The organism is Aquimarina sp. MMG015, assembly GCF_018100855.1.
Taxonomy (GTDB): Bacteria; Bacteroidota; Bacteroidia; order Flavobacteriales; family Flavobacteriaceae; genus Aquimarina; species Aquimarina latercula.
Genome location: NZ_JAGJEB010000002.1, coordinates 173015 through 403700, shown reverse-complemented (window position 1 = coordinate 403700; position 230686 = coordinate 173015). Strand labels below are relative to the sequence as shown.

208 protein-coding genes (2 of these 208 cut by a window edge) are annotated in these 230686 nt (G+C 30.8%); 108 read left to right on the top strand and 100 right to left on the bottom strand.

The genetic code is table 11. The features are described from left to right. The 16 genes from J8L88_RS05095 to J8L88_RS05020 all read left to right on the top strand — a co-directional run. On the top strand, nucleotides 1-403 hold the end of the coding sequence (locus J8L88_RS05095; protein WP_027391400.1) for a glycoside hydrolase family 31 protein. It extends 2003 nt beyond the left edge of the window; 403 of the gene's 2406 nt are visible here — the last part of the coding sequence; its start codon lies beyond the left edge, outside the window; it ends in the stop codon at nucleotides 401-403. 125 nt (nucleotides 404-528) lie between these two features. Beyond that, on the top strand, nucleotides 529-1350 hold the full coding sequence (locus tag J8L88_RS05090; RefSeq protein ID WP_027391401.1) for a M48 family metallopeptidase: 822 nt from the start codon (nucleotides 529-531) through the stop codon (nucleotides 1348-1350). Nucleotides 1351-1436: 86 nt separating this feature from the next. Continuing rightward, on the top strand, nucleotides 1437-2759 hold the full coding sequence (locus J8L88_RS05085) for an MFS transporter (RefSeq protein ID WP_027391402.1): 1323 nt from the start codon (nucleotides 1437-1439) through the stop codon (nucleotides 2757-2759). Nucleotides 2760-3061: 302 nt separating this feature from the next. Further along, on the top strand, nucleotides 3062-3541 hold the full coding sequence (locus J8L88_RS05080; protein ID WP_027391403.1) for a lipocalin family protein: 480 nt from the start codon (nucleotides 3062-3064) through the stop codon (nucleotides 3539-3541). A gap of 19 nt (nucleotides 3542-3560) precedes the next feature. Beyond that, nucleotides 3561-4250: an OmpA family protein gene (locus J8L88_RS05075; RefSeq protein ID WP_027391404.1), complete on the top strand. Its 690-nt coding sequence runs from the start codon at nucleotides 3561-3563 to the stop codon at nucleotides 4248-4250. Nucleotides 4251-4451: 201 nt separating this feature from the next. Then, complete coding sequence (locus tag J8L88_RS05070; RefSeq protein ID WP_211060146.1) at nucleotides 4452-4913, top strand: lipocalin; 462 nt, start codon at nucleotides 4452-4454, stop codon at nucleotides 4911-4913. 39 nt (nucleotides 4914-4952) lie between these two features. Then, entirely contained in the window at nucleotides 4953-5645 is a 693-nt protein-coding gene (locus tag J8L88_RS05065) for an OmpA family protein (RefSeq protein ID WP_211060145.1), read from the top strand. A gap of 79 nt (nucleotides 5646-5724) precedes the next feature. Further along, nucleotides 5725-6852 (top strand): NAD(P)/FAD-dependent oxidoreductase, encoded by a 1128-nt coding sequence (locus J8L88_RS05060; protein WP_211060144.1) that lies wholly within the window; start codon nucleotides 5725-5727, stop codon nucleotides 6850-6852. Beyond that, nucleotides 6846-7556 (top strand): methyltransferase domain-containing protein, encoded by a 711-nt coding sequence (locus J8L88_RS05055; protein ID WP_211060143.1) that lies wholly within the window; start codon nucleotides 6846-6848, stop codon nucleotides 7554-7556. Before J8L88_RS05060 ends, J8L88_RS05055 begins: the two co-directional genes overlap by 7 nt. 12 nt (nucleotides 7557-7568) lie before the next feature. Further along, nucleotides 7569-8621, top strand: a complete 1053-nt coding sequence (locus J8L88_RS05050) for a type III polyketide synthase (RefSeq protein ID WP_211060142.1) — start codon at nucleotides 7569-7571, stop codon at nucleotides 8619-8621. A gap of 41 nt (nucleotides 8622-8662) precedes the next feature. Further along, nucleotides 8663-9142 (top strand): hypothetical protein, encoded by a 480-nt coding sequence (locus tag J8L88_RS05045; RefSeq protein WP_118386262.1) that lies wholly within the window; start codon nucleotides 8663-8665, stop codon nucleotides 9140-9142. Between the two features lie 13 nt (nucleotides 9143-9155). Continuing rightward, entirely contained in the window at nucleotides 9156-9587 is a 432-nt protein-coding gene (locus J8L88_RS05040) for a 3-hydroxyacyl-ACP dehydratase FabZ family protein (RefSeq protein WP_211060141.1), read from the top strand. Nucleotides 9588-9617: 30 nt separating this feature from the next. Continuing rightward, nucleotides 9618-10895, top strand: a complete 1278-nt coding sequence (locus tag J8L88_RS05035; protein WP_211060140.1) for a beta-ketoacyl synthase — start codon at nucleotides 9618-9620, stop codon at nucleotides 10893-10895. 13 nt (nucleotides 10896-10908) lie between these two features. Continuing rightward, on the top strand, nucleotides 10909-11163 hold the full coding sequence (locus tag J8L88_RS05030) for an acyl carrier protein (RefSeq protein ID WP_027391413.1): 255 nt from the start codon (nucleotides 10909-10911) through the stop codon (nucleotides 11161-11163). After that, nucleotides 11160-11705, top strand: a complete 546-nt coding sequence (locus J8L88_RS05025; RefSeq protein ID WP_211060139.1) for a 4'-phosphopantetheinyl transferase superfamily protein — start codon at nucleotides 11160-11162, stop codon at nucleotides 11703-11705. The genes J8L88_RS05030 and J8L88_RS05025 overlap by 4 nt, the downstream gene beginning before the upstream one ends. Before the next feature lie 112 nt (nucleotides 11706-11817). After that, on the top strand, nucleotides 11818-11961 hold the full coding sequence (locus J8L88_RS05020) for a hypothetical protein (RefSeq protein ID WP_211060138.1): 144 nt from the start codon (nucleotides 11818-11820) through the stop codon (nucleotides 11959-11961). A gap of 16 nt (nucleotides 11962-11977) precedes the next feature. On the opposite strand, the gene J8L88_RS05015 is transcribed toward J8L88_RS05020, so the two are convergent. Then, nucleotides 11978-12583: a YceI family protein gene (locus J8L88_RS05015; protein WP_211060137.1), complete on the bottom strand. Its 606-nt coding sequence runs from the start codon at nucleotides 12581-12583 to the stop codon at nucleotides 11978-11980. A gap of 194 nt (nucleotides 12584-12777) precedes the next feature. On the opposite strand from J8L88_RS05015, the gene J8L88_RS05010 reads away from it, so the two are divergent. Further along, nucleotides 12778-12960, top strand: coding sequence for a hypothetical protein (locus J8L88_RS05010; RefSeq protein WP_027391415.1), 183 nt, complete (start codon nucleotides 12778-12780; stop codon nucleotides 12958-12960). 4 nt (nucleotides 12961-12964) lie between these two features. Here the strand turns inward: J8L88_RS05010 and J8L88_RS05005 are convergent, their stop codons facing one another. Beyond that, entirely contained in the window at nucleotides 12965-14167 is a 1203-nt protein-coding gene (locus J8L88_RS05005; protein ID WP_211060136.1) for a multidrug effflux MFS transporter, read from the bottom strand. Nucleotides 14168-14285: 118 nt separating this feature from the next. Between J8L88_RS05005 and J8L88_RS05000 the strand changes: the two genes are divergently transcribed. Both J8L88_RS05000 and J8L88_RS04995 read left to right on the top strand, forming a co-directional pair. Next, the gene (locus J8L88_RS05000) at nucleotides 14286-15002 is read left to right on the top strand and encodes a DUF6090 family protein (protein WP_211060332.1); all 717 of its coding nucleotides are present in this window, start codon (nucleotides 14286-14288) and stop codon (nucleotides 15000-15002) included. Nucleotides 15003-15092: 90 nt separating this feature from the next. Then, the gene (locus J8L88_RS04995; protein ID WP_211060135.1) at nucleotides 15093-15662 is read left to right on the top strand and encodes a DUF4251 domain-containing protein; all 570 of its coding nucleotides are present in this window, start codon (nucleotides 15093-15095) and stop codon (nucleotides 15660-15662) included. A gap of 69 nt (nucleotides 15663-15731) precedes the next feature. Here J8L88_RS04995 and J8L88_RS04990 read toward each other — a convergent pair whose 3' ends face one another. The 3 genes from J8L88_RS04990 to J8L88_RS04980 are packed head-to-tail and all read right to left on the bottom strand — an operon-like array spanning nucleotide 15732 to nucleotide 18615. Beyond that, nucleotides 15732-16577: a tetratricopeptide repeat protein gene (locus J8L88_RS04990; RefSeq protein WP_051335927.1), complete on the bottom strand. Its 846-nt coding sequence runs from the start codon at nucleotides 16575-16577 to the stop codon at nucleotides 15732-15734. Continuing rightward, nucleotides 16549-17676 (bottom strand): hypothetical protein, encoded by a 1128-nt coding sequence (locus tag J8L88_RS04985; protein WP_211060134.1) that lies wholly within the window; start codon nucleotides 17674-17676, stop codon nucleotides 16549-16551. The genes J8L88_RS04990 and J8L88_RS04985 overlap by 29 nt, the downstream gene beginning before the upstream one ends. A 39-nt stretch (nucleotides 17677-17715) precedes the next feature. Continuing rightward, the gene (locus J8L88_RS04980; protein WP_118386254.1) at nucleotides 17716-18615 is read right to left on the bottom strand and encodes an EamA family transporter; all 900 of its coding nucleotides are present in this window, start codon (nucleotides 18613-18615) and stop codon (nucleotides 17716-17718) included. A gap of 331 nt (nucleotides 18616-18946) precedes the next feature. Between J8L88_RS04980 and J8L88_RS04975 the strand changes: the two genes are divergently transcribed. From J8L88_RS04975 to J8L88_RS04955, 5 genes are all read left to right on the top strand, one after another. Next, nucleotides 18947-21148, top strand: coding sequence for a T9SS type A sorting domain-containing protein (locus J8L88_RS04975; protein ID WP_211060133.1), 2202 nt, complete (start codon nucleotides 18947-18949; stop codon nucleotides 21146-21148). Nucleotides 21149-21306: 158 nt separating this feature from the next. Continuing rightward, nucleotides 21307-22365 carry an AraC family transcriptional regulator gene (locus tag J8L88_RS04970; protein ID WP_120650570.1) on the top strand — a complete coding sequence of 353 codons (1059 nt, stop codon included), beginning with the start codon at nucleotides 21307-21309 and terminating at the stop codon, nucleotides 22363-22365. Nucleotides 22366-22481: 116 nt separating this feature from the next. Next, nucleotides 22482-22895, top strand: a complete 414-nt coding sequence (locus J8L88_RS04965; RefSeq protein WP_027391423.1) for a nuclear transport factor 2 family protein — start codon at nucleotides 22482-22484, stop codon at nucleotides 22893-22895. Nucleotides 22896-23054: 159 nt separating this feature from the next. Next, nucleotides 23055-23627: a TetR/AcrR family transcriptional regulator gene (locus J8L88_RS04960; protein ID WP_118386250.1), complete on the top strand. Its 573-nt coding sequence runs from the start codon at nucleotides 23055-23057 to the stop codon at nucleotides 23625-23627. A gap of 104 nt (nucleotides 23628-23731) precedes the next feature. Beyond that, nucleotides 23732-24874, top strand: coding sequence for an MBL fold metallo-hydrolase (locus J8L88_RS04955; protein WP_233557672.1), 1143 nt, complete (start codon nucleotides 23732-23734; stop codon nucleotides 24872-24874). 16 nt (nucleotides 24875-24890) lie between these two features. Here the strand turns inward: J8L88_RS04955 and J8L88_RS04950 are convergent, their stop codons facing one another. Continuing rightward, entirely contained in the window at nucleotides 24891-25502 is a 612-nt protein-coding gene (locus J8L88_RS04950) for a DEAD/DEAH box helicase (RefSeq protein ID WP_211060132.1), read from the bottom strand. Between the two features lie 298 nt (nucleotides 25503-25800). Here J8L88_RS04950 and J8L88_RS04945 point away from each other — a divergent pair, with 298 nt between their 5' ends. The 5 genes from J8L88_RS04945 (at nucleotide 25801) to J8L88_RS04925 (ending at nucleotide 31152) form a co-directional block, all read left to right on the top strand. Next, nucleotides 25801-26655, top strand: a complete 855-nt coding sequence (locus tag J8L88_RS04945; RefSeq protein ID WP_118386248.1) for an AraC family transcriptional regulator — start codon at nucleotides 25801-25803, stop codon at nucleotides 26653-26655. Between the two features lie 102 nt (nucleotides 26656-26757). Then, complete coding sequence (locus J8L88_RS04940) at nucleotides 26758-27093, top strand: nuclear transport factor 2 family protein (protein WP_027391428.1); 336 nt, start codon at nucleotides 26758-26760, stop codon at nucleotides 27091-27093. Nucleotides 27094-27113: 20 nt separating this feature from the next. Continuing rightward, nucleotides 27114-27965 carry an enoyl-CoA hydratase/isomerase family protein gene (locus tag J8L88_RS04935; protein ID WP_027391429.1) on the top strand — a complete coding sequence of 284 codons (852 nt, stop codon included), beginning with the start codon at nucleotides 27114-27116 and terminating at the stop codon, nucleotides 27963-27965. A gap of 185 nt (nucleotides 27966-28150) precedes the next feature. Next, the gene (locus J8L88_RS04930; protein ID WP_247666418.1) at nucleotides 28151-28993 is read left to right on the top strand and encodes a 2OG-Fe(II) oxygenase; all 843 of its coding nucleotides are present in this window, start codon (nucleotides 28151-28153) and stop codon (nucleotides 28991-28993) included. Nucleotides 28994-29226: 233 nt separating this feature from the next. Next, nucleotides 29227-31152, top strand: coding sequence for a hypothetical protein (locus tag J8L88_RS04925; protein ID WP_211060130.1), 1926 nt, complete (start codon nucleotides 29227-29229; stop codon nucleotides 31150-31152). 161 nt (nucleotides 31153-31313) lie between these two features. On the opposite strand, the gene J8L88_RS04920 is transcribed toward J8L88_RS04925, so the two are convergent. Beyond that, complete coding sequence (locus J8L88_RS04920; protein WP_211060129.1) at nucleotides 31314-32882, bottom strand: lytic polysaccharide monooxygenase; 1569 nt, start codon at nucleotides 32880-32882, stop codon at nucleotides 31314-31316. Between the two features lie 698 nt (nucleotides 32883-33580). Here J8L88_RS04920 and J8L88_RS04915 point away from each other — a divergent pair. From J8L88_RS04915 to J8L88_RS04905, 3 genes are all read left to right on the top strand, one after another. Then, nucleotides 33581-34606 (top strand): sensor histidine kinase, encoded by a 1026-nt coding sequence (locus J8L88_RS04915; RefSeq protein WP_118386245.1) that lies wholly within the window; start codon nucleotides 33581-33583, stop codon nucleotides 34604-34606. 14 nt (nucleotides 34607-34620) lie between these two features. Further along, on the top strand, nucleotides 34621-35379 hold the full coding sequence (locus J8L88_RS04910) for a LytTR family DNA-binding domain-containing protein (RefSeq protein WP_027391433.1): 759 nt from the start codon (nucleotides 34621-34623) through the stop codon (nucleotides 35377-35379). A 114-nt stretch (nucleotides 35380-35493) separates the two neighbouring features. Then, entirely contained in the window at nucleotides 35494-36660 is a 1167-nt protein-coding gene (locus tag J8L88_RS04905; protein ID WP_211060128.1) for an aspartyl protease family protein, read from the top strand. Between the two features lie 162 nt (nucleotides 36661-36822). On the opposite strand, the gene J8L88_RS04900 is transcribed toward J8L88_RS04905, so the two are convergent. Then, entirely contained in the window at nucleotides 36823-37518 is a 696-nt protein-coding gene (locus tag J8L88_RS04900) for a LytTR family DNA-binding domain-containing protein (protein ID WP_027391435.1), read from the bottom strand. A gap of 1 nt (nucleotide 37519) precedes the next feature. Further along, on the bottom strand, nucleotides 37520-38512 hold the full coding sequence (locus tag J8L88_RS04895) for a sensor histidine kinase (RefSeq protein WP_211060127.1): 993 nt from the start codon (nucleotides 38510-38512) through the stop codon (nucleotides 37520-37522). A 176-nt stretch (nucleotides 38513-38688) separates the two neighbouring features. Here J8L88_RS04895 and J8L88_RS04890 point away from each other — a divergent pair, with 176 nt between their 5' ends. From J8L88_RS04890 to J8L88_RS04875, 4 genes are all read left to right on the top strand, one after another. After that, nucleotides 38689-39930, top strand: a complete 1242-nt coding sequence (locus tag J8L88_RS04890; RefSeq protein ID WP_211060126.1) for a serine hydrolase — start codon at nucleotides 38689-38691, stop codon at nucleotides 39928-39930. Between the two features lie 63 nt (nucleotides 39931-39993). Further along, the gene (locus tag J8L88_RS04885; protein ID WP_211060125.1) at nucleotides 39994-41979 is read left to right on the top strand and encodes a serine hydrolase; all 1986 of its coding nucleotides are present in this window, start codon (nucleotides 39994-39996) and stop codon (nucleotides 41977-41979) included. 107 nt (nucleotides 41980-42086) lie between these two features. Further along, complete coding sequence (locus J8L88_RS04880) at nucleotides 42087-44390, top strand: S41 family peptidase (protein WP_211060124.1); 2304 nt, start codon at nucleotides 42087-42089, stop codon at nucleotides 44388-44390. 114 nt (nucleotides 44391-44504) lie between these two features. After that, on the top strand, nucleotides 44505-45104 hold the full coding sequence (locus tag J8L88_RS04875; protein ID WP_211060323.1) for a DUF6642 family protein: 600 nt from the start codon (nucleotides 44505-44507) through the stop codon (nucleotides 45102-45104). A 79-nt stretch (nucleotides 45105-45183) separates the two neighbouring features. Here J8L88_RS04875 and J8L88_RS04870 read toward each other — a convergent pair whose 3' ends face one another. Both J8L88_RS04870 and J8L88_RS04865 read right to left on the bottom strand, forming a co-directional pair. Further along, complete coding sequence (locus J8L88_RS04870) at nucleotides 45184-46095, bottom strand: NAD(P)/FAD-dependent oxidoreductase (RefSeq protein ID WP_118386238.1); 912 nt, start codon at nucleotides 46093-46095, stop codon at nucleotides 45184-45186. Between the two features lie 210 nt (nucleotides 46096-46305). Continuing rightward, the gene (locus tag J8L88_RS04865; protein WP_118386237.1) at nucleotides 46306-46863 is read right to left on the bottom strand and encodes a TetR/AcrR family transcriptional regulator; all 558 of its coding nucleotides are present in this window, start codon (nucleotides 46861-46863) and stop codon (nucleotides 46306-46308) included. A 326-nt stretch (nucleotides 46864-47189) separates the two neighbouring features. Between J8L88_RS04865 and J8L88_RS23505 the strand changes: the two genes are divergently transcribed. Next, on the top strand, nucleotides 47190-48122 hold the full coding sequence (locus J8L88_RS23505) for a nuclear transport factor 2 family protein (protein ID WP_247666417.1): 933 nt from the start codon (nucleotides 47190-47192) through the stop codon (nucleotides 48120-48122). A 276-nt stretch (nucleotides 48123-48398) separates the two neighbouring features. Here J8L88_RS23505 and J8L88_RS04855 read toward each other — a convergent pair whose 3' ends face one another. Further along, entirely contained in the window at nucleotides 48399-50480 is a 2082-nt protein-coding gene (locus J8L88_RS04855; RefSeq protein WP_211060123.1) for a helix-turn-helix domain-containing protein, read from the bottom strand. Nucleotides 50481-50706: 226 nt separating this feature from the next. Between J8L88_RS04855 and J8L88_RS04850 the strand changes: the two genes are divergently transcribed. The 11 genes from J8L88_RS04850 to J8L88_RS04800 all read left to right on the top strand — a co-directional run bounded on the left by J8L88_RS04850 (nucleotide 50707) and on the right by J8L88_RS04800 (nucleotide 59446). Continuing rightward, nucleotides 50707-51294 carry an ankyrin repeat domain-containing protein gene (locus J8L88_RS04850; RefSeq protein ID WP_211060122.1) on the top strand — a complete coding sequence of 196 codons (588 nt, stop codon included), beginning with the start codon at nucleotides 50707-50709 and terminating at the stop codon, nucleotides 51292-51294. 74 nt (nucleotides 51295-51368) lie between these two features. Then, nucleotides 51369-52466: an acyltransferase family protein gene (locus J8L88_RS04845; protein WP_211060121.1), complete on the top strand. Its 1098-nt coding sequence runs from the start codon at nucleotides 51369-51371 to the stop codon at nucleotides 52464-52466. A 69-nt stretch (nucleotides 52467-52535) separates the two neighbouring features. Further along, nucleotides 52536-53003, top strand: a complete 468-nt coding sequence (locus tag J8L88_RS04840; protein WP_118386233.1) for a thioredoxin family protein — start codon at nucleotides 52536-52538, stop codon at nucleotides 53001-53003. Nucleotides 53004-53041: 38 nt separating this feature from the next. Further along, complete coding sequence (locus J8L88_RS04835; RefSeq protein WP_118386232.1) at nucleotides 53042-53629, top strand: hypothetical protein; 588 nt, start codon at nucleotides 53042-53044, stop codon at nucleotides 53627-53629. Nucleotides 53630-53691: 62 nt separating this feature from the next. Then, nucleotides 53692-54309, top strand: a complete 618-nt coding sequence (locus J8L88_RS04830; RefSeq protein WP_247666416.1) for a hypothetical protein — start codon at nucleotides 53692-53694, stop codon at nucleotides 54307-54309. Nucleotides 54310-54489: 180 nt separating this feature from the next. Next, entirely contained in the window at nucleotides 54490-55053 is a 564-nt protein-coding gene (locus J8L88_RS04825; RefSeq protein WP_118386230.1) for a hypothetical protein, read from the top strand. A gap of 83 nt (nucleotides 55054-55136) precedes the next feature. Next, entirely contained in the window at nucleotides 55137-55817 is a 681-nt protein-coding gene (locus J8L88_RS04820; RefSeq protein ID WP_211060120.1) for a DUF4386 domain-containing protein, read from the top strand. A 155-nt stretch (nucleotides 55818-55972) separates the two neighbouring features. Continuing rightward, nucleotides 55973-56674 carry a DUF4386 domain-containing protein gene (locus J8L88_RS04815; RefSeq protein WP_211060119.1) on the top strand — a complete coding sequence of 234 codons (702 nt, stop codon included), beginning with the start codon at nucleotides 55973-55975 and terminating at the stop codon, nucleotides 56672-56674. Between the two features lie 239 nt (nucleotides 56675-56913). Then, nucleotides 56914-57585, top strand: coding sequence for a DUF6624 domain-containing protein (locus J8L88_RS04810; protein ID WP_211060118.1), 672 nt, complete (start codon nucleotides 56914-56916; stop codon nucleotides 57583-57585). Between the two features lie 8 nt (nucleotides 57586-57593). Next, on the top strand, nucleotides 57594-58556 hold the full coding sequence (locus J8L88_RS04805) for an NAD(P)-dependent alcohol dehydrogenase (protein ID WP_118386226.1): 963 nt from the start codon (nucleotides 57594-57596) through the stop codon (nucleotides 58554-58556). A gap of 32 nt (nucleotides 58557-58588) precedes the next feature. Continuing rightward, a complete protein-coding gene (locus J8L88_RS04800) occupies nucleotides 58589-59446 on the top strand; it encodes an alpha/beta fold hydrolase (RefSeq protein ID WP_211060117.1) in 858 nt (285 codons plus the stop codon). Nucleotides 59447-59629: 183 nt separating this feature from the next. On the opposite strand, the gene J8L88_RS04795 is transcribed toward J8L88_RS04800, so the two are convergent. Next, on the bottom strand, nucleotides 59630-60025 hold the full coding sequence (locus J8L88_RS04795) for a hypothetical protein (protein WP_211060116.1): 396 nt from the start codon (nucleotides 60023-60025) through the stop codon (nucleotides 59630-59632). A 1126-nt stretch (nucleotides 60026-61151) separates the two neighbouring features. Here J8L88_RS04795 and J8L88_RS04790 point away from each other — a divergent pair. After that, nucleotides 61152-63428: a lytic polysaccharide monooxygenase gene (locus tag J8L88_RS04790; protein ID WP_247666415.1), complete on the top strand. Its 2277-nt coding sequence runs from the start codon at nucleotides 61152-61154 to the stop codon at nucleotides 63426-63428. A gap of 144 nt (nucleotides 63429-63572) precedes the next feature. Here J8L88_RS04790 and J8L88_RS04785 read toward each other — a convergent pair whose 3' ends face one another. From J8L88_RS04785 to J8L88_RS04775, 3 genes are all read right to left on the bottom strand, one after another. After that, the gene (locus J8L88_RS04785) at nucleotides 63573-64142 is read right to left on the bottom strand and encodes a DUF427 domain-containing protein (RefSeq protein WP_211060115.1); all 570 of its coding nucleotides are present in this window, start codon (nucleotides 64140-64142) and stop codon (nucleotides 63573-63575) included. A 100-nt stretch (nucleotides 64143-64242) separates the two neighbouring features. Beyond that, nucleotides 64243-66735 (bottom strand): ABC transporter permease, encoded by a 2493-nt coding sequence (locus J8L88_RS04780; RefSeq protein WP_211060320.1) that lies wholly within the window; start codon nucleotides 66733-66735, stop codon nucleotides 64243-64245. A 47-nt stretch (nucleotides 66736-66782) separates the two neighbouring features. Beyond that, on the bottom strand, nucleotides 66783-67472 hold the full coding sequence (locus J8L88_RS04775; RefSeq protein ID WP_118386216.1) for an ABC transporter ATP-binding protein: 690 nt from the start codon (nucleotides 67470-67472) through the stop codon (nucleotides 66783-66785). A gap of 28 nt (nucleotides 67473-67500) precedes the next feature. Between J8L88_RS04775 and J8L88_RS04770 the strand changes: the two genes are divergently transcribed. After that, nucleotides 67501-68244, top strand: coding sequence for an arylesterase (locus tag J8L88_RS04770; RefSeq protein ID WP_211060114.1), 744 nt, complete (start codon nucleotides 67501-67503; stop codon nucleotides 68242-68244). Between the two features lie 107 nt (nucleotides 68245-68351). On the opposite strand, the gene J8L88_RS04765 is transcribed toward J8L88_RS04770, so the two are convergent. Next, nucleotides 68352-70217 carry a S41 family peptidase gene (locus J8L88_RS04765; protein ID WP_211060113.1) on the bottom strand — a complete coding sequence of 622 codons (1866 nt, stop codon included), beginning with the start codon at nucleotides 70215-70217 and terminating at the stop codon, nucleotides 68352-68354. A 164-nt stretch (nucleotides 70218-70381) separates the two neighbouring features. Here J8L88_RS04765 and J8L88_RS04760 point away from each other — a divergent pair, with 164 nt between their 5' ends. Both J8L88_RS04760 and J8L88_RS04755 read left to right on the top strand, forming a co-directional pair. After that, nucleotides 70382-71389, top strand: coding sequence for a sensor histidine kinase (locus J8L88_RS04760; RefSeq protein ID WP_211060112.1), 1008 nt, complete (start codon nucleotides 70382-70384; stop codon nucleotides 71387-71389). Next, nucleotides 71389-72096 (top strand): LytTR family DNA-binding domain-containing protein, encoded by a 708-nt coding sequence (locus J8L88_RS04755; protein ID WP_211060111.1) that lies wholly within the window; start codon nucleotides 71389-71391, stop codon nucleotides 72094-72096. Before J8L88_RS04760 ends, J8L88_RS04755 begins: the two co-directional genes overlap by 1 nt. Before the next feature lie 71 nt (nucleotides 72097-72167). Here the strand turns inward: J8L88_RS04755 and J8L88_RS04750 are convergent, their stop codons facing one another. Beyond that, nucleotides 72168-73022, bottom strand: a complete 855-nt coding sequence (locus tag J8L88_RS04750) for a LamG domain-containing protein (protein WP_211060110.1) — start codon at nucleotides 73020-73022, stop codon at nucleotides 72168-72170. Between the two features lie 79 nt (nucleotides 73023-73101). Continuing rightward, nucleotides 73102-73797 (bottom strand): aspartate/glutamate racemase family protein, encoded by a 696-nt coding sequence (locus J8L88_RS04745; RefSeq protein WP_211060109.1) that lies wholly within the window; start codon nucleotides 73795-73797, stop codon nucleotides 73102-73104. Nucleotides 73798-73942: 145 nt separating this feature from the next. Here J8L88_RS04745 and J8L88_RS04740 point away from each other — a divergent pair, with 145 nt between their 5' ends. Continuing rightward, nucleotides 73943-74833: a LysR family transcriptional regulator gene (locus J8L88_RS04740; protein WP_211060108.1), complete on the top strand. Its 891-nt coding sequence runs from the start codon at nucleotides 73943-73945 to the stop codon at nucleotides 74831-74833. A gap of 57 nt (nucleotides 74834-74890) precedes the next feature. Here J8L88_RS04740 and dsrP read toward each other — a convergent pair whose 3' ends face one another. The 9 genes from dsrP to J8L88_RS04695 form a co-directional block, all read right to left on the bottom strand. Then, on the bottom strand, nucleotides 74891-76108 hold the full coding sequence (gene dsrP / locus J8L88_RS04735; protein ID WP_211060107.1) for a sulfate reduction electron transfer complex DsrMKJOP subunit DsrP: 1218 nt from the start codon (nucleotides 76106-76108) through the stop codon (nucleotides 74891-74893). A 78-nt stretch (nucleotides 76109-76186) separates the two neighbouring features. Then, entirely contained in the window at nucleotides 76187-77305 is a 1119-nt protein-coding gene (locus tag J8L88_RS04730) for a 4Fe-4S dicluster domain-containing protein (protein ID WP_118386206.1), read from the bottom strand. Between the two features lie 43 nt (nucleotides 77306-77348). Next, nucleotides 77349-77969 (bottom strand): cytochrome c3 family protein, encoded by a 621-nt coding sequence (locus J8L88_RS04725; protein WP_118386205.1) that lies wholly within the window; start codon nucleotides 77967-77969, stop codon nucleotides 77349-77351. After that, a complete protein-coding gene (locus tag J8L88_RS04720; protein ID WP_211060106.1) occupies nucleotides 77962-78663 on the bottom strand; it encodes a multiheme c-type cytochrome in 702 nt (233 codons plus the stop codon). Before J8L88_RS04720 ends, J8L88_RS04725 begins: the two co-directional genes overlap by 8 nt. A gap of 3 nt (nucleotides 78664-78666) precedes the next feature. Then, the gene (locus tag J8L88_RS04715) at nucleotides 78667-80997 is read right to left on the bottom strand and encodes a molybdopterin-dependent oxidoreductase (RefSeq protein WP_211060105.1); all 2331 of its coding nucleotides are present in this window, start codon (nucleotides 80995-80997) and stop codon (nucleotides 78667-78669) included. Between the two features lie 5 nt (nucleotides 80998-81002). After that, complete coding sequence (locus J8L88_RS04710) at nucleotides 81003-81236, bottom strand: hypothetical protein (RefSeq protein WP_027391488.1); 234 nt, start codon at nucleotides 81234-81236, stop codon at nucleotides 81003-81005. Nucleotides 81237-81628: 392 nt separating this feature from the next. Then, nucleotides 81629-82390, bottom strand: a complete 762-nt coding sequence (locus tag J8L88_RS04705) for a LytTR family DNA-binding domain-containing protein (RefSeq protein WP_027391489.1) — start codon at nucleotides 82388-82390, stop codon at nucleotides 81629-81631. After that, nucleotides 82387-83502: a sensor histidine kinase gene (locus J8L88_RS04700; protein WP_211060104.1), complete on the bottom strand. Its 1116-nt coding sequence runs from the start codon at nucleotides 83500-83502 to the stop codon at nucleotides 82387-82389. The genes J8L88_RS04705 and J8L88_RS04700 overlap by 4 nt, the downstream gene beginning before the upstream one ends. Before the next feature lie 6 nt (nucleotides 83503-83508). Then, nucleotides 83509-83784 (bottom strand): hypothetical protein, encoded by a 276-nt coding sequence (locus tag J8L88_RS04695; RefSeq protein WP_211060103.1) that lies wholly within the window; start codon nucleotides 83782-83784, stop codon nucleotides 83509-83511. Between the two features lie 188 nt (nucleotides 83785-83972). Here J8L88_RS04695 and J8L88_RS04690 point away from each other — a divergent pair, with 188 nt between their 5' ends. After that, the gene (locus J8L88_RS04690; RefSeq protein WP_211060102.1) at nucleotides 83973-84968 is read left to right on the top strand and encodes a DUF6588 family protein; all 996 of its coding nucleotides are present in this window, start codon (nucleotides 83973-83975) and stop codon (nucleotides 84966-84968) included. 61 nt (nucleotides 84969-85029) lie between these two features. Here J8L88_RS04690 and J8L88_RS04685 read toward each other — a convergent pair whose 3' ends face one another. The 13 genes from J8L88_RS04685 to J8L88_RS04625 all read right to left on the bottom strand — a co-directional run bounded on the left by J8L88_RS04685 (nucleotide 85030) and on the right by J8L88_RS04625 (nucleotide 99032). Beyond that, nucleotides 85030-85683, bottom strand: a complete 654-nt coding sequence (locus J8L88_RS04685; RefSeq protein WP_211060101.1) for a hypothetical protein — start codon at nucleotides 85681-85683, stop codon at nucleotides 85030-85032. Nucleotides 85684-85842: 159 nt separating this feature from the next. Further along, nucleotides 85843-86031: a hypothetical protein gene (locus tag J8L88_RS04680; protein WP_118386196.1), complete on the bottom strand. Its 189-nt coding sequence runs from the start codon at nucleotides 86029-86031 to the stop codon at nucleotides 85843-85845. 270 nt (nucleotides 86032-86301) lie between these two features. Further along, a complete protein-coding gene (locus J8L88_RS04675) occupies nucleotides 86302-87042 on the bottom strand; it encodes a hypothetical protein (protein ID WP_211060100.1) in 741 nt (246 codons plus the stop codon). A 14-nt stretch (nucleotides 87043-87056) separates the two neighbouring features. After that, nucleotides 87057-87704 carry a DUF6515 family protein gene (locus J8L88_RS04670; RefSeq protein ID WP_211060099.1) on the bottom strand — a complete coding sequence of 216 codons (648 nt, stop codon included), beginning with the start codon at nucleotides 87702-87704 and terminating at the stop codon, nucleotides 87057-87059. 151 nt (nucleotides 87705-87855) lie between these two features. Next, nucleotides 87856-88917, bottom strand: a complete 1062-nt coding sequence (locus tag J8L88_RS04665; protein WP_118386193.1) for a S1C family serine protease — start codon at nucleotides 88915-88917, stop codon at nucleotides 87856-87858. Nucleotides 88918-89013: 96 nt separating this feature from the next. Continuing rightward, entirely contained in the window at nucleotides 89014-89691 is a 678-nt protein-coding gene (locus J8L88_RS04660) for an ion channel (RefSeq protein ID WP_118386192.1), read from the bottom strand. Nucleotides 89692-89693: 2 nt separating this feature from the next. Beyond that, a complete protein-coding gene (locus tag J8L88_RS04655; protein WP_211060098.1) occupies nucleotides 89694-90923 on the bottom strand; it encodes a DUF2235 domain-containing protein in 1230 nt (409 codons plus the stop codon). Next, nucleotides 90923-91570, bottom strand: a complete 648-nt coding sequence (locus tag J8L88_RS04650) for a hypothetical protein (RefSeq protein ID WP_211060097.1) — start codon at nucleotides 91568-91570, stop codon at nucleotides 90923-90925. The genes J8L88_RS04655 and J8L88_RS04650 overlap by 1 nt, the downstream gene beginning before the upstream one ends. Before the next feature lie 21 nt (nucleotides 91571-91591). Then, nucleotides 91592-94702 carry an efflux RND transporter permease subunit gene (locus J8L88_RS04645; protein WP_211060096.1) on the bottom strand — a complete coding sequence of 1037 codons (3111 nt, stop codon included), beginning with the start codon at nucleotides 94700-94702 and terminating at the stop codon, nucleotides 91592-91594. A 21-nt stretch (nucleotides 94703-94723) separates the two neighbouring features. Further along, nucleotides 94724-95815 (bottom strand): efflux RND transporter periplasmic adaptor subunit, encoded by a 1092-nt coding sequence (locus tag J8L88_RS04640; RefSeq protein WP_247666414.1) that lies wholly within the window; start codon nucleotides 95813-95815, stop codon nucleotides 94724-94726. A gap of 9 nt (nucleotides 95816-95824) precedes the next feature. Then, a complete protein-coding gene (locus tag J8L88_RS04635; protein WP_211060095.1) occupies nucleotides 95825-98167 on the bottom strand; it encodes a TolC family protein in 2343 nt (780 codons plus the stop codon). A 30-nt stretch (nucleotides 98168-98197) separates the two neighbouring features. Then, a complete protein-coding gene (locus tag J8L88_RS04630) occupies nucleotides 98198-98611 on the bottom strand; it encodes a hypothetical protein (protein WP_211060094.1) in 414 nt (137 codons plus the stop codon). 4 nt (nucleotides 98612-98615) lie between these two features. Further along, nucleotides 98616-99032 carry a hypothetical protein gene (locus J8L88_RS04625; protein WP_118386185.1) on the bottom strand — a complete coding sequence of 139 codons (417 nt, stop codon included), beginning with the start codon at nucleotides 99030-99032 and terminating at the stop codon, nucleotides 98616-98618. A gap of 166 nt (nucleotides 99033-99198) precedes the next feature. On the opposite strand from J8L88_RS04625, the gene J8L88_RS04620 reads away from it, so the two are divergent. The 3 genes from J8L88_RS04620 (at nucleotide 99199) to J8L88_RS04610 (ending at nucleotide 101476) form a co-directional block, all read left to right on the top strand. Next, nucleotides 99199-99852, top strand: coding sequence for a DUF4386 family protein (locus tag J8L88_RS04620; RefSeq protein ID WP_211060093.1), 654 nt, complete (start codon nucleotides 99199-99201; stop codon nucleotides 99850-99852). Nucleotides 99853-99978: 126 nt separating this feature from the next. Then, nucleotides 99979-100491 carry a hypothetical protein gene (locus tag J8L88_RS04615; RefSeq protein ID WP_211060092.1) on the top strand — a complete coding sequence of 171 codons (513 nt, stop codon included), beginning with the start codon at nucleotides 99979-99981 and terminating at the stop codon, nucleotides 100489-100491. 91 nt (nucleotides 100492-100582) lie between these two features. Further along, complete coding sequence (locus J8L88_RS04610; RefSeq protein ID WP_211060091.1) at nucleotides 100583-101476, top strand: alpha/beta hydrolase fold domain-containing protein; 894 nt, start codon at nucleotides 100583-100585, stop codon at nucleotides 101474-101476. A gap of 142 nt (nucleotides 101477-101618) precedes the next feature. On the opposite strand, the gene J8L88_RS04605 is transcribed toward J8L88_RS04610, so the two are convergent. The 3 genes from J8L88_RS04605 to J8L88_RS04595 are packed head-to-tail and all read right to left on the bottom strand — an operon-like array spanning nucleotide 101619 to nucleotide 109441. Then, a complete protein-coding gene (locus tag J8L88_RS04605) occupies nucleotides 101619-104360 on the bottom strand; it encodes a ThuA domain-containing protein (RefSeq protein ID WP_211060090.1) in 2742 nt (913 codons plus the stop codon). An 18-nt stretch (nucleotides 104361-104378) separates the two neighbouring features. Continuing rightward, nucleotides 104379-106904 (bottom strand): RICIN domain-containing protein, encoded by a 2526-nt coding sequence (locus tag J8L88_RS04600; RefSeq protein ID WP_211060089.1) that lies wholly within the window; start codon nucleotides 106902-106904, stop codon nucleotides 104379-104381. Nucleotides 106905-106933: 29 nt separating this feature from the next. Beyond that, nucleotides 106934-109441, bottom strand: a complete 2508-nt coding sequence (locus tag J8L88_RS04595) for an RICIN domain-containing protein (protein WP_211060088.1) — start codon at nucleotides 109439-109441, stop codon at nucleotides 106934-106936. A 796-nt stretch (nucleotides 109442-110237) separates the two neighbouring features. Here J8L88_RS04595 and J8L88_RS04590 point away from each other — a divergent pair. The 5 genes from J8L88_RS04590 (at nucleotide 110238) to J8L88_RS04570 (ending at nucleotide 117031) form a co-directional block, all read left to right on the top strand. Next, nucleotides 110238-111374 carry a cytochrome-c peroxidase gene (locus J8L88_RS04590; RefSeq protein WP_118386178.1) on the top strand — a complete coding sequence of 379 codons (1137 nt, stop codon included), beginning with the start codon at nucleotides 110238-110240 and terminating at the stop codon, nucleotides 111372-111374. A gap of 94 nt (nucleotides 111375-111468) precedes the next feature. After that, the gene (locus tag J8L88_RS04585) at nucleotides 111469-111990 is read left to right on the top strand and encodes an RNA polymerase sigma factor (protein ID WP_233557667.1); all 522 of its coding nucleotides are present in this window, start codon (nucleotides 111469-111471) and stop codon (nucleotides 111988-111990) included. A gap of 63 nt (nucleotides 111991-112053) precedes the next feature. Further along, nucleotides 112054-112977 carry a FecR family protein gene (locus tag J8L88_RS04580; protein ID WP_211060087.1) on the top strand — a complete coding sequence of 308 codons (924 nt, stop codon included), beginning with the start codon at nucleotides 112054-112056 and terminating at the stop codon, nucleotides 112975-112977. A 120-nt stretch (nucleotides 112978-113097) separates the two neighbouring features. After that, entirely contained in the window at nucleotides 113098-115443 is a 2346-nt protein-coding gene (locus J8L88_RS04575; protein ID WP_211060086.1) for a TonB-dependent siderophore receptor, read from the top strand. 190 nt (nucleotides 115444-115633) lie between these two features. Then, complete coding sequence (locus J8L88_RS04570; protein ID WP_118386174.1) at nucleotides 115634-117031, top strand: vanadium-dependent haloperoxidase; 1398 nt, start codon at nucleotides 115634-115636, stop codon at nucleotides 117029-117031. A 76-nt stretch (nucleotides 117032-117107) separates the two neighbouring features. Here J8L88_RS04570 and J8L88_RS04565 read toward each other — a convergent pair whose 3' ends face one another. Together J8L88_RS04565 and J8L88_RS23500 are read right to left on the bottom strand one after the other, a co-directional pair. Then, nucleotides 117108-117797, bottom strand: a complete 690-nt coding sequence (locus J8L88_RS04565; protein WP_211060085.1) for a LytTR family DNA-binding domain-containing protein — start codon at nucleotides 117795-117797, stop codon at nucleotides 117108-117110. Next, entirely contained in the window at nucleotides 117794-118810 is a 1017-nt protein-coding gene (locus J8L88_RS23500; RefSeq protein ID WP_245591175.1) for a sensor histidine kinase, read from the bottom strand. Before J8L88_RS23500 ends, J8L88_RS04565 begins: the two co-directional genes overlap by 4 nt. 217 nt (nucleotides 118811-119027) lie before the next feature. Between J8L88_RS23500 and J8L88_RS04555 the strand changes: the two genes are divergently transcribed. The 3 genes from J8L88_RS04555 (at nucleotide 119028) to J8L88_RS04545 (ending at nucleotide 123336) form a co-directional block, all read left to right on the top strand. Continuing rightward, entirely contained in the window at nucleotides 119028-121391 is a 2364-nt protein-coding gene (locus J8L88_RS04555; protein ID WP_211060084.1) for a TonB-dependent receptor domain-containing protein, read from the top strand. Nucleotides 121392-121574: 183 nt separating this feature from the next. Continuing rightward, a complete protein-coding gene (locus J8L88_RS04550; RefSeq protein WP_211060083.1) occupies nucleotides 121575-122078 on the top strand; it encodes a hypothetical protein in 504 nt (167 codons plus the stop codon). A 142-nt stretch (nucleotides 122079-122220) separates the two neighbouring features. After that, nucleotides 122221-123336: an acyltransferase gene (locus J8L88_RS04545; RefSeq protein ID WP_211060082.1), complete on the top strand. Its 1116-nt coding sequence runs from the start codon at nucleotides 122221-122223 to the stop codon at nucleotides 123334-123336. A 109-nt stretch (nucleotides 123337-123445) separates the two neighbouring features. Here the strand turns inward: J8L88_RS04545 and J8L88_RS04540 are convergent, their stop codons facing one another. The 10 genes from J8L88_RS04540 to J8L88_RS04495 form a co-directional block, all read right to left on the bottom strand. Further along, on the bottom strand, nucleotides 123446-124789 hold the full coding sequence (locus J8L88_RS04540) for an amidohydrolase family protein (protein ID WP_211060081.1): 1344 nt from the start codon (nucleotides 124787-124789) through the stop codon (nucleotides 123446-123448). Further along, nucleotides 124789-125898 carry a serine hydrolase gene (locus J8L88_RS04535; RefSeq protein ID WP_211060080.1) on the bottom strand — a complete coding sequence of 370 codons (1110 nt, stop codon included), beginning with the start codon at nucleotides 125896-125898 and terminating at the stop codon, nucleotides 124789-124791. The genes J8L88_RS04540 and J8L88_RS04535 overlap by 1 nt, the downstream gene beginning before the upstream one ends. A gap of 14 nt (nucleotides 125899-125912) precedes the next feature. After that, complete coding sequence (locus J8L88_RS04530) at nucleotides 125913-127436, bottom strand: amidohydrolase family protein (protein WP_211060079.1); 1524 nt, start codon at nucleotides 127434-127436, stop codon at nucleotides 125913-125915. A 99-nt stretch (nucleotides 127437-127535) separates the two neighbouring features. Next, nucleotides 127536-128663, bottom strand: coding sequence for a helix-turn-helix domain-containing protein (locus J8L88_RS23730; protein WP_211060078.1), 1128 nt, complete (start codon nucleotides 128661-128663; stop codon nucleotides 127536-127538). Between the two features lie 89 nt (nucleotides 128664-128752). Continuing rightward, nucleotides 128753-129796 (bottom strand): helix-turn-helix domain-containing protein, encoded by a 1044-nt coding sequence (locus J8L88_RS04520; RefSeq protein ID WP_211060077.1) that lies wholly within the window; start codon nucleotides 129794-129796, stop codon nucleotides 128753-128755. Between the two features lie 88 nt (nucleotides 129797-129884). Continuing rightward, a complete protein-coding gene (locus tag J8L88_RS04515; RefSeq protein WP_211060076.1) occupies nucleotides 129885-130991 on the bottom strand; it encodes a type 1 glutamine amidotransferase domain-containing protein in 1107 nt (368 codons plus the stop codon). A 281-nt stretch (nucleotides 130992-131272) separates the two neighbouring features. Further along, nucleotides 131273-132199, bottom strand: a complete 927-nt coding sequence (locus J8L88_RS04510; protein WP_211060075.1) for a YHYH protein — start codon at nucleotides 132197-132199, stop codon at nucleotides 131273-131275. A gap of 45 nt (nucleotides 132200-132244) precedes the next feature. Further along, entirely contained in the window at nucleotides 132245-133036 is a 792-nt protein-coding gene (locus J8L88_RS04505; protein ID WP_211060074.1) for a hypothetical protein, read from the bottom strand. Between the two features lie 6 nt (nucleotides 133037-133042). After that, the gene (locus tag J8L88_RS04500; RefSeq protein ID WP_162897342.1) at nucleotides 133043-133369 is read right to left on the bottom strand and encodes a hypothetical protein; all 327 of its coding nucleotides are present in this window, start codon (nucleotides 133367-133369) and stop codon (nucleotides 133043-133045) included. 235 nt (nucleotides 133370-133604) lie between these two features. Next, nucleotides 133605-134807, bottom strand: a complete 1203-nt coding sequence (locus tag J8L88_RS04495) for an ATP-binding protein (protein ID WP_211060073.1) — start codon at nucleotides 134805-134807, stop codon at nucleotides 133605-133607. Between the two features lie 195 nt (nucleotides 134808-135002). On the opposite strand from J8L88_RS04495, the gene J8L88_RS04490 reads away from it, so the two are divergent. Then, entirely contained in the window at nucleotides 135003-136163 is a 1161-nt protein-coding gene (locus J8L88_RS04490) for an iron-containing alcohol dehydrogenase (protein WP_211060072.1), read from the top strand. 81 nt (nucleotides 136164-136244) lie between these two features. Here the strand turns inward: J8L88_RS04490 and J8L88_RS04485 are convergent, their stop codons facing one another. Genes J8L88_RS04485 through J8L88_RS04470 form a run of 4 tightly spaced genes read right to left on the bottom strand, consistent with a single transcriptional unit; the run spans nucleotide 136245 to nucleotide 138582 of the window. Beyond that, nucleotides 136245-136571 (bottom strand): hypothetical protein, encoded by a 327-nt coding sequence (locus J8L88_RS04485; RefSeq protein WP_211060071.1) that lies wholly within the window; start codon nucleotides 136569-136571, stop codon nucleotides 136245-136247. Further along, nucleotides 136568-137140 carry an RNA polymerase sigma factor gene (locus J8L88_RS04480; RefSeq protein WP_027391532.1) on the bottom strand — a complete coding sequence of 191 codons (573 nt, stop codon included), beginning with the start codon at nucleotides 137138-137140 and terminating at the stop codon, nucleotides 136568-136570. The genes J8L88_RS04485 and J8L88_RS04480 overlap by 4 nt, the downstream gene beginning before the upstream one ends. After that, nucleotides 137130-137459 carry a hypothetical protein gene (locus J8L88_RS04475; protein WP_027391533.1) on the bottom strand — a complete coding sequence of 110 codons (330 nt, stop codon included), beginning with the start codon at nucleotides 137457-137459 and terminating at the stop codon, nucleotides 137130-137132. Before J8L88_RS04475 ends, J8L88_RS04480 begins: the two co-directional genes overlap by 11 nt. Nucleotides 137460-137469: 10 nt before the next feature. Beyond that, on the bottom strand, nucleotides 137470-138582 hold the full coding sequence (locus J8L88_RS04470) for a serine hydrolase (RefSeq protein ID WP_247666413.1): 1113 nt from the start codon (nucleotides 138580-138582) through the stop codon (nucleotides 137470-137472). A gap of 314 nt (nucleotides 138583-138896) precedes the next feature. On the opposite strand from J8L88_RS04470, the gene J8L88_RS04465 reads away from it, so the two are divergent. Beyond that, the gene (locus tag J8L88_RS04465) at nucleotides 138897-141905 is read left to right on the top strand and encodes a GEVED domain-containing protein (RefSeq protein ID WP_211060070.1); all 3009 of its coding nucleotides are present in this window, start codon (nucleotides 138897-138899) and stop codon (nucleotides 141903-141905) included. Nucleotides 141906-141987: 82 nt separating this feature from the next. On the opposite strand, the gene J8L88_RS04460 is transcribed toward J8L88_RS04465, so the two are convergent. Further along, the gene (locus J8L88_RS04460) at nucleotides 141988-142896 is read right to left on the bottom strand and encodes a phospholipase A (RefSeq protein WP_211060069.1); all 909 of its coding nucleotides are present in this window, start codon (nucleotides 142894-142896) and stop codon (nucleotides 141988-141990) included. Between the two features lie 85 nt (nucleotides 142897-142981). Continuing rightward, nucleotides 142982-145168, bottom strand: coding sequence for a S9 family peptidase (locus tag J8L88_RS04455; RefSeq protein ID WP_211060068.1), 2187 nt, complete (start codon nucleotides 145166-145168; stop codon nucleotides 142982-142984). A 379-nt stretch (nucleotides 145169-145547) separates the two neighbouring features. Here J8L88_RS04455 and J8L88_RS04450 point away from each other — a divergent pair, with 379 nt between their 5' ends. After that, entirely contained in the window at nucleotides 145548-148547 is a 3000-nt protein-coding gene (locus tag J8L88_RS04450) for a carbohydrate-binding protein (RefSeq protein ID WP_211060067.1), read from the top strand. Nucleotides 148548-148674: 127 nt separating this feature from the next. Here J8L88_RS04450 and J8L88_RS04445 read toward each other — a convergent pair whose 3' ends face one another. Further along, nucleotides 148675-151947, bottom strand: coding sequence for a M1 family aminopeptidase (locus tag J8L88_RS04445; protein WP_211060066.1), 3273 nt, complete (start codon nucleotides 151945-151947; stop codon nucleotides 148675-148677). A gap of 10 nt (nucleotides 151948-151957) precedes the next feature. Continuing rightward, complete coding sequence (locus tag J8L88_RS04440; RefSeq protein WP_211060065.1) at nucleotides 151958-152824, bottom strand: ABC transporter ATP-binding protein; 867 nt, start codon at nucleotides 152822-152824, stop codon at nucleotides 151958-151960. A gap of 215 nt (nucleotides 152825-153039) precedes the next feature. Between J8L88_RS04440 and J8L88_RS04435 the strand changes: the two genes are divergently transcribed. Continuing rightward, on the top strand, nucleotides 153040-153810 hold the full coding sequence (locus tag J8L88_RS04435) for a sensor histidine kinase (protein ID WP_211060064.1): 771 nt from the start codon (nucleotides 153040-153042) through the stop codon (nucleotides 153808-153810). After that, entirely contained in the window at nucleotides 153807-154505 is a 699-nt protein-coding gene (locus J8L88_RS04430; protein WP_027391541.1) for a LytTR family DNA-binding domain-containing protein, read from the top strand. Before J8L88_RS04435 ends, J8L88_RS04430 begins: the two co-directional genes overlap by 4 nt. A 28-nt stretch (nucleotides 154506-154533) precedes the next feature. Here J8L88_RS04430 and J8L88_RS04425 read toward each other — a convergent pair whose 3' ends face one another. Then, entirely contained in the window at nucleotides 154534-155241 is a 708-nt protein-coding gene (locus J8L88_RS04425) for a LytTR family DNA-binding domain-containing protein (protein WP_211060063.1), read from the bottom strand. Next, complete coding sequence (locus J8L88_RS04420; protein WP_211060062.1) at nucleotides 155242-156216, bottom strand: sensor histidine kinase; 975 nt, start codon at nucleotides 156214-156216, stop codon at nucleotides 155242-155244. Nucleotides 156217-156536: 320 nt separating this feature from the next. Here J8L88_RS04420 and J8L88_RS04415 point away from each other — a divergent pair, with 320 nt between their 5' ends. From J8L88_RS04415 to J8L88_RS04400, 4 genes are all read left to right on the top strand, one after another. Beyond that, nucleotides 156537-157400: an ABC transporter ATP-binding protein gene (locus tag J8L88_RS04415; RefSeq protein WP_211060061.1), complete on the top strand. Its 864-nt coding sequence runs from the start codon at nucleotides 156537-156539 to the stop codon at nucleotides 157398-157400. 136 nt (nucleotides 157401-157536) lie between these two features. Then, the gene (locus tag J8L88_RS04410) at nucleotides 157537-159084 is read left to right on the top strand and encodes an ABC transporter permease (protein WP_211060060.1); all 1548 of its coding nucleotides are present in this window, start codon (nucleotides 157537-157539) and stop codon (nucleotides 159082-159084) included. 179 nt (nucleotides 159085-159263) lie between these two features. Continuing rightward, complete coding sequence (locus J8L88_RS04405) at nucleotides 159264-160130, top strand: LamG-like jellyroll fold domain-containing protein (protein ID WP_211060059.1); 867 nt, start codon at nucleotides 159264-159266, stop codon at nucleotides 160128-160130. Nucleotides 160131-160166: 36 nt separating this feature from the next. Continuing rightward, on the top strand, nucleotides 160167-162359 hold the full coding sequence (locus J8L88_RS04400; protein ID WP_211060058.1) for an acylase: 2193 nt from the start codon (nucleotides 160167-160169) through the stop codon (nucleotides 162357-162359). Between the two features lie 70 nt (nucleotides 162360-162429). Here J8L88_RS04400 and J8L88_RS04395 read toward each other — a convergent pair whose 3' ends face one another. Genes J8L88_RS04395 through J8L88_RS04385 form a run of 3 tightly spaced genes read right to left on the bottom strand, consistent with a single transcriptional unit; the run spans nucleotide 162430 to nucleotide 165358 of the window. Beyond that, entirely contained in the window at nucleotides 162430-162675 is a 246-nt protein-coding gene (locus tag J8L88_RS04395; RefSeq protein WP_027391547.1) for a hypothetical protein, read from the bottom strand. A 21-nt stretch (nucleotides 162676-162696) separates the two neighbouring features. Further along, nucleotides 162697-164259 carry a YdiU family protein gene (locus J8L88_RS04390; RefSeq protein WP_211060057.1) on the bottom strand — a complete coding sequence of 521 codons (1563 nt, stop codon included), beginning with the start codon at nucleotides 164257-164259 and terminating at the stop codon, nucleotides 162697-162699. 49 nt (nucleotides 164260-164308) lie between these two features. Beyond that, nucleotides 164309-165358, bottom strand: coding sequence for a DUF3667 domain-containing protein (locus J8L88_RS04385; protein ID WP_211060056.1), 1050 nt, complete (start codon nucleotides 165356-165358; stop codon nucleotides 164309-164311). 203 nt (nucleotides 165359-165561) lie between these two features. Here J8L88_RS04385 and J8L88_RS04380 point away from each other — a divergent pair, with 203 nt between their 5' ends. Further along, nucleotides 165562-167127 (top strand): M28 family metallopeptidase, encoded by a 1566-nt coding sequence (locus J8L88_RS04380; RefSeq protein WP_211060055.1) that lies wholly within the window; start codon nucleotides 165562-165564, stop codon nucleotides 167125-167127. Between the two features lie 75 nt (nucleotides 167128-167202). Here J8L88_RS04380 and J8L88_RS04375 read toward each other — a convergent pair whose 3' ends face one another. From J8L88_RS04375 to J8L88_RS04365, 3 genes are read right to left on the bottom strand one after another with little or no spacing between them, the layout of a single operon-like run. Continuing rightward, nucleotides 167203-168117 (bottom strand): DUF5777 family beta-barrel protein, encoded by a 915-nt coding sequence (locus tag J8L88_RS04375; RefSeq protein ID WP_211060054.1) that lies wholly within the window; start codon nucleotides 168115-168117, stop codon nucleotides 167203-167205. Continuing rightward, complete coding sequence (locus J8L88_RS04370; RefSeq protein WP_027391552.1) at nucleotides 168107-168655, bottom strand: YceI family protein; 549 nt, start codon at nucleotides 168653-168655, stop codon at nucleotides 168107-168109. The genes J8L88_RS04375 and J8L88_RS04370 overlap by 11 nt, the downstream gene beginning before the upstream one ends. Nucleotides 168656-168659: 4 nt before the next feature. Continuing rightward, complete coding sequence (locus J8L88_RS04365; protein ID WP_211060053.1) at nucleotides 168660-169085, bottom strand: hypothetical protein; 426 nt, start codon at nucleotides 169083-169085, stop codon at nucleotides 168660-168662. A 252-nt stretch (nucleotides 169086-169337) separates the two neighbouring features. Here J8L88_RS04365 and J8L88_RS04360 point away from each other — a divergent pair, with 252 nt between their 5' ends. The 7 genes from J8L88_RS04360 to J8L88_RS04330 all read left to right on the top strand — a co-directional run bounded on the left by J8L88_RS04360 (nucleotide 169338) and on the right by J8L88_RS04330 (nucleotide 174451). Further along, nucleotides 169338-170468, top strand: a complete 1131-nt coding sequence (locus J8L88_RS04360; RefSeq protein WP_211060052.1) for a LytTR family DNA-binding domain-containing protein — start codon at nucleotides 169338-169340, stop codon at nucleotides 170466-170468. 346 nt (nucleotides 170469-170814) lie between these two features. Continuing rightward, nucleotides 170815-171663 (top strand): hypothetical protein, encoded by an 849-nt coding sequence (locus J8L88_RS04355; RefSeq protein ID WP_211060051.1) that lies wholly within the window; start codon nucleotides 170815-170817, stop codon nucleotides 171661-171663. Between the two features lie 105 nt (nucleotides 171664-171768). Continuing rightward, on the top strand, nucleotides 171769-172116 hold the full coding sequence (locus tag J8L88_RS04350) for a cytochrome c (RefSeq protein ID WP_027391556.1): 348 nt from the start codon (nucleotides 171769-171771) through the stop codon (nucleotides 172114-172116). A 10-nt stretch (nucleotides 172117-172126) separates the two neighbouring features. Next, nucleotides 172127-172555: a hypothetical protein gene (locus J8L88_RS04345; RefSeq protein WP_027391557.1), complete on the top strand. Its 429-nt coding sequence runs from the start codon at nucleotides 172127-172129 to the stop codon at nucleotides 172553-172555. A 19-nt stretch (nucleotides 172556-172574) separates the two neighbouring features. Then, complete coding sequence (locus tag J8L88_RS04340) at nucleotides 172575-173120, top strand: YceI family protein (protein WP_211060050.1); 546 nt, start codon at nucleotides 172575-172577, stop codon at nucleotides 173118-173120. Between the two features lies 1 nt (nucleotide 173121). Next, entirely contained in the window at nucleotides 173122-174036 is a 915-nt protein-coding gene (locus J8L88_RS04335; RefSeq protein WP_211060049.1) for a DUF5777 family beta-barrel protein, read from the top strand. Between the two features lie 16 nt (nucleotides 174037-174052). Then, complete coding sequence (locus J8L88_RS04330; RefSeq protein WP_211060048.1) at nucleotides 174053-174451, top strand: hypothetical protein; 399 nt, start codon at nucleotides 174053-174055, stop codon at nucleotides 174449-174451. Between the two features lie 282 nt (nucleotides 174452-174733). On the opposite strand, the gene J8L88_RS04325 is transcribed toward J8L88_RS04330, so the two are convergent. From J8L88_RS04325 to J8L88_RS04310, 4 genes are read right to left on the bottom strand one after another with little or no spacing between them, the layout of a single operon-like run. Continuing rightward, nucleotides 174734-175399: an SCO family protein gene (locus J8L88_RS04325; protein ID WP_211060047.1), complete on the bottom strand. Its 666-nt coding sequence runs from the start codon at nucleotides 175397-175399 to the stop codon at nucleotides 174734-174736. Further along, a complete protein-coding gene (locus tag J8L88_RS04320) occupies nucleotides 175371-175934 on the bottom strand; it encodes a toxin-antitoxin system YwqK family antitoxin (RefSeq protein ID WP_051335938.1) in 564 nt (187 codons plus the stop codon). The genes J8L88_RS04325 and J8L88_RS04320 overlap by 29 nt, the downstream gene beginning before the upstream one ends. Before the next feature lie 37 nt (nucleotides 175935-175971). Beyond that, nucleotides 175972-176751, bottom strand: a complete 780-nt coding sequence (locus J8L88_RS04315) for a YHYH protein (protein ID WP_371813617.1) — start codon at nucleotides 176749-176751, stop codon at nucleotides 175972-175974. A 34-nt stretch (nucleotides 176752-176785) separates the two neighbouring features. Further along, nucleotides 176786-177088, bottom strand: coding sequence for an EF-hand domain-containing protein (locus J8L88_RS04310; protein ID WP_211060046.1), 303 nt, complete (start codon nucleotides 177086-177088; stop codon nucleotides 176786-176788). Nucleotides 177089-177278: 190 nt separating this feature from the next. Between J8L88_RS04310 and J8L88_RS04305 the strand changes: the two genes are divergently transcribed. The 4 genes from J8L88_RS04305 (at nucleotide 177279) to J8L88_RS04290 (ending at nucleotide 181315) form a co-directional block, all read left to right on the top strand. Continuing rightward, entirely contained in the window at nucleotides 177279-178331 is a 1053-nt protein-coding gene (locus J8L88_RS04305; RefSeq protein ID WP_027391564.1) for a sensor histidine kinase, read from the top strand. Beyond that, on the top strand, nucleotides 178324-178992 hold the full coding sequence (locus J8L88_RS04300) for a LytTR family DNA-binding domain-containing protein (RefSeq protein ID WP_051335939.1): 669 nt from the start codon (nucleotides 178324-178326) through the stop codon (nucleotides 178990-178992). Before J8L88_RS04305 ends, J8L88_RS04300 begins: the two co-directional genes overlap by 8 nt. 116 nt (nucleotides 178993-179108) lie before the next feature. Continuing rightward, entirely contained in the window at nucleotides 179109-180218 is a 1110-nt protein-coding gene (locus J8L88_RS04295) for a hypothetical protein (protein ID WP_118386133.1), read from the top strand. A gap of 38 nt (nucleotides 180219-180256) precedes the next feature. Continuing rightward, entirely contained in the window at nucleotides 180257-181315 is a 1059-nt protein-coding gene (locus J8L88_RS04290) for an Ig-like domain-containing protein (protein ID WP_211060045.1), read from the top strand. A gap of 83 nt (nucleotides 181316-181398) precedes the next feature. Here the strand turns inward: J8L88_RS04290 and J8L88_RS04285 are convergent, their stop codons facing one another. Then, a complete protein-coding gene (locus J8L88_RS04285; protein WP_147404323.1) occupies nucleotides 181399-181746 on the bottom strand; it encodes a hypothetical protein in 348 nt (115 codons plus the stop codon). 124 nt (nucleotides 181747-181870) lie between these two features. Here J8L88_RS04285 and J8L88_RS04280 point away from each other — a divergent pair, with 124 nt between their 5' ends. Both J8L88_RS04280 and J8L88_RS04275 read left to right on the top strand, forming a co-directional pair. Next, the gene (locus J8L88_RS04280; RefSeq protein ID WP_147404321.1) at nucleotides 181871-182062 is read left to right on the top strand and encodes a hypothetical protein; all 192 of its coding nucleotides are present in this window, start codon (nucleotides 181871-181873) and stop codon (nucleotides 182060-182062) included. Nucleotides 182063-182255: 193 nt separating this feature from the next. Further along, nucleotides 182256-182678, top strand: a complete 423-nt coding sequence (locus tag J8L88_RS04275) for a DUF2147 domain-containing protein (RefSeq protein WP_211060044.1) — start codon at nucleotides 182256-182258, stop codon at nucleotides 182676-182678. A 421-nt stretch (nucleotides 182679-183099) separates the two neighbouring features. Here J8L88_RS04275 and J8L88_RS04270 read toward each other — a convergent pair whose 3' ends face one another. Beyond that, the gene (locus J8L88_RS04270) at nucleotides 183100-183714 is read right to left on the bottom strand and encodes a matrixin family metalloprotease (RefSeq protein ID WP_211060043.1); all 615 of its coding nucleotides are present in this window, start codon (nucleotides 183712-183714) and stop codon (nucleotides 183100-183102) included. A gap of 697 nt (nucleotides 183715-184411) precedes the next feature. Here J8L88_RS04270 and rlmF point away from each other — a divergent pair. Next, nucleotides 184412-185290: a 23S rRNA (adenine(1618)-N(6))-methyltransferase RlmF gene (gene rlmF / locus J8L88_RS04265; protein ID WP_118389874.1), complete on the top strand. Its 879-nt coding sequence runs from the start codon at nucleotides 184412-184414 to the stop codon at nucleotides 185288-185290. Between the two features lie 10 nt (nucleotides 185291-185300). On the opposite strand, the gene J8L88_RS04260 is transcribed toward rlmF, so the two are convergent. Together J8L88_RS04260 and J8L88_RS04255 are read right to left on the bottom strand one after the other, a co-directional pair. Then, the gene (locus J8L88_RS04260) at nucleotides 185301-186851 is read right to left on the bottom strand and encodes a DEAD/DEAH box helicase (RefSeq protein ID WP_211060042.1); all 1551 of its coding nucleotides are present in this window, start codon (nucleotides 186849-186851) and stop codon (nucleotides 185301-185303) included. Between the two features lie 128 nt (nucleotides 186852-186979). Continuing rightward, nucleotides 186980-187972: a YceI family protein gene (locus J8L88_RS04255; protein WP_211060041.1), complete on the bottom strand. Its 993-nt coding sequence runs from the start codon at nucleotides 187970-187972 to the stop codon at nucleotides 186980-186982. A gap of 126 nt (nucleotides 187973-188098) precedes the next feature. On the opposite strand from J8L88_RS04255, the gene J8L88_RS04250 reads away from it, so the two are divergent. From J8L88_RS04250 to J8L88_RS04240, 3 genes are all read left to right on the top strand, one after another. Further along, nucleotides 188099-188983: a winged helix-turn-helix domain-containing protein gene (locus J8L88_RS04250; RefSeq protein WP_118386128.1), complete on the top strand. Its 885-nt coding sequence runs from the start codon at nucleotides 188099-188101 to the stop codon at nucleotides 188981-188983. A gap of 17 nt (nucleotides 188984-189000) precedes the next feature. Next, a complete protein-coding gene (locus J8L88_RS04245; RefSeq protein ID WP_211060040.1) occupies nucleotides 189001-190137 on the top strand; it encodes an AraC family transcriptional regulator in 1137 nt (378 codons plus the stop codon). 63 nt (nucleotides 190138-190200) lie between these two features. Then, nucleotides 190201-191046, top strand: a complete 846-nt coding sequence (locus J8L88_RS04240) for a CPBP family intramembrane glutamic endopeptidase (protein ID WP_211060039.1) — start codon at nucleotides 190201-190203, stop codon at nucleotides 191044-191046. 57 nt (nucleotides 191047-191103) lie between these two features. On the opposite strand, the gene J8L88_RS04235 is transcribed toward J8L88_RS04240, so the two are convergent. Together J8L88_RS04235 and J8L88_RS04230 are read right to left on the bottom strand one after the other, a co-directional pair. Beyond that, on the bottom strand, nucleotides 191104-193281 hold the full coding sequence (locus J8L88_RS04235) for a TonB-dependent receptor (protein WP_247666412.1): 2178 nt from the start codon (nucleotides 193279-193281) through the stop codon (nucleotides 191104-191106). Nucleotides 193282-193353: 72 nt separating this feature from the next. Continuing rightward, on the bottom strand, nucleotides 193354-193671 hold the full coding sequence (locus J8L88_RS04230) for a DUF6660 family protein (RefSeq protein ID WP_211060038.1): 318 nt from the start codon (nucleotides 193669-193671) through the stop codon (nucleotides 193354-193356). 191 nt (nucleotides 193672-193862) lie between these two features. On the opposite strand from J8L88_RS04230, the gene J8L88_RS04225 reads away from it, so the two are divergent. After that, nucleotides 193863-195236 carry a hypothetical protein gene (locus J8L88_RS04225; RefSeq protein WP_118386123.1) on the top strand — a complete coding sequence of 458 codons (1374 nt, stop codon included), beginning with the start codon at nucleotides 193863-193865 and terminating at the stop codon, nucleotides 195234-195236. On the opposite strand, the gene J8L88_RS04220 is transcribed toward J8L88_RS04225, so the two are convergent. The 4 genes from J8L88_RS04220 to J8L88_RS04205 are packed head-to-tail and all read right to left on the bottom strand — an operon-like array spanning nucleotide 195233 to nucleotide 200737. Next, nucleotides 195233-196978, bottom strand: a complete 1746-nt coding sequence (locus tag J8L88_RS04220) for an amidohydrolase family protein (protein ID WP_211060037.1) — start codon at nucleotides 196976-196978, stop codon at nucleotides 195233-195235. The two genes, J8L88_RS04225 and J8L88_RS04220, sit on opposite strands and share 4 nt — an antisense overlap. Nucleotides 196979-197018: 40 nt before the next feature. Further along, nucleotides 197019-198152 (bottom strand): ComEC/Rec2 family competence protein, encoded by a 1134-nt coding sequence (locus J8L88_RS04215; RefSeq protein ID WP_211060036.1) that lies wholly within the window; start codon nucleotides 198150-198152, stop codon nucleotides 197019-197021. Beyond that, nucleotides 198103-199593: a hypothetical protein gene (locus J8L88_RS04210; RefSeq protein ID WP_211060035.1), complete on the bottom strand. Its 1491-nt coding sequence runs from the start codon at nucleotides 199591-199593 to the stop codon at nucleotides 198103-198105. Before J8L88_RS04210 ends, J8L88_RS04215 begins: the two co-directional genes overlap by 50 nt. Continuing rightward, entirely contained in the window at nucleotides 199586-200737 is a 1152-nt protein-coding gene (locus J8L88_RS04205; RefSeq protein ID WP_027391582.1) for a caspase family protein, read from the bottom strand. The genes J8L88_RS04210 and J8L88_RS04205 overlap by 8 nt, the downstream gene beginning before the upstream one ends. 426 nt (nucleotides 200738-201163) lie before the next feature. Between J8L88_RS04205 and J8L88_RS04200 the strand changes: the two genes are divergently transcribed. Both J8L88_RS04200 and J8L88_RS04195 read left to right on the top strand, forming a co-directional pair. After that, on the top strand, nucleotides 201164-201592 hold the full coding sequence (locus tag J8L88_RS04200) for an SRPBCC domain-containing protein (protein WP_027391583.1): 429 nt from the start codon (nucleotides 201164-201166) through the stop codon (nucleotides 201590-201592). After that, the gene (locus J8L88_RS04195) at nucleotides 201582-201905 is read left to right on the top strand and encodes a helix-turn-helix transcriptional regulator (RefSeq protein WP_027391584.1); all 324 of its coding nucleotides are present in this window, start codon (nucleotides 201582-201584) and stop codon (nucleotides 201903-201905) included. The genes J8L88_RS04200 and J8L88_RS04195 overlap by 11 nt, the downstream gene beginning before the upstream one ends. Before the next feature lie 22 nt (nucleotides 201906-201927). Here J8L88_RS04195 and J8L88_RS04190 read toward each other — a convergent pair whose 3' ends face one another. After that, complete coding sequence (locus J8L88_RS04190) at nucleotides 201928-202350, bottom strand: Dabb family protein (protein WP_245591176.1); 423 nt, start codon at nucleotides 202348-202350, stop codon at nucleotides 201928-201930. Between the two features lie 165 nt (nucleotides 202351-202515). Between J8L88_RS04190 and J8L88_RS04185 the strand changes: the two genes are divergently transcribed. Continuing rightward, a complete protein-coding gene (locus tag J8L88_RS04185; protein WP_211060034.1) occupies nucleotides 202516-202944 on the top strand; it encodes a hypothetical protein in 429 nt (142 codons plus the stop codon). 79 nt (nucleotides 202945-203023) lie between these two features. Here J8L88_RS04185 and J8L88_RS04180 read toward each other — a convergent pair whose 3' ends face one another. The 3 genes from J8L88_RS04180 to J8L88_RS04170 all read right to left on the bottom strand — a co-directional run bounded on the left by J8L88_RS04180 (nucleotide 203024) and on the right by J8L88_RS04170 (nucleotide 204948). Further along, nucleotides 203024-203635: a hypothetical protein gene (locus tag J8L88_RS04180; RefSeq protein WP_027391587.1), complete on the bottom strand. Its 612-nt coding sequence runs from the start codon at nucleotides 203633-203635 to the stop codon at nucleotides 203024-203026. A 3-nt stretch (nucleotides 203636-203638) separates the two neighbouring features. After that, entirely contained in the window at nucleotides 203639-204130 is a 492-nt protein-coding gene (locus tag J8L88_RS04175) for an RNA polymerase sigma factor (protein ID WP_211060033.1), read from the bottom strand. Between the two features lie 218 nt (nucleotides 204131-204348). Further along, the gene (locus tag J8L88_RS04170) at nucleotides 204349-204948 is read right to left on the bottom strand and encodes a hypothetical protein (RefSeq protein ID WP_120650696.1); all 600 of its coding nucleotides are present in this window, start codon (nucleotides 204946-204948) and stop codon (nucleotides 204349-204351) included. 244 nt (nucleotides 204949-205192) lie between these two features. On the opposite strand from J8L88_RS04170, the gene J8L88_RS04165 reads away from it, so the two are divergent. After that, entirely contained in the window at nucleotides 205193-206422 is a 1230-nt protein-coding gene (locus J8L88_RS04165; RefSeq protein ID WP_118386118.1) for a response regulator, read from the top strand. Nucleotides 206423-206425: 3 nt separating this feature from the next. On the opposite strand, the gene J8L88_RS04160 is transcribed toward J8L88_RS04165, so the two are convergent. Continuing rightward, on the bottom strand, nucleotides 206426-207352 hold the full coding sequence (locus J8L88_RS04160; RefSeq protein WP_158594427.1) for a peptidoglycan DD-metalloendopeptidase family protein: 927 nt from the start codon (nucleotides 207350-207352) through the stop codon (nucleotides 206426-206428). A gap of 385 nt (nucleotides 207353-207737) precedes the next feature. On the opposite strand from J8L88_RS04160, the gene J8L88_RS04155 reads away from it, so the two are divergent. Beyond that, complete coding sequence (locus J8L88_RS04155) at nucleotides 207738-208571, top strand: OmpA family protein (RefSeq protein ID WP_027391590.1); 834 nt, start codon at nucleotides 207738-207740, stop codon at nucleotides 208569-208571. Nucleotides 208572-208714: 143 nt separating this feature from the next. On the opposite strand, the gene J8L88_RS04150 is transcribed toward J8L88_RS04155, so the two are convergent. Next, a complete protein-coding gene (locus J8L88_RS04150; RefSeq protein ID WP_027391591.1) occupies nucleotides 208715-208903 on the bottom strand; it encodes a hypothetical protein in 189 nt (62 codons plus the stop codon). Between the two features lie 239 nt (nucleotides 208904-209142). Between J8L88_RS04150 and J8L88_RS04145 the strand changes: the two genes are divergently transcribed. From J8L88_RS04145 to J8L88_RS04135, 3 genes are all read left to right on the top strand, one after another. Then, nucleotides 209143-209592, top strand: a complete 450-nt coding sequence (locus J8L88_RS04145; RefSeq protein ID WP_118386115.1) for a hypothetical protein — start codon at nucleotides 209143-209145, stop codon at nucleotides 209590-209592. A gap of 260 nt (nucleotides 209593-209852) precedes the next feature. Continuing rightward, on the top strand, nucleotides 209853-210689 hold the full coding sequence (locus tag J8L88_RS04140; RefSeq protein ID WP_027391593.1) for a M57 family metalloprotease: 837 nt from the start codon (nucleotides 209853-209855) through the stop codon (nucleotides 210687-210689). A 129-nt stretch (nucleotides 210690-210818) separates the two neighbouring features. Next, entirely contained in the window at nucleotides 210819-211226 is a 408-nt protein-coding gene (locus J8L88_RS04135) for a DUF2541 family protein (RefSeq protein ID WP_051335944.1), read from the top strand. A 92-nt stretch (nucleotides 211227-211318) separates the two neighbouring features. Here J8L88_RS04135 and J8L88_RS04130 read toward each other — a convergent pair whose 3' ends face one another. Further along, a complete protein-coding gene (locus tag J8L88_RS04130) occupies nucleotides 211319-212536 on the bottom strand; it encodes a class I SAM-dependent rRNA methyltransferase (RefSeq protein WP_369899381.1) in 1218 nt (405 codons plus the stop codon). Nucleotides 212537-213242: 706 nt separating this feature from the next. Beyond that, a complete protein-coding gene (gene lon / locus J8L88_RS04125) occupies nucleotides 213243-215693 on the bottom strand; it encodes an endopeptidase La (RefSeq protein WP_118386111.1) in 2451 nt (816 codons plus the stop codon). Between the two features lie 219 nt (nucleotides 215694-215912). Here lon and J8L88_RS04120 point away from each other — a divergent pair, with 219 nt between their 5' ends. The 5 genes from J8L88_RS04120 (at nucleotide 215913) to J8L88_RS04100 (ending at nucleotide 219769) form a co-directional block, all read left to right on the top strand. After that, complete coding sequence (locus tag J8L88_RS04120) at nucleotides 215913-216464, top strand: RNA polymerase sigma factor (RefSeq protein ID WP_211060032.1); 552 nt, start codon at nucleotides 215913-215915, stop codon at nucleotides 216462-216464. Beyond that, nucleotides 216461-217024 (top strand): hypothetical protein, encoded by a 564-nt coding sequence (locus tag J8L88_RS04115; RefSeq protein ID WP_211060031.1) that lies wholly within the window; start codon nucleotides 216461-216463, stop codon nucleotides 217022-217024. The genes J8L88_RS04120 and J8L88_RS04115 overlap by 4 nt, the downstream gene beginning before the upstream one ends. After that, nucleotides 217005-218105 (top strand): hypothetical protein, encoded by a 1101-nt coding sequence (locus J8L88_RS04110; protein WP_118389870.1) that lies wholly within the window; start codon nucleotides 217005-217007, stop codon nucleotides 218103-218105. Before J8L88_RS04115 ends, J8L88_RS04110 begins: the two co-directional genes overlap by 20 nt. Nucleotides 218106-218124: 19 nt before the next feature. Then, entirely contained in the window at nucleotides 218125-218859 is a 735-nt protein-coding gene (locus J8L88_RS04105) for a head GIN domain-containing protein (protein WP_118386105.1), read from the top strand. Between the two features lie 175 nt (nucleotides 218860-219034). Beyond that, entirely contained in the window at nucleotides 219035-219769 is a 735-nt protein-coding gene (locus J8L88_RS04100; RefSeq protein WP_035084180.1) for a tyrosine-protein phosphatase, read from the top strand. Here J8L88_RS04100 and J8L88_RS04095 read toward each other — a convergent pair. The 4 genes from J8L88_RS04095 to J8L88_RS04080 all read right to left on the bottom strand — a co-directional run bounded on the left by J8L88_RS04095 (nucleotide 219766) and on the right by J8L88_RS04080 (nucleotide 226073). Then, nucleotides 219766-222129: a tyrosine-protein kinase gene (locus J8L88_RS04095; RefSeq protein WP_081415533.1), complete on the bottom strand. Its 2364-nt coding sequence runs from the start codon at nucleotides 222127-222129 to the stop codon at nucleotides 219766-219768. The two genes, J8L88_RS04100 and J8L88_RS04095, sit on opposite strands and share 4 nt — an antisense overlap. A gap of 7 nt (nucleotides 222130-222136) precedes the next feature. Further along, the gene (locus tag J8L88_RS04090) at nucleotides 222137-222928 is read right to left on the bottom strand and encodes a polysaccharide biosynthesis/export family protein (protein ID WP_118386101.1); all 792 of its coding nucleotides are present in this window, start codon (nucleotides 222926-222928) and stop codon (nucleotides 222137-222139) included. Between the two features lie 83 nt (nucleotides 222929-223011). Next, on the bottom strand, nucleotides 223012-224940 hold the full coding sequence (locus J8L88_RS04085) for a nucleoside-diphosphate sugar epimerase/dehydratase (RefSeq protein ID WP_027391602.1): 1929 nt from the start codon (nucleotides 224938-224940) through the stop codon (nucleotides 223012-223014). Next, nucleotides 224937-226073, bottom strand: coding sequence for a DegT/DnrJ/EryC1/StrS aminotransferase family protein (locus J8L88_RS04080; protein WP_027391603.1), 1137 nt, complete (start codon nucleotides 226071-226073; stop codon nucleotides 224937-224939). The genes J8L88_RS04085 and J8L88_RS04080 overlap by 4 nt, the downstream gene beginning before the upstream one ends. A 788-nt stretch (nucleotides 226074-226861) precedes the next feature. Here J8L88_RS04080 and J8L88_RS04075 point away from each other — a divergent pair. Further along, nucleotides 226862-228208, top strand: coding sequence for an MBOAT family O-acyltransferase (locus J8L88_RS04075; protein WP_342667679.1), 1347 nt, complete (start codon nucleotides 226862-226864; stop codon nucleotides 228206-228208). 23 nt (nucleotides 228209-228231) lie between these two features. After that, nucleotides 228232-229194 carry a hypothetical protein gene (locus J8L88_RS04070; protein WP_211060030.1) on the top strand — a complete coding sequence of 321 codons (963 nt, stop codon included), beginning with the start codon at nucleotides 228232-228234 and terminating at the stop codon, nucleotides 229192-229194. A gap of 5 nt (nucleotides 229195-229199) precedes the next feature. Here J8L88_RS04070 and J8L88_RS04065 read toward each other — a convergent pair whose 3' ends face one another. Both J8L88_RS04065 and J8L88_RS04060 read right to left on the bottom strand, forming a co-directional pair. Then, entirely contained in the window at nucleotides 229200-230351 is a 1152-nt protein-coding gene (locus tag J8L88_RS04065; RefSeq protein ID WP_211060029.1) for a GNAT family N-acetyltransferase, read from the bottom strand. Beyond that, nucleotides 230348-230686 carry the 3' portion of a GNAT family N-acetyltransferase gene (locus tag J8L88_RS04060; RefSeq protein ID WP_211060028.1) on the bottom strand. Its footprint extends 753 nt past the window's final position, so the window shows 339 of its 1092 coding nt (coding positions 754-1092); the start codon falls outside the window, past its right edge — the gene reads right to left on this strand; it ends in the stop codon at nucleotides 230348-230350. Before J8L88_RS04060 ends, J8L88_RS04065 begins: the two co-directional genes overlap by 4 nt.

The window sequence follows — 230686 nt, the reverse complement described above, 5'->3', positions numbered from 1 at the left end:
AGAAGGAGCGGTTATTCCTAAATACCCTATTCAGCAATATGTAGGTGAGAAAAAAATTGAAGAATTAAAGCTAGAAGTTTATTATAAATTGGGTAATAAAGAAGTCTCTAAGGTATATGAGGACGCTCAAGATGGTTATGATTATGCTAAAGGGCGATTTAGTTTGCGGAGTTTTGCTTTTACTGGAAAGGAAAATGAAATTATTATACAGCAGCATAAAAATGGTACATTCATCACGGAGTATGAAGCAATGAAAATAGAATTTATAGGATTACCTTTTGTTATAGGAAAAATTGAAATTGATAATGTAGTGGTATCCTTAGGTGATCTTAACTATGATGCTAAAAATAATACCGTAGTTGTTCCAAAAAACTTTACAGAGCTTCATATTGTAGCTAAATAATGCAGTTTGTCGATTATAAAAGCTTTACATAGACTATAGTGAATAAATAGATCGTTTTTTATTAAAATGGATGTGTTGAATTTTGTAATTTTATATTACGTAAATTATATCTATCCGTAAATATTATGAAAAATAAAAAAATAGTAGTTGCATTAGGATCTGTGTTTCTTTTTCTATCGTGTGCTACCAACCCTTTTACTGGTAAGCAAACATTGGCTTTAGTGCCTAATTCTCAGATTTTACCAGCAGCTTTTGCCCAATATGATCAGGTATTGAAGGAAAGTAAAGTACTAAAGGGCACATCAGAAGCAGAAATGGTTAAACGTGTTGGTCAAAAGATAGCTACAGCGGCAGAAAGATGGCTTAATGCAAATGGTCATCAAGGTTATTTGAGTGATTATAAATGGGAATATAACCTAATAGATGATAAATCTGTTAACGCTTGGGCTATGCCTGGTGGAAAAATAGCATTTTACACGGGTATTTTACCGATTGCCAAAACTGAAACGGGAATAGCTGCTATTATGGGACACGAGGTAGTTCATGCAATTGCAAATCATGGACAACAGCGTATGAGTGCTGGACAATTACAACAAGTAGCAGGTGTAGCGACAGCAGTAGCTGTTAGTGGACAAAAGGAGCAAACACAACAGATAGTTGGAACAGCATTTGGTTTAGGTAGTCAATTCGGAGTTATGTTACCATTTAGTAGAAGTCATGAAACAGAAGCTGATAAAATTGGATTGACATTAATGGCGATTGCAGGATATGACCCTTCGGAAGCAGCCGAGTTATGGAAAAGAATGAAAGCCAATAGTGGAGGACAAGCACCACCAGAGTTTATGAGTACACATCCATCAAATGATACTCGTATAGCTAATCTCACAGCTTGGGCGCCAGCTGCAAAAGCTGAGGCAAGAAAATTTGGAGTTACTAGCTTTAAATAATTGTAAATTCTCAATTCTTAAAAAGATTATACTTATTTTAGAAGCTGTTCCGGAAAATTCCAGAACAGCTTTTTTAATATTGATACATGGGAAACACACTACCTAAAGGACATAAGAAATTATTAAATGCTTGGGCTTTTTATGATTGGGCAAATTCTGTATATAACTTAACTATTTCATCTGCTGTTTTCCCTATATTTTGGGGAGCACTAACTATTATTAGAAATGATCAAGGAGAAATAATTAGTGATACTGTTTCTTTTTTGGGATATGATTTTAATAATGATTCTTTGATAAGTTATGTAACCGCTTTAGCATTCCTTATTGTATCATTTATTAGCCCTTTCCTTTCAGGAATAGCTGATTATATAGGTAATAAGAAAAATTTTTTGAAGTTCTTTTGCTATTTAGGAGCATTATCCTGTATAGGTTTATATTGGTTTTCTTTAGATAATTTATTTTTCAGTTTGTTATGTTATTTATTAGCGTTGATCGGTTTTTGGGGGAGTATTGTATTTTATAATTCGTATTTACCAGATATCGCATTTCCGGAGCAACAAGATGCTATAAGTGCAAAAGGATATTCTTTAGGATATATAGGCAGTGTAATACTTTTAATAATAAACCTAGTAATGATATTAAAATATGATTGGTTTGGTTTTGAGAATGAAGGATTACCAACTAGATTATCATTTTTAATGGTAGGTGTATGGTGGATTGGTTTTAGTCAATATTCATATTATTATTTGCCAAAAGGAAATAAAAAGAAAACTTTATCTAAAGATGTTCTGTTTAATGGTTTTAAAGAATTGAAATTAATATGGAATGCTCTTAAACATAACATTAGGTTAAAAAGGTATTTAATTTCCTTTTTTGTTTATAGTATGGCGGTTCAAACCATTATGCTTATTGCTACTTATTTTGGTATTGAAGAGTTAGATTGGGGAGATCAAAATGCAACAACAGGACTTATTATTAGTATTCTTTTAATTCAATTAGTCGCTATTGCGGGTGCTTTTTTAACTTCAAGAGCTTCGGCTAAATATGGTAATATACAAACTCTTATAGTTATTAACTGTATTTGGATTGCGGTTTGTATTTATGCATATACTATTACAACACCAACTCAGTTTTATGTTGCAGCTGCTATCGTAGGTCTTATAATGGGAGGTATTCAAGCCTTGTCTAGGTCTACATATTCAAAGTTACTACCGGAAAATGCTGTGGATACTGCTTCTTACTTTAGTTTTTATGATGTAGCAGAAAAAATCGGCATAGTTATTGGAATGTTTTCTTATGGTATTGTAGCGCAACTAACGGGCAGTGTTAGGTTTTCAATATTGTTTTTTATAATATTTTTCATTGTTGGTGTTTTTCTACTATTTAGAGTTCCAAAGGAAGAAGAGTAAGTGTTTTTTATTTTATATTAATTGGCTTTTTATAGTGTTAAAATCTGTTAACAATGTATAGTTAATATATGATAATATTCTTTGTTTCGTTTTATCTCTTATGTAGATTAGATTTGAACTTTTAAAAACCAGAACCGTATGACTTCCCAAAGTAAACTTCATCACTTTTATCTAAAATCTGTGCATTTGATCTAAATTATTAAATGCTCCGATGATATTTTTAATTCAAAATAAGTTTATATGATGATATTTGAATATAAACTCATAGCTTAAATTTTACAGTTAAACATAAATTAATACTCATGAAAAAACTGATATTAGTACTTACAGTTATTTTGCTGGCATCTTGTTCTGCAAGCCAGAAAACGATTATAGCAGCAAAGAAAACCTTAAAAGGGGAATGGTCTTTAGATAAAATATCTTATGACCGTTCTGGTGTGTTTGAGGTTACGTTATATAATGATGCGTCGGCAGAATGTCTAACTGGTGGTATATGGAAATTTATTCCAAATAATAATACAGGTAAATATACCGTAAATGAAAATCAGTGTACTTCTACTGGTGCTCGTAACTTTAGATTTACTATTCCAGAACCATCAGAAAATGGAGATTATAGTTTTCTTTTTAAACCAATAGATGAGAAGAAGAAAAGTACGAATAATAATAAAGGGTATCGCATGACCCTTAAACATTTAGATGATACTACAATGACGTGGACTCAAACAGTTAGCCTAGAAGGAAAACCTTTTGTAATCACCATGAATTTTAATAAACTACAATAAATCAAATCTTAAGATAATGATACGATCAAATTTTAATAAAATAGCAATAGCATTAACTGCTTTAATTATTTTGAACAGTTGTGATGCGGTACAAAATGCAAATAATACGCAAAAAGGTGCTGTTATAGGTACGACTACTGGAGCAGTTCTAGGAGGGGTAATAGGTAATAATGTTGGAAATAAAGAAAATTCTGTATTAGGAGCTATTATTGGAGGTGTTGTTGGAGGTGTTGCCGGTGGAGTTATTGGTAAACAAATGGATAAACAAGCTCAAAAAATAGAAGAAGAAATTCCAGGAGCAGAAGTAACTAGAGTTGGAGAGGGAATTGATATCATATTTGATGAAAATAGTGGTGTGTATTTTGATACTAATAAGTATAATATTAATGCAAAATCCAAGGAGAACTTGAATAAGCTTATTAATATTTTTAAGGAATATCCTGACACTAATATTATTGTAGATGGTCATACAGATAGTTCTGGTGATGATGCTTATAATATGGAATTGTCAAAGAAACGGGCAAATGCAGTTACTAGTTATTTAGTATCTCAAGGTATTAGCACTACCAGGTTAACTACCTATTATCATGGGGAAACATTACCTAAGTATGATAATTCGACTGCAGAAGGAAGGGCGAAAAATAGAAGAGTAGAATTTGGTGTTTTAGCAAATGATAAAATGATAGAAGACGCTAAAAAAATAGATTAAAAAAAGTATAAAAATTTATTAAATCCCCAAAGGAATGTAGTTTTCTTTGGGGATTTTTTCATGCATTTTTTTTACCCTGAAAACAGTGATCTCTTTTTCACTATTTAGGATGTAGTATTAAGGTAATAAGAAGAGGATATTTGTTCTATAAAACATGATAACCTTTTTAAAACCTAAACCTTGAGAACAATTTTCCTTTTTTTGACATGTATACTTTTATATAGTTGTGGAGCTTCGGATGCTTTTACAAGGTCAGCTAAGATTTCAATACACGGAGTTTGGATATTAAAAGAAGCCAGTTTTGATACCAATAGTAGTGCTACATATAATGTTACTGTATTAAATGGTGTTCCTTTAAAATGTATTGAAGACACAAATTGGGAGTTCATATCCAATAATAATACCGGAAGCTACGCTCTATCAGGGACCTCTTGCCCAGAAATTGGTATTTATAATTTCATATGGTCCATTCCAAAAGAAATGAATGGATTAAAGCATAGCATCTTATTAAAACCGGTTAATAAGAAGATGAAAAGTGAAATAAATAATAAAGGGTATCGTATGCAATTCCATGAATTGAAGGATGATAGAATGACTTGGACTTATGATATGATCATAGATGGAGAAAAGTTTACAATTAAACTAAATTTTGAGAAACAATAAGTAAAAGAATTAATAACCAACAAACATAATTTACTACACATGAGATCACACAATATCAAAAACTCAAAAAAACTAGCATATTTAGGAATATTATTAATCACTATCATGAGTTGTAAATCTATGAAAAACGCCGAATTAGGTGGTTTTATAGGAGCAGCGGGTGGCGCCATTATTGGAGGAGTAATTGGAGAGAATATAGGAGAAGAAGGTGAAATTGGTGCCGTCATTGGTGGTATTGTTGGAGCAACGGTAGGGAGTATTATAGGAAATCGAATGGATCAACAAGCAAAAAAGATCGAAGAAGAAATGCCTGCAGTCGTTGTACAAAGAGTAGAAGAAGATATTAATATTGTTTTTGATGAAGAAAGCGGTGTCTATTTTAATACCAATAAGTATGATTTAAATGCAAGTTCTAAAGAAACCATCAATAAATTAGCAGAAATACTTAAACAATACCCTAATTCTAATATTCTAATCGAAGGTCATACCGATAATGTTGGTAAAGAAGAATCTAATTTTATTCTATCAAAATATAGAGCACAATCAGTTAGAGATTATCTTATAACACAAGGTGTTGATGAAGAGAGATTTACTGTCACTTATTATGGCGAATCACAACCTAAATATCCAAATGACACTTCTGAAGGGAAGTCCAAAAATAGAAGGGTAGAAGTTACTATATCACCAAATGAAGAATTAAGAAGACAAGCAGTTGCGCAAATAAAAGAGTAAGGTTTTGTAATTGAGAATGATAAATCTCGACTTAAAAGTTGGGATTTTTTTATGCACAAAATTTATGTATCTTCAATAAATGAATAGTCATAAGCACATAGTTATTATTGGTGGCGGTCTGGCTGGTTTGACTAGTGCAATACATTTGGCTAAGTATCAAATACCTGTGCTTATTATAGAAAAAGATCAGTATCCAAAACATAAAGTTTGTGGAGAATATATTTCTAACGAAATAATGCCATACTTTGATTTTTTGGGAATAAAATTAGATGATTTAGGTGTAGTAAAAATTTCAGAATTAAATATAAGCACAACAAAAGGTAAAATAATAAAAAGTAAACTTCCTTTAGGTGGTTTTGGTATTAGTCGATATACACTAGATAATTACTTATGGAATTTAGCAAAAAGTTTAGGTGTACAAACAATAAATGATCAAGTTTTAGATGTAGGCTACAAAAAAAACAGGTTTTCTGTAAAAACGGCTAATAATGCATTGATTACTAGTGATTATGTTATAGGAGCTTATGGGAAGCGATCCATATTAGATAAAAAGTTGGAACGTGATTTTAGTAAAAATAAATCTCCTTGGCTAGCAGTTAAAGCTCATTATAAGTCCAGTTTTAATCCTAATACGGTGGCGTTACATAGTTTTGATGGAGGTTACTGTGGATTATCTATGGTAGAGAATAATACTGTAAATGCATGTTATCTCGTAAACTATGATAGTTTTAAAAGATGTAAGGATATAGATCATTTTGAAGAGAATGTGCTTAAGAAAAACCCTTATTTAAAAGATTTCTTTGAAAACTCTCAACGAATATTCGAAAAACCGATTACTATAAGTCAAATTAATTTTGATAGAAAACAGCCCGTCGAAAATCATGTTTTTATGTTAGGTGATGCGGCAGGATTAATCCACCCTTTATGTGGCAATGGCATGGCAATGGCTATACAGAGTGCTAAAATCTTATGTGAACTGTTAATTAATAATTATGAATCTAATATATATACATTAGAAAAGATAGAAGAGCTTTATTCAAAAGAATGGAAAACAATGTTTTCTAAAAGATTATATGCTGGACGTATACTTCAAAAGATGCTGTTAAATGAAACTATACAACAAATAGGCCAGAAAGTGGCAACTTTAGTCCCGGTCATTGTTCCGAAAATTATAAAGCAAACACACGGAAAACCTTTAATATGTTAGAAAACTTTACTAATAGAAGTAATGAAGCAGAATTAATGGATGATCCCCAGGTTAATGAAAAAGATTTGGCAGTGGCTTTAAGGGATATATCTAGAGTAAATAAACTATTAGGAGGCAATAGTATCACTATCAACTCGGTATTAAATAAAATAAAAAGTAAGGATAATAAATCTGAATGGATTATTACAGATTTGGGATGTGGTGATGGTCAAATGCTGCGACAATTAGCAGATGTATTTAGGAAAAGAGGAATTAAAGCAAAATTAATCGGAATTGATAATAATGATAAATGTTTGTTACACGCAGAAAATTTAAGTAAACCATATACAGAGATTAGTTATAAGAATGCCGATATCCTAACACTGACAAAAGAAAATTTTTCTTGTGATATAATTATCTGCACATTGACATTGCATCACTTTACAGATGAAGAAATAAAGAAAGTACTTAAAAAAAGTTTAGAGTTAGTGTCAGAATCTTTGATTATTAATGATATCCATAGAAACACTTGGTCGTATTATTTATTTAAAATATTTAGTTATTTCTTTATCAAAGGATATATTGCTAAGAATGATGGACTCGTATCTATTAAAAGGGGGTTTAAAAGAAAAGAATTAGTAAGTTTTGCAAAAGATTTAGGACTTACAAAGTATCAATTAGATTGGAAATGGGCTTTTAGGTATCGCTGGATAATCAATAATTAAAAGGGAGTAAAATTGAGTGTAAAAATAACAACAGTTGCTAAACAGTTGCCAAAATATGTAAGGGATACAAAAGAAATACTTCCTTTTGTATCTCATTGGCTTACAGGACAAGAAGATCGTTTTAAACGAAAGGTTCTTAAGATTTTTGAGAATGCCGCCGTCGATAAGCGTTATGGGATTATGAGTATTGAGGAAGTTTTTACTGCAACTTCTTTCGAAGAAAAAAATGATATTTACATTAGAGAAGTAAAAAAACTTGGAGAATCTGCACTAAAAAAAGCATTAGATAAAGCTGGTTGGGATCCAAAATCACTAGACTATATAATTACAGTAAGTTGTACAGGAATAATGATTCCGTCGTTAGATGCTTATTTAATAAATTCATTAAATCTTAGGCAAGATATTGTAAGACTTCCTGTTACTGAAATGGGGTGTGCAGCAGGAGTTTCTGGAATTATATACGCTAGGAATTTCTTAGAAGCAAATCCAGAAAAAAGAGCTGCGGTAATCGCAGTAGAATCGCCAACAGCAACTTTTCAACATGATGATTATAGTATGGTGAATATTGTGAGTTCTGCTATTTTTGGTGATGGAGCAGCTTGTGCCTTACTTTCTTCAGAAAAACAATCTGAAGGACCAAATATTCTTGCTGATGAGATGTATCATTTTTATGATGCAACAACTATGATGGGTTTTAAATTGACTAATGGAGGTCTACAAATGGTGTTAGATAAAGAGGTGCCTGAAAAAATAGCTAAATATTTTCCTGATATAATACATCCTTTTCTTTCAAAAAATGGAAAATCTATAGAAGAAATAGATCATTTGATTTTTCATCCTGGAGGTAAGAAAATTGTGCAAACTGTAGAAAATCTTTTTGGTGATCTAGGAAAGAATATTGATGAGACTAAAACTGTTTTACGTGAGTATGGAAATATGAGTAGTGCTACGGTGTTATATGTTTTGCAACGTTTTATGGATAACAAACCCAAAAAAGGAGAAACCGGATTAATGTTAAGTTTTGGCCCAGGATTTTCTGCTCAAAGAATATTATTAGAATGGTGATCAAAATTAATTAGATATAATAATCTTACTATAAAAATATCATGAAAAACCTATTAACTTATATACTCTTTATTATGGTTACAGTATCTGCTTGTAAAGCCAATGATAATGGTGATAACTCCAATATTGACGTAGATATTACTAATGCAGAAGTTACTAATGTGTCTGTTACTGGTAATGAAAGTAACTATTCCTTTAACGTAGAGATAAAAAGCCCTGATTTAGGATGTAATCAATATGCGGATTGGTGGGAAATCATATCCGAAGATGGCACATTGCTATATAGAAGGATTTTAGCACATAGCCATGTAAATGAACAACCATTTACAAGATCTGGAGGCCCTGTAGCGATTAGTGATGATCAAGTAATCTATATCCGTGCGCATATGAATACTACTGGGTATGGGAAATTAGTGTATAAAGGAAGTGTTTCAGGTGGTTTTAGTCAACAAACATTGGAAACTACCTTTGCAAATCAAGTAGAAACAGAAGAACCACTGCCTAGCGGATGTGCTTTTTAAAAACAAAGTAATTTTGACAGGAGAACAGATTATTGAAAAGCTACCATATCAGGACCCTTTTTTATTTGTTGATGAAATTTTAGAGGTAGATGAGTATCAAATAGTAGGTAATTATACCTTAAAGCAAGATGAATATTTTTATAAAGGTCATTTTAAAGAAAATCCAATAACACCAGGAGTTATTCTTACAGAAATTATGGCTCAAATTGGTTTAGTATGTTTAGGAATGTTTATCCTTAGTGAACAAATAAATAACAATCCGGTTAAAGTAGCTATGAGTAGCACGAGTATTGATTTTTACAAATCTGTTCTACCAGGAGAGAGGGTAGTTGTTATTTCAAAAAAGGAATATTTTAGATTTAATAAATTAAAATGTCAAGTCGAAATGTATAATGAAGAAGAGAAGCTAGTTGCTAAAGGGCAAATTGCAGGTATGGTTATTTAGTGTTCGTTAGTATTAATTCTTTAGAATTTTATGAAAAACAGAAGGGTAGTAGTTACTGGTTTGGGTGTTGTCTCATCAAATGGAATTAACGTTTCAATATTTAATGAGTCAATTAAAAGCGGTATCTCAGGAATTAATTATATTGAAGAGTTGAAATCACTTAAATTTTCATGTCAAATAGCTGGAAAACCGAATTATAAAAAAGATTACTTAAACAAATACTTTAATAGTGTCCAACTAAAAGGATTAAATGCCTCAGGATTAGAATATGGTGTGATTTCGGGTTTAGATGCTTGGAAAAATGCAGGTTTAGAAATCACGGATAAAAAAGAAAAGCCCTTATGGAATTCTGGAGTAATTTTTGGAACAGGTATACTTGGAGTTGATAAATTTAGAGAAGCTATCTATAAAGTCGACGAAGGAAATGTAAGAAGATTAGGAAGTACTTCTGTTATACAAACAATGGCTAGTGGTATTAGTGCTTTTTTAGGAGGAATTATTGGTTGTGGTAATATTACAACAACGAATTCTTCAGCTTGTAGTACGGGAACAGAAGCTATTCTTATGGCTTATGATAGAATCACAGAGGGAAAAGCAGAGATTATTTTAGCAGGTAGTACCAGTGATAGTGGGCCTTATATTTGGGGCGGCTTTGATGCTATGAGAATTCTTCCTCATAAATTTAATGATAATCCTACAGAGGCTTCAAGACCGATGAGTGCTACGGCAAGTGGTTTTGTACCAGGAAGTGGAGCAGGAGCTATGGTGTTAGAAAGCTTAGAAAGTGCCAAAAAGAGAGGGGCAACAATTTATGCAGAAATATTAGGTGGACACGTTAATAGTGGTGGTCAAAGAAATGGCGGAAGTATGACTGCCCCTAATAGCATTGCAGTTAAACAATGTATTCGTCAAGCGGTTATAAACTCGGGGATTCAAAATAACGATATAGATGCTATTAATGGACATTTAACAGCAACCACAAAGGATGTTGCAGAAATTGAGAATTGGTGTGAAGCATTGGATAGAAAAGGAAAAGATTTTCCATATATAAACTCATTAAAAGGTTTGGTCGGTCATTGTCTAGCTGCATCCGGGAGTATAGAAAGTGTAGCTACAGTGCTGCAGTTAAAAGAAGGTTTTGTTTTTGGGAACAAAAACTGTGAAGATTTACATCCAGAAATCGAAGCTTTGATTGATAGAGAAAAAGTTCCTACTAAAACAGTATTAAAACCTATTAATATTGCGGTAAAAGCTAGTTTCGGATTTGGAGATGTAAATGCTTGTATTATCTTTAAAAAATATTCGTAATCAAAAAAAGTTCATGACAAAAGAAGAATTATTATCTAAACTAAAAACTATTATAAAACCATATGTTCAAAATCAGGAAGGATTACAACAACTTTCTGAAGCTACTAATTTTATTGATGATCTCGAGATTAATTCTGCAAATTTAGTAGATATAATACTTGATGTAGAAGATGAGTTTGGTATCGAAATAGATAATGACGGTATGGATAAAATGTTAACCGTAAAGGCATCTATAGAAGTAATTGAGGATAAATTAGCTGCAAAATGATAGGTGACGATATTGTAGATCTTAAACTTGCACGAATCCAAAGTAATTGGAGAAGAAAAGGGTGGCTGCAAAAGATTTTTACAGAATCAGAACAAGTCATGATTTGGGATTCTGAAGACCCTGATGGATTAGTCTGGAAATTATGGAGTATGAAGGAAGCTACTTATAAAGCTCATCAACGCCGTTTTTCTATACCTAGAAAATATAATCCTTGGGATTTTGTTTGTTCTGATGAGCAGGTTACAATCGATAATCATATTTACAAAACAGTTTCTAAACAGAATAACAAGTACGCTTATACTATTTCTTTCACAGATCATAGTAACTTTATTTCTAAAGTATTTAATGATAATACACTGTTTTATAAAAAAGTATTACAGAATTATGTAGCTGATATAATGGGAGTAAAAAAGTCTTCTATTTCTATTCTTAAGGATATTCATGGAATACCATGTATAAAAATAGATGATAGATCTACAGATATACCGCTTTCTTTCTCTAGTCACGGTTCTTTTTCTTCATTTACCATTGATTTACCTTAGAAGGTTAATAAGGGGCAAAATACCCTATTAAAAACAGTATTTATACCCTTATGTAGTAGTATTATCATTTGTATTTTCGCAACAGGGAAAACAAAAACTAAATCAGTCAAAAATGATAAATACGTTATTAAGTAAAAGGAACGCAAAAAAAGATGAGAAAATAAAAATCACTCGTCTAAAAGAAATGAATATTGTCAATAATGAATTCTTGAAATCTTCAGAAAAACTTGCTAAAGCTTATAATATTCACATATAAATAAATACCAAATAGTTTATTTCAAAATAGGGAAATCAAATACAACATCTAATTTGTTTTTTTCTCTTTCATCATGAATATTTACTCCATAATCACTGGTATAAATTGTAGTTTTACCAAGTAAATTTTTGGTAATATCTAAGGTGAAATTGATAATAACTTCTTTTGTGATACCTTTAATAGTAAGGTTTCCTATCACTTTATAGTTATTGTCACCAAAATGAACTACTTCAGAGCTTTCAAAGCTAATTTTAGGGTATTTCTTTTTGTAGAAGAATTTTTCCCACATTAAATGACCATCTCTTAGGAAGTTACCTGTTTCTAAGGTATTTACTAGAGCTGTTCCTTTAAAATAAGCATTCTCAGGGTCTTCGGGATTAAACGAAATTTTAAAATCTAAACCTCCAATAGTTCCATTGGTATCCTCAGAAATAAAATCAAAGGATATTTTAGCATTTTTTTTATCAAAATCAAGTTTAATAAAATCATTGATTAATGCTTCTTCATGACCAATATAGCCATTGGATCCACTAATCATCTTATCAGCTGGTGGTGTAAATTGACCATATCCAAAAGGAATTAAAAAAATCAAAAAAAGAATTGAGTTTAGGTAGGTTTTCATATCAGAAGTTAATTTTTAAATATATACATAATCAATAATCATTCCAATAGCTTTAACATATCAAACAATGTAAAGTATATGATAATCAGTAAAATAATTATAATTTGATGTTAACATTTCTGCTAAATTCTGAAAATTAATATAACTTAGAAAGGATTTAATTCATCAGGTTACAAATTATAAAAGTTTTGAATATGGAAAATCATAATAAAAAGAAATCCTGGTCAAAGAGAAAGTTTGCTGATTTTCAAAATAAGTATCGTCGATCTTCTAATTTTGGGTATGGATCCAAAAGAGATAAATTCGCTATCACTGGTGATGGAGAACTAGCTGTACCTAGAAAAAAGAATATGGATGATATGAACGCTATTGATTAAAAAATTATTTATTTTTTTTACTTGTAGTTTTCAGATATGTCAAAATCCCTATAGAAATCGCAGCGCAAACCGAAAAACCTAAGAAAAGAGGCAAAGCAGTGTCCTCTACAAATTTTCCTATATAAGTACTAATAGGAACCGCCATTATTGTGCTTAAAAAACCGGTAATAGCAGCGGCTATTCCTGCAATATGACCAACAGGTTCCATTGCTAATGCTCTTAAATTACCAAACAAAAATCCAATCGAGAAAAATTGCAAGCCAAAGAAAATTAATAGTACTAGTACGCTGGGATTAGAATTCCCATAAAACAAACTAAGATATAGTAAAGAAATACCAAAGAAGGAGTAGAGTGAAACAGTAACTAACTTTTCCATTCCATACTTTAGTACTAAAGTTCCGTTTAAAAAAGTGGCCGTACCAATTGAGATTGCTAGTAACGCAAATATATATGGAAATTCATCTTTGAGTCGATATTGTTGTTCGAAAATTTGTTGTGAGCTACTTAAATATACCAAAAAAGAACCGACAATAAATCCCGAAATTAAAGTGTATCCGATCGTAGTCTTGTATTTTATTAATTCTCTTAAACCATCTTTAAATATAGAAGGAGTAAATTTTATACGATTCGAAACTTCCAAAGTTTCTTTTTGTCTTTTCCAAAACCAGATAGATACAAAACCACTAAATATAAGTTGTATGTAAAAAATAGCTTGCCAATTATAATGATCTAGTACAAATTTGCCAAGTGCAGGTGCAATAATAGGTACTAAGAGAAAAACTACTGTTATAAAAGACATAATACGTGCCATATAATCTCCACTGTAAGTGTCTCTAATCATAGCAATAGCTATTGTTCTTGGTGCGGAGAGTCCTATACCTTGTAAAATCCTACCCGCTATCATAACAGCTAAATTAGTTGCGTTGATACACATAAAACTCGCTATTACAAATAGTAATAAGCCGATATAAACTATTGGTTTTCTTCCTAAGCTGTCTGATATTGGCCCAAAAATAAGAGGCCCTATACCGAGGCCTAAAAATATCATAGTAATTAATAGTTGATTGTCTGATAGTTCTGTAGTACCAATATTAATACCTATAATATCTAATGCTGGTAATAGCGCATCTATTGCTAAAGCAACAATAGACATGAGCGATGCCATTAAGACAATAAATTCTAATTGCGCATATTTTTTAAAAAGCATCCGGCAAAAGTAATTTATTTAGTGATGTAGTCTCACATTTAATACCGCTATTTAACCTTTATTTAGGAGCATTTTTTCTGTTTTCTAATAAGGTAGAATTTATTGTATATTGGTTTGTATGAAATTGTTTAACGCACAACGTAAAAATCTAAAGACAGGTAAAGGGATACGAAAATATTTAGTATACGCTGTAGGGGAGATTATTTTAGTAGTAATTGGTATACTAATCGCAGTGAGTATCAACAATGCTAATGAAATTAGAAAAACCAAAAACAATCTAAATAATATTTTAATAGCCTATCAAGAAGATTTAAAAATAGACACATTAACGGTAGGTCGTGTTCTGGATTTATTAGAAGCTAGGAAACAAACTTTTGATCAATTTCTAAGCGATACGGTAACTATCGAAATGTATAAAAAGAATCCGTCTGCTATGGGGTTAGTTTTGAATTACAGTCCATTCGAACTACAACAAAAAGGTATCAGATTACTTAAAAAGTTCGAAAGCACATCCGAAACTGATAGTCTCGTAACTATGATAGTTGCTAATCACAATGGTTTTGATACTTTATTAAGGGAAACACATATACGAATAGGTAGTGATGTAACTGACAATATGGATTTTTTAAAATATAATCACCCTTGGATTGGTGATCTGTTACAAGGTAAATTAGAAAATATCGAAATGTATAATTATTATATAAGTGATACTTACAAAGCCAGATTGGCTATTCATAATGTACTAGTGTATGGAAATTTAAAACCTATTCTAGATCAATACATGAAAAGTTCAAAAACAATTCTAAGTAAAATAGAAGAAAGGATAAAGGATTAGTGGATATTCTATTGTTGAATTGTAGTTTAAAATTCGTAAATTACGGTATAGATTTTGATGTTAATTTATTGTAAAACAAATAAGTATATTATGAGGGCTGTAGTTTTTTTGTTAATGTTAGGAGGTTTTTTGATAGGGTGTAGTAGTTCAAAAAAAACTGTAGAGTCGACTGCTCAGAGTAAAGTTTTAGAAGCACTGATTGCTAAAAAGTCATTTAATATTCAGTCGGACTGGATGTATCCTTTAGCTACATCTAGTATGAATGTTATAGCTAATAGTGGATTGTTACCTCCAGGAAGTACAGTTAATGGGATTAGTTTAATTGGCAACCCCAATCATATAAAATTTCATGGAGATAGTATTTCTATGGACTTACCATTTTATGGAGAGCGTCAATTACCTGGTCAGTATACACGTAATGAAGGTGGTATTGTGTTTAATGGAGTTCCTGATAGATATGAGGTTACAAAAGATGAAAAACGGCAAAGACATATAATTAAATTTACTGTTAAGAATAACAGGGAATCTTATAGAGTTATGGTAACATTATATCCAAACTGGACTTCCAATATAAATATTAATAGTAGCCACCGCACATCTATCCGGTACAGAGGAGATGTATCTACTTTGGAAAAAGATAATGGATTGGTTACCAATTAAATTATACAGTTTTTAGATAAGGGATTTGGTAATTATTCGAAAGTATTATCGTACTATTGTTTTTTTGGACTAGATATTAGTTAGTAGCTCCTCTATATCTTCTTTATATGTTTGATAAAACTCTTCTACATATGGCCTTCTGCTATTATAACCTTGAGCTAAAAGTTCCCTTGACTTATTCAGTGTTTTTTTTATTTCTAATGAGTTTTTTCCTAAAGCTTTAAGAGTCTTTGCTTTCCAATACATTAGATCTGCATTTTTATTATATTGGATACCTAGCTCAAATTTCTCTAAAGCTTTTTCTAGTTCTCCTGTTTCAAAATATGTAATTCCATAATACATAAATGCTCTGCTCTCTATATAATTTATATCTCCAGATTTTGATTCATGATCAAAGAATTTTTTAAAATACTCTTGAGCTTTAGGGTACTCCTTTTTCATCAAATAAGCGACACCTCTCATAAAATCAATATTTTCGGACTGCGGATAATCTACAAAGTTGGGAGTTAATGCGTCTAGTTCATCAAAGTCCTTAATTGCATTATCATAATCTCTATAAAAGTATAAGTATAAATATCCCCTATATCCTTGCCAAGATTCTGGATCCAGCTCTACGGCTTTTTTATACTTCTTCATAGTCTCAGTATTAATACCACGTTTTACTCTTGGAGCACCCATTTCTCTATGAGGATCAGAGAAGGTGGTGTCTAAAATAATAGCTTCTTGGATATGAAAATGTTCTTCTGGCGTGCCTTGATAATATCCTCCTTTTAAGCCTTCTATAAATTGTTTTGCGTATTTCTGAGAAACCGTCTCAGAAAACTCTTTTTTATATAATTTAGGTGGTTGACTACAAGAACTAATAAATAGTGCTAGACAAAATCCACTAAGGTAAAATATCTTGAATCTTTCCATTGTTTAAAATAAAGGTTATATAAAAGTAAGAATCTCTTTTTTTGTTTCTAATAATACATGGTTTCCATTCTTTTACTTCAGAAAGGATATTATATAGGTGCATACTAGTTTCTTCGGGAAACTGTTTTTTATTGTATTCGAAATCAGCAGATTGATCTGTAGTAAATTTACCAGCTTCTCCTTTACAATTAATAACAAACCTAAAAGTCAAGTAGCCAGATTGGTCCCTTAGCTTGTTAATATCTAGTTTACTAAAGATCAATCTTTTTAAACTTCCTTTTCCACCAATAAATCCAGCTCTATCATTTCCTCCATTATAATAATCTGCTATGAATTCTTGATCAGTACATAGTTCTAACTCTTTATCTTTATCTATGGTTTTATTAAAATCAATATAACCAACACGCTTTATGTTGTGTTTAGAAAGAACGTTAAATTCTGAAGGTAATAATTGCTCTACCAAAACTCTTTCCATCTTAAAAACATCCGTTGTTAATGTGGAGGAATACAGGCCTAAATCCTGAACGTAAATATTACGAGAGTGAAAATTTGTAACGCTTTTTTGGTTTTCTCCATATACGGTAGTATCTATAATATTCAATGCAATAATTTTAGCAGGTTTTGAAGCTATCATAGTATCTTTGACCATAGTGATGGTTTTGCTCATATCAACATATCGGGACTTTTCATTCACAAGTTTTGACCTATAGTGGACAGTGTCTTTATCAAAAGTGAGGTAGAAATTCTTGTTTTGTTCCGGATATACAGCTGTAAGTGTATCTTTACCATAAATACGTTCTGCACTAACTTCTATCATGTGATTTCCTTGAATATTAAATTGGTTAGAAGATTGCATTTTAAAAGAAGGACCGTATATTTCTCGGCTATAGGTACTATCGTTAATTTTTTTGGTTACAGAGTAGTCAATATATGTTCTTACGTTTTGTTGATCTTTTAAATATAAATTTCTATAATATTTATTTACGACACCCGTATTTTCAACTCCTTTCGGAATAAAAAAACGTTCATTAGTAAGTGAAGTTTTATTACAAGAATAACATATAACGCATAATAACAGCAATAAAAGCTTTTGGTACATTGAATTGGTATTGGTTGATGACTAAAGGTAGGTCTAATTTTATGAATACAAAATTAAAAATACACCAATCATAATACCGAATAAAGGGATTAGTTTTTTTCTCTTATTTTTTTCTTTAAAGACAATACCGCCAATAACAACAGCGATTAGTATTTGGCTTCTTTTTATAGCGGATAATAACATGATCAACGCCTCTGGATCTTGTAATGCTTTAAAATAAAAATAATCTGCTGCTTGTAGCAATATTCCAACAGCTACAATAGTCCATCGAAAAGTGAATTTCTTTCGTTTTTCTGAATTATTAAACCAAGTAAAGGATAAAATTACCAATAAAATTATAACAGTATAAAAACAAAACCAAAACTGTAAAGTTTGAGGTGTTAGTATTAAATCCTGAATTAAAAATTTATCATACAAACCACTAGAAGCTCCTAGAAATGTAGCACCGATAATGGCAAAAATCCATTTATTTCGTTTAAAATTAATCCCTTCCTTTTTACCTATTTTAGAATATAAGATTACTGAAAATATAATTAGAAAGAAACCAATCCATTGCAAGAAATTTGGGCGCTCTTGATAAATTAGAATGGCTCCTATGAAAGTAAAAAAAGGTCCAGCAGAACGTATTGGAGTAACGATGGTGATAGGTAGGTGTTTTAAAGCTTGATATGCCAGAATCCAGGAAGAAGCCATAATCATGGATTTTATAAAAATAAAACCATGGATTTGCCAAGGAATGCTATTAATATAAAAGCCTATCTGTTTCGTGAAATTTGGATAAAACTGTGAACCAATAAAAAAAGGTAATAACACTAAAAAACCAGATCCAATGGTACCAAGAAGCACAGGAAAAACCTCATTTCCTTGTACTGCGTGTTTTTTACATAAGTTGTGTAAACCTAAAAATAGTGCCGCTAATAAACCTAAATACATCCACATGCCGCGAATATAAGTTATTAGTAAATTTTATGAATAATTAGGTTTATATATTTCAAATTCCTTTGATTAATACTAAGAATTATTTCCTTTCATTTTTATTCTTTTTTCGATAAAATCGAAAAATACCATTAAACGACAATCGTTAAAATAACTGTAGGAATTATACTTCTGTTATTTTTTATATAACATAATTATGAATATTGTATTTTTTTAAGAATTATTTTGATATTTATTCAATTTAATGAATATATTTGCGGCATCAAACCAATTTATTATTCACGCATAATACTTTTTAACTATTTAACACAAATCAATTAATTAAAACCTTACAATGAAAACTCAACTAAGCTTTACAAAAAGAACGTTATGGCTATTAGTCATAACAATTATGACTACTATTGCACTACAAGCACAGCAAGTCATTAATGCTACATTACAAAATGACGGTAGAACCAGACAATATCGTTTGTATATTCCTGCGAGCTATGATGCCAATCAACCTGCTCCTTTAATTTTAAATTTCCATGGTTTTACTAATAACATTGATACTCAGTACAATCAAAGTGATTTTAGACAATTAGCCGAGGATAATCAATTCATTTTTGTCACTCCTCAAGGTTTAGGAGGCTTTTTCTCTGGATGGGCTATTAATAATAACTTTGGTGGTAATGAGGATGATTTAGGATTCTCAGATGCCTTGATTGATGTAATTCAGCAAGATTATAATATCAACGAAAAGCGAATTTATGCTACAGGATTCTCCAATGGAGGATTTTTTAGTTACAGACTTGCTTGCGAATTAAGTCCTAGGATCGCAGCTGTTGCTTCGGTTGCAGGAAGTATGACTAGAAGCTGGATTACCAATAATCAATGTCAACCACAACATCCAACTGCAGTATTACAAATTACGGGAACGAATGATAATGTAATTTCTATAAATGGTAACGGAACGAATGAACCAATACAGGATGTTATGGAATATTGGTCTGCAGTTAATAATGGAGATAGTACACCAGATGTGATTCAATTAGGAGGAGGATCTACTCGTTCTATCTGGGATAACGGTGATAATGGGGTAACGGCAGAATTTATTAGAGTCCAAGGAAAAGGACATAGCTGGAACGGTGGAAACGTAAATACATCTCAAGAAATTTGGGATTTCTTTTCTAGATTTGATATTGATGGAGCAATTGATGGTACGCCACCACCTCCGCCTAATGATACCTGTTCTGGTGATGTAACTTCTTTTCCGTTCAACGAAAGTTTTGAAAGTAATTTTGGCGAGTGGAGTAATGCTACTTCTGGAGATGATATCAACTTTACGAGAAATTCAGGAGGAACTCCTTCAAATCAAACGGGGCCAAGTAGTGCTACTGATGGAAGTACTTATATCTACGTAGAAGCCTCTGGTAATGGTACAGGTTTTCCTAATAAAAGAGCAATACTAAATTCACCTTGTTTGAACTTTACTAATGTAGATTCTCCAACCCTTAATTTTGAATATCATATGTTTGGTAGTCAAATTAATAGCTTAACAGTAGAAGCAAGAACAAACAATACTGGAAATTGGTTACCAATATTTAGTAGATCAGGAGATCAAGGTAATATATGGAACGAAACAAGTATAGATCTAACGAGTTATGCAGGTAATCCAAGTGTACAATTACGTTTTAATGTATTGACAGGAACTGGCGCTAGTGGATGGCAAAGTGATATTGCTATTGATGCTGTAAGTATCCAAAATGGTACAGGAAATCCAAATCCAACCTGTGATAGTATTGACTTTAATGACTTTGCAATCACCTCTTTTTCTAACCAAGATAGTGCAGGAAATTTCGCTATACAGAATGGAGGAGGAGCTTTATCATTAACTAACAATACTTGGAAATATATTGGTCTTAATTATACCGTTACTGCAAATACAGTAATCGAATTTGATTTTAGCAGCACATCGCAAGGAGAGATTCATGCAGTAGGTTTTGAAGATAATAATTCACTAACATCCTCACGTTATTTTAAGGTACACGGTACTCAAAACTATGGAGTAACGAATTTTGATAATTATTCTTCTGGTACAACTACTTATGTAATTCCTGTTGGGAATTTTTATACCGGAGCTATGGATAGATTGGTGTTTATCAATGATAATGATGCAGGATCAGGAAATAATTCTATCTTCTCTAACGTAAAAATATATGAAGGGTCTTGTAACGGTTTATCTGCAACAGAGGTAATTGCTAATTTAGATGATAAAAGACCAATTATGGGAACTGATAAAGAAGGTATCGAAGCAATAAAAATGTCTCCGAATCCAACATCTGATCAGTTCTCTCTTCAGTTAAGTTCTCAAAGTACCGAAGATGCTATTGTGCATATATATAATACATTGGGGCAGAAAAAGTATGAAGCTTTATTAACCCCAGGAATCAATAATTTCTCTGCGCGTAGTTTGTCGCTTAGTTCTGGAGTTTATATTGTAAAAATTAAATCAAAGGGTAGCGAAGAGATTACTCAAAAATTAATTGTTAGATAATTCATAACAAACTATCAAACTAATAATTTACAAAAGATGCTTCGGTAATTAATACTGAAGCATCTTTTCTTTTTATACTTTGTGAAATTTTTGAGTAAGTAAGATTGTTAATAATCTGAAATAACATTTCTTATATTTGTTATACTAACAGTCATCATTTGGAATTCAGTAAAAATTTATTGTTTTTTTTTAGTGCTTTAGGAGCCTTTAACGGACTCTTTCTTAGTCTTTATTTTGGGTTTCTAGTTAAGAATAGGAGCAGAGCCACTCTTTTTTTAGCAGCTCTTTTATTTGTAATAAGTGTTCGTGTTACTAAATCAGTTTTCTTAACGTTTTATCCAGGTACATCTTCTGTATTCGTTAGTATAGGTTTAACAGCCTGTTTTTTAATTGGCCCATTTTTATATCTATATACCAAAATTGCTATAAACCCTCACAAAGTTCATAAATGGAATTGGTTATTTCATATTGTTCCGATACTTATATTTATGATTATCATTAGTATTGAATATCCCTATAGAGAATACAAACACTTGTGGTGGCTTAGTCCACCAAGAATATTTGGTTCCCTTTTATTTATCCAATGGACAACCTATACAATCGCAGCTATATATCAATCTAGGAATAGGTTTAGGAAACTTTGGAGTAAAACAGAGAAGATTACTACGCTAGATTTTTGGATCATTAATATCGTTACAGGTGGTTTTATTATTTGGTTAGCATATAATACCACAACATATACTTCTTATATTGTTGGAGCACTGTCATTTTCATTTACCTTTTACATTACTTTGGTTATTTGGATTATAAAACGAAGAAATAGTACACTTACGTTTCTTACACCTATAGTAAAATATGCTAATAAAAAGATAGACCAGGAAAAGGCATCTTCTATTGCCGATAGATTAAATATCTTGTTTGAAAAAGATGAAATACATCGTGACCCTAATCTAAAGTTATCTGATGTTGCTAGTAAGCTAGATATAAAACCGCACGAACTATCTCAGTACCTTAATGATAATCTTGGCTTAAGTTTTTCTAATTATATAAACAACTATCGCATAAAAACTGCCACAGAACTAATTCAAACAAATACACTACTTACTTTAGAAGCAATTGGTAATGAATGCGGTTTTAAATCGAACTCTACTTTTTATACCGCTTTTAAAAAACAAGAAGGAATGACACCATCTCAGTTTAAAAAATCGTGTAAATGATATGTGTATTTTTCTGCGGAATTATAAATCCATAGAACATCAACTCGTTTTGTATAATGATTTTTGAAGTTTTGAAATAGATTAGCATACTAAATCAATCTTTTAAAAATCGAACAATGAAAAAATTATTGCTATTATCTGTATGTTTAATTAGTTTTTACATAACCTCTGGGCAATCAGACAAAGATCAAATCACTGAAACTCTTCTACATTATATAGAAGGAACCGCAAATGGAGCACCAGAAAGAATAAAAAAAGCCTTTCATAAAGATTTAAATTTATATTCAATATCTAATGATACTTTGAGTATTAGATCTGGTAAGAAGTATATTAGTTATTTTAAAGAAGGTCAAAAACGGGAAAGAGTTGGTAAGATAGTTTCAATAGATGTTGTAAATGATGCAGCTATTGCAAAAGTAGAAATCGATGTACCAACTAGAAAAAGGCTATATACCGATTATATGATGTTACTAAAGGTAAAGGGTACTTGGAAAATTATCCATAAATCATATACTCATATTAATTACTAAGCAGGCCTTAGTCATGTAATTGTATCTCTATAGTTTGATGGTTGTTTTGTTTTATGTCTTCAAGTATATTATTATATAAATACGATCCAATTATTAATTAAATCAAATCTATAAGGTGATAATCGAATATATATTCGATTATTACCTTATATTTGCATTGTGAGAGTAAAAGATGAGCATAAACGAGAGGCAATTATAGCACACACCTTGGATATTGTTTCCGAAAAGGGATTTGCTGGTATAAAAATGTCTACGTTGGCTAACAGAATTGGTATTTCGGTCTCCACATTGTATGTCTATTATAAAAACAAAGATGATCTTATAGTATCCATAGCAAGCGAGTTAATAACTAATATTACTAAAAATAGTGTTCAAGATATTACAGAGGATATACCTTTTAAACTTAGAATGAAAGCTGTTTGGTTATACTGGATTAATTTTAGTATAAATCACAGTAAAGAGATGAATTTTATAACACAAGTAAAAAAGTCGCCGTACTATGAAAAAATTCCAACGGCAATAATAGAAACCAAAAACAGAATTGGAACGAATTTATTTGAGTTAGGTAAGAAAGAAGGACTTATTAGGGATATTGATAATGAAGTTTTGGAAGCTACAATTGGAGCACTGTTATATGAAACTGTTAACCTAATTATAAATAAGAAAATACAGTTAAATAAAAAGGACACGGATATGATGTTTTCCTTTGTTTGGAATGCTATAAAAAGTTAATTTTTTTTGTTCATAAAAGAATATTTATTCGATTATAAAGAATCTTTTACATACTTAAAAATTAAATATCCAGCTAATGAAAGATAAGAATCTTAAAACAACTAATGAAAAATAATTTTTTTAAATATTTAAAACGAATGATTGCAGGTATAGGAATTCTTGTTGGCATAGTGCTACTAATAGCTATTTTGTTTATTAATTTAAGTCCTGAGTTTGGAGGTAAGGCAACAGATGAGCAACGAGATTCATATACTTCTTCAAAAAATTATAAGGATGGAAAATTTATAAACACTAATGAGGTAAAGCTAGATATGAGTCTAAGTGATATGGGTAAGAGTCTTATTGGATATTTAAAATCTCAACCGAATACAGTACCCAATGATAATTTACCTATTAAAGAAGTGGATTCTTTGGATATTGTAGAGTTTAAAAAAGAGTCGAGTCTTATTTGGTTTGGCCATTCGTCATTTTTGTTACAGGTTAATCATAAAAACATATTGATAGATCCTATGCTTGGAAATGTACCAGCACCACATCCTATGTTAGGAGGAAAACGTTTTAGTAAAAGCCTTCCGATAGAAATAGAAAAAATGCCTAAAATAGATGCTGTTCTTATTTCTCACGATCATTATGATCATTTAGATTATGGTTCTATTCAGAAACTAAAAGATAAAGTAACTATGTTTTACACACCATTAGGAGTTGGGGCTCATCTACAAAAATGGGGAATAGAAAAGGAACGAATTATAGAATTAGATTGGTGGGAAGAAATTATGTATGAAGAAATAAAATTCATATGTACACCTGCACAACATTTTTCTGGGAGGGGCCTAACTGATAGAGCAAAAACATTGTGGAGTTCTTGGATAATTCAATCGGATAAAGAAAATATCTTTTTTAGTGGTGATAGTGGATATGCGGATCATTTTAAAAAGATAGGTGAGAAGTATGGCCCATTCGATTTTGCTATGATAGAATGTGGCCAGTACAACGAAATGTGGCCAGATATACATATGTTCCCAGAAGAGACTGCACAAGCGGGATTAGATGTTAGGGCAAAAGTAATAATGCCAATTCATTGGGGTGGTTTTAAGTTGGCAATGCATACTTGGAAAGATCCTATAGAACGAGTTAGCAAGAAAGCTAAAGAATTGAATATTAGTATGGTTACTCCAATGATTGGAGAATCAATTTTTCTAAAAGAAAACAACAATCTGAAAAAATCTTGGTGGGAAAATATTGAGTAAATACTATAATTGAGTGTTATACAGATATTTTTTTAGAATACTCCATAAAACTATTTTCAAAACGCTTTAGTTTAGGATCAAGCTTTTCTGAATATAAGACGAATTGACATTTTTTAATACCACGAGTAATAGAAAGGAGTGCAGTATACGCTGCATTTTCAGTCATAAAACCTGCATCATCAACACTAAATATTTTTAATTGCGAAACACTTAATCCATTAGCTAATAGTAACTTATTTAGTGTTACGGGTGTCGAAATAAGGATATCAAGTCCTTCGAATATTTCTGATTTTTGAAGATCAATATGTAATTCCTCGTGACTTAAATATACTCGTAAAGAGTTATGCTTGGTATATTTTAAGAACAAATCATACAATTCTGTGGCTTTTTCTTTGTTTTTTACAAGCACGATTGCTCTAGGTGCATTACCAACAGCAGTACATTTTAGTTTATGTAAAATAGTAAGAATAAGTGTAGTCGTTTTACCTATATCCGTTGGACCACTGCAAAATACATTAGCGCCACTTTTTATTACAGGAATAGCTTTAGTTTGAAAAGGTGTCGGCAAAGTTATATCTAAGTCCGAGAGCTTTTCCTGTATATCAGCGTGTAATTTTTTAAAAGGCATAGAATTATAAGAGATATCTTTTTAATATAATTTCTCGACAAATATACTACCAACAAACCGAATAAATTAATATTATTACCTGAACTGTGGACTGGTTTCCAAATAGCTATAACTGAGAATTTACAATAAAGATAGTGTAGATGCTAAAATCCTCGTTTTTTACTAAAATCACAAGTGTTTTTACTAATTAGAGCTTTTTTATCTAACTATATTTGTTTTACAAAATGAGTAAAACGCTAATTTCGAAATGTTTGATTTTTAAATTAGTTGTAATGCAAAAATTATAGTTAGTAAAATAATGCCTAGAACTATATTCCAAAATATTGTAATTCAAAAATTTGAGGAAGCAACATCTTTAGCTTTTTGTAAATACACTCCCATACGTTTTTTCGAAATTCTACATATAGAAAAGGGTACAGGAACTATTGTTATCAATAATCACAAAGTTAAGTATAGTGATAATCAACTATTCATCTTAATACCTAGTGATCAATATAATTTAGAAATTGAAACCCCGACAACAGTTTCTGCTGTAAAATTTCTAAATAGTTTTTTTAGTAGCTCTAGCTTAGAAGAAAATGAATTACAACGAAAAGAGTGGTTTAGAAGAATAGAAATAATTTTACATAGTGCAGATAGAACATCTAATTTAAGGCTAAAGTTCAATACTGATCAATATAGTTTAAACTCTTTGTTTTCAGTATTGTGCAATGAATATAATGATGAGAATTTAAAAAATGAAGTCGTACTAAAATCAACGATGCATACTATTTTACATATTATTTCTAGAAATGTAAATTTTATATCTTCAAAAATGTCTAGTTCTAAAATTCAGGACATTATTAATTATATCCATAGTAATATTCATGATTCTGAAAAACTAACAAAAAAGGAATTAGCAAATCAATTTCATATTTCAGAAAATTACATTAGTCAATATTTTAAAAATAAAATGAATATTGGTTTAAAGAAATACATTCTTAATTACAAATTGAAATTAGCAGAAACTCGCTTAAAATATACAGATTTAACAGTTACAGAAATTTCTCAAGAATTGGGTTTTACTGATAGCAGTCACTTAGATAAAACCTTTCTTTCTTATAAAGGAATAACGGCAAAAAAATATAAAGCTAGTTTGAGTACTACCCTATAATTATAGATTCCTCATTTTTTACTAAATCATCTTTTTTTCTTACTAAATCTAGGCTCTAGACTCAGCGTAAATTTGAATTATAATTCATAAACAATAGTTATAATGAAAAATTCACAAGAAGTATTTGAGAGCCATATGAGGGCTGTTGACACATTAGAACCTTCTAAAGTAGCTGAAGATTATACGGATGATGCAATCTTCATTACGCCGGAAAAAACGTATAAAGGAAAACAAGCAATTTTCGATTTTTATAAAGAGTTCCTTCCAAATTTTGATGGTTTTAAGTTTAAAATTATCAAACAAGAAGTCCACGATAATGTAGTGTATTTCGTTTGGAACGGAAAAAACACACATCTAGATATACAACTTGCTACAGACACTTATATCATCGATAATGGAAAAATAAAGCAACACACATTTGCCGCAATTAATAATTAACACTTTTAAATATATACACAATGGACTACAAAAATTTTCAAACATTCACAGCAGAACAAAAAGGCGGAATTTTAACAGTAGATATCAACTTTGGACCTGTAAACGTACAAGGACAAGAAATGTTAGCGGACTTAAGCAGTTTATGTCTTCGTTTAGAACGAGATAGAAGTGTAAAAGTAGTTGTTTTTCAATCTTCTAATCCAGGATATTGGGTATGTCACTATGATACAAATCTCCTAAGGGATATGTCTGAAGAAGCTGTACCAAGAAACGAAGTAAAACTACTTGATTTACAATCAGTATTAGAGCGATTAAGTAATGTGCCACAAGCTACTATAGCAAAAATAGAAGGTTTTGCACGTGGCGGTGGTCACGAGATGGCATTAGCTTTAGATATGCGTTTCGCAGCACGTGGCAAAGCAAAATTTATGCAAATGGAAGTAGGTATGGGGATTTTACCATGTGGTGGTGGAGCATCTCGTATGGCAAGACAAGCAGGATTGGGTAAAGCACTAGAAATTATTTTAGGAGCAAGAGATTGGGATGCAGACGAGGCAGAAAAATTTGGTACAATCAATAAGGCTTTAGATGCAGATGAAATAGGAGCTTATGTAGATGCATTAGCAGAACGTATTTCTAAATTTCCAGCTGAATCTATCGAAGCTTGTAAAAGAGCTGTTTATGCTTCTATCGATTTACCTATCGCTGAAGCATTACATGAAGAAGCCTATCAATTGTTTCAAGCAACTAGCAAAACACCAGCAATAAAGCGATTTACAATTGCAGATGAAAATGGAGCACAATTTGACCACGATAATCAAAAGAACTGGGAAAATATGTTAATTGATTTACAGGAAATCCAAAGAGATTAAGAATTGATTTTATTCAATAATTACAATGGATGCTCAAAAATACCGGGCATCCATTATAAAAAAATAGTATTAAAATGAAAAAAAATAATGCACTCGCACAGGCTCGTGCGCTCACTCTACCATCTCGTGAAGCATCGTTAAAACGTGAAGTATCTGTTTCTCAATTTTGGAACAGCAACCGAAAATTGCTCGAAAATGCATGGGCAGAATGGGAAATCGAAAATAAAGATCATTTACTTATTCCGGATGAAACATTACTCGACCCAAGCTTGCTACAAGCTATTAATGACGCGTGGGAAAACCCAGAAAAAGAAAATGTTGTTGCCGACTTATGGAAAGAAATTATTCCAGGTGTTTATTCTGCGCAATTTTTTAATCTTGATCGTTTAATAGAATTTCGTGATTATCTAGAAGCAGTGATAAATTCACAAATTCCTAAACGTCCACCATATGGTATCCAATTAAATCGTTATGGAATTATGCTTGACCCACGCTCCGAAGGACATCTCGCTGCACCTAATTTTCAGGCATTTTACAATGATATAATGAACCGTTATATGCGTCCGATTGCTCGTTTGTTATTAGGTACTTATGGCTATGATAGCCAAACATTTGGTTTTTCCATTCAATACAACCCTGATAAAGATAAAGATTTGCATGCGCATACTGATGCTTCAGCTGCTACTTTGAATATCAATATTAACTTAGCTGATGAAGAATTTACAGGTTCACAAGTTGATTTTCATGATAAAACTACTGGAAAAATTGTACAGACTATTTTTGAACCGGGTAAAGCAATAATCCATCGTGGTGATGTCCCACACGCTACACACCCTATTACCAGTGGACAACGCAGCAATTTGGTTGTTTGGTTATATGGAGATCATATGCAGATCCCTAGAGGTAATACAAGCAGTTATGGTAATTCTGATAATTCGATATCTAAATTTGATGAACCAAAAAATATAACAGCTCATCAACGTTGGAGTATACCGGACGCACCCAAAGATACTTTTGCGCCATTTTAAAAAGTCTAGTTAATATCTACTTGTATCAAGCGCTATATTGAATTATCAAGTTATCGCAGAAAGGTATAGGAGTGAAGTGGAAGTATATCAAAAAAGGTTATTTTTTCTCGTAGTTTTCGTTTTTCTAGAACCATTTAGTTTTTCATTAGTTCACCTTATTGTTTGCTTTATTATTATTTAGAAATTAATAACTAACTTGCTAGTAACTAATAAACTAATTAACTACCTAAACGATGAAAAGTTTTTTAATAGCTTCTCTCGTCCTTTTTGTATTATACGGATGTGAGCAAAAACAAAAAGCCCCAGACTCAACGCCAACAACGGATACTTTCGTCCAAATGACTAAAGCCGATAGTATTGTTAGTAGAACATTCCCAGATCCTGATAGTCCTGATCCAAAAGTCATGCGGGTGTATGAAAAATTAAACTTTGGCAATGGATATAATAGCTCTACAGGACAAGAGTATTTCGGTGTTTTTGATTTTGATGGTATTGTTAAGGGAGCGGAAATATCGGCAGGAGCCAGAGGAAACACAGGACAAATTACGGTAGATCGTGTTAGCACACAAGAAGACTTAAAAGAATCATTAGATATATCTGCAAAGGCAGAGTTGGATTTTACCTTAGGTAATTGGAGCTCTCAAAATGAGCTTAAGGTCAATGTGCTTAATGAAACAGAGTTTAGTAGTTTTTCTGATCATTTATTAATTAAGGCAGAATATGTAAATGAACCACTGGTCTTGATCCAACCGAAAATAAAACCAGCTCTCATAGAATTGGCAAAAAATGATCCAGAAGCTTTTATACGCACCTGCGGTGATATGTTTGTTAGCAGAATTTATACGGGAGGTGAGTTATTTACCTTATATACTATGCATACTCGTAATACTAGAGAAAAGGAAAAAGTTGATGTGTTTTTTAAAACTACAAATCAATACCTAGGCGTAAAAGTCAATGGAGAAATTAATGTGGAAAAGGTTAAAGAAAAACAAGAAAGTACAAAAAGTATTAATACTACAATTATTTCTAGAGGTGGTGGTCCAACACCTCGTGATCTAAATATAGAATCATTTTTAGAATATGCTGCACAATTTAAAGAAGATGTAAGTGCAGACAAGCGCGCGGTTATTTTATATGTAGAAATGAGTCCATATGAAAGTATTGCAGGTTTTCCTGATATTGATTTTAGCCAAATTAGAGTTGTACAGCGAAAGGTTTTAGAAGATGCGGGACATCTACTAGCATTAGTTAAAGAAGCTAAAGGTAATATAGAATTTGTAAGAAATAATCCGGATTTGTTTTCCGAAGAGGATATCAATCAGTGTGATATTGAGGAAGATTTAGCTTCAAATTATGAATCATTATTACAAAGAATGATAAGAGATTGTCGAGAAGATCCAAATTCCTGCTATATAGACGATTTATCCATTTTTAGGGACTACGAAGGATTTAAACCTGACATCGAACTTCCTGAATGGGACGGAGAGACAACACCTCTACCATTGGCTACAGATCAAGGTTGGACAACCGTTTTTTCAAATACTCAAAATGATGCACTTATTTTGTCAATTCAGGGTGATATGGAAATAAAGAGAAATGATAAAACTACAGAAATAGATTGCAGGCAACCCACCCATAAAATAGATAAACGTTTGGTTTCTTATTATAACGAAAATGACACTTTCTGGAAATTTTTATTTGGTGGAGCGCATTATGTACCAGTTTATGAAGAATATACATATCCCTATTACCAAGTACAATATGTGAGTAAAGAAACAAACAAAATAATACAAACATTAAACTATAATGGACCGCTGAAGCCTATTAATGATGTAGAAATCAGAATACGATTAGTTAACCCAAACACGCGGTTATTATTTAAAAAAGGCAATGAATATGTTGCTGTAAGTCCAGATATTATAAATAAAATAGGTTACAAAGCTTCTCCTTTTTATAAAACTATACGTTCTTGTCAGATGGCACTTCCAGTTTCTGCAGTTATTGCGGATGAAAATACAAAACCTAGAAAAGAAAAAAGAACTCCCAAAATGATGAGTTCAAATATGCAAACAGTAGATAGAAATATTAACCGTCCTGCAGTAAAATTAATAGATGGCGTCTATCAATATGATTATTCTGAATATTGGAAAAATAACTAATATTAAAGGTTCTTGTAAAGTTAAAAAGTATGATTTTTATATTAATAGAGTAACATCCATAAGAATAAATAAAGGCAGCAATACTAAATTGCTGCCTTTATAAGTATATAAAATGCTGTAATGAACATTAAGAACCTTACAGTAGGATTCTAATTTAACCCTTACTCATTTACAATAACTTTGGTCATTGATTTCTCTCCTATTTCAGATTCTAAAGTAATTATATATAAGCCATTAGAGAGGTTACTTACATCAATAGTATAAGTAGATTCATTGTTTATACGATGCAACTTCAATACTGCACCTGTTGGGCTTAATAATTTTATGATAGCTCCATTAAGCTTAGAAGTTCCTGAAATATTTATCACTGAATTCGAAGGATTTGGAAATGCGGTAAGCCCTAATTCATCAAAAGAAGTTACCGATAACGTAGTTGCACAAGAGGGTTCGTTCGGTGTTAAACTAAAATATATTGTAAATCCTTCAGTTTTAGAAACCATCACAAAATTACCATTATCTACTGTTACAAAATACGAACCATCTAATCCTGCTATTCCACTATTAGTAAAGGTAACTTCTGGATTGTCATCAGCAAAAGTCTGTGGCATTTGTACAAAAGATGTATAAGTACTTGTAGTTTGATAATCAAAATTATACAGTCCTTGGTTGTTTAAATCCCAGTTAATGAAAAACTTATAAATATCACTAAAATCAGGTCCATTATCACCAATCACATATACATAATTATAGGTTTCATTTAAGGAAGGTAAGGCTGCTGTTCTTGGAGTATCAAAAGGACAAACAGTTTCTTCACATTCTGGATCTACGGTTAAACTAATTGTTTCTGTAGCTCCACTGCTAAACATTCCATCACTAACAGTTAAAGTAACTGTAGCACTGTTTAAATTCGAATATGTATGAGAAACTTCAAGACCTTCTGCAGTGGTTCCATCTCCAAAATCCCAAGAATAGGTCAATTGATCTCCATTAGGATCATAAGAATCTGCTGCACTGAAAGTAACATCAGAGCCACCACATCTTCCATTATCACTTGTAAAAAGAGCTACGGGCGGTAAAGGTTCTGTTGTTGCTCCAAAATCAATATCACTTGTAGAGTAAAATGCCTCAGCGGTAAGTGATCGTTGCCAGATACTATAAAGGACGTGTTTACCTGTTCTTTGCGGTAATATAACATCTATATCATCAACAGATGCCGCTGGTCTTGGATCTGTTTCTACAAGGAGTTCTAGACTATCCCAAGTTAGTGGCTGATCTGGTGTCCAATCTGCCTTTGTTATATACACTCGGTAGTATAAGGTTTCATGAGGAGCAGTGTTGGTCCAGGTTACAGTAAGAGGGCCTGGAGTAACAGGTGTTGCTACCCAATCATTTCTTACTTGATCTAATCCGCCATATTTGTCTGGACGTCCGGCACTGGCAAGATTTCCATCCATAATGATATCCATATGCATTCCGCCGGCATCCATTCTGGCAACTTCGTTCCAATCGTATAAAGCTTGTGTACCCCAACCAATTACAGCATCTTGGCAAGCAGGAGAATCTGGGCTTTCAGGACCTTCCTGAAAACAAGCCCAAACACGACTCGGTGGACTGGTTACTGTCCCATGCGGAGAGACAGGTTGTACAAAAGTTAATACTAGGCAGAGACAAAGCCAAGTTTGCCAATGCTTTCTTTTTACATGTAGGTTTTTTAGAGTATTTCTATTCATGACGAGTTAATTTGTGTTACACGATGATATTGTAGTATTACAATAATCATAATGTCTTCGTAACTTAAATTTTAAGAATTTATTGTGAATAGGTTTTGGATGAATCGAAATAGAAGGTTATGATTTCATACGCCTAGTATATTATATAAAGTAAAAACCACTTTAATTTACGATACTATCATTGACATTGACTTTTTTTTGAAGGCTCTTTAATAAAGTTACTGTTTTATTTAATGATATATAAAACGAAAAAAATGTAGATGTTATAAATTATTTTATAAAAAACAATCGAATACAATAAATAGTTACAGTGTACTAATTATTTTCAGGAATAAGGGGTGTTTTTAGATTTTAGTTTATGGAATAGGAGAGTAGGGGAACTCACTTTAGCGAATAATGATTTCAATTAAATAACAGAAAATAACGAATGCTTTATATGAAATCGATCTTATTAAAATACCATTTAAAATGGATTTTATCCTATTTGATCTTTTTTCATTTTTTTAGATTTTCATTTTCAGATAATATTGCAAGAATATATCAATAACTCACAAGGCTCTCATTAATGGTTTTAGATAGAGGTATAAATAATTAGGTCTTTTCATGGCTAAAATTATTGGAAGAGTTAGAAAAGAAAACAATCATTTAAAGATCGAAAGTATATTAATTTTTTATCTTACTAGTCATTAAAACCTTTGATGAACTCTATTAAATTTAACAAAACAGATTATCAGCTTTTGGCAGTCTACTTTTTAGTCTACTGGGTTTGGAATGGTTTTCATCATTTTTATGATACAAATACATTTTCTTTTACAGAATATTTTATTAGTATTCCAATAAGGATCATTCAGATGATTGTATTGTTATGGTTTATTAAGTGGGTCATAGAAACTTTCCTAATTAAGTATAAAAGTTACGTAGGTTTATTTGGAATTGGTATATCTGGTTTGTCTGCTATTGGCTTTTTTTTCTTCTTGTTAAACAAATACTACATTCCTTTTGGTTACATAAAGTGGGAAGAGTTGCCTTCTATTGGTAAGACTATTCTTTTTAATGTTGAAGATTCTATTATTAATGTTTCTATTCCTTTAGTGTTAGTATTCGGAAAAAAATATTATAACTATCGAGAAGATCAACTCAATCGAATTAACTTACAAAAAGAGCTTGAGTTAAAAGTGTTACGTGCGCAATATGATCCACATTTTTTATATAATAACCTCAATACTATTGATGCTCTAGTAGATTATTCTTCTAAAGAAACTATTAAAAAATATATTTCGAATTTAGCAGCATTATATCGCTATCTTATTCATAAAAAAGATGAAGAAGTTGTTTTACTTAATGAAGAATTATCTCTTATAAATAAGTATTTTTTTTTAATAGAAACTCGCTTTGAAGGTGATTATAGTTTTGAAGTTTTTAGAAATGCTTCTAATAAAAATAAATATATACTAAATGGTGCTTTATTGACGTCTATTGAAAATATAATAAAACATAATACTGCGGATAATAAAATCATAATTAGAACACAAATTCATATCGAAAAGGATAAAATTAGAATTGAGAACAACAAATCTAATGCGATCAACATAAAAGAATCTTTAGGTACTGGTTTAGAAAACTTAAGAAAACGCCACGAGTTATTAGGAGATAGAACCATAGAAATAATAGAGGATAAACAAAAGTTTATTTTAGAAATACCTTTACTTAATGTAATAGATTAATACGGCATATTATAATGACTATTTTAATTATAGAAGATGAAAAACCCGCTTATAAAAAGCTATTAAGTTATTTAGTAAATTATTTAGGTGATAACTTTATGCATACTCATGTTCGTTCTGTAAATGAAGGTATTGAAGCGTTAACAAACTCAAATACTTTTGATCTAATTTTTGCTGATATTAAAATATTAAAAGGAACTTCATTTGATATTTTTAGTCAAGTGACTTTTTCGACACCTATTATTTTTTGTACAGCCTATAATGAACATTTATTCAAAGCTTTTCAAACAAATGGGATTGCTTATGTTTTAAAACCATATTCTCAAGAAGAGTTAAATGAAGCAATTAAAAAGTTTGAAACACTTTTTAATACAAAACCTTATAATAAAGACATTTTTAATGACTTTAAGTTATTATTAGAAAGTAAGGAGAATGTATACAAAAAGCGATTTGTTGTAAAGAAGAAAGACGATATAAAACTTATTGATGTTGAGACGATATGTTTTATCGAAGTGTTTGGGGATTTGTGTAAACTATACGACACTAAGGGCATGTTTCATACCATTTCGAAGAATCTAGGAACAGTATACAATGAATTAAACCCCAATCAATTCTTTAAAATTAACCGAAGTCAAATTGTGAATATTAATTTTATAGAAAGTATTTCGCCTCACAGTAAAAATAGACTGTACCTCAAAATCAGTAATATAAAAGATTTAGCGGTCACAAGTACATCTACAACTAAAGCATTTAGGATATGGTTAGAAAACTAATAATTAATCGTCATTTTATCCCTTTTCATTCTATCATTATATAGCTTCACCTTTTTTCTGTTTTTTCGCGCTCAGTAATGCTGCAATTTAGTATCACAACTAAAATGTACATCAATGAAAACGTATTTTACAATCACTTTAATTTTATTTCCTTTAATAATTTTTGGACAAGACAAACCCATTGATCAAATTCCATTTACAATAAATGATAGCGGACTTATAATTATATCATTAAAAATAAATAAAGTGATGGTTTCTGATTTTGTAATGGATACTGGTGCTTCAGTCACAGTTATTGATAATAGTGTCGTTAACCAATTAGGATTACCATTACAAGATCAACCTACTCAAATCACTGGGGCATCAGCCGTTAATAATGATATAAAAAAGACACAAAAGCAGCGAGTGTCATTAAGTAACAATATTGTACTAAAAAAATTAGAAATGTATGTATCAGATTTATCTCGTTTGGCCGATATTAAAGGGATCATAGGATATGATATCTTCAAAAATTACGTTACTGAAACGAACTTCGACACAAAAACAATTTATTTTTATAAACGAAAAGGGAAACCTGACACTAAAGGTTATAAATCGATTCCTTTTACTGAAGCATTTTGCACACCTGAAATAGACATTTCCGTTTTACTTTCTAATAATGAATCATTGTCTGGCAAAGTGCTTTTCGATACAGGTAATGTGGCATCACCATTTATATTTAACGAGCCGTTTACAAGTAAGTTGAATATGGTATCGAAATTTGAAAAACTCATTATTAAAGAATCTGAAGGGATTAATTCCAAAGATAAAACTAAACAAGGTATTGTTAAAAATATTAAAATTGACAATTATACTTTTTCAGAAATACCAGTATCTCTTTCAAAATCAAAAAAGGGAATGTTATCTAAAGAAGCTTATATGGGCATCTTAGGATTAGAATTCATAAATAAGTTTAATTTTATATTAAACTATAAAAAAAAGAAAATCTATTTAAAACCAAATAAATCATTTAAGGATCGTTTCGATTTTCCATTGAGTGGTATTATTCTGAAATCAAAAAGAAAATCTATATTTATTAAATCCATTTATCAACCTAGTATGGCCTATGATAAAGGTTTAAGAGCTGGTCAGCAACTAATTTCTATTGACGGTATTAAGGAAAAAGACAAACAATTTTACCAAAAAGCGTTACGCAGTGAAGACAAAGTGGTGTCCATAACTGTGCAATTAGAAGATGGCACATTAAAGACAGTACAAATTTTATTGAAACGATTGATTTGATTTTAGAAGCTATAGGAGATGTATGTTTATTAGTTCTGTATTTTCTTTAAAAGTTTACTAATTAAATACCAAAGAATACCTTTTATTAAAACGAGAATGTATTTAGCCGATTAGAAATGTAGGAGGGAAGCATTCTATGATGTGAAAAGGGAATTAGCTATTTCATGATTTCGCTAAAACTTCTAATTTTTCAAATACAATAACCTTATACATAGCGCTTACAGGCACTTTTTTATCTTCAATTAATAAATTGGTTTTAGTAGCTTTTGAAACTCTGTTTAAATTAGCTATGTATGATTTATGTGTGCGTTGAAAATCTGTAGATAATAAAGTAGTGATATTAATGAGTGTCTCTGAAATAAGATACATTCTAGAATCAGTAAAGATTTTCAAATAATTTCCAAAACTCTGAATGTATAAAATTGATGTAAATGAAATATTAACCGGTACACCATCATGTTTTATTTGAAGTTCTTTATTTGGACTATTCTTTTTAGGGGCTGTTATTTTCGATGCCGAAACTTTATTTATAGCTTTTAAAAAGCGTTCAAGCTTTATGGGTTTCAGTAAATAATCTACAACGCCATAATTATAACTTTCTAACGCATACTCCGAATAAGCTGTGGTAAGAATCACTTTAGGTGGTTTTAATAGAGAACGCAAAATTTCCATCCCAGTAAGTTCAGGCATTTTTATATCAAGAAAAATAAGATCAACGTGATTTTGTTGAATGAAATTAATAAATTCAAGAGGATTTCCAGTATTAACTACAATATCAAAATTCTCAATTTTAGAGCAGTACTCTTCTAGTACATTACGTGCTAATAATTCATCATCAACAATACCTATTTTTATCATATTACACCGTTAGATTAATAGTTAAATTTACATGATAATCATTTGCGTTATCAATAATATCCAATGTGTGAGCATTAGCGTACAATAAACCCAAACGTCTTCTTACATTTTCAAGCCCTAGGCCATTTCTATTTGATATTGGAATCATAGTAGGCTTTGAATTAACCACATTAAAATGTAGCGTAGTGTTTTTTATAGTAACAGAAATATCAATTTTACTCCGTTCATTGGTGCTTTGTGCACCGTGTTTAATAGCATTTTCAACAAAAGGGATCAATAACATTGGTGAAATTTTTAATCCAGAAAGATCACCTTCAATTAAAAACTCAATAGTACATCGTTTACTCAGCCTTTTTTCTTCAAGCAATAGATAATTTTCTATAAACTCAATTTCTTCTTTTAATAAAACCGCTTCTTTTTTAGAACTTTCTAATTGGTAACGCATTAATTCAGAAAGCTGCATGACAAGATCAGGAGTTTCTAGAGATTGTTGTCTAGAAAGTGAATAAATACTATTTAATGAGTTAAATAAGAAATGAGGATTTACCTGCTCTTTTAAATAAATGAGTTCCATTTCTTTTTGCAATTTTTCTTTCTCAGCATTTTCTCTTTGGATGATCATATTTCTTCTTAAAAAAAAAGCAGCCATACCAGTACCTGTCGTATAAAAATGGAATAAAAAAGTTTTAGTAACACCAGGCCAGCTATTGTTAGCAAAAGCTTCTACATAGGCAATAAAAAATATACTCCCAATAACTAAGAGTACGTATATAAAATATCTTTTCTTATCAAAAAAGTAAGGAATAAGAATAAAATGATTTATCCAAATAGCTGCCATAATATTAATGGCATATTTAAGTGCCCATAAAAAAAAAGAAAAAGTCGAATCATATCGATCTATGATCATCCATCCACTTAGTAATTCAAGGATGAGCACCAATACAAAAGCTCCTATGTTAAGGAGTATTGTACGCTGTAAAGACTTTTTAATCATAAACTCATTTAAAAGCTAATAAAGATAGTATCTATAAATGTTAATCATCTTAATTTCTTTATAAAACGTGTATATCAATGACGAAATGGTTTTGTCATTTAATTGTTGTGCTGATCCTTTTAAGCGATTAAAGCAGAGATTTTGATATAGATTTATTGAACATTTATAAATAATTTATGAAAAACAGTATTCTAATTCTCTTAACTATAGTTTTTTTTATCGCTTGTAAAGACGAGGAAAAAAAACATGCTAATACTATAAATACAACAAGTCCAAAATATGAAACGTATAATTATGTTGGATTTACAAAAGAAGAAATTTATGGATTCCATAAACGTATTTATGAAGGAGGCAATTGGACAGAATATGGTGATCTGGAACGATATTATTATTTAAACTTCTCCGAAATAAAAGAACACTCGCGGATACTTAGGTCAGATGTACCAAAAATACTAGAAGAAACACCAAGAGATGATGTAAAAAATTTTATTACACCAACAGATTTGAAAAAAGGCAGTGGGCTATCATTAAATGACTATGTACAGCAAGTAGAAGTGAATGGGTTAATTATAATTCATAAGGGCAACATCGTCTTTGAAGGTTATCCGAGAATGTTCCCAACTGATCTACATATTAATATGATAATAACTCAAGTTTTTGTGAGTACTTCAATAGCCATTTTAGAGGATAACCATTTAATCGATACTAATCAACCTATTGATTACTACTTTGATGCCTTTAAAGGTTCTGGTTGGGAAGGAGTTCCAGTAATAGATATTCTTTCTATGAGCTCCGGAATTGATCGTGTACCATTAGAGAACTATGAGGTTAGTTTTGATCCAATTAAAGATTTAGCTACTGCAAAAGCATCAAAACCTTCTGGAATAGAGTATCAATTTAGCAATGCCGATGCTATGGTATTAACATTACTGGTTGAAAAAATTAGTGGCATTACCTTTCGCGATTTTGTAGAACAGGAAATATGGAAAAAGATAGGAGCAGAATCTAGTGCCCTTTTAGGAATCAATAAAAATGGAACCTCTATTTCATATGCGGATGGTATGTCTACAACACTTAGAGATCTTGCTAGGTTTGGTCTTTCTTTTACGCCTAGTGGTAGAAAGAGCGCAAACCCAATGATTTCTGATGCGCACTTATTTAAAATCCGAGATGTTAATAAAAACCTCAATAAGTCAAAGGATCCAGAGGAAAAGAAATATAGTAGTTATCAATGGGGTGCAGTGTACGAGGATGGTGATTTTTATAAAGGTGCCCATGGAGGTCAAGGTCTTTATGTATCTCCTTCTAAAGATTTGGTTATTGCATTTTACGGAACATCAAATACTGATCGCCAAAGGAATCAACTGGATGTCATTTCGCGACAGCTTTCCAAATCCGGACTGTTTGATCTTGAATAAAACAATATATAAGAGATAGTGTGTCAGTTATTTAAGCTTTAGTTAATTATTAAAAGAATAAACATGAATACAACGAAGTTATTAATATTATTATGTATCATTTCGATACAAGTCATTGTTGCGCAAGAAAATAATGCAAATGGAAATTCAGAAATAGTGAAAGGATCACCCTTAGTATCACCACAAATACAAGTAATACCAATAAAAGACTCTAAAAATAACAGACAATATGAGCTTTATATAGAATTGCCTGAAGATTATTCTGAGAACACTAATAAGACCTATCCTGTCCTTTATTATACAGATGCTGTGTGGCATCGCGAAATACTATCTGCTTGCCAAGAATATATTCTTGAAGATGTTATTCTAGTTGGAATTTCTTGGCAATTAGACATAAACTCAGCCCTAAAAAAAGAGAGAGGAGCGCATGTGAGTAGGTTTCGTGATTACTCGATAAGCAAACACAGCAATCCAGAAATTCAAGCAAAATACCAAATGGGTCAAGCCAAAACACATTTAGGCTTTATTCGCGATAATGTCATTAAATATGTCGAAAATACCTATCGTTCTGACCCAAATAGTCGTACGTATTTTGGGTATTCACTGAGTGGTGAATTTGGTGTATATATACTAATGACTCAACCTGATACCTTTAACAATTACATTATTGGTAGTCCAACGATTAAAGATGAAGTTGATTATTTATCTGAACTTAATGCTGAATTTGGACCTTTTGAGACGTCAAATAGAAACTCGAGTCTGAATGCTAATGTTTTTATTTCATATGGTTCCTTAGAAAAAGAGATAGAACCCATCGACACATTTGTTAAATTATTAAAGGATAGAAGAGATGGCGGTTTGGCCGTATTAAAAGAAGTGATTGATGGTACTCATGGAACTGCATTCCCTACAACAGCAATTCGCAGCGCCACTTGGTTGTCATCAATAATTAATCCTATTTCAAGTGATAATTATGACGTCTCATTCTGGGATATGGCGCATCTCAATAATGCATTTGTTACTACAACTCCAGAAGATAGAAAAGACGGGATATTAGTGGACACATTAGCTGTGAATACTAAGGATCGAAACGCAATTCTTACACTTTCTCAGGAGATTTTTGAAGGCATACATGGAAGCTATGACGCAGTCTTGGTTTCTCACAAAAACAAATTAGTTTTTGAATCTTATTATAAAAAAGGACGTATTAACGTGCCTCATGGACAAGCATCAGCAGTAAAAGCGTATACTAGTTTAGTTCTAGGAAGAGCGATTCAAATGGGATACCTATCCATGGAAGATTTAAACAAACCTTTGATTAGTTTTCTAAAAGATATTAATCCTAAAAAAATCACTAAAGGAGCCGAAAAAATTACACTTCATAAAGCATTGACTATGCATGGAGGATTAGCTATAGATAACGATACTTGGAAAGATATTGAGAAGGATTCCATACGATTAAAAGGTCAAGGATTGGTTCAGACGCTTCTGGAGCAAACCAAACCAATAACGTCAGAATCTCAGACATATTTGTATGGTAATTTTAACCCAATGCTAGTCATGACTGTTATTGATGCAGTCGTCCCTGGAACCGCTGAGAATTTTATTAAAACTGAACTACTTGATAAACTTGGTATTACAAATTATAAATGGTCTAATCATATTAGTGGATTGCCAGAAGCAGGTTGGCGCGTAAGTATGATGTCGCGGGATATGATTAAATTGGGTAATTTGGTTCTTAATAAAGGGAAATTACATGGCGAACAGCTTATTTCTGCAGAATACCTTGCTACAGCCACTAGTGGTATTGTGAAACCTACAGAAGATTGGATGCCTAAAGACTATCGTTATGGATATTTTTGGTATCAAACACTCATAAAGGTAGGTGATAAAAGTTATGATGCCTCATTTGCTTGGGGTGGTGGAGGACAACGTGTAATAGTCATAGCAGCACTCGATCTAACCCTCGTTATATCTGGCCATGATAGAGAAGACAAGATAATGACACCGATTACTGAAATTATTATCCCTGCATTTGATTCGAAATAAATATAATTGCCATAATATTAATTATTTATGTTGATGAATATTAATATAAACTAAAAACATAGTTCAAACTATGTTTTTAGTTTATATTTGCATAAAACTCATCAATCATGAAAAAACGTCTATTTCTTTTCTTTTTAGTTTTAGTAGCACAAGTAGCAGCTCAATCTGATACGATTAAATATTTTAACCATTTAATTTTTCGGGAAACACCATATTCAAAAACAGAAGGTAGGATACCTATAACCCAAGACGAAAGTAAAAACACCAATCATTTTAAGTTAACTTATGATGCTTCAAACCGACTTATTCTTATTGAATATCTATATAAGAATAAGCTTATCGAACTAAATAGGAGTGGTATACTTGATGGCAAAAGAGCTTTAGCTCCCAAAACCAAAATTGAATACATCGGTAATGAAGAAATAAGAACATTTTTTAATTCAGATGGTGAATCCACAACCAACGGAATGGGAGTGTTTAAAGAAGTTTATGGCTATAACAAAGAAGGGAAGCGAGTAAGCTTAAAATTTTATGATAAGAATGAAGCTCCTATTAATAATACTTGGAAAATATTTGAATACAAATGGAAACACATTAAAACGAATACCGTATTAGAGACCAGAAAAGATATCAGTGGAGCTAATGTACCAATGCGTCCTTATTATAAGTTTTATAATGTAGTATATAAGTTCAATGCTAATGGAATATTGTTAGCCATGAATAATGTAGATAAAGACCTAAATTTAATAAATGACGAAACAGGAATAGCTATAGATAAAGCTACATATGACGAGTATAATAATTTGGTTAGTTTCCAATTTTTTAATGCAGAAAATAAACCTGTTATCGGTTCGTTTTTAGGAACTGCAGGAGGATTTGCCACTTATGATAAAAAAGGAAATTGCTTAAAATATGCTTCTATTGATCTAGATGGGAATTATATGTTGGATAAAAGAAATAATGATGCCTATTCAAGATATAAATTTGATACTACTGGTAATTTAATTGAGCGTAGTAGTTTTGACATAGATAGTAAAATACAAAAAAAACGAGGTGTAACCCGTGTAAAATATGTTTATAATCAAGATGATTCAGCAGCATTATTAAAAACAGAATATCATCATACTATACCTATTGCAAAGATTAAAGATTCGGTCTTTATAAATCTCGATAGTACCATTGAAAGAGAAAAATTAGTAACAGATTATAATCAACTATTAACAACCTTAAAACAGCATCCCACTCAATTTGAGTTTATAGATAAAGTGTCTTATACTAATTTAATAGATGCACAACGGAAAAAACTAAAAGACTCAATGACGATAAATGAATTCTATCAAGTAGTAGCTCCCATAGTTGCAAGTTTAGGATGTTTACATACGCGCATAGTTGATAATCGATTTTTTAGCGTACCATATAAATATTGGTTACCGTTGATCGTATGGTTTGAAGATGGTAAAATGTATGCTATAAATAATTGTATCGAAAATATAGCAATGAATGTTGGTTCCGAAATAGTAGAAATTAACGGAGTTGCTGCAAAAAATATATATAAGAGTTTAAAAACAACGATTTCTGCAGACGCTTTTAATGAGCACTTTTATAGAGGAGATTTAAACATCAATTTTTTATATTATTATCACAGTTACTTCGGTTTTAGTAGGACTTATAAGATAAAATTTAAACCTTACAATACCGAAAAAGAAATTACTACTACATTTTTTATTGATGAACCTGCGCCAGGTTATAAATCTAAAATAATAAATACACCTAGGTTAAGTTTAGATGTAAAAAAAGAACATAAGACTGCTATTATAAGAATTAAGAATTTTAGTTATTTTCCAAGAGGAAAACAAAATATTGATTTTTTCAAAGAGAAGATTGACGTTTATATGAAAAAAATCATAGAGGAAAATATAGAGAAAGTAGTTTTAGATTTAAGAGGGAATAGAGGAGGAAACCCTGCTTGCACGAATCACTTATTGTCATATATCACTAGTAAGGAAATAAACTTTTATGAAGATAATGAGTTAAATAAAAGAAGAAATAGACCTGCAATTGTAAAACCAAAAACAGATAATACCATAAGTAATAAAAATATTTTTGTCATAACCAATGGTCGTTCCGCATCTGCTACTGCTCAAATGTTAGCGGTTGTAAAGCATAATAAGTTAGCCACTATACTAGGAGAAGAGACCGGAGGAACGTACAGTACACATCCCGGAAGAAGAGTAAAACCTTTAGAAAACACAAAACTAGTTTTACAAATCGGAACAGAAAGAGAATCAGTGAATGTGCCAAAACTACCACTTAATAAAGGAATAATTCCGGATAAAAAAATAGAAATGAAAATGGAAAATATTTTAAAGGATAATGATTTAGTATTAGATTATATTTTTAATCTTAAGTAATACAATAGATATAAAACACTTATAGTTTATAGGTGTTTTATATAAATTAACTAAAAAAGATTAAAGAGATCTACTATTTTTGTGATTCGTATACATTTCGTAAATCCTAAAGATTTGTTAGAAAAAAGAGAGCAATTACCCCAAGAACCATTAATCGATGCTGATTATTTTATTTACTGTTTAGAAGCAGTTAATGATATAGAAACGAACGAGATTACTGAGGCACAAAAAAAATTAGAACAGTTGACCTCTCAATATGGCGTAGCCAGTATTTATAAAACCTGCGACACTATTGAAGGTTTAGAAGCTAGTTTAAATACATTAGTGTTGGATGATCATAATTTTAAAAATTATGAAATCATCTATTTGGTGATAACGGGCGAAGCAAATAGTATTTGTTTAAATGATTACTATTATAGTTTACAGGAAATTGCAGAAATTTTTGAGGGAAAATTAAACGGAAAGATTTTACATTTTTCTAATGCAAAAGTGCTGGATTTAGACGAAGAAGAAGCACAATATTTTCTGGATATCACAGGCGCAAAGGGTGTTTCTGGATACGGAAATCCATATAATGGAGTCACTAGCTCAAATCTTGATATAACATTTTTTAACTTGTTTAAAGAAGATAATAACATGTTAGATGTTGTAGAAGAGCTGCATCAAAGACATTACAAAATCTGTAAATTCCTTGATTTTAGACTGTATTATTAAATTACAATCTTATATCCTTAAAACTAACGTATTGTGAACTCCTTTATGGTAATTATAATCAAATAATTACCTAAATTATTTATAACCATTCTTCATCAATAAGTTCTTTGTTTAGCATTGCTGCGGTTTTGGCACCCATTCCAACAGCATTAGCTACAGAACGAATTAAGGAAACGTTATCACCACAAGCATAAATACCTGGAACAGTTGTTTTTTGAAAATTATCTACTGTTATATACCCCATTTTATCGATTTCACAGCCCAGTATTTTTGGAATATCTGAGTTTTGAACAAACGGTACTCTTGCATATAACGCGTCAATTTTTATTGTAGTTCCATCTTTAAAAATAATATAATTGAGGTGCCCATTATTTTGATTAAAACTTATAATCTCTTTTTCAATGATAGGAATTTGATGAAGCGATAATTGTTCAGTTTGTTCCTGTGTAAGCTCGGATTTCCCATTGGTATATAACGTTAAATCTTTTGTCCAGTTACTTATAAGCTTAGAAAAATCAAAACCGTAGTCACTATTTCCTAAAATTCCAGTTGCTTTATTTCTTACTTCATAACCATGGCAATATGGGCAATGAATTATAGAAATACCCCAACTTTCTTTAAATCCTTCTATATCAGACATTATATCTTTGATACCGGTAGCAACTATTAATTTTTTAGAATTAAAAATCTCACCGCTTTTTGTGGTTATTTTAAATCCTTTTTTAGTTTTATTACCATGGGATGCGAATCCATTATAGAAAAAAACCGTATCGTAAATTTCGAGGTCTTTTTTTGCTAATCTATTTATTTCTGAGGGTATCATACCGTCTTGAGTAAGAAAATTATGCGAATGGGGAGTTTGCCTATTACATGGTTTACCATTATCAATCACAAGTACGTTACGTAAAGCTCTTCCTAATCCAAGCGCAGCGGATAATCCAGCATAACTTCCGCCTATTATAATTACATCAAAAAGTTTGTCTTTGTTCATATTTTGAAGTTTTTAAATATTAATAATAGAGGAGGAGATGCAATAATTTTAATTGATGCAAAGACTCTATTACATAAATTCTAATAGATTATCTTTTATTTAAATTAAATTATGATGTAATTCATGTATTGCTTCTTCTATTACTGCCATATTGTATTCTATTATCATTTACACATGTCTCAATTATGAGACATAGGTTATTAAATTTTTTTAAGGACTAATTCCTTTTATAAAAGATTTCCAAGCAAATTCTTTGATGTGTAATTTTTCGGTTTCGGTAGTCGTACTAGCATTAACCGTACTGTTTATTATACCAGCATGTAGATTTTGAATCCAATCTATGGTCATTTGCCTGCTAATTATGTTTTTCTTTTGCAAGTCTCTAATTATTTGTGCGAAGCTTTGATAAATATAATCATAGTCTGCGCAGTCTTTATCGCTTTGAGAATGTTTGTGACCAGTTCTTTGATGAAGTTTATAAAAAAAAGAATATTTGGCTCCGCAGTCGATGCCTGCGTGTAAAATATTTTTTAACTGGATCAATGGATCATCAGAACTATTAATTGCTGCTATCATTGCCTTTTTACAACTCATTTCCATTTGACGTTCACAGGTAACAATTAGTTCATCTCTATCCTTAAAGTAACGATGCAATGTTCTTCTTGTAATATCTGCATTATCTGCAACCTTCTGTAATGGTGCAGAAAAATCTTTATTAAAAACTTTAATAGCAGCTTCAATTATTCTTGATCTAGTTTCAATATTCATCTGACTACAAAAGTAATATTTTTTTACATCATGTCTCAAAAATGTGACATAAGTTATTTTAATTATAAATTTTCTTTTGAAACGACAAGAATTATCTTCTTTCAATACAGAGGTATAATATTACAATTCTTCAGAGCAAAAATAAGATTGCTTATACGTTTTATGCTTTCACGAAAGTGTTACATATCCCTTTAAGATTTCTATTTGACATATACTCCAAAAATATGTTTTATCAGTCCATTTTGTATGCCAACATCGTGATGTAAGTAGGAAACAGCGTTTAAACCTTAGACATTTGCAGCTTATTAATATTAAAAACAGTCAATATGAAAAATTACATCCTAGTAGTAGTAATGCTGCTTACAATTCAATGTATAAATGCCCAATCTAACATTGATAAAGATGTGAATACATCTGCAATTAATTTAGTTATTGTTAATGATAATGGAGATATTTTATTAAAAAAAGCAACAATCGGCTGGATAACAATAGGTGCATTTTATGAGAAAAGACACACTATAAATGAAGTTATCGATAGTATCTCTAATAAATATGGAGTATCCATTACAAAACCAAATCTTAAAGGTGTTTTTACTTATAAATTTGACTTTAATAATGCTGTAAGTATACGACAAGTTTATGTCGCTAAATCTACGACTAATGATTTGCCAACAAATAAAAATGTAGAATTCCGTTGGGCTCCAAAAGATGAAGCTATAGAAAAATTTAAAAGTACTATTCCATCTTTAGGCGAAATGATAGCGCAAATTATAGACTATCCTCAGGTCGTTTGGGGAGGATCTTTTTTAATTAAAAAAGAAAACAATAAAAAGACTTCTATGATAACAGAGGATTTTTATCCAATAAGCGACGCTTCTACATATAGAGAATCATCAAATGATCCTGCAGTTGTAAAAGCATTACAGAAGTATATGGAAGGTAGTTCTTATAACAAGAGAGAAATGTTACTAAGTGCCTTTACAGACAATGCTACATTATATCTAACCAACAGGGATGGAGATTTTAAAAGATATTCTCCAAGTGAATACGCTGATTTTTTTAAAAACGCAGAAAAGGGAAAGTTTAATGGGAGAGACGCTAAAATTTTAGAGATTACCGTTACAAAAGATATAGCAACAGCAAAAGTTGAAATTGCTGGTCCTGATAGAGCTTGGGTATATATTGATTTATTCTTGCTTAAAAAAATTAAAAATGATTGGAGAATTATTAGTAAAACTGCAACCAGGGTTGATAAATAAGATAGAGAAGAATGCTTTACAAAAGATAATGGAACATATTTCTCAAAACGATTTGGCTCCTAAGCTGGTACATTGAGGGTGTCGAAGTGTTGTCGAAGGGTGGGAAAATAAGGGAAGCCGATCTTAGGAGATTTGCGATTTCCATAATCTGAAATAGGAGGTAACGGGGAATGTGTGAGGAATTGGATTAATAAACAAAAATTATTTATATTAAAGAAAATCCACAAGAAACGAATCAAATAATTTTGAATTGGTTGAGAATAAAATTTCAATAATTTATAGTAGTTTTTCTTTTTCCAAAGTTTCTTTAAGTTTTTTATGTTGTTCCCAAAACTTCATTTCTATTTTACCAATAACCTCCTCATATTCCGGATGATTTTGTAATCGTTTTAATAACGGATCTTCTCTGATAAACAAAATTACCCAATATTGAAAATCATCTTGTAGACTAAACTTGTCATAAGCTTCTATGGCTTTGTCTGGCATATTTTCATAAAGATAAAGCACAGCTAAACTTGCCTCTTTATAAATGGACTCATCTTTTTCTAAGTAGTCTTTATATTTATTTAAGTATTGCTCAGCTTTATTAGCAAAACCCATTTTATTATAGGTATATGCAATTTTGATGTTTTCTGCAGGATACAGGTCAATTTTATTGGTAGTAAGTATGTCAATATGTTTCTCGTAATAGAATAATGCGTTTTTATAATCTTCTTGAAAATAATACATCTTAGCCAATTCTTGAGTAATATCAGTACGTGTAGTATCTTTTTGCCACTCTATAAGCATTTTGCTTGTTAAGGTTTTTAAATCCTTGTTATTGGCATAATTTATAAAGTTTTTTAAATAAGTAGAGTAAGGGTTTCTAGGATTATATTTCAAAGATTCTTCAATGTATTCAGAAGCTTTTTTTGTAAACCCATTTTGAACTAAGGCATTACTCAAGTTCAAATAAATATAGCTCTTGGATACAGAATCATTAGCCTCTATATTCAGTTTGATTCCTTGTAATGCATAAGTTAGGTATTTACTAGTATTAGGAACAACTCTAGAATATAAAACAGATAAAAATAATACTACAGAAGAGGCATTAGGATTATAATCGAGTGCTTTTTCCAAATAAGGTATCGCTAACTTAAACTCGTTTACATTTATATAATATAGCGCTTTTGCAATCAGAGGTAATTCTGAAGTAGCATCATACAACAAAGCATTGTCTGCATACTCATTTAATTTGTCTACATATTTTTTTTCAATTTTATTTTCATCAAGATAAAAGTAACAAATGGCAATTTGGGCATAAGCATCAGCATATTTTGAATCTTCTTCTATCGCTTTTTCAAAATTCAAAATACCTTTACGTAATCCTTCTTCACTTTGTTCATTTTGATGTTCTAATCCTTTTAGATAAAAGTCATAAGCTACTAGATTTTCAGTAGGTTTTTTAGCAATAAGTGCAAATTCTTTTGGTGTTACATTTGCTTCTATAGCAAGGGCTATCTTCTTCGCGATGTTATTTTGAAGTTCAAAGATATCATCAAGTACATATTTATATTGTTCAGACCAAATAGGGCTATCTTCATTTGCATCTATCAATTGAATGCTTAGAAGTACTTCATTTCCTATCTTTTGTCCGCTGCCTTCAATCAAATAGTTGACTTGTAATTCTTCGGCGATTTCAGAAACGTTTTTAGGATTGTTTCTATATTTTTCAGTAGATGTCCTACTGATTACTCTTAAATCTTTAATTTTTTGAAGATTATTTAGTGAAGATTCCATGACTCCATTGATGAAGTATAGATTAGAATTATCTTCACTTAAATTTTTGAAAGGTAAAAAGGCAACCGACTTTTCTTTATTTTCTTTGGAAGCTACAGAAGTGAATTGGTCCTTAAAAAAGTAAATAATAGCAATGATAGCTATTGTCGTAATTGCTATAATATATCTATTAATGTTCCTATTTTTTGTGACAGTTTCTTCCGTTTTTTTATCATCGCTTGGCTTTATAGTCTTTTCTTCTTCTTTTTTGGTTTTTGTTTCACCAGGCGGATATCCATAATATTCACGATAACATTTTGTAAAATAGGACGGATTACTGAAGCCAACTTCAAATGAAATTTCTGAAGCAGTCAATTCAGTCTCTCGCAACATTTCTGCAGCTTTCTGCAAACGTATCTCTCGGATAAACTGACTGGCAGACAAATTGTTTTGCTTTTTTATTTTCCTCAGTAAACTCGAACGACTCATATTCATTTTAGAAGCCAATTCAGAAACACCAAATTGCTCGTTAGAAATATTTTCTAAAACTGCGGATTTGGCTTGCAATAAAAAAGAATTTGAAGTAGAGTCTTGAGTCATTTTTTGATTAATTAAAACGAAGATAAGTAAAATTTAAACACAGATTTTTAAATCAGCTTTTTCTGATTTTATTATGATTTGCATCATAATTTATAGTCTTGATACATAATTTATAAGACTGCATTAAACTTCATAACTCTTGATTCATAACTGTTTACTGTTGCTTCAATGTTGATTGCATCTTTGTATCATCAAATCGAAATAATAATACTTAAAATTTAAAATCATGAAAAATCCAATTAAAATTCAATCAAGATGTTTAGCTATACTTATATGTATTATGGCAATTGCATTTACATCATGTTCACAAAAAAGTGAAACCAAAAACACAACAGCCACTTCAAATGAGAAGATTACTAAACCTAGTCAAGATATTCATGAAGCGATAATCTCAAATAATCTCGAGGTTGTAAAACAGCATATTGAAAATGGTTCGGATATCAATAAAATAGAAAACATGAGTGGGTCTACACCTTTATTAACTGCAGTGACTTTTAATAGACCTAAAATAGTAGCTGAGTTATTAAAAGAAAATGTTGATTTATCCATAAAGAACAATGATGGCAGCACAGCATTACACACTGCAGCATTTTTTGGAAGAATAGATATGGTTGAACTATTGTTGGATGCTGGAGCAGATAAAACTATAAAAAACAATTTTGGTGCAACACCAAGAGAAACTGTATTAAGTGAATTTTCGCAAATGAAACCTATTTATGAAATGTTAACTCTTCAATTGCAACCTATGGGCTTCACATTAGACCTTAACGAATTGGAAAAGGCAAGACCTATAGTTGCTATGATGTTGCAATAAAGCATACATATGATTGCTTATTGCATTATCAATCTAAGAATAAATATTAAATACATCAACCAAATTCCCATAGTATGAAAATTGAAAGACGTTATGATATCGATTGGCTAAGAGTTATAGCTATAGTACTTTTATTAATATACCATATTGCTATTGTGTTTCAACCTTGGGCTATGCTTATAGGCTTCATAAGAAGCGACGAAATCTCTACTACCATCTGGCAACCAATGACCATGTTAAATGTATGGCGTATACCTATTCTTTTCTATGTGTCTGGTATGGGTGTTTATTTTGCTTTAAGAAAACGCAATAACATAGAATTATTAAAGGAGCGTGCAAAAAGAATATTACTACCATTTTTATTTGGCATTGTGGCTATAACTCCATTACACATGTTTGTGTTTCAAGATTACTATAGTATAGGTTTAAGTTACTATCCGCATATGGGACATCTTTGGTTTTTAGGAAATATTTTTATTTATGTGCTTATTGGACTTCCCGTTTTTTACGGCATACAAAAAGGTATGTTTTCAAAACTCATAGCTTTTTCAAAACGACTATTTAGCAATCCACTAGGCTTATTATCCGTTAATGCATTTTTTGTTGCAGAGGTATTACTATTACAACCAAAACCTTTTGCAATGTATGCGCAAACCTGGCATGGTTTTGCAATTGGTTTATTAGCATTCTTTTTCGGCTTCCTTTTTATGAAAACAGGAAAAGTGTTTTGGAATTCAGTAAAACGATGGAAATGGCTTTTTCTGGGATTGGCAGCTATACTATATACGGTAAGATATGTTTTATTCGGCGCCGAAGGACCTTTATACTTAACTTCTATTGAGAGCAATAGTTGGATCTTCTCAATATTCGGTTTTTGCCATCAATATCTTAATAAACCGAGTAAGATTTTATCCTATTTAAGTAAAGCCGCATATCCTGTTTATATCATACACATGATTGTATTGTATTTAGCAGCAAAATTTATATTGCCTTTAAACTTGCCAGCACCAATAGCATTCGTGCTGATTACACTTATTACGTTTATCGGCTGCTATTTACTTTATGAGTTTCTGATAAGAAGAATCCCTATTCTTAGACCATTGTTTGGTTTAAACTGGAAAGTAGATATAAAGAAAAAAAGGAGTGAAACTATTGTTGTAAATAAAGCCTAATGCATTGGCTCAAACCTACTTCGTATTTAGAAGAATCATCCTTGAAATTATAAATAAAAGAATCGAAAAATGAAGACTAAAAAAATAAGTTCAAACGTAAAATCATCAAAAAAGAAAACACATCCATTTTGGAGCTTTTTCTGGCTTACTTTTCTTGTCGTTTCGCTCTGGTACGCTTGGTATTCTTTTTACGCACCATCTAATGAAATTGAGTGGGTGACTCTTTCTAATCAAGAATCACTCATCAACAATTCCAATAAATACGCAATAGTGTTTTTTACAGCAGAATGGTGTTCACCATGTCGTATAATGAAACGAGAAGTATTTGCCGACCAAAAAGTTGAAGAGACGATTAATTCAAAATACAGAGCTATCATGATTGATATCGATAATCCAGAAACCAAGGACATTGTAAATCAATACAAAGCTTATGCGACACCAACCACGATCCTTTTAGATCCAGAAGGGAAAGTGGTTAGGCATATTGTCGGCAAAATTGAAAAGGATGAATTCCTTCAAATGCTTCTAAATATTTAATCTGCTCGAAAATTTTAAGTAAAAAAATAAAAGACAAAATGAAGAATCTAATTATTGTACTATTTGCTTTGACGATTCTTAGTGCGTGTAACAACAAAACCAAATTAGGTATAACCCAACAACCAACATTAACCGATTATACTATTGGTGAAAAATGGGTATGGAAGTATAAAGGTGTAACTACCGGAGGAGAAGTTCGCTCGGATGGAACAGATACAAGGGAAGTAGTGAAATTTGGAGAGTTCATAGGTATGACTATCGGCAAGGACACTATTCTTGTTAGCGATATTGTTAAACCAGAGATTAGCGAAACACCAAAGTATGACTGGCCTCTCGAAGTGGGTAAAAAATGGAAGTATGAAAACAATTGGACAAGTCAAGATGGAACTACTGGAAGCCAAAGTCAGAATGCTGAAGTACTATCCTACCAAAAAGAAACGGTAGAGGCTGGTACATTTATGGCTTATACAATCAAATACACTGGTAAAACCACAAATTCCAGAGGATATAGCGCAGATGAAACGGAAGTTTGGTTATATGCACCATCTATAAAAAATTTCATAAAACTTACTCAAAATCAAGGTGATTTTCGGTATGAAGAGGAATTAATTGAATATTCAAAATAAATCAAGGATAACATTAAATAAAATAGAAATTATCAATCAAAACAATCATAAAACGAACAATTATGAAAACAATTAAAATGGAAACAATCAAAAAACAAATCTTATCAAAACTGGCTTGTGTTGCCTTTGCATTAGTATCTAGTATAACATACGCACAAAACACACATTCAGAATCAACAACACAAAGAGATGGATTCATATTCGAATTCATAGCAGGTGGCGGTATTATTAGTTTAGAAGATAGTGCAGGTATTCAAACTTTTGACCAATCTCAAGGAGCATTTGTTTTTCCAGATTTAAAATTTGGCTACATGTTAAACGACAAACTCGCCATTACAGCCTCTTTACCTGGAAATATATACGAATTTCAGGATATTGACAGGCATTTTGGAGGGTTCATTCCTTCTGTACAATATTGGGTAAAAGATAGATGGTGGATTCATGGAGGAATTGGCTTAGCAATAGATTCGCCAGCGCTATATGATATTAAAGACGATGTAAATGACGATTGGAACTTTGGTTGTGCTGTTATGGCAAGTACAGGGTATGAAATTTACAAAAAGAAAAACTTTGCGCTTAATGTACAGTCTAAACTAGTTCTTGGTCGTGCTTCTTTAGATGGAGATGCATATAGAGATGCAGTAATCTTTAATGTAGGATTAGGGTTTAGTTGGCTATAAGCTTTCACTCGAATTATGTATTAGAAAGTCACATATAAACTTTAGCATTTACAGTATTTCTATACTGAATTGGATTTTGTATTACATAATTCGGGTTTGATATTACTTATTAATAAAATGAAAACATTAAGAATTTATCTACTTACATATACTCTAATGTTAGCACTTATTTGAGAAAAAATGAAACGATTAACAAAATTTATAGATAAGAACATTTCAGGAAAAAAAGTTTTAGGCCTTTTTATCTTGACAAATGTTGTTTACACCTTTATGCTTACTGTTACAATTCCTAAAACAATGGAATTCTCTAAAGGAATGAAATTACTGGATATGATGCCTACAGGATATGATCTGGATTATGTAAGAGAATTATTCAGTTTGCTTGGAGAAAATGGACGTTTAACCTATCTAAACAACCAAATACCTGTGGATATGATTTATCCACTACTATTCGGACTTTCTTACTGTTTGCTTTTAGGGTATTTATTGAAAAAATTGAACAAGTTAAATTCTGTATATAATTTTCTCTGCCTACTACCAATAATTGCAGGAATTGCAGATTATTTGGAAAATATTGGAATTATAGTAATGTTAAAAAACTATCCTGAATTAACAGAGGTTGCTGTAAAATCAACAAGTTCTTTTTCTCTAATAAAAAGTATTTCGACAAGTGTTCTTTTTATAGTCTTGATAGTAACGCTAATTATATTTGGAATTAAAAGAATTAAAAGCAAAAGGTATTAAATATCAATTAATTACAATGTTATAAAAGTAGAGAAAATTAAATTTCTTGAAATAATCAGAAATTTAAATTAATTCAAAAAAATATGATAGACACTCAAACACAAAAGAAAATTCAGAAGCAAGTCAAAATAGTTGGCTTCACCTATTTGGTAACCACATTAATTGGCTCTATAAATATTTTTTTCGTTAAAGCGGGTATTCATAAACCTGATATACTGTTAGAATCAGAATTTCAATTTAGGATGTCTATACTTTTAGACATCACAATGTATGCACTTGTAATGTGGATGGCTGTTGCATTGTATATACTAACGAAGTCTATTAATAAAAATAAGGCTTTGCTTGGTTTTGTCTTTAGGGCAGCTGAGGTAGTTATGGGTTTTGTAATGGTACTTTTATATACTACACCGTTAATCATTTTAAGTAAAGCAGAAAGCTATCAGTTTAATAATGACACTTTACATTCACTAGCTGAAGTCTTTTTTGATATATATAGAATGGGATCTAATCTTCATCTTATTTTAATGAGCATAGGCGCTTTTATATTTATAAAGCTATTAAAATGTGCTTCTTATATCCCCAAATGGTTGAGTTATTGGGGACTTTTTACTTATGCAACAGTATTTGTAGGTTTTACATTACAAATCCTATTTCCAGAGACTTCAAAACAGTTAATGGTAGTTATGGTCCCAGGAGCATTTTTCGAACTCATTTTTGGAATTTGGCTTTTGACAAAAGGAGTAAGAATTAATAAGGATTTCTAAAAATAGTGATTAGTAAATCAAAAAATATTAAAAACAGATGCAGAAAAAGTTTCTAGTCTATTGCTTTATACTAATTTGATTTTGAATAGAATCTTGAAGAGTAAATAGAACGAGCAGAAGAATTTGAAAAAAGAAAACAGAATAACTGATAATCTATGATTGATAATAATGAACATAAAAATTTAATTAAGACCGCTAGAATAACTGGCCTATGGTATTTAATGATGGCTATTACAGGAATTTTAGGGTTTATGGTCTTTCATTCTCAAATATTTATGTCTGGTAATCCTGAACAAACACTGACAAATTTAGTAGAATTAGAATCTACAGCAAGAATTAGGTTGCTATTAGAGTTTGCTATCGTAATATCACAAGCACTTACCGCAGTTTGGTTCTTCAAATTATTTAAAGATAATTATGAATGGGAAGCTTGGACTTTAGGTATATGGGGAATGGTAAATGCTTTAACCATTATGATAAGTGCAATTTCAATAGCTTCAGCAATAGGTATAGCAAACTCTGATATAAGTGCTATGGAAGACCAAGTTTTACTAATTCAGTTGCTACAACATATAATTTCAAATGCTTGGGGAATTGGTGGTCTATTTTTCGGGTTATGGTTATTACCCATGGGATATATAGTTGTCAAATCTAAAAGGTTGCCTATCTGGTTAGGAAGAGTTCTTATTTTAGGTGGTATAGGCTATTTAGTTTCTACAATTATACGCTACGCCGGAATTGATTTTAGTCTCAATAGATTTCTTACAATACCTGCAACCATTGGTGAATTTTGGATGATTGGTTATTTGCTAATTTTTGGAATAAGACCTAATATAAAATCAATAAGAAATCAGTAGTTTATAAAAAAACACGGTTCACCAAATGTTCTCAAAACAAAGGACATAGCGAAACCTATATAGACAAATCATTTAAACTTGATGGCATAGAAAAAGTCCACAAGTATGTTGAAACAGGACGTAAAAGAGGAAATGTAGTCATAGAATCTCTAAATAAAATGATCTGATAAAAATTGGTTACACCAGTTTGCATTGATAGCATCAAACGGATTAAACATAGCAATAAACACCTTTTAAAAATGAAGTATATCTTATTATTCAGTTTAGCTCTACTACTCAATTGCTCTAATAAAACTAAGGCAGAAGAGCATGTATTGGTAAAAGAGGAAGAGGAAAATGAAAATTTAATTTCACTAATAGACCAAATATGGACTACCGAACAAACGCCAATTAGATTAAGAGATTCATTAATAGTTATATACGGTGTAGATTCAGAGCTAGCTAAAGAGCAACAGGTAATTATAGATAAAAATCATATAATTAATGAAAGTAGAGTGAAAAGTGTCCTTGAAAAATATGGCTGGCCAACAAAAGAAATGATAGGAGAACGTGGTAATTGGACCATTTGTAATGTTATTCAACATTCAGATAATGAAGTTCGAATACAATACCTTCCAATGATGAGACAAGCCGTCAAGGATAAAAAGTTAGAACCTCGATTCTTGGTAAGGGCAGAGGACAGAATAGCAACTGAGAGAGGTGATTTACAAATCTATGGTGGACAAATGAAATACTACCCAGAAACCAAGAGTTTTAATTTATGGCCAGTTTTTGACCCAGAAAATATAGATAAACGAAGGACAGCAATTGGGCTGGATTCAATCGCCATATTTCTTAAAAATAGATTTGATTTTGAATGGAATATCGAAGAACAAATAAGAAGAACAAGAGAATTTGAAAAAAGAAAATAATAGCACTTATGAAAACAGCAATTTATACATCTTATGGTTCTCCAGAAGTTATCCAGATAGTTGATCAAGAGAAGCCATTACCAAAACCTAATGAAGTTTTAGTGCGAATTAAGGCATCGTCCGCTACGCGTGCCGATACAATGATGAGAGCAGGAATACCGAAATTTGGCAGGTTGTTTCTCGGTTTTTTTAAACCAAAGAATACGTTTCTAGGAACAGGTTTTTCTGGAGTTATTGAATCAGTTGGTACAGAGGTAACTCAATTCAAATTAGGAGATGAAATTTTTGGAGAAAAACTATTTAGTAATGGCACTAACGCAGAATTTCTATGCATTGCTGAGAATTCAATAATTGCTTTTAAACCCAACAATTTATCACATCAAGAAGCTGCACCTGTTTGTGATGGTTTTCTAACCTCTTATAATTTTTTAAAAGACATCGTAAACATTCAACAAGGACAACATATTTTAATAAATGGCGCTTCGGGAAGCTTAGGAACTGCTGCTGTTCAAATAGCAAAACTTATGGGTGCTACTGTCACAAGTGTTTGTAGTACTAAGAATATTGAGTTGGTCAAATCCTTAGGAGCTGATTTTGTGATCGACTATAAAAACAATGACTTTACAAAAAATACCAATACATATGATGTTATCTATGATTCGGTAGGAAAAACCAATTATAGTAAGTCCAAAAATGCTTTAAAACCTAGTGGAGTATTTATAACGCCAGTTTTAAGTTTAAATATCTTGTGGTATTCAATGAGTAATCCCAAAAGAGTGAAGTTTGCAGCTACAGGTCTAAAAAAAACTGAGGAATTAAAACGATTATTTTTAGAATTAGTAGACTTTTTTAAACAAAAAAAACTTAATACGGTTATTGATAAAACCTACAACCTATCAGAAATTATAGAAGCGCATCATTATCTCGAAACTGGGCGAAAAGTAGGTAACATCGTTATCATAAATCAATAATAATAATTTATCAATCAAAAAACGAACATTGTATGTTTTTTAAATCAAAAGAAGGAAAGGAAAAGATACTAAACCTATATCATCAAAAGTTAAACGGCTTATCAATAGATTATTCTGAAAAATTAATAGATACCAAATTTGGTATAACGAATGTAATACGTGTCGGAAACACTAATTTACCACCTCTTGTATTAATTCATGGTACAGGTGGCTGTGCACCTTTAATTTTAGAATCATTTCCTAATTTATCTTCTAAATACTGTGTTTATGCCATTGATGTGCTTGCTCAACCTAACAAGAGTGCAGAACAAAAGTTAGATATGAAATCTCTTGATTATGGACAATGGTTGTTGGAAGTCATCATAAAACTAAGAATTAAAGATGTAACGTTGGTTGGCTTTTCTTTTGGAGGGTTAATTAGTCTAAAGGCGCTAGAGTTTAGTGAAATATCTATAAAAGAAGTCTTTCTAATAGCACCGGTTTATATTGTAAATGGAAATCCCTTTCTAGGCTTAATTAAGATGTTTATACCACTAAAAAAATTCATAAAAACCAATGATCAACATTACATTAAAAAAGTAATGGATGTCCTTTTTTCTGAATATGACGATTTTGCAGTAGGGTATATGTCGATTACTTTTCAAAATTGTAATATGGACTTTTCATCATTACCTATTATAGCTAAAAAATTTGCTCAACAAATAAAAACACCTATTACCATTTTCGCCTGTGAAAACGACATTATGTTCCCTGGAAAAAAAATGATAAGAAGAGCCAAAAAGATTTTCCCTTCTTTAAAAGAGACCATATTATTAAGTAGGTCTAAACATGTACCAAATGCAACAAATTTTAATAAAATAGAAAAGATAATTCTAAATAAAAATAAGTAATTAGATGGTGATATTTAAGTAAGTTTCTTTACTTGAGGGAGCAAAAAGTATTTATTTAGGCTCTAGCAGAACTAATTAATGATTTGTATTTTTATTTGGAAACCAACCTGTGCTCATGGCAGTCGAAGTAGCAGGAGGGGAGTGTAATGTGTGCGGAAAGGGATTGCTTACTAAAAGTAGATTTTAAAGCAGTCTTTTAATTTTTTTAATACTATTTAGTATACCTAAAGTAATTACACTACAACCAATAATTAGTTCTAGCCACCAAAAGAAATCAGTGTTTCTAAAAAGAATTATAGTTATTCTGATCACTAGATATGCCATCAATAAATAATTAATTATAGTTTTATTTTTTTCTTTTATAGAAAAATAAATAAGGTTGCCAAGTATTAACAATGCGCTAATTATAATTATTCCTGTATTGTAAGGCCAATGCATTACACGCATTAGTATGGCCATAGTTAATATAGCGCTAAGTATCCAACCAAAAATACCAGGATATTGTTTTTCGATTAAAGTACTTTCCATAATACATATAATCGCTAATAAAATTAATTTTATGTTAGTTATAGGAATCATACTGAAATTTATAGTTTCAGTATGTAATACACTAAACAATATAGTATTTATCAAACTTGGTATATAAACTAAGCTAAAGAGAATTGTAACAATTAGTATATATGTGTTTCTAGACAATCTTTATTTTTTAGTATTTAAATATAACATTAGTTAAAATCTAATTTAAGTAATTAATAACAATAAAAACGACTAGGTTTTAGTTTATAAAGCAATTTTATATTATGTAAAATAGAATCTCGATATTCAACTTGGCCTCAGAAAACTTTGGAGAAAACAACCCTTCGGCAAGCTCAGGGCAAGTTAGGTAAAGGAGCGTCAATAATTTAGACGAGTTTATAAAATTGATCCTGTGAATCAATTTTGTAAAGCTGCGAGATGGTGTGGCTGGATAATGTTAGAAGTAATAAGAATCATAAACGCTAAAAATGCTTATGCGGCAACTTCACGAGAACAGCGGTAGCAATCTTGAGCTCATCTAAAACAATATGAACTTTGTGAAAAATCGCATAAAACTTTTTTTACGTATGATTTATCAAATACGTGATTTATAATGCACCTAAAAGTGTTTGCTTTTTTTGGTACTTCAATAGACTCAGCATAAATTTTGACTATGCGGTTGGATATAGGTTTAAATTAATCTTGCAATGAAATAGAATTATAGAACAGAAAAAGTTTTATTCGCCGTTTTACTCATATATTATATTTGTACTATAATTTATATTATGTAAAATAGAATATTTTAAACCATACCCTATATCAATTTCCTCATCATTATGTACGGTTTATATATAAATTCATCAATTAGTATCAATATTCGTAATTCTCATAAATCGATTATTCCGTACAATTGTACAGAAATTCTCAAATACGCGATTCTCAGCGATTAGGATTTTCTACATCTTTATACCTATATAATTCTTCTTGTAGGCATTTTGTAGGCATTTCTATATACATAAAATGAAAACTGTTAAACACAATCCTCAACTAATTCTGATTTATGTTAAATATGAATTTAAAAAATGTTAATTAGTTGACAACAACAATCCTAAATAGTAATTTCATAATTGTTATTGAACCACCCTGTTTTTTTGATACATAAATTCAATACTAACAATTCAATAACAACATGAAAAAAACAAACTCTAAAACCAAAACTTTAGGTTGGATGATTTCCTACCTAAGAAAATGGTCAACGCCTTTATTGCTGTGCGTTGCCTTTATTTTCCCAAGCCTTCAGACTATTTTTTCGCACGGTACTGTAACAAGTCCTCCTAGTAGAGTCTGGATTTGTTTTCAAGAAAATCCCGAGAGTCCCGATTCGCCCGCCTGTATTGATGCTGTAGCTATGTATGGTACGCAAGCATTATATGACTGGAATGAAGTTGCACGTATGGATGCTAATGGTATGCATCAAGCCATTATTGCAGATGGTAATCTTGCTAGTGCAGGACGTCCTGATAAGTATGGAGGCCTTGATCAAGTACGTGGTGATTGGGTTACCACGCCGGTAACTCCTGGCCCATTTACGGTAACATGGACAAATTCTGCTCCCCATCAAACATTGTATTATAGAGTATATATTACGAAAGCAAGCTGGACTCCGGATCAACCTTTAACCTGGGATAACCTTGAACTTCTGGTAGAAACAGAACCGCGAGAAGCATCTGCCACTGACAATATAGATGTTGTACTTCCTGCAAGAACTGGTAAACACGTTATTTATAGTATTTGGCAACGATCGCTTACAGAAGAAGCTTTTTATTCTACTAGTGATGTTGATTTTGGTCTAACAACAGAACCACAGCCTCCGGTAGCATTATTTACTAGTGATAATGGTCGATGTGGCGGCCCAGATGTGGAGTTTGATGCCAGTGATTCCTTTGATCCTAACGGAGATGCGTTGACTTATTCTTGGGACTTTGGAGATGGTACAACTGCAGAAGGTGTTACCGTTTCTCATAGCTATACCAATCTAGATAGCGCTGCAGTAACCTTAACAGTTAGCGATGGTGTTTTTAGTAGCGGTGTGGTACAAACAATTGACTTAGTGGTAGATACCGATTGTGAAGAAATAATTTGTCCTTTTGATACACCAAGAGCCTCTCCTCTACCTTCTGTAAATAGTTCGTATTCAAATATTTATGTATTGGGGGATAACGGCCCTAATTTAGATAATATAGCCAATTGTTCTATCAATTGGGATTTAGGAAACAATGGTTTATACCAATTTTCATTTAGTACCAATAACGGTATTCCGAACTGGTATAATGATTTAATTGAAATATCTACACAAAACTTTAATGCTCCTGGATCACAACTTACCATTGCTGGTTCTAGTTTTGTAGGATTAGATGGAAGTTATTACGTAACCTTAGACGGAGATAATCTGGTGTTAGTTTCTACTACAGGAGATTTTACCATTTATTGCAGTAATTCTGATATAGCTCCGCAATGTGGTGATATTATCGATCCAATAAATACTGCTCCTATAGCTATGCTAACTGCTACACCAACAACTGGAGTTACTCCTTTGGATGTAGTATTAGACGCTTCTGGATCAACTGATGCAGATAATGATATCCTAACTTATAGTATTGATTACGGTGATGGAACTCTTGGATCGGATGCTATTTCTACACATACATACACAACAGGTGATTATATTGCTACTGTTACGGTTAGTGACGGAAATGGTGGTACTGATACTGCTTCTGTTATGATTACAGTTACAGATGATATTATAGATCCACCTACTGGTGATTGTTCTTTTGGTGCGCCAATCGAAACTTCTTTGGTAAGTATAAATACATCTTACGATAATGTATACGTTTTGGGTACTGGTGGTCCAGATTTAAGCAATATTAATTTGTTTACACTAAACTGGAATTTAACTAATAATGGTTTATATCAATTTTCTTTTAATTTAGATATAGCTCCTTGGTATATTGATTTCTCAGACGCTGTACAAAACTTTAATCAACCGAATCCTCAAATTTCTTTGGTAGGTACTGGTATTCCAGGTTTGGATGGAGATTATTTTGTTACTACAGATCAGAGAAACTTTGTATTAGTAGCTAAAGATTACACTATTTATTTTAGTGATTCTACTACAGCACCAGTGTGCGAAACTACTATAAATAGAGAGAATGAAATAGAAAACAAGCTCTTTGAGATGTTTCCGAATCCTGCAACTGGTAGTGTTTCAATAAAAAACACGACGGATTTAAAAAATAGCATCATTATGATTTCTGACCTGAGCGGAAAGAAATTAAAATCAGTAAGAGTACCAACAAGTACTACCGAAATGATAATTGATATTTCTGGAATTAAATCTGGATTATATTTGGTTAATATTTTGGATGATTCTGGTGGTAAACGTAGTTTAAAACTAGTTATCAACTAAGGGCTTGTTCTCTTAGAATAGCATAAATTTTATGAACAACCTTCTAAATTTTAGAAGGTTGTTTTTTGTTATTCTATTAAATGGTTCTATAATTATAGCATTTACTTTTTATACTACTTCACTCCTACTATTAATAGATCATATTTACCAATGTCCTGTTCTAGGTTCTCCCTTAAAAGGTCCAACCAAATCAGAAGTAATCCATCCTGCATAAAATTGACCAGATTGTGCTCTTACTTGTTCTCCATCAACATAACAATCAAGATGTTGCGGATAAAAAGCGATATGATCTTTTAATGCTTCAAACTCTAAAAATGGATTAGGATATGACCACGCCACAGGAATATTACTCATTTCCTTTAATGTCCAATACACTGCATTTCCTTTCCATTCGCACATTGAACTCTTATTAGGCATCGTAACAAGCGTATTCATATCAATATCATTTTTAGGGATATAATATGTTGGTGGGCTTGCAGTCTCTAATACTGCAAGTGCATTACGAGAATCTACAATCCTAATATCCTTATGATTCACAATTACTGGCTTACTAACTTTTTCAATGATCGGGGGACGAGGAAAATCCCAAACTGATCGCTGATTCTCTTTAGGTTCAATTGCAAATGGAGGTCTTTCTACACCCTTATAATTCCAGTGTTCTCGAGCTTTTCGTAACCAGTCTATCTTTGTCTTAGCTTTCTTATTAGATCCCATAATTGTAGTTTATACAGTATATTTAATTATCACAGCTAAAATAGCAGAAGATCAAATTCATTACGTAAACCCATCCTGATATATAAAATTAATCCTACGACTACCCCACTTTCCTCAAAATATTTAAAGGCGGACTTTGTAACACACTTTTAATATTACTTAATCCAATGAGCAATACTAAAATTACTATACTAGGCAGAAACAATAAGAAAGGAATACCAGAAGGCACAAAAGGTTCTTCGAATAATAGTGTTGCTAATAATTGACTACTGATTAAAGATAATAGGATTCCAGCCAAGCTGCCAAGTATTCCTAAAAATAAATACTCTAGCGCCGTAATACTAAGAATTTGTTTGCTTTTTGCACCCAATGTACGTAATAACACACTCTCTTTGATACGTTGGTATTTACTATTTCGAACCGAACCTATTAATACAATAATACCTGTAAGAATACTAAAGAATGCCATAAAATTAATCACCCAGGAGATTTTTCCTAAGATGTCTTCAATAACAGTATAAATCTGCCTAAGATCAAAGACAGTAACATTTGGAAATTTACTTACTAGTTCTCGTTGCAGTGCAGCAGATTGATTATTATCAGGTACATATGTAGTAAGTACATGAAATTGTGGCGCTTGTTCTAATACGCCTTTTGGAAATACTACCATAAAATTTAACTGTAAGCGTGTCCAATCTACTTTTCTGATGCTTCCAACAATGGTTTCCATCAATACACCTTGTATATTAAAAATAACAGGATCCCCAACTCCTAACTTTGCATTTTCTGCAAGACTTTCTGATATTGAGATGGGAACTTTTTCTCCAGATTTAACTTCTTTTACCCAGTTACCATCAATTATAGATTCTGAAGCAATAAGCGAATCCCTAAAAGTCGTCCTAAATTCATGATTAAGTACCCAATCATTCACTGCAGTAGTTGTATCTTTTCTAATCTCATTACTTAATTTCCCATTAATACTATGCATCCGCATAGTAACAATGGATAGATTATCGATAACTTCTAATCCAGACGGGGTCATGCTCGCAATTACGGCATCACGCTGCTCTGGTTGGATATCTACTAAAATAATATTCGCATTGTCTGAACCGTTATCCAATGCTGTTTTTGTTAATAGTATGTCTTTGGTAAAATATAAAGTACTAATCAAAAAAGTACCAAGACCTATAGCAAATATAAGTACCGTAGTCTGGTTATTAGGTCTAAAGAGATTCAACAAACTCGTTCTAGCTGTAAATCCCCAAGCGGTTGGAAAATATTTTTTAATTACCTGAATAAATAAGGTAGAGATCCCTGCTAAAATAGCAAAGGTGGCAAAAATACCTGCTACAAAAGCAAAAGCAAATAGTATATCTCTAAAGATCCATAGGGAGAATAAAAGAATAAAAAGCAAAATTGCGCCAAAGGTAAATACACGAATCTTTTTAGATCCTCTAGCTTGTTTTTCTGACACCCGTAACACTTCTAATGGTGATACATACCAAGTAGAAAGTAAAGGTTGTAATGCAAATAATACCGACATCAAAACACCTAATAGTAATCCCATAAAAATTGGCTGTAGACTTATAGAAACTTCTACATCAAATGGTAAAAATCCATCCAAAAGAAATGGAAGTAATTGTTGAAGTCCTATACCCGCTACTGTCCCTAAAATTCCACCAATAAGTCCCATCACAGCAATTTGTATTAGGTAAATCAAAAAAGCCTGTTTTCTACTCGCTCCTAAACATTTTAAAACCGCAACATCTGTTAATTTCTCTTTGATATAGATATGTACTGAACTAGCTATGCCAATGCAGCCTAGTAGTAAGGCTATAAACGCCGCCAAGTTCAGAAATTTACCTAGATTTCCATAACCACGTCCTATTCGTTGACTAGTACTGGTATGCGTATCGAGGTCAGCATTTTCTGCATCCAAGATAGGATCTAAAGTCTTATCTAATTTAATTAGATCTACTTCTGGTGATTCAAAAAAATATTGATATCTCTTTCTGCTGCCCAATTGCAACAATTCGGTCTGTTCTATAAATCGATATGGGATTAGTACTGTGGGAGCTACTGTTGATGAGATTCCAGAACTACCCGGCATTGAATTAATAGCTCCTAGAATAGGAAAGGTAACCAATCCTAACTTGATAGAGTCACCTGGTTTTATATCATATTGCAACATGAGCGTTGCATCCACTAAGGCTCCTCCCCTTTTTTGATACTCCGTAGCTGCAGTAATAGGTTCCGTTTCCAAAGTTCCATAAAAAGGAAAATTGCCTTCCATACCTCGTACTTGTACTAATTTAGCAGCTCCATTTCTTGGAAACGCCGCCATGGATGGGAAATTAACTTCGTAAGCGTCTGCTCCCAATGAATCGATGATAGTCTGAACTTTTTCATTAGGAAGTTGTCTACTATCTATTATAAAATCAGCCCCCATCAATACTTTGGATTGATCCTGTATATTTTGTTTTACATTTTCACTGAATAATTGTATCGAAACTACAGCGGCAATACCAAGAATGATAGATGCCATAAATAATAGTAATCTGGAAATGCTAGATCGTCCATCACGCCACGCCATCTTTAGTAACCAAGCAATATCTATTTTTGAATATGAATCCATTTTCATTATTGTACTAATGTTTTCTCATTGCTTATAATTTTCCCTCCTTTTAATCTAAGTATCTGTTGGGTTCGATTTGCCAAATCAAGATCGTGAGAGATAATAACCAAAGTCGTTCCAGCTTCTTTATTTAATTCAAAGAGGAGCTGTATGACCTTTTCTCCAGTCTCTTCATCTAAATTCCCTGTTGGTTCATCGGCAAATAAAATTGTTGGCTTGTTTGAAAAGGCACGGGCTAATGCAACACGTTGTTGCTCTCCTCCTGATAATTGTGAGGGATAGTGATGAAAACGATGTGATAATCCAACCTTTTCTAGTAACTCCTTGCCTTTTGTAACGGCATTTTTAACTCCTTGTAATTCCAAAGGTACAATCACATTCTCTAATGCTGTTAAAGTGGGAAGCAATTGAAAATTCTGAAATATAAATCCTACTTCTTTATTTCTTAATTGTGCACGTTCATCTTCATTCAATTCCTGAATATTTTGGCCACATAACTCTACAATACCTGAGTCCTGGTTGTCTAATCCAGCACATAGTCCAAGTAAAGTGGTTTTACCACTTCCAGAAGGTCCTACAATAGAAAAGGTAGCTCCTTTTTCGACTTCAAACGAGATATTGTCTAAGACCTTAAGTTTTTTTGAACCACTGCTATAAGTCTTCTCCAGTTCATGAATCTTTAATATCTTTGGCATATTGATTTTCAATTAATTCAATTAGATAATGCAAAAGAGGAAAAATAAGCAAATGGTTTCGTATTTATATACTCGTTATAAGTTGATTTCCTTAAAGTTTTGTTATTTTTTATTCATTAGTTTGCTATTATCCTGTGGAGAAAACACTGCTAAAAAAGAAGAAACTAATATAGACAGTTCTATTGAAAATAGCAGTGACTCAGCTAAAAGCACTCTTACTAAAACCATTCTTTGTTTTGGAGATAGCTTAACTGCTGGCTATGGATTAGATGATATTAATGATGCGTATCCTGCTGTACTTCAGAACAGACTGGATTCTTTAGGTTTAGGGTATACTGTTATCAACTCGGGATTAAGCGGAGAGACGACAGCTGGCGGAAATAGCCGTATCTCTTGGGTACTTAATCAGAAAGTTGATGTCTTTATTCTAGAACTAGGTGCTAATGATGGATTGCGGGGAGTTCCTTTAACAGAAACCCGAAATAATCTTCAATCCATTATCGATGCTGTACGAAAAAAAAACTCAGAAACTACAATCATATTAGCTGGGATGCAGTTACCACCAAATATGGGGGCCGAATATATTACAGAGTTTAGAAATATTTTTCCTGATCTTGCGCAGAAAAATGAGCTAGCACTGATCCCTTTTCTTCTAAAAGATGTTGGAGGTATTCCAGAACTAAATCAAGCGGATGGTATACACCCGACTATAGAAGGACAAAAAATCCTAGCGAATAATGTTTGGGAGGTGCTAAAAACAGTTTTAAAGTAGTATTTGTAAATACAAGTCCTTTTCCAGTCCAATCAAATGATGTGTTTATATAAGAGAATTAATAACTTTTACATATTGCCTCAATTGATTCATGAATTTTCTAAATATTAATTCTCATCATTAATAATGGTAACTAATTTTTCTAATTGCGTATCCTTTCCTTTAAATATTTGTTCTTTATCTACTGATATATTGATATCAGGAACTGTTCCATTGCCATCTAAGGTTTTTCCATTACGTTGAAACGATAACATTGTTGATACCTTTACTCTAATATTAGAATTGGTTAAATACATTTCTTTTGAGTTTCCACTAGATCCATCAGTAGTTACTCCTACTATTTTTACATTAGGTAAACCCTTATAAGCAGCTGTAAAAACAGTAGCTGCACTAAAACTACTTTCATTTACTAATATATAAACTGGCTGTTTGTAAAAGGTTTTTTTATGCTTCAATACCATATAAAAAGGGGCACTAAACTTAGAATGATCAAATTCTTGCTTAATTTTGTATGTTTTATTGAATTCATCGATTGCGAACCTATCTAAATTTGAGAATTCATCGGAATTATAAGAATACAAATAACGACTGCTCATTGAATGTTCATCAGTATCTATTATTTTATTTGTTCGTAAATATCCAACATTGGATACCCACGGTGACTGCGCTTGTGGTATCATATAATTTGCAAAAGTTTGTAATATGTCTCTGGTTCCTCCTTGGTTATTTCTGATATCTATTATTAAGGCTTTGGTGTTAGAAAGTTCTTTCATCGTGGTTTCTATGAAATGTTCTAGGCTATCAACCTTTTTATAATTAAACATCATCGGAATTTTTATATAACCGATATTATTAGTTAATAGCCTTTTTAGGCTATCAAACTGTCCAGTATGAATTGTGTTTTTTATAGCATTGTAATTGGCAATATGAAGTGTAGAAACATATCCTTTGTTATCTATCGTTAGTTTATGTATATCTTTTTTTTCATTCTTTCCATCTGTAAACACTACTTCTACCCTTTTTAAATTTCTTTTGTTGTTATTAAATAAGAGTGATCCATATTGCTCAATTGCGTTCGCTCCTCTTGTAAGTTTTGCTTCTTTTGGTGCTTTTTTATCTCTATAATTATAATTGGTAATTAATGTGTCTATTTGTATTCCGTTAATACTTTTAATATACGGATAGTTCTTATAATAGTATTGGTACGAATTATTTCCGAATCTTCTTTTGACTGCTATAACTTGTTTATCTAGAACAGTAATCCCAAAAGGTAGTTTTTGCTCATATGATTTATGATTTTTTTTATCAAATGACTCATTTTTTATTGATGTATGTCTATCACCAATCTCTGCCATAATTTTACTCATTTCATATACAAGTTCATCTATCTGAATACTATCTTCTTTTTTTAATATTAAAGCTATAATTTCATCAATCGCTGTATGATAATCAAAATTCGTGAGTTGTGAATAGGATGATCTGTTATCTAGAATTTCTTTGAATTGTTTTATATCTTCAATGGCTTCTGTTTTGCCAATACTCTTCTTAGTTTTTTCTTTACTAATAGTGTTCTTTTTACTAGGTTTGGATACGTTATTATAGTGTAGGCAACGTTGTCTATTTTCAAAAGTAAATGTACCAGTATATGTCTTAGCAACTCCATTTCTAGACAAAACCAAATAAACATCTTTATTTGGTATATAATTTAAACTTCTAAGCACTTCTACAAGGTCTTCTGAAAAACGTTTTTTCCATCTTGTATTATATTCTTTTTTACAAAAACGTATTAGTTCATCTTTATCAAAATGATCTAGCTTTTCGAAATGATACCATTCATTGTTAAATTCTACTACTGGCTGATCATTATCCCATGTCACCGCTGTGAAAGGAGATGCTTTTTCTAGCTCAAGTTTTTGTCCAAAACCAATAATTGTCAATAAACTAATTATTAAAGTGATGATAGTAGTTTTCATTTTTATATGTTTTAAATGTGATTTCTTTTCAAACATATTTTTATTTATCTACTCATAAAAAAGAAATAGAGTAACCTAGTTTACTAATCGACAAACGTGGTATTATTATCGATTTATCCGAATTATGTTTTAATATATTTACAACAGTCTATCACAATACACATATGTTTCAATTATCAGATAAACAAATACAAGTACTAAACACCCTATTTAATGTGGTTTTTATAACAATTATAGTACTTCAAGTCATTAGAAAGGCTATATATACGCTTCCTGATAAATGGCTTTTCTTTTTAACTAGTGATACTGTAGAGTATTTTATCTTTTCTGTGATTGCCTATTTATTATATTATTTTGTATTAAAGCTTAATCAATTATGGTATAAGATTGGTTTTATATTTCTCTTTATTGTGCTTATCGTATTAGTAGCTTTACTAAAGTCATATAGAATACATAACGAAGTATTATTAGATAGATCATTTGATTTTTCTACAGAATTTATTGGAAAAACTTTCCTGTTTTATTTTCTTATTCATTTTATTAATAGATTAGATTTTTTTAATAGATATAAAAATTTAGAACATGAATTAAACCAAGCAAAAGGACAGTTATTAAGAAATCAATTACACCCACATTTCTTATTTAATGCTTTTAATTCACTTTATAGTATGTCTCTAAAAAACAGCCCGGATACACCAAACACTATATTGAAACTCTCTGGGATGATGCGTTATTTAACGGATGATTCTACTAACAAACAGGTAAAACTAACACAAGAATTAAAATTTATTAAAGAGTATATTGCTATAGAAAAAATAAGATTTGGAGATCAAGCAAATATTAAGTTAAGTATTAACGGAATTGCTGAAGGTAAAAATATTGAACCCTTGTTATTAATTACTTTGGTAGAGAATGCCTTTAAACATGGGTTTTACACCAATGATCAAGATGCATTTGTTTGCATTAATATAATATGTAAGAATCATATTATTTTGTTTAAGGTAGAAAACAGTATACTAGACAAGCAGCATTTTAATGTAACTAATCGAAAAGGAAAAGGTATAGAGAGTCTAAAAAAGAGATTAGCACTTTCTTATCCTAAGAAACATAATTTAGTTCTACAGCATAACAACAATATATATTCTGCAAATTTAGAAATCAATCTATGCTAATGAAAAAACAAACTACCATAATTATTGATGATGAACCATTAGCAATCGATGTTCTGGTAAACTATATAAATAGATTTCCGGAGTTTGAAATTTTAAAAACTTTTACAAGTTCTATAGCTGCTTTTAAATATCTTAATGATAATCCAGTAGATTTGGTTTTTACAGATATTGCGATGCCGCAAATTTCTGGTACAGAATTGGTAAAGCTAGCAAAAACTAAGACACAATTTGTAATGGTGACCTCCTATACAGATTATGCAATAGAAAGTTTTGAATTAAATGTCATCGATTACCTTCTAAAACCAGTATCCTTTGAGCGTTTTATAACAACCATAGATCGTTTTAAACAAAATATTCTAATTCCTCAGTCTAAGAAAGATTTTACCATAAATCCCTCTTTTTATATTAAAGAAGGAGATGAATTTATAAAAGTTATGGTAGATGACATTGACTATATTGAAGGTATGAAAGATTATGCTAAAATCGTATGTGGTAAAAATTATTATCTAGCACTTAAAACATTGAAATCTATAGAAGAGAAATTAAAGAGTTTTAATTTTGTCAGAATACACAAGTCATATATAATTCCGTTAAAAAAAGTTTCTCAATATAATAATAGCTGCGTGTTAATTAATTCCTTTGAGATTCCTGTAGGTAGTAGTTATAGAAACAATTTAAAAAAGTATCTGGAAGACAATAAACTATAAATAATCCATTCGCACTACTACTCTGTGTTTTCTGAAATAACATTATTAAAATAGATGCTTTTATAAAACCACTATTTTAATAATGTTTTTATACCTTCTTTTAGCTCAAAAATAGATTTTACTTCATTAACTTCTAATGTTTTATTAAAAATAACAAGTTCATCCATCAACCCAATATATCCTAATCCTAACATAATTTTTCCGTCTTTAGGTTCCCAAGTAAAAGGATCATTTATACCTTTTATAACTCCTTGAAATGTTCCATTTACATACAGCTTAAATGTAGAGTTTGCTGTATTTACTTTGGAAAAAGTCATAACTACATGGGTCCACTTTCCTTTCTTAAAAGGAGGTCTGTTAATAGTTACCGTTCGTTTTTCCCACTTTGTCATATCATTTTTATTATTTGGATTCCAAATATTTAGATCACCCATAGCTCCTAATCTAAATTTTCTTGGGTTATGATCAGTAAAATCAACCCATAAGGCAGCATCATTGTATCTCGTATCTGTAATGCATATGGGATCACAATACCCTGGCGCTAAGTCTTTATTGGGATCTAATTGTAACCAAAACGATACCGAACCACTCCATGATTTGTTATTATAATCAACATTTTTATAAGCTTTATAAAAAATAGCAGTAGTGTTTTTCTCAGTGAAATGAAGTGCATCACCAATCATCCCTTTATTTTTAGCTAAGACAACATTAGGGTTATGTAATCCAGGTTTTGCATTATTTGATTTTTTATAGCTTTCTGCAGTATATATCATTCCGTCTCCCTTGGATATATCAGCAGATAATTTTCTGTCGAAAGAACTATAAAAAAGTATATGGTTTTTTAATTCATTCTTTTGCGAAAACAGAGTACCCATAATAAGAAAAATGAATACTCTAAGTAGATATAAAGGTTTTATTTTTTCCATTGTATATTGTTAAAATTTTAATTTATGTAATTGTATCTATTTTATATTATATCAGATTAATAGAGGTGTAAAATTTTTGTTAGCTTTGTATACTCCACTCTATTGCTGCATGTGAATGGATTTTTCCTGTATCAAATATTGGAATTTCTATATCTGATTCTGAGATTAGTATAGGTAATTCGGTGCAACCCAAAATAACACCTTGCGCTCCTTGACTTTGTAGTTCTTCTATAATCTCAATAATTATTTGTTTTGAAATGTTGGTGAACTGTCCTTTTACTAATTCATTATAGATAATATCATGAACAATTTGTCCATTACTTTTCTTCGGTATTAAAATTTCTAACCCAAAATCATTTGTTAATGCCTTGGTATAAAAATCTTTTTCCATTGTAAATTTTGTACCTAGTAAGGCTATTTTTTCTAGACCTAATTTTTTAATAGATTCTCCTGTGGTTGTAGCTATATGAAGGAAAGGAATAGTTATATGTTCAGAAATATAATCACTAACTAAGTGTATGGTATTGGTGCATAGTAATATTATATCCGCACCTGCCATTTCTAATTGTTGTGCTGCTTGTTTCATAAGTTCTCCTATAGCATTCCAATCATCGTTAAAAGTTAATCGTTCAATCTCAGCAAAATCTACTGAAATCAAGATACATTTTGCAGAATGAGAGCCACCCAAAAAATCTTTCGTCTTGATATTTAAAAATTCATAATATAATTTTGATGATTCCCAACTCATTCCTCCTATCAATCCAATGGTTTTCATATAAAAGTTCTAATTAATTGATGTTATTTATCCCAAAATTACAAGGAAGATTAAAGTTTATATAATTTTGAAATTGAGATAAATAAAACTATAACTGAAATAATTTCAGCTATGACATATAGGTAAGCAACTTATCTTTGTGTTTATGGAACTCAAATATTTCAGATTAATTAAAACTATAGCAGAAGAAGGTAGTATTGCTAATTCTACAGAACGACTATTTTTAACGCAATCGGCCTTAAGTCATCAATTACGTGAATTAGAAGAACGATTAGGATTTAAAGTCTTTTATAGAACTAGAAATAAATGGCAGTTAACCCAAGAAGGTTCTGAACTATATAAGTTGGCCAACAAGCTATTTAGCTCTATTGATGAAGGTTTTACTGCCATAAGACACATAAAGGAAGGAGCTAAAGGTACTATTAAACTAAGTGCAGAATGTCAATCATTTTTTCATTCTATCCCGGCATTTATTCAAAAAATGGGAATCTTATATCCAGAAATAGATATTGATATAAGTCTTGGAGCAACACATCAAACCATATCACAAGTATTATCTAATGATATAGACATTGCCATTGTGACTACAAGACCAAATTCTGATGAACTTTCTAGTATTCCTGTATTTAGAGATGAGATTTTTGCTATTATGCATCAAGAACATCCATTGAATAATTTAGCGTATCTAGATGCTAGTCATTTCGCAAATGTACATTTGTTAATCAACTCTTTTCCCATCGAAGGTGTAGCTGTTTATGAACATTTTTTAAGGCCTAATAAAATAAATCCAATTAAAATCTCTGCAATTCCGTTTACAGAAATTACGTTATCGATGATACAAGCTAATATGGGAATTATGTGTGCCCCAAAATGGCAATTGAACTCTTTTAAATTGTCAAAAGATCTAGTATTTAAGCGTATTGGGAAAAATGGTTTAAAAAGAAAACATTACTTAGTGGTAAAAAAGAAACATCGTAATAGAAAATATATACACGATTTTATCTCTAATTTTGAAGAAGATTTTTTAGAGGCGTAATTCATTCATAACACTTGTTATCATTTCATTTTTTTATTACTTATATAATGAATTGTATTAGTTTTTAAATCTTAATTTTCCTGTTTCTATACCTATAGCAGTTTTAGCAAGAATTGTAAAAACAAAAGCTCCCAACGCCCATATACCTAGCGTTACTCCTATTTCAATACCGGAAGGTGTATACTCGGCTATTTTACCATAAGGACCAGGAATAAAGCCTGGTACAATTAAACCAAAACCTTTTTCAATCCAAATGGCAAGAAATAAAATAAAACAACAGAAATAAAGTACTTTAAAGTTATTACGTAATTTTCCAAAAGTTAAGAGTACTGTTGCAAGAACATTTAGAGGAATAGCTGTCCAGATCCAAGGTAATAAAGCTGTTTTACCTTCTAAACCAAAGAATAGATAAACTGAGCTTTCACTATGATGTGTAGGAGAATAAAATTCTTTAAACAATTCAGAAATCAACATAATTAAGTTAATCTGAGCTGCAACGGTAACAATTTTTGCTATTTTTTTTATTGTTTTATCTTCAATCTTAAATTCTGTGAAATTTCTAATCATTGCAAGTACCAAAATGATTAAAGCTGGGCCTGCTGCAAAAGCCGAAGCCAAAAATCGAGGCCCTAATAGTGCGTTATTCCAAAAAGGACGTGCTTGCAACCCTTGATATAAAAAAGCTGTTATTAAATGGATTCCTACTGCCCAAAATACTGATAAAATAGCACCAGGTACATATACTTTAGGATTCGCATCTTTTCCTTGATAATGTTTAAATAAAATATAAAAAGGAATAGTGATATTGATAAACAAATATCCATTAAGAACAATCACATCCCAAGTAAGCATGGAAGCTGGGAAATTAAAAACTCCAATACCAGGAATCATATGCCATAAAACCGAAGGACCACCCATATCTGCCACTACAAAAGCTAAACACATAATCAACGCTGCCACAGCTAGCCCCTCTCCTATTAAAACTGCTTGTTTAAAATCGATATCATGTAATACATAAGTAGGCATAACGAGCATCACAGCGGCGGCAGCCACACCAACCAAAAAAGTGAAATTAGATATATATAACCCCCAACTTACTCGATCATTCATTCCAGTAACGACAAGCCCTTCTTCTAATTGAATAGAATAACAATACATCCCTGCTAACATAACGAATGTAAGAAATCCCATCCAAATAAGGTATTTAATAGAGCCTCTGGTAATAATATCCAAGCTATCCTTAATTAAACTTCCTAAAACTTTTAGTGTACCCATATCAATATTACTGAGGATTTTAATCCATTCATTTTATAATATTTTATATCCTAAATTTGTCAAACTTTATTACCAGTATTAATCCATAAAATACCAAAACTTAGGTTCCGTCCCTAAATCTTCTTTAAGCCTGAACACTTTTTTATTTTCTAAAACCCACCGTATTGTACTATTAGGGTCTAGTAAATTTCCAAAAATCCTAGCACCAGTGGGACAAGCTTCTACACAAGCTGGATCTTTTCCTGATCTGGAACGTTGTACACAAAAAGTGCATTTTTCCATTACACCTTTTTTCCTCATTCTATTCCCTAAATAATGTTGATTTTTATTAATTTCTTCCTCGGGAACTTCAGGTGAACTCCAATTAAATCGACGACCATCATATGGACAAGCTGCCATACAATATCTGCAACCTACACACCAATCATAATCAATTACAACCAAACCATCATCTTCTCTCCAAGTGGCTTGTACGGGGCAGACATCTACACAAGGTGGATTATCACAATGAAAACATTGCGTTCCCATATAAAAATGCCCCTCAGCGGGTACTTCATGATAATAATTATCATCAGCTTCATTAAACTTAAATCCTTCTCCGTCTTTCATTTCATGGATTCGGATATATTGCATTTCAGAATTACGATCCTGATTGTTTTCTTTCACACAGGCATTTACACAATCCATATATCCCTGACATTTAGATATATTGAATGCATACCCAAAAAGCACATCCTTAGAAGCATTCGTAGAGGTCATTTTTATATTTTCCCCTTTTCGTAGTTGATACGAACGCACTAAACGATCCACGGTACCTTTCTTCTCATCATCCGTCATTAGTTTATAGTTTCCTTTAAACTGTTCTTCCCAATCGATTTGCGCTTTTTCTTTACTATCATCTCCAGTAGTTACACTACAAGAGGTACTAGCAGCTCCCGCTCCAATCAATAAACTCGCGGTTAATTTCCTGAATGCAGTACGACGATCCATTTTAACTTCAAAAACTTGATCAAAACCATCTTTTCTCCTTTCGTCACCAATAGCTGCATCCACTGCTGTATCAAAATCTTCATCACTCATTTGATTACTATTATGAGACCCACAATTTCCTGATGAACTACCGCAACCACAAGATCCAGAAGTTTGTTTAGTAGTACTATTCATATTTAGTTTGAAATATTTCTCAATTCCATTCATAGCTTTATATTTTTTTGAAAAATCATACTAAAATGTTATTATATTACTCTCGTTCTTTAACTTTTTGTGTATTAAACCTAGAAGGCCATCTGGATAATATTTTAGGCTTGTGAGGATTGTGACAATTCACACATGTCATTGCTGCTCTGGGCTTAGCCCATCCTCCAATATTTTTACCATGAGCTCCACCTTTCCAATCTTCAAATTGACTACTATGACACTGAGCACATAATTGATAACTTCTATTAAAATCAATAGTTTTACCAGTAAGGCTTTGTAAATTATCCATATCATTACCATTATGGCAAGTATTACAATTCATTATTTCTTGATTAGCATGTTCCAAAACAACATCCCAATGTGCTTTTTTTAACGCTACTCCTTTTAATTCTTCTACTGGTTTAGAATGACATTCGGTACAGGCATATGATGTAATCTGACTTTTGCGATCAGGGATTAAAAATATATGATCACCTTCTGTAATTTCGATAGTTTTAAGATTTCCAATATAGGATTCTGAGGAGATTGATACTCCTTGATATTTTTCACTTTTTGCTTTTATTTTATCTGTTAAGCTATGATATTCATTTTCCTGGTGTTTGCAAGAAATAAGTGCTATCAAAAAAACACAAGTAAAAAAATATTTGTACATTTTTCTATTCATCTTTAGTGTTTTTAATTCTAGTAAAAATATTGGAATCAACTACTTTTCTTGTATCTGGCAGGTGACATTGTCTACAATTAATCCTATCGGGATGTGTTACTCTTATTTCTTTTGGTGCTGCTTGTCCAGCATGACAAGACAAACAATTTTCTCTCATTTGTATTTCGTGTGGAATCATTGGAGGACTTCCAGGTAAAGCACTATTGTTCCCTACTTGTGCAAAAAGCACTTTTTTAAAAGTAGTTTCCTTAAAAAATGATGATTCATTCTGTGCTACGTGACATTGTCTACAATTAATCATTTCTGGGTGAGGCGTTACAGGAGCATATGCATTAAACTTATCAGTAAAGCCTCCATTTTGATGACATTGTAAACATGCTTTTCCTCCCATTCCCCTTTCTCCTTTAATCAATGGATGCGGAATACTCGGTGGAGCTCCAGGATATGCTCTATTATTATAATATGAGTCTAATGTTCTTTGATGAGCTTCATCTATTGGCATATTGAGATAATCTAAAGCAAATTCGGAGCGTTCAAAAACTTTTTTTTCTGAATAAATAATCGGTAGTGCTTGTTCTTTAGCAATAGGAATATAGGCTTCTTCCAGTCCCTTTTTATAACTATATCCCCAATTGATAATAAAACCAATGAATAAAAGAGTAAATAATAATATGATACCAAGTCGTCTTTTCATTATTTATACTTTTTCTACTTTTACCGCACATTTTTTATAATCTGGTTCTTTTGAAATTGGACAAAAAGAATCCAAGGTGATGTCATTAATCAACATATTTTCATCAAAAAAAGGAACAAATACCTGCATAGGAGCTGGTACTCCTCTTTCATCCACAGAAGCTGGTAAAACAATTTCTCCACGTCGTGTTGTTAATTTAACCTTATCTCCTGTTCTAATTTGTAAACGTTTAGCATCATCTGGATGTAGTTCCACATATCCATGCGGCATTGCCTTATGTAATACAGGGATTCTCCTAGTCATAGATCCTGTATGCCAATGTTCTACTACACGACCTGTACCTAACCAATATGGATATTCTTGATCTGGCTCTTCTGCTGCAGGTTCATAAGGACGTTGCCAGATTATTGCCTTACCGTCTGGTTTTCCATAGAAATGGAAATCTTTTCCGTTAGAACAAGCTGGATCGTATTTTGCATTAAATCTCCATTGTGTAGATTTTCCATCGACATATGGCCACATAGCACCTGACTGAGATTTTAACACCTCTAGCGGAGCCATATTGTGCTTTTTCCCTTCATGATGTCTTCGGTATTCCGTATAAATTTCTTCTATATGAGTTTCTTCATTGTAATAGAATTGTTTTTCAAAACCCATTCGTTTGGCAACTTCAATTAATTGCAAAGTATCACTCATAGCCTCTCCAGGCGGCTCTAACATTTGTTCAAAGTATTGGGTACGCCTTTCAGAATTACCATACATACCTTCTCGCTCTATCCACATTGCAGAAGGTAAAATGATATCCGCAATATCAGTAGTAGGAGTTGGATAAATATCAGAAACAACAATAAATCGCCCTTCTTTTTTAGCTCCATCCCTATAGCGTTTTAACTTTGGCATTGTGACCATTGGATTCGTTACCTGAATCCACATAAATTTGATATCTCCTCTATCGAGTGCTCGAAACATCTCTACAGTATGATATGTAGGTTTTGGATCTATATTTTCGACTGGAACATCCCATATTTTAGCTGCAAACTCACGATGTTTTTTATTGGTAACAACTCCATGTGGAAGTTTATGAGTTAAGGTCCCTACTTCTCTTACCGTTCCACAAGCACTGGGTTGACCAGTTAATGAAAATGGACTATTTCCTGGTTCAGATATCTTACCTGTTAATAAATGTATATTATATACTAAATTATTCATCCAGGTTCCTCGAGAATGTTGATTCATTCCCATACACCAAAACGACATCACCTTTTTATTTGGATCTCCAAATTGTGCGGCTAAATACTTAATATCTTTGACCGATACGCCTGAAATTTCTGAAGCTTTTTCTGGTGTATAATCATCTAGAAATGTTTTGTAATCTTCAAAGCTAATTTTCTCAGGTTTGTCTACGAACTTATAGCCGTCTTCCAAACCATATCCCATATTAGTCAATCCTTTACTAAAATTGCAATGTTCTTCTACAAAGGACTGATTCATCCAGCCATTATGAATTATTTCATAACATATCGCATTTGCTACTGCTAAGTCAGTTTGAGGCTTAAATAATATAGACTTATCTGCTGCCATACTTGTGCGAGTGGTTCTGGTAGCAAAATCAATAATTTTCACTCCTTTTTTAAGTCGTTGATCTAACAGTCTGGAAAATAAAACAGGATGCATTTCAGCCATATTATTACCCCATAACACAAATGTATCTGCATAATCAATATCCTCATAACATCCCATAGGTTCATCCAAACCGAATGATGTTAAAAAGCCTGTTACAGCAGTAGCCATGCATAATCTAGCATTGGCCTCTACATTATTGGTTCCTATACATCCTTTAAATAGTTTTGATGCTACATATCCATCGGGAATAGTCCACTGACCAGAACCATAAATCGAAACTGCATCTTTCCCGTGTTCTTTAATTGTTTTTTTCATTTTAGAAGCAATAAGGTCTAATGCTTCCTTCATAGATGTTTCTACATATTCTCCATTTTTCTTTATCAAAGGTTTAGTTAAACGATCTTTTCCGTACAAGGCCATGATGGAATGATATCCCTTTACGCAGCATAGTCCTTTGTTAACAGGAGATTTTGGATCTCCTTTAACGGCAATAGCTTTCCCTTTTTCTGTACCTATCAAAACACCACAACCCACACCACAAAAACGACAAGGCGCTTTTTTCCAATCCAAATTTGATCCAGAAGGTATCCCTTTCTCCTGTTCATCCGCAAACATAATACCTGGAAACATTGATGTCGCCGCAGTCATAGCAGATAATATTGCCATTTTTTTAATAAAACTCCTTCTATTGGTAAGTGTTGATGTATACATATATATTAATTTGGAGTATTAAACCCTGAAACCATTGCTAATAGTTTTAAGCTAGAAATTGTTTCTAATTTTTCTCTTAAAATATCCTCTTGGACAGAATTATTTGTGTCTGTAACTACTATAAGAAGTTCTTGATTTTTTGCAGGAATAACTTCGCAATTTTCTAGTGAAGATAATGCACTTATAAGTTGATCTTTTTTTCCTTGATAGGGATGTGCTAAATAACTTTTTATTGGCATAGCTAAAAGGTCTATTATTAATTATAAAGATGTACCAATCATTTAGGACAAAAAATGATATATATCATAGTTCATAAACTAATCAATACTATTTAAAAACTTTTAATATATGCTAATACAGTACGTGATATTTATAATATCTATATCCTAAACAATCTTTAGTGCTCTTTTCAAAATGAAAAGATTTATACTCTGTTTGTAATGTTGATTTTTATCTGGGTTTACTCTAAAAAAATAAGTATGAAGATATTATATAAGCCCATATGCAAACCATTTTTAAATTAGATCAAATGTGTGAATATTTAACCTACTTCAATTTAATGTTTTTTTATAAAACTACATCCTTCAGATTAATTAAATTGTTAAAAATCAGAATGATTCTAAATAAAAACCTATTCTGATAACCAATTTTTAAAGCTTGTAGCTTTAGCTTTACTTACGACGATTCTTTCTTTTGAAACAGGATTAATATTTATAATTAATTTTCCATTGAAATAGTATTTTATATTGACTATGGCTTTCTTTTGAATAATAAATTGTCGATTCGCTCTAAAGAATTTTTCAGGATCTAACTCTTCTTCAATATCTTCTAATTTTTTATCAATTATATACCCTTTATTTTCAGTGGTTATAGCTTTAACCATTCCCATATCTATAAAAAAATAAGAAATATCATCTGTTGGTAGCGGCAATAATTCATCTTTATGATGTACTAGATACATGTTTTTATATGATTTTGAAGAATTTTGTAAAAACTGAACTACATCATTTATTTGATTAGATACTGTATTCGAGGTTTGTTTTTGGTTTTTAAACTTTGTAATCGCCGTAGCTAATTCTTCTTGATCGATTGGTTTTAATAAATAATCAACACTATTGACCTTAAAGGCTTTTATAGCATATTGATCATAGGCTGTAGTAAAAATTATTGGGACATCGATTGATACTTTATCAAAAATTTCAAAAGAAATGCCATCTGCAAGATGAATATCCATAAATATTAGTGCGGCATCAACGGTTTCCGAAAAGTACGTTATTGAACTTTTTACAGAATCTAAAACTTTTACTACTTCTATAGACGCATCTATTCTATTAAGAAGGTATGTTAAGTTATCACTAGCTGTAATTTCATCTTCTATAATTATAACTCTCATGTGTCTGTTTTTAAAGGAAGTATTACCTTAAATAAACCATTACTATTATCAATAACTATATGCTCTTTTTTTAATAAGTAATAACGTTTATCAAGATTAATCAAACCATTTCCTGTGCCTTGTACTAAAGAAGTTCTGGCTTTTATAACATTTTCTACAAATATGCCTTTGTCAGAACTATATACTTTTACTTTTAAGGGGTTTTCCTGAGATATTTCGTTGTGTTTTACGGCATTTTCAACTAGTAATTGAAGTCCCAATGGCGGAATTTCTTCTGACAATAGTACTTGATCTATGTTTATATCTATTTCAAAGCGACTCTGATATCTTGTTTTTATCAACTCTATATAACTCTGTAAAAATTTAAGTTCTTCTTTTACCGTTACCAAATCTCGTTCACCACTCTGTAAAATATATCGGTATAAAAAGGATAAATTATTAACAAACTTAGTTGCTTTGGTATTGTCTCTAATCAAAGAATTTAATGAGTTGAGAGAGTTAAACAAAAAATGGGGGTTTATTTGATTTTTTAATGCGGTTAACTCTTTTTGTAAATTTTGTTGTTTTAAATTTTCGTTCTCTAATAATTGTTTTTGTTGACTAATTTGATACCTAAGAATACTAGCAACAAAAATGCAAATCAATAGAATTACAAAATAAACAAAGTATTGAAGACCTACCTCAGACTCAGATAATGGTTTCCCTATAAAAAACGCATAACCTTTTATAAATAAATACACAAACCCTAAATATAATATAGTGTTTAAAACTACAGTAATTATAGTCTTACTATAAAAGCTAAGAAATGCATATTTTTCTTTCCAATTTGTATTAATATAAAGAGCTAACAGAGAAAAAATAAAAAAAGAAATAACTCTTAATGAAATATCTCCTAAGGATACTTCACTAAAAGAATCTACTAGCTTGTCAGTGATATGAAAAAGAGAAAGTGCTCTAGGTAGATTAATTAATATAGTGATAAGCAATGCAATCTTAAAAACAATAATATGTTTGACCTTTTTGCTACCTATCATTATAAATTTTCGTTTGATATACCCTATAAATGTAATTAAATTTATCTTGATATAATTCTGAGATTTCTGAATATCCATATTGAATTAATAGATTATATCTTCTCCTTCTGATACATCAAAAATATCTTTTGGACTTATCTGATATTCATTATAGGTTCCGAAAACAGATTCGAATGACAAATCATTATATAATTGTTCTGAAGCCAAATTGTTCAATTCTAATTCTGGATTCCATTTACAAGGTTCTGGGATATTATGATCCATATTGTTATTACTTTCTATTTTATACAACCCCGCTGTGGTAAACAATAAGATGCTACCTAAAATTGAAGTGGTAAGAATTACATTTGAAATTTTCATTGTTATATTTTTTATGATTTTATTTTACAAATGTATGTTCAAGAATAAACTTGGATTTCGCTTTTATGAATGAAACAACCTAAATCGTATATGAATTATCTCAGATGTAAAATGAGGCATATTTTATAGTATTGATTTACAATGATTTGATTTAATTATGGTACATTTAACTATCATATATATTCATAATGAAAAAATTGATCCTTGTATTTTTTTTTAACTTATTTTATTCAGGGTTTTCACAAGAAAACCTAAGAAGTTTTTTATTGATTGGGATTGAATTTACAGAACGAGTAGCTGCCAGATATACAGAACCAATGACTGAAGGTGTTATGTATGGATTAACAGGAGGTTGGTATAATTCTGCCAAAACAATGGATGTATGGGATATGAAATTTTCTATTGTTTCTAATGGTTCTTTTATCCCTAGTGAGAAAGAAACTTTTCAAATAGATGTTAGAGACATTCCAAATTTATCTATAGGTCAAAATGATAGCGGAATGGCTCAAATTCCTACTATTTTGGGAGGTGATTCTGATTTACAATTTATTGCTACAGTTGATGGAGAACAATTCGAATTTACCGCTCCAGAAGGAATAGGACTGATAGATATAAATTTACTCCCAAATGCTTTTTTGCAATTTAAAATAGGGTTGCCCAAATATACCGAACTTGGAATACGTTATTTTCCTAAACTAAATATTGAAGACATTAGTCTAGAGATTTGGGGAATAGGAATTCAACACCAATTTTCTAAATGGATAAGACCTATAAATGAGTCAAAAATTGCACTTTCTGGTCTAATTGCATATACTACTTTGATAGGTGATTTTGAGTTTGCTTCTGATGGTTTCGTAACGGGAACTAATCAAGAAATAGATGCCACGTTGAATTCTTGGTTATTTGAACTTATTGGATCTACTCAAAACCCAGTATTTAATGTATACGGAGGATTAGGTTATGTTTTCGGTAATTCATCTACCAAACTAAAAGGTAGCTATATAATCGAAACGGAAACCGAAACATTATCATTTATAAATCCGCTAGATATTAAAAACAACGTACGTGGATTAAGAGCGAATATAGGAGCTAGCGTTAATGTTAATTGGTTTGGAATCAACTTGGATTATACTTTACAAGGATTTAATAATCTATCATTAGGATTAAATTTCAAAATAAAATAAAATCCGCCGGAGATACTTCAAAACCTCCGACGGAACAACCAACGAATCAATCATAAAAAACTTATGTTTTCAATTTTTTCACTATTTGCTTTGCATAATCCTTTGATGTACTTCCTAAACTATCGGGATTTTCTATACTAGAAGTAATAACACATATCAATTGTTTTTCTTCGGGTTTAGTTAAGTCATAAACTAATGTCTCCAAAATATACCTTGTGTTATGAGCAGTAACCTGTGTTATTTGATCTGAACTAATATAAGAGTTATCATAATATCGATAAAACCCTCTATAGTAACCTCTTCCGTAGTAAGGAAAAACATCTACGTGATAGGAAGTTCCTATGGTAACTGTTTCGGTATACTCCTGAGTATCTCTTAAATTTGTAACAACAATTATCTCTATTCCATTATCCTGAATTTCCTTTTTAATCAGATTCAACTCATCTTTATCAACATCACAATTGGTATTAGAGTCAGGAAATAATATAAAGCTTTCAATAGATTCATATCCCTTTTGGTTTAAATTATTAGCCAAATCCCTTTCAAATCTTGTACGGATTATTACATCATTTGTTCTACTTACCACCATGATATTTTTGTTTTTGATATTCGTAGTATTTATATCTTTCCACGAGTCAGTTACTTTTACCGAAGAGCAACTAATCAAGCTCATTATTATTGATATTGTTATTATTATTTTTATGTTAGTTTTCATAATTGTTTAATTTTAATTTCTTTAAATAAATAAAAAAGTATTTTCATCCTGATCATAGCTTCTTGAGCTATTATAAAAATGGTTATGCTGCTTTTTATTTTTAGTTCTATTCACAGTATTTCGAATTATTCTTATTAGCGTTTTCATATCTCTTTCTTTTTAATTACTAATTGCATATCCAGCTCCTCTTCCTAAACTTTTTAATTTTTTATAAAGGTTATCGAACCATTTTTTGATAAGTACAAATTCATTTTCTTGATTAGTACCTTTTTCGGTGTTTGAACTAATTTCTTCTGCTGTAAACATTGTCTTGCTATTATAAACTATTTTAAAACTTCCTGTTTTCATCTTATTTGATTTTATTGTTTAAATATTATTTCTTGTACAAATGTATCCTAAGAAAACAGGTAATATTCTGGTTTTTAAATCCAAACAGCTAAAATTGATGCTAAAACGCCTAAAGCATAAAGTGAAGTGTTTTAAGTAAATTCTATTCATAAGACGTCACATATACACCTAAAAAAAAGCCTTAGGTAATCCTAAGGCTTTTTAAAACAATTTGATTAAATTCTACTCTCAATCTTTTATTAATCCCATAATTATTACGGCATCATTTATTTACAATCTTCTACGTCGTTTTCTTGTTTCATACTCATTTTTCTCATTACGATCATCCTGTCGTTCTCTTCTATCTTCTATTCTTTCTCTATTATCTTCTGCGAGTTCTCTTTTAGTAGCCACAATATCTTGCTCTAATGTTTGGACAAATTCTGAAACTAATCTCTTTTTAGCGATCATTTTTTCTATTTCAGCCTGGTTAAATGAGAAATTGAAATCTTTAAGTTCTTTAAGGATTATTCTCTGACGTTCTGCTCTTTTAATCTGGATCTCAAAATCTTTAATATCATCTCGTCTATCTCTTTGATCATCTCGTTTATTAATTCTATCTCTCGCCATGTCTCTTTGATCATCTTTTCTATCATATCGACCTCGATCAGAGTCTTCACGATTATTTCGTATTTCCCTTCTTTCAGATCTTATTTCCGAAGAACTTTGAGCTATCTCAATTCTAGCCTGTTTTGCTTTTAGATTACTTTGTTCGACTTCTCGAATCATATCTGTTATAATACCTTTTTTTAACAGATTTACTCTTGTAACATCCTTTAAGTCAAAAGATTCTTCAAATAGTTTAATTTTGACTTTTAATGCTTTTAATTCTTTACTATCTCTTTCGAGGTTTTTCTTCCCTTCTATAATTTGCTTCGTATTTTGAATAGCTTCTTTTACATTTTGACCATTTACTGTTAGTCCTATTATTAGAAAAAGAATTACCAAGGGTTTATTATTTGAAATTATCATAATATGTATTTTAATTAGTTGTTTTCTGATATATATACTACTTCATAAGCTGTATTTCCATCAAAAGTTGATATCTTCTTATATAACATGTTGTTATACTCATAAAACACTTTTCCATCTAGAATCACTTCTTCTGCATCTTTGTGTATATCTTTAACTTGGGTTCCTACAGGTGGTTGTGTGATTTCATATTTTCCCTCTATTTCCTCACTTGTTTCTATTTCTTTATAATACGTTCCTGAGTGGTAATAAACAACAGAGGGTCCAGTTATAATTCTTACATAACCTACTGGCAATACAGTCACTCTAAATCCAACAGGTGGCAATACGATTACATATCCATCACCGTAAACTGTATAATATGTTCCCGAATAGTAGTAGTATGGTAATCCTCTGTAAATTACTCTAACATGGTGTCTGGGCAAAGTAGTAATCACCCGGTGATGTCTAGGATATCTATATCGTGGATTACGATATATAGGTTGCGTACGGTAACCATCGCCTCTAAAACTTCTGGAACTTTGATTGTTGTTTTTTGGATACGTTCTTTCTGAAGTTGCTCTATTTCGACTAGTATTATTTCTTTGTGCAATTGTAGATTCTGTAGCGCTAAATATTAGTAATACTAGACATATTTTTAATATATTAAGAACTGTTTTCATCTGATTTTATATTATACTTTTAAACAATTGATTTTCTTAATCTTTAGTCAAAAGTATATTTAGATCTGTTGAAAACAGAGGCTATATAAACTGAAACGTATAAATATGGACCTGAAACAAACTAATAATCCAATGAAACAATTTGGACTATTTATTGCTTCGGGAATTTTAGAGTACCTATTTTACCTTCTCTCAAAATAGTTATGGAAATAGAATCACCCTTTTTTAATGTTTTTATCTTTTCTTTTATTTGATATCCGCTATTATCATTTTCAAATTTTATATCCATAATATCCAAAATAACATCTCCTCCTAAAACTATTTGTTCACCATCTATAATAGCAGGGATCTGTCCTCCTCTTAAGCCCAGTTTTCCGGCTGTACCTTGGGTAGATGTATTAAGAATTAGCAAACCTGATCTTTGAGGTATATTAAGCACTTTAGCAAGATCCCCAGAAATTATTCTTGCATCCATTCCTGTCCAAGTATCTGGATCTTCCATTAATATTTTTTTGGCTACATTAGAAGACACTGCAAATCCAATACCGTCGAATCCCCCAGAAATGGTATATATTCTGCTAGCAATACCAATCACTTCTCCTTTCATGTTAAAAACCGGGCCACCAGAATTACCAGGGTTGATAGCAGCATCAGTTTGTAAAAATTCTACTTTAATAAAATTGTTACTTAAATTTTCTGGAATGTGCCTACCGCTTAAGATTCCTTTTGATAACGATTGTTTGAAACCATGAGGAGCACCTAAAACGAAGATATCCTCCCCTATCTGGACATTGTCAGAGTTTCCAATTTTAGCTACTGTTTTATTATTTACCAAAAACTCATCTTTAATTTTTAATAAAGCTACATCTGCGCTTGGATTAGAAGATATGACTTCTGCCTCATACCTATCACCATCTACAAATTCTACAGTAATTACTTCTGCTGCTTTGATTACGTGTTCTGCTGTCCAAATCAATCCTTCTTTAGAAATTAAAAAACCTGAACCTTGTGATGATTGTGTTGCCAATTTTCTATTAACACCTTCTCCTTGTGATCCAATACTAACGACATCAATAACTACAACCGATGAGTTAATTTTATTGTAGAGGTCAGCTAAATTTTGACTACACATACTTCCTGTTATAAAAAAGAAAATTGCTGAAACATTAAAAAGTAGTCGATTACTGTATACTGAGAAATTAGTTGCTTTCATCTGTTTATCTAGTTTGTAAAGAATACTATATTTTACTATTAATGGTATTTATCTAATCTTAGAAATTAATAATCATTTACTAATAATTCTTATATTTTATTCTGTATTATTTTTAGGAATCTGCCCTATATATTTCCCCACTACAATAGCAGTTAAAATTACTAAATAAAATTGCCCTATCATCCCGATCAAAATAGCTGCTTTCTGCGCTAAAGAGGTTACAGGTACAATTTCACCATATCCTATTGTCATTAAGGTTATATAACTATAATACATCAAACGTTCTGTAAATAATTGAGATTGCTCTACAGTTGCGTTAAGTCCTTCAAAAGAACCAGGATGTACTATTTCTATACTCAAACAAATAAAAAAACTAATTAATCCCAATGATATATAACCACTAATGAGCCCAAAAATCACATTTTTATTAACGATCTTAGCTTCCCATATTTGTTGTATAATTTCAAAAGTTACAATGGTGTAAAACAAAAAGTACACTCCCATATTAAGTAACTTTAAGGGTTGACTTCCCTTATCTTCTAAAAAACCCGCACCAAAAACAATTCCAGATATAATTAGTAAAGCTGTAAAAAACCACATTACCTTTTTTTTCTTGGAAATCAATATAATTCCTGCTATTAAATTGATAAGGAATAGTAAAGGTGATATAAATTTTTCAAAAAAATATTCTGGTAAAATCAGTGACCCAAAAAGAATACTTATCTGACTAAACAAGAACAGTTCGAAGCGATATTTAAATACTCTTTTTATCATATTTATTTTTCAATTATAAAGCATTCTGTATCCTCTATATAATCATAACCTCCTAAATCATTTTTCTCAAAACACTCACTAAATAGTTTAATTAAGTTAATTTCATAGGTCTGCAAAGAAACTTTTAATCGATCTAAAACAGATTGATGTATTTTTAATTTTTCTTTTTTATATCCATTTTTTGATACTAAAAATGACAATTTACGACTTCTTCTCGGGTAAAATAAGCGAACAAATCCTTTTGCCGGGTTGTTAGTTTTATCAAAACGATCTTGGTATACATTGACATTCTCAGGTAATAATTTATATTCGGTAAGCTGATCAATCATCCAGTTTAAGGAAACTCCACTAATATTAGTGTTTTTAGCACCTCCACCTACATCAGAATGAGCGCCAAAAAACCAAACTTCATTCACTACGTCTTCAGGTTTAACTTCTTTACAAGTAGCAACTAATCGTTCTTGAGTAAGCAAAACTGGAGTGAATATGGAACTTCGATTATCATTTAATGATAATGCATGAACTGCTTTTTTTACATTACATAATTGATCAAAATAGTTATTTTTCGGCGCATAATATTCTTCATCGTATTTAGGTATTCCTAGGGCAGCAACAGTATCCCATAGGCCCATAAATTCTATTTTATAATTATTTGGATCTAGGGTATTCTGCTTGGTTATTTTTTTAACATCCTCTCTCCTTTCTCGAAGGTTCTTTTTACTTTTATGAGCATCATAAATTTTTCTAACAAATTGTAATCTTTCTTCCTTTGGAATATGTTGTAAATCTGGAATCCCAGCAACATAAATAAGGCCAGCGAGAATTCTAGATGCATATGCTCCACGACTAAAGCCAAAAATATAAATTTGATCTCCGCGCAGATGATTATAATTTTCTGCAAGATATAGATACCCTTTACATACTTCTCTTTTAATACCAGATCCGGTAATCATTCCCAATAAATCAGCTCCATTCCCTACACCTCTTAAATAAACAGCTCTTATATCGGGATTGTTTTGTAGTGTAGTTAAATTATAAAGCTTAGATACATTTGTATAGCTACTTTCATTGTTGTGCGTTCCATCTAAAAATATTGCTATTTTCTTAGGAGCATTATTTAATTGAAAAGGCTGGTGTACAATAGGTTCTTTTATTCCGCATCCATAAATTATAAACAACAACAAAAGAATTAATGATTTATTATAATACCACATTTTATGAGGAATGATCATTATTGTTTAAACTGATTAGAAACAATTTTAGAAAAATTGTCGAGTACCTTAGATGCAGACTTTGGATCAGTAATGTCTATTACAGAAACACTTACTAATTGTCTGTCTTTCTCTAAGGTAAGATCGTAGGTTACTGCCTCTAAAATATACGTTTTGGATGTAGGCAAAGTACCACCATTTTCTGGTGCAGAAAGTTTAGGTAAGGTGTTATTGATATCATCTTCATTATTAAAAGCTAGAAAACTTTTACCTTCATACTCTTCGGGTATATTAGCGCGCTGAGGAGTATCTGATTTTTTTGTCTCGATTGTGTTTTTTAAAGATGTAACCAGAACACCTCCGATTCCCTTATCCACAAATAGTTTTATTATTTGATCTGTTTCTTTTGGTGCTGTTCTCTCTTTTTCTTCGAAATCAGGAAATATTTTATGCATCATCACTGCATCAATATTATGATCTTTTAATTGATCGGCTATTGCTGTTTCATATGATTTTCTAATTTCTAGATTAGGGCTTTTTGCAGCGATTAATATTTTCTTAGCTTTTAAAAATTGAAAATCCTTGGATTTCCATGAGTCTATCAACTTAATAGAAGAACAGCCTAAAAAAAATGGCAATATTAGAACAAGTAATAATCTTTTTTTCATTGTATCTGATACTATGCAAGATTAATCTAATAATTCATCATTAAAAGTATATTCTTTATAATCTACTTTATACAATACACTATAGAATGATGGAATATATAACAGTGTAATTACAGTACCAAATAACAAACCAATCATAATAGTTACTGCCATAGGTTCCCACATTTCTCCACCTCCTAGATATAAGGGAATTAAACCCAATACTGTAGTAAATGTTGCCAATAAAATAGGTCTAAAACGCTGAATACAAGCCGCAATAATAGCATCTTGGGGTTTTCTTTTTAATTCATTTTCTTCGATTTCAATGCGATCAATTAATACAATTGCATTATTGATCACTATTCCTGCTAATGAAATTACACCTAGAAATGCCATAAATCCAAAAGGGACACCAAATAATAGTAATCCGATAACCATACCGATAACTCCTAACGGAATTGTAGTTACAATCATCGTCATTTTTCTAAAAGAGTTAAATTGTATGATTAATAGCATTACAATAATAAATGCCGAAAGTGGTAGATAATTAGCTACAGCACCCATATTCTCAGCACTATTTTCTGCATCTCCTCCTAATTTGTATGTATATTCTTTTCCCCATTTTGATTCTTGTTCTTTTAGCCAAGGTGTTATTATCGCAGTTATTTCAGAGGCATTTCCATCTTCCGTTAATTCGCTAGAAACATTAATGGTTCGTGTAAGGTCTAATCTTTTAATTTTAGAATATTGCCATTTCGGAATAATATTAGCTATCTGTAATAAGGGAACACTTTTCCCAGAGTTTTGACCATAGACATTAAGGGTTTCTAAAGAAGCTAGAGATTGTTGTTTTCCTTGATTACTAGTCATTATAATTGGAATAGATTTATCATCTTCTCTAAATTCCCCGGCCTGAAAACCATCTAATACCGTTAGTAATGATATTGCTACATCTTGATTAGTAATACCAGCTGTTTGCGCTTTGTTTTGATCAATGTCTATAACAAATTTCTTTCCTTTTGGTCCCCAATCATCCTTTATGTTTTTAGTTCCAGAAATACTAAAAAGTTTGGATTTTATTTCTTCGGCTATACTTGATAATTTATCAGGATCATCTCCAGATACTTTAATTTCTATAGGAGTTCCACTACCACCTGACCCTAATAATCCAACTTTAATATCCGCATCTGGAAATGTATCGAAACAAAAAGCATCTAGCTTTTTTACCATATCATTATTGACCAAAAAAGATGAAGTGTTTACCAGAATATGAGCATAATTTGAATTTGCTTCATCCGCACTATATCCCAAATCATAAGATGAAGGTCCTTTTCCTATATATGAAGACCAATCAACAATACCATCGGACCTCTTTTCTGTAACTTTTAAATTATTCGTTATAAATTTTTCAATACTTAATATAGTAGCTGTAGTACTTTCGATTTTGGTTCCTTCGGGTAAGTTAATATCAATTGTGATCATATTACGATCACTATCTGGGAAAAACACAAACGCTAGTTTTGTAAATCCATACAGTGATAAAAAGAATAGAACTACAATACTAATCAACACTGTCTTTTTCCAAGTTAATACTATTAAAATAAGGTCTTTGTACTTAGATTTTAAGAGGTTAATCATACGATCCAAAAAGCCAATTTTGCCATCTTCTCTTTTTTTGATTTTTAGAAAAAACACACAAAATAAAGTGATAATACTCAACGAAATTATCCACGATGATAGCAACGCAATGGTAATCACAACAAAAATAGGTCCCATAATATCTCCCATTACTGATTCTGCCATAAAGAATGCAAGAAATGCAGCAGAAGTGGTTAATGTAGAAATCAATAAAGGCATAAATAATTCAGCACAAGAGTCAATCGCAGCTTTTTTAACATCAATTCCATTTTCCATTTTTACCATTATGGACTCTGCAACAACAATAGCATTATCAACCATCATTCCTAAAGCCATTATCAATGCAGCGAGTGTAATCTGATTAAGCCCTACATCAATAAGTCCCATAACCATAATCGTTGTAATAGTAACGATAGGTATCAAACTGGCTATTACCATTCCAGTTCTGAAGCCTAAAAAAATAAGCATTACAGCCAGCACAATAGCAATGGCCTGCATTAGATTACCCAGAAAATCATTAATCTTAAGATCTATATATTGGTCTATTGAAGCTAATCGAGATACTTCTAACCCTATAGGGAGTTTCGCTTGCCATTGGGCTAATAAAATATCAATTTCTTCCCCTAATTTTATAATATTCCTTCCTTCTTTTAGTGAAATATGCAATGAAATAGCATCTTTACCGTTGATTCTTACTTTCTGATTAGGAGGGTCAATATATCCTTTTTCTATTTTAGTAATATCCCCTAAACTAACAACTTGTCCGCTTTGCCCAATAGGTATTAACATATTTTCTATATCTGTAATAGAATTAAAATTACCTGTTGGTTCAAGAATAATTCGTTCTTCTTCGATATTTACTTCACCACCAGAATTTAGAATATTAGTACTTGATATAATTCCTTGTAAGGTGCTAGAAGTTAACCCATAAGCTTTTAATTTAGTATTGTCAAACTTCACAAAAACACGTTCATCTTGTGATCCATTAATTTCTACTTTGGCTGCATCCTCTAATTTGATTAAATCATCCCTAAGATCATCTGCCTTTTCTTTCATAGTAGCATAAGAAAACCCGTCGCTAGTAATTCCGACAGCAATTCCAAACACTTCTCCAATACCATCGTCATTTAATTGTGGTTGTACATTATTAGGTAAATCATCAATTGTATTTAATTTACGACGAAGTCGATCCCATACAGATTGTAACTGCTCTGGAGTAACTTCCATTTTTAATTCCACCTGAACAACTGATAATCCAGTTCTAGAAGTACTTGTTACTTTTTTGAGTTCAGGAAGTTCTTGAGCAATTTTTTCTATTTTATCGGTCACCAACTCTTCTACTCTTTCTGGACTTGCTCCAGGAAATGAAGAAACCACTGAAGCTACACGAACTGTATATGGAGGCATACTATCACGAGAAAGTGACGCATAATATACCATACCCATTATCATAATTACTGCAAGGATACTTAAAGAAACACGATTTTTTTCAATGGAAAATTTAGCAAAATTCATAGTTGATTCTTTTGATACTAATTATTGTAATTTTACTTTTTGACCATCTAATAAGGTTTGTAAACCAGCGGTGGCAATTTTTTGTCCTTCAGAAAGCCCCTTTTTAATTTTAAACCCATTGGTTGTAAGTTCTCCAATTTCTATACGATGTTTTTTTACTACTGCAATAGATCCATCTTCTGCCGTAATTAAAAACACAAAATTACCTTCTCCATCTTCTCCAACCGCCTTAACTGGTATTATCAATGTAGCATCCGATTGATCCTGATCACTACTAAAATTGAACGTTACACTAGCCGTCATACCAGGTTTTATTTCTTTGGCAGGATCTGTTATATCGATCTTTACTGGATATGTTGCAGAACCTTCTCCAACAATAGGAGCTATTTCAATCACAGTACCATTAAATTTTTTGTCTTCTAAGGAGGATAAAGAAATATCTGGAATCATCCCTAATTTCACTTTATTAATTACATTTTCTGGTAGCCCTACTTCTACATTGGTATGGTCTCCAGCATTTAATATTGCGATTACTTGTCCTGCACTAACATTTTCATTCAATTCACTATTTTTAGCAGCTATGATACCCGTTTTTGGTGCTTTGATATATCCATAACTAATCTGCGATTGCTGAATACCTTTGTTACGTTTAGCCGACTCATATTGATCTAATGCACTTTGGTAGCTGTTTTTTGCAGATTCATAATCACTTAAAGAATTACTTCCTTTTTCATATAAAGATTTTATTCTATCTAAACTTGATTTTGCTGTATTCATAGCAGACTTTGCGCTATTTAGCGCAGAAACTGATTGTTCATATGCAAGATTGGCTTGTACATTATCTAACTTAGCAATTAAATCACCTTTGTTTATTTTTTGACCTACTTTAATATCTAATGTGGTTATAATTCCAGTACTTCTAAAACTCAGTTCGATTTCGTCACCAGCTTTGGTTACACCACTAAAAGTTCTAATATTTTGAGTATCTGATGTTCCTACAACCTGGTATTGTACTGGTCTCAGTACTTCTTCTTTTATGATCTCTTTATCTTTACAGGCACTAAATATTAAAAAAGTTAATACCATCAGGAGTATACGTTTTACGAATTTCATAGTTGTTACTTAGTTATTATTTAGAATATATTGTCTTGCTCTTTGGATAAAATCTTGATTACTAGCTTCTGTATTCATTAAAAAAAAATATCCAATTGCTCTTTCTAATTGCATAGAAGTTAGTAAATAATCATAATTTGCTGTTGCTCTTGCGAGTTGCGCTTGTAAATAATTAGTTTGTGCATCGATTAATTGAATAAGGGGAACTGCACCTTGTGAATAAGCATTTTGTGTAAGATCTAAGCTTTCTCTGGCAGCTTCTTCAGATATTTTAGAAATTTCTATATTGGCAATTTGATTAATTAAATCTAGTAAAATATCATTTACATTTCTTTCTATGTTTAATTCTACATTTTCTTTTTGCACAGATAATTGATCCTCTTGAATCCTAGCGGTCTGTCTATTTATATTTCGTTGATTTTGCTGAAAAATAGGTACCGACAAGTTCAACGCAACATTATATGTGCCATCTGGGCTAGCTGCAAACCCGGAAGGAATAGTTGATCCTTTACCAGATTCCGAGAATGCTAAATCATATTGTCCTTGTAAAGCTACAGTAGGAACAAACCTACCAAGATTATTCAATCGATACGTACGTTGCGTAGCCTTTAAGTTAAAACCAATGTTTTTTAATTCTGGTGCATTTCTTTTTGCTTCTTCTACTAAAAATTTTATCAGCGATGGGCGTAATTTTGGATCATCTAGAATTTCTAAAAAATCTTGATATTTATAATTAATAAATATTCCTTCAGATATTCTGGCATCACTTATATCAAATTCTGTATTTATAGGATTATTTAATAATTGATTAATTGCATTGAAAGCCTGTTGTTTCTGATTTTCTGCATTAATCAAGCTCTGTGTGTTTTGAGCTAATTGGCTTCTAAAACGTAGTACATCTGATTTACCAGATTCTCCAGCAATAAAATTTTGATCTGCTATATCTAAGTTCTTCTTTGTTACTTGAAGATTCTGATTTTGTATTTCTACATTTGTTTTAAGTATTAATGCATTAAAATAAGCTACTGATGCATCCAAAAGTGCATCTAACTCTGCAGCATTGTAAATTTCTTCTTGTGCTTTTTGCAAGTTTTCATTAATAGTAATACTAGCTCCAACACTTTCGGAATAAATCACTTGTTCTAACGTAACACTTCCTGAGGTAGAAAATTCCGGATTAGCTCCGTTAGAGATCTCCGCAACTTTTGGATCGATATATAGCCCAGTCGCACTAGCAGAAAGATCTGGTAAGTAACTACTTTTTGCGGTCTTAACATCTTGATTACTTAATTCAATATTTATTCTTTCGTTTTCAAGAGAAAGGTTTTTATCCACTACTCCGTTCATGATATCAATAATAGAATATGATGTTCCGGTATTGACATCATTGCTCCCACTTATAAAATCCACATTGGCTAACATACTATAACGTAGCGGAAAACCAATTTGTTTTGCTGTACTAGAATTAATCGAAAGTTCATTTTTGTAATCAAGGTATATTGGGAGTTCTGATAAGTTTACACCATTAATAATAGATTCTACATTAAGCGCAATCCTTCTAAAGAACTGATTTATATTAGTTTCAGGTTGATTAGAAGCTAAAATCCCCTTTTCTACATCTTCTTTACTAAATGCAGAGAATGAAGGAAGTTTTTTTAAATTGATATCAGTTACCAATGATTTAAATTGATTATCATTTAAATAAAATCCACCAGCAAGATAAATTGCATCTACACCATTTAAATCTAAACTAATGTTTCCATTTTTAGGTAGAGGTATAAGCCTATAAGAACCATCGTTTTTGGCAAAATAATCATCAAATAATTTATTTATAGGGAGAATTTCCGGGATAAAATCATCTACAATAATTCCTATATTTTTATAATTAAATAAAGTTTTAAAAACAGTTAGATCATCAGTGTAAGAAAAAGGTGTTATCAAATAAGTAATATTCCTTATTTCGGACGTTTTTTGACCTTCTGGAAAATCATAGAAATCACTATTTGCGCTACCAAAAAGAATAACAGGTTTAGGGTATTCTTCTTCTTTATCAATAATAATAGTATTAATAACCCCAAAAGCCAAAATGATATCAACATCAGAATTTACTAGTGTTTTGTAATTTGATTTTGCTTTTTCTACATCGAACTCATTTTCTAATGCCTCTCTAAAAACAATGGTTGCATCTTGGCCAACAACCCCTTTTATTTCGGCTTTTAGTTTAGTAAGCAAAGGAATTGTCTCCTCAAAAGACTTATCCGCAAGAATACCAATTGTAACAGTTTTTGATGACTGTGAATATCCTATTAAATGTAATATCGAAATTAAAAAAAAGAGTTTTATATTCTTCATATAAAAATGATATGTGTGTGAGATATTAATTTATAATTGATTTAACCGCTTATTTACTGACCATGAGAGTTTATCAAAAAAGTCATAGAAACTTTCATATTGTTCTGCTGGTAAAATTTGTTTTAACTCTTTATTTTGTTCATTTACCAGATTCTTAAAGCCTTGAGTAATTTCGATCTTTGTTAGTTTATGGTCCTCTCCTAGCTGTTTCATTTTTAAGCCGTAATAAGAAGTGATTACATTAAAACGATTTATAGTCTCCTCATTTAAATTAGAATCATCTACTATAGTTCTAAACCATTTTTTTATATAATCCGATTCCTCCTGATTAAAAATAGGTGTCTCAGGTTCTTCTTGTTGCACATCAGTTTCTTGCCCTATAACCAAATGAGAACAACATAAAAAACCTAAAACTATATAGAGTTGATAGAATCCTTTAATCATAATTTCATTTCTTATCCCAACCATTACGATTATAAACACTCGTAACTATTTTATCAAAACTTTCTTTATGAATACTAAACTGATCTTCTGTTAATATCTCGGCGACATCTCCATCAAGATTAGTCAGCATTTTTTTAAATTTTATTTTTACTTCATTTTCTGTGAGTTGAGCATCTTTATCGTCCAAGCGAGCCATTTTATTTGTATGATATCCTAAAATCATATAATAATCGTCTCTTAAGTTTTCGGAAAGCTTCATTCTCTCCACTTGTGCTTCCACAAACGCCTGCAGATTATCCTTTTCTTGCGAAGAAAATATTTCTACTTTGTTTTTTTGACGTTCTTCTAATTTTTCTTGCTTGGTTTGACCAAAAGAAGAGATATAGGTAATTAGCAATAATGTAGTGATAATAAGTTTCATGATTTTGTGTGTTGATGTACGATTAAGCCTTGTTAAATTTAACACTTTTTTTACACATTTTTTTTTAAAATATAATAAGAATACATCAATATATACCTATTTCGCTTATTTCGAATATCGTTAGTAACAATATTAAGAGTATAACGTCTTAATTAAAAAGGATAAAATGACACCAAAATACTTACAGAAGATAGGCGGATTATGTTCAATTTTTGAAGGGTTAATTTATATTACTGCTTTCATTATATACGGCGGTGTTTTAGAATATCCTGACAAGAATGCAACTGCTAAGGAAGAATTAGCTTTTTTATCTGAAAATTATATAACCTTGTCCCTTCTAAATTTTACAAGCTATATTCTTTTTGGTGTATTATTATCAATAGTAGTACTAGCTATTCATAAACGCATAGAAAAGGACTTACCTGATGTCTCTAAATTAGCTTTTGTTTTTGGTGTAATTTGGGTTGGATTAGTAATCGCCTGTGGAATGATAACTAATATAGGGCTTAATTCGATACTTGAAATAGGAAATACATCCCCAGAAAAAGCAATGGAAACATGGTCAAGTGTAAGTATCGTTTCTGAAGGACTTGGTGGTGGAAATGAAATTGTAGGTGGGATTTGGGTATTACTTATTAGCCTCGTTGCTTTCAACAAAAAAACATTTCCTAGACCTTTAACTATCTTAGGAATACTTGTTGGAACTGCAGGTATATTAACAATATATCCATTAGACCTATTCACAGAAATCTTTGGTATAAGTCAAATAATTTGGTTTATATGGATAGGAATAACTATGATTCGTAAACCAGTCTTATAAAAAAAATAAAAAATGGTTTCATATAATCTTCGATAGGAAAACGTTGAATATTCATAAAATAGATTATATATTCATATCATATTTAGAAAATAAAACCCGGAGAAAAGACAACATAAAAATAGATGCATGAGGTATATATCATTAGTACTAGTATTACTTATTCTATCTAGTAGTTGTGCCAATAAGGACAAAAAAGTGGATATAACTATAAAAATAAAAAGTGAGTTTATTGAAGAAAATGTTAAGTGGTTCAATAATGAAGGGAGTTCTAGTATTAAAGGCATAGCAAAATTTAAGTCAAAAAATGGAGATATAGGTTTTGGAAAAGATTTTAGAATAGAACTAAATCCATATTCTGCCTATACTAAAGAACGATTAAATCATATTTATGAAAATGATGATTCCGCTTATGTATATATAGAAGATGGAATTCCAAAGTTTGTTCCTGACCCCGAAGGTTATCATAACACTAGAAAGGCAATGTGTAATGAAAAAGGAGAATTCGAATTTACAGGATTGCCAGCAGGAGAATATTATGTCATTGCTTTTATGTTATGGGATGAGACAGGTGGAGGTATCATGCAGCACATAAAACTTTCGGATAATGAAACAAGAGTTATTGAGATGATTAATTTTTAAAATAAATATGTCTCATAAAATATGGAATACATTTTTAAAGCGAGCAATACCTAGCAAATAGGTACCTTATATCAATTACTAAAGTCAATAAATGAAACAAAGTTTTACATACTATCTAACGCTATTAGTTATTAAATTAAAGGGGTTAAAAAAGAATTTTAGCGAGGATCCTGTTGATTTTAGGAAGCTAAGAAAAGAGGATGTTTACGAACCAAAAGGTGGTTTTTTCAAAAAACATGTAACTAGAAATTTTAAAATTTCTGATTCTTCAATAACAGAAATACAACAAAATAAAGAACAGAATAAATTATTGATATTTATTCATGGAGGCGCTTTTATTTCTGGTCCTGCTAAACATCATTGGGATACAATCAAAGCTATTTCTAAACAAACTGATTTTACAATTTGGTTGTGTAATTATCCGAAGGCACCGGAACATAAAATAACTGAAATATCTGACAATATAGATTCAATGTATCGTCTTGCCTTAGAAACTTATACCTCGGATCAAATTTGTTTAATAGGTGATTCTGCGGGAGGAACATTAATTACCACACTAACACAAAGAATAATATCTAATAATCTACAAATACCGAAAAAAATAATTCTTATTTCCCCAGTAATGGATGCATCTATGTCTAATACTGATATAAATGACGTTGATTTGGTTGATCCAATGCTATCAAAATTAGGTATTTTAAGTGCAAAAAAAATGTGTGTAGGAAACTTAGATCTAAAAAACCCAATGATTTCACCTTTATATGGAAGTTTTGAACAGTTTCCAGAAACTATTTTATATATAGCGGAACGTGATATCGCATATCCAGATCAAAAATTAGCAGTGGAGAAATTTAAGGCTGCAAATGTTAATCTCAAATTAGTTGAAGGTACGAACATGCCTCACATCTGGCCATTATTGCCTGTTATGAAAGAAGCTAAAATATCATTACAGGAAATTATATCACAATTAAATAAGGATAAATAAACTAGTTAACAAACAAAACACTTCTCTCCTACTCCTATTTACAAAATTTCGATAGATTTATTATGAATTAGGAGCTGGATAAAACTTTTGGAAATAAAATCACTAGGTCTTTTATTCCCAAAAGTTTTAAGACTACTATTATTTATTGTTTTACAATTTTAATTGTAGATACACTTCTCGATCCATTTATTTTAGCATAATACATACCAGATGAAAGTTTACCTAGGTTTATAGTTTCATCATTGCTTGAAATATTTTTTGTTACTACTACTTTTCCGTTCATATTATATACTCGAATAATAGAATTTTCTGCACCTTGAATAGTTACATTATTTATTATTGGATTAGGATATAAAACTACAGAGCCGTCATTAGAAACTTCGGGTGCTTTGGTATCTTCGATAGATGTAATAACCCATTGCAAATTCTCACTAGTATTCGAAGAATCATACAGGTTTACATTTTGGCCATTACCACCATTGTTACCACCATTAATTGCAAAACCTGGCGCATTACGTTTAATTAATTTAAATGCTCCATCTCCAACGGCCACTTTTTGCCAATGTTGATTCTGATTATTATCCATACAGGTCCATAAATATACATTTTGGCCATTAGCACCATCTTTATCTCCATCAATACAAAAATTAGTTCCTTGTTTCTGATAAGAGTAATATCCATTTCCACGATCAATCTCAATCCATTGTTGATTTACGTTAGCTTCATTTTCTGACCATAAGTAAACATTTTGAGCATTAGCTCCGTCATGATCTCCATCGATAGCAAAACCTGGCGCATTTAGTTTAGTAATATGTACTAGAGTATTTTCTGACACATTATTTATTATCTCATAATCAAAAGTTTCCCAAGTCCCATCTGCGTCTCCTAATGGAAAAAGAGTACTATTGTCTACATTCCAATTGGCTTGTATCCATCCATTATTAAATAAGCTTTTTAAAGCAACTTGATTAGATCCTTTTTGTTCCCAACCAAAATTTTCCCAAGTTCCTGGAGCATTCCCGGTTGCACGGATCGCTGCATTCCTATTTGTTCCAACTACCTGAATATATTTATCAGTACTCACAGATTTAAGAGCAATACAGCCATTAGTATGTTCCTCTACATAAAATAATGCTCTATCAGCTTCTTCTCCGTTAGCAATCAAATTAGAATTACCTTCTGCAATAGTAATCCATTTTTGATCTCCACCAGATTTTCTTAATGCAATCATTTCTCCTATAGGAGCATTAGCAGTACAAATTGGTGTAGTAGGATCATCACCCCACCCAAGTGTTGCAACATCTTCTGATGGGAATTCAGTTTCTGATTTTATTCTAATATTACGGTAATATAATTCTGCTCCTTCGGATTGTATTTGTATTTGACCACTAGTCACAGAATTTCCGTTCCAAGTAGCATCTTGCAAAGCATTAACCATAACACCATTTACATAATGAATAGCTCTATCGCCAATTACAATAATCTCTAATAGGTTCCATTCGCCATTTGGTAATTCTGGATTTGACCCTGCTCTGATTAATGTTCCTGTATTCAGTGGCGCCATTGGCGTAAACGTTAATCCCCCATTATTTTCTGAGGGAACCAAACCTTGTGTACCAGCTAAACCAATATAATCACCCAAATCTCCTTCTTGTACTTGAAATTCAAGAGAAGACTTCCAAACGTCCCAGAAAGTTCCATGATCACCGTTAGCATGATATAGAATACCACTATCTCTAAGTCTATCTAATCTAGGTTCCCATTTTAGTTCACCCCATTTAAATTCCATACTAAGATGGTAATTATCATATTCATTTAATGTAGTAAGACCTCCATATACTTCTCCAGTAATGTATAATTGCTTTTCGCCATTTTCCTCAATTATAGAAAAAACATTGGTAGGATCATTATTTAAACCTAAAGGAGTTCCTGAACCGTTAGTAACATTACTACTACTACCTGGCAAACCTGTTGTACTATGTGGTACTCCCATCCAAACTTCCCAACAATCTAAATCATTTTCTAAGAGATCAGTCCATTGACTTGTTAGGTTATTTCCACAATCATTTACAGGCTCATCTATATCAAGTCTATCAGATACCCATAGTACTGCTTTTTCAACCATTTCTCTAAAAGGTATATTATCGTTATAGGTACTTCCATTATGCCCTAACGCGGTATAAAATGATCTTCCGCCATCAAACTCTTTTAACCAGGTTATAGGTCGTGTCGCATCATAACTTTGGTTACCAGTAGATTGTACTTCTAAGAGGTTTTCATTGGTATCACTTAGCTGTCCGCCATTAAGTTCCCAGTAATACCATTCTTCTTCGTGTTCCCATGTATCACCAACGTTTCCAATATGATTAACAACTGGGTGATTAGCGAGGACATTCATGACACCTGGTAAGTTATTTGATGTATGATTTGGACTCGTCTGTACAATAGCACCTACCAATTCATTATACCAAGGCCAAGAAGATACAGCATTCGTATTTCTATAAGTATCTGTTGCAGAATGAAAACCAAGGAATCCACCTCCGTTTTGTATAAAAGCTTCCATCGCAGCTTGCTGATTATCATCTAAAAGGCCACCTCCTGTAGTATTTGAAAATATAACGACCTCATAATTCGCCAGATTCTCAGTAGTAAAAACAGAAGCATCCCTAGTATTATCAACAGACCAGGTATCGTGGTCAGTATTGGATCCTAATTCTTCTAACATAGAAATGCTAGCATTTATGGCCCCTGTGTGTCTGAATCCATTGGTTTCGTGAAAGACTAAAATATTAAAGTCTTGACCATATGTAAATTGAACTAATAAAGAAAAAAAACAAGTTATCCATATGAGGACTTTGTTTTTACTTGACGATTGGGTTTTCATGAGTATTTATTTTAAATATTATTTCTTACTGATCTTAATAGTAGATACATTAGTATCCCCATTTACTTTTATATAGTACAATCCTTGTGCTAGTGAACTTACATCCATGGTTTCTATATCATTAGAAATATGTTTTACAGATAATACTTTCCCATTGATATCATATATACGGATTATAGAATTTGCTGCTCCTTTAATAGTTACAGTATTTATTACTGGATTTGGATATAAGATTACCTTGCTATCATTAGAAACATCTGGAGCCTTAATATCATCAATAGGTGTAATTATCCATTGTAGATTTTGGCTAGTGTTTGATGCGTCATAAAGCTGTATATTTTGTGCATTGGCACCGTTAGAACCTCCATCAAGAGCGTATCCGGGTGCATTTCGTTTAATGAGTTTATACGCTCCGCCTCCAACTGATACTTTCTTCCAATGTTGATTTTGGTTATCTTGAGCACAACTCCATAGGTATACGTTCTGTCTGTTAGCACCTTGATTATTACCATCGATACAATAATTCGTCCCTATTTTTTGATAAGAATAATAACCATTACCACGATCAATCTCAATCCATTGTTGGTTTACGTTGTTTTGATTGGCAGACCATAAATAAACATTTTGACCATCAGCCCCATCGCCCATACCATCTACAGCAAAGCCTGTCGCATTTCGTTTTGTAATATGCACTATAGTACTAGAACCGTTATTATTAGGAGTTATCTCGGTTATAGAAAATGATTCCCAAGTTCCATCTAAACTAGAACTCATAAAACGAACTAAGCCGCTATTGTCGATTTGTAAACGTTGCCGTCCTGAAGGACCATCAGGAAGCGTTATAAAATGTGTATTTGCACTAGTTCCTTGAGTAAAATTATAATAAGTATATGTTCCTGAATTAGTAGTCGCTTGCATATCTGCAAATTCTGAATTATCTGTTCGCAAACGTGGTTTAGTACCTCCAGCTGCTCTTTGTATATGCCAAGATCCATTTCCTTTAGCAACAAATTTCCAGGCTACATCATCTCCTGTAGTCTGCGTAGATGTAGTATATGCATCCTCACTAGATCCGTTAGAAGCTAGTCGAAGATTGTGATATGGATTATCTATATAATAAGTCTTATTGGGATCTGGAGTAAAGCTAGAACTTGGTGGTGGAACAGTATCACAATCATTTAATTGTGAGATACTATTATTAGAACCATTATTAATTACAAGCCCACAACTACTAACAGTATTGCCGGTAGCCCCAGGTTCAAGAATAATAGTATATTCCGTTTCATTTACAATTGTTGAATTATCACCATACACTACTATTGCACGTTCTTCGTCTAAATCTAAAGGTCCTGGTGTTCTATGAAAGATTATATTGTGGTCATTCCCTAAAATATCTGCTATATTATGAGGTCCAATAGCATTAGGAGAAGGAATAATTGTCATTTCAATATTTTGACGAGAACGACTTAAACGAAAATCACTTAGGGGAGCATAAGTAAAATTACCACTTGACCCAATTATTGTTCCTCCTGCAGGCATATTATAATTAGTTCCTCCAGAACCACAATCAATTGCTTGACTATTAGTTACTGTTGCACTAGAAGCTAAGTAGAGACGAATACCTCCTCTCATTTGTTTTACTGTACAATTCTCGACGGTTACACTTCCTGTATTATTATAAGAACGAATTCCATCTTCAGAAAGAGGATATACATGATTCAAAGGAATATCATACGATTCTTCAAAAGGCAATCTCCAAGAACCATCACCTGTTGGAAACTTATAATCTGTTATATAAGGTAAATCATAGGTTTCCGTATCATTATATATATCGTTACTTAAACGCATTCTCCCTTCTATATAACAATTTTTAATTGTTGTTTCTGAAGCTCCACTTTGCATAAAAATACCATGTCCAAAAGCATAATGATACATTGTGATTCCATCCAGGGTATTTCCAATTCCACCACCATCACTTCCTGTAATTAAAATTCCACAACGCTTGCTCAAACCAAAGGTGTTTTGGGAACCAATACCATATTGACTTCCGTAGCCATAAGGAAAAGATCCTTTTACAATCATTTCAAGACCTTCTACTAAATTCTGGTTTCCCGTAATTGACATAATAGGATCACCTCTTAACCCATATGCCAGATTATATCGATCATTATTATAAGCACTAAAATCAGTCACTTCATCCAAACCATTCTTGTAGAAATCTTCAACAACACCATTTCGTAAAATATTGTTATCACCAGAAATAATAAAATATACCTCCCTAATAGACCCCACCAAGGTATTAATACGTGCTCCAGTCATATCTATAGTATTACCGGATCCTGTACAATTAATAACTCTAGAATTGCTAGGTAAATCCTCTAGATAGTAATCACCTGATTCTAAAATTATGTTTTGATTACTATTCTGTACCGCTTCACGAAATTCAACCAATGAACTAACAATAGTTTGGGCATTTACTAAAGCATAATTAAAAAACAATAGTATTACTACTATTAGTTTACTTATCCTATTTTTAATAATCATCTTTTTTATTTTTTATATCATCTACTTGTTTACTTCTTCACAATTTTTATCGTAGAAAAGCTTCGCGAACCATTCACCTTAGCATAATACAAGCCAGAAGAAAGAAAACTTAGATCTATAGTTTCATTATTATTAGAAACATATTTTGACCATACTTCTTTTCCATTCATATCATATACTCTAATGATTGAGTTATCAGCACCCGTAATAGTTACAGTACTTACTACAGGATTTGGATACATGAATACTGGATTACCTTCGAAAATCTCTGGAGTCTTGATATTATCAATAGGTGTAATTATCCATTGTAGATTTTGGCTAGTGCTTGAAGCATCATAAAGCTGTATATTTTGTGCATTTGCTCCATTAGAACCGCCATCAAGAGCATATCCAGATGCATTTCGTTTTATGAGTTTATACGCTCCACCTCCAACTGATATTTTTTTCCAATGTTGGTTTTGATTATTCAGTGAACATTCCCACAAATACACATTTTGTCGATCAGCTCCACCGCCATTTCCATCTATACAATAGTTAGTTCCCATCTTTTGGTAGGAATAATAGCCATTACCACGATCAATCTCAATCCATTGTTGATTTACATTATTTTGATTGGCAGACCATAAATACACATTCTGTCCGTTGGTTCCATCACCCATACCGTCTATAGCAAAGCCTGTCGCATTACGTTTTGTAATATGCACTATAGTGCTAGATTCATTGTTATTGGTACTTACTTCAGTTATAGAAAATGATTCCCAAGTTCCATTTAAACTAGAACTCATGAAACGAACTAAACCTTCACTATTAATTTGTAAACGTTTTCTCCCTGAAGGGGCATCTGGTAATGTTAAAAAGTGAGTACCAGAACTAGTCCCTTGTGTAAAGTTGTAATAAGTATATGTTCCAGAATAACTAGTCTCTTGCATATCAGCAAATTCTGAATTGTCTGTTCGTAAACGTGGTTTAGCACCGCCAGCAGCTCTTTGTATATGCCAAAATCCATTGCCTTTGTCTACAAATTTCCAAGCTACATTATCTCCTGTAGTGGTCGTCGAAGTAGTATATGGATCCTCGCTAGATCCGTTTGACGCTAGTCGAAGATTGTGTGCTGGAGAATCTATGTAATATGTTTTGTTTGGGTCTGGAGTAAATGATGTTTGGGTTTCACAATCATTTGTATTAGTTATACTATTATTGGAACCATTATCTGTTACCGAACCACAAGTTTCTATAGAAGAACCTGTACTACCAGATGCAATTACTATTGGATGCTTAGTATTATTAATAACCTTATTATTCTTGCCATTATGGGTACTTTGATAATCTAAATTTCCATTTTTGAAGCGAACTCCGTCAAGTGTTCCACCAATTTGAATTCTATAATCCGAAGGAAGATTCGGGTCGCCACCGGTTAAGGTTAAATTTGAATTATCCATTCCGATAAAGGCAATACATTTTTGGCCATTATAATAAGGATCTACGGCTGGTATAATTTCAATATCAAGATCCCAGCTATCATTATCATATGTACTTTTAAAAGCGTGCCCATGAGAAATATCTGCTTTGCAATTAATTGCTGTACCACTCCCTAAACCAAAACCTTGCTCACAACCTATAGCTGTGCAATTTTCAGCAATCACATTTCCAGAAGCATGTGCTAACACTACTCCGGTTCTCATATGTTTTATAGTACAATTACGAACGGTGGGATTAGAGGTTCCTCTTTCGATAATTTCTCCATTTATAAAAGTTGTACCCGCATTATACGCCCGTATACCACCTTCTCCAGTACTCATCATATATCCTGGAGGAAGTCTATATCCCCAAACAGTCATAAAATCCACATTATCTGCAGGAGAACCTGTACCTTCTTCTTTAAGCATATCATCGGTGGAACGCATCTCCCCTTCTATGTAACAACCTTCAATAATTGGATTGCTGGCAGCTTGCATAAAAATTGCGTGCCCATAAGATCTATGGATTAACGTACAATTTTTTACATGATTAGATTCTCCACGCACTAACAATGCCGAATGTTTACGATGACCGATAACTGGACCGCCACCTTTACCAAAGGCATCCCCATAACCATAGGGATACGAACCTCGAACAGTCATATGAAACCCTTCTAATAAATTATCAGATCCATCCATAACTATTGTTTGCGCTCTCTTTCTTGGAGCATTATTCCCTACATTAACTAACTTCAGGTTTCTTAGCGTATTATTATTTCCCAAAATCTGGAGTAAATTCACATCTACATTTCCAAAACTGCTTAATACTTCAGTGTCAATATTTATAGTAACGTTGGTAAAATCATAGGCGCTGTTATTCCCTTCAAAAAGTAAAAGCGGATTACTAAAATCTCCAGCAGCAACATCTGCTGCTGTAATAGAATATGTTCCTGGGGCTAATTTTACGTTTGCATTACTGTCATTTAAATAAGGTAATAAGGCTTGTAAAGAATTGACAGTAGTTTGAGAAACTAAATTCCCAATAGTAAAGACTAAAAGAATGAATAGTATTTTTTTCATCATGATGGTTTATTAATAGGTTGTTTAAGAGTTTTAAGTATTGTTTTTGTTATTATGTTGTGGTACTAGGATAATGGTACTTTCCATACCGAACGGATTAATTTTTGAAATAAATTTATGGTTGACAGTCTTATATAAATTAAATCTAGTGTGTGTAGACTTCAGTGTAAAATAATTCTGCTTTTGTATAATTTTCCTAAGAATAGAATGTGTAATAAATAAAGGTCTGCTAGAAAATAACTGTATAGAGGTTATCTGAAATAGTAATACAGTTAACGGTAAAAGAATTGGTAAAAATTGGAGTAGCATAATAGTTACGTTAATTATTCAATCATATTATGCACCTTCTTCACTAATCTCCTATAATGCCCTATTACTAGTTGTATCTAGAAAACAAGATTAGAATGATCACATATCTATTACTTATATCATTGTTTTTCAACAAAATATAAATTGGTCAACCAATTTCTAGGGTGCTCAAATTTACGCTATCATTAGTAGTTACATTCTCTAAATAATTTTTCGCCCTAATTAAATGAGAATTCGTAAGTAGATCTCTATAATTCGCTTCAGATAATACTATAGGTTTGGTTCTTCACAAACTATACATAACGAAGTGCATTGCTTAATTTATCTAAAAATTCATTAATACATAACTCCTAAAAAAAGGATATACTATTTTTTTGAAATGTAGGGTTGGGTAAGTCTATTTCAAATACGTATTAAAAACAAAGTACTAATACTAATAGCTTTAGTTCTTATTAATTAACCTGTTTGATAATAAAAGTAGTTTTATATGAAAAAATATATTCCATCCCTTTGTTTAGTATTAATAATTTCAATTTCATGTAGTACGGATGATTATACAGATATTCCAAGTACTTCTACAGAGTTTATAACACTAAATTTACCAACATCACCTTTTAATTATGCTGATATTCCATTGCCTGATTTTTTCTTAAATAATGAATTACAAGTTGAGGATAATACTCCAAATAATAATGAGATTACTGATCATGGTGCAACCCTAGGTAGGGTTCTTTTTTATGACAATAAACTATCTTTAAATAATACTATTTCCTGTGCATCGTGTCATATTCAAGAGAATGGATTTTCTGATCCAAGACAGTTTAGTGTAGGTTTTGACGGTGGATTGACAGCTAGAAATTCCATGGGATTATCTAACGCAAAATTTTATAATAATGGAAGGTTTTTTTGGGACGAAAGAGCTCCAACACTTGAAATACAGACATTAATGCCAATTCAGGATCTAGTAGAAATGGGTATGACCTTACCAGAATTAGAAACAAAATTAGCCAATGAAGAATACTATACTGTTTTATTTAGAAATGCTTTTGGTGATGAAACCATTACCAGTGAGAGAATAGCATTAGCGTTATCTCAATTTATACGTTCTATAGTTTCATACCAATCAAAATTTGACAATGGATTAGCGCAAAGTCAAAATATAAATAATGATTTTCCTAATTTTACAGACTCCGAAAATAGAGGAAAAACTCTTTTCATGAGTAATCAAACAAGATGTTTTGATTGCCATGCTACTAATGTTTTTGTAGGAGATAATGCGAGAAATAATGGATTGGATGCTACAATTACGGATCTTGGTGTTGGTGGGATAACAGGAAATAATAACGATCTAGGAGAATTTAAAGTTCCATCTCTAAGAAACATTGCATTAACAGCACCTTACATGCACGATGGTCGGTTTGGAACACTTGAACAGGTTATTGAACATTACAATAGTGGTGTACAGAACAATCCGAATTTAGATAATAGATTAACCCAAGGAAACAATGTTCGTCGTTTAAATTTATCTGAAGACGATAAACAAGCTTTAATAGATTTTTTAAATACACTAACTGATGAAGAATTTATAAGGGATGAAAAATATGCTGATCCTTTTATAGACTAAAAATGAAATATGAAAGTATAGTATTTGATTGTTTTTATAAAATTAAATTCCTTTAACAATTTATTATATATTTACCTATAATTAATTGAAAACGATGGATAAATCTTTCTCAGTTTGCGAGGAACAGGTGTATAATACATTGTATAAAACTCACGCTGAAAGCCTTAGAAATCATCTCTATTTTAAGTTTGGAGATTTAGATCAGGCTGAGGATATTGTACAAGAATCATTTATTAAACTATGGGCTAAGTGTAAAACAATTATTTTTGAAAAGGCAGTTGGTTTTCTATATACAGTATCAAAAAATTTATACATCGATTCTTTAAGATCTAAAAAAGTCGTTTTAAAATTTGAAAAAAATAGTTCTCCAATAATGGACAATGAGGACCCTTATTTTCATTTAAGAACTAAAGAATTTAGACAAAAAATAGAAGCTACTATTTCTGCTCTACCAGAAAAGCAAAGAGAAGCTTTTTTATTAAATAGAATCGAAAAACTTACTTTTAAAGAAATTGCGCTAAAATTAGAAATTAGTCAAACAGCAGTAGAAAAAAGAATTGCTAAAGCGTTGGTTAAACTTAAAGAGATAACAGAATTACAAAAACATAATATATAATCAGGTTGGGTAATTTAGAAATCGAAACGTATATAAAATGATTGTAATCAAAAATATTTAAGCGTGGAAAACAAATTTACTAAAGACAATTTAATCACTAGATGGTTAGATAATCGTTTAAATAAAGACGAAAAAGAAGAGCTTGATACGTCTGGAGAATTAGATGAATTAAAAGTAGTTTTAGATGATATTGATACTTGGAAAGTAAAAAAATTTGATACCGAAGCAGGCCTTGAAGATCTTAAAAAGCGTAAAAAACTTGTCATCTCTCCTACTCCTGTGAAAGAGAATAAAACAAGTAAATGGCTTAGTATTGCCGCTAGTATAGCAATATTGATTACTGGAGGATATTTTTCTTGGAATTATCTATTTAATCAAACCAAAACCATAAATACATTAGTTGCAGAATCAAAGACAATAGATCTCCCTGGTGGTTCACAAATTACCTTGGATGCATTATCAACAGTATCCTATAATGAAAAAAAATGGACTGAGGATAGAACTGTATATTTAACAGGACAAGCTTTTTTTGATGTTGTAAAAGGAAGCTCTTTTACGGTGATGACCAAAGTTGGAAGTATTAAAGTACTTGGAACCCAATTTAATGTAAATGCCACTAACAAAATATTTGAAGTTAAATGCTATGAAGGAAAAGTAAATGTTACCTATAATCAAGAACAAAAAATACTAATAAAAGGAGAATCTATATCCGCAAAAGAAAATAAATTATCTAGTAACTCTCATACTACAAAAAAACCTGAGTGGATCGATGGCTATAGCAAATATAATCAAGTCGTTTTATCGGAAATTGTCATTGATCTAGAAAAGTACTACCAAACAAAAATAGAATTACCTGAAAAATATGAGAACTTACAATTTACAGGTACAATAACTCACAAAGATTTAAAAACTGCTTTAGAAACTTTATTTAGTTCAATGGAGATTGAATATAGTATAGATGATAATAATATCGTGCTAATAAAATAATATATGAATTTGAGGCGGTTCTCATATTATCTTTTTTTATTTACTTTATGGTTTTGTCTAGTTACTAATTCTACTGCGCAAACAAATAATCTCATTAAGTTTTCGGATAAACTAGAACAGTTGGAACAAAAATTTGGAATAAGCTTTTCCTATAACCATACTTTTTTTGATGCGGTTTTTTTAGATCAAAATACTGATTGCAAAAATATTACAGATTGTATCTTAGTAATAGAAAAAATGGTCCCTGTAAAATTCACAAACAAAAACACTTCTAACTATGTAGTATTACCAATAAGAAAGAACATTACATTCGAAGTATTTGATAATGAAAATAATGAGCATATATCTACCTTAGAATATCAGATCAATGAAGAACCAATAGAATATCTTCTGGCTAAGGATAATATGTTTATCTTAAATAATATATTCCCTTTAGATTCTATCCATATTCTTAATTATTCGTATGAGAGTATACGCATAAAAGCTAGTGATTTAATAAGAATAAAAAAAGTAAATCTATTTAAAAAGCAATATCAACTTAATGAAATTATTTTAAGTGGTTACCTAACAAAAGGTATTGATGCTAACGTTAGTGATCATAGCTTACAAATTAACACAGAATCCTTAGGTTTATTAGCAGGAGAAACTGATGGTGATATTTTTAATGTTATAAATAATATTTCCGGAATACATTCTCCAAGTGGGAAATCTGGAAATCTTAATTTTAGAGGGAATACGTATGATCAAAATCTTGTTCAGATAGATGATATCCCTATATATCATTCAGGACATTTTTTAGGAGCAATTTCTCCTTATAATACAGCTGTTATCACTAATGTTGAAGTTCAAAGAAATATGTTGCCCGTAAAATTTGGTGGTCGTGTTGGAGGACTTATTGATATGACAACAAGTAATAAAATTCCAAATACCACTAAATATGAAATTGCTATAAATACGTTATTTGCAGGAGCAACAGTTAAAACTAAGCTTATAGAAGATAAACTATCTTTTTCTGCTGCTTTTAGGACAAGTTATCCAAGTTTTCAATCTCCAAAATTAGAGGCTATTTCTAACTTAATTTTTCAAGGTAGTAGATTAGAGTCTATTGCAGATGAAGTTAATACTTCTTCTGACTTTAAAATTGATTTTTTAGACATGAATGCTAAGCTAAATTATAAGGTCAATGATAAGCATACAACTTCTTTAAGTTTTATAAATATTCAAAATAATTTATCTGCGGAAATAAAAAATACAGGGAATAATGATCAAGTTGATTTTAGAGATTTAGAACTAGACAATTGGGGTGTTACAGGAAAATGGAAAGCTCATTTTTCTGAAAAGCTTACAACTGAATTAAGAGTTAGTAAATCTAATATGAATCTTATTAGCCTTAGTGAAGGATTTGTATTAGAAGAAAGATCCAATAGAGAAAAATTCGATAATGTAATTTCTGATACTCGATTAATTACTGAAATTATTTATAATTACAATCAAAATACATCTTTAGAAGCAGGATATACCTTAACCGAGCATAAATTGATTAGTAACGAAATTGAAGAAGAAAATGGTGTCGATTCCGAAAGAAAACAAGATGCCATAGTTCACTCCACCTATGTGTCTCTCCAAAAAAATTGGAATGAAAAATTGAATGTTAACTTTGGATTTCATAATAATTACTATGCTCCTTTAAATAAGTTATACATAAATCCAAGGTTATTGGCGAGTTACTCTATAAATAAAAATTTATATCTAAAATCTTCTTTAGGGACATCAAATCAATTCATTCAAAAAAAATTAAATAATGATTTTGATGATTTTAATATAACCAATCAATTATGGTTTTTGCCTAATGATGATATAATGACGCAAAAAGGAATACAAACAATGTTAGGTGGTGTTCTTGATAAGTCTAAATGGTTAATAGATTTAGAGCTATATTATAAAAAAACTAAGCGTATCACTAATAAGTCTAATGATAATCTGGGAAATATTTCCAGTATTGGAGCAAATATATTTATAAAAAAAAAATGGCGTAGACTAGAAAGCTGGATAAGTTATGCATTGAGTAAAACTGAGACCGATTTTAATAATATGAAAACAGATGCTTTCTTTGATCAAAGACATATTATAAATCTAACTGGTATACTAAACCTCAAAAAATGGAAATTTGCAATTTCTTGGGGATATTTTTCTGGAATGCCAGTCATTTTTTCTGAAGAATCAGATTCTGGAAATAATCAAAACCCTATCTCCTCTGATCGATTTGATGCATTACATCAATTAGATTTTTCTTCTTCATATACATTCTATAATCCATCTAGAAACTTTAGAACTGTTATTGGTTTATCTATCCTCAATGTATATGATCAGGATAATACAGTAAACGTTTTTCAAAACACGACAGAAAATACATTTAGAAAGGCAAGTAACTTCTCTCCTAACCTTCAAATTAATTTATTTTTTTAATCCCTAAACAGCAAACAATCACCTAACAAACAGCTGTTTAAATTTAAAAAAAACTTACAAAGAAAATAAAAAAATATTTTTTTCAAAAAAAGGGTTGGGTAAAAATATGACTCATACGTATTACACATAAACAAGCACATTATAGTTATTGATAGTGCTTTTATTGTGAAATTTATTAATACCAAAAATTATGAAAATAAAGAATTTAAAATTTTCAACACTTTTAATAGCAGGGATATTCATTTTTCAATCATGTAGTAAAGATGATGATTTTATAAATGATATAGATTCTCCTGACATCGATGTTGAATTAACGGATGAAACAACAGAACTTATAGCAGAATGGAGTAATCTGTGGGTATCAATAGATCAATATACAGAAAGTATGAGACCAAATACAGTAACCCGATCTTTGGCATATATTCATTTAACCGGTTACGAAACAGCAGTTCCTTTTATGGACAACTACTCATCCAATACAGACAGATTTAATAATTTCAATATTAACACAAATACTCTTGAAGATGATGTAGATCTAAAACTTGCTTTAAATACTGCTTATGCATTAGCCATAGATCATTTTATGATTAATTTAGAAACTGGTGTAAGACAAAGAATTTCTGATTTTCAAGAAGAAAAAGAAGCAGAATTAACCGAAGGACTTTCTGATACTGAAATAGAAAATTCAGAAACTTGGGGAAGACACGTTGCACAGAGAGTTATCGCTTATAGCGAAACTGATCAAGATGGTGAAGAACAAATACAAAATCCAACCCCTCAAGATTATATAGCTCCAGTTGGCGTAGGTTTATGGGCTGCTAATGAAAATGAAGATGCATGGTTTCCATATTGGAGAGAAGTTAGAACGTTTGCGATAACACCAGAAGAATCAAGTAGTGTAGCATTTTCTTCTGTATTACAACATAGTACGAATCCATCAAGTGATTATTACCAACAAATGAATGAGGTATATGAAACTACCACTACTGCTGCCACTGCTAATAATGAAGATTTATGGATCGCAGAATTTTGGGCAGATGATGTTGAAGGACTTATGATAAGTCCTCCGGGAAGACAATTTTCTATTGCAAATCAATTAATAGAGCAAAATGATTTGGCTTATGATAGAGCATTAGAACTTTTGTTAAGACTTGGTTTTGCAATAAATGATGCAGCGGTTTCTGCCTGGGATGACAAATATACCTATAACATCGAGCGTCCAAGTAATTATATTTGGGAGTATATTGATGAAGATTTTACTTCTAACTTGTCTAAGTTTATCGAAGAAACGAATCCAGCTTTCCCAAGTTACCCATCTGGTCATGCTACTTTTGCTGGTGCTGGCGCAGGAGTATTTATAGCATTCTTTGGATCGGATAGTGTTAATTTTACAGATAGGACATATAATGACTTTACCGATATAGAATTTAACGGAACGCCAAGAAGTTTTACTTCATTCACTGAAATGGCTACTGAAAATGCTTATTCACGTGTCCCACTAGGTGTTCATATAGAACAAGATGCAATTGAAGGTTTGCGATTAGGTTATGAAATTTCTGATGCAGTAAATAGCATAAACCTGCAATAAGCAGTTAATTTTAATTGATTACCCCAAAGCAGATTGATGCTTTTTTTAGAGTTGATTTGGTCCTGTAGATGTATTTCTACAGGATTTTTTTTGTAAAATTACTTTTATAGGCCCTACCTAAAGGAATTGTCTTTTGATTACTTAAATATATCTGATTACCAGAAAACTTTTCGATTTTTGAAGTATTAATAATGTAAGATTTGTGTACTCTCATAAAGTTTTTAGAAGGTAAAAGCTCTTCCCAATAACGTAAAGTCTCGGAGGACACGAGTTTTTTATCCTGTAAATGAATTTCTGTATAATCTGTGTCGGATATAATATATGTAATGTCGTCAATAAGAATCCGTACATGATCGAAACCAATTTTTGCGTACACTTCTTTAATTTCTGTAGTATTAGCGTCTAAAGATAACTGTTGTTTTTTGTTTTCTACTTTAGAAACAGCCTTGATAAATCGCTGAAAAGAAAAGGGTTTTAATAAATAATCCACCACATCAAACTCATAACTCTCTAAGGCATAATCCGGAAATGCCGTCGTAAGAATAACTTGAGGCGGATTAGAGAGTGTTTTTAAAAAATCAATACCCGAAATCTTAGGTAAATGTATATCCAAAAAAATAACATCTACTTTGGTAGACTTCATTAGTTGCATAGCTTCAATAGCATCTGTAAAGGTTCCCATAAGTTTTAGGGTACCCATATCTTCTATATACTTTTTTAGAATACGTTGCGCCGGTAATTGATCTTCTACAATGATACAATTCATGGTTCCTTAGACTTTTTTAGATCGATCATTAATTGAACTTCATACATATCTTTATCATTATTAATATGTAATTTATGTGCCTTTGGGTATAATATGTCTAATCGTTTTTTTACGTTTTCTAAACCAATTCCACTATCTAAATTATTAGTATTAGTCTGGTTTTTATATGTATTAGAACACTTAAAATAAAGCATCCCTTCATTTGTAACCTTAATATCCATAGCTATAAGGATACCATCGGTCTGACTAGAACTACCGTGTTTTAAAGCATTCTCCACAAAAACGATCAGTATTAATGGAGCTATCCAAAAATTTGCTCGTTCAATATTTTTAGATAACGTAACTGTGCCTCGCCCTTCTATTTGTAATCGCCCAAGATTAATAAAGTTCTCTAATTGTTCTACTTCTTTAGAAAGAGAAACATATTTTGCCTTACACTCATATAACATATACCGAAGTACCCCCGATAATTCTAGAATAAGTTCTGGTGTTCGCGGTGACTTTTCAATAGCATACGAATATAAATTATTCATATTATTAAAAAGAAAGTGGGGATTAATCTGTGATTTTAAAAATTGAAGTTCACTCTCCTTTACAGAATCCTTTAATTCTTTAACCTCTCTTTGTTTGATAAGTGCATCCCAACCAAATTTAAACCCTGCCAATACAGACAATGTAGGCAGTGTACTCATTAAGTTATAAACTACTCCTAAAAACTTCCTTCCTCTAGTATCTGGAAAATAAATCTTTTCTAAAATAGATTCTTCAACAAAAATTACTCCAGTCACAACCAAACTAAAAAACAAAATAAACTTTAAATATGCTCCAGGATATAAAAATCTTGGAAGAAGTACATAATTGATGATAAGACCAGCAATTACAAAATTCAAAAAAAACACAAATTGATAGAATTGTATTTCCGGATTGCGGCGGTCAAAAGAATAGAAAATAAATACTACAATATGTAATATCACTTGGAACCAAACCTCTTTATGTAATAATGTGTTTTTCACAATATCTAAAAAATTGTATAACAAATATAGTTTATTGCTTTTCTAACTATATAACATTACATCTAATCCACTAAACCAATACCCTAAACGACAAATCTATTACTGTCAATAACAATCATGTCGTTTATAGGATTATAACAGTTGTTTACCCAAGTAGATTTTTAAAAAACTGTTCTTCTTCCTTCCTTTGAAAAATCAAAATAAAATAAAACATACAATGAACAATCGGGTTTTTATAATCTTACTTTTTTTAACAGCTACAATTTGGGCTCAAAATAAAGAAATACTAATTTCTGGCACATTAGTAGAAGCAGAAACGGGTCAGCCTATACCCTATGCTACGATTGTTCTAAATGACACAAATTCTAAAGCAACTATTTCTGGTGCAATTACTAATGACAATGGAACTTTCGAGATAAACACTACAGCAGATAATTTCTATATCGAAATTAGTTTTATAGGATTTAAAACACTAAAATTACAAAAGTTTGAAACGATAGAAAATAGAGTAAGTCTTGGAAAAGTTAAACTATATCAGGATAGCGAAACATTGGACGAAGTTGTTGTTCGAGGCGAAGTATCTAAAACAGAATTTAAACTTGATAAACGTGTATTTAATGTTGGAAAAGATTTAAGTACAGCAGGTGCAAGTGCATTAGAAGTATTAAATAATGTCCCCTCTGTGAATGTTAACATCGAAGGAGAGATAAGCCTTCGAGGAACTGGAGGTGTTCAGATCTTAATAAATGGAAAACCATCAGTCCTAGCAGATGAATCTAGTAATGCCCTGGGAACCATTACTGCTGATATGATTCAAAGTATTGAAGTAATAACAAATCCTTCTGCTAAATATGAAGCCTCTGGTACTTCAGGGATTTTAAATATAATTCTAAAAAAAGAAGAAAAAAAGGGATGGAATGGCTCCATTTCACTTAATACAGGAATTCCCGACAATCATAATGTAGGAGTTAGCCTTAATCGTAGAACAGAAAAATTTAATCTATTTACCCAGATCGGTGCAGGTTATCGATCATTACCAAGAGATAATGAAGCAATCAACCGTAATTTAGAAAATAATGAAGTTGTTTTTAGTGAAGGTGAAAATTTTAGAAATGAAACTTTCTTCAATATAACTTTAGGAACAGACTACCATCTTAATGAATATAATGTGTTTACACTTTCTGGAAATTTTGCTTATGAAATAGAAGATCAACCTTCTGAAACGAATTTCCGCTTTTTTGATGGTGATAATACATTAGTATCACAATGGGTACGTAACGAAACCACTGATGCAACGAATCCCAAATGGCAGTATGAGTTTAATTGGAAAAAACAGTTTAAAAACAATAAAGATCACACTTTTCAATTAAGCGCTTTAGGAAGTTTCTTTGGAAAAGACCAATCTTCTTTATTTGAGGATATCACAATAGAAGGAGAAAATGTTGACAGTAACCAACGTACTGCTACCAATTATCAGCAAGCAGATTTTACTTTTAAAGCTGATTACACAAATCCATTAACTAAGGAATATAGTATCGAAACAGGAGCTCAGTATGTTATAAACGATGTTGGAAATGATTTTGAAGTTGAAGATTTAGTTGATGGACAATATGTAATTAACGAAAGTCTAACCAATGATTTTGAATGGATACAAAAGGTATTAGGTGTTTATGCTACTTTAGCATATGAAAATGATATCTGGGGTGTAAAAGGAGGTTTGCGAATAGAGAATACTGATTTAGAAACATTATTGGCAAATACGAATGAAGGCAGCTCACGAAATTTCACTAATTTTTTTCCGAGTTTTCATACATCTTATAAGATAAGCGACAAAATCTCACTTCAGGCTGGTTACTCAAAAAGAATTTTTAGACCTCGATTAAGAGATTTGAATCCTTTCTTTAATATCCGAAATAATTTTAATATCAGAACAGGGAACCCAGAACTACAACCAGAATTTACTAATTCTTATGAACTAACTAGCATATATAAAATAGGAAAAGCTAGTATGAGTTCTAGTCTATATCATCGTTATACAACAGACGTTGTAGAAAGAGTATCAACGTTTATTGATAATGTAAATTTTAGTACTCCAGAAAATATAGGAACTAATTCATCCATAGGTTTTGAAACAAATGGGAAATATAGCCCTACGAAATGGTTAACTTTTACAGGAGATTTTAATTTCAACTATTTTGATCGTAAAGGAACTTTTGAAGATCAAGTATTTGATTTTAATGGAAATCAATGGTCCACTAGATTAGGTACAAAATTAGGTTTACCTGCAGATATCGATTTAGAAATTAATGGAAATTACCGTTCAGATTTCGAAACTGTACAAGGAAAACAAAGTGGATTTGCTTTTCTAGACCTTGGAATGCGTAAAAAAATATTAAAAGGAAAAATAGTCGCTAATCTCGGTATTCGTGATGTTTTTGCTTCTAGAATTCAGGAAAACTTTGTAAACCAACCTACTTTCGAAACCTATAATTTTGGACAACGTGGACGCTTTTTTACATTTGGATTAAGCTACGCTTTTGGTAAAGGTGAAGCAGTAACTTATTCTGGACGCAGAAGATAAGATTGACCTGTTTATCGTTAACGGACAAAGTGTGACGAGTCTACCCGCCGAATCATCTCTTATTTAATCTAAAATTATAATAAAAAAGGACCTGATCACTTAAACATTTCTTAGTATTTTGCTCTATAATTTATATATCCTGATTTATATCAATACTACAAATAATATTATAGGCAATACAGTATGAAATACATCATAACGGAAGAAGATTTAAAAAAAAGAAGTCATGGGATGTCTTTTGATTTTGTGAATGCCGACTTTTTACATTTCATTGAAAAAGAAAAAGAACTTAATAATCCTTTTTTAAGTGTTGCTAATATTAAACAACTGGAAAATGATACGTTAAAGAATATCAAATCGAATATTTATACTTTTGGTATTCTCGGAGTACTATCTTTTAGTTATGGGGTATATGTGTTTTTTACATTCGCGCCCAGAGTAGCTATTAATTTATACACACAGTTTCCTTTTATAGAAAATGGTTCTATTCCTATTGTTCTTGGTCTATCATTAATAATAGGCTGTGTATATAGTTATTCTAAAAGGAAAGATATTTTGATCACAAAAGTGAAATCAAAGATTATTGAACATCTAAAAAAGGTACAAAGGGAGAAATCCATTGTGACCGAAAAAAAGAAAAGAAATACGAATCTACAACCTAAGAAAAAGCGCAAAAAGAAAAGGTGAAAATTATTATAATAATATTAAAGTAATTCATCTACATTCTATTTGATAAAACATACCCGTCATTTTCACGTCATTTGTGTAATGTCGTGTTTTCAAGTAATAGATAACTATAGTTTTGTCCTTATTGATTTAAACAATAGTTATGAATACAACTGAAAGAAGATATGACCTTGATTGGTGGCGTGTAATCTCCATCTTTTTAGTTTTTTTACATCATATAGGAATGCCATTTAACGGTGATGACTTTCACATTATGAATACCGAATCTAGTAAACTGTTAGATGATATTATGGTATTTTTCGAACAATTTAGATTACCATTATTATTCATTATTTCGGGAACAGGAACAGTATTTGCATTTTCTAAACGTAACTGGATTCAGTTTACTAAGGAACGTACAATCCGACTTCTAATTCCATTAATTTTTGGAGTATTAGTAATTGTACCTCCACAAACTTATATAGAAAATATTGGATCTTATTCTTCGTATTTAGATTTTTATAAAAATATCTTAGAACATTTAGAAGTAAATCATCTATGGTTTATAGAAAATCTATTTTACTTATCTATTGGCTGTATTCCGATTATTATTTGGGCAAAATCTTCTTATGCTAAACCATTCAAAACGTTGTTAGATACATTTTGTGCTAAACCTTTAGGAATGTTTCTTTTAGTGTTACCGTTAATCATTATTAAAATAGTAGCTAAACATTATTTTCCTGAAGATGATAAATCTATAACAAACCTCTCCTCTACATTATATTACGGATATTTTTTTCTTGCTGGTATTATCATAGCAAGTAAACCAACATTATGGGATTCATTAAAAAAATACCGCAAATGCAATGCATGTATAGCATTTATGGCTACACTATTATTTTATATATATTATTTTCTTCCCAATAATATAGCTGCAACTTATTTGGATATTTCCATGCGTTGGGATATTTGGTATGGTTTAACTGTACTTGTAGGTTGGACGATAATAATTACTATGTTAGGATATGGTCAAATTTGGCTACACAAACCAAGTATTTTAGTAAAGATTCTCAATCAGGGCATCTACCCTTTTTACATACTACATCAAACAGTTATTATCGTTATTGGATATTATATATTACAGGAATCATGGAGTATATCTATCAAACTATTAATTCTAGCAATCACATCCTTTATCATCATTATATCTGTATATAAGTTTCTTGTATATCCTTTTAGGATTCCTAGATTTCTTTTCGGAATGAAAAAAAACAAATAATATCTAAAATAGGTTATCAACTATAAGTAAGATATCCTTAGTTTGTCTTATAATGATATTAGACAAACTAAGGATTATTGATAAAATTATATTGTTAGTATCCGAAATATTAATTATCCCAACGTACCATTTCTTTTAAATCAATTGAATTAAACCAATGGCCTCTTAGCATCACTCCTTCTGGTTCTTTCAAGATATCGAGATCATCAAGAGGATTTGATGGAAGTAATATCATATGAGCAGTATAACCGTCTTTTATTTTGCCTACATAATAATTGTTATCGATAAAATTATTGATATATACCCCAGCATTAGCCGTTCCGGCTTTTAAAGCTTCGTAATTTGTTAATCCAGCTTTAACCAAATTTTTCATCTCATCAATTGCAGATTCTCCTGGTGCAGCAGCTGGAAATGCAGTATCTGTGCCTACAAGAATATTAACTCCAGCATTATGAAAATGTTTTACAATTGGAAAGTAAAATTTATAAACTTTCTCTATATAAGGCCTACTCTTTACATCTCTGGACCCATACCAATCAGCTTTATAAATCCTTTGAATTTTAGGATGTAAACTTTTAGTTTCGGGCAATCGTAAAATCGAATCCATTACTTGTGGTTTCCCCCAAGTAAGTTCTATTTTTTCATAAGCAATAATATTTGCAATTAACCATATGTTCTCTTCTGCAGCTTTTGTGGCAAAATCTTTTACTTCTTGCTCATCAAATTCTGTAAACTGAGTATAAATAAATTCCTCGGTATGAGCCATAGATTTTTGACCAATTCGTAATGCATCATGAGCGGTTAAGTTTCTTGGAATATGTCCCATTGCATGAATACCTTCTCTTTTAGCAATTTTCATCATATGTTCAAATTGTGGTATGGTCATTTTCCCGTATATCTTTATAAAATCATATCCTTTTGCCTTGTCTTCGATAATTCGTTCTTCTATTCTATCTAATGTTACTTCTTTATATTGTGGTCTATTCAACTCTTTTACAACTCCACCTCTACCTGCAGTATAAATATCTGGTCCTGTAATTTGCTTATCCTTAATTTGCGCTCTTAGTTTTAAAACCCTCTTTGAGCCTCCCAAATTTAAAACTGTAGTAACACCATTTACAACATATGAACGCATCCATTCTTCTGATTTTTTGCGATGTAAATGAACATGGGTGTCAGTTAAACCTGGGATGAGATATTTTTTATGTTCACCATCAATTATTTTTGCATTATCTGGTATGTTAATATCGTTACTATTACCTAATGCAATAATTTTATCATTTTCTACAATAACTGTTTGTGACATTTTGGTAATAGAATCTTGCATTGTTAATACGTTTACTTTAACAAATGCTTTAATCTGTTCTTGTTCTTTTACTTTATATGTTTGTGCATCTATTGTGAACACGCATATAAAAATCATTATCAAAATAGTATATCTTGTATTTTTCATTAATTGGAATTATAGCTGTTGTTGTAATTAGTAGAGGTTATAGTTTCATGAGCTTTCATCAAGTTTAGTAAACCTGAATCCATATTTTTATTGATCAACCAAAACCCTGAACTTAACAAGGAATTTCCGGTGAAGTTTTGTTCTACTAAAGTCAAATTTTTATTTCTATTAATGATCATAAATCGTTCTCCATAACCATCCGTCCAGATTGTATTTGTATCTGAAGCTGTCCACCACTGATAACCAAACCCATCATATCTTCCATAATTAATATGGTTAGTAGTAAGATCACTATAGGAGGATGTACTTTTTGTAATCCAATCTTCTGATATAATTTGTTTACCATTCCATTTTCCATTATTCGCTACCATAGCACCGATTCTTGCAAAATCACGAGTACTGATATAGATATAATATTGTTTATGCATTGTTTTTTTCTTCGGCATAAACCAAGGGCTTCCCATAATTACATTATCTGAATCAAAATCCTGAAGACCAAGTGGCTTGGCTAAATTATCTTCCATAAACTTTCCAATACTAATACCTGTTTCTTTCATAAAAATGGTGCCTAAAACATTTGCATCAAAATTGTTATTAAAAAAATAAGTTCCTGGTTTATGACTTTCTCTTTTTGGTCGTTGAGTTATTTGATTATCATGCTCACCAGAAGCAGGTAAATAAACACCTGATTTACCCATTAATAAATCCCTTATCGTTGCACTTTTTTCTTGGGTAGTTAAAGGAATAAATTCATCTACTTCAAGTTGAGCAAGTGTTTTATCAAGATTTATTAGTTCTTGATCAACTGCTATTCCATATAACAAACTCAGCATAGCCTTTCTAGTCGAATGTCCATTCATTATTTTGTCAGTAGGCCCATACTCATAAATAACTTTTTCATTCTGCATAACCATTATAGCCCTAGTACGTTTAGGTTTTATGGTAGGAGTTAATATGTTATTTATTTTTTCTGAAACAGGAATGCCATAAGTGAGTGCAGTTTCATAATTTGGTGTGGGATTACTAACTTGTGGAATCAAAAGATATATCACAAGTATTAAAATTATAGTACATACACCTAGTATAATTCGTTTTATTTTTATATTCATTATTTTTTCTTTACTTAATTGATATATTGATTTATACTCATTTTTCTACTTCTGCTATTAGCTTCTTTTACAGATTCTAACATATTATCTAGTGTAGTTCGGTTTAGAAGTTTTCCATTAATAATTACTGACCGAATTGTTTTAGTATTAGTGATATCATCTAAAGGATTCTTTTTTAGTATCACTAAATCTGCATTATAACCAACTTCAATTTTACCAATATTATATTGCATCCATTCGCCAGCATGTACCGTTGTAGACTGTAATACACGAGAATTCGTTAAACCAACTTTATTAAGAGAATGTAATTCTTGATGCAATGAAAAACCAGGAGTAGCGCATGCTACATTAGCATCGGTCCCCGCTACAACTATTACATTATGCTTAATTAATGCTTTGGTCATGATATGATGAGCTTTTACATAGGTTTCCCAATATCCTTTAACCCTTTTTTGAAGTTCAGGGTCGTTTTTTGCATTCAAATTCTCGTAGTAATTATTTCCTGGTGTCCACCCTCTAGTAATACTCGATCCTTCAACAATACCTGGATTAGCATATTCTAAGGGAATTGTTTTGATAAAACTATCTAATTCTAATTTTTGTTTAGGAAAACTTTCCACTAACCATATTGTAGAAGATACTACGATATTTTTTTCTTTAATTTTAATCGCTATAGTATCAGCTCTTTCCTTCAAAAACTGAAGATATTCTTCTGTTTTATTATAATAAACTACACCAAACTCATTCATTGTGTTTTTAACAATCTCTTCTACATGAGCAAGTTGAGACTGTCCAGAATTGTACAAGCCATCTAATCCTACTTCTGGACCTAAATGACCTATCGCCGGTATATTTTGTTTTACAGCTTCATCTACAATAGCCTCATATATTTCTGGATTTAAATTAGTAAGTTTAATTGCATCATAACCTTGTTCTTTAAATTTACGAACTGCTTTGCGCGCTTTTCTTTGACTTGTATAGGATTTTGGTGCTCCAAACCAACTTTTAATCTTTGATATCATACCTTTTTCACTACCAAGTTTTCTAGTTGCTACATAAAGGTTTGGACTCAATGTTCCACTTTTTGCCTCTTCCCTCCATTCTAAATGTGACTTGTCACCGAACATCTCTCCTACGGTAGTAACTCCGTTAGCTAGAAATAATAAAAGATCATTCCTACTTTTCTTTAAGTGTACATGTGTGTCAATAAGACCAGGTATTAAATATTGACCGGTCCCATCGATATTTGTATACTCATTAGTAACATTTGTTCGTTTATCTATTGAAACTATTTTACCTTCTTTGATTAATACTGTTAGACTATCCAACATTTTAGTACAATCTTTAGATAACACACTAATATTGGTAATTGCTAATGGAGAATTAATAGAATTAAAAATTGAGGTATTAACAAGCTCTGTTTTTGCTCCTTGGTGTTGATTGATTTTCGAATTAACTCGGATACAAGAACCAATACTAATTACTAATATAGCTAGTACTGTTCCCAAAACCCATTTTTTGATTAATGTTTTTTTCATTTGTTTTGATGAATTTTAAATTGACTATTAAAACAACAAAACAACTGTAAAATGAGTAATGATGGGTCTCTCTGCTTCTAAAGAGACAAGAAAATGAGATTAATTTTGATTTATTTTAAACTCTGATGGAGATTGGCCTGTTTCTTTCTTAAATAACCTATAAAAGCTCGCTTTAGATTTAAATCCACATTCATAAGCAATTCCTTCTATTGTATAATCTTTATATAATGGTAATGCTATTAATTGTTTAAACTCTTTAATCCTATAGCTATTCACAAAATTATAGAAGGAAATTTCTAAATACTGATTTAACAAAGCTGATAATTTCTTGTCTGTAATATGAATTCCGGATGCTAACTTACTAAGTGTTAAATCTTCATCTAAATAAGGTTTTTCTTTTTCCATAAATTCTACAAGCAATTTTTCGAAAGAAGAAAACTCAGATTCTAATTTTTCATTGATCATTTTCTTTCTATCCTTGCTACCTATAGAACTATCTAATAAAAAATATGGCACCAATACTTTAGATTGCTTAACGCCATAATACAATCCATAACAAACAGAAATAGAGGTTAATAACATAATCAAATTTTGAGTCCTCCATCTCAAATAGCCAAATAGCATTTGATATCCAACAAAAAACAGATCAATAAAAATAATAATAAATGGAGCTATTAAAAGGTATCGTACCCAAATAAAATTATTATGCTCGATATGAGAATAATTACATTTTAATGCTTTTTTAAACTTATCAAAAGTTCTAAAACTGATATAGATATATATTAAATAAATAATATCTAATAACGGTCGCTTGATAAAAAGATATTGTTGAATAACATCGATATAGTCTACAAAATATTCTCCCGAAACCATTGCTATCTTGTATGGAGCAGAAATTAGAATAACAAAAACAATAAAAGGAGTTAAATGAATAATTCCATTTTTTAACACCTTTTTATCATCTAAAAATAGGGATTGAATATATAAAAGTAACAAAGGTCCAAGTGCCAATTTTACTCCATACACAATTAAAAAACTGATGTCTAGTAATATCTCGATATTATGTATCGAAGCATACGATTCTAACAAAACGAAAACCAATAATGCAAAAAATACAATCAAAATTGATTTATGAAGTCCTTTATCCTTTGATTTATAAAAAATATAGATATAAATGCACGAAAAAAGCATTCCAATGATAAAAAGAAAATCGTAAACTAATTTCACTTATAAAGTTTATACCAAATATAAGTAGTAAATATTTTTAAACCCATATAATTTTATCATTAGGTTTATTCGAAATATTGTATTATTAATTAAGAATTTTTCTTTCTATAAGACGACGGTGTTACACCTTCAAATTTTTTAAATGCACTATTAAAAGAAGAAAGACTGCTAAAACCTGTATCAAAAGCTATGGAAGAAATTGTGTACTTATCTCCAACATTTAACAGCTTATTTTTAGCTTCCTGAATCCTGTAATGGTTGATATAATCATTAAAGTTTTTATTAGAATATTGATTAATCGCAGATGATGTTTGCTGTACACTTTTTCCGAGCAACTTACTCAATTTTATCAATGAAAGATCTGGTTCTAAATATAATTTTGTGTTCATTAGTTTTGATATTTCATCAAATAATGAATAATCATCATTTACATTAAAAGCATTACCGTTTAAATCTGTAGCCTTTAGTTGAAATGCCTTGTAACTCAAGAAATATATAATTATAGAATATACTACAGGTCCAATAATATAGGGAACTGATTCATCCAATATATTTAATACATATGTTATCCAAATAATTATAAAACCAAATGCCAAAAGGTGCAACCAATCAAATATAGCTTTATGAGATTTAGTTATTTTAACCGATTGATATCGATTCTTTATTTTTTTTATAACAATCCATCCTAAGAGGATATAAAGTGCAAAATGCAGATAAATAAATACCAAACCACTACCAAATATTAAAATAACAAAATCACTTGTTTCATACCATTCTTTAGTAACTAAGAGACTAGCAAAAAACACTAAAAGGAATGGAATAATTTCTATAAAATAATACTTAGGAAGTTTAAAGCCTGGAACAGTCATTCCCAAAATATACCATCTAAAAAAAGGTCCTATTAATAATAAAAAAGCCAATCCTATAAATATAAAAATAGGCTCCAAGTTATTACCAAAATTAAGCATTACAGATTTACCAATCCGGAAAGCCATAAATACTAAAATCAGTCCAAGTAATAAATTAGTAAGCGTTTTTTTCTTTTTAAAACCTATCAAATAAAAAGCGAACAATATTCCGTGCAAGAGTCCTGCGCTGCTAAGTATAATAAGTAAGATATCGGAAAAATTCAATGGACTTTTTTTTCAAATGTAGGGATATTTCATATTCCAATGAAGTATATCCTATATAGAATAAGTTTCTATATAGGATATATAATAACTAGCTGTTTTCTTTTGATTTCTTTTTTGCATACGAAGTAAGGCTTGTTAAACTAATAAAACGACCTATTTTTCCTTGCATAGCTGCAATAATCCCATGTTTTGCAATTAATACTCTAGACATAGGTTGCTTATCCTTAGTATACATTTGATCAATAAGTCCTCTAGCCTTTTCTGAACCTTGTTCATGATATGTTTTTAAAACTTTTACGGCATTTTCTTCTCCTGTAACTTTTCTAAATTTAGGCTTATAGCCCAATTCAGTAATCATTGACTCTGCTAGAACCCAAGTAGACCAAGGATTTTGACCGGTAATCAAATTTTTATCTTTACTTATGTTTTCTAGATACATCGTCCCTTCATTAAAAACACCTCCTTGATCAACTAATTTATCTTGTAAAAGAAATGGGAATATTGTTTTTGCATCCGATATCAATAACAATTCTTCTGCATTAGTGAATCCACTAACTTTTTTATTCTCTAGTAAATGCTTCCCGGTATTAAGCGTAACATTTACTAAAGCGGCTGGACCATGACATACGGCTCCGACTACTTTGTTATTTTCATATAAGTTTCTGACTATAGCTTGTATTGACTCGTTGTCTGGAAAATCAAACATAGCTCCTTTACCTCCTGCAAAAAATACCGCCTCATATAGATCAGGGTCAATCTTATCTACAGGAATTGTATACTTAACTTTAAGTTGAGCAACACTATCATTAAGAAACGCGTAATCAAATTCTCCCATATCTTCAGCATCTATGACTACAGGAGGTTCTCCTCCTAAAGGACTTGCTATATCAACATCAAAACCATTTGCCTGAAAAACATAATACGCTCTAGATAATTCGGTCAATTCATAACCGGTACTTTTTTCAGTATTCCCCATTACATTCGTACTAGTAACGATTGCTAGAATCTTTCCACGCTTATCAATTTTGTTTTTTGATAAATAAGGTAAATCAGACATCTGAGTTGATGTAATGTCTTTCATATTTTCCGATGACGGTATTAACCCCATAAACCACCACCCAAAAATGAATAGAGAAATAATAATACTCCCAAAGGAGATAAGAATCCATTTAAAAATTTTATACTTTTTGAACATGCTATTTGTTTTAAAATTATAGCACGAAATAATAGTAAATACTAGACAAAATATGTCGAAATTATAATTCCGTCAGAGTATATTATACTTTTAAATGGTATTCAACTTAATCAATAAGCTCCGTAATTACTTACGAAGCTTATCTTACAAAACTAATTAATTACATAAAACTCATAAGAGCATATTTAACACAAATTAATTAGACGTAACATTAAAATTGCAAACACCTTTTTTGAGATTTACTATTGTAGAAAACATCTTTATATAATAACTACGTTTATTCATCCTTTTCTTGGTCCTTTGTCTGGAGGAAAAGGTCTTCTCGATCTTTTCTGTTCTTTAAATTCACCCATTAAACATCTGCTGATATAAGGAAAGCTTTCTGTAACTAAATAAATATAATTTCCATTATGTATAATTCCATTACATTCATCTAAATCTCCATAACCCGCTACATATTCGAAATCTGATCCATAGGTACCATCGTGATGACCACCAATAGAAATATCCATACGAGTCATAGGATTTTCATAGCTACAATCTTCTCCTTCTCTTGTTCCTTTTAAAAGTTTATAACTAGGTTTATATATTCCACTTTTAGAATAATATATTGGGTATCCATCGTGAGCAAATCCAATGTGCACCAAATCTTTTCCTGTATCAAAATCAGCAATAATAGAAGTTGGAGTACCGTGATAATGATACGCTCCAGTAGGTTGTACATGCGCGTGATTAAAATCCAAACCTAAATCAATTACATCTTGTAATGCTTCTACTCTGTAATTTTCTCCACTCTCACATTCTACTACTTCTGCAGTTCCCGGTTCGAATTTAATACCATTTAGAGCCACACCTGGTTCTCTTACCCAAACAGCCTTACCGGTATATATTGGATTTAAGGGAAAACTATATGTTTTTTCTTGCGCTTTAATCTTATTTGGATTTCCAGAGTTTGGAAAATCACCTGTTTTATGGTTCGGAAGCGCATTAGTAACCATAATTCTTTTATTCTTAGATACAGTCACTTTGGTTTTTGTGCCATATTTTTCATTAATCAATGAATATGAATCAAAATAATCTACTGCATCTTGATGAGTATGATTGAAGCCATCATGAGAATGACTTGTTTTTTTGAATTGTATATCACTACAACTAATTATAACAATGTTCATGGTAATTAACAAGGAAGGAATTTTAAACTTTTTCATATTTTGTTTATTCTTCTTTTTAATGATTATCTAAAGCTCTTATGATTATTTGGATGTTGTTTTAAACCAAAAATCTATAGCAGGTACGGATTCGGTTTTTCTGCCTTTTGACCTACCTTGATCTCCTCCTCCTGGACCATTCCCAGATCTTCCTTGGGGAGCGCCACCATTAGATCTTCCTCCACCTCTTCTGCCACCTCCTCGAACAGAAGCTTGTTGCGTAGGTCTAGTTCTTTCCGAATTATCTCGAGACATCTCAACTGTTTTTACACCTATAGAAAGCTTATTAAAATTAATACCAGATTTTACGTTGATTTTATTATTAGGAATTTTTAAATAATAAATAAAACTGTTTCTTTCTTCATTAACTGCTAAATTGATCGTAATACCTTCATTGTTAAGAAGTGTATTAAACTCTTTAGTTTTATCATAATATTGATACAATGCTTTTTGTGGTGTATTGTTTTTTAGCCTATATCCTATTTGACGTATTATACTATCATTATCAGGAAATTCTCTAGTTTCATTAGGCCTATCCTTATTTCTTCTTGGAGGTCGTTGATTATTGGCTATTGGATAGGTAATAAATACATTCTTTTTCTTTTTACCTTTCGTATCAAAATATACATTTATTCCTTGACGTAGTATAGATGTTGCAACTTTAGAATCAATCGTTTCAATAGTAAGGTATACGTATACTTCGTCGGTATATATTTGATAAGTTTCGGTATTATTAATTACTGTAGTTGTGTCTATCACAACATCCGCGTATAAAGAAATTGCGAATAATGATTTCATTATAAAGATACAAATGAGTACCAAAATTTTATTTTTCATAGTTAATTATTTTGAAGGTGCTAGTGGTTCTATTTTTGGGTATATAGAAATTCTTATTAGTATGGTAAGTAGTGTTATACTTAGAATAATCAATAACCATATGTTTTTTATTGATCGTTTATCTTTTATAAATGATTGTGTGTCCATTTCAAAAGAATCAACAAAAGTGTTTATTGTATTTTTAATCAATTCAAAATTGGTTGATTCACTCTTAAAAGAAGAAAGATTTATAACTAACTCATATGGATTAACTGGATTAGAAAGCGTATGTATACAGATACTCCCTATAAAAGTAATAATACAGATTGTTGTTATTAATATGATTTGTTTCATAATCTGTTGATTTGAAATTACACATTAATGACTAAAAAAAACAAGAGAAGTTTAATCACAAAATTGCATTTTCTATGAAATGCTATTCATTTTCTGCGAAATGAAGATTATATTAAGTAATTACTTAGTTAGATAAGTTACCTATCTAATGGTTGACACAATTTTTTATAGAATCAACTTTCATTTTTTAAAGATTCATAATCTTTTTTTATTGAATAATACAATTGGGAGTTTTCTAAGTTTTTGATATAGAAAAAGTAAATGTACTGCCAGTTCCCTTAGAAGAAATAACCGAAATATCACCACCTAAATTCCTAACTATTTTCTTTACAGTAGCCAAGCCAATACCAGTACCAACATTGCCATCTCTATCTTCTACTCCTACTACCGTAAAAAGATCAAATATTTTATCTAAAAAATCTTTTGGGATTCCATCACCATTATCCTTTACAGAGAAAATGTAAAAATTTTCTTCTTCCTTAAGTGTTATATCTATTACGATCTCAGATTTTGAATTATACTTAATTGCATTTGTAAGTAAATTAATCAGTACCTGCATTAAAGCTGTTTTATTAGCAAAAATTTGATTTACATCAGAATAAAGATTAAAATCAACTTTATGTTCAGAATCGGTTATTTTCTTTAATTCTTCTAATAAAAGATCAATGTCAATCTCTTCTTCATTATTTTTTACAATATCATCACTTTTATAAAACTTAAGAATACCATCTATATAATCTCTAAGCGAATAGGAAGAAGTCCTTAGATATTCCAAATATTGTAGTGATTCAGCATTAAGGTTATCTTTATTATCATCTTCTAAAAGTTCCGTAAGAGAAATGATATTAGCCAAGGGAGACTTCAGGTCATGGGAAACTACACTTGCGAACTTTTTAAGATCTTCATTTCTTTTCTCCAATTTATCACGGAGTTGGGTTAGTTTTAGATTCTGATATCGTTGTTCAAATAAACTGACTACTTGCTTAGACATTGCAAGCAATGCATTTTTTTGTTCAAGTGTTAATTCTCGTGGCTTAACATCATAAACACACAAAGTGCCTAATTTAAAACCTTCTGAATCAATTAACGGTGCACCAGCATAAAAAACAGCCTGATGCTCAGTTACAAGAGGATTTCCATCAAAACGTTCGTCTTCTCTAGAATCTTTAATTATTGTAATAGGATCATCCGAATTGATAGCATGTCCACAAAATGAAATTTCGCGAGGTGATTCACTAAAAGGAATTCCATGATGAGACTTTAAAAAATTACGTTCTTTATCTAAAAGTGTTATTAACGAAATGGGTACATCGCAGATATACGACATTATTGAAGTAATATTGTCATAGCTCTCTTCTGGTAAAGTATCTAATAAATCATACTTTTCTACAGCAGCTTGTCGAAACTTTTCATTTTTAGGTAATATAGGTGCTATCATTGGGGTAAATCTAAAAAAATAATCTGATTCTAATTATTTGTAAAACCAAATAAACTATCTGGTTTAATAGTACAAAAGTCGTAATATTTTTGTTTTTCTTACCATAGATCAATTATTAACCGCATATTTATTTTGAAATTTGTAAAAATAATTTCGAAAAACAAAGTCTAATCAACATATATAACAATAAAAATCATGAGGAATTTTGAATTATACGTACCTACTAAAGTGATTTTTGGTAAAGGAGAGATTAAGAAGTTAAGTAATGAAATACCAAAAGACAAGAAGGTTTTATTATTATACGGTGGAGGAAGTATTAAAAAAAACGGTGTCTATGATCAGGTAACTGCTGCTCTTAAAGAACATACAGTAATAGAGTTTTCTGGGATTGAAGCTAATCCAGAATATACAACCTTATTAAAAGCTCTAGAAGTAATTAAAACTAAAGACATCGGGTATATGCTTGCCGTTGGTGGTGGCTCAGTCATAGATGGAACTAAATTTTTATCTTCTGCAGCTCTTTATGAAGGTGATAATCCCTGGGATATATTAGCCAAAAGAATAAGAACTCTAAAAGGATTACCATTTGGAACTGTATTAACACTACCTGCAACCGGAAGTGAAATGAATAGCGGTGCGGTTGTTAGTAGATCAGAAACTAATGAAAAAATGGTTATGGGAGGACCTGGATTATTTCCTGAGTTTTCTATTTGTGACCCAACGGTAGTCCACAGTATACCTAAAAGACAATTGGCTAATGGTATAGCTGACGCATATACACATGTTTTAGAACAATATATGACGTATCCAGCAGACGCACCTCTACAAGATCGTTTCTCGGAAGGAATTTTACAAACATTAATTGAAATAGCACCTTCCGTAATAAAAGATCCTAGTGACTACACCGCTGCATCTAATTTTATGTGGTGTTGTACAATGGCATTGAACGGTTATATTCAAAAAGGGGTTCCTACCGATTGGAGTGTTCATATGATAGCACACGAGCTTACAGCTTTTTACGGTATTGATCACGCAAGAACATTAGCTGTCATATTACCTAGTGCATACACCAAAAAATTCGAGCATAAAAAAGAAAAGTTAGCTCAATATGCTGAACGTATTTTTAACGTTACAGAAGGTAGTACGGAAGAAAGAGCTAGAGAAGCTATAAAAAGAACTGAAGGCTTTTATCAATCATTAGGAATAGATACCAGATTAAGAGATTATACTGATGATTACGAAGGTTTTTCTAAAAAAGTGGCAAAAAACCTTACAGATCATGGTATGACTGCTTTGGGAGAACATCAAGATATTACGCCAGAAGTTGCAGCCGAAATAGTGGAAATGGCATATTAAATACATGTACATAGATAAACACAGTTAATTATTTTAAAAGATGTTAACTGTGTTTATTTAAAGTGTTACTTCAAGATTAATTTATTTTTCATTGAAATAATTTAATCTTATAATACTGTTCATAAAGCACAATATTGTTATAATAATCATTAAAAAAAACGGAGTCTTCGGAATATTATTGAAAAATGAACCAAACATACTGAAATTATGTTCTGGAAAATTGTGAAGAGATCCTATTGCAATAAATAGTAAAATTGAACAAGCAACAATAACAATTTTAAAAGACCAAAAAGAGGACTTTTTAGTATTTTGCAGAACATCAACTTTCTTCATTAATTTATTGATAAAATCATCCGAAGTTTCTACTGTACTTTTTTCTAATATTTTTTTTACATTTTCTTCTTTCATAATAAGTTATTTAAATCATCTCCTAATAACCTTTTTAGCTGGAAATGCATATTTTCTCTCCCTCTATATAAATCTACCTTAATTTTAGAGGTTTTAAATCCTGTAACCTTTTCAATTTCCTTTATTTTATATTCACATAAATAAAAGAGACGGAGTACTAATGCCTCATCCGGGCGCAATTGCTGTAATGCTAAATTTATAAATCTTTTTTGATCAGCTTCATCCATTGCATTTTTTTCTACCAATGAAATTATAAAACCACTCTCTAATTCATCAATATTTATACTATTCTTTCTCTTCTTTAATTCATTATAACTGGTATTAATCACTATACGATATAGCCAAGTAGAAAACGACGATTTGAACCGAAATGTGTGCAACTTATTATATACTTTTAAAAACACTTCTTGTAAAACATCTTCTGCAATAACTTGATTTTTAAGTATTGAAATAGCAAGTGATAGTGATACATCTTTATAGACATACACGAGTTGTCTAAAAGCTGATGCATCACCATCATTTATTCTACGAATTAGATCGTATTCTTGCTTGTATTGACTATTTCTCAAGTCTTTTTCTTATAAAATGAGCAACAATCAATCCAGTAGCTCCAAAAATTAAAATGGTACCCCAAATCAATAAATCCGCGGCATCTTCAGATAAATTAAATGTTGTAAATAACGAGGATACAAATAATCCAATACCTAAACCAAAAATGATACAGCCAATATCTAAATATTTCAATTTATTATTCTTTTGATCTATATATATTCCTTTTTCTATTAATGTCTTCTTTATTAAATACGTATATCTAGCAATTATGAATACAATCAATACAATAGCTATTATCATTGTTATGAATACAAATACTTCGTTTAAATCTTTCATTTATCTTATATTAAAAATGTTCTCCTAAAAATTTCTCTATTGTTTCCAGTAAAGGAAATAAATTATCTGAATTTGCAAAAATCACAAAACCATATTTTTGGTCAGGAACAAACATCGCATATGCCTGAAAATCATGATTGTTACCTGTATGCAAATGCATCAGTCCATTGGGAGTAGGTTTTTGAGCAAAACCAAGACCCCAACCAGTTTGACCGGTTTCTTTTAACAACTTATTATCAGGTTTAAAATGATTATGTTCCCGTAGCATTTGATCACGTGTAGTCACCTTAATATTTTTCGGGTTCATCATTTCGATTAAAAACAATGCATAATCTTCTGCATCTGAGTGCAAACTAAAACCAGGACCAACTTTTTTGTATTTATTAATTTCTGGATTTGTTTTTCCTTTTATATGGCCATTTGCAACATCTTCATTATAGATGTTGTTCCAAGTATATATACTTCTATCCATACCGATGGGATGCGCAGCTTCTTTTAAAAATAAAGAATCCAATTTGCTCCCCCATCCTATCCCTAACTTAGTACCAAAAGCTGCGCCCAAATGTTGATAAGCTTCTCCAGAATATGAAAAATCTGTACCCGGTTTGAATTTAATTTCAATTGGCTTTCCTTTTACCCAATTAGGAATACCAGAACCGTGGGATAAAATAATTCTTGGAGTTAAAATCTTATAATCCTCAAATGAGTCTTTATGAATAACTCCTTCAGGAAATATAGGTTCTAGATACGAATATATTGGTTCATCCAAATCCAAAACTCCTTTTTCTACCATTTTCATTAAAAAATATGCGAAAAGAGGTTTTGAAAGAGATGCTCCTTCAAAGATGGTTCTTTTTGTAACCGGTTTCTTAGTTTTAAGATTTGCAAAACCAAATGTATTATGATATACAATAGTGTTATCATTTATTATGGCTATAGAAAGACCAGGTAAATCAATAGAATCCATAGCTTTTTTAATATGCTTATTTAATAAAGCAACATCAATAACTCTTCCATCCGGTACTCGTATTGTTTTACTACTCTTTTGTCCAAAGGACATTGGTATAGATATTAAATAAAAAATCAATATCCATAGTTTTACTGTTCGTTTTGATAAAATCATTTTGATCAATTTAAAATGTGATTATTTTTTTGATTGTGAATTCACATGTATTGGACAAAATGATTTTAAAAAAGGTTACAAATTTATTTTTAAACTAAAAATAACATAGAAAAAGGCAATAGAATTAATTACATTATTTGGCCATTATTTTTATAGAATATTTGTATAAATTCTCATCCAACTAACTTAATAAATGGTTATTACTCAGCCTTAATATGGTCTTCCCTTTCATTTAAAAAAAACACAAAATAATTTTAAATTACTGTTGAAATTTAAGTTAAATTTAAGTCAATTAACCATTTAAATTAACACAAATGAATTTAAAACTCAAGTTATTAACAGCCTTTCTTGTGGTCTCTTTTATGACTCAAGCTCAACAAACCGGAACGAAAGCATTTTACCATGGAAAAGTATCCTCGGTAGAATACGTATCGTCAATCGCATCAAGGCCTAACGATCTTATTGCACCAGATAATTCTGTCAGGGAAGCTAAGGATAAAAGATCATTAGGAAATCAAATTACCTCGGGTAAAGACCCACAAACTGAAAATGATTATTTCTTCAGAAACAAAAACAAAATGGAGCAAAGTGTTCAACGAGCTCCTGCTAGTCTTGTTTTTGATACGTATTCATCGAATTCTCAACCAACTGACCCTTCTATTGCTGTAGGTCCAAATCATGTTTTTGTCGTTTACAACACTGGTTTTATGATTTATGATAAATCTGGTAATCAGTTAGTAGGACAAACATCTCCTAATCCTGCAATTTTTCCGTCAGGTGGTTGTTGTGACCTTACTGCTTCTTACGACAATGCAGCTGACAGATGGGTTCTTTCATTTTTGGGATCTGGTGCTCAAGTAGCAGTTTCTGATGGTCCAAATCCTGTAACTTCTGGATGGTTTGTATATAACATATCAGGAATACAAGACTATCAAAAGTTATCTGTTTGGAGTGATGGGTATTATATCACTGAAAATACAGGTGGAACTAATAAATTATGGGCACTAGAAAGAGATGCTATGTTAGCAGGAGATCCTAATGCGCAAATTCTAGGTTTTAATCTTCCTGGCATAGTGACTAGTGGTTTTTTTAGTCCACAAGCTTTGAATGTTACCAATGGCAATTTACCGGCGCCCGGAGGTGCCACAATTCTATATTTACAGGATAATGCTTGGAATGGCGTATCGGTAGATCATATAAAGGTATGGACTGCTGATGTAGATTGGAATAATCCTAATAATTCTACAGTTTCTAACCCACAAGAAATTGTTACAACTCCTTTTATTAGTGTTTTTGATGGAGGAAGCTTTGTTAATTTGTCGCAACCAGGAGGAGGTACTTCTATCGATGCTTTACAGGCAACAATAATGAATCAAGCACAATTTAGAAAATTTGCAACTCATAACTCTGCAGTATTCAATTTTGTGGTAGATGCAGATGCTAGTTCTGGAGAATTAGCAGCAATTCGTTGGTATGAATTTAGACAAAGTGGTGATAATCAACCTTGGTCATTATATCAAGAAGGTACTTATACAGCGCCAGATGGAAGACATGCTTGGCATGCTAGTTTAGCAATGGATGGTCAAGGAAATATTGGTATGGGATATACTTCTATGTCTGGTCCTACTACTCCATCGACGGTAAGAGTTAGTTCTTATTTCACAGGTAGATTAAGTTCTGATCCTTTAGGAACTATGACTACAGCAGAAGAACTTATTGCTAATGGATCAGGTAATATTCCTGGAACACGTTATGGTGATTATAGTAAAATTGATGTAGATCCATCAGACGATTCTTCATTTTGGTTTATTAATGAATATGTAAATGGTAGTAGAACTGGTGTAGTAGGAAAATTTCAGATTGAAGCTGGAGTTCCGGATACGCAAGCTCCTACCGACCCTACAAATGTAGTTGCTAGCAATATTACAGCTGGTAGTGCTATTCTTAACTGGACTGCTTCTACTGATAATGTAGGTGTAGCTAGATATACTATTTCGATTGATGGGACTGTAGTAGGAACTTCTACAACTACAGACTTTAATGTTACAGGTCTTTCTCCTCTAACTTCATACGCCGTTTCTGTATCTGCAGAAGATGCTGCTGGTAATGTTTCTGGAAATGGAACTACTACGTTTACCACTATCGATGGTAGTACAACTGTTTATTGTGATTCTGCTAGTACTAACGTAAATGATGAATTTATCAGTAATGTGCAATTGAATACAATTAATAATACTTCTGGAGCTCAGTTTTATTCAGATTTTAGTGGTATTTCTACTGATTTAAATGAAGGTCAAACCTATACGGTTTCTGTAACTCCTACTTGGACTGGAACTGTATATGCAGAGGGATATTCAGTTTGGATAGATTATAATAACAACGGAGATTTTGATGATACAGGAGAACTTGTTTGGTCTAAATCCCCATCTACAGACAGTAGTAATAGTGGGTCTTTTACTGTACCTAGTGGAACTTCTGAAACTTCTGTAAGAATGAGGGTTTCTATGAAATACAATGCGATTCCAACTTCTTGTGAGACTTTTACTTATGGAGAAGTAGAAGATTATACAATTAACCTTAGCGCCGATGGAAGCGGTGGTGGTAATATACCACCAACTGGCTATTGTGATTCTAATGGACAAATAACTAGCGATGAATACATTTCTAACGTACAAATAGGAAGTATCAATAATACAACTACAGCTGAGGCCGGTGGATATGGAGATTATACAGCTATAACAACAAATTTAAGTAATACCAACACTATTACTATTACACCAACTTGGACCGGAACAATTTACAACGAGGGATATGCTGTTTGGATAGATTATAATCGAGATGGTGATTTTGATGATTCGAATGAATTAGTTTGGTCAAAAAGCCCTTCTACAGATGCTGTTAATACTGGTAGTTTTACTGTACCATCTGGAGCATCTGCTGGAGCTACCCGTATGCGAGTATCAATGAAATATAATGGGATACCTTCAACATGTGAATCATTTAGATATGGAGAGGTTGAAGATTATGTAGTAGTTATAGGAGCTTCTAGCCGTGATGAATTAGTTTCTTTTACAAGAATAGCAGATAAGAGTATCCAGCTTTATCCTATTCCTGCTACTTCGACATTGAACATTGAGATTAATGAAGGAAAGTATGATGAGATCATTATGATTTCTTCTAATGGTTCTATTGTAAAGAAAATAAATCCAGAAAAATCTTCTTTCGGAATTGATATTTCTCAATTCGCTGATGGACTATATTTTGTGAGATTTACTAATTCTAATGGATTAGCTATTACAAAAAGATTCCTTGTTAAAAAGTAATAAATAATATTTATTAGCCAATAAGTATTAGAAAAGGCCGTCGTCACTATGATCGATGGCCTTTTTGTTATTTAAATAAAATTTATCTCCATTGAAGAAGAGATAAACCTATTCCAAAAGTTGTTTGATTATGATTATAATCTATTAAGCTTTCACCATATCCATGAAAAAATTGCGCATGAACTTGTAGTTGATCTAGAACTTTAATAGCGTAATCAAACCGGATACTCCCTCTGTTTTTATTCCCACCGCGTAAAGAATGTTTTGCTAAAAAACTAATATCGTGTCTACCTCTTGAGAAAACTGTTAGAAATTCAGTTCTACCAACATAATCCTCTATTCCAGGGTTATTATCTTCTATCCTATCTTCTGGTAATCTCCACCAAGGCCTTAGAACGAAACTCCATGAAGGTGTTTCCCAACCGAACTGCAATACAATTCTATTCCAGCTTCTAGATAAAGGATTCGATCTTCCATTACTTTGATGATTAATTCCTATTCCAGCAAATACACCATTCAAACCAAGAATTTTATACGCTGTAGGAAATACTAACATTACTTCAGGCTCATAATTTGTTTCTCTAAACGGTCTAGAAATATTTGCACTATATAATTGCCATCTAGAAGATTGTGTATATCCCACCCAAACATCACCTCCTATTCTTTTACCAAAAAGATTTCTTACAGCTCTGGTTTTAAAACTTAATTGAAACTTTAACTCTGTATCCGAAAAATCAGATGACTCTTCTGCTAAATTAAGTGGGTTATCACTGGTCGGAAAATTATTAATATCAGTTGTATAATTAGCTACTAAAAAATAAACCGGTTTATAAGGTTCAATTTTAAAACGTTTAATGCTGTCTCCTTTAATTTGCCATCTTTTAGATAAGCTTCCTTCAGAATCTTTCTTAACTACTTGACCATAATTAAAAGAAAACATAAGAACCGATATTATTGTAGTAGTTATTACTTTCCTAAAGTCTTTATCCATTAATTCTACCACTTTTTTCAAATTTATAAAAAAGCCAGTAAGCATTGAGATCTTACTGGCTTTAAATCAATCTTTTTATAAAAATCTATTTCTCTATTCCTTCTAGATCAAGCATAAAAGCATACTCTAACGCCACACTTTTATATCTTTCGAAACGCCCAGAAGCACCTCCGTGTCCAGTTTCCATATCACAATCCATAATCAAAAGATTATCATCTGTTTTAAGTTCTCTAAGCTTAGCTATCCATTTCGCTGGTTCCCAATACTGTACTTGACTATCCCAGTATCCAGTTGTTATTAATATATTAGGATAATCTTTTGCTTCTACATTATCATAAGGCGAATATGATTTCATATAATCATAATATTCTTTGTTCTTAGGATTTCCCCATTCATCAAATTCAAATGTTGTTAAAGGGATTGTTTCATCCATCATAGTAGATACTACATCTACAAATGGTACCGCTGCAACGACACCATTCCAAAGCTCTGGTTTCATATTTAAAACAGCTCCCATAAGTAGACCTCCTGCACTACCGCCTAAGGCATACATATGATCAGAACTGGTATACCCTTCTTTTACTAAATAATCTCCAACATCTATAAAATCAGTAAATGTATTTTTCTTTTTAAGAAGTTTTCCATCTTCATACCAATATCTGCCCATTTCCTGACCTCCTCTAATATGAGCCATGGCAAAAACAAAACCTCGGTCTAACAAACTTAATCTAGTAGAACTAAATCTTGGTTCTGTACTACTTCCATAAGAACCATAAGAATATAATAAAAGTGGTGTACTAGCATTTTTTTGTATTCCTTTTTTATAAACAAGAGATATAGGAACTTTTACACCATCGCTAGCTGTTGCATATAAACGTTCTGATACATAATTGTCCTTAGAAAAATTAGAATCTAATACTTCTTGTTCTTTTAAAACAGTTTGCTCCTTGGTATCCATATTATAATCAATAACGCTATTAGGAGTTGTTAACGATGTATAACTATAACGTACAATATTTGTGTCAAAATCCATATTAACACTAGTTCTGGAAAAATATGCTGGATCATTAAAAGAAATATAATGATCATCATTACCATCCCATTTTCTTACTCTGATAGTACTAAGACCATTTTTTCGTTCACTCAGCACTAGATGATTTTTAAAAGCAGTAAAACCCTGTAACAAAACATCATCTCTATGTGGTATCACATCCACCCAATTCTCTTTTGTTGTAGCATTTACTGGTGTTTTTACTAATTTAAAATTTTTCGCATTCAGGTTAGTATTTATATAAAAATGATCTCCAAAATGAGCCACATCGTACTCGAGGTCTCTTTCTCTTGGTTGGATTACCTTCCAAGTACCATTAGGGGTATCTGCATCTAAATATCTGTATTCTGTAGACAACGTTTGATAGCTCCCACTAATAATATATTTATCCGATCTAGATTTATAAACAAATGTACTGAAGGTGTCATCTTCTTCATTAAATATTAATACATCTTGAGACTGATCGGTACCCAACACATGTTTATAAATTTTGTTTGCTCTTAGAGTGACTGAATCTTTAGAAGTATAAAAGACTGTTTTATTATCATTAGCCCAAGCTACACTTCCTGTGGTATTTACTAATTTATCAGAAAGCGTTTCGTTAGTCACTAAGTCTTTAAAATAAATAGTATATCTCCTTCTAGAAACGGTGTCAACACCATAAGAAAGCATTTTATTATTAGAACTAATAGATATTCCTCCTAATGCAAAATATGCTAATCCTTCTGCCATTTTCGGAGCATTCAACATAATCTCCTCTGTAGCATTATCCTCCAATTTTTTACGACAGTACAATGCATAATCCATTCCTTTTTCGAATCTAGTGTAATAGGAATATCCATTATCATTATAAGGTACAGAAGAATCATCTTTTTTAATACGTCCAACGATTTCATCGAATAATGTTTTCTGTAGACTATCCGTATGCTTCATAGCAGCATCCTTATAATCATTTTCTGCATTTAAATAATCCAAAACATCTTGTGTTTGGGCATCTGGAGTGTCTGCATTCTTCTGATCATCACTTAAACGCATCCAGAAATAATTATCTACGCGGGTATCATCATGCGCTATTAATTCTTCTGCTACTTTTTTAGCCACAGGAGCATCTAATGATTGATGTGGTTTTTGTTTTTCTACCGTTTTTTCTTCTTCCGTTTTTTTACAGCCTACAAAAAGCACTGAAACGATAAGAAATAGATTGATGATGTTTGTTTTCATTATAAAAGTTTGATTAAAATGTAAAATGAGTGTTTTTAATTATATAAAAAATTTTTAGTATTTGGATTTAAAAATACTAGTATTCTACTACAATTGGTAATTAATTCAATTTTAAATTAAATAAGCCCTATTTCTATTCCACTATTTTTCCATAAATAATAAACGAATTCTATATAATTCTCTACGTATTCTAAAGGCTAAATGATCCTTTAAGATCATATGTTAATTTTATGTTTAAATTGGTCAACCAATTTATTATTTAAAACACACTTATTCTTTTTCATAAAACCAATCAATACCATATTACTTCCATTAAAATTATAATACCTGTAGATTATGAAAAAGAAACTAACTAATAATGAAACAATAACTATATACCATGAAAATTTCAAACTGTAACTTCTTAATAACCCTTGGGATATTCCTACTACTCACGAATACTTCTAAGGCTCAAATTCTTTTGTCTCATGATTTTGACAACGGCAATCTTGGTCCATTTAATGTCTGTACAACTCAAAACCCTAATTACTCCAAAGTTGTTAATGGACGTCTAAAAACTTGGTGGACATCAGAAGGATATAATGGAACAAGAATGGACAAAGGAGCCGAAGCATGTGGAGACCAATGGACAACATACAAAGAAGGATGGTATGGCATGAATTTAGAGTTAGGTTCTGACTATCCTAAAAACAAAAAAGCAGGTATTGCTCAGATTTTTGGATTTATTCCTGGTTTTTGGTCTTGGGAGTCAATGTTACAAGTTGAAAATGGGGACTTAACAATTATTCATAGATCTAATGGTGGCAGTAGTAGTAATGTTGAAGAAGTAGTATATTCTAATTTTCCTTATGAAACAGAGGTTCCGATTGTGATTCATTTTATTTTATCTAATCAAAACAAAGGTGAATTTGAGATTTGGGTCAATGGAGTTAGTGAATACCGAAAAACGAATATAAATTTTGGATTCGGAAATTTTGATAGTAACGATGTGAAGATAGGAAATGTAGATCAAGATTTTGGGTCCGAAGAAGCTGGTTCATTAACAGTTTTAAAAATGGGACAGTATAATTTTCAAGATTCGGAATATGAGACCAATGAAACAAGAACCGTTTATTATGATAATGTTTCTTGGTATAATGGTCCTAACGGATATGATATTGTTAATCCTAGCGAAGATACAGTGGAGCTTTGTGAAAGTCATGATGCATTTTCGCAGATAGAAGCAGAAGATTTTTGTGAACAATCTGGTATACAAACTGGAACTACTAATTCTTTTGTAGGATGGGTAAATAATGGTGACTGGGTACAATATAAAAATATTGATTTTGGTTCTGGTGCAAATTCAATAGAAATGTCTGTATCAAGTGGGACTTCTGGAGGGACAATTGAAATAAGACAAGGAAGTATTTCCGGAACTTTATTGGGAACAGTAGAAGTTACTAATACTGGATCTTTTACATCATGGGAAACCCTAACAGCAAATATATCTGAAATAAGTGAAAAGCAAGATATTTATTTGGTCTTTAAGGGAGGAAGTGGATATTTATTAGATGTTGATTGGTTTCAGTTTTCGGAAGATACGACAACTAACCTTTGTAATTCACCGTTAACAGATGTAACACCTCCTTCTAACCTTGCTTCTGGTATTAGTTATGTATATTATGAAGGTAATTGGAATTCGCTTCCTAATTTTAATTCACTATCACCAATATCTACTGGAATAGCATCTGCAATTGATCTTAGTAATACGCAAAGTCAAGATAATTTCGGATTAACATTTAATGGCTATATAAATGTACCAAGTAATGGTAGTTATACATTTTACACAACATCCGACGATGGTTCTACTCTTTGGATTGATGGAATTAAAGTAGTAGATAATGATGGATTACACGGTGCACGTGAAGAATCCGGAACAGTTTGTTTAGAAGCTGGATATCATGAGATAGAAGTTCTATTTTTTGAAAGAACTGGTGGAAATGTATTGTCTGTGGCATATGAAGGTCCAGGTATTTCTAAGCAAAATGTACCTACTTATTATGGAGCTACTAATAATACAATTATCATTCAAGAAGATGAAACTGGATTCTGCTCTGCTGAAGGAACTATTGATAACAATCATACAGGACATACAGGAACAGGTTTTATCAATACTGCAAATGCAAATGGCAATGGGATAGATTGGAAATTAAATGGATCAGCCGGATCTTATACCATTACTTGGAGATATGCTAGCACAAGTAACCGATCTGCAAATTTAATAGTAGATGGATCTACAGTAGCTAGTAATATTTCTTTTAACACTACGGGAAGCTGGACTACTTGGGAAACAGAATCAATAACAGTGAATCTTTCTGATGGAATAAAGGATGTACGTTTGGAAGCAACTAATAACTCAGGACTTGGTAATATTGATTATGTACAAGTTACAGGACCAAATGTCTCAGTATTGTCTTGCACAACCATTGGGGAAGATTGTTCAGATTTCTTTGGAGGACTTTCAATTACACAAACTAATCCTGGTTGTAGCAACAATAATGGTCAAATTATTGTCAATTTCGAAGATTCAAATGTGTACACACAAATTCAATTAAGTATTGATGGAGGAAACTCCTACCCTATTACGGTTAATGACAACATTGGATCTTATAGTTTTACAGGTTTGAGCAATGCAGAATATCAAGTAGCTGCTAGATATGCAGGTGGAGATTGTGAATACAATGTGGCGCATCTAATTCTAATTCAGGATTGTGGAGATATTCCTTTAAATCCTGGAGGAGTTTCTTGGCACGACAGTTATGAGGCTAACGGATTTTGTTGGTGTAGCACTAATTTTGATCACAATTTAGGAAGTAAAAAAGTAATTGTTAATGGAACACAATACAGTGTAGTTGATATTTGTGACGAATTAGAAAAACACCCATTATTTAGGTCTAGAAATAATGGAGACAATATCTATAACGATGTTCAATGTGGAAACGGACCGATCAATGATTCGAATGACGAACCATTATGTCCCGGTAGAGTTGATATGGGTGTTGAAGGATGTTTAGTAAGAGGTGTACATTGGGATATGGAATGGCTAGCAAGTAGAGATCGTTTTAAAACAGATAACAAGTTTCCTGAAGATGTAGCAAAAGAATCGCCTACAGTATACCCAAACCCTTTAAAAGAAAATAGTTTACTAAACATAACTGTTTCTGGTTTAGGTTTAGCTCGAGTAGAAGTTTATAATTTAGCTGGTTTACGAATACACTCAGAGAATATTAATGGAAAATCAGCAGCTTTAGATTTACAACACTTGAATACTGGTGTTTATATCATAAAAATACTTGATAATAAACAATCATACTTCAATAAAATAAGTGTTCAAAAATAAGTGTTTTAAAACTTAAGATGAATTAGATAAAGATTATATTCTTATAAAAAAATCTATTAAATAAGTAAGCCTTTCATTTTTGAAAGGCTTACTTATTTAATAATTAGACATTACCTTAACAAACAAATTATTCTACTTTTTCAAATAAATCAGTAATAATATACTGCAAATCTTCTGCTGTAACCTTCCTAAAATATGAGAGTAAATCTTTTGTAGTTGCATATCTGCCAGACACGGTTTTAAGCATCCCATTCTGACTGTGCCAATCTTTTATAAAATCCTCTAATGCTTTGTTAACAGCATTCTCACCTATTTCTTGTTGCAATGTATACATAGCTACGGCTCCTTTGTTATAATAGACATAATCTTGATTCTCTACTAATGCCAGTGAAGGTTCTCGCGCATTGGATTTTTTTCGTTTTTTGTTATATATCTCTTTTTGAAATTCTAAAAATTGTTGCACCTTTTCTTCTGAATAATTATTTTTTAAAACCATCAGAGCTGCATATTGAGACAACGTTTCTAAAATCATATGACGCCCTTGTACGTTTGCAGCTTCTACTTGCATACCAAACCATTGATGCGCAACCTCATGTGCTGTAACATAAAAGGCCATATCCACATCTTGTTCATCATCAATATCTAATACAAATCCTATAGCTTCAGAAAAAGGAATAGTATTAGGAAAAGACTGAGCAAATACTTCGTATCTAGGAAATTCCATAATACGTAATTGTTCATATTGATAAGGACTGAAATTAGTACTATAATAGTTTAAAGAAGCTTTCATCGAAGCCATCATTCTATCTAAATTATATATATGATTATTGTGATAATATATTTCTAAGGATACAGGTTTAGTAAAATCAGTGATAGACGACTCCCAAACATCTTTTCTTGTTTCATATTCTGCAGAAACAATCGAATAGAAGTTTATCATCGGAGAATTCGTTTTATAATGAAAATAATTTCGGTTATTCTCTTCCCATTGTTTCATTAAAGTACCAGAAGTAATTGCAGTTTGCTTATTATTTGTACCAATAATAGCTTCAAAATTAATTCCATCAGAATCGCCTCCAGAAACTCCATTAACCAATTCACGTTCATCCTCTCTCCTAGCCTTATTTTGTCTAGTACCAAGTTTATATTCCTCCCGCTTATCCTCATCACGAACTTCATATTTTTTATTATAACCTATTGTTGGGAACTCCTGATTATTCAAAAAAGTACCATTATTTACTATTTGTGTACTGGAATTATCATCTTCGAATCCTATGGGGTTATAAGATTGTATAAATTTCATTTTAATAGAATCTCCCGGCAGTAATGTTTCGGATAAAGAATAAATCGAATAATCAAATTGACTATATTTAGTGTCTATAGATACATTATTTCCGACGAAAATAACAGAATCCAATTGTACGTGTGATGCTATTTTTTTTTGAATATGAATATCACGTATTGGTTGATCCAATGTATTCTTTAAAATAAAATATCCATGAACTTCATAAGACCTATTTTCAGGAAACAATTCAATATTTAAATTCACTTTGGTAATCTTAGGTTGCGGTATATACTCATATTGTTTTAGCGCCTTTTCATAATTAGCACGAAATGTTATTTCTTCTGAATTTGTCCAATAATCATTTAGTATATTAATATTATAAAATATATAAACTCCTATACCTATGAATACAAGACTGGCAGAAATAACAAACCACTTTATTGGTTTAGAAAAACGATATCTAATAGTTTTAAAGCGTTTAACTAGTCCTGTTTCTGTTCCTCTGACAGAGAAAACAGCACTAATGACTAATAACAAACTACCAAACACCAACCAATAGCTTTTAATCCAGAGATATGGTTTTAGAAAATGGCCATAACCATTCATACTCGAATATGTCCCTAAAGTTTTACCTCCAAATTTGTACAAGCTATGTTGAAATCCAAAATATTCTGAACTTATATTGATAATGAAAAACAATAATGTGAGTAAGATTCCAACAAATTTATTATTACTTATAACTTGAAACAAAAGTGCAATGACGGTATAAAGAACTAAGAATGGTAATATTTCTAAAAAGAATCCAAAGAAATAAACCTTCAATTCAAAATTATAATACCCGTTAACAATCTGAAACAGTATTCCTGTTATAATTAAGCTTAACATCAATATGATATAAATACTAACAAGAGCAACAAATTTACTAATCAATGGAATGGTATCAGAAATGGGGGTAGCATCAAATATTAAGTTTAGTTTAGCATTTCTTTCTTTCCAAATAAGCTCTCCAGAATAAAAAAGAAGAAGAATTACAAAAAAATAGAGAGACATTTCCTGCAATTCTTCTACAATAAAATATGTTGCAGGATAGCTATCCACACCATAAACAGTTCCTAAACTCACGGAATTGATCAAAATAATAATCATTCCACAGATAACGATTGCCCAAAACGAAGTCTCTTTTAATAAGGAAATAATATAAAATTTAGAAAGCGCTATTAATTGAAGACAATATGTTTTGATTGTATATTGTACGCTTATATTAGGTGTAGAATACCCAAGTACTGATAATTCTTCTTCAATATTTGATTTTTTAACCTTATTTTTTTTAGAAGTTTTTGAACTAATAGTAAAGGAAAATTTACGATAACCTATCATTAGAATAATGACACCTAACACCATCCAAAATAACTTATTATGAAGCATCACACCATTAAATAATATTTCTAACGAATTACGTTCTGTAACAGACCAATTCTTAGAAACTTGAGTAAGTGTTGTTAATGAAAAAGGATCCAAAATAGCCTGTATATATTCGTTTTTTACAGCTTTAGTAAGTAAAAAAAATACGAATAAGAAAATCCCTTGTGTATAAACCACGAGTAATTTTTTACTTAACATCCCAGTAACAAAAAACAAGGAAGCTCCAAAAAATAATATAGGAAGTACTATAATTACAAACGATTGTAAATAATTTATTGGCATAAATGGTAATAAATCTTGATGCCAAGGCATGAGTTCACCGACAATCATACCAAACAATACTGCACTAAAAATGAATAATAATACTGTAAATGATCCTAAAAATCGTCCAATGATATAATCACTTTTTTTAATAGGATTAATGAATAATAATGACTCTACATTATATTGAAAATCACGAAGTACAGGAACTCCCATAATCATTGATGCCATAATCATAAAAATGCCTGTAATGGCTCCCATAGTTTTGCCAATTACCAATGGTGCATTTTTTTTCACCAATCCCATCTCCACTCCTTGAAAAACAAAATCTACACCAACGAGAGAAAACAAAAAAAGAAACACAAAAAACACATATGTTTCTGGACGTTTTGCTCTATATTTAAGTTCAAATTTGAATATTTCGTACCACATAATTTTTGAATTAATTATTAATTTGTGAAAAATAAACGTCCTCTAAACTGGCATTTATAGGAGCAAAACCATTTTTGGGATCTTCATCACTCAGCACATGAATAACAGGCTTGCCCAAAAACAGTTTTTCATTGATAACCTTATATTTCTTTTTATAGATATCTAATTCATTTTTAGCTATTGTTTTTTGATATACTTTACCTTCAATTTTTTGAATAAGCTCTAAGGGTTTTCCTTGTAGTACTACTTGACCTTGATTAATGATTGCCATATTAGTACATAACTCCTTTATATCATCCACTATATGCGTTGATAAAATGACAATTGTATTTTCGCCTATTTCACTTAATAGATTATAAAATCTGTTACGCTCTGCAGGGTCTAATCCTGCAGTTGGTTCATCTACTATAAGTAGCTTTGGGTTATTCAATAAAGCCTGAGCAATACCAAAACGTTGTTTCATTCCACCAGAATATCCTCCTAAATTTTGATTTCTTACATCATACAGGTTTGTTTTATGCAATAAACTATTTACAACTTCTTTTCGTTCTTTTTTATTAGTTATACCTTTTAAAACTGCTAAATGATTGAGCAATATGTTTGCAGATATTTTAGGATAAACACCAAATTGTTGTGGTAAATAACCAAGAGTTTTTCTAAGTTCATTTTTCTCTTTCAAAACATTGATGTTTTCGAATTGAATTGAACCTATATCAGCTTCTTGCAGTGTCGAGATAGTCCTCATTAAAGTGGATTTCCCTGCACCATTGGGCCCTAATAACCCAAACATCCCTTTAGGAATATGCAGTGTAACATTCTGTAATGCTTTTACACCATTTGCATAGGTTTTTGATAAGTTATCTATGATTAGTTCCATACTGTTCGTTTTTTAAATGATTCTATATTTCCAACAAACCTATGATCAAGTAACAAAAGAGGTAAATAATAGTTACTAACGAATTCAAAATAGGGATACAAACACGAACTAGAAATAGCAAATAAATTCATCCCTAGTTTGATCAGGTTTAAATAGAGTTAAATAGTGTTCATCAACTTCTTTGGTGGAGATACATTATTTAATTAATATTGAATATGAGACCTAGAATTCTAAAAATCATTTTCTGGCTATTTGCTATATGTACTCCTTTTGTTTTAATGGTTTTAGTGGCCACGGAAGAAGAATTAATTGCCACTCTTTTATCATTCTTTTACTTCAGTATTCTATTTGTTGTAGGGATTCGTTGGGTATCCAGACAATTAAAGACAATTATTAAACTAAAAAACGAAAAGTCTAAAACTGAATTATTACATCTAAAAAGTCAAGTGAATCCTCATTTCTTTTTTAATACCCTTAATAACTTATATGGTTTAGTAGAAGAAGATTCCAAAAAAGCTCAAGAACTAATACTCAAACTATCTGATATGATGCGGTATAGTATTTATGAAGGACAACGAGATTTTGTTACGGTAAAAGAAGAAATAGAATATCTTAAAAATTATATTGAGCTTCATAAAATGCGTTATCATAAAAAGACAGAAGTCAATTTTAACCTACATATTCAAAATGAAGAATCTAAGGTTATGCCATTACTGTTTATCATACTCTTAGAAAATGCATTTAAACATGGAGTAGAGAATTTAAGGGATGGAGCTTATATTCATATAAATATGACATCTGGAGCCAATGAAATACATTTTGCAATAGAAAATAACTTTGATGCATCCGAGGTTACAAAAGAACCTGGCATTGGTCTCAATAATTTGAAAAGAAGACTAGAATTAGTGTATCCAAAAAAACATTCTTTATCTTTTGCGATAACAGAAGATGTGTATAAAGTACAACTAACCCTTAAACAATTATGATTAAGTATTTAATTATAGACGATGAACATGTAGCACACGGTATTATAAAGCGTTACTGTGATTTATTACCAAACATGAAATTGCTTCAACATTGTTATGATGCTTTAGAAGCTTTTGAATATATGAACACTAATGAGGTAGATTTGATTTTCCTAGATCTTAATATGCCAAAATTAAAAGGATTCGATTTTTTGAAAACACTTTCTAATCCTCCTAAAGTTATTGTTACCACAGCTTATAGCGAATTTGCTTTAGAAGGATATGAATTGAATATTCTGGATTACTTGTTAAAACCTTTTAGTTTCGAACGTTTTCTAAAAGCAGTAAATAAGGCTACAGCATCAGAATCAAAATCTATTTCCCCTAATCATCTCCGTACAGAAGCTCCTGAAAAAAGTATTTTTCTAAAAAGTAATAAAAAGTACATACAAGTTTTAATTGAGGATATTAAATACTTGGAATCTGCTGGGAATTATGCTAAGGTTGTTACCACTCAAGAAACCATAACTGTAAGAGAAAAAATAACTGATCTATTAGCTACAATAGCCAGTGATGATTTTTTACAAGTTCATAAATCATTTGCAGTAGCCAAAAAACATATAAAAAGTATCGAAGGAAATAGAATTTTAATTGCGGATCAAGTAATACCTATTGGCACTATGTATAAAATGAACATCACCCAATTATTTAAATAAAACTTAGGTATATATCTAATTGATATCGCTAAATACCATCTATTCTATTTAGAATTAACTTTCTATAAGATTTACTTATAGGTAATTTACTATCATTTTGTAATACTATTTGATTTCCATCAATTAACTTAAGTTCATTAAAATTGACAACATATGACTTATGAATTCTAACGAAGTTATCAGATAATTTTTCTAAAAAATCGGATAATGTTACAGGTGTTAGAATCATTTGATTTGTATATATTTTGATATAGTTACCATAAGCTTCTATATAGTTAATAGTTTCTAAGTCTAATTTAATAATCTTCTTATCACTCTTAACATATACAGATTTTGTACTTTTTTCTTTTTCTACAACAACAGTATCCTGAATAGGACTTGTTTGCTGTTGCACTTTTAAAACAGCTTGTAAAAATCGTTCCAAACTAAAAGGTTTTAGTAAATAATCTGTTACCGATAATTCAAAACCTTCTACTGCATATTCAGGATATGCTGTAGTAATAATCACATTAGGTTTGTGACGAATTGTTTTTAATAAACTAATACCAGATAATTTTGGCATATTGATATCTAGAAACAATAAGTCGACCGTATTATCCTGTAAAAACTCCATTACTTCAAACGCATTTTTACAGGTATTTACTACCTCTAAATATGGGATTTCTTTAATGTAACTCTCTATAATTTGTCGAGCTATTGGTTCATCATCTGCTATTAAACACTGTAGTACTTTCATTTAAAAATTAAGATTTAATGCAACTTGATAAAAATCTTTTTCTTGTTTTACTTGTAACTTATATTTGTCTATATACATCAAATCTAAACGTTTTTTCGCATTTTGTAAACCAATGCCACTTTTTCCTTTTTCAATATTTGTTGTACGAATGGAATCTATAGTATTCAAGCAATTAAAGTTAAGAGAATCCTTTTCTATCTCAATATTTACTGATACTTTGCTTTTTACTCCTTCTAAAACTCCCAAATGCTTAAAAGCATTTTCTACAAAAACAATAAATAGCATCGGGGCTATAATTTTATCAGAAGGATCATAACCTTTAATGTTTAATTGGATATCTGCTTTATCTTCTAATCTTATTTTCTCTAATGAAATATAGTTTTCAAGGTATTTGATTTCTTTCTCTAAAGGAACAAATGTTTCCTTCGTTTCATACAAGCTATATCTTAACAAATCAGAAAGTTTGAGCATCAAGTCTGGTAATTTTTCGGATTTAATCACAGATAAACCATATAAGTTATTCAAGGTATTAAACAAAAAATGAGGATTTAATTGTGCTTTCAAGAGCTTTAACTCAGCCTCTTTTTCTTCCTGACGTCTGTAAAAACTATCTCTAGCCAACTTCAAAGCGGTTCCAAATAGTATTACCAATAAAACAGCTCCAAATATATTTAATAACATTCTCCATTGAAAGCTTTCAAAAAAACTACTTAACAAAGCAACTCCCAAAAAAGTAAAAAATGTAATATTTAAAGAAAATAAAACAACTCCTAGTACCCTTTTATTTGTAAAAAATAGCGGTAATATTTTCAGGTTACTGATATAAACAGGAGGTATTATAAAAGCAATAATAGCAGAAGATGCCAGCAATCTATTTTCGGCTTGGATAACCATCAAAAATATAATCATCAAAAATAACCAAACGAGTATGTTTTGTACAAGTTTATTATCAACCCAAGTATCTAATCTTGACATATTAATTTTTTAAATTTTACATTCAAAAATAAGTTTTGGTTTATGAAATACCTCTTTTTCATGATGTAAGTACTACTTTTTTATTCAAGTTGATCAATTTAAGGGTTAAACGGACATTTGTTACTATATCACGATACACCCACCACTCATCATTCTTTTTTCTTTCTATTGGTATAATATATCACTTTTGATCTCAATCAATTAAATATCACATATATGAAATCGCTAATAGAATTTATCATTGAATTAACCATTCTTATAATAGAAAGTATCGGAATGTATTAAAATCTAGTTATTAATAATTTAATAAATAACAAAACATGAAACTGGAAATCAAAAACGTATCAAAAAAATACAATAGAAATAAATATGGGTTGAAAGATTTTTCAATTACTATCGAAAAAGGAATATTAGGTTTACTAGGCCCTAATGGAGCAGGAAAATCAACACTTCTTAAAATGATAGCTACCATTAGTAAACCAACAGACGGTACAATAATTCTAAACAGAAATAACATTCTGAAGGATGCAAACTATATAAGAAAGCAATTAGGTTTTCTTCCACAAGATTTTGGTGTATACCAAAACCTTAATGCCTATGAATTTTTAGAATACATAGCAGCTTTAAAAGGTATTGGTGGTCCAAATCTTAAAACAAAAATACAACAGTTACTAGAAGGGCTCAATTTACTAGAGGCAGCTAAAAAACCAATAGGAAGCTATTCTGGAGGTATGAAACAACGCGTAGGAATCGCACAGACACTTTTAAATGATCCTAAAATTATAATATTTGATGAACCTACTGTAGGGCTGGATCCAGAAGAAAGAGTTCGTTTCAGAAATCTTATTTCGGATTTAGCACAAGATTGTATCGTTATTTTATCATCACATATCGTATCCGATATTGATACCATAGCTGATCAAGTGGCTGTAATGAAAGATGGTACGCTATTATCCCAAGGAAACCAAGAACAACTCATAAAATTAGTTGATCAAAAAGTTTTTGAAATCACTATAAATAAAGAAGAATTAAAAGATTTTAAAAATCATCAAATAATTGTTAGTACAGCAAGAAAAGAACAAGGATTAATGATTAGATATATCTCCGAAAATCCAATAATGGGATCTAAATCAAAAAAAGCCAATCTAGAAGATGCTTATTTATACTTAACTAAAACAAATTAATATCATGAAAAAATCACGAAATAAGAAAACTATCGCAGGTATATCAATTACAACTGCACTAATAATAATTGCAATTATAATATTCTTACAAAAGGTACATATTGGGGTTTATTATGCTTACTAAATATCATTCATTATGAAAACATTCTTATCAACTATAAAATTTGATTACCTACAAAGAACCAGAAGTTACAGCTTTCTTATCACCTTATGTATAAGTCTAGCGATAGCATATACATTTGTACCTGAACCTAATGCCAGTTATTCTACTATTAGAATTGCTGATCATGTTGGATATTATAATGCTGCTTGGTTCGGGTATGTTACTGCTATAATGACTAGTATATTCTTATCATTAATTGGCTTCTATTTAGTTAACGGCAGTATTAATAAAGATTTAACCACTAAAATCGGGCATATAACTGCTTCCACCCGAATAACTAATTTTAAATACCTTTTATCCAAAGTACTCAGTAATTTTTTGGTATTAGTTACTATAGTGTTCATTGTTTTTTTAATGAGTATAATACTATTTTATTTATATAATGATGGTTATTCATTAGAAATATTAAACTTTTTAATTCCGTATCTATTAGTTCCAATTCCAGCAATGTTTTTTATAGCTGTTTTGGCAATAATTTTTGAAGTAGTATTTAGAAAATATTCAGTACTACAAAATATCGGGTTCTTCTTTTTATTTTCAGCATTAGTATTTTCAGCTAATAATGATAAATCACAATTTGCTCTAGACCCATTTGGTACTAAAATAGTAATGCATCACATGGAAGAAACGGTTAGAAGCATTATAAAAGTAGAAGAAAAAACAGATTTATCCATCGGATATGCTATTGGAAATATAAAAGAGACTAAAAAGTTTGAATTTAATGGAATATCATTTCCCACAGTATTTATTGTAAGTCGTTTCATATGGGTATTACTTGGTATGATGATTATAATGGTCGTTACACCATTATTCCACAGGTTTAGTATTAAAGAGAAACTAAGAAGTATTAGTTTAACTCCTAAAATTCTGAAGACACAAAATAATCAAGAGATCATAGTATCTGAATTAAAGAAATCCACCACTAATTATGGGATTGTTTCTTTGGTCAAAACAGAACTAATGCTACTCTTTAGAAAAGGAAAAAGATGGTTATGGATTATTAACATAATTGGGGTTATATCCTTGGCAATTGCACCTATTAATATAGCATATCCATTGATTCTTCCGGTCCTATGGTTTTTACAAGTTCATAGACTATCAGAAATATCTTCCAAAGAAATACATAATAATGTACATCATATTACATTTACATCATATAAACCATTAAGTAGATTATTAAGTTCACAACTAATTGCCGGAACAATACTAATGTTATCACTAGCTTCACCATTAATTATAAGACTGTTTATAACATTTGATTTATTATCAAACGCTCATATAATAATTGGGTCAATTTTTATTGTTTTGTTGGCATCCACTTTAGGAATACTGACTAAAGGAAAGAAGTTATTCGAAATAGTATTCTTTATGATAACGTATGCAAACATGAACAAAATACCATTTATGGATTACTTCGGAGGACTAAACCATAATAACAATTATATAGTATCCTTAACAATAATAACTTTGTTTTTGAGTATGATCGCATTCTTAACAAGAAGATATCAATTAAAAAATTGAAAACTAATATTATAATATCATAAAGTTTATTTAAAACTCTTGTTTCAACTACCCACCCTAGTATTTGGTGGGTATATTTTTATATATTTATAACCATATAAACACACATCTATCATCTCATGAAATTTGCAAAACCCTCCCTTCAGTGTAGTCTTATTTTTACCTTAGCTTTGTCTTTTATGGCAATATCCTGTGGAAAAGACAATACCAAAAAAGATAATACTCCAAAAGATGTAGTTAAAAAGGATACTACTAAAACAGCATTAAAAAAAGCATTAACATTTTACACTTCTTTTGACAATGGAACTGATGCTGATTTTTCTTTAGGAGATCCTAAATTATATACTGTTCCATCAAGAAAAGCCAGAGATTCTGCCAAAATGGGTTTACACAAAGAAGGAGTTAGTTTATCAGAAAACCAAGGTTTAAAAGGTGGAGCTCTTCTTTATGAGAAGGATAGTAAAGGTTATATTTATTACACTAGTAAAGATAATATTGCTTACAATCAAAAAGAATGGAATGGAGCTGTTTCTTTTTGGCTCAATCTTGATCCTGCTACAGATTTAGAGCCAGGATATTGTGATCCAATCCAAATTACGGATGTAAGTTATAATGATGCATCTATTTGGGTAGATTTTACCAAAGAAAACCCTAGAGATTTCAGACTGGGAGTTATTGGAGATAAAATTTCTTGGAAAAAAGATACTACCATATCTGACAATGATGACCCAGTTTTTAAAAATCAATTAATTCCAGTCTCTCAGCCTCCTTTTGCAAAAGGAACTTGGACGCATATTTTTATAAATTTTAAAAATTTAAATTCTGGAAAAGGTGAAACTTCTTTATACATCAACGGTGTATTAAAGGGACAACGAGATGATATTACAGATCCTTTTTCATGGGAATTAGAAAAATCTAATATTTATTTAGGATTAGGATATATAGGATTGATGGATGAACTGTCTATTTTTAACAGAAATCTTACTCAAAAAGAAATATCTACATTATTTGCTCTAGAAAATGGAGTTCACACACTTTTAAAATAAAAACTCATACACCGTATTTATTATATAACTAACTCTATGATACGATCAAAAGTCATATTTTTTTGCATTACTTCTTTCCTACTCTTCTCTTGTAAAACTGAAACCAAAATAGAACTTAGTGATGAAGAAAAACGTTGGCAAGAACATTCTTTAAATACCACGATTATAAGAGATGATTTTGGTGTACCACATATTTATGGAAAAACAGATGCTGATGCTGTTTTTGGATTATTATATGCACAATGTGAAGATGATTTTAATCGTGTAGAACAAAATTATATTTGGGCTACAGGTCGATTAGCAGAAGTAGAGGGAGAAAAAGCTCTTTATAGTGATCTTAGAGCTAAATTATTTATGACCAAGGAAGAAGCAATAGCTAATTATGAACAGAGTCCACAATGGCTTAAAGAATTGTGCATTGCTTTTGCTGATGGGATCAATTACTATCTAAAAACTCATCCTGAGGTAACTCCTAGATTACTAACACATTTTGAACCGTGGATGCCAATGTATTTTAGCGAAGGTTCTATTGGTGGTGATATAGAACGTGTTTCTACTCGCAAAATTAAAGCGATGTACGAAGGCGGTATGGAACTGCCAATATCAGAAGTGGTGGCTTTAAAAAAGGAAAAGGAAATGCTAGAACCGCAAGGTTCTAATGGAATTGCTATTTCTGGATCATTAACAAAATCAGGAAATGCGATGTTATTAATTAATCCACATACTTCATTTTATTTTAGAGGAGAAGTGCATGTGGTAAGCGAAGAAGGATTAAATGCATATGGAGCTGTTACTTGGGGACAGTTCTTTGTATATCAAGGTTTTAATGAAAAAACTGGATGGATGCATACTTCTACGTATACTGATGTTATTGATGAATTTGTTGAAACAACTATTGAGAAAGATGGTAAACCTATGTATAAATATGGAGATGAACTAAGACCAATAAAAGAGTACAAAGTCGTTTTAAAATATAAAGAAGATGATACTTTAAAAGAAAAAACATTTCCGGCTTATAGAACCCATCATGGTCCCATAACCCATCTTAAAGATGGTAAATGGGTTGCAACCTCATTAATGTGGGAACCAGTAAAAGCATTAGAACAATCCTATATACGCACTAAACAAACTGGTTATAAAGGATTTAGGAATATGATGGATATAAAAACGAATTCATCAAACAATACCGTTTATGCAGATGCCGAAGGAAACATTGCATATTTCCATGGTAATTTTATCCCAGTTAGGGATCAATCTTTTGATTATACCAAACCTGTTGATGGAAGTAATCCTAAAACCGATTGGAACGGATTACACCCTGTTAATGAAGCTATAATGCTTGTGAATCCTAAAAATGGCTGGTTACAAAATTGTAATTCTACACCATATACCGCAGCGTTAGAGTTTAGCCCAAAAAAAGAAGAATATCCTGCATATATGTCTATTGATAGAGAAAACTTTAGAGGCGTTCACGCTATTGAACTATTGAAGGACAAGAAGAATTATACGATAGATAGTCTTATATCGTTAGCCTATGATCCATATTTACCTGCATTCGAAAAATTAATTCCCGGACTCGTAGAAGCTTATGATAAAAATGATAAAATAAAAGAATTAAGCAGTGCTATCGAAATTTTACGTAATTGGGATTACAAAACTTCCGTAGATTCCAAAGCAATGACGCTAGCACATTTCTATGGGACCAATTATGCAAAAAAAGGGAAAAGACCAGAAGAAAGAATTAGTGATATGGCACTACTCACCTATTTTGGTGAAAAATCTCCGTTAGAAGAAAGACTGTCTATTTTTAAAGAAACTCTAGCTCAAATAGAAGAAGACTTTGGAAGTATCCTTCCATGGGGAGAGGTAAATCGTTTTCAACGTATTAATGGAGATATAAAACAACCATTCGATGATAATAAACCTAGCACTCCTGTTGGATTTGCATCTGGACGCTGGGGAGCACTTGCAGCATATGGAGTTCGGTATACTAATAATACTAAGAAAATTTATGGTACTAGAGGAAATAGTTTTGTTGCAGTTGTGGAATTTGGTGATAAAGTAAAAGCAAAAACTAGTTTAGCTGGTGGACAAAGTGGTAATCCCGATTCTACACATTTCGACGATCAAATAGAACCGTATGTAAATGTTCAATTTAAAGAAGCTGCATTCTACAAGGAAGATGTAGAAAAACGTGCTAAAAAAACATACCATCCAGGAGAAAAATGACTTAAACTAAAACAATAAGCTTAATAATATAAGTTATTTAAAATCAATTATTTAAATTTTAAAAAAATCATTAAACTAAAGATACATTATTCAAAAAATTAATAACCTTTTGTTTTGGCATTTCGCAAGGTTTTAATAATTCGGAAGTAGAAGTGATGTAATAATTTAAACTTATGAAATCATTTCCTTGTAGTTCTTTTGCATATATTTTAAAAGACTTTCCGTTATTAAAAACTTCTTTGGTTATGCTATACTTAACATTGTTATAAATCCCTTCGGAATATCCTTCTTTAATATTATTTATTACATCTAACATAAATTTCACTAATATTTATTATTAGGAACTACAAGATAGCATAGAACAACCTACCTTATCTCTTGCCCAATCGGGACGTTTAGCAAACCATTTATCGTATTCAGGTTGTTCACTATAGGGTTTTTTAAGCATTTTATACAATTCATCGATTAACATATAATCACCTTTATCAGCGTCGTCTATAGCTAACTGAGCCATATAATTACGTAATACATACTTAGGATTAATAGTATCCATTTTTTCTTTGCGTTGCTCATCACTTAAAACCTCTACATTCAATCTATTATCATACATTAAAAACCAATCATTCCAACGTTGTAGAACATCCTCCTTTACATCACTAAGTGTATAAAATGCTTCCGAAACTATTTGCATCCATTGATTATAACTTCCTTTTTTATAAGTACTTAAATTTCTAAAAAAAATAGTCATATCAGTTTCTACAACCTGAAGTAATTCTTCTAATTGTTCTATAATATGCTGATCTTCGGATTGCTTAGTAAACAATCCTATTTTAGATGTCATCATATCGATATATTCATTCTTATAAGAATTTTGATAAGCGTCCAAAATATTTTCTAATGGATCTGCTTCTTCAATTAACGGGAACAACGCATTCGCTAATTGATAAAGATTCCATAGAACAATTTCTGGTTGTGTACCATATCTATAACGTTTAAACTGACTATCTGTAGTATTAGGAGTCCATCCATGATCATATACTTCTAACCATCCATAAGGTCCATAATCTATTGTTGCACCAAGAATAGACATATTATCAGTATTCATAACTCCATGAACAAAACCTACTCGCTGCCAATCTATAACCATCTTCAAACTTTTTTCACTAACTAATTTAAAGAATGAAATATAGGCCTCCTTACCTGTGTTTGTTATCTCGGGATAAAAGTATTTGATGGTATAATCTGTTAATAATTTCAACGTTGTATGATCTCCATGAGCGGCTAATACTTCAAAATTACCAAACCGAATGAAAGAAGGTGCAACTCTCGATACAACTGCTCCTTTTTCATATGCTGCATTACCATTATATAATATATCCCTTAATACTTGATCACCGGTAATAGCCAAAGACAAAGCTCTAGTTGTAGGAACTCTTAAATGATACATGGCCTCACTACATAAATATTCGCGTATCGAAGAACGAAGAACTGCTAAACCATCAGCATTACGAGAATAAGGCGTCTCTCCTGCTCCTTTTAATTGAACTGCCCAACGCTTGGAATTATGTACAACTTCCAATAAGTTAATAGCACGTCCATCTCCCAATTGTCCAGCCCAGTTTCCGAATTGATGACCTCCATAATGCATTGCATAAGGTTTTGTGTTTTTCATCACCTTATTACCGGTCATTATCTGTAAAAACTCTTCGGATTTAACATCATCTTGACTTAAGCCTAAATCTTGTATTACTTCATCAGAAACATGCAAAATTGTTGGATTACTTGTTTTTCTTGGAGTAACATAAGAGAAGCAAGCATTTCTAACCTGTCTACGAGAGTTTTCAAGTATCGGGTCCGAAGGCAATTCTTCAGAAAATGTATTATTTATATTCAATTTCATCATTACTTCTTTTAAAATTTACTTCTTCGTTAACAAGAAAATTTAATCTTTAATATAAAAATATAGACACCAAAATAATACCCGTAAAAGCTAGCGGTACAATAATCATCATATACACATAACTTACTACAAAACCTTTAAAAACGGCTCCTATCCAACTACCTTTATAAAAGTTCCTAAACGCTAGAATCAAATAAATAATGAAAGATAAAAAGAATAAAACTTGTACCCATATAGGGATATCTACAAGTAAATTAACAAAAATCAGAAAACAAAATGATGTAAAAACAAATGTGAAAAAATAAAAACTAAATACCATATGATGTGCAAAGGTTCCTTTTGTCCAAAAGAATATTTTTAACAAAAAAGCGAATAGTGGTAGCATTAAGAACATTGTAATAGGAATCGTATCATAAAAAGTTTTTAATATTCCTCCACCCTGTTGCTCATAAAACTTCAATATTTGAGTAAAAAATTTTTTAGTAATTGCTCCATCATTTTCATCAACCCCCATAATCTTGAGTTTCTCACTTTGGGGAGCACCAATAGTTATCAATGAATCTAACTGTTGGCGTTTAAAATTAAACGAGAGCTTTGGATTTTTTTGTTCCGCAGAAATCACAGAATCTATAATTTTAATATCCTCACTTGCTATATTAGCAAGTGCAGCGTTTTCAGTTATTGCTTTTTTAGCAATTTCGATACCAATTGAATCTTTTTTAAAATCTAAAGAATCTAACTTGATATCTTTACTAAATTCTTTCTTGAACTTTTTATTAAGGGTATTATCGGCTTTCCTTACAGTAAATGAAAAAATGAAAAAGAATACAACTGATATAAATAAATAAAATTGAGCGGGATGCAGGTATGAAAGGCGTTTCCCATCTACAAAACGTCTTGCCAGTATACCAGGCTTAGTCATTAATGGGACGAAACTTTTAAAGAAACGAGCATCTACCGCAAAATAATTCCCAATAGTATTACTAAATAAAACTCCAAAAGTCAATTTATCAGCTGCCTCTTGCCCACAATATGGACAATAATCAAACGACTCATCAAAGGATTGTTCACAATTTTTACATTGGTTGGTAGTAGACATTTTTTAATCATTTAATTAAATGTATAAAACGAAATTACAAATATAATTTGATCTATCTATACTAACATCTATCCACTTAATCTAGAATTAAAACGCCATAAACGATTTGATCAATTCTATTTTTTCAGCCACTTAATAAAATCATATATAAATTCTTGTATTTTTGGCTCAATCAAAAAAAAAATTAATATTCACACATCTTTATGAAAAAAGTATTTTCTGTTTTGGCTATTACAGCTCTTATTGCAGCTTGTGGTACTACCAAAACAACAACAACAAAATCGGCAGAGACAAAAAAAGTTCTTAATGATCCGGTAACATATGCCAATACAATTACCTCCGAAGATTTAAAAACTGCATTATATACATATGCATCGGATGAGTTTCAAGGAAGGGAAACTGGTAAGCCTGGTCAAAAAATGGCTATTAACTTCCTAAAAGAGCACTATATAAAGTATGGTGTCCCTGCTGCTAAAAGCGATGGTAACTATTTTCAGGAAGTACCTCTTGAAGTTGCAGGTAACCCTGAAATCAAGCTAACTGTTAACGACAAGTCATTTACATACATCGAAGATTTTATATCTTTAAGTGCAGGAAAGACAGATAAAATTTCTATCAATGAAATTGTTTACGTTGGATTTGGAATCGATGATGAAAAGTATTCTAGTTATTCTGATGTTGATGTTAAAGATAAAATTGTTCTGATTAAATCAGGAGAACCTAAAAACGAAGATGGAACTTTTATGGTTACTGGAACATCAGAAGCGTCTAAATGGTCTAATATTAGACAACAGTTTGCCGCTAAACGTACCGCGGCAATAGATCAAGGAGCTAAAGCTATTTTATTTTATTTCCCAGAAGTGTATCAGTTAGCAGTTGCACAATTTGCTAACTCCTCGGGTAGAATGTCACTCGCTGGCAATGAAGAAGATCCTTACTTTTTACTTCTCAATGAAGATTTAGCAAAATCAGTTCTTAGCGATATTGCTACTAATGATACATCTAGTATCATTAAAACAAAAATCTCTATGGATTACAAAAATGTTTCTGAGAAGATAACTTCAGAAAATGTAGCTGCATTTATCAAAGGATCCGAGAAACCTGATGAGGTTATAGTAATATCTGCACATTTAGATCACGAAGGAGTAAAAGACGGAAAAGTATACAATGGTGCTGACGATGATGGATCAGGAACCGTTGCGGTGGTAGAAATTGCAGAAGCTTTTTCCAAAGCTGTAAAAGATGGTAATGGTCCGAAAAGGTCAATCTTATTTCTAAACGTTACTGGAGAAGAAAAAGGTCTTTTGGGATCTCGCTATTACACTGATAAAGATCCAATTTTTCCATTAGAAAACACAGTTGCAGATTTAAACATCGATATGATCGGTCGAATAGATCCAAAACGTAAAAGTGAAAATAGAAATTATGTATATTTAATAGGAAGTGATAAGCTAAGTACGGAACTTCATAATATTTCTGAAGAAGTAAATACAAAATATACAAATGTAGAATTGGATTACACTTATAATGATGAGAACGACCCTAATCGTTTCTATTACAGATCTGATCATTATAATTTTGCAAAAAATAACATCCCAGTAATATTTTATTTTAATGGTACTCATGATGATTATCACCAACCAAGTGACACCCCTGATAAAATTGAATATGATTTACTAGAAAACAGAACTAGACTAGTTTTTCATACAGCATGGGAATTGGCGAACCGAGAGAATAGAATTATTGCAGATAAAGCCGAAAAGAAATAACAAAAGGTATTTCCGCAGTAATAAAAAAGAGGCTTAACAAATTGTGTTGAGTCTCTTTTTTTATGTATTATAATGTTAAGGTTGTTTTTGCTTTAGATGCAGTGCAAAAGTCGCCGTAAAACCAAAAGTAAAATTACCATCCTGTAAATTAAAATTATTAGGCGTCTGTGTTATAAATACATCTTCTACAGTACTCCAAGCATTAGTCATGTGAAATTGTAGCATTAAATCACTTAACTCCCAGTTTACTCCTAGCGCAAAGGCTCCATAAGTGTCTACAGATTTTATAGGATTTGCAACATAATAATACTCGGATACAATAGATACATGACCACCTACTTTATATCGCCCTCCAATACCAATAGCGAAATGATTATTAGGATCTTCATCTGATAAAGAAGAACCTCTATGAATAAATGTTGGAGAAATCTGTGCAGAAAATTGAGGAGTAAATTTACGAGCTATTAACACTTGAGTAGTAAAAGCTAAACGATCGCTAAAAGATGTATCCTCGAAACCACCATAAATTGCAGACCTACCCTCACTCTCACTTCTATATGAGGCATTTTGAAAAAGAGTAACACTAACAAATGAGTTTTTAGATTTTTTACGTTGACGTAATAAATTATATTTCAAAAAACCATCATACACATCTTCTAAAGTGGTCCAACCTATTCCTGTACTCAATCTATTAGAAATCCCATATTCTAGAGCAATTCTTGCACTCCATTTATCAGCTATAAAACTCTGCCCTTGATAATTAGGTATATTCCAATACCTATTCATTGCCATAACTTGCAATACACCTTCTTTCCTATTCTCTATAGAATGGCCTATCGCAATTCTTGTAGATTTAAAAGTAGCAATTTCATACTGAGGAATATCTGGATATTCTTTTTCTAAAGTTTCCAATAAATCCTGAGCGTTTATAGAAATACCAAATCCAATTAGCATAACTATGAATAAAAGAAAAAACTTATTATTTCTCATATGGTTGATATTCAAATCTAAATTTAATTGATATAACTTCTGCGATATTGGGTCTAAGAATAGGTGGAATTTTAATTTCAAAATCCTTCACAACTACTTCAAAATCTCCTGTTATGACATGTTTCCCATCGATATTTTCAATACTGGTTTTAATCTCAACCTCTTTAGCTATATCCCGTATCGTAAGTGTTCCTTTTACAAATTTGGTCTGAACACCTTCTAATAGTGGATCGAAATCCAATATTTGTCCTTTAAAAGTAGCTTTAGGGTATAAGTCCGATTCAATATAACTTTCATTAAAATGTTCGTGCATTAATGACTTTTTAAATACAAATGCATTCATAAGCATACTAATCGCGATTTCATTTTTTGAAAGGTCTATTATACTTAAAACTTGATTATTTTTAGCCTCTATATTTTCTACAGAAGTGTATGAAAAAAATGAAACTTGCCCCTGCCGTGTGATAATCTGATCTGATTTAATATCAGAAGATCCAATGTTGGTAACAAGAAAAAGTAAAACAATAACTTTATTCATTGGTTTATTGGTTAATAAGCATACAATTTAATAAAATAACATCTTTTAGAAAGCCTTTACAAATCCCTTTTAATTCTATTTTTTGACCTTTTTTAAGACTTTTTACTATCCTCAATTGATCAGACTGCATATCACATAAAACACTAGAATTTTTATTCTCACCTTCTAAAATAATAGTATTCCTATTATTTAAAAAAGTAACTTCTTTTACAACTCCAACTACTTCTACAATTTTATTCTTATAAATTAAATTAGCGTCATTTTCATTATTTATAAACGATGCCGTTAATTTTTGGGAATCCGTACTTATTTCTGTAGATGCATTATTGATATCAATATGTGATGTATTATAGTACTCAATATAAAAGTATGCCCCTGCTATTAATAGAAGACTAAGAAGAAATATCGTTATTTTATTTTTTCTGTTCATTAATTAAAAGCTGGTTTTCATTTATTTATTATTAGAGTTAATTACGAGTGCAAATAAAGAAGAATTAATATACTCCAGAAAAAAAATAATGATAAAGATGAAAAATATGTATTAAAAAGGAAAAAAAGAGATTGAAATGAATTATTATTGTTCGTTGTTTTTAAATACGATAGTAAGAAAGTATGTTATTTTCGTTTTTAAAAAATTCTAAGCATTTTGTAGCTTTTAATTATCTTAAATAGATATTAATCAATGAGAAAAGATCGATTATATTTTTTGACTTTTATTTCTATATCAGTTATATTTCTAATTATCGCATCATTTGGCGTAAAATACTTTATTAAAGTAAGTGCTAATCAGCTCATCGAAATCCAGTTAGAATCCAGCAAAAGAGAAGCTAACGAGATTTCTAGATTATCACATTATCAAATATCGGGAGGTATTGATAAACAAATTGTAATCGAAAATATTCAAAATACAATTGCAAATACACATAACGAAGCTTCTTTTATTTCTGTATTTGATTGGTCAGGAAAAGAAGTATGTCATCCGGACAGAACCAAAGTTGGTCAGAAAGTAAACTCTGATCAATCTCTTATTAAATCGCTAAGTGAAGAAGATAGTTCTGATAAACTTTATGATCTATTACTTAATCAAAGAAAAGAAACTGACAGCTTGCCCTCTATCGATAGAATCTCAGAAATTGTATATATAGCGCCAGTAAAAGATTCTGATCTTATTGTTGCAGCACACGTTAATTTAAACAAGGTTAGTGGTCAAATTAGAAAATTGAAAACAAGTTTTTATACAATTTTCGCGCTAATGGGAGGATTAATTATTTTATCTTCTTTTATGGCCGTTCGAATAATCGGAAGTTATTATGAAAAACAATTAGAGCAGAAAAACACAGACCTAGAAAGTGAATTACTGAATCTGTCGAAGTTAAACACTGATCTTATTGCTTATCAACAAAAAGTAGTTGAAAACACAGAAGAGGAATCAATAGACTCAAACATAGAATCTAATACTGAAAACACAAAAGAATCAAGTAAAAAGAGAATTCTTACTTACATTAGAAATGAGTTGATTCCTGTTCCCATAAATAACATATCGTACATTTATACAGAAAACACAATAACATATATTGTGTGTTTTAACGGTAAAAAATCTACAAGTAATGATAGTTTAGATGACATGCTAATGAATCTGGATACCTCATTGTTCTTTAGAGCAAATCGTCAATTTATTATAAGTATTACCGCAATTGCAAAAATTATAAAATACGGAAACAGTCAGCTTAAAATTTTGATAAAAGATGCAGATGTGGAAATAATTATTAGCAAAAATAAGGCTGCTGAATTTAGACAATGGTTAAATATCTAAGCGATATTTCTTAAAAAATAAATAAACAATTTCTTCTTTTTCCAATACTACCTATCGCCTAACTTTAACTTGTTTTTTACCGATTAAAGTCTATTGCGTTTCAATGTAATTTAGGTAGACAACAGGTAAACATAGTATGATTCTAAGATCATTTTTTTCATTGTTTAGGATCTAGCTACCACTACTAATGATATAAGTTTAAATAAACATATAGAAAAAAAAGGCTTGAATATTTCAAGTCTTTTTTTTCCTTTTTAACGCTACTTTTTCCTTCTCACATATATTTGTTTGATTCTACCTCCTTCATTGCCGGTTATTTGCATCATAAATCATAAATAATCTAAAAATGAAAAATTCAATTTTCTTATTATTCGCTTTCATATCATTATTAACAAGTTGTAGTAGTGATGACAATGATACTATTATCGAACCAGATCCCACTCCTGATACAAACGCTGTAAGATTGGTTGCAGATCCTGAATTCGGAAATATCCTTACGGATGCAAACGGAATGTCTCTTTATTTCTTTTCTAGAGATACTAAAACGCAATCAGAATGCAATAACGACTGTAAAACGGCTTGGCCAATATTTTATCAAGCAGATTTAACATTAGATGATGGCTTGGATGCTGCTGATTTTGGAGTAATCACAAGAACGGATGGTGATAAACAAAACACTTATAAAGGATGGCCTTTATATTATTTCTTTAATGATAACGCAGCCGGTGATACTAACGGAGATAAAGTGGGTAACAATTGGTATATCGCAAAACCTGATTACTCTTTAATGTATGCAGAAGCTCAATTGATTGGTAGAGATAGTGACGGAAATGATCAAAATTTCACAAGTGAATATGTTGCTGGAGACGAGCTTACATTTTACATGACTAGTAGCACTGGTAGAACAATCTATGCTTTTGTTAATGACACTAAAGACGATAACAATTATACAGCACAGGATTTTTCTAATGATCCAATTTGGCCAATTTTTCATATAGATATCGACAAACTTCCAAGTATTTTAGATGCTAATGACTTTGGTACTATCGATGTATTTGGCAGATCACAACTAACCTATAAAGGAAGACCACTTTACTATTTCGGACAAGACATTGAAAGAGGAGATAACTACGGGATTAGCGTTCCATCTCCAGGTATATGGCCAGTAGTTAGTACAGATACCACAGCATTATAAAAACTTAATCTTAATGTCGTCATATAAATATTTAAGTAGTTAGTTGGTTATAAGAGGGAGATAAGACTTCTTGCTTTCTTCCTCTTATTTTAAATTTTTAAAAAAATGAATGATCTGTTAAAAATCAAAAAAATACTAATAATTACATTAAGTATCACCTTTCTTTCTTGCGAAAGAAATGTAGAAGAAGAATCTGGTATTATCTCAGAAGAATTATGCGATCCGGCTATATCTTTTTCAACTGATATTAAATCAATTATTGAAAATAACTGCGTTAGGTGTCATGGAGGAAACCAAGCTCCCGATTTAAGAACTTATGAAAACATAAGTAACAACTCAGAACGAGTTAGAACGCAAGTAGTAAATAGGACAATGCCATTAGGAGGTTCTTTAAGCAATGATCAGATAGAATTGATCCGTTGTTGGATAGAAAATGGAGCTCTAAATAATTAAACCTAATATTATGAATAGTAAAACAAAAAGCATTCTTAGCATATCCATGTTACTACTGATTCTAACAGGGATATTTATTTATAATAAAATATATAATAAACCTTTCGTCAATATATCAGAATCTGTACCAAATATATCGATAGAATCTAATGAATTAATAGATAGCTTTTCTAACAATGAAAATGAAGCAAATGCTAAATACTTAGAACAAATTATTCAAGTTCAAGGTTCTATTACAGAAATAACTTCTGGAAAAAACGGAAATAGCATCATTACATTAGGTAATGAGAATACTATAGGCAATGTAACCTGTTACATCACTTCCGAAGAAAGCTTAAAAACAAACAATCTAAACATAGGTCAGCATATCAATATTAAAGGCATCTGCACAGGATACTTAATGGATGTAGTATTGGTTAAATGCGTGATTATTGAATAAACCATAAACTTAAAAAGAAATGAAATCTCTATATATATCATTATTCACAATATTACTTTCCACTGTATCCTTTGGACAGGGGAAATTTTTAACAAAACAAGGATATACTTCTTTCTTTTCTGCCACACCAATAGAAGATATAAAAGCAGAAAACAATCAGGTATTAAGTATTATAGATACATCAACAGGTACAATAGCAATATCTATTTTGATGAAATCATTTATGTTCGAAAAATCGTTGATGCAAGAACATTTTAATGAAAACTATGTAGAGTCTGACAAATATCCTAAGGCAATATTTAAAGGCCAAATTTTGGATTTTAATACACTAACTAAAAATGAACAAACTGTATCAATTGTTGGTGATATTACTATCCATGGAGTAACAAAAAAAATTGAAACTAAAGGTATAATTAGCAAAAACAAAGAAAATATATTCTTAAAAGGAAACTTCCCAATAAAGGTGGCTGATTTCGAAATCGAAATACCATCCGTAGTAACTAATAATATAGCAGAAAGTATAAAAATAACATTTGAATTAGATCACAAACCTTATAAAAAATAATATGAAGAATTTTTTAATTGTTTTTGCACTTTGGGCTATGAGTTCTAGTTCATATGCACAAGATCTACTGGATATTTTAGAAGATGAGACTCCACAAACAAAAAACTATACTACTTCTACCTTTAAAGGAACTAGGATTCTAAATGGACACTCCGTAGAGAATAGAAATAAAGGAACATTAGAATTTGTAATATCACACCGTTTTGGACGAGTTAATCTTGGAATTGATGAATTATATGGATTGGATCAATCTAATATCCGTTTTGCTTTTGAATATGGATTGTCTGATAATATAATGTTAGGAGTAGGTCGAAGTAGTTTTGACAAAACATATGATGGCTTTATTAAATACAAATTCTTAAAGCAAAGTACTGGTAAAGGATCATTCCCATTTACAGCATCACTTTTCTCAAGCATTGCTTATAGAACATTAAAGGATTTTGACCCAGAAAATGAGCCTACTTTTAGTCAAAAATTATCCTATGTTTCACAAATACTAATTGCCAGAAAATTTAGTCCTGCATTTTCATTACAAATTACCCCAACTTATATTCATAGAAATTCTGTGAAAATTAATGATGATCCACACGATATTTTTGCTGTCGGTATAGGTAGTAGATTAAAGCTAACTAAAAGAATATCTATAAACGGAGAATACTTTTATACTGCTAATCCGTTAGAGTCTATCGACGCAACAAACTCTTTAGCGTTTGGGGTAGATATAGAAACAGGAGGACACGTATTTCAAATAATTCTATCCAATTCTATTACTATGATAGAAAAAAGCTTCATCACAGAATCTACAGATAATTTCTTTGAAGGAGATATACATCTTGGTTTCAATATATCTAGAGCTTTTCAGGTAGGAAACAAGAAAAAACGAAAACTTAACAAAATGAAGAATTCTGGAATATAATATCAAATAAAACAAAATGTTTAGAAGAAATTTTAAAGTTAAAGGAGAGGATGTTGATGATTATATGGTAATGCAAAACTCTGCATACATGGCATATACATCATCTGTATTACTTGCTTTATTATTTGACAAAGGGTATACCGACAAAAAAAGAAACAAAACAAAACTTAATGTACAGGAATCTATAGAATCCCTAAACCAAAGAAAACATTTAATGTTTATGCAAGATTTTTTTATAAATCTGGAACTTATTTGTATTGATAATGACAGTCAAAAATTAACCATTAGAAATCGTTTTTTTAATGCTAATAATGAACTATGTGCGACTATTAACAGCTATTTATATTGGTTTGATAGTGTAAATCAAGAAATTATCATACCACCAAAAAAAATGATAAACCGATTATTTAATTAAACTATTGGGTTAACCGAAGCAAGGGGGAAAAAATTGCTATGAACGATAGTTAATATTAGATAATTGGTGATTAGAAAGGCTGAGTTGTTGTAAAACTCAGCCTTTTTTTATAATGCTAGTTCAGATTGATATTATTGATTTCATCAAAAATAATATTTAAAAAAAATAACCCCTGCAATCATAGAGACTACAGGGATTCAGATTCAAACACAAAATCTATCTATAAATACAAAAGCAACTAACTCTTTTGTTTCTATATCATTGGTCTTGGGGTAAAAAAGTTTAAAATTTTTTTTCTGATTTTAAAGTATTTATGTCAATAATAAGCTGACCAATCGATGCTCTATTTAAACCATTATAAATACCTCGTATATGCTTCTTCTTATCCACCAAAACAAAATTTTCGGTATGAAGAAAATCCTCTTTCGTTTTTGTTTCTCCCAAATCCTCCTCAACGAAATAAAAATTACGTCCTAGATCATAAATTATATCACGATCTCCAGTCACTAAATGCCATTTAGAATTCAGAACACCCTTTAGTTCTGCATATTCTTGTAATATCGGTATCGAATCTCGTTCTGGGGTTACAGAATGTGATAATAATAAAACATCCTCATCATCTTTAAACTCTTCTTGTAGCAACAACATATTGGAAGTCATTTTTGGACAGATTCCAGGACATGTGGTAAAGAAAAAATCAGTTACATATATTTTATCATCAAAGGTTTCACTAGTTACAATCTTTCCTTGTTGATTCACCAAAGAGAAATCAGGAATTTTATGAAAACTATTAAGCTCTTTAGCATAAGGAGTTAACCAATGCGGTGTAAAACTTGCATCCTGATAATATGGTAACACTTCTACTCTACTAGTATTTTCTTTTTGTTTACAACTAAAAAACAAACAACATAAAATAACACTATAACTTTTTAAACTGTACAATTTCATTTTCCAATTCATAACATAAATTAGCTCTTTTTAAGCCAAAAACACGTCCGTTTTTAGCTTCGTAGTTAACATATAGCTTTCCATTCTCTAACCAAGCTTGTTGCATCCCATTTTCTTTTCCATTAATCAAATTAGTTTGTTTAGCCAATTGACCATTTGTAAACCATTTTTTCTGAACTCCGTTCCGAGTTCCTTTTATATAATTAGCTTCTGAAGCTATATTACCATTTGACCACCAAATTTTCACAACTCCATCAAGGTGATTGGCTATATAAAATGATTCTTTTTGCAACAAACCATCAGAAAACCATTTTTGAGCTAAACCTTCTTTTTTACCTTTATAATAACCCACTTTTTCTTCAAGCATTTTATTAGAATGAAACTTTACAGCATAACCGGAAAAAGGTTTTTGCTCATAGTACCATTTTCCTTCAATTGCATTTAAAATCAGCAAGTCCTTTGGCACCAAAATATTATTAATTATTTTTTTATCCGTATCAACAATATGATTTTTCCTATCTGTTTTACAAGCCATAAAACAGATAGAAAAAAAACTACTTATAAAAAAACATTTAATTAACCGCATTGGGAGTTCCATTAAATGGTCCAGCAAAAACTATATAACTACCTGTATTAGAATATAATTCATTAATAACATGATAATGATACTCAGCTTCTTCCGAATGCTGTGTAATATGAGTATGACCTCCAGAAGCATCTAAATCTGTAGGATACGTACCTGTAGAATTACATTTTCTACCATAGATAAAAAATCCATCTGATATAATCCCGATCAAATTTTCATCATCATTAGACCATGCTCTAGGTTCTAAATGATAATGATATACTCCAGGTCCTATATGTCCGCCCGTATAATCCAAAGATCCTGCTGCCTGATCTAGGGCACCATTTCCTTCTTGATCATTAAAAAGCGCTGCCCCACTCACAGCTATTCCAATTGTTCCCAACGATGTTGCTGTTGTGTTATTCGCTAATTGTGGATTAGCAGAAACTACTAAAGTGGCAGAAGCATCAAAATTAGGTATTATACTTGGTGTTGACGCAACATCAGGCTCTTCAATATATAATGCATTACCCTCACCCCAATAAGAGGTTGTATGATTAGGTCTTCCTGTAGTTTCAATAACTACATTAGATCCATCTAAATAAATATCTGTCTCATCAGTATCGAATTCTGCAAAAGCAGCGTGTAATTCGGCAACAGTACCATCATCATCCGTTGTAGATGTTCCATTATCATCACCACTACAAGCTATAAAAACAATGCAGACAACACAAATTAATAATGCTACAGGCATAATCTTTTTAGATATAAGTTTTATATTCATCATTACTTAGATTTAGTTAATTCTTTTTAGTCATAAATTATTGCTCTCTTTTCGGCGGTCCTTTTCTTTCAGGTTTAGGAGCTTTTTTTAATTCTTCTTTCGTAATAAACCCATCTTCATCTAAATCAATTTTCGCAAAATCTCTTTCTAAAGGTCCTTTAACTTCATCCTTTGCTAGTTTTCCATCTTCATTCTTATCCATCATTTCAAAAATCTCTTCAACAGTAGGTCTTTCTTTTCCTCTCTTCTTTTCATCTTTTGATTGTGCATTTGTTTTACATGAAAACAGTAATAAAGAAAGTGTCATTACTAATCCTAAATTCAACAAGTTACTTTTCATTTTTTTTATGTTTATGTTTCTTGTATAGACTATAAATTTCGTCAAAAGTATAATGCAATAGAGGAGTTTTCTGTCGACTATATGTACTTTTAGGTGAATAGCTGCTTCTATTCTGCGAACGAACTAAAAGATATAACTCTTAATCATCCATTATGAAACTCAACTATTATATTTTCATTTAATTTGTACTATGAATAATTACAAAAGGTTTCTTTTTCAAGTAGTTTTATGGGGAATTATTTGGTTTTTCTTATCATTTGGACAAAAAAATAATGAAAAATTTCTTATCGAAAACTCCATTCTTTTCGCTTTCCAAATTGGACTTATTGGTTTATTAATTTTTTATGTTGCGAAGCATTTTTTATTTAAAAAGAAATACTTATTCTTCTTTTTAATTTCTCTCAGTATAATTTGTGTGTCAGCATTGTCATCATCTACGATATCTTCTAATTTATCCGCTAGACTGCTTTCTCCTCGTAATAACCCCAGAATAGCTAATCCGCCGTTTAAAAGACCTCCAAGAAGAATAAAACCCCCATCTATTTTAATGGTTCATTTTTCTAATTTGATGATTGCATATTTGATCGCTACGTTTATAGAAACTTTTTTGTTCGCACAAAAAAAGGAAGAAGAAATAATTAGAAGTAAAAACGAAAACCTTCAAACAGAACTAAAATTATTAAAATCACAAATTAACCCACATTTTTTATTCAATTCTCTAAACAATATTTATGCACTTTCAGTAATAGATTCTGATAAAACACAACAAAGTATCAGTTACTTATCCGAAATGCTTAGATACGTACTTTATGAATGTGATCGCCCTTATGTTTCTATCCAAAAAGAAATAACTTATATTAAAAATTATATCAAATTATTTTCTTTAAAAAATAGTAAACCTTATGAAATTACAACAAAGTTTAATATAGATGATAATACTGTTTCTATTGCTCCTATGCTCTTTATACCATTTATAGAAAACGCATTTAAACATAGTAATATTGAAAAACCACTATCCTTTATAGAGATTGATATAACATCAAACACATCTAATATCAATTTTGAAATAATTAATAGTATTCCTAAAGAAAAAATAATGAAAGATAAAATTGGAGGAATTGGATTAGAAAATGTTAAAAAACGATTAGATATATTGTATCACGAAAAGCACAATTTATTAATTACCAATGACAATAATATTTTTAAAGTAAAACTAAATATAAAATTAGACGATAATGCTTAGGTGTTTAATAATTGATGACGAAGAGCTAGCCAGAACACTCTTAAAAACCTATATAGATCGATTGGATTATATAGAAATAATTGCTACACTTGAAAACCCACTCGAAGCAATAAATATTCTAAAAAATGAGCCTATTGATGTCATATTTTTAGACATACAAATGCCTGAATTAAAGGGAACTGATTTAGCAAAAATAATCCCTACTACAACTCAAATAATTTTCACTACTGCTTATTCTGAATATGCGTTGGAAGGGTTCGAATTAAATGCACTAGATTATTTATTAAAACCAATCACCTTTGATCGATTTTTAGCTGCTATACAAAAGATAAAAAAGGATCCTAAAACCAGCAATGTCGAAGGAAAAATTACGGTAAAATCTGGGTATGATCTACATAAAATTAAATACAGTGATGTACAGTACATCGAGAGTGATAGTGAATATGTTGTTTTTCATACTACTAATAAAAAAATAATGAGTCATCAAACGCTAAAATCTCTAGAAGAGACATTACCAGAAATATTTATGCGAGTTCATCGATCATTTATTATTAATAAGAACTATGTTACTGCACTAAAAGGAAAAGATCTTTTTCTTACTGACATTAGAATCCCTGTAAGTTCTAGTTATTATGAACTTGTTAAAAATCAATTATTTTGATTTTAAAATAATTCTTTTGTTTTATCCTAGACAATCAGTATTGGCATTTATTTAACTCTAAACATCTTTCATTTTTATTATTTTGTGATCAAGGATTTATTCATATATCACTCATCATGAAAACACTTATCACTCTAACTGTTACACTTATCTTATCATTTTTCTTTGGTCAAGCTCAGGCTAATTCCATCTTAAAAAAGGGTTTTATAACCGGAAATCCAGGTATTATTTCAATACATAAGATGACTTTTGGACCAGAAGGTATTTTATTTATTGGGGATAGTAATGCTGCACAAGTTGTAGCTATAGATTTTAGTGAACACCCTAAATTGGATAACTCGAAAGTTAAATTAGACAATCTAGATAAATTGGTTGCTGATATGATGGGAACCACTATTGATCAAGTTCAAATTACGGATATGGTAGTTAACCCAAATAACAATAATATTTATCTTTCTATTAATCATAGCTCTGGAATACCCATATTATTAAGAGTTGAGGACAATGTCCTAAAGCAAGTACCTCTTGACAATGTGTCTTACACTAAAACTACATTATTAGATCCTATATCTAAAGAAGCAGAAGACCGAAGAGGAAGAAAATTAAGAAAATGGGCCGTTGCGGATATTAAATATACAGATGGAAAATTATTATTATCTGGACTAAGTAACAAAGAATTTGCCTCTACATTTAGAGCTATTGATTTTCCGTTTTCAGAGACACAAAATTATAGTTCTTTAGAAATTTACCACGCTGCGCATGGTAAGTATGAAACACATGCACCTATTAAAACATTTATTCCAACAAAAATCAATGGAGAATTACAAGTTTTGGCTGGTTATACTTGTACTCCATTAGTTATTTTTCCAATGAATAAAATGAAATCAGGAGAACATCAAAAAGGAAGAACAGTGGCTGAACTTGGAAGTGGCAATTCTCCTATTGATATGATAGAAATTGAAAATGAAGGAAATCGGTATTTATTAATTTCTAATAGTAATAGAGCATTAATGAAAATTGATTTTAAAGATTTAGAAGCATATCAAGGTGAGTTAACTAAACCTGTAGTAAAAAAAGGAGCTGCCGAAGGTGTTGATTATGTAAATCTTCCATATGTTAATGTACAACAGTTAGATAAAATCGGTAGTAATGGTTTTGTAATTATCCAAAGAGAATCTAACGGAAATCTAGCTCTTAAAACAGGTAATAGCTGGTGGGTAAAGTAATCTGTCCCATTATAAACCTGAACTATTGACTTTTTATTGTGAAACGATATTATTTTGGAATTTTAGCATTAGTTGTTACTAACTTATCGTTAGGTCAAACATCTGAAAATTACATTTTTAATAAAAATGAAGTTATTATACCCAAGAACATATCCGTAGCCCAGGATGTATTTGTTTTTAAAGGAGAAATTCCTGAAGATAGAATAGCTGTTTCTACCAGGATTCTAGGAAAAATTCAGGAAAATCAGAATACATTAAGCTTTACACCCGCAGTCCCATTTGGGTGGAATCAAAAGTATACCGTAGTATACAATCATACCATCAACTATTTTTCCTTGCCAGTTCCTGAAGGTTACGAATCATTAAAAATATTAAAAGTGTATCCTAGTACTTCAAGTGTACCAACCAATATTTTAAAATGGTATGTTAAGTTTTCTAGACCAATTAATGAAAATAATATTTATAAATATATTCAATTTGTAGATGACTCTAATAAACCTATAGATCGAACAATATTACCTCTGCAAAACGCTTTAATCTCCAAGGATGGAACTTTATTGACCATTTGGATAGAACCAGGAAGACAAAAACGAAATCTAATTCCAAATAAACAGTTAGGGTCTGTGTTCATCCCTCAAAAAAAATATAGATTGGTGATTTCGGAAGAAATTAAAGATCATAACGGCGTAAATATGGTAAAAAACTTCTCTAAAGAGTTTACTACTACCGTTGCAGATAGAAAGAAACCAAACATAAATAATTGGGAAATTAAAATCCCTAACATTCATTCTGTATCTAATCTACTAATAAATTGTGAAAAACCAATAGACTATGGTAGTAGTATTGGTAATATAAAAATACTAGATAGTGCAGGACAACTTATAGATGGTATCTGGGAGCTAAAGAAGGATGAAACAGTAGTTTCATTTATACCAAAAAGAAACTGGAAAAAAGGGAACTATACTATAATTTTTGGACCTAGTATAGAAGATTTAGCTGGTAATAATCTAGATCACGTATTTGATAATGAAGTCCAAAAAACTTCAAAAAATAACCATCCATATAAAACCTATACACTAGAATTTGAATTAAAATAAAAAAAGACAGTAAAATACTGTCTTTTTTATAACTAAGTAGGATTTATGTTCTCAATAGTAGTTTTGAGACGAATTTAGGATTTTTAATTGCCTGCAAGTAAGACAAACGAATTACCTGACACTGGCGATACATTATAACTTTTTACATTTTTAAGTGTCTTCATATATTTTTCTGCTTCTACAAAAGCACTTTCTAAAGGACTAACTGTAGATCTTTCATTCAAAGTAATTGTTTTAGAAATTTGTTCACCATTGGTGTATTCTATTGTGATTTTCCATCTTTTTACAGAATGAAAATTTTTAGAGATTAAAGAATTATTCTCTTTAACACTCTTCTTCTCTTTTTTAGTTTTTTCCTTTTCGTTTACTGGTTCGGTTGTCGCATAACCTATAGATACACAAAGTAAAGCAGTAATAAGTAAGAGTTTCATAGTTGATGATTTTTGGTTTTGACGAATATACATACATAATTTGATTAATCAAATTAATTTTTAATAAAATTTTATTTGAATATTAAAAAAATACATGTATGTTTGAATTATGGTAAATAAGAATTTGAAAAAGCTTCTGAAAAAAAGTAAAGGAGCCAAAACGGTATACGGTATTTCTAAAACTTTGGGAGTAAGTCCGCAAGCAGGAGATTATGTAGTAAAGCGTAAAAACTTAGCTAAAGATTTCGAAAGACTCCAAAAAATTGCAGATTATATGGAAGTAGATATAAAAGATATTATAGACAGAAAATATTAAACAACTCCTCTACACATATTATATCCTATTTGTTTATATATAAGAGTTTTATAATGCTTGTGTATTCATTATTAGCATACAAATCTTTTCAAAAAATTATCCTTTAGTATGTAGTTAATTGGATAAATAGAAATTAAACTCAAACTTTATACCTATATTTCCAAAACAAACAACTTATACAACATACTTTTTAATGAGATTAACCTTCATTATTTTAATTTCTTTTTTATTAAATAATTCTTCTATTTCCCCTGAAACATATATAGGCAAATGGCAAATAGAAGGAGGTTCAATTATTGAAATTTACCAAAATAAAGATCTTTTTTTTGGCAAAATAAATAGACGCGCCGAGAATCCCATTTCTAATTTTAATGGTCTAGACAATAAAAATCCTGACCAAAAATTAAGACAACGCCCTTTATTAGGAATGGACATACTTAATAACTTAAGTTTTAAAGACGGAGAGTTAGATGGTGGAACAATTTATAATGCTGATAGCGGAAAAACATATACAGTAAAAGTGTGGATTGATTCAGATAACCAAGATAAATGCTATATAAGAGCCTATAAAGGTATTTTATTCAAAACTTTTGAAGCTGTGCGTGTGAAAAATTAATTATTCTTCTTTATACCTGCTATCATAGAAGTGATACAAAAAGACTAAGTACTAAAATATAGCCAAAAGTAACTACCCCTCATGTTAAATAATCCTATCATCTTCGTATAAAGTTATATTATTTCTCAATGCATCAAGTACGAATTAAATAAAAAGAGTAGCAACAAACATAACAATAAAAAACATCCATTTTATGGATGTTTTTTAGAATTAAATTAATGCAGAATAATAACTGCTCTAAGGGTAAAGCACAGATTTTTCTTATAAAAAATCAAACAGATTAAATTAAAATAATACAATCTGTTTGACTAAACATTGTACAAACACTCTTTAAAAATAGTACCTAAAGAGCCATAATGCACACATACTAAAAGGGGATGTTCGAATAAATTGGGGCTATTGATTGGGGCCTGAAATTGTTTTATTTTTCTTCTTCTATTTTCTCTAATGTCTTTTTAAGCCTATCTATTTGTACACTTGTAAAATCAGTTCTAAGGTAAGGTCGTATCTGACTCATAATGTTCCCTTCTTCTGGGTAATGATGAAGACCTAAAGCATGTCCTATTTCGTGAGGAGCCGTGGATGTGAACAAAAATTCATCAGTAATTAAAGCTCTTTTATCTTTACCTATCCCAGCAATAGCAATTGTATTTGATCTTTTCATTACAAAAACATTTATTCTGTCCTCGCGGTAATAATCCTGAGTTTCTTGTAAAAAAACACTAGATTCTCGTCCTCTATTATCTTTTAAATCATATAACTCATCACTATTTAATGTTTTTACATCGCCTTTTTCTAATCCGATTCCATATCTATGGAAGAAACTACCATTTAAATTTGCTATAAAATCATTCTCATTTAAATTGTAAGAAGATTTTCCAGACACACCTGATGGCTGAACATATATAATATCGACTTTTATAGTTTTCTCTAAGTTATCCGAAAATATTTGTTCAATCGCGTACGAATCAGAATCATCTTCTGCGGCACAGGAAACAAAAATCGATAACACAAATAGTAGTTTTAATAATTTCATGGCTTGTTGTCTTTTTTTTTGATTGTTGATGCTATATCTTAACTATCTTAGTAAGTCTATTCTTACTGTTATTTAATAAATTAAAATGAGTCTAATCTTTTTAATTAAATAAGCCTTTAATTAAGTTATTACGAGCGTAAATAATTATTGCTTGTAATCATTATTATTACTTGTGTGAGAATGAGTGTGATAATCGATCAATTCAAAGATAGAGAATAATATTACTTAAATAAGGGGGTATTTTCCCCTATGTATCAATATTAACTATTTATACTATAATACATTAACTTACATTTTAACAAAATTAAATTGTTAATACTAAAACTAGTCTAGTTAACTATAATCCTTTCGAATAAGGCATACAATAAGGAGTTATGGATTTTAACATTTGAAATGTTAAATTTTATAAATTATGGTTAAACCGTAAGTGTAATACTGCAAAAATAACGCATAACTAAAACACGATTAATTAGTACTTTAACAGTAAAAAACGAAAAGTTTAACAAAATTAACAATGCATTTTAACGACATTATATGCTATTTCAACGAAAGCAATACGTGTTTCACCTAAGTTTTATCAAAACAAAACACTAAAACACAATATTTTATCCAAAATCAATAAAAGATTACAAACTATAAATCAAAAAAATATGATTTGAATATTACTATATTTGACTTGATTAAATACCTATATCAATTGCATCCAAAAAACAAACATTATTCTTCGTATAATTTTGAAGAACTTAAAAACAACCATAAGCAACTATCTGATTATTTAATAATCAATCCGCATAATAACAACATCACCATTGATTTTTCTAATAGTGAAGCTGTTTTGGAACTAAATAAAGCAATTCTAAACTATTATTATGAAATTGAGAATTGGGATATCCCCCAAGGATCATTATGCCCTCCCATTCCAGGAAGAGCTGATTACATACATCACATAACTGATTTACTAGCCGATGATATAAATAAATCAAGTCTTGTTAAAGGGTTGGATATTGGAGTTGGTGCCAACTGTGTATATCCGATTCTAGGAGCAAAGATTAATGGTTGGACAATGGTTGGATCTGATATTAATTTAGACTCAGTTTCTTATGCAAGAAAAAACGTAGCATCTAATTCTAATTTAAAAGATCATATAGAAATAAGGCATCAAGAGAACAATGCTAATATTTTTAAGGGTATAATTAAATCAGAAGATTATTTTCATTTTACTATGTGTAACCCTCCTTTTCATTCTTCTCCTGAAGAAGCAAAAAAAGGAACACAGCGAAAATTGAACAATTTGTCTAAATCAGATAAAATGATTAAGCTAGAATTAAATTTTGGTGGACAAGCAAATGAATTATGGTGCAATGGTGGCGAAGCTTTGTTTATCAAAAGAATGATTAAGCAAAGTCCTGATTTCAAAAATCAAGTCGGTTGGTTTACATCATTAGTCTCCAAAAAAGAAAATTTACCAAAGATTTATAAGCAACTTAATAAATTAAAGACCATCCATAAAACTATTGAAATGTCACAAGGAAACAAAAAGAGCCGTTTTGTAGCATGGAAATTCCCTAAAGAATAGTACTTATAACTTATTCTGGTGATCTTCCATGAATCTCTTCAAACTTCTCGTCAAAATTCTCTCTTAAATAAGAATTAAGTTTTTTCCTATAGTCATCCTTCAACCAAGATAAAAAATTGTGAGTACTTCTACTGATACATTTTGCATAGCTCTGAATTCTGTGATCAATATCATCTCCTAACATTTTCGCCAATGCAATAGCATCATATACATCTTCACTATTTTCTATACAAATTTTAGCATGCTGAGCTATTGATCTTTCTAGTACTACTTTAGAAGACTCTCCTTTTCGCACAGAATCTAGATACGTTTCTTTAATATCAAAATAAACTTCCTCAGAATTTGAAAACTCTGCTCTTAATTCTGCAGGCATTTCATGCTTAAATTTACTTTCTATATCCTCATCATTAAGGAGCTTATCCATGTAATAATCAGGAGAATTGAATATTTTTTGCCAATCCAGATCAGCTCCCCAAGGACCAAATCTATGATAGTTATTTCCTAAATCAATAACATTAAATGAAGATTTATTCTTTAAAATTCGAGAGCCCCGACCAATCATTTGATAATATAAAGTCAATGACTTTGTAGCACGATTCAAAATAATTGTATCTACCGTAGGTTCATCAAATCCTGTTGTTAAAATACTCACTGATGTCAAAATAGCATCAGGAGTTTCTTTAAACCACTGAAGTATCTGTTTTCTTTGCTTTTTTGTAGCTGTGTTATCTAAATGCGCGATTGGATATCCAGCGGATCTAAAAGTATCATACACATGCAACGAAGTGTTGATACCATTATTAAAAATTAATGTTTTTTTGCCTTTAGAATGCTTTTCATATGCTTGCAATAATTGACTTAGCATATTACTATTAGTATATAAATCTTCGGATGATTTTACAGTATAATCACCATTAGACCCAACTTCTAAAGAAGTTAACCCCATGTTATAAGCAAATACTTCTGCGCGTGCTAGAAATTCATTTTCTATTAATGACTCTATAGTTTCACCTACAATTAGTTCATCATAATTGTCCTTCATTGGTAACTTTATATTAGAACTTAATGGTGTTGCTGTAACTCCTAAAATAAAGGACCTCTCAAAAAACTTAAATAATTTAGTAAAAGAATTATAATGCGCTTCATCAATAATCACCAAACCAATATCGGAAATATCCAATTTATCTTCATTCAACCTATTGTTCAAGGTTTCTACCATAGCTACGAAACAACTATAGTTTTCTTGATCATCTAAGTTTGCTTTACTGTCTACTACTTTATTATCTACACCAAAACCTGTAAGCATATTTGATGTTTGCTTGCATAGTTCTATACGATGTGTCATCACTAATACTTTTCTATTGTGATGTTTTAAGTATTGCCTAACAATTTCAGAAAAAATAACCGTCTTACCTCCTCCAGTTGGTAATTGATATAAAAGATGGTAATCCTCTCTAGCATCCTCAAAGCTTTTAAAAATCCTATTTATAGCCCCTTTTTGATAGCTATATAAGTCTTTTCCTGTTTTCTTTTCTTGTAATTCTGTAGTTGACTCCGACATATTTTCTCATTTCTAGGGCTGCAAAACTAATTCCTTTTATGCATTTTTGCAGAATTTTTATCATAAAATATGTCATTATTTTTTTACAATTGGTTGTTAAACAAATAAAATTGGATATCTCAATTGCATTATTCAGTTAATAATTTGACTTCAAAATGTATTTCATCTGATAATAAATTATTTTTTACATTCCCAAAAATACTACCCGATGCATATGTTATATTCCATCTCGTCCTATCAATTATAAATTTAGAGATAAAAATCAGCTTACTGTTATTATATTTTATGTTCGCTTCAAACTCTATAGGTTGTTTAACATCTTTAATCGTTAAATCTGCTGTTATTAAAGCATTTGAATCATCATTGTAAGTTACATTTACTATAGAAAGTTTAGCTACAGGAAAATTCTCTGTATCAAAGAAATCTGAATTTTTTAAATGATCTACTAACATCTCACTATACCCTCCATCTATATTGGCTATGGTATTCATGTTAATGATAAACTCTCCTCCAGTAACCTTTTCTTTTTCTTTAAAAAATTCACCACTAATAAAATCTACAGTTCCATAATGTCCGCTAGTATGGAGTTTATTAAAGCCTTCCCATCTAATTTCACTGTTTTCCTTATCTATTTTTAGGCTATTGCCGTTTGTAGTTTTTGGAATTGGTTTCTTTTCGAGAATATCAATTAATTCTATATCGTAAAGCAATGTAGAATCAGGGTGAGGAAATGTAACCTTTCCCATTCTTTTACTTAAGGAAGGTGGGACAATTAATTTTCGTACCTCTCCTTTTTTCATTCCTAACAACCCTTCATCAACTCCTTTTATCACTTGATTTCCTCCTACTAAAATCTTTAAAGGTTCTTCTCTATTTCTCGAAGTATATACTATAGAATCATTTGTGTACTTAGTTGTTTCGTGAATAAGGACTTCTTGTCCTTTCTCTACAATGGGTCCTGAACCATCTTTGACTACTTTATATTGAAGTCCAGAATCAGTCACAATAAAATCTGTTTCACCAGAACATCCGTAAAACATTATAAACGCGAACATGCTCATATAGATTTTAACAATATTTACACTCAAATTATTAAGTTGAATTCTTACATTAGTTTTCATTAATTTTTGTTTTTAATTTTACTCAAACGAAAGTAATTCTGGAAATACGCTACTTTGCTAAATCAATTGTAAAAAAGTGTATATCAATTGTAAATTTTCCGTTATTTGTAAATAACTGGTCATTTTATGAAAAATAAAGTCAAAATATTAGCCACTACTCTTGTTATATTAATAGCGCTATTCTCAATACATAGTTTTTCTTCAAAAGAAGTTTCCTTTTATCCTGAGAAAATAAAAATTGCGTTAAGAAGTGTTGGTAATAAACTTTTATTAAAAAACAATGATGCTACATCTCTTGTCCTACCAGTAAAAGAAATATCTGATCAAACTTTCGAAGTATCTTTTCAAAAAGAAATATTTATCAACCCTGAAATATTAGCAGAGACTATAGACGCTGAATTTAAAAAAACAGGAGTTCCTTATGATTATATTACTGAATTAATTAATTGTAAAACAAATGAAGTATCCTATAGTTATGAAATATTGGGGCCTTTTAAGGATAATGAAATTTCATGTTTAGGTAGGAATTTACCCAAAAACTGTTATACTATTAAGGTAATCATACTCAACGAAAATACTTCGGCTTTATATAGTGAGATGGGTAGCACTAATACTCTTTATTTTATTATTATCGTTCTGACACTAATAACCGGATTCACTTTATTTAAAAAGAAGTCTGAAGAAAACATTTCAGATATTTCTTCTAATGAAATCATTTTAGGTAAACATATTTTTTATCCTGATCAACAAAAATTAAATATTGATAAGAATGAAATCTCTTTAACCGCTAAAGAAAGTGAACTTCTCGCTATTTTTGCAAAATATCCAAACAAAATTGTAAAAAGAGAGCAATTGATTAAACAAGTTTGGGAAGACAATGGAGTTATTGTTGGAAGGAGCTTAGATATGTTTATTTCTAAATTACGCAAAAAACTAGGTAAAGATTCTGAGGTAAAGATAACTAATGTTCATGGTGTAGGTTACAAATTAGAAATAATCTCATCTAATTGAACCAATACTGACTTTTTTTGAAGGATTTCTCTACATTCTTAACATACTCTGGAATTAGTACCATTTTTTTTCTAATGCTACTGCTTACCCACACTTGGAAAAAACGTGAAGCAAACAAACTTCTTCTAAATATTCTTTTGAGCTTTTTATTTCTTTTTCTAACCTATGCTTCTTCATATCTAAATTGGAATTTTCTTAGCACCATAGTATCGCCTATCGGTTTTATTGCTCCTTTTGTATTAGGCCCATTAATCTTTCAATACATCAAAACAATTTATACATCCAATATAAATAGAAAAAGTTTTATATATAGTTTACTACCGTTTGGGATCGCTTTTATTTTTTATAGTATTCCCCAATATATTTTTGGATTACCTATAGATGAGGAAATAACCTTGTTAAGAATTGTTTCTATCGTTATTCCTTTTCTAGGTATACTACACCTCTCCTATTATCTATTTTTAAGTAATAAGTTATTAAAACGTTTTAAAAAACTAGTAAAAAATAATTATGCCAATTTAAAGAAATTAGATCTAAAATGGTTATCAATATGGATTCGAGGATTCATTGTCTTTTTAATTATTGACCTTGTTAGTGGGGTACTAATTGTTTCTTATCCTATTATGCCTGTTTTCATATACACCAATCTCTTTTATTTAGTATTACTAATTTGGTATATTGGGTATTTTGGTATCCATCAAACTCAAGTTTTTTTGGTTAATGAAATATCACAAAACCCGATTAATGATTCTGCAAACAGATCTAAGTCATTTTTCAATTGTGAATCAGAAGAACTTTTAAACCTTAAAACTCAATTACAAATCAAGTTTAGTGAAGAGAAGCTTTTTAAAGAACAAGATCTTTCTTTGAAAAAAACTGCCGATATTCTGAATGTTTCAGATAAAAAGTTATCACACTTATTGAATATCTGTATGGATTCTAATTTTTATGAATATGTAAATACCTATCGAGTCTCCTATTTTAAAGAACAGCTAGAACTTGGAGTTGCCGAGAAATTAACTCTATTATCTATTGCTTTTGATTCTGGTTTTAACTCTAAAGCTACTTTTAATAGAGTTTTCAAACAACAAGTTGGAATGACACCAATAAAGTTCAAAAAACAATTAGAAAAAAAGTCTCAAAGCTTCCATTGAGTCGATTGAAACATTGTTTATCTATTTATTTGCCAATCAAATTAATCTGATAAATAATATCTTATGAATTCAATCTATAATACTAATGATTCTATAACATCAGTTACAAATCAACATCAAAAATCAAAAAAATATATCTTATTAGTACTTGGTATTTCTTGGGTTTTTGGATTTTCTACTACTACGCTTTTAGATTTTTCAGATCCTATTGCATACACTATTATAACTTTTATTTACGCATTTATTCCAGCTATTATTGCAATTATTTTTAACAAAAACGAAAGAGGGTCCTGGAAGGATTTAAAATTTTTTAAACCAGATCTCAAAAGTTCATTATATTCATTTATAATTCCTATTATTTATTTTGCCGTCGTTATTAGCATTCAGATGCTCTTAGATATAAGAATTGCAAAAAAATTAGATCAGATTAATCAAACTCCATTAACCCTTTCTCTTTTATTGATATTGGGATATCCCATTACAGTATTTCTAATACTCGGAGAAGAAATTGGATGGAGAGGATATCTTCAAGAAAAATTAATGAACAGTTTTGGAGCTTTTGCAGGAATTTTTGTTCTTGGATTAGTTTGGGGTATTTGGCATATGCCCATTGCGCTTCAAGGCTATAATTTTCCAAACCACCCTTATATAGAAGCTTTTATAACCTACCCACTAGTTGGCATGGCGCTTTCATTAATTATAGCTTACCTAGGTTTTAATCGTTATTCTATTTTTATAGGAGCATTAGTACATGCTAGTAATAATCATTTCGGAGGTACATTTCTCACCTTAACAGAAACTAATAATGAGTTTGCTCATGCTATGATTTTTAATGGTTTTTATGTAATAATCATATTAATTTTTGGATACTTATGGAGAAGAAAAACATTTAAGAACATAAAATCTTAAAGACTTAAAACAGGATATCTTCTCCACACTGAGAAGATATCCTATTAAATAAAGTTACTAATGATGCTCTTTTTGTCCAAAAGGTTTAAGTATGATTCCTGCACTTAGTATAAATCCATCTGTAGGAGCATAGATTTCTGCAAACGTAGGGTCATTAGCAGGAGGCAAAACTAAAGTAGAAAATCTACTCTGCCTTCTGTCCGTAAAATTTTCAAAGTTGACAAAGATTGTCCCCCAATTAAAATTGCGCATTCCTAGCAATCCCATTAAAACATAATCTGTAGTTTCTGAACCATTAGAAAGTAATTGTTTGCCTGTATAATAGGTTTCAAAACCTATTCGCCATTTTTCATTTTCATACATAAAAACACTTCCTGCGTTATGTCTTGCCGTTAATGGTTTTTGTGGGTTTCCATCCAAATAATTTAGTTGAGTATCTATAAAAGCATAATTAAGAAACCATCTAAAGTCTTTATAACTAAACTTAATATTTGTTTCGGCTCCTTTGCTTACAATATTATCATTCGCATTTTCATATTCAAAAAAACCAGTACCAGTATCACTAAGTAATAATCCATCTTGGATAGCAGTTACATAGAATAATTGATTAATAGAAAAATCTATTTCATCATTAAGGTAAGTCTCATAATTGAAATCCAGGTTTACTCCATAAGATCGTTCTGCATCTATACGAGTATCATCAATGGCTAAAACATTATTGAAATTAATTAGTTCTGCTTCTTCAGTAAAGATATCTGGGATCTTATACCCTAATCCACCTCCAATCCTACTGGAAAAGGAATTATCTGATTTAAATAACAATGATACTTTGGGTAACGGAAAAAATCCCCAACCATCAGCATAATCTGCTCTAAAGCCCGTTTCTAATATCCAATTTTCAGAAAAATCATAAATGTTATTAATAAATAATCCAGCAGTTACATCATTCTGATCTCTTTCTAAAGAACTAGAATCTTCATCAAAATCTATGGTATATAAATTAGCTCCAAAAATCCAATCAGTTCTCTGTCCATCTTTCTTATATGCTATTTCTGTAAAAGAATTAATTTGAGTTCCACTAAAATTAATATCTGGAACGATTAAATCACGATTAAAATAAGCGAAACTATTTTTTATGTTTATGGATCTTAAACTATCAATTTCTGTAGTATAGACGGTTTGTGTACTTACTCTTTTTGAAACATTTTCTTCTGTATATAAATTATTATCGTCATTTTCAATCCCATTAACATCTCCTCCTATTCTATCATCATACGTCCCATTTACACCAAACCAAAACGTAGTTTTATCTGATGGATAGTAGAATAACTTAGGGTTTATAGAAATAGACTTAGTGCGCGGTAAATTACTAAAACCATCATCCTCAGGATCATATTCTTTTTGATAATGACCAGATCCATAGAGGGTAATCCCAAACTTATTATTACGCTTACTAAAGAAAGTATTAAGTGTAGTTCCTAAAGCGTGTGTTTGCGTAAGCATAATATCTAAATCTGGTTCTTCTTCTGGTGTTTTGGAAATTAAATTCACTAATCCTGCAATAGCTCCACCACCATAAAGTGTAGAAGAACTTCCTTTTATGATTTCAAATTGTTTTAAATCTAAAGGAGGAATATGCAAAATACTAAGACCACTCGAAAACCCTGAATATAAAGGAAATCCATCCCTTAATAACTGAGTATATCTACCATCTAATCCTTGAATCCTTATATTAGAATTCCCGCTACTTAATGATGTTTGCTGCATCTGTATTCCTGTACTTTCTCTTAACACCATAGAGATATTGGTCGCATTCATAGCATTTTTTTCACTTAATTCTTCGCCACCAATAACTTCTATCCTAGTTGGAATTCTTTTTATAGTTCGGGTACTTCTATTAGACTCCAAAAACACTTCCTCTAAAGATTCTCCATTTTCCTTAAGATACACAATCAATTCTTCCGCATATGGAATTTCTACATTGCGTTCAAAAGAAGTGAATCCTAAAAATGAAATTTTAATACTATAATTTCCTTTAGGAATATCATTAATAATTGCCAAACCATCAAGTCCGGTTATACTACCTTTCTCTATATCTTGGATATAAACGGAAGCACCAACTAAAGGTTCTTGATTTGTCTCATTAAGTACTTTTATATTTAAAACACTATTTTGCGCATGAGTATATGCACATAGTGATATGAAGAGCATTACGCTCCATATTATGTTTTTCATTCTAAAATGATATTATTTATTAGATAAATGTATTCTTCCACTTTTATTCTGTGAAAGCCAATATTATATTCATCAAATAAATTGAGGCGGTTGCCAAATATTAGGAAGATAAAAGAAATTGTACTCTGGTTGATCTGTGAAATCATCTTTTGATATGATTGTACTTTTAACCTCTATGTCAAATGGTTTTATTAATTCATAGGTAATGGAGAGTCCACAACAAGTACAGATACATAGGGAAGCACAAGAATCATCTGTATCATCGGAGTGATTATGATTCTTATCAGTTATTGACAATTCATCTTGATGCTCTGCATTAAAAGAATCAGAACACGGTGCTATTGTCATAGCTAGCAAGAAAAAAGATAATATTATGGTTAAAAACCTCATGTGTTCTACAAAGATATATGAAATAGATTGCAATGCATACTTCTCTTTAGCTAAAATCCAAATTTGTTTATTACATATTCATTTTAAGAAAAGTTTGTGCTTTATTTATAAGAAAAAAAGGATATTGAGCTAAAATTCTATGTAACACAATCATTAATTATTCTTCTTATACAATAGATTATAAACTAATAATGAAAAAAGAACTATTTACTATACTTAGAGTGTATATATGTAATTGGATATTAAGTCTAATTCTTTTTGTCATAGGTGCTATCGTAATTGCTGATGTTACTTTTATAGATTCTTTTAAGTATTTTTTTGAAGCATTAGAAAGAACTAATTTTCTTAAAGCCATTCATGTTTTATTTATTATAATTTATTGTTGTTTTTTAATCTTCAGGTACTTCATTAGAGTACAGAGAAAAAAAGGTTTCAAATTAATGGCGAAACAACTGTCACTAAGACTCTTTACTCCTGCTATCGTATTATTTGGTATTTATAAATTTATTGTTATTAAAAACAGCTATGAAAACTTCCAATATAACTGGATTCCTACGGTAGAAAACAATAGTGGTATATCTAAAGATTTATATAAAATAGATGGAAAACATCGTGGAATGAATGTTTTTGGTTGGAATTATGATAATGATCATACTAAAGCAATCGATGATTTAGTTAAATCTAACATAGAATGGGTTGCTATTGTTCCATTCTTAGATCAAGAGAATGAACAAACATTAACAATGCGAGTTCCTAAAGAAATTGGTCAATGGTCGCGAAGAGATAGTTTGCATATTAAAACAATTAAAGAGCTAAAGAAAAAAAACATCCATATCATGCTTAAACCACACCTGTGGTTATCTAATGGATGGAGATCAAATATTACACATACGAATGAATCCGATTGGGATACCTGGTTTGACTCTTATCGTGCCAATATGATACATTATGCGGAAATGGCAGCATTAATGAATGTTGAACTTTTTTGTATTGGAACTGAATTAAAAAGCTCGTTAAAAGCTCAACCAAAAAAATGGAATTTATTGGTTAAAGAAATTAAAGCTATTTATAAAGGAAAATTGACATATGCTGCAAATTGGGATGGAGAATATGAGTTTATTGATTTTTGGAATGATATGGATTATATAGGCATTCAGGCATATTTTCCTTTAACCCAAAAACCAAACCCAGAAATTAATATTGTTAGGAATGGTTGGAAAACACATATTGATATGCTAGAATCATTATCCATAAATCATAATAAACCCATCTTATTTACAGAAGTAGGATATAAAAGTGAAGCTTCAGGAACCATCAGACCTTGGGAATGGGGTTCTGCACTGAGTATATTATCTAAACAGAAATCTGATAAAACCCAGCAAATAGCTTTCGAAGTGTTATATCAAGAATTGTGGAATAAAAAATGGTTTGCTGGCACGTACATTTGGCAATGGAACACCCAATCAAAAAAAGAAAATGCCGCCACTGATCTTGATTTCTCTCCAAGATATAAACCTGCAGAAAATACAATAGCCAAATGGTACTCCACTAATAATTGTGATTAAAACTTAGATAAAAAGACCGCTGGATTATCACGTGCAATACTATCAAATTCTTCTACAGTAAGGTTACCAGTTGTAGTAGCCACCAAATTCTTTTCTGCAGAATGATTTCTAACCACATAGAAATCGGTCCCAAATAAAACTTTATCACCTAATTTAGGATTATTAATAGTTTGCCTTAACAATGGAAAAATTTGATCATCATGCAGTATATAACTAATATCAGCATATACATTATCATGTTGCAACATCATACTACAAATGATAGAATACCAGTCAACATATTTCCAGCAATCTTGAAGTTTTCTCCAACTAAATTTTTGATTAGCGGTGTATAAAAAATCTATTCCAAAATCTGGTTCTTTTATTAATTCATTACTGTATCCATATCGATCTAGTTCTAAATACTTATTCCACTGATCTTCTCCACCAAAATGAGCAAAACAAATTTTAAGATTAGATAAATTATATTTCAATTCTGTATTTAAGTCAGTAAACCCAAATAAATCTCTTATATCCTGTCTACATTGGCTTACCAAAATTCTTAATAATTCTTCTTTAAGCAACACTAAGTAATTCATAGGATGTGTAAAATTTAAAGAGAAATCCTTGTTTTTGCGTTGTGGCAATAGTAAAGGTTCATAAATTTCATTTTTAAGGTTTACAATCTCTTTAAAGATTGGATGCGACTCCCATTCCTTTTTCTTTGCTCCTCTGTAAAAGATTGTTCCCTTAATGCAATGTGTCATAATTGGAAGTTGATTATCTGCTGCATATTTCCAAAGTGGTAATAACTCCTCATCAAAAGGATAATAGCCCAATGCTGGGTATATTTTAAACCCATCAAATTTTTTATCCTCTATATATTCTTTGATAAAACAATTCTCTAATGTAACTGTGCCGTTATTAAAAGCGTATTTAAAATGATCTTTTTCGTCTTTTATTCTTCTGGGTTCGACAAATACAAATGGAAGAAAAGCATCTTTATTAGTGCTATTTTCCTTTATATCCGCTAATTCTTGCATCTGATTTCGATAAGAGTTTTCTGGTTTTAGTTTACCAGCACCCATATATTCCATATCCATTGGTAGAACAATAAATTTTGTTCCAGGCGGATATTGTTCTTTCATGGATGAAAAAATTTTACTTTGATTTTTATACAAAGTAAATCTCCCTAATAACAAATATCTTTCTAATAAATCTTTGGTCATCTTTCCTGGTAGAATAGCAAAAAACTTGATAGTCTTACTTAGAACAAACCAAATGAAATTACGTCCACTCTTGAAATAACTAAATAGTATGAAAGAAAGAAGAGCTTGCAGATATACATTTTTTATTGGAACCAACAGGTAATGCTCTGTTAACCAAGTCTGGAGTTTAACAATATACCCTATTATTTCATTTTGTTCAGGATTAAAAACAAGTGATAGCCATTTAAATATTATAAAAAACACATGAATAGTCAGTATCATTCCGATCAATGATAATACTCCTGAAAGTAATTTGTTTCTTCTTAAATTAATAGCTTTTAGTATCCTGTTACGTCTTTTTTCTATATAAGGATCCTGATATTTTTTATTATTACTAGATATACTATTTTTAAACAGCTTAAGGATTAATGATGTATTTAATAAATAACTAAATGGCCAAGGAACAAAGGTTTTAGCTAAATACGGAGGAACATGTTCTCCTCTAAAAATATGGGTGTGACAATTTATTACAGGTTTCTTAGTACAATCACTCATAATCAATTGATTTAAAAAGTGTTATTTATTGTGGTTTATATTAAAGATCAATCGTTACAATATCATCTTCTGGGGTAGGAAATATTGTAGTGTAATTATATTTACTTTTTAAGTAATTCTCATCCCAAATCTCGTTTATTTTAGATTTATAATTAAATATTAGTCGAGTGTTTTCTCCAGAAGATTTTAATATTCTGGCAATAGTTACCTTTTTTGGATGTTTATAAATTCTACCATTGGTAGAAATCACAAAATTCTTACAATTTACTTTATCTAATAATTCTGGACTTGTGTTATGAGAACTGGCATGATGTGATATTTTAAATAATTCTAAATCAATTTTCTCTTCCGGAGCAATTTTATTTAGTGCCTCTAGTAACTGACTCGGAAATGCGTCTCCGCAAAACAATACTTTCTTTCCTTCATATTCGGCTAAAAAGGCAATACTACTTCCGTTCCCAGCTGAAGTATCTTCTTCAAAGTCTTCTTTTACCAATTCATCAACATCCGGAAACCCATCTCCAAAACTTTCAATAGCATCTTCTGTGACATCCTCATCGTTAACTTCTAACCCAAATCCTGGATCTAAATTGGCTGCTCTTACTTCCTCTTCCCATTTACCTTTTAATTCTGATAAATGCTTCTGCGCAGGTGATAGAATAGTTAATTTCATACCTCCTGGAAGTGTTATTTTTGGCAACTCTCCTTGATCAACTTTAATAGTATTTCCATTAAAATCGCCATTCCAAGACAAATTATGCTTTAATATCATCGAAGAAAGACGTTCCCCTTGGACAGCCCCAAAATGTTCTATTACATCTTGAGTATTAGTATTTATATGGCTCCATCCATTAAACCAAAAATCTCTTATCCGAAAAGGTAATTGATCCTCTTCTAATAATCTAAGAATACCTTCTATATGATCTCGATCAATATGTGTAACCACCAATAATTCCAGTTTTTTTTGATCTTCTGGAAGTTCATTGACTAGTTTTTTAATACTATGTCTTGTGCCGCCAGTACCGCCATCAATGAGAATTCGACTAGGATTATCTTCAGAACCATAGGTTATCCAGATACAATCTCCGAATCTCGCCGGCAAAAATTTTATATTAAACATCGTTTTAAAGTTTTCTTTTTCGTTTTCCCATCCTATACATTCTGATCTCATCATCAAAATCCTTTTTAGGGAATTTAATATGTATACTATCCATTTTTTTTCGTACTTCAGAATTATTTCCTTTTAAACCAAGTTCCTTTGCTGCCTTATAAACGGAGTTAAATTTTATTCCATCATTGGATACGATCTGACCATCAGACTCTATTGATAACTTCTGAGAAATTGTATCATCAGTGAATATTTCAAGATTATCATTTACTGGATCAAAATCAGTATCCTGTAACAATTCATTTAATGGAACATCATATATATAGGCAATATGAGAGGTATCTTTTGGAGTTCCCTTTTTTGTTTTTTTTAACGGATTTTTAGGATCTAATCCGTTAAAAGTAGTTGTAGTTGTTGTCCAGTCTGCAGCTTCTGCATACATCTCTACCAATTCTAACGCCTTTTCTATTTCAAGATCCAAATTTTCTTTATTGGATAACATTTTTAAACCTTTCCACAATAATTTTAGTCCTTCTGTGTATAATGGTATCCCTCTTTTTGTAGCTTCTAAAAATCGGAATCTAATTTCATCGATATTTATTTCTCCACTTTTTCTGCCTTCTTTAATAAGTTGCCATGCCCAAATAATAGAGCCATCAGACATCCACGGCATCCAATTAGCTAAATTTTCTGCCCAATTATGCAATCGATCTAATTCTTCTGTTTTCAATAAATAATACCCGCCTATTGCAGCAGCAGCGGGATCTGTCATTTTTCCGTAAAGCAAATCTTGAGCAGAAGATGATTTAAGACCAGAACTCTGATACAAATCTTGTGCTTTAGACCTTGAATCTTGATTAAGTAAGGTCAAAATAGTCTCTGCATGCCAGTTATCAGTAGTAACTGTAACTTCTAACGGGTGTACAATACCTTCAGGACCTTCATTTGGTCTAATAAGACACATTAAATGACTATTTGGTGGCAATGCAATTAATCGCCACGGAATTTTAGGACCTCCAACTTGCAAAAATTGTTGACTTTGTTCTACATCCAATTCGTAACTTACTCCTTCTTCATTCCAAGAGCTAGATTCTTGTATAGGAATCTCAACTACATTCCAATTTTCATTATCTTTTTTCCATAATCGAATCCAAGCCCCTAAATAAACATTATCCACTAAATCTTTTTCTTCGTCACTATGTGTAGATAAATTTTTAGATAAATAAGCCCATTCTTGTGTTTCACTGGGGCTTAAACCAGATAAATCAAATTTTACGATTCCGGTTGAACCAGCTTTTACCATTACAGCTTTTTCGATTTTATTACCAGAAGCAAGTGTTAATATTACTCCATAAACACCTGGAACTACCTCAAGAGTTGTAGAATTATCATAACTCATCCAAAAAGAATGAAGTTCTTCCAATTTTGCATTCAAAACAGTGATTTTCTTTGGAATACGAGAAGAATCATTCCCGTGTGTTATTATATGTATAGATAGATTACTCATTTCGGGAACAGTTAATTTTTTCGTTTGCTATTGCTCTAACTAAGGCATATGTTTCTCCATTACTAAATTCATCACTTTGTGATTCCGTCTGCAGTTTGTAAATTCCTGCGGTCATATTCAATTTCCAAGAGTCAGATTTAGGCTCTTCGGTAAATTCAGTTCCTCCTTCTAAAGCAGTACAAATTAGTTTTGACACATTAGTAGCTTCCACTGGATCACAGGCCACAGACAAATGTGCGGGTGGTGCTTTACTAAAAGTAATCAAACTAGCAGGATCACTAGCCGCATAAATACATCGTTGTTTATATCCTTCTGTAGATTTAACTGTACGAAGAATATTATGAATTTGCGTAGCAATATCTCCAGTATTCACAACCCATTCGGCACCTCTTTTATCAGCTGCATATCCTTGCAAAGCCTTTATTATTGATTGAGTAAAAAAAGAAGGTTTCTTCTTTGGTCCATAAGCTGCTTCATTGTGTGCGGCCGCTTTCATTGTTAAATCATGTTTACAATCTGGTGTTGTCAACAATGGAATATCTAAAGGTATGTCTGGTAAATCTTGTTGAAGCATTTGTGCATTGATTTTCCTACAAGAATCTATAAAAAAGCACTGAGTAGATGCTTTACAGGAATGAAAGGCGTTTCTTGTTTTATTAAAACTGAAACTACCCATCAACCAAGGGTTATTAGAATTAGCCCCAAAATCTTCAGCTAATAAATAATGATCTTTTTTTTCTACACCATGACCACTAAAAAAGAATATAGCAACATTATTCTCATTAATATCACAGCGTTGTTTCCAATCATTATATGCTCTAGAGATATTTACAAAATTTGCCGCTTCGAATTGTTCATCATTGCTACCAGGATTAGGGTCATCTGGTGATGGTGAGATCAATAACTCAATACTTCCTAAAGGTTTAACTAAATCCTTCTGAACATCATTTTCTATTTCTAACAAATGATCTCGAAAAGCTAATGCAGACTTTGGAGGTGATGATAGCTGCCGTAAAAGACCAATTTTTTCGTAGTTCTGTTCCTTTTCTTCAACTCCTCCAGATAAATAACGATATCCTCCAACCCCTATAATTAATACATGAGTTTTTGGTTCTCCATTTATTTGATCATAAATCAATGCCATACGATAGTCTATGTTAATGTATAATATAATTTAAAACACATGTTATAGGAATTATTTAGCTGTTTTATAATTCAATATAAAATCAACACTACTAATTTCTATAATATCAAGTATATACAACATACCCAATATCGGGTATATTGAAAAAAACATACTTATTTAGAATATCTCCAGAGATATGAATCAATGGATCATTTCTTATACTTTAATACTAAAAAATTGGGGAATATATACTTAGTTATGAGGAGTTTCAATTTAGTAATAAATGTTAATCTAAAAAAATAATATACTACCTTTTTAGTTTATCAAACTTGTTTTCAAACATATAAAGGCAAAAATAATGCAACTAAAAGGTTGCTTTTTTGTTTTATTTTATTAAATTAGCAACCTTTTAGTTGCATCATTAAAATCTTAAAACTTTACAAAATGAAAGACGTAATTAGCAAAGAACAAATTTTCACACACTCAATTGATAAATTATGGAACGCCATATCCATACAAGAGGAAATATCAACTTGGTTTCTTCCAGCAGATTTCAAAGCAGAAGTTGGTTATCAATATACGTTTCACTCTCCTGACAAAGAGAACTGTAAACCTATAGTTGGGACTGTTAAAGAAGCAAAGCCCTATACCTTAATATATACATGGACAATACAAGGCACAGATGTTGAAACAACTGTAGTGTGGCGTTTAGAAGAAATAGCTAGTGGTACTAAACTTTCTTTAGAACATTCCGGCATTTCAAATTATGATGGAGAAACTGCTGTAGAAATGTTTACTAGTTTCGATGGTGGATGGGATAACTGTATTAAAGATTTACTTAACTACATAACACAAGAAGTACATGCAGAATAAGATTACCAAAATACTTAAAGCAATTGCTGATCCCACAAGACGAGAAATATTTCATGCGTTGGTCATAGCGACTACTGCCCTGCCAATTACTGAAATATCAAGTCAATTCGAAATGAGTCGTCAAGGTGTTACAAAACATCTAAAAACTCTTGAAAATGCAGGTTTAGTAACAATCAACTCAAAAGGAAGGGAACGTTATTGTAAAGCAGACACACAACCACTAATAGAGATTAATAAATGGTTAAAATTCTACGAACAATTCTGGGATAATGCTCTCGGGAAATTGGAAAATTATCTTGACCAAAAACCATAATAAATATGATCATTAAAAAATATTAATCTAAAACAATAGTATCATATATCTGCACCTTATTCCATAAGGAAGAAGCTTCTTTAATAAATAATAAATGAGCTTCTTCTTTTTGATAAAGGTCTTGCTCTTCTTTTGATGAAAAAGTAACTATTATAGAATACGTATATGTGTTATCCACTACTTCTCGATCTGTACCTGCTGGAGTACCAACAAAATTAGTTTTGGCATACTTTGAGGTATTGAGGAATTTAATAAGAGATTTTTCAAAAAGTTGTCTTTCTTCAGGGTTATCAGGATTATTAAGCCATATGTAAACAGAGTGAACAAAATTTTTATCAAATACTGGCTCTTTCTTACCACAAGATAACACCATAAAAATCAGAACAATAAACATTAAAAAAAAGAAATTTTTACCTATGTTGTTATATCTTTTTTGAAGATTCATAATATTAATAATTAGTTAGATTTCTTAAAAATACAAAACAACTAGCAATCTTTATAATTCTAATATATTGAACAATAATTTACAATTGACAACCTAGTGAGATTTGCGTTTGACTAGGTTTCTGCATACATTGTTAGCTCAAAACAACTTAATAATCAATTAATTATGAGTACTACTAACAAATTACCCGTATGGTTTTGGGTCATCAGTATTATCGCACTTTTATGGAATATTATGGGAGTAATGGCTTACTTAGGTCAAGCATATATGACAGAAGAAATACTAAATGCGATGCCAGAAGCAGATCAACACTTTTACAATAATATCCCGGCTTGGGTAACTTCTGTATTTGCGATAGCAGTTTTTTCTGGACTTTTTGGTTGCATTGCTCTTTTGATAAGAAAAAAAATTGCCATTGTACTTTTTATAGTATCATTATTAGGAATATTAGCTCAACAAACCTATAATTTTTTTATACAAGATTTTGTAGAGCTATCAGGTCAAAGAGTATATATGCCAGTTATGATCTTAGTATTCGCTATATTTTTAATATGGTTTTCTAAATTCTCCAACTCGAAAGGGTGGATTTCATAAACCGAAATTAATAAATTTTAGCAAAAAACAACAAATGGTATCTAATTTTAGATACCATTTACACTATACAAAAATCAATTTATTCATTTGATTGTAAGTCTTTTAATATTTCTTCTGCATCATTAATATTCTTTCCATAGCATTTTTTAACCCATTTAGCAAAGAACACGAAAAAGGTAATTCCCATAGGTATAAAAATTAATAATGGCCAGAGGTTTTTAACACCAGTAAACATATCTTTTCCTCCAAGAATTTTAGAAGTAACTGGTAAAATGAAAAAGATTAGTAAAAAACTGAGGTAATAGGATATTTTTTGAAGTGATTGGAATTGTTTTTTATTTTTAGTGTACTTTACTAAAGTATCTCTATAACTATTTTCATAGAAATTAATCCCACTCATTTTATTAATAGACCTTAACGATAGTATTGGTAATATAATTAGTATGATGGCAGATGAAATACCAAAAAACATATTATACCAAGTTTCTAACGTATTAATATTCAATAAAATTAACAATGCCATACCGAAACAAATAATTGTTCCAAATATTTCTGGGTAAGCAATTCTATTCCATTTTTTTCTATACTGTTCTTGTGTCATCATCATAATCATTTTATCTGTTAGTTTTTTTTGTTTTTCTAATTGCCCGCTTATCTCAGACCATACGTGTTGCATTTCTTCTAATTCCATTTACTAGCCGTTTTTAACTATTTGAGTTTTTAATTTTTGTTTTATCCTAGATATTCTAGTTCCCACATTGGTTGGAGTCAATCCAGTAATCAATGCAATTTCTTCATATTTCTTACCTTCTAGTAGTAATAGAATGAGCCCTTTTTCTATATCACTAAGCATTTTAATATGCGCATATAGTATTTTTAATTTTTCTTCGAACTCTGTATTATAGTTTTCCGTTTGTTTAAGTACTATTTGATCAATCCCTACTCTATTTCCTTTTCTCTTTTCTTTTTTTAATCTTGTAATCGCTGTATTTAATGCCACTCGATACATCCAAGTACTTACCTTAGCATCTCCTCTAAAAGAATCATAAGCCTTCCATAATTGATATACTATTTCTTGATATAAATCTTGTTGGTCTTCGGATTGATCTGTATAAACTGTGGTTATTTTAAAAATAACTCCTTCATTTTCTTTAATAATCCGAGTAAACTCTTCTTCTTTACTCATATTGAGTTTCTTTTTATCATTAGTGTGTAGTATTTCAAAAAAATCACAAAAAATTAAAAAATATTAATAAAGCTATGAATTAAATATGCACAAAGTTTGTAAAAACAAAGTGAAATGTTACGTAGAAAAAATATTCGAGTAAATAAATAATGAAAACCTAAGAAAGGAATTCATAAAGAGAAAAAAAGAAGATTGAGTTATAAATAGTAGTTGAAAAATCACTCCTTAACAACTATTATAGTTGCTTTTACTCCAGTAGTCAAATTCCATTCGTTAGCTGTAATGAGATTACCTTGATCATCGTGTAGCTGAAACTCTGCCGTATTGGGACCAGAAGTACCTTGATTAAGAGCTTCTATATCAATCTTATTAAAACCTTTAATAAGATCTATCTTAAACCCTTCGAATACACTATTTAAATAAACATTTGATCGGATTACATCATCATTTAAAAAGATACGGACTAAATCACCATCTACTGACTGATGATCTCGATAAATAAGATAAACAAATTCTGATTTACTTTTAAAATCTCCTAGATACTGATCTGACTTATACTCTTCCTTTATTTCTTTATCCTTCTGGAACCATTTAGGAACTACCTTAAAATTTGGTTGTAATAGACCATTATCCCCAGTCATATCAAAAGGTTTTTGAGTTCTATTAAACCTTATAGAATCTTTCGGGCTTTTGTATAAACTAAAATTATTTTTGGGTTTAGTCAAACCTGGAGTAAGTTTATATGTACTTGTTCCTAAAGTGCTACTATTATCATCTATTTTTATAGATGATAAAGGCTTTTCAATTTGTGAACTCATTAAATTCACAAATAATAATAATAACACCGATATAACTGTAGATTTCATCTTCCTCACTCCTTTATCAGATATTGTCGTTAAAGATACTCATTCCCTTACTTTTTTTTATTATTAGTTATCAAAAACTCGACCAAACAATCAATATATTCAGTAAACCAATAAAAAAATCACTTTTATGAAAAAAACTCCTTTTTAAATTTGTAAGATAAATCCGATATCTTTTATTTTGTCATAAAAACAACCAATGATCTCTTATGCCATCTGGACTTTATTATCCATCTTAGTTCTTTTTTTAAGTTACAAATGCTATTTATTAGCTTCTAACCTTAAAAAAAAGGACCAAGAACTAAGCTCTTTACAGACTTCTACAGAAAAGAAAGTACAAAAAAATCAAGAGTTTATATCTTCACTTAGCCAAGAATTAAGAACTCCTCTTTATGGAATTATGGGCTTGACTAATATTTTGTATAATGAACATCCAGAATTGGAACATAATAAGAATCTTAAGTCTTTAAAATTTTCTGGTGATTATTTATTGACTCTTATTAATAATGTTTTACAGGTAAATATTCTGGAGTCTGATACAATTATTACCGATAAAAGACCAATTAATCTACGTGAACTTACTCAGAATATTATACACTCTTTTGGTTATGCTACAGAAAACAGTGGTAATACTTTGGATTTAGATTTTGATAATGACATTCCAGAAAAATTACATGGAAATCCAGCTATCTTATCGCAGATATTAATGAATCTAATTAGTAACGCTTTGCGATTTACTAAAAATGGAAACATAGTGTTTTCGGTTCATTTGATCAATAAAAAAGGTAAACTTAATAATATATCCTTTAAGATTAAACATGATGGAAACGAAGTATCTGAAGAAGATGAAAAATCTATCTATCAAGAATTCATAGATATAGAAAAGGTAAAAAAGTCCTATCTAGGAACAGGAATAAATTCGACAATAGTAAAGAGACTTGCTAAATCAATAGGCGGAGAAATCATTTTGCAAAATAATTCTCAAGCCGGTTCCGAGTATGCTTTTGTATTAAATTTGGAAGCAATTAACCAAAATAACAAGGGAGCTAATCCAGACGCAAATAACAATAAGCAAAAAGCATTAATTGTTGATGATAATAAACTTAATCTATTAGTTGCAGATAAAATACTCTCCAAAGAAAATTTTGAGTGTACGACTATTGACAATGGTTTTGATGCTATAGAACTTGCTAAAGATCATACTTATGATATCATTTTGATGGATATAAATATGCCAAAACTAAATGGAATCGGTACTACCAAAAGAATTAGAGAATTTGATAACGAAACGCCTATAATTGCGTTAACTGCGGTTGATGTTACGCAACTAAATAGACAAATTATGCAAGCAGGTTTAAACGATTATATCCTAAAACCTTACGACAAAAGCATCCTATTAGAGATGATAAACAAGTACGTAGAAAATTAATATCTAATAGATTACTATTTCTTGTCCTACATTAAGAACAGAATTATATCTTATTTCATTTATTTTACATATTTCGGAAACATTAGTATCATGTTTTCTGGCTATACCGTGTAGTGTGTCACCCTTTTTTACTATGTAAATACTTTTCGTCGGATTTTTAATTTCATCTAACGTTTCTTCAATGTTAGTTTGAACTACAATCTTACTTTGTCTTGTAGAACGGTGAGATCTTGGAGTTATCCACTTTTTAGTAACCACTATATCATTTGATCTTATTTTTGTATCCGGAGAAAAATCAAATAAATATTCTGGGTGAATACTTTTTCCATGATATCTTACTTCTAAATGTAAATGACTACCTCTAGCATTTCCTGATACTCCACCTTTACCAATCACCTGGCCTTTTTCTACAATATCATTTTCCTTAACCAAATATTTCGAAAGATGCGCATATACTGTCTCTAAACCATTATCATGTCTAATAACTACTGTTTTACCATGACCTCCGTGTCTTCTAGCATATCTAACTTTTCCCCTCAATAATGTTTTTACATTATCACCAGTCCTAAGGTCAATATCTATTCCTTGATGTGGCCTTCCCCTTCTCCATCCATATCTAGAAGTGACAACCATTTTATGATCCACTGGAGAAGAAAAGGTTGAGTCTGCGAAATGTAATAAAAAAGGATGTTTGTTTTGTTTATTCCTCCAGTACGTATTGAATACTGTGGTACTCCAATCTTCTTTATAAATCTTGCTAATATCCTTTTTACTAATCGTATCCACCGTATTGACAATGGGTATAACTTTTTTTCTATTCACCTTATATATAGGTAAATATGTTATACCTCCATCTAATACTATCCTTTTATAATTCTGTAGTACTACGTTATCTTCTATACCCGATTTCTGTGCGACAACTGTTTGCATTGTAACACATAATATTATTAATAAAGTTAGTTTTCCCCTATTCAAAAACATGAAATTCCAAAAATTTAAATTCTAAAGTAAAGTTCATTCTGGGCGTTTCGTTTGTTATAAGACGATTTATTTATGGTCTCGTTACAACTAAAATTATTTATTAACCAAACATTAGATTTATTAGCCAAACAGGCTGAAAAACTAAAGCGTTGTAATTCAATTTATTACAAATAATTCGGTGATAAATTTACCGTAAAAATAATACGGTATACTAATTTTAGCAATTTTTTTTAACAATTTTTAAGAATTCAATGTGAAAAGTTTAGTAGGTAAAATTATAATAAAACTAAGAACAAGTAGTTTTAGGTAAGTATAAAAGATTAATTAAATAACCATGAAAAAAGTATTCACATTAATTGCAATATCGGGGGCTTTAATGACCACATCTTGCGTTTCGAAAAAGAAGTATTTAGCTCTAGAAGAGGATCTAAATAATACTCGTAGTACATTACAGAAAACAACAGTTGAAAAAGAAGAATTAGAATCTAAATTTGCTAAAATAGAAGCAAGAGTAGCTGATTATAATGCAAAAATAAATTCATTAAGAGATTCTAATGATGAGAAAATGGTAATGGTAGATAACCTTGCGGTAATTTCTAACAATACTAAAGAAAAAATGAAACAAACATTATCTCAAGTAGATCCAGAAAAACTTCAAGGAGCAAGAACTCTAGAAGATTCAATGAATTTAGCTGTTTCTCATAACCTAAAAAGTTCTTTAGACGATAGTTTAAAAGAGGATGAGGATATTTCTATCGACATTGATAACACTGTTGTGATGATTTCTATTTCTGACAAAATGCTATTTAATAGCGGAAGCTATCGTGTTAGTAACAAAGCAAATGATATTTTAGAAAAATTAGCTCAAGTTATTAACTCTGAACCAAGTCTTGATGTTATGATCGAAGGGCACACTGATCCAAGAACGATTAGCACACCTGCATTAGAAGATAACTGGGACTTAAGTGTAAAAAGAGCAACTTCTATCACAAGATTATTACAAAAGAAGTATAATGTTGACCCATCTAAGTTAATCGCCTCAGGAAGAAGTAGCTATCAACCTTTAGTAGAAAATGACACAGAAGAGAATATGGCTATTAATAGACGTACTAGAATTGTATTATTACCAAATCTAGACAAGTTCTTTGCAATGCTATCATCAAACTAAGAAGAGAAAATAAATTTTAAAAAAGGGATATGTATATGATACATATCCCTTTTTTCATTTGCATTCGTACAATTACAACCTAAAACATCAATTATCTTCTCAACACACATTGATAAAACAATACTGTTTTATGATAATCTATTTTAATCAATATATGTATTAACACTTGTAGTCAATTTACAAGAGCTATGCAACATCTTTTTAAACTTTAGAGCCAAATGTTCATCATTAAACTTCATTGCTTCACTAATACTATTAGACAAGACCAACTCCCCTATTAGATATTCTACAAAATAGGTTTGCTCATCAGTTAACAAAACATATTCAGTCATATAAAATTCTTATTTTGGAACTCTATCATATTTTACATTAAGAATAAAACAATACAGATACACCATTTTTCTACTTCAAATTTAAGTTTTAAGAACCTTACTTTTATCGGCCTCTCATGTTTGTTATCAAATTCTTATTCACAATCTCTCCTAAAGAAATTATAAAGCCTTTTTAAAACAAAACAAAATCATATTTTTTTTGTAACTTATTGATGTTCAATTCATAAAATCACTCCATCATGAAATCCTTCTTATTAATCATTTTCAGCTTTTTCTCCATAAATTCAATTTACAATACGTCTAACACCTCTGATGTCAATAATTTTAACCTAGAAGGTGTTTGGGATCTAAAGCATCAATTTCTATATGATGATCACAATGAAATCTCTGATACCATATTAAATCCAAATGGATACCGACAGGTAAAAATGTATAGTAAAGGAAAAGTGATGTGGACTAGATATGACCCAGCAGATAGTAATGAATGGTTTGGATATGGAACATATTCAATTAAAGGTAATATCCTTGAAGAAAGATTAGAATATGCATCTGGACCAATGATGAAAATAGTAGACACCACTCAAGTTTTTAGATTTGAACTAGTAATGGATAAAAAATCCTATCAACAAATAACAATTGATGAAACTGGTCATTATTCGCAATCCGAAAATTATACTAAAGTAGAATAATTAGTATTTTTACTTTCCACTTCATTCCTTAACATAATATAAAGGGTATTCACCCAACAACTTGGGTTGTATACCCCTTTTTCATTATATTACTAAAATGTAGTTTTGAAAAATAAATATTTGCACGATATAAAACCACACAAATATTATACAACTATCCCAACAATATTTTTCATAGAGCACTTGATGTTTAAAGGAACACTTTTGCAAGAACTTATCGTAAAATTCAAACTAATCAACTGAAATTAAAATACACTACGATGAAAAAAATCACATTGTTAATGCTTTGTCTTATGGTTCTTATAACCAACTTCTCCTGTCAAAAAAAAGAAATTAATGAAGAAATCCAAGAAACACATAAGAAACCAACTAAAGAACAGCTCACCAAGTTATTTAATATGGGTGTAAATATCGATGATGTTACTATTCAAAAAATCACCACCTTAGATGGCAAAACCCGCACTTATTTAATATCCGGAGATATTACGATTCCTATAGATAAGCTTACATCTTATTCAGATTTAAAATCTTTAAATGGTGACAATAAACAATATAGAGATACTAATTTGGTCTCTCCTAATTATAGGGATATTGATATATTGGGATATACTGGAGGGAATTTTGCATTGACTTCTAAAATGCAAACTGCACTGCGTTGGGCCGTTAACAATTATAATGCATTATCAAATAGTTTAAATTTCAATCTTACTTTTGGTACTGATTTCAACAACGCCGATATGGTAGTTTATAAAATTAATGTAGCTAGTGGTGGCGGAAATGCTGGTTTTCCGAACACACTTGGAGAACCTTATAAATGGGTTAGAATCAACTCTGGAACAGATGCGTTTACAACCAATGTAAATGAACATGTAATAGGCCATGAAATTGGCCATTGTATTGGTCTTAGACATCAAGATTGGTATAATCGTCAAAGCTGCGGTTACTCTGGTCCTCTACCAGCAGAACCACCTGCTATTTGGATTCCTGGAACACCTACATCCGCTTATGCTGATTCTATCATGCAAGCATGTTTTGGAACTACTGAAGATGGAGAATTTACCGATACGGATAAAACAGCACTAAACATTTTGTATTAGTACATAATATTGTAAAAGATACACCTAGTAGGTTACATATTTGAAGTATGTAACCTATTTTTTTTAAAATTATAATTAAACCTTTATTGATTAGCATGGTCTTACTACTAAACACTAAAACATTAAATTATGAAAAATAAAAAAAGACAAAAACTAATCGTACCATTTTTAATGGTATTATTTTTAGTAGGAAGCAGCTTTACTACCGTTAAAATAAAATGGGAACATTTAGGATCTAGAACAGTAAATTATAAAATTGATAGAGATGTTATTAAAGTAACAGCAAAAGATGGTGCATTTAAAAAACTAAAAGTAAAAGTAACCAATGGTTCTATAAATATGCATCGAATAGTTGTACAATATGGAAATGGAGAAAAGCAAGTAATTCAAGTAAAAAAGAATTTCAAAAAAGGAGGTGCGACTAGAATTATTGATTTAAAAGGTAACAAACGAATTATAAGGGATATCACTTTTTTCTATGACACCAAAAATTTATCTAAAAATCGAGCAAAAGTACATGTTTTTGGAAAGCACTGATAAGAAAACAATAACTGAACCTAAATTTGGTTGAAGCATTTCATACGTAACATTAATATGCTTCAACCTGGTTCAGAAATTGATCATTTACATTAACTCATTTTATAATACACACACTTTAAATACGCTCCTTCTTCAAATGTTATTGGGTGATCTATATCGTGATATGTTTTTTCCAACACACTAAAATTTCTTCCACTTTGAGATATGTTTTCATCACATATATTAAAAAAGTCCTCTGATCTTACCCTAGAAGAACAAGAGGCTAAAACTAAAATTCCCTTTTCACCAACCAACTGAGCTCCTAGCCTAGCTAATCTAGCATAACTATTCTTTGCCTTAGAAATTTCACTTTCTCTCTTAGCAAAAGATGGAGGATCAATAACAACGATATCAAATTTTCTGTTATCGCTTATAAGATTTTGCAACCCTTCGAAAGCATCTATAACCATTATATTATGGTCTCCCGAATGCTTGTTTAAAGAAGCATTATCTTTTGCCATTTCTAGAGCCTGTCTACTTATATCAAGACTCACAACTTCTTTAGCATTCCCAGCCAATGCATGAACAGAAAATCCTCCTGCATAAGAAAACACATCCAATACTGTTTTTCCATTAGCAAGATCACCGACTCTCTTTCTATTATGTCTATGATCTAAAAAATATCCAGTTTTATGACCTTTAATTACATTCGCCGAAAACAAAACTCCATGTTCTTCGAACACTACTACCTCATTCTCCAAATCTCCAAAAATTACATCCCCGTCCTTTAAATTATATGTATCACCTCTAGTTTGTAATGATCTGCTTAGTCTCATTACAACAGTTTTACATTCTGTATTTTCTATTAAACAAGGTAGCACCCAATTAATATATGGAAACCAAATATGAGAATACAATTTTATAACTAAAACGGTATCATACACATCTGCAATAAAACCTGGCATTTGATCATTCTCACCAAATATTAATCGATAACTATTTGTCTTTGTTTCTAATAACTCTTTTCTAATACTATAAGCTTGTAAAATTCTATGACCAAACCATTCTTCATTTATTTGAGCTGCTTTCTTAAACTGAATTATTTTAATTCTAATTGGAGAATATGGATCATACAATCCAATTGCAATAATAGTATTCTTTTTGCTGTCATATATAATAGCTAAATCTCCAGCATTTCCTTTATTACTTTGTTTAATAATACTATTTTCAAAAACCCAAGGGTGTCCTCTTTTCACCATTTTTTCTGCAGAGGGTTTAAGTTTTATTGCTAATCTTTGAGTGTTGATTTGCGGGACAATATTCATCATATGCAAGAATAGTAATATTTTTTAGTATACAGGAACTATAATATATAAAAACGGGATTGTATCTGGAAACAATCCCGTTTTAACCAAAACTTTTCTAGCTAATGAACCTATTGAGGAATCGCCATTTTAGACTATTATAGGTGTGACATTCTAACTTCGGGTTTTAAGAGATTTCCATGTGTAATATATATGTTGGTTGACAAAAACATGAATTAAAAAAATAAAGTCTGGTTTACATATTAAAAGTAAAACATTTATACAACTTACGGTTGCGTGTAAACCTCAAAAAAAGTAAACTAAAATAGTCTTATTTACTTTACAAAATTAGAAAAGCGCTTATCCCAAGGAGTATCAGGATAAACGCTCAAAAAAATATTGTTCGAACTTGTAATTATTTAGTAAAGTAAATCTCGCTTTTTGATTGTAAGTTAAATTTAAATACTTTTTCTAAAAAGCATCAATCCCAAGATGTATCAGGATTAATCCCCTTTAAGTATACATTCAACTTTTTTATCTAATAATAGATCTTGTTGACTTCTCTACTGTTTACATCTATATGACGAGCATGACTAAATTTTGTTACACTTTTTTTTTATTATTTTTATTTTAAACATCTGAAAATTAAAATAATCCAGTAAAATCAATACCTAAAGTCCATATTTTTTTTTACGAAAAAATATGTCTCATTATTAATAAATATTAAAAATTACAATTTTTTAGCATTCTTAACCTTACTCTTGGTTAATGCTAATTCCAAAACTTCACTCATTTCTTTAACGTAATGGAATTTTAATCCTTTGAGATACTCTGCTTTAATTTCATCAATATCTCTTTTATTATCCTCACACAACAATATTTCTTTGATATGAGCTCTTTTTGCTGCCAAGATTTTTTCCTTAATTCCACCAACAGGTAATACCTTACCTCTTAGTGTTATCTCACCTGTCATAGCAATACTCTTTTTGACCTTTCTTTGGGTAAATAATGACACTAATGACGTAAGCATCGTAATTCCAGCACTAGGACCATCTTTAGGAGTAGCTCCTTCCGGAACATGAATATGAACATTGTAGTTGCTAAAAATATCTTGATTAATTCCTAAAACATCCGCATTAGCTTTTATATACTCCATAGCAATAGTTGCAGATTCCTTCATTACTTTTCCTAAATTACCAGTAATTGTTAAGCTTCCTTTTCCTTTGGAAAGAATCGATTCTATAAATAAAATATCACCACCTACACTAGTCCAAGCCAATCCTGTAACAACACCTGCTACTTCATTATTTTCATATTTATCACGTTCTAATCTAGGAACTCCTAAAACCTCTACAACATCATCATTACTTACCTTTATATTATAAGTCTCTTCCATTGCTATATTTTTAGCAGCGAACCGCACCATTTTAGCAATTTGCTTTTCCAATCCACGAACACCAGATTCTCTTGTATATCCTTCTACGATCTTCTCTAATTGTACCTTTCCTATTTTTAAATGAGATTTATCCAATCCGTGTTCAACCAATTGTTTTGGTAATAAATGTTGTTTTGCAATTTCAACTTTTTCTTCTATCGTATATCCTGTAACATTAATGATCTCCATACGATCTCTTAGAGCTGGCTGAATTGTATTAAGGCTATTGGAAGTAGCAATAAACATCACTTTGGAAAGATCAAATCCCATTTCTAAGAAATTATCATGAAATTCAGAGTTTTGCTCAGGATCAAGCACTTCTAATAAAGCAGAAGAAGGATCTCCTTGGTTTCCTACAGAAAGTTTATCTATCTCATCTAAAACAAAAACTGGATTACTTGTTCCTGCTTTTTTAAGGCTTTGAATAATACGACCAGGCATCGCACCTATATATGTCTTTCTATGTCCTCTAATTTCTGCTTCATCTCGCAATCCACCTAGTGATATACGTACATATTCTCTACCTAATGCTTCGGCAATAGACTTCCCTAATGATGTCTTACCAACTCCCGGAGGACCGTACAAACATAGTATCGGTGATTTCATATCATTACGCAGCTTTAGTACTGCTAAATATTCTATGATACGCTTTTTTACTTCGTCTAAACCGTAATGATCACGATCAAGGATTTTCTTGGCGCGTTTTAGATCAAATTTATCTTTACTAAATTCATTCCATGGTAAATCTAAAAATAGATCTAAATAATTACGTTGAATAGAATATTCGGCTACTTGCGGATTCATACGACGCATCTTAGACAATTCTTTGTCAAAATGTTTCTTTACATTTTCATCCCATTTCTTATCCTTACTTCTAACCTGCATTTCCTCTAACTCATCTTCATGAGACACACCACCTAGTTCCTCCTGAATCGTTTTCATCTGTTGATGAAGAAAATACTCTCGTTGTTGCTGGCTCATATCATGCTGAACCTTATTTTGTATATCATTTCTTAGTTCCAATTTCTGAAACTCTAAATTCATATACTTCAACGTTGCTAAAGCTCTATCCTTAATACTATCAATTTCTAATATTTTTTGCTTTTCATCAACTGGTAAATTTAGATTTGAAGAAACAAAATTTATCAAAAATGAATTACTTTCAATATTTTTAATCGCAAAAGATGCTTCCGAAGGAATATTAGGACTTTCCTTTATAATTTCTAAAGCCAATTCTTTTATAGAGTCAATAATCGTATTAAATTCCTGATTTTCTTTAGCAGGTCTAGTTTCTGGAACTTCTAATACTCTTGCTTTAATATATGGTTCTTCTTCTAAGATCTCATCTATCTTAAACCTTTTCTTACCCTGTAAAATAACAGTTGTATTTCCATCAGGCATCTTAAGAACTCTTAAGATTCTAGCTACTACTCCAATTTTATTTATATCCTTAGAAGTAGGGTTTTCTACGTCTTCTTCTTTTTGAGAAACTACTCCAATCGTTTTATTTCCATTATTTGCTTCATTAAGAAGCTTAATTGATTTATCACGACCAGCAGTAATGGGAATCACTACTCCTGGAAATAAAACAGTATTTCTCAATGGTAATATAGGAAGCGTTTCCGGAAGTTCTTCTTTATCGATTTCCTCTTCATCTTCAGGTGTCATTAAAGGTATTAATTCTGCATCTTCATTTATTCCTTGAAATGACAAACTGTCAAGAGTTGTTAATTTGGATTTCGTCATAAGTATATATACAAAGTCATTTTGTCATCTAATCAAAATGACATTCTTTAAAAGTTTATTAAATCTAATTTTAGAATCGATAACAGTTGCAAAATAAGGCATTTGTACCTGATTCTACTTAGATAAGTCAATTGTTATGCCATAAACTTCAAAAAAATATTTTTAAAACTGTAACAAAAAGGATCTATCCATATCTTTATATAAAGTAAACTGAAATTTTTGACACTAACCAAACTAAATACTGAGCAACTGATAGAAAGGTGCCGTAAGCAAGATCAGAGTGCGCAGATGGAAATTTATAACAGATACTATAAAGCTATGTATAACACAGCTTATAGAATTATAAAAAATTCTGCAGAAGCTGAAGATGTGATGCAAGAAGCTTTCTTAACAGCATTTACCAAACTGTCAATGTTAGAAGACAACAAGGTATTTGGAGCTTGGTTAAAAAAGATAGTTGTTAATTCTAGTCTTACAATATCTCGTAAGCGAAATATTTATGGTGAGGTCCCTTTAGAAACCATTGAATATGCACTTACAGATGAAACAGAAGGGATTGTAAGAGAAGATTTGACTAGTGTTAAAGCTAATACAGTTTTAAATACTTTAAAAGAATTAAAAGAAAGCTATAGTACCGCATTATCATTGCACTTGATAGAAGGTTATGATTATGAAGAGATTTGTGGAATATTAAATATATCATATTCTAATTGCCGTACACTGATTTCTCGCGCGAAAGAAAGTTTACGTAAAAAATTAATAGTTACATGAAAAAGGAAGATGAAATAGATAAGTTATTTGAACGCTTGGAAAATCAACTTGATGTATTTGAACCATCAGCTGATCATAAAGTACATTTTTTAAAGAAATTACAGGAGCAAAACAAAGTTATTCCTCTTACATCTAAAAAGATAAATTGGATAAAACCATTAGCTATTGCAGCTTCTATAGCAATATTAATAGGTACTATATCGATAGCTCCTATATTTAATACTAATGAAAAAGCTGATTTAGCCAGTGTTTCTCCACAAATGGAGGATACTCAAAATTTCTTTACAGTTGCGATCAAAAACCAATTAGAAGAAATCGATAAAAACTCATCTGTAGAAACAACGGAACTAGTTGCGGATGCAATGAAACAATTAGAAAAATTAGAATCTAGTTATGAACATCTAAAAAAAGATCTAGTAGAAAGTGGTAATGATAAAAGAGTAATCAGCGCGATGATTAAAAACTTTCAGAAAAGAGCAACTTTACTAGAAAAAGTATTAGAAAAAATTGACAACATCAACAAAATAAAATTAAATGAAAATGAAACCAATATACTATAAATTAATATACTTACTACTTCTTATACCGGCCATTTCTCTAGCAAATGGAGATATTAGAAAGAAAGGAAAATATACAAAAGAGAAATCTATGAAGAAAGAATTTTCTGTAAGCAGTAATGCTTTATTAAAAATAAGCAACGATTATGGAAATCTAGATATAACTTCTTGGGATCAGGATAAAATCGTAATGGAAATTAATATAAAAGTTAATGGAAATGATGAAGAAAAAGTAATAGAAAAACTTGAAAGTATTGGCGTAGATTTTGAAGCATCTTCACAAATGGTAAGTGCAAGAACTACATTTAACAAAGATAGTAAATCATGGTGGTCTAAATTCTCAGATAGTTGGGGTGGAAATAACCTAAAGCTAGAAATTAATTATACGGTAAAAGTACCAATTACAAACAGTGTAGATCTAAATAACGATTATGGAAGTATAACTCTTGATAAGACAAAAGGGAATGCTAAAATAAGCTGTGATTATGGTCAGATCATTGTGGGCGAATTACTTGGAAATGAAAACTATATAAGTATAGATTACACTCACAACAGTACAATAAAATATATGAAAAGTGGAAAAATTAATGCTGATTACTCAGATTTTATTTTAGATATGGGAGATGAGGTTCTACTTAATGCAGACTATACCAAATCAAAAATAAAAGCGGTCAAAGAGCTTAATTATAACTGTGATTATGGTAGTTTAAAAGTGGAAAAAGCAGGAATTTTTAAAGGAAATGGTGATTACCTAGATACTAATATTGGAAACATAAGTAACAGTGTAAATATCAACTCTGACTACGGATCAATTGATATTAAAAACTTAGAATCAACAACAAACAATGTCAATATTAGAACCGATTATACTGGTGTAAGTATTGGGTATGACTCTACTCTAAGTTTTGATTTTGTTATAAAAACTTCCTACGGAGGAATTAATCTTGATGATAGCATTAGTACAATGAAAAAAAGTAAAGATAATTCCAGTAAAGATTATAGAGGATATCACGGAGAAAAAAACAGTGGAAATTCTATTGATATTTCTACCAGTTATGGTGGAGTTAAACTAAGAAAAAATTAATTCAAATATTCAATCAATTATGAGAACAGTAACAATCATTTTAGGCTTAGCATTATGCAGTATAACATCCGTAAATGCACAATGGTGGGGAAAAGGAAAAAAAATAGAAGGAAATGGTAATGTAGTAACCAAAACCAGAAATTTATCAAGCTACGATCAAGTAAAACTAAAAGGTAGTTTAGATGTCGCTTTAGTTGCTGGAACCGAAGGTAATATTAAAATTGAAGCGGAAAGTAATCTAATTCCTCACGTAATCACTGAGGTAGAAGGTGATGTTCTAAAAATCTATGTAGAAAAAGAATATTATTTAAAACCAAGTAGAAATAAAATAATACTTATTACGGTACCATTTAAAGATATATCGAAAGTAAGTTTGTCTGGATCAGGAGATATTTATTCCAAAGATACTATAAAGGCCGAATCTTTTGAAACTAGAGTTTCTGGATCAGGAGATGTAGGCTTAGAAGTACAAGCTAAGGAAATAGAAGGATCTGTCTCTGGTAGTGGTGATTTAACGCTAAAAGGTTCTGCAGAAAACCTAGAATTAAATGTAACTGGTTCTGGGGATGTGCGAGCATATGATCTTAAAGCTAAAAATGTAGATGCATCTGTGACAGGTTCTGGAGATATTAAATTAACATCTACTCATTATTTAAAAGCACGTGTAACAGGGTCAGGAGACATTGATTATCAAGGGAATCCTGAAAAAGAAGATAAAAAAGTTTCAGGATCTGGTGATATTACAAGACACTAAAAAGAAGCATATTTCAATAATCCGAAAACTGTTTAAGAAGTTTTACTTCTTAGGCAGTTTTTTTTACGTCTAATAATCTTTACTTTTGTAAGTAACTTGATGTAAGCTATTAAGGGATACTTGCATCACATTAAAGTATAATGCTTTAATTAACCCCAAAACAAGAACGAACACGTTGCATTTTTTATCAAAGAAAGAAATTAATCTTAAAGAAATCATTCCGCAAGGTTATGTAGACATGCACTCCCATTTATTACCTAATATAGATGATGGAGTCAAGACTGTATACCAATCTGCTTACATTATTGAACAATTTAGAAATTTAGGAGTAAAAAAAATTATTACTACACCTCATGTAATGCAAGAGGTATGGCCAAATACTTCTGAGATAATTAAAAGTAAACATCAAGAAATGAAACGAGTATTATCTACATTAGATCTTGATATTATACTAGAAGCTAGTGCAGAATATATGTTAGATGATTTATTTTACCAAAGAATTAAAGCAAATGATATTATACCACTACATGAAAAATATATACTGGTTGAAATGTCAACTTTTAGCGCACCAATTAATTTAAACGAACTTCTTTTCGAAATTAAACTAGCAGGATTCTCTCCTATTTTAGCACATCCAGAACGTTATTCGTTTTATCAAGACCATATGGATAAATACATTGAATTAAAGGAATCTGGATTTTTATTTCAACTCAATTTACTTTCTATTTCAGGATTTTACGGAGAAAAGGTTAAGAATAAATCGCTAAAACTACTAGCTGAAGGTTTTTATGATTTTGCTGGTTCTGATGTTCATAATTATCATCAATTCGAGATTCTTGAAAAAGGTTTTTTACCAAAAAATGCCGAAAAAATTTCGGCATTAATGAAAAAGAATCGATCTTTTAATTAATCTTTTGCTCCATATCCATAACCGTACCCGTATCCTACTTTATCACCTGCTGCATTTAGTAATACGGCCATATTAGGAAGACGTTTTTCTCTATAGAAATTTTCTGGAACTTGAAGTATTCTCTTATCTGAATAATTTTCTCTTACGATGTAAATGCTTAAATCAGAAAAATGCCCAATCAATAAAGTATCCGTTACCAAACTTACTGGTGCTGTATCTACAACTATATAATCATAATTATCTCCTAAATAATCGAACATTTCCTTCACTCTATCATTCATCAATAATTCCGCTGGATTAGGAGGTATAACACCAGAAGGCACTACAAAAAGAGGATCATTTTCTCCTTGTTCATAAACAACATCTTCTGGTTTAATGTCCAAATTCATAATAAAATTGGTAAATCCAGGAGTATCTTTCCCTTTTTGTAATTCAAAGAAATTATGAAACTTTGGATCACGAAAGTCAGTTCCTAAATATGCCACTTTTTTTCCTGATATTGCCAATGTTTTTGCAAGATTAGAAGAAACTAAGGTCTTCCCTTCTCCAGAAATTGTAGAAGTAACAAAAATAATTTTACCCGTTTCCTTATGCGTACCTGCCATTAAGAAACCTAAATTTGTCCTAAGAATTCTGAAGGCCTCTGCAATAGATGATCGGCTATTTCTAGAAACCACAATCTTACTTTTCTTACTTTTAGTTTTTGGTATAGCTCCTAAAATTGGCATAGATAACGATCTTTCTAAGTCTTCTCTAGAATTTACCTTAGTATTGAATAGATCTAATAAATAGATAGTCAAAAAAGGCAACGCAAAACCAAAAAATATCGCTCCAAAATAAATCATCTTCTTATTTGGTGATACTGGGTAAGAACCCAAAGTAGATGCTTTATCAATTACACGTGCATTCGATAATGTGATATGACTTGTAATCTCGGCTTCTTCTCGTTTTTGTAATAAATATAAATATAATTGTTCTTTTATACCTTGTTCTCTTCCGATAGCAGTCAACTCCTTTTGTCTTAGTGGCGCATTATACAATTGGCCACTAAAATACTTGTCTTGAGTTCTTAAACTATTCAAACTTATATTAATAGAGTTTTTTGCACCGTTTAAACTAGCAATTAACCCTTGTCTAAGTGAACCAATTTGCTCATCAATATTAACTACAACGGGATTTTGTACACTAGAAGATTTTAATAATCTTTTTCGTTGACTTATTAATCCGTTATAACGAGCTACTGTTGATGTAATCGAAGGATCATCAAAACCAAGTGTTGAAGGTAAAATATCATATTTACCATCTTGACTAAGCACAAAACGTCTAGTTGATTCAATTTTTCTTAATTGAGTTTCAAACCTATTGATTTCTTGTAAATTTCTTGAGTCAATATCTGCCACTCTTTGTGTTTGTGCAGACACATCATTAGTCAACCCAAATTTAGATTTATAACCTGCAGCTTCATCATCCACTTCAGACAAGTCACCAGAAATTAGATCTAATCTCTCATTAATAAAACCAGCTGTTCTAGCAGATGTCAATTTCTTATTTTCAATAGTAGATTTGTTATACTCCTCTACCAAATTGTTGATGATATCTTTTGCCTTTTCCTTTACTGGATCATTTAAAGACAATTTTACGATTGAAGATCCTTTGCCTATTGTAATAACAGATAATTTATTTCTATAACTCTGAGCTACAATATTTACCGGAGTTATTTTAATATGTATAACTTTTCCTTTGTTTGATTCGATCCCATCAATGTTTGGAGTTATTACGATATCTCCAATACTAGTATTAATGGTCTTTCCAAAAGAGTGATCACTCAATTTCTGTCCTTCTTTATCTACGAACGAAAAAGAAGTCTGCGAATTAATTAAAACTCTAAAATTCTTTGATTTTGTATGAACTATAGAATCTGCAGATAAAAAATTAATCTCAATTAAAGATTTAGGATAATTTTCCGATTCAAGAACCCTACCTTTGGTAAAATATTGAACATTTAATTTCAAATTATTTACCACGTTGGTAAGCAATGTTCTGGATTTTATAATCTGAATCTCATTTTCTATTTTATTCTTAGAATCATCTAGTAAACCAAGATCTTTAAAAGCTGACAGTTCTGATTCACTAACACTCTCCTCCTGAGAAATTAAAATTGTACCAGACACATTATATTGCGGTATGGTATAGCGTATATGTAAATATGCCAAAGTTCCAAAAACAACAACACTTAGTAAAAACCAATACCATTTTTTTACATACTTTAAAATCTCATCTCTAAAATTGAAACTTGACTTAGGAGCATCTATAAAGGTGCTGTTATCAGTAGTATTATCGGAATTATTATTAGAAATCATATATTGCCTATCTTAAAATAAGTGCTAATGCAGCTAAACCTACACTTATTACACTCAAAACAATTCCAACTGTTTTATCTTGTCCTTTAGAACTCTTTATTCTGGCGTCATTAGGTTCGACATATAACACATCATTTTGAGCCAAATAATAAACTGGAGAATCAAAAATAGATTTAGAAGTAAGATCTACTTTATGATAGGTATTAACTCCGTCATTTTCTCGAATCACCATAATATTACCTCTTTTTCCCATAATAGTTAGGTCTCCTGCTAAACCGATAGCTTCGATAATAGTAATTCTTTCGTTAGGAATTGTAAAAGAACCAGGTCGTCCAACCTCACCTATAACAGTGATTTTAAAGTTTTTAAGTCTAACATTTACTATAGGATCTTTTATATAGATTTTTAGTTTCTCCTTTATCATATCCTTAATTTCAACTCGAGTTAAGCCAGAAATTTTTAATTTTCCTAATACCGGAAAATCAATATTTCCATCTTCATCGATCAAATATGTAGGTTCTACGCCTCCACTTGCAGCAGATGATCCTGCACTATCACCAGAAGGAGAAGGTAAACTAGCTCCTTGCATTAAATTAAAAGGTCTTGCAGCATCCATATCGGTTGCAGAAACTAAAATACTTACTACGTCATCCACCTTAAAAACTGGTGTAAATGAATTCGTAGATTTAATTTTTTCTAAATCTTTCGATTCTTGAAAATAGACAACATCAGTAGGTGTTTTGCAAGAAAAAACAAATGATGATACTACTAATAAAAGTAAAAACTTGATTGAATGCATATTTTAAATTCTTTAGGGCATTTTGATCTATAAACAAAAGTATAATAATATTCTTGTTTATAGCTACTATTTTAAAAAGAAGACTAAACTAATACCTTTTGTACTTTGTTATTAGTTTCGTTGTTTTCGATATCGATACTTTCGAAAGTAGAATTCTTAGAAATGAACTCAGGAACAATTTCTTTAAGTTTTCCTACGATTTTATGATCTTGATTAAATAAATTCATAATACACAAATCATCAATCTTATCCATTATTAAAGGACAATCCTCATCATCGTGCTTACTTATCATTATTTTTTTATGATATGTAGGTAACGTATTTTCTGTATCTGCTAAAAGTTCTTCGTATAACTTTTCACCTGGTCTTAATCCAGTAATTTCAATGTCAATATCATTTGGATAATTAAGTCCTGATAATCTGATCATTTTTTTAGCTAAATCAAATATTTTAACAGACTCCCCCATGTCAAAGATGAAAATCTCACCTCCATTACCCATAGTACCCGCTTCAATTACCAACTGAGATGCTTCTGGAATTGTCATAAAGAAACGTGTAACATCTTTATGAGTTACTGTAAGTGGTCCTCCTTTATCAATTTGTTTTTTAAACAAAGGAATCACTGAACCGTTAGAACCTAAAACATTTCCAAATCTCGTGGTAATAAATTTAGTTTTACTTGTTCTATGTAAACACTTGATATACATTTCGGCCACTCTTTTGGTAGCACCCATTACATTTGTAGGATTGACAGCTTTATCTGTAGAAACAAAAACAAACTTATCTACTCCATATTCTGAAGAAAGATCAGCTAACTTCCTAGTTCCTAAAACATTAATTTTAATTGCCTCACAAGGATTGTTTTCCATTAAAGGCACATGTTTATATGCAGCTGCATGGAATACCATATTCGGTTTAAACCTGTCAAATATTGTTTCTATACGTTGGTGATCTCTTATGTCAGCTACAATTGGCGTAAAATTAGTAACACCTTTGCTTAATAATTCCTGTTGAAGATCATACAATGGTGATTCTGCTTGATCAACTAATACCAAATGTTTATATGTATAAAATGAAGCCTGTCTAACGATTTCACTACCAATAGATCCTGCCGCACCTGTTATTAAAACAATCTTATTATCAAGTTCTCTTTTAATATTTTGATTTTCTAATGCGATCGGAGCTCTATCCAATAAATCCTCAATTTGTATTTGTTTTATTTGAGAAACATTTAGTTTACCATCAATCCAATCATTTATTGCAGGTATAATCTTAACTTTTACAGATAACTTCAGCAAATTATCTGATATTTTAGATAAACGATGCTTGTCTATATGAGGAATTGAAACAACTATTTCTGTAATATTATGTTTTGTAATATAACTTTGAGTAATTGCTTCAGAACGATATACTTTTATTCCATTAATTGTTTTTCCAACCTTTTGTGGGTTATCATCAATAAATCCAACTACAGTTACAGATTTATGAGAATCATTTGTAATTGCAGCCAATGTTATCAAACCAGAATCACCCGCTCCATAAATCATTACTCTTGAAGAATCTCCTAATTTTGATTTTACATATAAGTAACAATATTTAAATATCAAACGACTCGTTGTAAGCGTAATAATATTTAACAAATAATGCACACATATAATTGATACCGGAATATTTAAAAGCTCTGGCATCAATGATAATCTACTAGAAACCATTAAAGCACCGCTTAACGAAATTAATACGGTAACAGCTAAGAACAGATTATAAGCATCTCTCATCCCAGTATGTCTTACCACACCTTTATACGATCCAATTAATAAGAAACTAATCCCAGCTAACACAGTCATAACCGGAACTTGGTATATGAAATTAGTTAGATCAAAATCAAATGTAATACCAAATCTAACTACGTATGCCAAAAAGAAATTAAAAATAGTTATTGCAATATCAATAGATAATACAAGCCATTTAGATGCATGCTTATGCGAGTTATTAATTATGTAATCCTTAATCATCTCAATACTTTTTTAATTACCGATACAATTCTAAATAAATCTTCTTCTTCAAGATTAGACCCGCTGGGTAGGCAAAGTCCTCGATCAAATAGGTCATCAGAAATTCCATTGAGGTAGACATCACAATCTGCAAAAACAGGTTGTAGATGCATGGGTTTCCATAGTGGTCGGGATTCTATATTTTCTTTTGCTAAAGCTAACCTTAACTTTTCTCTCATTTCATAAGAAACAGTTGTTATACAGGATAGCCATCTGTTAGAATAAAAACCTGATGGTTCTTCTAGAAATTTAATTTCTTCGAAATCAATTAGGTTTTCTTTATAAAAATTAAAATTACTCCGTCTATTAGTAACGTGTTTGTCCAATACTTCCATCTGTCCCCTTCCAATTCCTGCAATGATATTACTCATTCTATAATTGTGACCGATTTCAGTATGTTCATAATGTGGAGCATTATCTCTTGCTTGTGTAGCAAGAAAAATTGCTTTGTTTTTAAGTTCAGGTTTTTTTGCTATTAATGCACCTCCACCAGAAGTGGTAATTATTTTATTCCCGTTAAATGAAAGAATCGCAATATCTCCAAAGGTTCCACATTTAACATTGTGATAAGAACTTCCTAAAGATTCTGCGCTATCTTCCAAAACAGGAATACTATATTTCGAAGCTATTTTATGTATCGCTTCTACTTTATATGGCATACCATATAGATGTACTGCAATAATAGCTTTTGGCTTTTTACCTTTTTTTGCTATTCTGTCTTTTATAGCTAATTCTAGTTGCTCAGGACAAATATTCCAAGTTTGTTCTTCGCTATCTATAAAAACAGGGTTTGCACCAAGATATACTATCGGATTTGCTGAAGCGGCAAATGTCATACTCTGACATAATACTTCATCTCCTAAAGTAACTCCCAAAAGTTTAAGTCCTAAATGTAGAGCTGCTGTCCCCGAACTAAGAGCTGCTACATTACTACTTTCTCCGAGATAATTCTCAATGTCATTTTCAAAACCATCAACATTTGGACCTAAAGGGGCTACCCAATTAGTATCAAACGCTTGTTTTACATAGCTTTGCTCCGTTCCCCCCATATGTGGTGAAGAAAGCCATATCTTCTTGGACTCTACTGCATTCATAATTTTCCCCATTAATTAATGAACAATAATTTATCCTCAACAATTACAACATATATGCCGTAATCATCAATTTCTTTATTAATACTCTAAAAATTTTAGGAAGAAGGGGGTAGTACTTCCAACTTGTATTTTTCTCTTACTTGCTTTAACCAATGCTAAAATAGTTTAGTTACATTAAATATCATTAGAAAAACTCATATTTTAGATGGAATACTTAAAAAATGCGTTTAACAGCATAGCTAGTTTGTAATTACATCTAAAACAAGGGGTTTACCGTAAGAAAATTACTATATATTCCTACGTATAATATCCGTAAAAACTTACAAAAAATAATTCAGTATTCTCTAAACTACCTAACAACAGCACTTTTAACATTTTTTAAACAAATTTTATAAAATAATTTATCAGTAATTTCTTACTTATACTGTTTTGGATATTCTATGCAATTATACTGGTAAATTTTGACAAACTAATGAGGAAATTGCCTGTTTCTTAACAGGGTTTTTCCCCTACCCTAGTTATTAAATACGAAAGAAATAATCCCATTAAAAATGGAATTATAAAAAAAAGTAGATAATTCTTGATTTATTAAATTAATTAAATAAAATTTACACGCTTCAAAAAAAGAAATCACCAAATTGTAATAAAACAAATCCCCCCGAATTTTATATTAATGATTATTCATGTTATTTAATTCTTTAGATTTTTTCATCTTTTTGCCAGTAGTGTTTATAATTTACTGGTCATTATTTAGTAAAAACTTAAAACTTCAGAATTGTTTTATTCTGATGGCTAGTTATGTTTTCTATGGAATGTGGGACTGGCGTTTCCTGTTTCTAATTTTAGCTAGTACAATTATTGATTATATCGTTGGTCAATTTATCCATAAAAACGACTCTAATCACCTTCGAAAAAGGTGGTTATGGGTTAGTGTTATTTTTAATATTTGCCTTTTAGGTTTTTTTAAATATTATAATTTCTTTATCGATTCTTGGATTGATTTTGTTACTATTTTTGGATACGAAATACAAAGTTCTTGGACTTTAAAAATTATACTTCCGGTAGGAATATCATTCTACACATTCCAGACAATGTCTTATTCATTAGACATTTATTATAAAAGATTAAGTCCAACTAAAGATTTTATTTCTTTTGCAACGTTTGTTAGTTTTTTCCCTCAACTTGTGGCTGGTCCAATCGAAAGAGCATCCAATTTACTGTCTCAGATTACGGTAAAAAGAACGTTTAATTACGTACAATGTAAAGAAGGATTAAAATTAATTCTCTGGGGACTCTTTAAAAAAGTAGTTATTGCTGATTCTATCGCTCCGATAGTGGATGATATTTTTGCTAATTATCATGATTATCCAGCCTCAACACTTATACTTGGAGTTACCTTATTTAGTTTCCAGGTATATGGTGATTTTAGTGGATACTCTGATATTGCAATAGGTACTTCAAAATTATTCGGAATTGAATTAATGTCAAATTTCAAGTTTCCAAACTTCTCTAGAAACATGGCCGAGTATTGGCAAAGATGGCATGTATCTCTATCCACTTGGTTCAGACATTATGTATATATCCCGCTTGGTGGTAGTAGAGTTAGTAAGTTAAAATCTATAAGAAATATTTGTATAATTTTCTTAGTTAGTGGTTTTTGGCACGGAGCGAATTGGACCTTTATAGTTTGGGGAACCATTCATGCTGTTTTATACATCCCTGTTTTTCTTATGGGACGCAATAGAATATACATGAACAACGTAGTTGCAGAAAACAGATGGTTTCCTTCAATAAAAGAAATATGCCAAATGCTTCTAACCTTCTCTCTTGTAACCTTCTCTAGAGTATTCTTTAGATCGGAATCAATTACGGACGCTTTTGGTTTTCTAAAACAGTTATATACTAATTTTTATTTTGAAATATATGAACACCCTTTAGGCTATCGTATGATAGATTATTTTATACTTTTAGTAATCTTTATTATATACGAATTTAGAATTAGGAGAGATGAAAGATCTCCATTTAAGTTTAAATCAAAAATTATTCGATTTGTAATCTATACAATAGTAATTCTTGGAATGCTACTTTTCTTTGATGATAACATAGATCGATCCTTTATTTATTTTCAATTCTAAAGTCATTAAATAATCTAAGTAAAATGAAAAAACTTGTTCTTAAAAGCGCTTTTTATTTTTTTCTGATATTAATATCATTGGAGTTGTTAGTTCGCTGTTTTCATCTAGCGAAGGATACCCCAACTCGATTTTTGGATGAATACAAAGTAGAAAAATGGGTTCCCAATCAAAGTGGGTTTTCAGTTACAGGAAACAGAAAACAAAATTTCTCCGAATACCATATAAATAAATCAGGATATAATTCCTACAGAGAGTTTACCCCAACTAGAAATAAAATTGAAATTGCCCTAGTCGGAGATTCTTTTATTGAAGGGTTTCATCAAAATTATTACAATTCGATTGGAAAAAAAATTGAAAATTCTATACCTAATATTGAAGTTTATGAATACGGCTATGCTGGATATGATTTTGCCGATCAGTTACATCTTATCAATGCCTATAAAGAGCAATTCGATAAAATAGATAAGGTTATTTTGGGAATCAAATTTTCTAATGATCTAACGAGAGGTAAATATGCAGTAGTAACAGGGCGTTTAGCCTTAGAATCACCTATGAATAAACTTCTTAAAAAAAGTAAATTATTGGTTTATTGCAAAAGTATAGGTATCCTGGATCCACCGCAAAGATTGGTATACCGATTAATGAACGTTCTAAAAACCAGCCAAAAAAAACCACCTCTAGATAAAAATGAGTTATTACGAATCAAAAAGGAGAAAGAAGATAAGTATCTAGCAAATTTTAATAGTTTAATTAGTGAATATGGTTACGATAAAGATCGTTTTATATTGCTTTTGGACTCGAGTATAACAAGCCCTATTTTTCTTTCCTATTTAAAAGAAAACAACTTTAAATACGTTGATTTTTCAACATATTTTGAGAAAAGTACGACTTCTACAACTTTAATATATGATAGACATTGGAATAACCAAGGAAGAGGTCTAATTGCTAAGGCTATCAGTGATTATATCAACAAATTGGATGAATAAAAAAACTAACAACTAACCTTTTGCATCTTTGACTGTCCAACTATTAGAAAACTATTTTCTTTTTCAGAAAGTCGTAAAACTTTCACATTTTTAACGTTATCGATACTTGTATACAAAAAATCAAAAACCATTCTTCTTAACCAACTATATTCTTGAGTATTATAGTCGACAACAATTAATTCTTTATTATAATTAACATCTTCTATAGGGGCAATTTGATACTCTCTTGCAAGAACAGCAGGGTTTTTCTTTTTCCTTGCCTTGTATTCTTTATATTTTACATACGCTACTTTGAAAACAAATTCCTTAATTTTTACTTTAGTGTATTCTATGTTTCCTTTAATAAAGCCCACAATAGATCTTTTAGGGTATATGATTTGATGCTCAAAATTGTATATGTGATTACACCATTCTCTCTTATAACTCAAGTCTCCCATCCCCATTTCATAGGATTTATGATCATTTTCTATCAACCAATCTAATTTTTTATAAATTTCTACACTTCCTAAACTAAACTTAGAATAATCAATATCATATGATGATATAGCACTAAATAATCTGTTCTGAAAATGATGATTTAAAGAAACTATGATAGGTTGGTTGTTATCAAACGCCACAAATAGAGAAGCTTTTTTTTCATTTATCAATGAAAAATACATTTTCTTGTAATAATCCCACCTTAACAAGGTCTGACTAACATCATTACGTTGTTCAAATCTCCTAATCAACATCTTTTCTAAGCAATCCATAAAAAGATCATAGTCTTCCTTTTCTATCGCTCCATAGTATGTTTTATATTCAATATCAAAACATGTTTCTAACCTCTTAATTCTTCTTCGTATTCCTTTGGCATTACTCCGAAAACGATGTTTAATATAAGCATCTGCACTTGCAAAATCATCTAAAAAAATAGCGTATCCTTTAAAAAATTGACCAACCTTTTTAACGATCAAATTCTTAGTATCTAAATCTGGTTTTAAATAATCGGGAACAAAAAACACAGAATGTATACTATTCGGTTTTTCTATCAGAGTAATATCAAAATCTGGGTTAGCCAAAGACTCCTCACCTTTTCCCGAACGTATTCCTGAAAATATCTTTGGTATTGAACATTTTTCGAAAAGCTGGAAAAAATAATCTATATTTTCTTTTTTCATCTATTATTCAATCTATAAAATGGAAAAAAATATTTTTTTAGATCTTCCTTCTTAATATCCTTATACTCTTCATCGGATGACATACATAGTTGATCATATATCCCCTGATTTACTACCTTTCTTCCTGTACAGAATACCACATCTTCATCTTTAGGGAAAAGAGATTTCTTATTTTTATATAAACCATCACCATCCTTCATCCCACCTCCTAGAACGTAATGTTTTTTTCCATTTTTAACAGCCCATTCTATAACTTTTACTCTTAAAAAATCATTCGGTCTGTAACTAAAATATTCTGCATTAGTACCTCCTAAAAAAGCGAAAATTATATCCTT

Coding starts and splice junctions, on each gene's coding strand:
- J8L88_RS04680 (WP_118386196.1), bottom strand. CDS start 86,031: ATGAAAACAGGAAGTTTTAAAATAGTTTATAATAGCAAGACAATGTTT.
- J8L88_RS04700 (WP_211060104.1), bottom strand. CDS start 83,502: ATGGATATTCAGAAATCTCAGAATTATATCAAGATAAATTTAATTACA.
- J8L88_RS04615 (WP_211060092.1), top strand. CDS start 99,979: ATGAGGTATATATCATTAGTACTAGTATTACTTATTCTATCTAGTAGT.
- J8L88_RS04350 (WP_027391556.1), top strand. CDS start 171,769: ATGAATGATCTGTTAAAAATCAAAAAAATACTAATAATTACATTAAGT.
- J8L88_RS04370 (WP_027391552.1), bottom strand. CDS start 168,655: ATGAATAAAGTTATTGTTTTACTTTTTCTTGTTACCAACATTGGATCT.
- J8L88_RS04790 (WP_247666415.1), top strand. CDS start 61,152: ATGAAAAAAACAAACTCTAAAACCAAAACTTTAGGTTGGATGATTTCC.
- J8L88_RS05045 (WP_118386262.1), top strand. CDS start 8,663: ATGAAAAACCTATTAACTTATATACTCTTTATTATGGTTACAGTATCT.
- J8L88_RS04925 (WP_211060130.1), top strand. CDS start 29,227: ATGAAAAGTTTTTTAATAGCTTCTCTCGTCCTTTTTGTATTATACGGA.
- J8L88_RS04695 (WP_211060103.1), bottom strand. CDS start 83,784: ATGAAAATTTCAAATGTAATTCTTACCACTTCAATTTTAGGTAGCATC.
- J8L88_RS04465 (WP_211060070.1), top strand. CDS start 138,897: ATGAATTTAAAACTCAAGTTATTAACAGCCTTTCTTGTGGTCTCTTTT.
- J8L88_RS04380 (WP_211060055.1), top strand. CDS start 165,562: ATGAAAAAAGTATTTTCTGTTTTGGCTATTACAGCTCTTATTGCAGCT.
- J8L88_RS04080 (WP_027391603.1), bottom strand. CDS start 226,073: ATGAATGCAGTAGAGTCCAAGAAGATATGGCTTTCTTCACCACATATG.
- J8L88_RS04355 (WP_211060051.1), top strand. CDS start 170,815: ATGAAAAATTCAATTTTCTTATTATTCGCTTTCATATCATTATTAACA.
- J8L88_RS04590 (WP_118386178.1), top strand. CDS start 110,238: ATGAAAAAATATATTCCATCCCTTTGTTTAGTATTAATAATTTCAATT.
- J8L88_RS04390 (WP_211060057.1), bottom strand. CDS start 164,259: ATGAAATTGAATATAAATAATACATTTTCTGAAGAATTGCCTTCGGAC.
- J8L88_RS04675 (WP_211060100.1), bottom strand. CDS start 87,042: ATGATAATTTCAAATAATAAACCCTTGGTAATTCTTTTTCTAATAATA.
- J8L88_RS04715 (WP_211060105.1), bottom strand. CDS start 80,997: ATGTATACATCAACACTTACCAATAGAAGGAGTTTTATTAAAAAAATG.
- J8L88_RS04820 (WP_211060120.1), top strand. CDS start 55,137: ATGATAGACACTCAAACACAAAAGAAAATTCAGAAGCAAGTCAAAATA.
- J8L88_RS23505 (WP_247666417.1), top strand. CDS start 47,190: ATGAAAAATTACATCCTAGTAGTAGTAATGCTGCTTACAATTCAATGT.
- J8L88_RS04375 (WP_211060054.1), bottom strand. CDS start 168,117: ATGAGAAATAATAAGTTTTTTCTTTTATTCATAGTTATGCTAATTGGA.
- J8L88_RS04150 (WP_027391591.1), bottom strand. CDS start 208,903: ATGACTGAATATGTTTTGTTAACTGATGAGCAAACCTATTTTGTAGAA.
- J8L88_RS04440 (WP_211060065.1), bottom strand. CDS start 152,824: ATGGAACTAATCATAGATAACTTATCAAAAACCTATGCAAATGGTGTA.
- J8L88_RS04760 (WP_211060112.1), top strand. CDS start 70,382: ATGTTTCAATTATCAGATAAACAAATACAAGTACTAAACACCCTATTT.
- J8L88_RS05065 (WP_211060145.1), top strand. CDS start 4,953: ATGAGATCACACAATATCAAAAACTCAAAAAAACTAGCATATTTAGGA.
- J8L88_RS04935 (WP_027391429.1), top strand. CDS start 27,114: ATGGACTACAAAAATTTTCAAACATTCACAGCAGAACAAAAAGGCGGA.
- J8L88_RS04160 (WP_158594427.1), bottom strand. CDS start 207,352: ATGCAAACAGTTGTCGCACAGAAATCGGGTATAGAAGATAACGTAGTA.
- J8L88_RS04650 (WP_211060097.1), bottom strand. CDS start 91,570: ATGAAAAAAAGATTATTACTTGTTCTAATATTGCCATTTTTTTTAGGC.
- J8L88_RS04475 (WP_027391533.1), bottom strand. CDS start 137,459: ATGAAAGATTTAAACGAAGTATTTGTATTCATAACAATGATAATAGCT.
- J8L88_RS04540 (WP_211060081.1), bottom strand. CDS start 124,789: ATGAAAAATACAAGATATACTATTTTGATAATGATTTTTATATGCGTG.
- J8L88_RS04510 (WP_211060075.1), bottom strand. CDS start 132,199: ATGAAAAAGTTTAAAATTCCTTCCTTGTTAATTACCATGAACATTGTT.
- J8L88_RS04175 (WP_211060033.1), bottom strand. CDS start 204,130: ATGAGTAAAGAAGAAGAGTTTACTCGGATTATTAAAGAAAATGAAGGA.
- J8L88_RS04285 (WP_147404323.1), bottom strand. CDS start 181,746: ATGAAACTCTTACTTATTACTGCTTTACTTTGTGTATCTATAGGTTAT.
- J8L88_RS04945 (WP_118386248.1), top strand. CDS start 25,801: ATGCCTAGAACTATATTCCAAAATATTGTAATTCAAAAATTTGAGGAA.
- J8L88_RS04360 (WP_211060052.1), top strand. CDS start 169,338: ATGAGAAAAGATCGATTATATTTTTTGACTTTTATTTCTATATCAGTT.
- J8L88_RS04315 (WP_371813617.1), bottom strand. CDS start 176,751: ATGATGAATATAAAACTTATATCTAAAAAGATTATGCCTGTAGCATTA.
- J8L88_RS04115 (WP_211060031.1), top strand. CDS start 216,461: ATGAAAAAGGAAGATGAAATAGATAAGTTATTTGAACGCTTGGAAAAT.
- J8L88_RS04230 (WP_211060038.1), bottom strand. CDS start 193,671: ATGAGGTTTTTAACCATAATATTATCTTTTTTCTTGCTAGCTATGACA.
- J8L88_RS04495 (WP_211060073.1), bottom strand. CDS start 134,807: ATGATAGCACCTATATTACCTAAAAATGAAAAGTTTCGACAAGCTGCT.
- J8L88_RS05035 (WP_211060140.1), top strand. CDS start 9,618: ATGAAAAACAGAAGGGTAGTAGTTACTGGTTTGGGTGTTGTCTCATCA.
- J8L88_RS04830 (WP_247666416.1), top strand. CDS start 53,692: ATGAAAACAATTAAAATGGAAACAATCAAAAAACAAATCTTATCAAAA.
- J8L88_RS04250 (WP_118386128.1), top strand. CDS start 188,099: ATGAAAAATAAAGTCAAAATATTAGCCACTACTCTTGTTATATTAATA.
- J8L88_RS04430 (WP_027391541.1), top strand. CDS start 153,807: ATGATTAAGTATTTAATTATAGACGATGAACATGTAGCACACGGTATT.
- J8L88_RS04810 (WP_211060118.1), top strand. CDS start 56,914: ATGAAGTATATCTTATTATTCAGTTTAGCTCTACTACTCAATTGCTCT.
- J8L88_RS04920 (WP_211060129.1), bottom strand. CDS start 32,882: ATGAATAGAAATACTCTAAAAAACCTACATGTAAAAAGAAAGCATTGG.
- J8L88_RS04805 (WP_118386226.1), top strand. CDS start 57,594: ATGAAAACAGCAATTTATACATCTTATGGTTCTCCAGAAGTTATCCAG.
- J8L88_RS04980 (WP_118386254.1), bottom strand. CDS start 18,615: ATGTGGATGTATTTAGGTTTATTAGCGGCACTATTTTTAGGTTTACAC.
- J8L88_RS04825 (WP_118386230.1), top strand. CDS start 54,490: ATGAAACGATTAACAAAATTTATAGATAAGAACATTTCAGGAAAAAAA.
- J8L88_RS04515 (WP_211060076.1), bottom strand. CDS start 130,991: ATGTTCAAAAAGTATAAAATTTTTAAATGGATTCTTATCTCCTTTGGG.
- J8L88_RS04215 (WP_211060036.1), bottom strand. CDS start 198,152: ATGATGAGATCAGAATGTATAGGATGGGAAAACGAAAAAGAAAACTTT.
- J8L88_RS04300 (WP_051335939.1), top strand. CDS start 178,324: ATGCTTAGGTGTTTAATAATTGATGACGAAGAGCTAGCCAGAACACTC.
- J8L88_RS04655 (WP_211060098.1), bottom strand. CDS start 90,923: ATGATCATTCCTCATAAAATGTGGTATTATAATAAATCATTAATTCTT.
- J8L88_RS04910 (WP_027391433.1), top strand. CDS start 34,621: ATGACTATTTTAATTATAGAAGATGAAAAACCCGCTTATAAAAAGCTA.
- J8L88_RS04770 (WP_211060114.1), top strand. CDS start 67,501: ATGCAAAAGAGGAAAAATAAGCAAATGGTTTCGTATTTATATACTCGT.
- J8L88_RS04385 (WP_211060056.1), bottom strand. CDS start 165,358: ATGTCTACTACCAACCAATGTAAAAATTGTGAACAATCCTTTGATGAG.
- J8L88_RS04985 (WP_211060134.1), bottom strand. CDS start 17,676: ATGTACCAAAAGCTTTTATTGCTGTTATTATGCGTTATATGTTATTCT.
- J8L88_RS04260 (WP_211060042.1), bottom strand. CDS start 186,851: ATGTCGGAGTCAACTACAGAATTACAAGAAAAGAAAACAGGAAAAGAC.
- J8L88_RS04460 (WP_211060069.1), bottom strand. CDS start 142,896: ATGGATAAAGACTTTAGGAAAGTAATAACTACTACAATAATATCGGTT.
- J8L88_RS04195 (WP_027391584.1), top strand. CDS start 201,582: ATGCAGAATAAGATTACCAAAATACTTAAAGCAATTGCTGATCCCACA.
- J8L88_RS04990 (WP_051335927.1), bottom strand. CDS start 16,577: ATGGAAAGATTCAAGATATTTTACCTTAGTGGATTTTGTCTAGCACTA.
- J8L88_RS05060 (WP_211060144.1), top strand. CDS start 5,725: ATGAATAGTCATAAGCACATAGTTATTATTGGTGGCGGTCTGGCTGGT.
- J8L88_RS05080 (WP_027391403.1), top strand. CDS start 3,062: ATGAAAAAACTGATATTAGTACTTACAGTTATTTTGCTGGCATCTTGT.
- J8L88_RS04240 (WP_211060039.1), top strand. CDS start 190,201: ATGAATTCAATCTATAATACTAATGATTCTATAACATCAGTTACAAAT.
- J8L88_RS04270 (WP_211060043.1), bottom strand. CDS start 183,714: ATGAAATTATTAAAACTACTATTTGTGTTATCGATTTTTGTTTCCTGT.
- J8L88_RS04170 (WP_120650696.1), bottom strand. CDS start 204,948: ATGAGTTCACAAATTGAAAAGCCTTTATCATCTATAAAAATAGATGAT.
- J8L88_RS04570 (WP_118386174.1), top strand. CDS start 115,634: ATGAAAATAAAGAATTTAAAATTTTCAACACTTTTAATAGCAGGGATA.
- J8L88_RS04085 (WP_027391602.1), bottom strand. CDS start 224,940: ATGATTAAGGATTACATAATTAATAACTCGCATAAGCATGCATCTAAA.
- J8L88_RS04550 (WP_211060083.1), top strand. CDS start 121,575: ATGAAATACATCATAACGGAAGAAGATTTAAAAAAAAGAAGTCATGGG.
- J8L88_RS05090 (WP_027391401.1), top strand. CDS start 529: ATGAAAAATAAAAAAATAGTAGTTGCATTAGGATCTGTGTTTCTTTTT.
- J8L88_RS04070 (WP_211060030.1), top strand. CDS start 228,232: ATGAAAAAACTTGTTCTTAAAAGCGCTTTTTATTTTTTTCTGATATTA.
- dsrP (WP_211060107.1), bottom strand. CDS start 76,108: ATGGGTACACTAAAAGTTTTAGGAAGTTTAATTAAGGATAGCTTGGAT.
- J8L88_RS04335 (WP_211060049.1), top strand. CDS start 173,122: ATGAAGAATTTTTTAATTGTTTTTGCACTTTGGGCTATGAGTTCTAGT.
- J8L88_RS04630 (WP_211060094.1), bottom strand. CDS start 98,611: ATGATTAAAGGATTCTATCAACTCTATATAGTTTTAGGTTTTTTATGT.
- J8L88_RS04895 (WP_211060127.1), bottom strand. CDS start 38,512: ATGATTAAAAAGTCTTTACAGCGTACAATACTCCTTAACATAGGAGCT.
- J8L88_RS04840 (WP_118386233.1), top strand. CDS start 52,536: ATGAAGACTAAAAAAATAAGTTCAAACGTAAAATCATCAAAAAAGAAA.
- J8L88_RS04850 (WP_211060122.1), top strand. CDS start 50,707: ATGAAAAATCCAATTAAAATTCAATCAAGATGTTTAGCTATACTTATA.
- J8L88_RS04295 (WP_118386133.1), top strand. CDS start 179,109: ATGAAAACACTTATCACTCTAACTGTTACACTTATCTTATCATTTTTC.
- J8L88_RS04095 (WP_081415533.1), bottom strand. CDS start 222,129: ATGATTTCTAATAATAATTCCGATAATACTACTGATAACAGCACCTTT.
- J8L88_RS04310 (WP_211060046.1), bottom strand. CDS start 177,088: ATGAAAAGTAACTTGTTGAATTTAGGATTAGTAATGACACTTTCTTTA.
- J8L88_RS04365 (WP_211060053.1), bottom strand. CDS start 169,085: ATGAACAGAAAAAATAAAATAACGATATTTCTTCTTAGTCTTCTATTA.
- J8L88_RS04135 (WP_051335944.1), top strand. CDS start 210,819: ATGAAAAATAAAAAAAGACAAAAACTAATCGTACCATTTTTAATGGTA.
- J8L88_RS04500 (WP_162897342.1), bottom strand. CDS start 133,369: ATGAAACAAATCATATTAATAACAACAATCTGTATTATTACTTTTATA.
- J8L88_RS04710 (WP_027391488.1), bottom strand. CDS start 81,236: ATGCCAATAAAAAGTTATTTAGCACATCCCTATCAAGGAAAAAAAGAT.
- J8L88_RS05030 (WP_027391413.1), top strand. CDS start 10,909: ATGACAAAAGAAGAATTATTATCTAAACTAAAAACTATTATAAAACCA.
- J8L88_RS04255 (WP_211060041.1), bottom strand. CDS start 187,972: ATGAAAACTAATGTAAGAATTCAACTTAATAATTTGAGTGTAAATATT.
- J8L88_RS04620 (WP_211060093.1), top strand. CDS start 99,199: ATGACACCAAAATACTTACAGAAGATAGGCGGATTATGTTCAATTTTT.
- J8L88_RS04720 (WP_211060106.1), bottom strand. CDS start 78,663: ATGAAAAGACGACTTGGTATCATATTATTATTTACTCTTTTATTCATT.
- J8L88_RS04900 (WP_027391435.1), bottom strand. CDS start 37,518: ATGATAAAAATAGGTATTGTTGATGATGAATTATTAGCACGTAATGTA.
- J8L88_RS04405 (WP_211060059.1), top strand. CDS start 159,264: ATGGCAATATCCTGTGGAAAAGACAATACCAAAAAAGATAATACTCCA.
- J8L88_RS04750 (WP_211060110.1), bottom strand. CDS start 73,022: ATGGAAAAAATAAAACCTTTATATCTACTTAGAGTATTCATTTTTCTT.
- J8L88_RS04660 (WP_118386192.1), bottom strand. CDS start 89,691: ATGATAAAAAGAGTATTTAAATATCGCTTCGAACTGTTCTTGTTTAGT.
- J8L88_RS04605 (WP_211060090.1), bottom strand. CDS start 104,360: ATGAAAACCCAATCGTCAAGTAAAAACAAAGTCCTCATATGGATAACT.
- J8L88_RS04640 (WP_247666414.1), bottom strand. CDS start 95,815: ATGAAATTCGTAAAACGTATACTCCTGATGGTATTAACTTTTTTAATA.
- J8L88_RS04420 (WP_211060062.1), bottom strand. CDS start 156,216: ATGTCAAGATTAGATACTTGGGTTGATAATAAACTTGTACAAAACATA.
- J8L88_RS04530 (WP_211060079.1), bottom strand. CDS start 127,436: ATGAAAAAAACATTAATCAAAAAATGGGTTTTGGGAACAGTACTAGCT.
- J8L88_RS04775 (WP_118386216.1), bottom strand. CDS start 67,472: ATGCCAAAGATATTAAAGATTCATGAACTGGAGAAGACTTATAGCAGT.
- J8L88_RS04190 (WP_245591176.1), bottom strand. CDS start 202,350: ATGAATCTTCAAAAAAGATATAACAACATAGGTAAAAATTTCTTTTTT.
- J8L88_RS04320 (WP_051335938.1), bottom strand. CDS start 175,934: ATGGCTTGTAAAACAGATAGGAAAAATCATATTGTTGATACGGATAAA.
- J8L88_RS05000 (WP_211060332.1), top strand. CDS start 14,286: ATGAAATTGTTTAACGCACAACGTAAAAATCTAAAGACAGGTAAAGGG.
- J8L88_RS04305 (WP_027391564.1), top strand. CDS start 177,279: ATGAATAATTACAAAAGGTTTCTTTTTCAAGTAGTTTTATGGGGAATT.
- J8L88_RS04565 (WP_211060085.1), bottom strand. CDS start 117,797: ATGAATTGTATCATTGTAGAAGATCAATTACCGGCGCAACGTATTCTA.
- J8L88_RS04740 (WP_211060108.1), top strand. CDS start 73,943: ATGGAACTCAAATATTTCAGATTAATTAAAACTATAGCAGAAGAAGGT.
- J8L88_RS04155 (WP_027391590.1), top strand. CDS start 207,738: ATGAAAAAAGTATTCACATTAATTGCAATATCGGGGGCTTTAATGACC.
- J8L88_RS04645 (WP_211060096.1), bottom strand. CDS start 94,702: ATGAATTTTGCTAAATTTTCCATTGAAAAAAATCGTGTTTCTTTAAGT.
- J8L88_RS04915 (WP_118386245.1), top strand. CDS start 33,581: ATGAACTCTATTAAATTTAACAAAACAGATTATCAGCTTTTGGCAGTC.
- J8L88_RS04880 (WP_211060124.1), top strand. CDS start 42,087: ATGAAAAAACGTCTATTTCTTTTCTTTTTAGTTTTAGTAGCACAAGTA.
- J8L88_RS04445 (WP_211060066.1), bottom strand. CDS start 151,947: ATGTGGTACGAAATATTCAAATTTGAACTTAAATATAGAGCAAAACGT.
- J8L88_RS04490 (WP_211060072.1), top strand. CDS start 135,003: ATGAGGAATTTTGAATTATACGTACCTACTAAAGTGATTTTTGGTAAA.
- J8L88_RS04435 (WP_211060064.1), top strand. CDS start 153,040: ATGAGACCTAGAATTCTAAAAATCATTTTCTGGCTATTTGCTATATGT.
- J8L88_RS04800 (WP_211060117.1), top strand. CDS start 58,589: ATGTTTTTTAAATCAAAAGAAGGAAAGGAAAAGATACTAAACCTATAT.
- J8L88_RS04730 (WP_118386206.1), bottom strand. CDS start 77,305: ATGAATGGAATTGAGAAATATTTCAAACTAAATATGAATAGTACTACT.
- J8L88_RS04330 (WP_211060048.1), top strand. CDS start 174,053: ATGTTTAGAAGAAATTTTAAAGTTAAAGGAGAGGATGTTGATGATTAT.
- J8L88_RS04610 (WP_211060091.1), top strand. CDS start 100,583: ATGAAACAAAGTTTTACATACTATCTAACGCTATTAGTTATTAAATTA.
- J8L88_RS04205 (WP_027391582.1), bottom strand. CDS start 200,737: ATGGCATTGATTTATGATCAAATAAATGGAGAACCAAAAACTCATGTA.
- J8L88_RS04090 (WP_118386101.1), bottom strand. CDS start 222,928: ATGCATTCAATCAAGTTTTTACTTTTATTAGTAGTATCATCATTTGTT.
- J8L88_RS04690 (WP_211060102.1), top strand. CDS start 83,973: ATGAAAAAATTGATCCTTGTATTTTTTTTTAACTTATTTTATTCAGGG.
- J8L88_RS04975 (WP_211060133.1), top strand. CDS start 18,947: ATGAAAACTCAACTAAGCTTTACAAAAAGAACGTTATGGCTATTAGTC.
- J8L88_RS04765 (WP_211060113.1), bottom strand. CDS start 70,217: ATGAAAACTACTATCATCACTTTAATAATTAGTTTATTGACAATTATT.
- J8L88_RS04555 (WP_211060084.1), top strand. CDS start 119,028: ATGAACAATCGGGTTTTTATAATCTTACTTTTTTTAACAGCTACAATT.
- J8L88_RS04685 (WP_211060101.1), bottom strand. CDS start 85,683: ATGAAAACTAACATAAAAATAATAATAACAATATCAATAATAATGAGC.
- J8L88_RS04835 (WP_118386232.1), top strand. CDS start 53,042: ATGAAGAATCTAATTATTGTACTATTTGCTTTGACGATTCTTAGTGCG.
- J8L88_RS04450 (WP_211060067.1), top strand. CDS start 145,548: ATGAAAATTTCAAACTGTAACTTCTTAATAACCCTTGGGATATTCCTA.
- J8L88_RS04745 (WP_211060109.1), bottom strand. CDS start 73,797: ATGAAAACCATTGGATTGATAGGAGGAATGAGTTGGGAATCATCAAAA.
- J8L88_RS04755 (WP_211060111.1), top strand. CDS start 71,389: ATGAAAAAACAAACTACCATAATTATTGATGATGAACCATTAGCAATC.
- J8L88_RS04325 (WP_211060047.1), bottom strand. CDS start 175,399: ATGAAATTGTACAGTTTAAAAAGTTATAGTGTTATTTTATGTTGTTTG.
- J8L88_RS04210 (WP_211060035.1), bottom strand. CDS start 199,593: ATGAGTAATCTATCTATACATATAATAACACACGGGAATGATTCTTCT.
- J8L88_RS04340 (WP_211060050.1), top strand. CDS start 172,575: ATGAAATCTCTATATATATCATTATTCACAATATTACTTTCCACTGTA.
- J8L88_RS05055 (WP_211060143.1), top strand. CDS start 6,846: ATGTTAGAAAACTTTACTAATAGAAGTAATGAAGCAGAATTAATGGAT.
- J8L88_RS04600 (WP_211060089.1), bottom strand. CDS start 106,904: ATGATTATTAAAAATAGGATAAGTAAACTAATAGTAGTAATACTATTG.
- J8L88_RS04220 (WP_211060037.1), bottom strand. CDS start 196,978: ATGAGTGATTGTACTAAGAAACCTGTAATAAATTGTCACACCCATATT.
- J8L88_RS04955 (WP_233557672.1), top strand. CDS start 23,732: ATGAAAAATAATTTTTTTAAATATTTAAAACGAATGATTGCAGGTATA.
- J8L88_RS05025 (WP_211060139.1), top strand. CDS start 11,160: ATGATAGGTGACGATATTGTAGATCTTAAACTTGCACGAATCCAAAGT.
- J8L88_RS04780 (WP_211060320.1), bottom strand. CDS start 66,735: ATGGCGTGGCGTGATGGACGATCTAGCATTTCCAGATTACTATTATTT.
- J8L88_RS04595 (WP_211060088.1), bottom strand. CDS start 109,441: ATGAAAAAAATACTATTCATTCTTTTAGTCTTTACTATTGGGAATTTA.
- J8L88_RS04105 (WP_118386105.1), top strand. CDS start 218,125: ATGAGAACAGTAACAATCATTTTAGGCTTAGCATTATGCAGTATAACA.
- J8L88_RS04865 (WP_118386237.1), bottom strand. CDS start 46,863: ATGAATATTGAAACTAGATCAAGAATAATTGAAGCTGCTATTAAAGTT.
- J8L88_RS04225 (WP_118386123.1), top strand. CDS start 193,863: ATGAAAAAAGAACTATTTACTATACTTAGAGTGTATATATGTAATTGG.
- J8L88_RS04130 (WP_369899381.1), bottom strand. CDS start 212,536: ATGATGAATATTGTCCCGCAAATCAACACTCAAAGATTAGCAATAAAA.
- J8L88_RS04940 (WP_027391428.1), top strand. CDS start 26,758: ATGAAAAATTCACAAGAAGTATTTGAGAGCCATATGAGGGCTGTTGAC.
- J8L88_RS04425 (WP_211060063.1), bottom strand. CDS start 155,241: ATGAAAGTACTACAGTGTTTAATAGCAGATGATGAACCAATAGCTCGA.
- J8L88_RS04885 (WP_211060125.1), top strand. CDS start 39,994: ATGAATACAACGAAGTTATTAATATTATTATGTATCATTTCGATACAA.
- J8L88_RS04200 (WP_027391583.1), top strand. CDS start 201,164: ATGAAAGACGTAATTAGCAAAGAACAAATTTTCACACACTCAATTGAT.
- J8L88_RS05010 (WP_027391415.1), top strand. CDS start 12,778: ATGGAAAATCATAATAAAAAGAAATCCTGGTCAAAGAGAAAGTTTGCT.
- J8L88_RS04470 (WP_247666413.1), bottom strand. CDS start 138,582: ATGATTTTATCAAAACGAACAGTAAAACTATGGATATTGATTTTTTAT.
- J8L88_RS04180 (WP_027391587.1), bottom strand. CDS start 203,635: ATGGAATTAGAAGAAATGCAACACGTATGGTCTGAGATAAGCGGGCAA.
- J8L88_RS04845 (WP_211060121.1), top strand. CDS start 51,369: ATGAAAATTGAAAGACGTTATGATATCGATTGGCTAAGAGTTATAGCT.
- J8L88_RS04275 (WP_211060044.1), top strand. CDS start 182,256: ATGAGATTAACCTTCATTATTTTAATTTCTTTTTTATTAAATAATTCT.
- J8L88_RS04400 (WP_211060058.1), top strand. CDS start 160,167: ATGATACGATCAAAAGTCATATTTTTTTGCATTACTTCTTTCCTACTC.
- J8L88_RS04785 (WP_211060115.1), bottom strand. CDS start 64,142: ATGGGATCTAATAAGAAAGCTAAGACAAAGATAGACTGGTTACGAAAA.
- J8L88_RS04505 (WP_211060074.1), bottom strand. CDS start 133,036: ATGAAAAATAAAATTTTGGTACTCATTTGTATCTTTATAATGAAATCA.
- J8L88_RS04545 (WP_211060082.1), top strand. CDS start 122,221: ATGAATACAACTGAAAGAAGATATGACCTTGATTGGTGGCGTGTAATC.
- J8L88_RS04665 (WP_118386193.1), bottom strand. CDS start 88,917: ATGAAAGCAACTAATTTCTCAGTATACAGTAATCGACTACTTTTTAAT.
- J8L88_RS04670 (WP_211060099.1), bottom strand. CDS start 87,704: ATGAAAACAGTTCTTAATATATTAAAAATATGTCTAGTATTACTAATA.
- J8L88_RS04065 (WP_211060029.1), bottom strand. CDS start 230,351: ATGAAAAAAGAAAATATAGATTATTTTTTCCAGCTTTTCGAAAAATGT.
- J8L88_RS04145 (WP_118386115.1), top strand. CDS start 209,143: ATGAAATCCTTCTTATTAATCATTTTCAGCTTTTTCTCCATAAATTCA.
- J8L88_RS04455 (WP_211060068.1), bottom strand. CDS start 145,168: ATGAAAACAAACATCATCAATCTATTTCTTATCGTTTCAGTGCTTTTT.
- J8L88_RS04075 (WP_342667679.1), top strand. CDS start 226,862: ATGGCTAGTTATGTTTTCTATGGAATGTGGGACTGGCGTTTCCTGTTT.
- J8L88_RS04345 (WP_027391557.1), top strand. CDS start 172,127: ATGAATAGTAAAACAAAAAGCATTCTTAGCATATCCATGTTACTACTG.
- J8L88_RS04235 (WP_247666412.1), bottom strand. CDS start 193,281: ATGAAAAACATAATATGGAGCGTAATGCTCTTCATATCACTATGTGCA.
- J8L88_RS04995 (WP_211060135.1), top strand. CDS start 15,093: ATGAGGGCTGTAGTTTTTTTGTTAATGTTAGGAGGTTTTTTGATAGGG.
- J8L88_RS04625 (WP_118386185.1), bottom strand. CDS start 99,032: ATGAAACTTATTATCACTACATTATTGCTAATTACCTATATCTCTTCT.
- J8L88_RS04815 (WP_211060119.1), top strand. CDS start 55,973: ATGATTGATAATAATGAACATAAAAATTTAATTAAGACCGCTAGAATA.
- J8L88_RS04185 (WP_211060034.1), top strand. CDS start 202,516: ATGAGTACTACTAACAAATTACCCGTATGGTTTTGGGTCATCAGTATT.
- J8L88_RS04395 (WP_027391547.1), bottom strand. CDS start 162,675: ATGTTAGATGTAATAAATAATATTAAAGAAGGATATTCCGAAGGGATT.
- J8L88_RS04140 (WP_027391593.1), top strand. CDS start 209,853: ATGAAAAAAATCACATTGTTAATGCTTTGTCTTATGGTTCTTATAACC.
- J8L88_RS04165 (WP_118386118.1), top strand. CDS start 205,193: ATGATCTCTTATGCCATCTGGACTTTATTATCCATCTTAGTTCTTTTT.
- J8L88_RS04905 (WP_211060128.1), top strand. CDS start 35,494: ATGAAAACGTATTTTACAATCACTTTAATTTTATTTCCTTTAATAATT.
- J8L88_RS05005 (WP_211060136.1), bottom strand. CDS start 14,167: ATGCTTTTTAAAAAATATGCGCAATTAGAATTTATTGTCTTAATGGCA.
- J8L88_RS04535 (WP_211060080.1), bottom strand. CDS start 125,898: ATGAATATAAAAATAAAACGAATTATACTAGGTGTATGTACTATAATT.
- J8L88_RS04795 (WP_211060116.1), bottom strand. CDS start 60,025: ATGATTCCTATAACTAACATAAAATTAATTTTATTAGCGATTATATGT.
- J8L88_RS04855 (WP_211060123.1), bottom strand. CDS start 50,480: ATGACTCAAGACTCTACTTCAAATTCTTTTTTATTGCAAGCCAAATCC.
- J8L88_RS04485 (WP_211060071.1), bottom strand. CDS start 136,571: ATGAAAGAAGAAAATGTAAAAAAAATATTAGAAAAAAGTACAGTAGAA.
- J8L88_RS04965 (WP_027391423.1), top strand. CDS start 22,482: ATGAAAAAATTATTGCTATTATCTGTATGTTTAATTAGTTTTTACATA.
- J8L88_RS04870 (WP_118386238.1), bottom strand. CDS start 46,095: ATGAACAAAGACAAACTTTTTGATGTAATTATAATAGGCGGAAGTTAT.
- J8L88_RS04890 (WP_211060126.1), top strand. CDS start 38,689: ATGAAAAACAGTATTCTAATTCTCTTAACTATAGTTTTTTTTATCGCT.
- J8L88_RS04110 (WP_118389870.1), top strand. CDS start 217,005: ATGAAACCAATATACTATAAATTAATATACTTACTACTTCTTATACCG.
- lon (WP_118386111.1), bottom strand. CDS start 215,693: ATGACGAAATCCAAATTAACAACTCTTGACAGTTTGTCATTTCAAGGA.
- J8L88_RS04415 (WP_211060061.1), top strand. CDS start 156,537: ATGAAACTGGAAATCAAAAACGTATCAAAAAAATACAATAGAAATAAA.
- J8L88_RS04585 (WP_233557667.1), top strand. CDS start 111,469: ATGGATAAATCTTTCTCAGTTTGCGAGGAACAGGTGTATAATACATTG.
- J8L88_RS04705 (WP_027391489.1), bottom strand. CDS start 82,390: ATGAGAGTTATAATTATAGAAGATGAAATTACAGCTAGTGATAACTTA.
- J8L88_RS05085 (WP_027391402.1), top strand. CDS start 1,437: ATGGGAAACACACTACCTAAAGGACATAAGAAATTATTAAATGCTTGG.
- J8L88_RS04635 (WP_211060095.1), bottom strand. CDS start 98,167: ATGAAGAATATAAAACTCTTTTTTTTAATTTCGATATTACATTTAATA.
- J8L88_RS05015 (WP_211060137.1), bottom strand. CDS start 12,583: ATGAAAACCTACCTAAACTCAATTCTTTTTTTGATTTTTTTAATTCCT.
- J8L88_RS04950 (WP_211060132.1), bottom strand. CDS start 25,502: ATGCCTTTTAAAAAATTACACGCTGATATACAGGAAAAGCTCTCGGAC.
- J8L88_RS04725 (WP_118386205.1), bottom strand. CDS start 77,969: ATGAATAGAAAAATGTACAAATATTTTTTTACTTGTGTTTTTTTGATA.
- J8L88_RS04410 (WP_211060060.1), top strand. CDS start 157,537: ATGAAAACATTCTTATCAACTATAAAATTTGATTACCTACAAAGAACC.
- J8L88_RS05020 (WP_211060138.1), top strand. CDS start 11,818: ATGATAAATACGTTATTAAGTAAAAGGAACGCAAAAAAAGATGAGAAA.